This is a genomic window from Pararhizobium sp. DWP1-1-3 (assembly GCF_049896125.1).
Lineage (GTDB): Bacteria > Pseudomonadota > Alphaproteobacteria > Rhizobiales > Rhizobiaceae > Pararhizobium.
On the sequence record NZ_JAFCTR010000001.1, the window covers coordinates 505773 to 727986 of the forward strand.

The window sequence follows — 222214 nt, forward strand, 5'->3', positions numbered from 1 at the left end:
TCTTCAGCGCCCGGTTTTCTCATGCCGGCATTTCGTTCGGGTTAACTCGTGCCATACGGGGAGGGCGGCATGACCGAACCTACCGAGATGATTGACTGGCTCGATCGCCGTATCGCCAGCGCAAACCTATGGCTTGAAGACCATGGCAGGGAGGCAAAGAAGCCTCGCCCTGAAAATGAGATCGCCATCAAGGAATATGACGTCGCTCGGTTTGAGGAAATCCGTGCGGCCTACGTGAAGGCGCTTGAGCGCAGATCGGCGGCGGCATGACATCTGTTAAATTCTATGTCGGGCTTCACCAGCCAGCCGATGCTCAGCACTTCGACCTGGCGTGCATTAGTATCAAGCGTCTGTGGCGTCGAAAGAAGCCGGTCGCCTGCGGGGACGTGTTGGTTGATAGCGGTGCCTTCACCGAATTGCTTTTGTACGGCTGCTATCGACATGGCGTCGAGGAATATGCTGCCGAACTTCATAGGCTGCACACGACGGGCGTCGTCAACATCGCAGCGGCAGTAGCGCAAGACTACATGTGCGAGCCCTTTATTCTAGCAAAAACCGGGCTGACGATCGAAGATCACCAGAGGCTGACGATCGAACGCTATGACGCCTTGGTGACAGAGCTTGAACGTCTCTTCGATGGTCCGATCCCCTTTCACGTGATGCCGGTCCTGCAAGGTTTTGCGCCTCAAGACTACGTCAACCACGTCCGCATGTACGGCGACCGGCTCAAGCTAGGAATGTGGGTTGGTGTCGGGTCCGTCTGCAAACGCCAAGGCGATCCGCGGTCGATCATGGCTGTCCTGCAGGCTATTGCCGGGGAGCGGCCTGACCTTTTGCTCCACGGGTTCGGAGTAAAGAAAACCGCCCTGCTTCATCCCGGCGTTCGCGAACTACTGGCGACGGCCGACAGTATGGCTTGGAGCTTTGCAGCTCGGAAGCAAGGTAGGGACGCCAACGACTGGCACGAGGCTAGGAACTTCGCCGAAGTCGTTAACGCCGCCGCAAATCAGAATTTTCAGCCTTGGCAGATGGAGATGTTCGCGTGACCAGAACATGTAGTGCATCCGTACCAACCTTCGTCAGCCACAGCGTGCCGCTTCCGCAATGCTGCCCGGTTTCAGGCAACCCGTTGCAAGGATCGAAGTTGACAGTTTGCTACATGCCGGACGCGATTGTCTTCCCCGTCGAGGACTTGGCGGCATACGTCGCCGAATATGTCGGCGGTCGAGGCGAAATCCGCGGCATGGAAGAGATGGTCCAAGAGCTAGCGACCCGCGTTCGAGATGTGGTCGGACAACCCGTTCGTGCCTTTGCCGATCTTATTATTCAGCCACCCTTCGGCGGTGATCAGCAGACAATGCGCGTTTCCGCGAGGAGCGCGGCATGAGCAAGGCAGCATCTGCACGCGGTTTATTCCGTGCCACCGGCAAGAAGTCGAAACCGGTTGCCGTCCGTGACCTCTATGGCGAAATCGTCAAGGTCGATGCTCTTGAGCGCGAACCAAACGAATTTTACCCGACGCCCGTCGATCCTATCCGTTCGATTATCCATGCCGAGCTTGAGGCGCTGCGCGGGTTCCCGGCCATTTGGGGGCCTGCCTGCGGCACTGGCGTCATCGGTCAAGAGTTGCGCGCTCACGGACTGCAGACGTTCAACAGCGACCTGATAGATCGTGGCTGCGGGGCAGAAATCCGTGACTTCTACGATTTCAGCGAAGCGCCGGCGCCTGCCATTCTTGAAAATCCTCCTTTTGCCGAATGCGGATGGGGAAACGGTAAGGCGCGACGCTGGCTCTACCACGCCCTCGACACCCTTCAGGTCGAATACATGGGCTTGCTCATGAACTGGGGGTTCCCCGGCGCCGGTGGCCTTGGACCATTCTGGGCAAAGCATCCACCTGCTCGCGTCTATCTGATGCGGTGGAAGATCGATTTCACCGGGCAGGGCGCTCCGCCGATGCTCAACGGCTGGTTCATCTGGGACAAGACCCACGTCGGCGAAACGGTTCTCCGCATGCTGGACCGGGCCGACGCGCGCCAAGGCGAAATGTTTGGGAGCGCGGCATGAATGTGCATCATCTCACCCGCGAGGAAGGCCGCCAGCTCCTCTCCAAGAAGAAGAAGCCCGCCAACAAGTACAACGCCAAGCGCGTTCGGCTCGACGGCATCTGCTTCGATAGCAAGGCGGAGGCGAACTACTATGCCGCCCTGAAGCTTCGCGAGCGGGCAGGCGAGGTCACCGACATCGAACTGCAGCGCTGGTACGATCTGATGGTCAACGGCGTGCTGGTTGCCCGGTACCGGGCTGATTTCGTATTCTTTGACCGAAACTGCTGCGCTCGGCGCATCGTCGACACCAAAGGCGTCGTCACGCGCGATTTCCGCATGAAGCAGAAGCTCATGAAGGCCTGCCACGGGCTGGAAATCGAGGTGGTGAAATGAGCAACCGCGCTTGGATGCCGCTCCACATCGCTGACTATCTCGCTGATACCGGACACCTGACCGCGACCGAACACGGCGCCTACATGCTCCTGATCATGCACTATTGGCAGAACGGGCACCTGCCGGCGAACGAGAAGCTGATAGCCCGCGTGGCCCGAATGACCGCTGACCAGTGGGAGGAGAGCCGAGACGTGATCGCCATGCTGTTCGGCCCGGGCTGGACGCATAAGCGCATCGATGCCGAGCTTTCGAAGGCCGACGACATAATCGAGAAGCGTCGTGCGGCTGCCGAAGCGCGATATGGCAAAGGAAAACCGACTGCGGATGCAAGTGCAGTGCAAGTGGATAGCATATGCACTGATACGGGCGTGCCACCGACAACCGACAACCTTTCTTCACTTCGTTCAGAATCTGAAAAAAAGCGCGAGCGCGAATTCGATGATTGGTTTTCATCGTGGCCATCGCAGGCCTCCGATGACGTGGACGCCTCGAAAGCGGAAAGCCGCAAGCTCTCGGATGATGATTGGTCGAGCGCCGTCAAGCTGACAGCTCCCTACCTGGCTTTGGCTAAGGGCGGCGGCCGTACCATGGTCGTTTCCTCCGAGAAATACCTCAAGAAACGCCTTTGGGAGCGTGTCGGGAAGTCGAAGCCCCCGCCAACAGCTGTCGTTACGGCCATTTCCGGCGCCAATTATGGAAACCCGGAAGTCTACAAGCCACCTCCGCCCGAGACGCCAGAGCAGAAGCGCAAACGAACGGAAATGGCCGCACAGCTTAAAAACCTTGCTCAATCGATGAGGGCTTAGAGATGAACATCCGAAACAGTGAGCTGCATCGGCAAAGCGTTGAAGCACAGGCGGTGAGAGCGCGCCTCATGGATCCTGCCGCGTGGGTGAAGCAGGCCGACGTCGAGCGCCTTCGCGTTGCCCTCCAAGCCGAGACCGAACGAGCACAAATGGCGCTGGCAGAAACCGGGGTCCTGAAAGCGCGCGTGATGCGCCAAGGCTATCAGGTATCGAAACTCGAGCTGGACCTCGCCGATCGCGATGCTCGCATATTGGCCCAGGCCGATCGGATATGCCTGCTTGAAAACGTAGGCATGACCGGGCGGCAAGACAAAAAGCCAGTGGCCGAAATCATTGCCGAGGTGCTGGCAGATTTCCCCGATGTGACCTGGCAGGAGATAAGCGGTATCCGCCGCGCTCGCCGGCTCATCGTTCCCCGGCAGAAGTGCATGTTCGAGGTTTCCCGCCAGCGGCCGGACCTGTCATTCCCAGCCATTGGCCGAATATTCGGTGGCCGGGACCACACCACCATAATGCATGCGGTTCGGAAGCTGAAATCTCAGGAAGGCGGAGAACTATGAGGATTTCGATTCTTGCAATCTGGCTCCTGCCAGCGTTCTGCGAGGACATCACAAACGCGGTCACATCGGGGCCGTGGCTGACGGATGCGGGCCGCACCATCATCTGGGCGGTCGTCTATTTTTCAATTCTGGGCGCTTGGTTGTGGGCGGTGGCCCACTTCGTTTCGGACGAGGCATCGAAAGCCAAGGCAGCAACGCTTCAAGGCAGCATTTTCGCAACGTTGGAAGGCAAAGAATATCTCATGGTGCCAGCAGACCTTGAGCAGCAAGCAGAGCTTCGTAGGGAGAACAGACGGTCAAAGCAAATAACCCGAATGCTTCACACAGTGGAATAATCGAGCAGCGGCGGCGGCTCAAACATACAGCGAGGAAAGACCATGGCGACCAGCAAGCACGAAGATTGGAAGGCGATGTCCTGGTATGCGGTGCAGACCGTGCCGGGGGCGCAGAAGCCGCGCCGGGAATACGTCGTCGAGCGGACGGGCCGGGACGGCGAGAAGCCACGAGGCAAGGGCTATCGCATCGTTCCGAATCTGAACCACGAGGTATCTGCCATCGAGAAGGCGCTCACGGATAACGGCTTCCAGTGCTACATGCCGGCAGAAAAGCGGTTGGTCCGCGACAGGAAGCACACAGACCTTTGGAAGGTCCGCCGCTTCGCGCTTATGGTCGGGTATGTCTTCGTACGCGAACCCCACAACTGGGATCTGCTCAAGGCGACCTATGGGGTGGCGGGTATCGTCAAGGATCAGAACGGACGGCCCATGGCGATCGACATCGTCGACGTGATGAAGATTAGATCCGCTGAGGCCGATTCTGAAGTAGAGTTCGATCGTCGGTCCCGCTTGGCCCGCCAGGTGTTGCGCAAGTCCGCGAAGACCGATCCCCGCCTTCAGATGCTCATCAAGAAGTTCGATATTGCCGGAACGATCTCTGTTCCACTGGATATAGCGACTATTGCGGCGTAAACCGCTTGATGTTTACGGTATGTTCGGCTAAATTCGCGCCATTGATTTGGCGCGGCTGGGATACGTCCCGGCGCCACCACGCGGGAAATCTGCATCCCGCACCCAATGGAAAAATGCATCCAAAATTCAGTTAAGCCGGGGTGGAGCAGTTCGGTAGCTCGTCAGGCTCATAACCTGAAGGCCGCAGGTTCAAATCCTGCCCCCGCAACCAGAGTGCAGCCATAGAGACGCGGGCGGATAGAAGCCCTCTGTTGGCTGGTCCGATGGCAATGATCACCGGATGAATTGCAGATCGGGCGACGGCTCGGTAGCCTGAAATCGGTCCTCGTAAACTCTTGGGTCGGCAGTAGGGCACATCAATCAGGAAGGCGGACAGTTGTTGCCTGAGAAGGCCGGGGGATGCCCAGCCGTTCTTTCCTGCCCATAAGCTTTCATTACGTTCCATTAGCCCCGTTGCCTTCACTGGTGGCGGGGTACCTCATTCTTGCGGCCGGGTCTGGCTTCACCATCCGCCAAGACGCGCAAGGTCTCGTGGCTCGCGAGCGATAAAGGAACGAGCAAGCGCATGCCGGGCGTGCTTCCGCTGGGAAGCGATACGGGCGCCAACGGGTTTCGTGGCCTTCTCGTTGGTGGCACCCTTGGAAGAGGGCACCATGGCGGTAGGGTTCCGCCCTGTCTTGAGCGAGACGGTAAACCGCTCACCTCAACCCAAAAAGGAGAAGACGCCATGAGCGTACGAGCAAAGTTCCGCTGCACCACCATTGCCCATGCTTTCACGAACAATCCCGAATACTCGGCGGCGACCATCACCCTCGTTCCCGTCTGGGAGCAGGAAGGCGTGAACCGCAAATGGTCGAAGGCCACCCCGAGCGGCGAATTGAAGATGATGATCACAAACCCCGAAGCCGTTGAGCAATTTGATCTCGGCAAAGAATACTTCGTCGATCTCACCCCGGCCGATTGACATGCGACCAATGCCGCCAGAAAGCCTGTTCGGCATTGACGAGTTCAAGGCCTTCGTGCCCGCACCTGACGTTGCCTCATGGGTAGAGGCGACATTCTTCGACCCGTCGTCGCCTGTCGCCAATCCAGAGCATGAACATCTGGCCAACGCCCACATCGGTTACCTCTGGACCATGGTTGTGAACAACCGCAAGGGCAAGCGGGTGATAGGCCAGTGTGAGACCGGATCACCGCAGGGCGCGATGGGCAAGTGGTCTCGCGCCCGGGCAGAGCAACAAGTCGTCGAGTGGTTCGGATCCGTCCCGGACTTCATCATCACGCTTGATGCCGAATACTGCCGGACGGCCAGTGATGTGGCCTTCGCCGCCTTGGTTGAACACGAGCTTATGCACTGCGGCCAGGAGCGCGACGAATTCGGTACGCCGAAGTTCAGCAAGTCCACCGGGCTGCCGGTCTACACGATCAGGGGGCATGACTTCGAGGGCTTCATAGGCATTGCCGTCCGCTACGGCGCTGTCGAGGCTGGGGTCAAAGAACTGTTCGAAGCCTTAAGCAAGAAGCCGCTGTTCAGCGCCGAAGATGTTTCCGGCGCCTGCGGTACCTGCCAAGCAAGGAAAGCCGCATGATCGAAGAGTGGAAAGATATCCCCGGCTGGCCGGACTATGCAGTCAGTAACTTTGGTCAGGTCATGCGCATCGCCAAGCCGAAGCGCGGGCGCGGCCGTGTTGGCGCCATCCTGAAGGCAAGAATACCAGGCGGTGGTTCATATCCAGCCGTCAATCTTTCCGAAGCGGGACTGTCGACCCAGTGGTATGTTCATCGGTTGGTTGCGCACGTGTTTCTAGGGCCATGCCCAGAGGGCGAAGAGGTCAACCACATCGACGGTAACAAACTCAACCCCAGGCTCGACAATCTGGAATATCTGACCCGCAGCGATAATCTGCTGCATGCCTTCGAGAATGGGCTGAAAACCAATCGTGGGCAGAACAACCCGCGCTCTGTTCTGTCGGAACACGATGTCCTCACCATCATGGCGGAATACACGGGCGCTTACGGCCAATGCGCTTCATTCGCCCGACGCTATAAAGTGAGCCACGCCGCCGTTCAGGACGTCATCCATGGGCGCAATTGGTCTCACCTTCGTGCAGCCTGAAACTTGATGGTGTCTTGATAGATCGATGGCTAGAGCAAAACTCACCCGTGAGCAGCAAACCTATGTGGTTCAAGCGCTCGCCTGCTTTGATACGCCGTCGGTCGTGGCCGCTTCCCTCAAAAAGGATTACGGCATCATCTTCACGCCGCAGGCCATCGAAGCCTACGATCCAAACAAGAAGGCAGGCAAAGGCCTGGCCGAACGATGGAAGGCTCTCTTTGCCGAGACACGCAAGACCTTCCTCGAGGATACGGCATCCATCGCTATCAGCCATCGGGCCGTTCGTCTCCGCGCATTGCAGCGCATGGCAGACAAGGCGGAGAACAGCGGCAACATGGTTCTCGCCTCGTCGCTTCTTAAGCAGGCTGCAGAGGAAGTAGGCGGCAGCTACACGAACCGCCGCGAACTGACAGGGAAGGACGGAAAGGACTTGCCGGTACCAGTGTCGCCGGTGACGATCTTCCAGTTGCCCGATAATGGCAGGAGCTGAGAAGGGCGCGGCAGCCCAGACAATCATCCGGCCGCAACCGGGCCCACAGATGGCCTTTCTGGCGTCTGCAGCCGATATCGCGATCTATGGTGGTTCGGCCGGCGGCGGGAAGACATGGGCGCTGCTCATGGAACCGCTGCGCCATGTGGCCAATCCGCAGTTCGGCGCCGTGTTCTTCCGGCGCTCGACGGTGCAGGTCCGAAACGAGGGCGGTCTATGGGATGAGAGCGAGAAGCTCTATCCCGCCATAGGGGCAGCTCCGAAAGAGCATGTGCTGCAATGGAACTTCCCGTCCGGCTCGTCGGTCTCGTTTGCTCACCTGGAGCATGACAAGACCGTCCTGAACTGGCAGGGCTCGCAGATACCGCTGATTTGCTTCGACGAGCTGACGCACTTCAGCGCAAAGCAGTTCTGGTACATGGTTTCGCGTAACCGCTCGATGAGCGGCGTAAAGCCTTACATCAGGGCGACGTGCAATCCGGATGCCGATAGCTGGGTCGCCGAGTTCATTGCCTGGTGGATCGATCAGGACACGGGCCTACCGATCCCGTCGCGTGCTGGCGTCCTTCGGTGGTTCGTCCGAATCGGCGATGCCATCATCTGGGGCAGCAGCCCCGAGGAGTTGGAACACTACACCGCACCGAACGAGGACGGCATAGACGCGCCGATCCCGCCGAAGTCGGTAACATTCATTCCGGCCAAACTCAGCGACAACCGCGCGCTGATGGCGGCCGATCCAAGCTATCTCGCCAGCCTCATGGCTTTGCCTACGGTTGAGCGGGAACGCTTGCTAGGCGGTAACTGGAAGATCCGGCCCGCCGCTGGCCTGCTGTTCCAGCGTGGATGGTGCCGTGTCGTCGATGCAGTGCCCGCCGGTGTCCGGTGGATGCGGGGATGGGACTTGGCCTCGACGCCGAAGATCGAAGGTAACGATCCGGACGCCACGGCAGGCACGAAGATCGGCAAATTGCCCGACGGCAGCTATATAGTCGGTCACCACGTGACGGACTTCCTGTCACCTTCCGGCGTCGAGCGCCTTATCAAGAACACGGCCGACGCCGACGGGATCGAAACGCAGATATCGCTGCCGCAGGATCCGGGGCAGGCGGGCAAGTCGCAAGTCACCAATCTGACGAAGATGCTCGCAGGCTTCAATGTCCGGGCGACGCCGGAATCAGGCGACAAGATTACTCGGTTCAGCCCGTTCTCTGCTCAAGCGGAAGCGGGCAACGTCATTATCCTGCGGGCGCCATGGAACAACGCCTGGTTCGCCGCTCTCGAAGGCTTTCCAGAAGCCAAGCATGACGACGACGCCGACAGCACGAGCCGAGCATTCAACGCGCTGTTGAACGCCAGCACTTTCACACTTTCGAACATCTGAGGGTTTCCATGGGCAATGCGACGATAGGGCTGAACGACAGCCTGACCAGTCTCGTTTCCCGTATGGGGACCGAACGCGACAAGGCGTCGACAGTCTTCTACACCAACCCGACGATGACCGACGAGCAGGCGCTTGCCGCCTATCGGGGTTCGTGGCTCCCACGCAAGATCGTTGATATCCCAGCGCTGGACAGCTGCCGAAAGTGGCGCGACTGGCAGGCGAAGAACGATCAGATCGAATTGATCGAGGCCGAAGAGAACCGGCTTAACGTCAAGGGCAAGATCCTCGAAGCGCTGACAAAGGCTCGACTGTTCGGTGGCGCTGCTATCTTCATCGGTACCGGCGATGCAAACCCGGAACTGCCGATCGATCCGGAGCGTCTTGGCAAGACAGGCCTGAAATATCTGACGGTACTCTCCCGGCGCGATATGACCGCTGGCCCGATCGAGCAGGACGTCACCAGCGAGTATCACGGCAAGCCCTCATATTACGAGGTGACCGGCTCAAGCAGCATGCAGATGGTGCGCATTCATCCGTCGCGCTTGGTAATCTTCATCGGCGCAAGGCAGCCGGATAGCTTGATGACGGCCGGGCTGATGGAGGGTTGGGGCGATAGCATCCTGACCGCCACGCTCGATGCCATCAAGAATGCCGACAGCACCGCGGGCAACATCGCTTCACTGGTGTTCGAAGCAAAGATCGACATCATCCGCATCCCAGACTTCATGGCATCGCTGAACAACGAGGTCTATCGCTCGAAAATCATTGAGCGGTACACCCTTGCGAATATGTCCAAGGGCATCAACGGAACACTGCTCCTCGACAAGGAAGAGGAATACGAGACCAAGACCGCATCGCTTGCGGGCCTGACCGATATCCTTATGGCGTTCATGCAGATCGTCTCAGGTGCTGCCGATATCCCGGTCACGCGCCTCCTGGGCCAGTCACCGGCTGGCATGAACGCCACCGGCACGGCCGACATGAAGAACTACCACGACCGCATCCAGTCCATCCAGCAGCTCGAAATGACGCCTGCGATGCACAAGATGGATGAATGCCTGATCCGCTCGGCTCTTGGCTCACGTCCGGCAGAAATCCATTATGCCTGGGCGCCGCTCGAGCAGATGAGCGAGAAGGAACGGGCCGACATCTTCAAGCTCACCGCCGACGCTGCCCGCCAACTTGTCGGATCGGGAACGGGGCAGGAAATCATTGCTCGCGATGCCGTGTCTCGCGCTCTGGTCAATCGTCTGGTCGAGGATGGCGTCTTGCCCGGTCTTGAAGACGCAGTCGATGAATTCGGCGAGATCGGCGAGCAAGAGCCCTCGGAAGAGGAGATTGCAGCCTCGGCCGCCGCAGCACAGAAGCCAGCGCCCAACAACGTGACCCGGATGCAGGCGGCAGCGAACGACGCAGCGCCTCGGCCGCTCTATGTGCGCCGGGATGTGCTGAACGCCACAGAGATTGTCAAATGGGCGAAAGAGCAGGGGTTCACCGATATCGTGCCTGACCTGCACGTCACCATCACCTACAGCCGCGATCCGGTTGACTGGATGGAGATGGGCGACAACTGGTCGGACAACGGCAAGGGCGGCTTGACCATTCCCGCCGGCGGTCCGCGCATGATGGATGCCTTCGGGAACGATGGCGAGGCCAAGGTGCTTCTGTTCGCCTCCAGCACGCTGTCGTGGCGCCATGAGGACATGAAGCGCAACGGTGCGTCTTCGGACCATGCCGAGTATCAGCCGCACATCACCATCAGCTATGCGGCCGGTGGGCCTGATCTGGCCAAGGTTGAGCCGTTCCGCGGCAAGATCGAGCTGGGCCCGGAAATATTCGAAGAGCTGCGCGAGGATTGACCGCCATGAATTTCACGGACGCTGTAACCGTCGCGGGGACGCGCCGGACCGCCGACGGCTACCTGATTGCGGAAGCCAAGGCGGTTCGCACGGGCATCCAGCTCTATCTGGGCGACGAAGTCGGTAAGCCTGACCTCCGCACGGTTCGCGTCTACCGACCCGCCGAAGAAGTCTTTTCCGACAAGAGCTTGCAGTCGTTCACTCATGCACCGGTTACGGTCAATCACCCGGACGAGGCGGTCAATGCCGGCAACTGGAAGGACCTAGCCGTCGGCGAGGTCAGCACCGCCGCCAAGAAAGACGGCGACTGGGTTTGGCTGCCGCTGATCCTCAAGGACAAGGACGCCATCGCGTCAGTGGAGAGCGGCAAGCGCGAGCTGTCGGCTGGCTACGAATGCCAGCTCGTATGGGGCGACGGCGTGACGCCTGAAGGCGAGGCTTACGACGCCAAGCAGACCAACATCAAGATCAACCATCTCGCCATCGTCGATCGAGCGCGGGCCGGTTCTCAAGCTCGCATCGGTGACGGTGCGGGAAACTGGGGTGTTTCCCCTGTCACCAGTGATCAGAAACCGAAGGAAAAGATCATGACCCTGAAGACGGTTACCGTCGATGGCATCCCGGTTGAAGTAACCGACCAGGGTGCGATCGTCATCACCACGCTGCAGACCCGGCTTGCCGATGCTGTCGCAAAGATCACCGCCACCGAAACGGCACACCAGACGGTGATTGCCGCCAAGGATGCCGACCTAGCCAAGAAGGACGCCGAAATCGACGCCCTGAAGGGCAAGGTTCTGTCCGACGCCGACCTCGACAAGAAGGTGCAGGCTCGCGCCGACCTGATCGCGGTTGCCAAGACCATCGCCAAGGACGTCAAGACCGAAGGCCTTACGGACGCCGGCATTCGCAAGGCTGTCGTCGTTGCCAAGATCGGTGATGCCGCCGTGGCCGGCAAGGCAGACGCCTATATCGACGCTCGCTTTGACATCCTCGTGGATGAAGCAGCCAAGGGCGCAGCCGATCCGTTCGCCGCTATCGTCAAGGAGGGCATCAAGCCGACCAATGACGCCAGCACATCTGACGCCGCACACAAGGCCATGACCGATCACATGACGTCGGCCTGGCAGACGAAGGGAGTCGCATAATGCCCGCTGTTCAGACCACTTACGCCGCCACTCACGCCCGCTGGGTTGAGGGCATGGTTCTCAACATGGAGCCAAATGTCATCGTCACGCGCGTTGCGGAAGACGTTGAGGGCATTGGCTTCGGCAAAGTCGCTGTGCAGGGCACGGCTGACAACCAGGTCGTGGACTCCGAAGCCACGGTCAAGTTCTGCGGCATCGCCGTGCTCGATACGACCCGTCCGACCGGCAAGTATGAGCAGTACGACAATGTGGCCGTCATGAAGAAGGGTGTCATCGTCGTCACCGCTTCGGTCGCGGTCGCTGTCGGCGATCCCGTCTACTATGTGCCGGCCACGGGCGTTCTGACGAACGTCTCGACCAGCAACACCCTCATCGCGGGCGCTCAGTGGGATACCAGCACCGCTGGTGCTGCCCTCGCTGCGCTGCGCCTCGGCTAACAGGAGCGACCTCTATGAACATGATTGTAAACGACGCTCAGCAGGTCGCGATGAGCTTTCTCATCCGTCAGGCCTCGCTGATCGAGCCCACGGTCTACGCGATCCGGTATCAGGACATCCAGTATGCCCAGCTGATCCCGGTCGACACTTCGGCGCCGGAATGGATTCAGTCCGTCACCTACTTCTCCATGGATGCCGTCGGCCAGGCACAGTGGTTCAACGGCAATGCCCAGGACGTCCCGAAGGTCGAACTGACCCGCGAGAAGTTCGAAACCACGGTCAGCATGGCCGCGCTCGGCTATGGGTACAATCTCGAGGAACTGGGCACCGCTCAGCTGCTCGGCATGAACCTGTCGTCCGACAAGGCATCGTCCGCCCGCCGCATCGCTGAAGAGAAGATCGACAGCGTTGCATTCGTCGGTGACGCCGCGAAGGGCTATTCGGGCCTTGTCAACGCATCCACCCCGACCGCGACGACCGCGCCGGCCGATGGCACTGGCTCCGCCACGACCTTCGCCAGCAAAACCCCGGATCAGATCCTTCGCGACATCAACGGTCAGCTCACCGGCATCTTCACCGGCACGCTCGGTGCGGAAATCGCGGATACGCTGCTCCTGCCGTACACCGTGCTGCTGGACCTTTCCACGCGCCGTATCGATGCTGTCAACCAGACGACCATTCTCGAATGGATCGAACGGAACAACATCTATACCCGCACGACCGGTCAGGCTCTGACCATCCGCGGTGTGTTCGGCTTCCTGGATACGGCCGGTTCCGGCAGCACCAAGCGCATGGTGGCCTACCGCCGTTCACCGGAGGTGCTGAAGATGCACATCCCCATGCCGTTCAAGTTCCTTCCGGCATGGCAGACCGGCCCGATCCGCTTCGACGTCCCCGGCATCTTCCGCGTTGGCGGTGTCGATATCCGCCGTCCGAAGTCGGTTCGCTACCTGGATGGGGTGTAAGCCATGAAGATCACCAACACCCAGAAGGGGCCGCGCGGCATCAACACCGTCAGCGGCCCGGTTCTCATCGACCCGAAGCAAACAGTCGAGGCCAAGGTCTTCTCTCGCGAGAAAGATCATGTGGAGGCTTCCGGTTGGTTTGAGATCGATGGCGACTATGAAACGGACCCGGAAACCAGCACTGCACCCGCTCAGGTCACAGTGACCAGTTCGGAAGGCAAGGATGGTGTCTACATCCCGGCGTCCGAGTTCAACGCCATGCGCGAAAGCTTCGAAACGCTCACGAAACAGCTTGCTGAACGTGACGACGAGATCGCGAAGCTGAAGGCTGACAAGGGCCCCTCGGAACGCGACGAACTCAAGAAGCAGGCGGATGAGCTGCAGCTTGAGTATCCCGGCAACATCTCGAACGCCAAGCTCAAAGAACTGATCGACGCCAAGCTGGCCTCTTGATCAACCGGCCCGGCGGGCAACTGCCGGGCTCGCCACCTCATCGGAGAATGACATGGCTGGATATGGCGACAATGCAGGCTTTACCGCCTATGCCGAGGCTGCCGGCTATGTCATTCCCGATGGCACCGAAGAGACCGCCATCACGGCGGCTCGACAACGCGGCTCTCTGGTGATCGATCGGTATGAGCGGTTCTTCTCGGGCACGCGCACCGGCGGCTATCAGCAGGAGCGGGCATGGGGCAGGACTGGGGCATCCACCTATTATGGCGAGGCGATCCCGACCGGTGAAATACCCGTCGCCATCGTCAACGCCTCCTATGAGGCCGCATTACTCGAATTGACCAATCCCGGCAGCCTGTCGCCGGTGGTCACCGGATCCTCGGCAGTCAAGCGCGAGAAGATCGGACAGCTTGAGGTCGAGTATGCGGCCTCGTCGTCCACCTCGATCGCCGATCTCGTTGCCATGGCAACGCCTGTCGTCACCACCATCGAGGGGCTGCTCTGGCCGTTCCTCATCCCGATCCTGCCAGCGATCCTTTGTGTCTGATGGCCAACCCGCTCTATGCCCGCATGCAGGCCACCGCAGCGCGCCTCATCAAATCCTATGGCCAAGCTGGCACCGCGACGCGCATTGCCCCACCAGACCCGGTGAACGGCGGCGATCCGGTGGGAACCGCGTATCCGGCCACACTTGTGCCGATGAGCTACGCACAGAAATATATCGACGGCACCAACATCACGACTGCCGATCGGGAAGTTTACATCTCGTCCGTTGGGCTCGCGATCGAGCCGGGACCAGGCGACATCGTCACCGCTGGCGGCAAGACTTTCAACATAATCGCGGCTGATCCGAACAACTATGATGGCATCACGAATGTGGTGTTCATCGTTCAAGGGAGAATTGCACCATGAAAGTCCGGTTCCTCAAGGAATACACGAAATACGCCGTGGGCGATTCCGACGATTTCCCGACTGTCGAAGGCGGCGCGCTTGTCGCTCTCGGCTTGGCTGTCGTGGTCAAGGAAGAAGCCCCGGCGCCGAAGAAGGGCGATAAGGCCGCCGCTGCTGAATAATGGCCACGCTTCGCCAGCAGCTTAACGAGCTGATCGATAAGCTCTCCCCAAACATGGAGAAAGCCTTCCTCGAAGCCATCGCCGATATCAAATCGGAGATTGTGCTGAAAGAGGTAGTGGAGCGTCTGGAGCGCCGAGATATCGCAGGGGCCATCGAAGCCCTACACATCGACCCCGCCGCCTTCAGGCCGCTGTCTGAGGCGATCCGGCAGGCTTTCAATTCCGGGGGTGTTCTGACCACCGGCCGCATGCCGCGCCTGACCGATCCAATGGGCGGCCGTGTCGTGTTCCGCTGGGATGCGTCCAACCAGGCAGCCGAAACCATCATTCGCACCATGTCGTCGACGATGGTCACGAATGTGATGGAAGGCACGGTCGAGGCAGTTCGCGAAACAATCGTCTCCGGCTATTCGCAGGGGCAGGGGCCGAACACCATCGCGCTCGACCTCGTCGGTCGGAAGTCGGCGATCACCGGCAAGCGCGAAGGCGGCGTCATCGGTCTCAACGGTCCGCAGGCGGAGTTGATCGAACGGACGCGCATCAATCTGCTCTCCGGTGACCCGGCGCTGATGCGGAAGTATCTGGGCCTCAAGACCCGCGACAAGCGGCTTGACGGTGCTGTTAGGCGCGCAATCACCGCTGGCAAGCCGCTGGACAAGGCCACGCTCGACAAGGTGCTGATGCGCCTGCGGGACCGGAACCTGAAGCTCCGGGGCGAGATGATCGCTCGTACAGAAACCGTGTCATCGGTCATGTCGGCAAAGCATGAAGCCTTTTTGCAGGCGCTGGCCAAATCGAACCGAGATGCATCGCTGGTGACACGGAAGTGGCGCAGCGCAGGCGACCGCCGGGTGAGGCACACGCACGTGATCCTGAACGGGCAAGAGGTTCGCGGCATGGATTTGGCTTTCCAGTCGTCATCCGGAGCGATGCTCCGATACCCGGGGGATACCACCCTTGGGGCTGGCCCGGGCGAGATCATCGCCTGCCGGTGTGACGTGGAGTACAATTTTGACTTCGCCGAAGCTTTCGCACGCTCGCGGGGACGCTGATGTCCTTCGCTGCTCAAGTCTCGGAATGGTGCCAGCAGGTCGAGGGAGCGGCGGAAGCCGTATTCCAGACTGCAGCCCAGGCTGTTGCCAACGAGGTTCGTGAGCCGCTGGCGTCAGGCGGCCGGATGCCGATTGATACCGGTAACCTGCGCCGATCGCTGATGGCTTCGACGTCTGCCATGCCGACGGTCAAGCCCGATCAGGAGACATTCTCCGATAGTGGGTTGGAACTGGTGATAGCCGGCGCCGAACTTGGATCGACGGTTTACCTCGGATTTCAGGCTGCCTATGCGGCTCGCATGAACTTCGGCTTTGTCGGCGAGGACAGTCTGGGCCGGGTCTATAACCAGACGGGATATGGCTTCGTTGATGCGGTGGCGCAACGCTGGCCGCAGATCGTTGCGGCGGCTGATGTCACGGTTCGCGGTCGCTACGGAGACTGAGCGGGTCTGACCCCTCGGACATGATCAACAGGGCCTTCTGCAGAATATCCAGATCACGAAGAGCGGCGCCGAGCACTTGGCGGCCGTTCTCGGTGCGCACCACCTTGCCGCTCAAGAGCAGCACGGCTTCGTGCAGGAGGTCATGAACCTCAATGTCGGACAGCGGTCTATCGGCCATGGAGAACACGAATAGCGATGGCCGACACGATTGAAAAGACCATATTTCAGGCCCTCATGCTTCGGATGCAGGCTTTGCCGCTTCCGGTGGGCATGACGCTGGCTTCGAATGTCGCCCTGCCGGGTGTCGCCTTTGCCCCGTCGACCACGACGAAATTCATCAGTTTCGAGATCCATTTCAACCGCCCGATCGAGACGGACCTCTCCCTTGAGATGGACCCGATCAGGCAGGGCTTCATCCGCGGCAATGTCATGTGGCCGAAATCATTCGCCCAGGTCGATGCCGTCGATCTCGCCGGAAACATCCGCTCGCACTTCAAGCGAGGCACCAAGCTCTATCAGAACGGCGTGCAGGTCCGGTTCGATGAAGACCCGGAAGTCGGCGTCCTGATGATCGGCACCACCCACCTTACGGTTCCCGTGACGGCCTTCTGGCGGTCATTCCCGCAAGCTCCGGCCTGATTGGCCTGCCTCAAGCGCCTTCGGCAAGCGCAATCAGACCCACCTGAAAGGAAGTCCCATGCCTCAGCTCTATCCTGTGGCCGGTGCCAAAATCTATATCGGCCCCGCCATCAATGTCGTCCCGGATGATGCCGATATCGATGCCACCGACTTTGCCGCGATCTCCTTCACCGAGGTCAAGGGTTGGCAGACAATGGGCGCCATCGGCGATGCTGCCGCGCTCATCACCGAATCCGTCATCTCGTCCGGCCGTGACCTGAAGGCGAAGGGCACGCGCAACGCGGGCTCGATGCAGAACAACTTCATCATCCTGCCGACCGATACCGGCCAGATCGCGCTTATCGCTGCAGAAGCAACGGATTATAACTATCCGTTCAAGCTTGCCTTCGATGACGCACCTCCCGGCACTTCGGCAACCGTCACCATGACCATCGCCGCTCCTGGTGTCATCAGCTGGGCTGGCCACACGCTGGTCAACGGCAACAAGGTGAAGTTCACCACCACCGGTGCGCTACCGGGTGGCCTGACTGCCGGCACTGAATACTATGTCGTAGCCGCCGCATCTGGCACGTTCAGCGTTGCGGCCACACTCGGCGGCTCGGCAATCACCACCACCGGCACACAGTCCGGAGTGCATACGGCGGTATCGGTTCCGACCGGCACCACGAAGTTCTTCTACGGGATCGTCATGACCGCGCAGGAGAACGGCGGCGGCGCCAACACGGCACGTCTGCTTTCCGGCAACATCGAAATCAACAGCCCGGTCATCACCGTGGCCCCGACAGGTGCATAATGGTCGATAAGAAAACGGAACATGACTTCATTGACCTGTCGTTTCTGGATGAAAACCTGAAGCTTCAGGAAGAAGGGATCGAGGTGGAAATCCTCGGCCCCACCAACAAGCCGACCGGACTGGTGATCTCGATCTTCGGCCCGGACAGCACGCGCGCGCAAGAGGCCAGTAAGGCCCTATCTGCTGAAATCGAGCAGGAGGCGGCGAAGGAAGGCAACATCGATCTCGATACGCCTGAGGCTCGTCGTCGTCGTCAGATTTCGTATCTGGCGAAGATCACCAAGGGCTGGAACAAGCCGATCGGTGCGGAACGCCTCGAGTACTCGGAAACCAATGCCCGCACGCTCTACACCAAATATCCGATCATTGAGGATCAGGTGAAGTTCAAGGCCGACCGTCGCGGGTCTTTTACCAAAAGCTGATCCTCAAACTGCAGAGATGCATGAGGGATCAGCATCAAGGCAAGAAGCCCCGCATTCCAATTGCGGGGCAGCATGTCTGGCACTGGTTCAAGAAAATGGACGTGACCAGAGAGGGCACCGGCTATGGAATTAATCCTCTCCAGCCGACCCAGATTGAAGCGTGGACGCGCCAGCGCGGTATTAAGCTCACGCCCTGGCAGTTAGACGCAATCGAAGCCTTGGACGTTCTGAGGCTTCAACTGTTCTTCGAGAAATCATCCGGCGACAAAGACACCGAAGTGGTCATCTCTGATCGGCCGCTCAGCCCCGCGCTGTTTGACGCGATCTTCCCCAAGTAAGGACATTGCCAGTGACCGTTGCCCAACTCGGATTTGCCATTGATTCCAGCGATGCCGCTGGCGCTGCGGCTGATCTCGACAAGCTTACCTCGTCGGCGGCAAAGGCCGAACAGGCGGCAGGCAAGACTGGGGCCGCTGGCACGCGCATGTCGCGTGCCTTCGCGGACGTTAGCCCGTCGCTGGATAAGATCGTCGCTTCTCTCGGGCGGTTGGAAACGACTACGCTTTCAATCGATAAGCGGCTTGAGGCGATGTCGCGCTCGGCAGGTAAGGCGACGGCTGCGAACAAGAACCTTGACGCCTCAGTGGTCGAGACATCTGCCGCCTACAAGCAGCTTGAGGCGTCTTTGAGCGCCGTTCAGGCCGCACAGCGAAAAGGCGACATCAGCCTTCAGCAGTCGGTTGCTATGATCGACAAGCAGCGCCAGGCCATCGCCAAGCTGAACGCCGAACTGAAGCTGTTGCACAATAATCCGGGCAATAATCCTGGGAATACGCCGGGTGGTGGCAATCGCCCTCCGGGCCAGCGTCCACCGCCGGCGAATAACAACGACGGCGGACGTAGGCAAAACCTCGGCTATCAGGCCTTCGATATCGGGCAGGGGCTGACCTCGGGCATGCCGCTTGGCATGATTGCTGCTCAGCAGTTGCCGCAGGTCGCGCAGCTATACGCTGGTCAGGGCGGGGTTAAGAGCTTCCTCGGCGATGTCGCATCCCTCGCAACCGGAGCCGTCTCGGCTGTCGGCGCTCTGCCGCTGGCGATCGGCGCTGTAGGCGCTGCTGCGCTTATCTATGACAAGACCGTCGCCTCGTCGGCCGTCAAGGCAGAGAAAGCCCTTAAGCGGCACGAAGAATCCCTTGAGCGTATCAAGGGGCTATTCGACGGTGCTGCCACGGCATCCGAGCAGTATGGCCGCCGGGTTCAAGGCTCGATCGATTTCAGCGCGCGTTCGGATCAACGCGGGCTGGAAGAGGCGCTTGCCGCTCAGACTGTATCAGCAGGCAAGCAGTTGCAGAATGCCGCTCCTCGAAGCTCTGGCGCGGCGCTGACCAATCTCTACGGCCCGTACCTTGATACCGTCCAGCATTTCATCGCACAGGCGCAGGAGGGCAAAGGGGACGTTAAGGCGTTCAATGATGAAGTTCTGCGCATCGCCAACGAAAACCCGGCAGACGTGAAACTGCAGAAGATCGCTCAGAAGCTGGTCGACACGACGAAAGCAGCCTTGGATACCGCTCAGGCCATCAAGGACCTGAACGACGAGGTGGCCCGCACCACCATGCTGACAGCTCGCACCGATGCGGCTTCGGCGGCTGCCAAATATCAGGCCGGCAACGTCGAGAGCCTGTTCTACATGCGCAAGCAGCAGGGCGCTGCTCTGTCCGGCATTGGTGCCCGCAGTCCGGCGCACATCGCAGCGGCTGCCCGTGCACGCGCCGAAGCAGAGCCCGTCAACGGCAACGAGAGCCCAGAGGTTCGACAGTATCGGATTGAAGCCACCGCGGCTCTTGCCCTGGCTGAAGCTGAACAGCAGGTATCCGACGCCAAGCGCGACCGGGCAATGAACCTTGAGAAGACGGTCAAGGATCAGCAGATTGAAATTGACCTGATCGGCAAGACCGGCGGCGCAGCGGTAGCGCTTCGGAAGGAATACGAACTGACGTCCCAGCTTCGGTTGGATGCAGCCCGACAGGGCCTTGAGGTCGATCAGAAAGAGCTGGACCTGATCAGGCAGCGTTCCGAAGAACTCGGCAAGCTGACTGACCAGTACAATCAGTCCCGGTTCAACTTCGATATCAACCAGCAGAACCGTGATTTCAATTTCACGAGCGATGACCGCGAAGTCGCTGGCAAGCTTAGGAGCTATGGCCTTCCTGAGGATATGAAGGGCGCTAATGCCGGGATGCTTCGGGATCAGATCGAACGGGAAAAGAACCGTGCGATGATCGGCGGCTTCTTCACCGACTTCCGAGACAGCCTCGTAGAAAATGGCGGCGACATGGGCAAAGCCCTCGGGGATGCCATCAAGAACGCTCTCCTAAACGCCATGACGCGGGCTACCGATCAGATTATCGAGAAACTTGCGACCAGCCTCACCAATGCTCTGTTTGGCGGCGGCCCAGCCACCCAGAGCGCCGCGGCAACAGGCGGCGGCTTTCTCGGTTCGGCGTTTGGTGCCGCCAACGACAATAAGGGCTTTGCCGCCCCGGTTGGCGCTGTCACCCGAATGGCTTTGCCCCCCGTCGGCGCCACCAAGACTGGTATCCCTCTCTCCCAGATCACCGCTGCCGGTGGCCTGACGGCAAAGGTGAGCGCCGACTATGCGCCTCGCTTCCAAGGTCTACTGAACGACCTCGAAAAGGCCGGCTACCCCGTCAAGAGCCTTGGTGAGGGCGGCTACAGCTATCGCAAGGTGGCCGGCAGCAATAATCTGTCGAAGCACTCCTTTGGCGAAGCACTAGACATCAACCCGCGCCAGAACCCTTGGAGCAACAATTTCCAGACTGACATGCCTGCGAACGTCAACGATCTTGCCAAGAAGAATGGCCTGACCTGGGGCGGGACATGGAACAAGCCGGACACGATGCACTTCCAAGTCGATAAGACCGCGAACATGGCATCCGAAGCGCTGGACAAGCTGGCAGGCAATGCAGGCGCAGCCACCGAAGGCCTTGGCCAACTCGGCGGCGGTCTCAGCAAGATCGGTGAAAGCCTGTCCACCAGCTTTTTTCCGGCCGCACCTGCGGCAGGTGGTGGGGGTGGCGGCATCGGCAGTTGGTTTTCATCGCTGTTCGGCGGTGGCGGCTTGAGCGCTGCGACGATCGCCAAATACACGCCTCTCACCGGTCTATTCGCCAACGGCACGGATTATGCGCCGGGCGGCATGGCGATGGTGGGTGAGCGCGGGCCAGAACTGGTCAACCTGCCGCAGGGCTCCGGCGTCATGTCCAACCATAAGCTCATGTCTGCACTGGCCGCCAATAACAATGGCGGGCAGGGCGGTGGCGTCCAGGGTATCCGGGTTTTCTTCGACAATAACGGAAACCTTGACGCCAAGCTTGAAAGCGTCTCTCGCAAGAACGCTCGGCAGGCCAGCGGGCAGGCTATCGGCCAATACAGCAAGCAACAGACACGCGGTGGCTTCGGCGACACGCAATCCGTCTATGCATCAGACAAGGGGTAACCGATGGCAGGCTATACAGGGCAGCCGACGGTTCCCATTCAGTACCTTCGCCCGACCCGTGCCAGCTTTGATGTGGTCGGATCGGCGATGGATGGCGGCCGGAACGGTCTAGGGCAATCGATCTCGATCGAGATGAGCGGCGGCGGGCTTGTCACTGCCACTTATGAGCGCTGCGTTCTGCAGGGCGACGACATGGAGCGGCACGAGGTCATTAACTGGCTTGGTGCGCGGGGGAACGGGTCTTTCCGGTTCTTCAACGTGCCGATCATCAATGATGGCATCGGGCCGTTTCCTGTCATCAACGGCAAGCGCCGGCCGATCATCGGAGGCATTCCGCATTCCGACGGTGCTCTCTTCTCCGACACGTCCGGATATTCCCAGGCGTCCGTCTACGGCGAGATCACCGAAGTTGTTCACTCCGGCATCATCAAGATGCGGGCTTTCGGTCTGGCGCGGCCTCTGCGCTGGTCGGACTGGTTTTCGATCTATCACCCGACCAAAGGCTGGCGCGCATATCGGTACTGGGATGTCATCGATAAGACGGATGAGGAAAACCCGATCTATACGCTGGCGATGGCTCCACCTCTTCGCGAAGCCGTCACCGTCGGCACTCGGGTCGAGTTGGCCCGGCCGATGTGCGTCATGAAGTTCCCGGCCGGGTTTACGCTGCCTTGGGACTATGAGGCTTGGTATCAGTCACGTCCGTCGCTGCAATTCGTTGAGGCATTCTGATGGGATACTTTCCGGATGCCGTCATTGAGGAGATGCGGGGCAGCCATCTGCTCGGCATTTTTCTGCATGTCGCAACCGACCCGCCGCTGCACGTTTGGTTCGGCACTGAAGACGTTATCGCCGGTATCGACAGCATCGATGCGGTTGGAACAGCCTATCTCGGTGGCGGCGAACTTATCGGAATCCCGACGCTCGAGGTGCTGGTCAACGGCGCCGCTGATCGCATCGAATTCACGCTTTCCGGCCTTGAGCCTGGCACGGGTGCAAAGCTTGTCGACACCATTCCGCCGGTGCGTGGCGCCGATGTTTTCATGGGCTTGACCACGCTCGATCGGTACTACCAGCCGATGTCAGCGATTATCCCCGTCTGGAATGGGACAGCGGCCTATGTCGGGGAATCCAGCCCGCCAGTCATGGGGATGGAAAGCCCGAGCCTGACACTCTCGCTGGCAGTGGTGACCGGCGAAACAGCCCGTTCCCGGCCTTCACGGTCAATCTGGTCGCCGACGCATCAAAAGGCGATTTCGCCTACCGACAAATTCTGTGACGAGACGGCTCGCCTTGCTCGCGGCGTCGATCCCACCTGGACCCTCGGGTATTAACCATGAACCTTCAAGAATATCTTCTCCTCCCTCGCGGGTGGGCCTGGGGCGGCGTGGGCGGCGACGACTGCACCACGTTCTGTGCCAGTTGGGTCTTTGAGGCCACCGGCAAGGATGTTTCGGCAGGGATTCGCGGCAGCTATGACACGGCAGAAGCGGCAAACGCCATCGTAAAGGCTGCGGGCGGTATCGAAGCGTTCGTTGCGGCTCGGCTTGCCCCGATGGGCTTCAAGCGTGTCCAGCAGCCGCTGGAAGGCGATATCGGCATTGTCGAGGGCCTGACCGGCTTCGACCTCGACGGCGCAAAGATCAAGAGCATCCCGGCGATCTGCTTTGGCCCCTGCGCCGGCGGATTGCTTTGGGCGGTCATGTCCGCGCGCGGTCCACAGGTGAAGAAGCTCAATCATTCAATGGCTTGGCGCATCGCATGAGCCTGAAAACGCACTACGAGAACACCTCATCCGAAGAGCTGCAGTACCGGCTCAACCTGATGAATTGGGTTGAAAACACAACGACGCATTACAGCCAGGTGCTGTTCGATCCGATCCTAACGCCGATCTTCACCACGATCTTTGGCGCGGCCACGATCGGCGCCACCGGTATCACTGTCGCATCGGTCGCTACGGCCATCGCTACAACTGCGATCACGATCGGCCTGCAGTTCCTGCTGGCTCCCAAGCCGCCGACGCCAGAAGCCGCTCGCGTGCCATTGAAGCAGGCCATCCCGTATCGAATATGGGGAGTAGGTCGCACACGCCTTGCCGGCGCTTTGATGCTGTGGGAATCCAAAGGTCCGGTTCTCTTTGCTGTGCAGGCTGTCGCAGGCCACCGGATCAAGAGCTTCAACCGCTACTGGCTGCATGACGACGAAGTGACGCTAAGCGGTGGCGGGGTCGCATATTCACCCACCGGTCGCTATGGCGGCAATGTCACCATCCATTCAAGGATTGGGCTTCCTACCGAGACTGCGTATTCAGACATCGTTGCGCTATTCGCTGGCGATCCTGATCCGATATGGACCAGCAACCATCGAGGCGACGGGCAGGCTTCGCTTGCAATGTTGGCTTCGGCTGACCGGCAGAAGGATCAAAACTGGAAATTTCCTTATGGTGTCCCTTCGCTGTCGGCCGAAGCCGACTTGGCACTTTGCTGGGACTTTCGCGACCCCGCACAGGATCCAGAGAACCCGGCCACATGGCAATGGACACGGAACTGCGCCGTTATCCTTTGCTGGCACCTATGCTTCAACGAGTTCGGCTTCGGGCTCGACTATCGAAAAGCGATCCTGCCAGTCATCGATATGTGGGGAGAAGAGGCTGATGTTTGCGATGAGGCCGTTCCGCTCGCAGGTGGCGGCACTGAGCCGCGCTATCAGTGCAACGGCAGCGACACCACAGAGAATGGCCCAAAGAGCGCGCTGAACGCCATGCTGGCCGCCTGTGACGGTCATCTCGTCGCGCGCGGCGATGGCGCCCGTATCCTGACGGTGGGGAAGTTCCGCGAAAGCCGGTGCGTCACACTCTCGGATGCCGACATCATCGGCCACAACATTCAGTACGGCGTATATCCGCAGGACGAAATCAACCGGATCGTTCCAAAATTTACCTATCCCGAAACCGGCTACACGACTTGCGACACCGACTATTTCGAGGATGTGCCGGCGCAGCTGACGGCCGGGCGTGTTCTTGCTCAGGACGGTGTTTATCAGTGGGTTCACCGCTGGCGACAGGCCAGACGCCTCGCTCTTCGCGACTGGCGCCGCATTCAGGAAAAGGTGAAGGGATCGATCGACGTCCGGCTGTCTGGCATCAATGCAGTCTATGCGCGTTGGGTCCGGCTCGCCACACCGGTTCGGATGCCGCGTCTGGACGGCAAGATCATCGAGAACCGGAAATCCACACTCGCCCTCACCAATGGCGGGTTCAACATGGAGATCATGCAGCACCCGGACAATATCGATGCGTGGGTTCCTGCCACGGACGAGGGCACGCAGCCTCCGGTACCCACCCCGCCGGGTTCGTATAGCATTCCAACCCCGATCATCAATCTCGTCCAAGCCAAGCCGAATGGAGCGTCCGTCTATATTCGAGTGGTTCTCGTTGATCCAGCGACGGCAAGCCTGACGCCTGTCATCAGGTATCGCTTGGCAGACAATGGTTCAGGATCACCGGGGGCGTGGGTAGAGCAAACCTTTCCCAACGCCGCAGTCGGTGTCCCTGTGCCCGGGTTCATCGATCTCAACACCAACATTGTCCCGAGCGATAAACTGCTGGATGTTCAGGCTTATTACCTGTCGTCCGGCGGAACGCCATCATTGTTCTCGGTAACCGCGAACATCATTTCGACAGCCGATCCTAATGCTCCTGGCGTTGCGACCGGGGTCTCTGCCACCGGCGGCGTTGGTCAGGCCACGTTCAACTGGACGTCTCCAAACAGCCCCAACTATGTCGGCTCCAATCTCTACTGGAATACGACGAACACGATCACAGGTGCCACTCAGGTTTCGCCACCCGAATACGGCGCTCCAAGCACCGCCGACAGTCGCGTGGTGACAGGCATATCTGCTGGAACGAGGTACGGGTTCGTCCGTCCATTCAATAGCTCTGGGGTCATGGCAGCCGCCGTAAGCACCGGGGCCTTCACTGTAACGTAGTCGAACCGAACTATCGAAAACTTGAAACTGTTGCACTCTGGCTGATCGCCGGAGCGCTTTCTATGGAGTTCCCATGCCACAGCTCGCAGCGACCCTTTGGGCAGACGGCCCGGCTTCGGCGCCATATGAACCGTTTAAGCCAGATATCCGCGACTGGGGCACCTGGATTGAAGGGATCATTGCCGCCTTTCTCGGAAACGGAGGGCTTATCTATACCTCGCGCGCGCTCCTTTATGCGGATCTGGCGCATCCGGCTAATAGTTCGGCGTGGGTCTACGGTGACGCAACGATTGCCTTCAATGGCGTCTATAAAAAGATTGGGGGATCTGGGACGGGCTCATGGTCGCGTGTCGCGGACCTGCCGTATTCGTTCATCATCGCCAATGATGCGGGCGCTGGCACTCCAAACGCGATTCAAGCAACGACATCAATCCCAGTTTCACCCTCCGCTCTGATTTGGATGAACATAGCAGATACGAACACCGCTTCGCCTGTCACGGTTCAGTTCAACGGAGGCGCGGTCTACACGGTCAAGACAAACAGTGGAAATGATCCCACCTCAGCCGGCGGTCTTGTCGCCGGTACGATCGTTCTCGGCATCGTGTCCGGATCCACATTTCGTCTCGTCAGCGACCAGGCGAGCGCGGCATTGCTTGCTCAGATCGAGGCGGTCGTTGCCGGTATCGAGGTCGGTGCGTTCGCCACCGCGCTTCAAGGTGCGAAGGCTGACAGCGCTGTGCAACCCGGCATTCCCCTTGTCGCCGCATTAGAAGCTGCCATCGCAGCCAATCAAATCCCCACAACATTTCCCGCCACGGCCGGAAAGCTCTGGATTAACGGCGGCGTCGTCTCCGTTAGCTAATAGGAAAAATCATGAAAACTTATCGTCAAATCTGCAGCGCTCTTGCTGCGGGGCTCTTAGCTATCTCTGCAGCTCTGGTCTCATCAAGTTTTGTGAAGGCGCAAAGCCTGCCCAATCCGACGTTCGGCGGCGCGACGGTCCAAAAACCAACGTCTCCAACCGTGACGCTCAACTCCTCCACCGCAGGAACCGGCATCAACAGCGTGCTGGGCCAGAACCTGGGTTCCACGCAATGGCGGCTCGGCCTGGGCGGCAGTAGCGGCTTCTTCCAGGTTGAGCGCTATCTCGGCGGCGTCGCTGTCGATAACCCGTTCGTCATCAATAATACGACGGGCCAGATCACAATGACGGGGTTTGATGCCAGAGTTTTGGACACTGGCCGCGTCTCGCAAAATGACAATGCTCCCGCTTTGACTATCGAAAGCACAGAAGGTGTGGGCTATCCAAGCTACGTCACCAATTACGGACTAGTCGTCAATCGCCACCAAACATCGACGGGGAAGGGTGACCGCATCGGTGGGGGATTTTACCAGATTTGTGATGCTACCCTTACAGGGAAGTCATGTGTCGGAACCGCCTCTGTTTCCGTGGCTGGCGGGTCCGGGGTCGGCGGGTACACTGGTGGCAATGGAGTATCAAAAGTTCCTCCTGGCCTGACCGGGCCCGCTTATGCCGCAGTCGGTTTCGAAGCGAACACCCAAACGCACAGCCCTGTTGGCATCAGGAACGGCCTCCGCATTGCAGACGAAGCCATGGTCAATGCACCTGTGACTAAGGGCAGCGTCGAAGACGCGGCAATTGCTATCGTGACAAGCGACCACTTCAGTGTCGGCGGCCTCGGTTACAAGGTCGGCATTCAATTCGGGGAAAATCCTCAGGGCTACCCACAAAACTGGCCCATCCTAGCTAACGGGACTTTGCTGCAAGCAGACAATCCGAACGTGAAGCTTGACTATGGCTTCGACCTCAAAGGGTCCGCTCAAGGCTTTAATAACGCGGCGATTGCCCTGCCGATTAACGCGCCCAACAACAACCTGAGTTGGGGCAACAACAAGCAGGGCGGCAATATATCCAGCACGGCCACCGCAAGTGGTCCCCAGCAGACCTTTACAAATAACGGAGTCTTTTTCGTGAACGGCGTGGGTAGTCTTACGCTGGGGCTGTGGAACGATGGTAAGCTCCAAGCGCCGCTTCAGACCCCTGCTTCATCCGCGGCCGCCTGCACTGCTGGTCAGTTCATGAACGATGCCAATTACCACTATGTTTGTGTTGCGACGAATACGTGGAAACGAGCCGCGCTAACCGCGTTCTAAGATGCAAATCCGCTGGTTGGGGATTGGGCGCGGCATCAGCCTGGTGTACGACATAGCATAGCGCAGGTTGTAGTGGGGCAATAGCATGAGAGTGTTGATGGTGGGTGGGTCTAACTCCATCACTAAAGATCGCTATATTTTGCATTTTGCTAATAAGCTTACGGAAGAATACGGAGAGGTCGAGATCCTAAATTGCTCGGTCGGCGCGACAACATCCATAACGTCTCTTGCTCTTGTGGACTTGGTAACTGTGCGCCCGGATCTGATCGTGTTCGAGTTCTCACTTAACGACTCTGGGCATCTTAACCATCGCCCAAACGCCTACGAAAAAAAGTGGCAGATGATGGAGATGGTCTTTGATTTCATGGGCCGTAAGTTCGTTGGCGTCCCTGTGTTGCCGTTAATACTTGCGTCTAGCGACTTCTTCGATATGCGTGTTCCAAACAGCGTATATGACGCAGAGAGGGACTTTTATCGGTTTCATGGCATGATCTGCCATGACATGCGGTTTGAGTTGTTCGAAATGTTCCGTGGCTCATTGCCGGAGTTCATTTATTCGGACAAGGCGCACTTCCATCGTGGGTTCGCTAGTTCGCTCATTGGCCGAACCCTCGCGCAGGCGGCCCAACGGGTCTTATCAAGCCAAAAAAAAACTAATGTTTATAGTTGCTATGCCAACCGCACGACTCGATTAACGCACGCTCACGAGATAGCGGTGAGGAATGAGATTTCCGTCGGGCGTGTCGCCAATAGGCATCTACAACTAGACACGGTCGAGGTGCGCAGCCGTTCAAGTATAATCATTGACGCGCCGGCATGGCCGGTCTGCCTTTACATTGCTTCCGACGGGAACCATGGCAATCTCTCACTCGATGTGGATGGGCTAAGGCTGGATGTCGCCACAATCCATCAGGACTGCCAGGAAGGCAGGTTTGTCTTCACATCCATTCCACTTCTTCTCAACGAACGGTTCATGGCGCTCCGCCGTGACGGCCCACTGCAGATGAAACTCTCGATGCAGGACGGCGGCGACGCTTGGGCGTTTGACTGTATGGAGAAAGGGCCGGACACCGGAGGGGCTCGGCGCGTCCAACTCGCCGCGATTGCGACTCTAGAAACTTCGAGTTACTTGCCGCTATGACGTAAGGCTGGGCTTGTGGATCACTGCCGCCCGCTATACGCATTCCGGTCACAGCGAGGGGCTTTTGGAGCGGGAATGACTTTTACGGCGCATAACGTCCTGCTGAACGACGGTTCAAGAACCATTCCTGAAAAGGCGGGGCTTCTGGAGGACACGCCAATGTTTCAAGGTGTAATCCGCACGATGCGAAACACCTTCGGACATAATCTCACGGGTTTGAGCATTGCGGATCTCGGATGCTTAGAAGGCGGATATACCGCCGGGTTCGCTCGGCGCGGCATGATCGCTAAAGGGATAGAGGTTCGGCAGTCGAATATCGACAACTGCGAAACTGTCCGACAGGGACTTGGTCTCCAAAATCTATCATTCTCGAAAGACGATGTTCAGAACCTGGAAAAATACGGAGCGTTTGATGTTATCTTCTGCTCCGGGCTCCTATATCACTTAGACAGGCCGAAGGCTTTTATCGAAATAATGGCGCGTTGCGCAACTAAAATGCTGATCCTTCATACCCACCACGCCACTCATGAACGCGGCATACGGGATGGTCTGTCAGATGTTGAGACGCATGAGGGCATGCTCGGCCGTTGGTTCGTCGAGCACGATGAAAGTGAAGATGACGGCCGCGAGCAGCATAAATGGGCTTCGTGGCAAAATCATCGGTCTTTCTGGCCCATGAAGGGCGGGTTGATAGATCTCGTCAGAGCTAACGGTTTTCCGCTCGTTTATGAACAATTGGACTGGCGCCCCGAGAGTTTCGAGCATCTCTTGGCAGAGAACGGGGCGTATCGTATCGATCAGCGATTGATGATCGTCGGCGTCAGGATCTAGCCCCGCTCCAATGGAATAACTGCACCCGAACATCCCTACCCCTGGTCTTGTGTTGCGGGTCCAGGACAATCACTCTCGGCGCAGGGCTTATGTTCTAAAGGAACCGGGTTATTCGACGTGGAACCCGTTTTGCTAACCCCCGAACATAATGTGTGTAATCATCGTTTTCGAAATGGATACCATGCGAGATAAGGTATTGATCGATAGAATCTAATTCGCCTTTCATACGGGAAACGATCTTATCGTCACCTTCACGAACTTCTCGGTCCGTCTTCATGAGTGCAGAGATCTGGGCGGCTTGTATGCGAATTCCCACAAATTTCTCGATGATCCGTGGGGGTGACAATGAAATGAGATCAATTCCCTCGAGTGACTTCGTGCAAACTTCAACAGCGGCAGAGGCTTGTTCCATGTGTTGAGCATCTCTTTTTTGTTCAAAACCCCACTTGGTTGCCCTGTAAGTAAAAAACGCTACGTTCCGAGCAGAAACCAAATTTTCGAGGTCTCTGCGGCGCTTCTGCAAAGCGAGATGGAATGTAGAGAAATAGATCGCAGTGATAGCGGCGAGTGCTTGGAGCATCGCCCAAAGTCCCTCTGTGCCGGTCAATAACTTCACGCTTTTTCCTCCATCCGCAATCTTATGCCAACCTAACTCAAGCTAGTTAGCCATTCTCTAATGGCACCTGAAAACAGAGGTGGTGGCGAAATCACCTTTTCTTCGCGGAGTGATCAGCCAGTGGGCATGCCTTGGCCTGTTCATTAGACGCGCTTGTGCTCTGAAACTTCATTCCCACGTCATTAAAGGACAACACCATGAAATCGATCGCTGACATTCAGCGGCGCTTGCTTGCGCTTGGCTATTCGGTCGGGAAATCCGACGTGGATGGTATCATGGGGCCATCTACGGAGAGGGCCCTAATCGCCTTTAAGGTCAAGAACGGTCTACAGGCGCGGCCGTTTGTCGGCCCCATCACGCTGGAAAAACTGTTTGGGCACCAGGTCGCCGGCCAAAAGCCGCTTGGCACTGGCGAAGCGCGATGGTTGACTTTCGCTCGAAGATACTCTGGCCTTCGGGAGATCAAGGGCAAGAACCACGCTCCGGAAATTCTGGAAATGTGGAAGACGCTCGGTCTGCTGTTCAAGGATGATGAAACGCCTTGGTGCGCGGGCTTTGTCGGGTTTGTGCTGGAAAGCTCGGGCATCGCCTCGACGCGCTCCGGAATGGCTCGCTCCTACGAGAAGTGGGGCGTGAATCTCGCCAAAGCCGCCGTGGGCTGCGTGGTCACCTTCAAGCGCACCGGGGGAGGCCACGTCGGCTTCGTCGTTGGACGCGATGCAAAGGGCAACCTGATGGTGCTGGGGGGCAACCAAGCAGACGCCGTTAACATCAAGCCTTTCGCCGTCTCCCGCGCCACCGGCTACTGGTGGCCGAAAGGCGAACCCTTGCCAGAGGGTGCAATCCCAACCGTCCGGAGCGACGGCAAACTTTCCACCAACGAAGCCTAAACCTCACCCAACATCGAAGGAACCACCATGAAGTCCCTGCTCATTATGGCAGCGGCATGCCTTGCGCTGTCCGCTTGCACCACCACGTCAATTGATACCGCGATCCAGACAAACCTGCCGAAGGCTTGTCAGATTGTCGAGACAGCGCACGTCGCGTTCTCGGCGGTCGCCGCTACTGGGCAAGTCAAAGCCCGCACGGTCGCCAAGGTCGAAGCTGCGTACGGCGGCGTCACCATCATCTGCACAAACCCTGCCGGCGTCACAGCCGCCGATGCGCTGATCCGTGTCGTCTCGGCTTCTGTCGTCATTTCAACCGCGCTGAAGGAAGCCCGCGCCGCCGAATAAACTTCTATCGTCTAAAGGATATGACCATGAATATTACAAACTATATTCCGACAATCGTCAGATACGTCATCGTCTCCCTGATGGCGGCCATGTTCACACACGGTTGGCTGTCACCCGAACACAATGCCATCCTGGGCGAGAACCTCGACATCATTGTTTCGGCCATCGTTGGACTGCTTACAGTGCTCTATGCGTTGATCAAGCGACCATCGGCCAAAGCCATGGAGGCGGCAAAGGAAATCGATGCGCAGATCCCCGCAAAGGATGCGGTCGTCATCAGGACGCCCGGCAGTGCGCCTGACATCATCATTGCCGCACCGGGGGAGAAGTAATGACGGCCGAAAGCTACGCGGGTCCAGGTATCTGGATCCGCATACAGCATCGGTTCGGACCGCGCATGACGGAATGGATATGGGCCACCATCATGACTGCTTGGGGCGCCTCACTGCTATTGCCAGACCCAGTGTTTGATCAACCGTCGTTCGCGTTCTTCCGCGCTCTTTTCGATGAGGACACCTTCGGGTGGCTGATGGTCTGCGTCGGTCTGCTGAGACTGGTCGGGTTGGTCGTGAACGGAGCCCGAAAGAACGTCACCCCTTGGATCAGGGTGTTTTCAGCATGCATCGGCTTTATGGTCTTCGGTGGCATCAATTATTGCTTTGCCTACTCCGGCGTCATCAGCACTTGGATCGCGATCTATCCCATGCTCGCGATTGTCGAGCTTCTCAATGCTTACCGTGCTGCGCATGACGCCGGAGAGAATTATGCAGTTTCAGGACATCAGTGATCTGCCGCCACTTGCCATCATCGCTTTCGGAATAAGCCTCGGCATCCTCTACTTCGTCACCAAGGGCGGGTTCTCCAGCGGACAGCGAGCAACACCGTCCGGAGACGCATCGACTGCCCAGGTCGCGGCGGTGATTGTAGATCCCACCGCGCTCAAGCTCGCCACCGCTGCTATCGAAGCGCAGACCTTCGAGATGACCAACGGCCGGAAGTCTCTCGAAAGGGCGGCTGAATCCCTCTGCCGGTCCCTTGAGCGCCTTTGCGAAGAGGTTGATGATCTGAAGAAAGAGCTAATAAGGCGCGGCCGGTGATAGAGCGCCTCAGTCGATGACCGTGGTGTCGCCATCAACCTTCGTCCAGGTAAGTGACCATTTGTCCATGCTGCCCTCGTTATGGGTGTAGGTGCCATGGTCGTGAACCTCAGCGTCAATCGTAATAAATTCCGGAGGAGCAACACCGGGCAGGTCGAGAACGCGCAGATAGTCGCGCAGCTCGTCCAAGTCACTGACCTTTTTGATATCCTGTCGGCCGGGCTTCGATATGGTCCACGCGTAAAAGGTCATTCTTCTTCCGCGCCCCCGCGTCCGTGAGTGAAGGCGCGCCCTTCATTGGTCTCTTTCGGATCACCCTCGTTAGGATGTGGATGGTCTGCGTACAAGATCCGCAGATTTTTCAAGACCTCTTCCATTGCACTGATCGTTTCCATGGTGCCCCAGCCGTTGGTCGTTGCTCGATCAATTATGTTCTGAAGAGATCCATCAACCTCTTCCTGACAGAGTAGATGACGATCCTCGTGGGATACCGGAAGCTTCGGCGTGTTGATCATCGTGGTTCCTCCATTTTGCAGGGAACCCTAATTGCGCTCAATTGTTCCTTTAGCTGACGATCACGTAACTCTGTAAACGTCAGCCGCGTCGGCGCTGTCCCGCAGGCCTTTGAATGAGGTGTGCCGTAGCTTCCCATCGTTCGTCCAGGCGCGAAACTCGATTTCGGCGACCAGTTCCGGTCGTGCATAGACGAGGCTTTTCCCTTTAATGACGACGGGCGGCTTTCCGATCTGCATCTGATCGAGCTGCTTTCTGAGATCGCGGGCAACGCTGTCTTTGAACCCGGTCCCGACAGAACCAACGTACACCAGACCGTCACCCTTGCGGGCAGCAAGCAAGAGGCTGGCAATCGCGCCTGGCATCGTGGTGGAAGGCTCATAGCCCACCACGACAAAGCTCTCACTTTGTACGCACTTGATCTTTAGCCAGTCGCCGGTCCGGCCGGATCTATACGGGCGATGGCGGTGCTTCGCGATGATCCCCTCAAGGCCGTGCTCGCAAGCGCTCTGCAGCAGTACCGCGCCGTCAGCCTCAATCTCTTCCGAAAGCCGGATTGGACCGTCGCTGTCGGTCATTATGCTCTCAAGCAGCATTCGGCGCTCTGACTGGTCCATGCGGGTGATATCGTGGCCGTCGAGGTAGAGAAGGTCGAAAGCATAGAAGATTGCCGCATTGGCATTTCTCTTGCCACCCCGGCCGCCAAGAGCGTTTTGCAGCGCGCCAAAATCTGACCGGCCCTGGTCGTCGAGAACGACCGCTTCCCCGTCCAGTATCATGCTAGCCGCGCCGAGATTTCGGGCGGCCTCCTCGATGCCTGTAAACCGCGTCGTCCAGTCGTGGCCACCTCTGGTCAGAATGCGGATATTCGTCGGCTCCACATGGACGGCAAGTCGGTACCCATCCCATTTGATTTCGAATGCCCAGTCGTCGCCCTTGGGCGGCTTGGACGCCAGAAGCGCTAAGCAGGGTTCAATTCGATCTGGTATAGGGTCGAAGGGGAGGCGAGGCTGATTAGGGTCACGCGGCGCCGGCGCGCGACTTTTCAGCGGCTGGTCGGGTTCGGTCCGAAGACCGATGGACTTTGGAGGACGTTTTGCCATCCGGATATTGCGCCACAAGAATATTAAAAAGTCTTGCGGAATAGCGCCGGTAGCAGCGAATCAATTTTGGCTTTTATTATTTGTCCAGAGTCATTTGAACGAATCCACTACATTCGCGTTTGAGGAGTCTGCTTACACCAATCCAGGATTTGGAGGGGACGCCATGAACGCTAAACTTCATATCGACGGATCATTCCAAGCGATGCGACAAGCACTCGACGAGGCCAACAGTGCTTTTGAGAGTGGTGGGGCGGATACCCACCGGGACGCGATGCAGCGGCTCGGGCGCGTGGTGATGAATTCGATAGCAGAGATCATTGAAACCGACGGTGGAACGGATGGCTACCTTTATGATGCGGAGGGCATCGCTCAGGATATCGAGTCCTGTTACCACAAGCTTGTTCAGGAGGAGGAAGCGGCGGAGCCAAACTTCAATCCTCGCCAGTCGAGCCACGGAACCATAAATTACCGTCAACAGGGGGTTGGTCGATGATCACAGGCACGGACTTACTGCAGATTTCACTCGCCCGAGTTAACATGGATCGGACCGATCTGGAGGCGGCCGGCGTAATCGAACGAGGCGAGGCGGGTGACAGGGCTTGGTCGAAATTCGGGCGCGACATGGACACCTTCATATTGAAGCTTCCAGAGTGGCGACGTGCAGCGCTCGCCGAGGCGATTCTAGAACGATCGAACCGCCAACAAGGCTCGTCACATTAATTCAGCCGCACCAGTCGTCCTTCCCAATAGTCGGCCGCTAGGTGCTCAATACAGCGCCATTCGGTTTCGCCCCGGCTACGCTCTTTCCCGAACGAGCCCCAGCGCTTGCAGCCCTCATGGCCGCACCAGTGCTCGAAATGCACCGGCGAATTCGGGTGAACCATAATGTCGTCAGTCATGACTGTCTGCCTTCAGGACGCTACTGCGCGGCTCCATCACCCGCAGGCACCTTTCCCAGTATTCCTCGACCATCTGCGTTGCAAGCCGGGCCGTGGCACTGTAGCCGGCGTTGGGCGTCGGAGGGCTTCCCTTGTGGGTTTTAGGATATGATCCAGCCCAGTACCATTTGCCTTTTGTTGGCCCATGCATCTCTTTCCTGATGCGGCCGATGTATGCCGTCCCATCCATCCCGGTCCAGTCGGTTTCGCTGGGCGGGTCGTTCTTGTCGAGCTGCGTGCGGTACCATTGGTATTTGGGCTGGTAGTCGGTCATGGCTTAGATTACCATGATTCCGGGCCGAAAATCGGTTGCCAATTCACTATTTGTTCACGGGTGTTTTGTGGCCGATTTCGACCTTGCTTGGAAACCGGTTTCCCGGTAAATAACGCCCCACAGAGAAAATCGGTTACTCTTAATCAGCGGGTCGTAGGTTCGAACCCTACATCACCCACCATTCTCTCTTTTTAAGTCATGGCGTTGATTTGATTTGCCTTCGGGCAGGTCGGTTTTCGCTGTTGGCAAATTCTCCTCTCTGTATATTTAAATCCTGAGCGAAAATTTCACCTTTTCCGCGTTGCGGCTTGCTGTTCCGGTCGAAGCGATTAAAAGGGGCGGCATTGATCATGAGTGACTTCTGTTCGCGCGAAGATTGCGCCCATTTGATATGTGGCCAGCGACTTCGCGGTGACTGCCGACAAGGATCCAAAGCATGCGCGATCTTATCGCCCGTTTCTTTTCCTATTACCGGCCGCACCGGCGTCTCTTCATTCTGGACTTTTCCTGCGCTGTGACGTCCGGGCTGCTGGAACTGGGTTTCCCCATCGCCGTCAAGCTGTTCATCGATGTGCTGTTGCCGACAGGGCAGTGGGGCTATGTCGCGGCGGCTTCTGCAGGTCTGATGGTGATCTATCTTGTCAATGGCGGGTTGATGGCTATCGTCACCTATTGGGGCCATATGCTCGGGATCAACATCGAGACCGAGATGCGGCGCAAGGCCTTCGATCACCTGCAGAAATTGTCTTTCGGCTATTTCGACAACCAGAAGACCGGCCATCTCGTCGCCCGCTTGACCAAGGACCTGGAGGAGATCGGCGAGGTTGCCCATCACGGCCCGGAAGACGTGTTTATTGCCATCATGACGCTGATCGGCGCCTTCCTGTTAATGTTCTCGGTAAATCCGAAACTGGCGATGATCACTGCACTGGTGCTGCCGCTGACGGCTTGGCTGACCACCCGCTACGGCGGCCGGATGACCCGCAACTGGCAGGCGCTCTACAATCGTGTCGGTGATTTCAACGCCCGCATCGAGGAAAATGTCGGCGGCATCCGCGTCGTGCAGGCGTTCGCCAACGAGGATCACGAACGCGGATTGTTCGAGAAGGACAACCAGCGCTATCGCAAGACCAAGCTCGATGCCTACCGGATATTGGCCGTATCGACGACGCTGAGCTATCTCTCCATGCGTCTCGTCCAGATGGTCGTGCTGGTCGCCGGCAGCTATTTCGTGTTGAGCGGCGAGCTGACGGCCGGCGGGTTCGTCGGGTTCCTGCTTCTGGTCGGCGTGTTCTTCCGCCCGGTCGACAAGATCAATTCGGTCATCGAGACCTATCCCAAGGGCATTGCCGGTTTTCGCCGCTATATCGATTTTCTCGATACGCGCCCTGATATCGCCGATAGACCGGATGCCCGCGATGTGTCCGGGCTGAAGGGCAATATCCGCTATAACAAGGCTTCGTTCGGCTATCGGGAATCGAAGGCGATCGTCAAGGATTTGAGCATCGATATCCGCGCTGGCGAGACGGTGGCTTTCGTTGGCCCTTCAGGTGCCGGAAAGACGACGATCTGTGCTCTCTTGCCGCGCTTCTACGAGGTAACCGGCGGCTCCATCACCATCGACGATATCGACATCCGCGACATGAGCCTGCGGTCGCTGCGCAATCATATCGGCATCGTTAGCCAGGATGTCTTCCTGTTTGCCGGCTCCTTACGCGAAAATATCGCTTATGGACGGCTTGATGCCAGCGAGGCGGATATTGTCGAGGCAGCCCGCAAGGCGCGGCTTGAAAACGTCATCGCCGACCTGCCGCAGGGGCTCGACACGGTCGTGGGCGAGCGCGGAGTCAAACTGTCGGGCGGACAGAAGCAGCGCTTGGCGATTGCCCGGATTTTTCTGAAGAACCCGCCGATCCTGATCCTCGATGAAGCGACATCGGCGCTCGACACCGAAACCGAACGCGCCATCCAGCAATCCCTTTCGGAATTGTCGAAGGGACGAACGACACTGGTCATCGCCCATCGGCTGGCGACGATCACCCAGGCCGACCGCATTCTCGTCGTAAACGAGGGCGCGATTGTCGAGGATGGCAGTCATGCTGAACTTTTGGGCAAGAACGGTCTCTACAGCCGCCTCAGTCAGTTGCAGTCCGGGTAAGCCAGGCTGGCAAAGGAACCTTGGCGACGGTCGGGCGTTTTGTCTCCACTGTTCAAAAAGGAGAACGACATGCAGTGGATTTCAAAGCCTTTGCTCGCGGGTGCGATGCTTCTGACGGGAGCCGGCTTTGCGTCCGCCGGCATGATGGCAACGACTGCAACTGATCTGACGGTTTATTCCGGACCGAGTGCGGACTATCCGTCCGTCGGTATTGCCACGCGTGGCAGCGCTGCGGCGCTTGATGGCTGCCTTGAAGGCGAAAGCTGGTGCCGGATCGACGTCAACGGTCTGCGTGGCTGGGTGTACGCGAAGGAATTGACGGTCGATTACGATGGCGCGCCGGTCATCATTCAGGACCGCCGCGCTGATCTCGGGGTTCCGGTGGTCACCTACGAAAAGACCGTGGTCGTCGACGGTCCTTCATCGCCGGCACCCGGTGATGAACTGGTTGGCACCGTTGATAGCAGCGGCGCAATCATCCCGCCGCCGGAAGTGCGCACCTATATCGATGGCGCTCCGATGGATGCCGTCACCTATGATGGCGAAGTGGTCGTTGGAGCGACGCTGCCCGGTGACATGGTGATTACCCAGGTGCCGAATTACCAGTACAGCTACGTGCGCATCAATCACCGGCCGATGCTGGTCGATCCGCAAAGCCGCCGTATTGTCTATGTGTATGAGTAAGCTGAATGAAAATCGGGCCGCAGAAAATGCGGCCCGTCCTGGTATTGTTCCGAGCTGGGGCTGCCGATGACCTCCCGTACACTTTTGCTCGGCGTCATCGCACTTATCGTCGGTTCGATCCTGAGCATCCTCGCCGTCCAACATTTTGCGCCGGACGAAAGCTCCAATAGCTTGGTGCCACCAGACCCGCTGGTGGTCACACCGGAAAATGCAGCCGAGGAAACCAAATAGCAGCCGGCCTGGTTAGCCGCTCCATCTCCCATTATGCGCCGATTGCGAAATCCTGCCTCAGAGCTGTCTCACATGCTTTCGTCAAAGCGGCAGGGTCGCGTACTCCGCCTTGGTACAGCCGAACAATAGCGGCGGCGCAGATTTGCATATCTGCGTCCGAGCCGGTCGTCTGATGTGCCTTGCAAAACTGATCGAAAACCTGACGCAAGATGTCGATATCTTCGCTGCACAGGGCGTCGGCGTGCGGATTGAAATATGCCATTGTTGTTCCTCCTTTTGAGGATGGACGTTGTGTCCTGAGCCGCCGTCGATGGAAGAGCGGCCGTTATGGCTGCAGTTTAGCGCGATTTGAATGCAGCGCTATTCACTAAGACATGTGCTGCGATGCCACGAAAAGTTTTTGTCAGGCAACCTTTTGCGTGTTCAGGCCTTTTCCTCAAAACAGGGAAAGTTTTGTCATGGCTGCGTTCTATTTCAAAGTAATCGACAATGACGGCACAATTCCGGCCGATGATCCATTTGATTTCCCGGATCTGATTGCCGCCATCCGCCAGGCAAAGATCGTGCTGGCCGAAATGGCGCTCGACGGGTTGCCGGAGGATCCGGTCAAAGCTTTGGAAATCGAGGTGCAGAACGCAGATCACAGGCCTGTCGTCAGAATGAAACTGGAGTTGCAGATCCACTGGTCTACCGCGTAGCAATGCCGGTCGTTGCTGCTTCAATGGTCTGAACGGCTTTCAGTATCGCTGGAACAACCAACCGGGCGCCCGTATCGGACGGGTGATCGTCATCGAAGTAAAACACCTTGTCAGCGCTCAGACTGTTGATGCAGCGACCCTTTACGAAGCTGTTGCAGAAGTAATCAGCCGGCCGGACACGGAAAAGGTTGGGATGAGAGAGGGCATCGAAGGCTGCGATCACCGCGCCGTTTCGCTGCCGATACCGCGCGTAGCTGGTGCTGAGTTCCAAGTTCCGGATACCCGCCATCGCCGTTTTTGCTACGATGTCCGGAACGTTCCATCCGGCCTCGGGGATCGGATAGACCAGCACGACGCTGTGGCCGGAATCGAGATAGGCCCGGATATCTTCCACATATTGCGTCAGCACTCGTGCCTTGCGCGCCGGATCATCCTGTTTGGCGTGCTCGTCAAGGCGGTCCAGCAGATCGGCATAGGTCGGCTGCAGCGGTTCGATACCACCCTCGCCATTGTCAAACGGCGTGCCGTCGACATAGAGGCTCCAGCGGCTCGCCATGATGATGGTCTGCATGCCGCTCGTGCGGATGTAATTCTCGATGCCGGTAAAAAACGGGTTGCAGCGCAGCTTGTATTTCGGGTTGGACACATAGAATCCGGAAAAGCCGACACAGGCCGAGTGCGCCATCACATAGAGATCGACATTGGCTGCATCGAAGCTGCGGAGCGCCTCCCCACCAAGGGCTCCGGCGTGCGAATCGCCGATTAGGATGGTCTTGCTGCTGGCCGAATGTTTCGTCAGGCATTCCCGGACAGGATGGGGCAGGGAGGTTTCGCCCTTGTCGAACAGGCAGGTATCCATGACGGGATCGTGATGCTGCTGTTCGGCAAGAGCGGTCAATGCAGTCTGCGGCAAGCGGAACTGCAGGCCGTTGCTTGATGTGCCATAAAACCCGATGCCGATGAAAAGTAATGCCGTTATGCCACCGGCACTAAGAATGCGGGCGGGCGTCGGTAGCAGCCGCGCCGAGCCTGTCGTGCGGAACGGCGTCTCGATGAACCGCCAGGACAGATAGGCAAGGCCGACGGAGGTAAGCGCCAGGATGCTCATCAACACCAGCGACGGTTCCGTGATGCTGCGGATGCGGGCGAAGGCAAAGACCGGCTGGTGCCAGAGATAAAGGCTGTAGCTGATCAATCCGATACCGACCATCGGACGCGTCGAAAGCAGCCGGGCAGTGACAGTGCCTTGTGACCCGAAGAGGATGATCAGCACGGCGCCCAGAACAGGAACGAGTGCATAGAGTGAGGGGAAGGGCGTCGTCTGATCGTAGTCGAAAATCGAAAAGACGATGATGCCCAGTCCGGCAAGCGACAGGATGTTGCTTTTATAGTGTTTACCGCCGGTTAGCAGGAAAGCGCAGAGCGAGCCCGCCAGCAGTTCCCAGGCGCGGGTGTTCGGCAGGTAGAAATTGGCGGTCTCGAAATTGATCGAGCCGTATTGGGCAAGCAGCAGGCTGGCGAGCGCCACGGCGGATATGGCGGCGATCAGCGCCCGCCGCCCAAACCGCCAGATCAGCATGACGAAAAGCGGAAACAGCATGTAATACTGTTCTTCGACGGCAAGGCTCCAGGTGTGCAGCAGCGGCTGTTCTTCCGATGCGGCTGCGAAATAACCGCCGCTCTCATGCCAGAAGAGGAAGTTGGAGCCGAACAGGCAGACGGCGATAATGCTGCGGGCGAAACTTGCCATCTGCGCCGGCAGCATCCAGGCCCAGGCAAACGGCAGGCAGCACGCCAGCACGAAAAACAGCACGGGCAGAATGCGGCGGGCCCGGCGTTCGTAGAATTTAAGCAGCGAGAAATGGCCCTTTTCGCGTTCCGCGATGATAATCGAGGTGATCAGATATCCGCTGATGACGAAGAAGATATCGACGCCGACGAAGCCGCCGCCGAACTGCTGGAACCCGGCGTGAAACAGCACCACAGGTATAACGGCGACGGATCGGAGGCCGTCGATTTCACGTCGATAGTTCATGGCTGGCCCCGGCGAGATCCCAATCCTGGATGGCTCGGCAGGATGCGACGGCTTGCTGGCACGGATCAAGTCTGTCCTGTGGAAAAGAGTGGAAAACCAAGACCATATGTTGGCGAGCAGACGTTTTGACACGGCAATCCGGCTTCTGCAGAAGCTGCATCCTGCGCTGGCCTTGGAAGGGGCCTGCGCAGGATGGCATGAGGACTGTCGCGCGGATTTCGTTGCTAATCCCGAAACAGCTTCCAGCGGGTCGGACGGAAGGAGATGCGGGAGCGGTCGGAGGTGATTTTTTCCGGCGGCAGTTCGATCTCGACCTTATTATTGGCGGCACCGATATCGAGTTCGACATGGCGCGTTCCGGCAACGCGGCGCGTCACCGTGACGAGGCCGGTAATGCAGCCGTCGCTGCTGTCGAGCAGTTCGATATCGTGCGGGCGGAAATAGAGCTGGCCGGGGCCATCGGCTTCGCCCTGCGCGCTGACGCCGATCGACCGGTCCTTGATCCAGAGCTGGCCGTTTTCGACCCGCACAGGCAGGATGTTGGACTGGCCGATGAAGCCGAAGACGAAGGGGGAGTTCGGCGTGTCGTAGATTTCGTCGGGCGTGCCGATCTGCTCGATCTTGCCCTTGCTCATGACGACGACCCGGTCGGCGAGTTCCAGCGCTTCATCCTGATCGTGCGTAACGAAAACCGTCGTGTGGCCGGTGCGATCGTGGATCTCGCGCAGCCAGCGGCGCAGTTCCTTACGCACCTGCGCGTCGAGTGCGCCGAACGGCTCGTCGAGGAGAAGGACATTGGGTTCCACCGCCATTGCGCGGGCCAGCGCCACGCGCTGGCGCTGGCCGCCGGAGAGCTGCGCCGGGTAGCGTTTTTCAAGTCCGCTCAGCTGAACGAGGTCGAGCAGCTCGAGCGCGCGCTTGCGGATGTCGGCCTTGGAGGGCCGGCGGCCGGCCGGCCGGATCGTCAGGCCGAAGGAGACGTTGTCAAGCACCGTCATGTGTCGGAACAGGGCGTAATGCTGGAACACAAAACCGATGTTGCGCTGCTGCACGGTTTTGCGCGAGGCATCCTCGTTGCCGAAATAGACAGTACCGTCGGTCGGGCTTTCAAGGCCTGCGATCAGCCGCAGCAACGTCGTTTTGCCGGAGCCGGAAGGGCCGAGCAGGGCGATCAGTTCGCCGGAGCGGATATCGAGCGAGACGTCGTTCAGCGCCGGAAAGCGGCCGAATTCCTTGCGTATGTTTTGAACGCGAACTTCCATGGAAACTATGACCTTTCAGTGCCGGCGGCTGGCGGCGATCTGTTCGCTGTACTTCATTTCAAGCAGCGACTTCAGAACGAGGGTGACGAGAGCCAGCAGGGCGAGAAGCGTTGCGACGGCAAAGGCGGCAACGAAATTATATTCATTGTAGAGAATTTCCACCTGCAGCGGCATGGTGTTGGTCAGTCCACGGATATGTCCGGAAACGACGGAGACTGCGCCGAATTCACCCATGGCACGGGCGTTGCAGAGCAGGACACCATAGAGCAGGCCCCATTTGATGTTGGGCAGCGTGACATACCAGAATGTCTGCCAGCCGCTTGCCCCGAGTGACAGGGCGGCTTCTTCATCGCTGGTTCCCTGTTCCTGCATCAGCGGGATTAGTTCGCGGGCAACGAAGGGGAAGGTGACAAACACTGTTGCCAGCACGATGCCGGGAACCGCAAACAGGATCTGGATGCCGTGGTGCTGCAGCCAGGGCCCAAGCAGGCTGTGCGAGCCGAACAAAAGCACGAAGACCAAGCCGGAAATGACTGGAGAAACCGAAAAGGGCAGGTCGATCAAGGTGGTCAGAAACGCCTTGCCCTTGAATTCGAATTTGGCGATCGCCCATGCGGCGGCAATGCCGAACACCAGATTGAGCGGCACGGCGATCACGGCGACCAGCAGCGTCAACTTGATCGCGGCAAAGGTTTCCGGATCCGCCAGTACGGTCAGGAATTCGCCGGGGCCATTGCGCATCGCCTCGGTGAACACGGCTGCGAGCGGCAGAACGAGGAACAGTGCCACGAAACAGAGCGCTGTGCCGATCAGTCCGTAGCGCGCATACCGGCTTTCGGAGGTGGCGACCCGGACCAGTTCCGTGTTGCCGGTACCGGTTGTTGTGGTCTCATGCGCCATAGCCGTATCTCCTCCTGCTCCAGGCCTGGATCATATTGATGATCAACAGCATGGCAAACGAGATGATCAGCATGACGGCGGCGATGGCGGTTGCGGCCGGATAGTTGAATTCCTCCAGGCGGATGACGATCAAAAGAGGGGCGATTTCCGAGATATAGGGAAGGTTGCCGGCGATGAAGATTACCGATCCGTATTCGCCAACACCGCGGGCAAATGCCAGCGCAAACCCGGTCAGCACCGCAGGCGCAAGCCCCGGCAGAAGCACGCGTCTGATGGTCTGGAAGCGATTGGCACCCAACGTGGCGGCTGCTTCCTCAACCTCCTTGTCGATTTCCTCCATGATCGGCTGCACGGTTCTGACGACGAAGGGCAGGCCGACGAAGACCAGTGCAAAGACGATGCCGATCGGCGTGAAGGCGATCTTGATGCCGAGCGGCGCCAGAAGGCTGCCGATCCAGCCATTCGGCGCATAAAGCGTCGTCAGCGCGATACCGGCAACGGCGGTCGGAAGCGCGAAGGGCAGGTCGACCATGGCGTCGATGATGCGCTTGCCCGGAAACCGGTAGCGCACCAGCACCCAGGCAAGGATGACGCCGAAGACGACATTGATCAGGGCCGCGACGAAGGCGGTGCCGAAACTGATGCGCAAGGCGTTGATTGTGCGCTGGTCCGTGGCGAGCGCCCAGAACGTGCTCCAGCCCAATGCGCTCGAGCGCCAGGCAAGGCCGGAGAGAGGGATGAGAATGATGAGTATGAGCCATGACAAAGTAACGCCGAGCGCCAACCCGAAACCCGGAATGACGCTCGGCTGTCTGAATTGCCACAGCGAAGCTGTGCGTGCGGTCATATAGTCTTATTGCCCCGGCTTGTAGATCTGGTCAAACAGTCCACCGTCCCCAAAATATTTTGGCTGAGCTTCCTTCCATCCGCCGAATTCGTCAATAGTGACGAGCTTCACATCGGCAAATCGCTTGATATCATTCGGATCGGCGACTTCAGGCTTGAAAGGCCGATAATAGTGTTTGGCGGCGATCTTCTGGCCGACATCCGAGTAGAGGTACTGCAGATAGGCCTCCGCCACCTTGCGTGTGCCCTTGGCATCGACATTGCCATCGACCAGCGCCACCGGCGGTTCCGCCTTGATCGAAATCGTCGGGGTGATGATGTCGAATTTGTCGGGGCCGAGTTCTTCCAGTGACAGATAGGCCTCGTTTTCCCAGGCGATCAGGACGTCGCCGAGACCGCGCTGCACGAATGTGGTGGTGGCGCCGCGTGCGCCGGTGTCCAGTACCGGAACATGCTTGAAGAGGTCAGTGACATATTCCTGGGCCTTGGTGTCGTCTCCGCCATTGGCTGCGCGTGCCCACGCCCAAGCGGCCAGGAAGTTCCAGCGGGCGCCGCCCGAGGTTTTCGGGTTCGGCGTGATCACCTGGATATCGTCCTTGACCAGATCACCCCAGTCCTTGATGCCCTTCGGGTTGCCTTTACGGACGAGGAATACGATCGTCGAGGTGTACGGAGCGCTGTTGTTTTCGAACTTCGTCTTCCAGTCTGCCGGAATCTTGCCGGTTTCCTTGACGATCGCGTCGATATCGGCTTCCAGCGCCAGCGTCACGACGTCTGCTTCCAACCCGTCGATGACCGAGCGTGCCTGCTTGCCGGACCCGCCATGTGACGTCTGGATGGTCACGGTCTCGCCCGTATCCGTCTTCCACTTTTCAGCGAAGGCCGCGTTGAAATCCTTGTAGAGTTCGCGCGTCGGATCGTAGGAGACATTGAGGATCGTCGTATCGGCGAAAGCAACGCCGAGCCCGCCGATCTGGATGCTGGAGGCGAGAAGCGCCACCGTAAAGAATTTCGTGAGTCGTTTCGCTCGCATGTCTACCTCCGTTGTTAGCAGCCATACTCTATTCATTAAGTGGAATTTTATAACGCAGAACTTTCCCTTTGCGCGTGCAGCCGGAGAAAGTCCTGCTCTTTGCACAGCGCAATATCGAAATCATTTGCTTCAGAGCGGCCACTGCGATCCGTTCTCAGGAATAAGTTACCACGCCGGGACCGACTGCGGAACGTCAATCGTAAGGGAAGCCGATAAAGCCCCGACGGCGCGCAACCAGCTTGAGTGACCGGTCCGGCATGACCACATAGGTCTCTTCGATCCGCTCGCCGTAAGGGCCGTAGAAATTGTTATGAAGGGTGCTTCCGACCGGCGCTTTCCTGAGTTTGGTGCGCGGCTGGCCGCCATAGGTTATGCTGCCGGGAATAGGCTCGGGCCCGCGATAGGATCCACCATAGGACTGCGTTTCGACGCAGGACGTTAGAAACAGGGCGGCAAGGGCCGCAACGATCATTTTTTTCATTGTCGAACTCCCAACCGGGGACCTCCTGATCCCTTCCATCTGTGACATAACGCTTCTGCGATGATTTTCCAGCGCGTTGGAACAAGCCGCTTCTTTTGCCACTGACAAGATCGGAACCTGATTGCGCGTGTGGTCCTGGATGCCGTAAATGCCAGCGAATCGGCAAGGGCGGGCAGTGAGGTTTCACGGCGCACACATCACAGCAAATGCGCGCGAAAATGTTATCCGCCGTGGTAAGGCCGAAATTGCGTGTGAAACAGGCCGCCGGCAAAAGAGGCCGGGCGATAATGCCGCGCCGCGAAGGTGCGAGGCTGAAGAGGAAAGAGACATGGCGGACACCGTCGGTTTAAGTACACCGGAAGATGTTTTGTCGTTCTGGTTCGGCGAGTTGCAGCCGCAGGATTGGTTCAAGCCGCATCCGGAACTCGACAGCCAGTGCGAGCAACGTTTCCGATTGGCACATTTGGAATTGGCGCGGGCCGTGCCGCCGGAATGGCGTGCCACACCGATGGCCCGGCTCGCCACCATCGTGCTGCTCGACCAGATGCCGCGCAACATGTATCGCGGTACGCCGCTGGCCTTTGCGACCGACGGTCTGGCCCTGCGGGAGGCGGCTCTTGCACTTGAGGCGGGTGCGGATAGCGGCCTTTCCGTTGATCAGCGTGTCTTCCTTTACCTGCCGTTCGAACATTCTGAAAATCTTGTCGACCAGACGCGATCGGTGGCGCTTTTCACGGATCTGGGCGATGCGAACTATCTGGATTACGCCATCCGGCACCGCGAGGTTATCCGGCAGTTTGGCCGCTTCCCGCATCGCAATTCAATTTTAGCACGGGTCTGCACCCCGGCGGAGGTCACGTTTCTCTCCCAGCCAGGTTCAAGATTTTGACCCGTCCGGGCTCCAACGGATGACCGGAGACCGCAAATCCGATTTTGCATCCGGCTGCTGCCCGGCCTATTGAAAGCCAAACTGTCCGCGCTGCGCCTCGATTCTGTTCCAGCTGCGCTCTGCCGGAAAAGGGATATGTGATTGTCGATGATATCGAAACTGTTTGCCGCCTTTCTGTGTTTGTGGATGTTTGCCGCATCGGCGGCCGTCATGGCGCAGGAGCCGGCTGTCCAGGCCACGCCGCAGCAGCCGGTTGCCGCAGCGGCGAGCCCGCAGGCTCAGGCCGCCGAGCAGCTGGACGTGGCTCGCAAGAACCTTGCAAGACTGACTGATCAGACGAAAAATGCCGCAGATGACGATAGCCGTCTGGCGGAACTGAAGGTCGAGGTTGATGCGGCGACGAAGCAGATCATTTCGATATCGGTCGCCACCCGGCCCCGCCTGGACGAAATCAAGGCGCGTCTTGCCGAGCTTGGCGACCCGCCAGCGGAAGGTGCGCCGCCGGAGACGGATGTCGTCTCACAGGAGCGCAAGCGCCTTCTTGCCGAAAGGGGCGAGATCAACGCGCTGACGGGAACGGCGGAAGACCTGTCGATCCAGACAACCAAGCTGTCGAACGGCATCACCGCCACGCGGCGCGCGCTGTTCAGCAACACGCTTCTCAAACACACCGACATCAATGGTTCGATGGTGATGGATGCGATGGCCTCGCTGACGCTGGAACGGCAGGCCTTTACCCGCACCGTTGGCAGCTGGCTGACATTTGCGTGGAATTTCAAGCGCTTGCAGCTGCTGACAGCGCTGTTTCTGTCCTTATGCGCAGCCCTGGTCCTATTGTTGGGCACCCGAAAACTGTTTTTTCCGTTGATCCATCGCGAACCGCTGAGCGAAGAACCGGGCTATATCACCCGCCTGTCGGTGGCGTTCTGGTCGACAATGATTCCGACAGCGGCAATGGCGGTCTTCGCGGCCACAAGCTATTTCTTTCTTCAGGCTTTCAAGGTTTTACGGCCCGATATTGCGCCGATCATCTCGGCCACGCTGGCAATCTGCGTCGCACTGCTGTTTGTATCAACCTTGTCGAATGCCGTTCTCGCGCCGAAGCAAAGTATCTGGCGGCTGGTGCGTGTTTCCGATCGCGGTGCGCGCCGCCTGGCACTGTCGATCTTTGCCATGGCCGCCATCAACGGTCTCGACTATCTCGCCGGCACGATCAGCGAGGTCATGGGCTCGCCGGTGGTCCTGACGGTTGTCAAAAGCCTGATTGCCACCATCATCACCGGCATCATCCTGATGGCGATGTCCCTGATCAAACCGATCGTCCCGGCCGGAGAGACATTGCAGGGTCAGGGCAAGCCCTGGCCCCGCGCCGTTTTTCTGCTATTCGTTTTCACCGGCATATTGCTGATCATTGCCGCGCTGGCGGGCTATGTCGGCCTTGCCCGGTTCATCGCCACCCAAATCGTCATGACCGGTGCCATTCTGGTGACGATGTATATCGGTGTTTTGACCGGCAAGGCCGTTGCCAAGCAGAACGCGCTCGCCGACACGGTGGTCGGCCGCTACCTCGAAAAGCGGTTCGGACTGGAGCAAGTTGCGCTGGACCAGACAGGATTGGCAGCAGGCCTCGGCATCTACGTGCTGGTGGTCCTGTTCTTCATACCGCTGATCCTGCTGCAGTGGGGTTTCCAGATCGCCGATATCGAGGCGTGGGCCTACCGTATTTTCACCGATATCAACATTGGCAGCATCAAGATCTCGATCGTCGGCATCCTGGCCGGGATATTGCTGTTTGCCGGCGGCTATGTGGTCACCCGCTGGTTCCAGCGCTGGCTCGACGGCAATGTCATGGCCCGCAGCCGAGTCGATACGGGCGTGCGAAACTCCGTCAAGACCGGCATCGGCTATCTCGGCATCGGTCTTGCCGGGCTCATCGGCATTTCGGCGGCAGGCTTTGATCTGTCGAACCTTGCACTTGTCGCCGGTGCCCTGTCTCTCGGCGTCGGTTTCGGCCTGCAGAACATCGTTTCCAATTTCGTCTCCGGCCTCATCCTTCTCGTCGAGCGGCCGTTCAAGGTCGGAGACTGGGTGGTGACCGGCACGACGGAAGGTTTCGTCAAGCGCATCTCCGTCAGGGCAACCGAGATCGAGACATTCCAGCGGCAGACGATCATGGTGCCGAATTCACTGTTCATCAACGCGTCCGTCGGCAACTGGACCCACAAGAACAAGCTCGGCCGTTCGGATATTCCCGTGACCGTCAGCTATGACAGTGCACCAAGGCAGGTGATGGAAACGCTGTTGCAAATAGCAGCTATCCATCCGCTGGTGCTAAAAAATCCGGAACCACAGGCTGTCTTCACCGCCTTCGGCGATGCGACCATGACCTTCGAACTGCGGGTCTATCTGGCCGATATCGTCAATGGCAACGGCGTGCGCAACGATCTCCGGCTGGCGATCTACGAACGCTTCAAGGACGAAGGTCTCGGGGCACCCTTTCCGAAGGAGGAATTGGAGCCGGAGACGTTGCCGCCGGGTCCGGAAGCCGATGCCGTGGCTTTGGGGGCCGAGGCTGCCGGGCCGGCTACGGTGACGACGCCGGTGCCTGAAGCTTTCAAGCGCAGCGGAACGCAACGTCGCCCCCGGCGGGTCACCGTCGATGGAGTGGGCGACAGGGACTGAAGCCTGGTGGTCTATAAAGAAGAGCATAGGCCGCCCGGGCCGCCCGGGCCAGCCGTCGCCGTGAGCTTGGTTTTGGCATTTGGAGCGACCTTCGGGGGCCGGTGTCTCCAATTTGCGCGCAAGACGCGTCTGGTCGTGCAGCATGATGATTATGTCGTAGACAGGCTCTAGTCTCGGTTCCGCAAACTTTAAAATCCGGTTTCAATATTCAATCAGGGTCGCACGCAATGGCAGAGTTTCCGCAAAAGGCGAAGGTCGTTATCATCGGGCTGGGGGGCATCGTCGGCGCGTCGATCGCCCATCACCTGATCGAGCGGGGCTGGGACGATATCGTCGGCATCGACAAGTCGGGCATTCCGACCGACATCGGTTCGACGGCGCATGCTTCGGACTTCTGCTACACGACCAGCCACGACTATCTCTCGGTCTGGACCACCCAGTACTCGATCGATTTCTACGAGAAGATGGGTCACTACGCCCGCATCGGCGGCCTCGAAGTGGCCCGAACCGGCGACGACACCTGGATGGAAGAGATCAAACGCAAGCTTTCTTCCGCCAAAGCGTTCGGCACCCGCGCGCATTACGTCTCGCCGGCTGAAATCAAGCAAATGTTTCCGCTGATCGAGGAAGATCAGGTGATGGGCGGCCTGTTCGATCCAGACGCCGGCCTCGTCGTTCCGCGCTCGCAGACCGTTGCCGGCAAGCTGGTCGATGCAGCGGAAAAATCAGGCAAGCTGCAGGTCTACGGCAACACGCCGGCGAAATCGCTGATCGTCGAGGGTGGCCGCATCACGGGCGTCGTCACCCATCGCGGCACGATCATGGCCGACCATGTCATCGTCTGCGCCGGCATCTGGGGCCGCCTGATTGCCGAAATGGTCGGCGAGGACCTGCCGGTCATGCCGGTCGATCACCCGCTGACGTTCTTCGGTCCGTACAACGAGTTCGAAGGCACCGGCAAGGAGATCGGCTTCCCGCTTCTGCGCGACCAGGGCAACTCCGCCTATATGCGCGACACCGGCGACCCGAAGACCACCGAGGGCGGCCAGATCGAGTGGGGTTATTACGAGACCACCAATCCGCGCCTCTGCCACCCGCGCGACATTCTGGAAAAGCACGAGGCGCGCCTGTCGCCGTCACAGCGCGATCTCGACATGGAGCAGATCCTCGAGCCGCTCGAGCGCGCCATGGAGCTGACGCCGATCCTCGGCGAACTCGGCTATAATGAAAGCCACTCCTTCAACGGCCTGCTGCAAGTCTCCGCCGGCGGCGGCGCGTCCTGCGGCGAGAGCCAGAAGGTGCGGGGCCTCTGGTACTGCGTTGCCATCTGGGTCAAGGACGGTCCAGGTTACGGCAAGCTGATTGCCGACTGGATGACTGATGGGCGCACCGAGATCGACCACAACTCGATCGATTACGCGCGCTTCTATCCGCATCAGTTGGAGGAAAAATTCATCGAGGGCCGCACCTACGAGGCCGCGCAAAAAATCTACTTCCCCGCCGTGCACAACCGCGAGCCCTATGCCTCCGGCCGCAACATCAAGCGCTCACCTTTCTATGATCGTGAGAAGGAACTCGGCGGCTACTTCATGGAACTCGGCGGCTGGGAGCGTGCGCACGGTTATGCCGCCAATGAGCACCTGTTGGAAAAGTATGGCGATAAGGTTCCCGTGCGCGAGAACGAGTGGGACAACCGCCATTTCTGGCGCGTCTCCAATGCCGAACATCTGGCGATGACCGACGATTGCGGCATCGTCAACCTCTCGCACTTTCACATGGTCGATATCGAAGGCCCGGATCACGTCGAACTGCTTGAATGGCTGTGTGCGGCCAAGATCGGCGGCGACGGCAATATCGGCAAGGGCATCTATACCCACTTCCTGGATGACGAGGGCATGGTGCGCGCCGACTTTACCGTCATCCGCATGGCAGACCGCTGCCGTCTGATCAACGGCGCCGATGCCGGCCCGCGCGACTTTCACTATATGCGCCGCGTTGCGCAAGACCGTGGCCTCGACGTCACCATCACCGATGTGACCGAAAAATTCATCACCATCGGTATCTGGGGGCCGAATGCCCGCGATACGCTGAAGAAGGTCGTTGCCGATCCGTCGGGCCTTAATGCGGAAAACTTCGCCTTCGCCGCGATCAAGCAGATCGAGATCGGGGGCAAGCCCGTTACCGCCTTCCGCATCTCCTATGTTGGCGAGCAGGGCTGGGAACTGCATATGAAATACGAGGACGGCCTGGCTGTCTGGGATGCGCTGAGGGCGACCGGCGTCATGGCCTTCGGCGTCGAGACCTATGCGAATTCGCGCCGCATGGAAAAGAGCCTGCGTCTGCAGAACGCCGACCTTCTCACTCAGTACAACCTTATCGAAGCTGACCTTGCGCGACCAAAGGTCAAGGACGCCGACTTCCGCGGCAAGGAAAAACATCTGGAGTACAAGGCGCGTGCGCATCAGCCCGCCATGCTCTGCACGCTTGTGATGACTGAAAACACCGACAAGACCGGGGTGAAGCGCTACCCGCTCGGCAACCTGCCGGTCATGGACCCGGAAACCGGCGAGGTGCTGATCGACGAGCTCGGCCGCCGGTCCTACACGACCTCGATCGCCTTTGGCCCGACCGTCGGCAAGAACATCGCGCTTGCCTATCTACCGCACGCCTATTGCCAGGTGGGCCGCAAGCTGAACATCGAGTACTTTGCCGAGACCTATCCGGTCGAGGTGGTCGGGATCGGCTACAAGCCGCTCTACGACCCGGAAAACCTGAAGCCGAAAAGCTGACCTTTATCCAACAATCTGCAAACAATCCCGGCGCATCCGCTTACCCGAGCGGATGCGCTTTTTTTCATATCGCTGGCCCGAACGCGTTCATCGCGAACTGGCACTGCATCCCTTTGTCCAGTTGAAGGATGAATGCCGCCTATTCAGCCTATTCAGCCTCTATTCAGCCGCCCCGCATTATTTATCATGCAATTTCACTTGTGTGCGTTAGTCTGATGCGGGGTGAAAGGCGTCCTGTCTTTTTCGGGTTCATCACCCGGAGCAGCTGGAGGCTCAAAAAGGGGCGGCGCTTCGCGCTGATTGGCAATGAAAACATTCGTAAGTGCATGTGTTCTGACTGTCATGATGACCCTTCCGGCATGGGCCGCGACGGTGACCAACAAGGATGCCGATGCTGCGGTGCTTGTCGTCGTCGAGGGCGAGAGCCGCATGGAAGTCGCCATCAGTGCAGGCGGCACGGAATCGATCTGCCCGAGCGGCTGTTTCATCACCACGCCGAGCGGTGACCGCATCGGCCTGCAGGGCGATGAAACCATCGAGATCGTCAACGGCTCTGCCGTCGTCAAGTAAGGCCGTTCCTGGCCGGCATCGACGGTCAGGGCGCCTATTTTTCTTCGTCGAGGCGGGCTTTCGCCCGTCCCGCTTCCGCCAAAATGCGACCTGCTATTTCAGCAGGCAATTAACGACTGCGAAAACCTTTCTGCGTAGCTTGGCCCCGGGGACAATCTTTTCAGGTAGGCAATCAATGTCATTTTTTGGCGTGTCCGGAATGTACTATTCCGGTGAATCCTTGCAGCAGCACCGCATCGTGCTGGCCGAGGATTCCAATCTTTTCTCCGCCATGGTCTCCAAGAGACTGAAGGAACTTTTCGATATCGATGTGATCGTCTGCCGCGATTATGACGACTTGCAGTTTTCGGTCGAGAATGCTTCCTTCCCGGCGACGCTCGCCATTTCCAATATCAACCTGCCGGGTGCCGAAAACGGCGAAGCCTTGTCCTATCTGATCGACATGAGCGTGCCGACGATCGTCTTTACCGGCACCTTCCAGGAAAGCACCCGCGAGACCATCCTTGCCAAGGACATTGTCGATTACGTCATCAAGGACAGTGTTTTCGCCGTCGATATGCTGGCGGAATCCGTCTGCCGTTTCCTGACCAATCACCAGCACCATGTGTTGATCGTCGATGACAGTCCGACGGCGCGCGCGCTTTTGACGACGCAGCTGAAGCGCTATAATTTCCGCACGAGCTCGGCTGAAAGCGGCGCTGCTGCGCTTGAATTGTTGAAGAAGCATCCGGATATCGGCCTGGTGATCACCGATTACAACATGCCCGATATCGATGGTTTCGAGCTGACCCGTCGTATCCGCGGCGCCTATGGCCCGCATCAGCTGCGTATCATCGGCGTGTCGTCTTCCGCAAACCGGCTTCTGTCGGCGCGATTCCTGAAGGCTGGCGGCAACGATTTCATGTTGCGCCCCTTCGTCAATGAAGAGTTTTACTGCCGGGTGAACCAGAACCTCGATACGCTGACGAAAATCCAGACTTTGGGTGCAAAGATTGCAAAGAAAGCCTGAACAGACCATCCCATTGCTAAATTAGAATTTTCGGTCGCCGGAAATGTGACATTTTTGTGTTTCCGGCAGCAAAATCTACTCATTCGACCTGATGATTTAACCAAATCGCAAGCGCATGCCAGTTGAATGCAGCGGAGGGACGAGAGGCCTTGCTCTGCTTTAAAGGGCGACTATCCGCATAACGATAATTTATGAGAGCCAGCGTTGGTAACAGGAACGCCTGCGGCTCACTATGGGATTGATGGGACGTGAGCTTTCGCAAGGCGCCGGCGCGGGGAAACCATATCCAGAAACATTCGGGTAAACGAATGCTTCTGGTCGAGGATTCCCGTATGTTTGCTACGGTTCTCAAGCATGGCTTGGAGACTGCGCACGGCGTCGAGGTTACCCATTGCGGCTCCCTTGAAGCGTTGCGCCAGGCGGTGGAAACCGCCGACTGTGACTATTCCGTCGCCGTTCTCGATCTCAATCTGCCGGACGCGCCGAACTGCGAAGCGCTTGAATATGTGATTTCCCAGAACATCGCGGCGATCGTCTTCACGGGGTCGTTCAACAGCAGCACCCGCGAAGACATTCTCTGCCGCAAGGTGGTCGATTGCGTCATCAAGAGCCAGCCGGATTCGATCGGTCATGTAATTTCGGTCGTCGATCGGGCACTGACCAATGTCAAGACGAACGTGCTGCTGGTGGATTCCAATGCGGTATCGCGGGCAGAACTTTTGAGCCAGTTGCGGCAACAGCAGTTTTCCGTGACGCCGGCGAGCGGCGGTATCGAAGCATTGCATCTGCTTGATACCAACGATTGTTTCGATCTCGTCGTCACCGATTTCGTGCTTTCCGATATGTCCGCCTACGCGCTTCTTGGTGAACTGCGCCAGCGATATGGCGAGGATACGCTAAGCATCATCGCCCTTGCTGCCGCCGACGATCGCCAGCATGCTGCGCGTTTCCTTCAGCGCGGCGGTACCGAATTCATCCAGAAGCCGTTTATGGTGGACGAGTTTAACAGCCGGGTGTTTCAGGTGGCCAGCATCCAGAAGCGCATTGAGGCTTTGCATGGCATCGCCGCGCGTGACTATCTCACCGATATCTATAACAGGCGCTATTTTTTCCAGCACGGGCCGCGGCTTGTCGAGCAGTGCTTGCGCCGGGGCGAGACGACATCGATTGCCATTCTTGACATCGATCATTTCAAGCGCCTGAACGATACCTACGGCCACGAGGTTGGCGACCTGGTGCTGAAAGCCGTTGCCAAGAGACTGCGCTGGCTCGTGGGAGACGAACATCTGCTTGCCCGGCTCGGCGGTGAAGAGTTCGGGGTGCTTTTCAACGGGCTGGATGTCGCGACCGCCAGTGATTTCTGCGAGATGGTACGGCTTGATCTGGCCCAGGCAAAGGTGATTGCCGACGATGAGGAATTGTCGGTTACCGTCTCGATCGGCCTTGCCACGATCGAAGGGCTCGAAACCTTCGAAAACTACCTGAATGCCGCCGACCAGTTTCTCTACATGGCGAAATATGATGGGCGGAACCGCATCGTCTCGGAATTGACGCTGCTCAAATCCATGGCGTCATAAGGGCGGCGCCAGCCTCTTGCCGCCGCGCCGCCATCGTTTCGAGATGCGCTGTCTAGCGCGCTGCCTGCAGCGTCAGCTTGCGCTCGGCGCGCTCCTGCTGGGGCGAACGATTGTAGAGTTCGCGATAACACTTGGAAAAGTGCGACGCCGAGACAAAACCACAGGCGACCGCCACTTCAACCACCGGCATGGCCGACTGCACCAAAAGGTGCCGGGCGCGGTCCAGCCGGATCTCAAGATAGTAGCGGGCAGGGGAACGGCCCATTTCCTGGCGGAACAGGCGCTCGATCTGGCGGCGCGACAGGCCGGCACCATCGGCGATTTCCAAAAGCGACAGCGGTTCGGACAGATTGCCTTCCATCAGCTCGATGATCGACAGAACTTTGGCATTCTGCACGCCGAGGCGAGCGCGAAGCGGCAGGCGCTGGCGGTCATGCGGCCCGCGTACCCGATCCGTCAGCGCCTGTTCGCAAACGCGATTGACGAGATTTTCGCCAAAGTCCTGATCGATCAGGTTCAGCATCATGTCCAGCGATGCGGTACCGCCCGCACAGGTGTAAATGTTGCTGTCGATCTCATAAAGGTCGGCATAGACATCGACCTGCGGGAAGGTTTCGGCAAAGCCCGGCAGGTTTTCCCAATGGATAGCGCAGCGCTTCCCCGTCAAAAGGCCGGCGGAAGCCAGCACGTGTGCGCCCGTACAGAGGCTCCCGACCGAGACGCCGCGATTGTAGAGTTCGCGCAGCCAGGCATTGACGGACTTGTTGTTGAAGTCCTCGACATAGATGCCGGAACAGACCAGCACCATCGACGGGCGGTTTTCTCCGCCGAGGAATTTCCGTTCGTCGGCAAGCGAGGTGTTGACCTCCAGGCCGATGCCGCTGGATGAGAGCACCTGGGTGCCATCCGTCGAGGAAAGCCGCCACGTATAGGCCTCGTAGCCCAGCATACGGTTGGCGATGCGCAGCGTTTCGATCGCCGCAGAAAACGGCAGCATCGAGAAGTTGGGCACGAGGAAGAAGACGAGAGATCGCTTTTTGGTCAGTGGCTTGTTCATCGAAGGTCCCATGCGCCGCAGATGTCGCATTTGTCACGTGGAAAAGCGTCATCGAGCTTTCCTGAATGCGACATTGACATGGACGCCAGCGACCGGAAAGAAATAAATACCTCTCCTGCGGACTGACGTGCCGCGGAAAGCGCCATAATGGTCAGAAAACGGCCAAAATCTTCGTTATCGAAGCCATAAATGTCGCATTCACGTCTTGCGTCTGCGAGTTGCAGCCGGCTGTTACGACCCGTTTCCGGACGTGTTGCCCACAGTTTGCGACCTGTAGCCGGCGGATCGAACGGTGTCGGAAATAGGCCATAGGAATCGTGAAGCTCCAAACAAGAAAAAAGGGCATCCCGCCATCATGGCCGAAATGCCCTTTGTCAAAACACGACTGACGGTTTTCGACACGCCTGACCGTCACAGGCCGTCTCTGCCTGCATCATCGTGTTGATTTGGCGTTGGTCCTGTCGGCGGATGGGAAGCCGATATCCTTCAAAGTATCGTAGGAGAGGCCTTCCATGGCTCGCTCGGCACGACGACGCTTCCACGAGGCGACAGCACGCGCGCGCAGGCCGAAAAGGGTCGAAGCAAAGGATGAATGCCTTGGCCTGGAGCTGTGTTCTAAACTGAAGAATGCCATTGTTCTGGTTCCTTTTGAGTGGGAGGTATCAAAAGGTCGCGACCATGAGAGAGTAATGCCGGATGACCATTCATCATTCAAGCGAATATAATTGATCTCTTGCATCAATAATCATGATGTATCTTGGGTGCGGAATGCCTTTGCGATAAGGCTGCGGACCTGAGCAAATGTGACTGCTGCCGGAGGTTTTTCTAGGATGTTTTCGCCGCTTTTGGCGGAACATCCACCACCGGCAAAAGTTGAATTTTCCCGGCCGTTTGTGCGGTCATGGCTGCCTTGACCAAATCGAGAGCTGCTTCCGGCGGTGTTCCCTTGGACATTTCGGTCTGAACCCGCCGCAGCCAGAGTTTGAGCTGCGCATCGCTAAAATTTGGGCCGGATGTCATGTAGGCGGTTCTCTGCATCGAATAGAGGACAAGTATGCTCATGATTTCCTTACTGTCAAATCATGCGCTTTTACCCTTAAATTCTAGGGGTTTTCTACCGTTCCACTGGCAACTTTCATTGATGATTATCCGCAGTTGAAAATAAGAGCTAAAATAGACAACGATAAAGCGTCAATCGTGACGAGGCTGGAGTAACCGATGAAACCGCAATCTCATATCGTCGATCTTCTCAGTGCCGCAAAACTCCTGGCCGACAACCAGTGTAATGTCCTGTTGAGCTACATTATCAACATGGCAATGATAGAGGCCTCGACAGGGGCTGGCATTAGAAGAAACGAAGACGGCAAAAGCAGCGCCGACGCCGCATAAGCATGGATACCGCGAACGAGAAGGTGGCCTTTAAACACCAATAGCCGGTGCCTTACTTCACCGGGACTTTTTGAAGGGCTGGTCGTGAGACCGGCCTTTGTTCATTTGTGCGTAGTCTTTGGCCGGGCGATCGCCAGCAGATACTGCCTGCCGGCGATCGTTGAAGACGTCAATGTGAGTGCCGAACGGTTGGAACTCAATCCTCTTCCTGGAACACCGCTTCGCGCTTTGCCTTGACCGCAGGCAGGAAGACGACGACCAGAACGGCAAGGGCGATCAGCAGCAGGATGGCGCTGATCGGCCGGGTGATAAAGGTGGTGGCATCGCCGCGCGACAGGATCATCGCCCGCCGCAGGTTTTCCTCCAGCAGTGGACCCAGCACGAAACCGAGCAGCAGAGGCGCCGGTTCGCAGCGCAGCTTGACCAGCGCATATCCCGCCAGGCCGAAGAAGGCGACGGCGTAGAGGTCGTAGACGTTGGAGTTGACGCTGTAGACCCCGATCGAACAGAAAGCCATGATGATCGGGAAAAGCACGTAGTAGGGTATTGTCAGCAGCTTTACCCAGAGGCCGATCAGCGGCAGGTTGAGGATGACCAGCATCAGGTTGCCGATCCACATCGAGGCGATGATACCCCAGAACAGGGCCGGTTGCTCGACTGCGACGTTCGGGCCTGGAACGATGCCCTGGATGATCATCGCGCCCACCATCAGCGCCATCACCGGATTGGCGGGAATGCCGAGCGTCAGCAGCGGAATGAACGAGGTCTGCGCCCCGGCATTGTTGGCCGATTCGGGGCCGGCAACACCGGCAATCGCGCCATGGCCGAATTCCTCCGGATGTTTGGACATGCGCTTCTCGACGGTATAGGAGGCAAAGGCCGCAAGAATGGCGCCGCCTCCGGGCAGAATGCCGAGCGCAGAGCCGATTGCGGTGCCGCGCAGCACAGGTGCAACCATCTGCTTGAAATCGTCGCGCGTCGGCAGCAGACCGCTAACCTTGGCCATCAGGAGGGTGCGGGTCTTTTCGCCCTCGAGATTGCGCAGGATCTCAGCGACGCCGAAGACGCCGACGGCGACAGCGACGAAGTTCAGGCCATCGGCATATTCGCGGATACCGAGGGTAAAGCGCGGCGTGCCGGTGTAGATATCGGTGCCGACGAGACCCAGCAGGAGACCGAGCGCCACCATGGCCAGTGCCTTGACGATCGAACCATGGGCAAGCGCAATCGACGAGACGAGGCCGACGATCATCAGCGAGAAATATTCCGCCGCGCCGAACTTCAGGGCAATGGCCGTCAGGGGCAGGGCGAAGATTGCCACCAGGAAGGTCGAGACGGTCCCGGCGAAGAACGATCCGAGCGCTGCGATCGATAGAGCGGCACCGGCCCGGCCTTTGCGCGCCATCTGGTAGCCGTCGATGGCGGTAACGGCAGACGAGGATTCGCCGGGCATGTTGATCAGGATGGCGGTGGTCGATCCGCCGTATTGCGCGCCGTAATAGATGCCGGCGAGCATGATCAGCGAGGAGACGGGTTCGAGCTGGAAGGTGATCGGCAAAAGCATGGCGATGGTCGCCGTGGCGCCGATGCCCGGCAGCACGCCGATCAATGTGCCGAGCAGCACGCCGATCAGGCAGAAGAGGAGGTTTTCGGGCGAGCCGGCCGTGGAGAAGCCGAGTGCGAGATTGCTGAAAAGATCCATCGTGATGTCCTACAATCTGACCCAGGGGCCGAAGCGCTGGAAGGGCAGGCCGAGCGCGTAGCTGAACACGGCGACCGAAAAGATCGTCAGCGCGACCGAGAGCGTAAGTGCGGTCAGCGGTTTCATGCGCTGGGACGCGAAGCAGGCGATCAGGGCGGTGAAGAACAGCGATGGAACGAAGCCGAGGCCACGCACGGTCAGCCCGAAAAAGATCGGCGCCGGTAGAATGAACAGCATGCCGCGCCAGGCGACAGGTCCAAGCGGTTCGCCTTCGACACGAGTCGATTGAACAATGATGATGACGCCGAGAAGCGTCAGGATGGCAGCCAGGAACAGCGGAAAGTAGCCCGGTCCCATCTTGAACGCCGTGCCCAGTTCAAGGCCGAGACTCTGATAGATGAAAAAGCCGCCCAGTCCGATGAAGAGCGCGCCGCAGAGCGCATTGGTGGTGTCGAAGGATAAGGATTTCATGATGCCTCCTTTGTTTCCGCCCCGTTCCTGTGCCCGCCAATCTCGTTGCATAGCTGTCGAAATGTTCTTGGGCAGACGCCTTCCTCTTTTGCGAAAGAGGAAGGCGGAAGGGCATATGACCTATCGTGGGCGTGATCAGTCGGCGTACTGGCCGGCGGATTCGATCACCGGCTTCCAGCGCGCGATTTCGCTTTCAAGCTTTGCCTTGAGCGCGGCAGGCGTCGCTTCGGATTCAGCGGACGGAACCGTGCCGAGTTCGGCGAAGCGTGCAACGACGTTCGGGTCCTTCAGCGCGACCTGCAGCGCCTTCGACAGGCGTTCGGTGGCTTCTGCAGGTGTACCCTTGGGCGCGTAGACACCATGCCAGATGCCGACCTGGAAGTCAGCCAAACCGCCTTCGACGGCTGTCGGGACGTCCGGCAGGACCGGAAGGCGTGCAGCCGAAGTGACGGCATAGGCCTTGATCGTGCCGCCGAGGATCTGCTTGGTGGTATTGGTGGTCTGGTCGCACATGATATCGACCTGGCCGCCGAGCAGATCGGTCATCGCCGGGCCGGTTCCCTTGTAGGGAACGGTGACGAGCGGCGTTTCGATGGCGCTCATGAACATCATGCCGCAGAGATGCGAGGCGGCGCCGATGCCGGCATTGGCAACGGTGACCGTGTCCTTGTTGGCCTTGACGTAGTCGATCAGGCCCTGGAGGTCCTTCGGCTCGAAATCCTTGCGGGCGACGATCGTCATCGGCACGTCGGTGACGAGACCGACATATTCGAAGGCGTTCAGCGTGTCATAGGCAAGCTTGCGGTAAAGCGTGGCGCTGGTTGCCATGCCGATGTGGTGGAGCAGGACCGTATAACCATCCGGATCGGCCTGGGCCACGCGGCCGGCACCGAGCGAACCGCCGGCGCCGCCGACGTTCTCGACGACGATCTGCTGGCCAAGGTCCTTCGACATGGATTCGGCAACGAGACGGGCAACCGTATCTGTCGGTCCACCGGCCGAGAACGGAACGACCATGGTGATCGTGCGGTCCGGGTAGGTCTGGGCACTGGCGGAAACGGAAATAAGGGAAACGGCAGCAAGGGCCGTCATGCCAAAAATGGCTGTCAGGGTTTTCATCGAAGTCCTCCCGGATGAAATATGTTGCCAGCCGGCGCAGCTCCTCCCGCGCCGATTCTGGATGTTTGAGTTTTGGAGCAGGACGGCGAAGCGGCAACCATTCAGCGAGCACATTCGCAGAATTTCGTAAGGAGTGCGGCGCAGCATGGGTGAGATTGGGAACATCTGTCACAAATTCCGGGTGGATTTCCACCCATCCGGGGATCATGCAGCGTAGTCGTCATCCCCGACGGATAATTTTTTATCGAGCCCGTATTTCTGCATTTTCTCGTAAAGCGTCTTTCGAGAAATGCCGAGGAGCTCGTAGACGGGGCGCAGCGCACCGCCGTGGGCGGCTAGGGCGCTGGCGATGATCCCGCGTTCAAAGTCGGCGACCTTGTCCGCCAGCCGCTGTTTTTCCGGCCGCGTTTGCGCCTCGTCTGAATTCAGGTCGAGTCCAAGGACCAGCCGGTCGGCAGCGTTGCGCAACTCGCGGACATTGCCAGGCCAGGTGCGTTCGGCAATCCCGGTGATCAGGCTCGGCGGCACATCGATATCGTTGCGCATGTAACGGGCGGCGGCCTCCCGGACCAATTGCAGGAACAGAAGCGGGATATCGGCCTTTCGCTGCGCCAGCGATGGCACATGCAGCGTTGCGACATTGAGGCGGTAAAGAAGATCGGCGCGGAAACGCCCCGCAGCGACTTCCGCTTCGAGGTTGACCTTGCTGGTGGCAATAAACCGCACGTCGAGCGGCACGATCTCATTCGAGCCAAGGCGGGTGATCACCCGCTCCTGCAGCACCCGGAGGAATTTGGCCTGCAGGTCGAAGGGCAGGGAGCCGATTTCGTCAAGCAGGATGGTGCCGCCACGGGCATGTTCGAATTTCCCGTAGCGCGGCCGCAGCGCCCCCGGAAAGGCGCCGGCCTCATGGCCGAACAGCTCGCTCTCGATCAGGTTTTCCGGCAAGGCGGCGCAGTTGATGGCAACGAGGGGCCGGTCGGCGCGGGCGCTGATATCGTGCAGCGCCCGGGCAACGACTTCCTTGCCGACGCCGGTTTGGCCGATGATCAGCGTGTCGGCATCCGTGGCGCCGATGGCGCGTAGCCGGTAGCGCAGATCGACCATTGCCTGTGTCCGGCCGGGCAGCCTTGCCTCGATATCGTCGCGCTTGCCGGCAACGGCTCTCAGCCTCCGGTTTTCCAGCACAAGGCTGCGCCGGTCGAGCGCGCGGCGGGCGATCGCTGCGAGATGCTGGGCGGTAAACGGCTTTTCGAGGAAGTCGTAGACACCTTCGCGCATCGCCTTGACAGCCAGCTGCACATCACCATGACCGGTGACAAGGATGACCGGGATTTCAGCATCGACCTCGCGGATGCGCTGCAGAAGCGTCATGCCGTCCATGCCGGGCATGCGGATATCGCTGATCACGACGCCGGAAAAGCTGTAGCCGATCAGTTCAAGCACATCCTCGGCGCTGGAGAACGTATCGACGTCCAATCCGAACAGGCCAAGCGCCTGCGCGGTGGAGCGGCGCATGTCCTCTTCGTCGTCGACCAGCAGCACGCGTGCATCGCTCACTCGGCGGCCTCCTGCGCTGCCGTGGCTGCTTCCAGTTCGATGCGAAACACGGCGCCCCCCTCGGGGTGATCCGAGACGGAGAGACTGCCGCCGAAATCCTTGACGATATTGTAGGAGATCGAGAGGCCGAGACCCAGCCCCTTGCCGACGCCCTTTGTGGTATAGAACGGATCGAAGATTCGCTCGGTGATTGCAGCTGGCACGCCCGGTCCATGATCCCTGATTATCAAGATAATCTTCTCCTTTTGACGTTCCGTCACGACATGGATGCGCCGGTCGGCAAGACCTTCGATCGCATCCGCCGCATTGGTGATGATGTTGACAAGCACCTGCTGGAGCCGCACCGACCCAGCATTGACTATCCCGGCATCGCCGGCGAGTTCGATCTGTAGGTCTGCATCGGCGGTCTTCAGGCGGGCGGAGACGATCTCCAGCGTATCGGCGATGACGGCATCGAGCGCCACGGGGCCAAGCTTCTCGTTCGGCTTGCGGGCGAAATTACGCAGGTGGCGGCTGATCGAGGCCATGCGGTCGATCAGCCCGGAAATACGCCGGACATTGTCACGGGCCTCGGGCACACGATCCAGATCGATCAGCATCGCGGCGCTGTCGGCATAGGTCTTGGCGGCGGCCAGCGGTTGGTTGAGTTCGTGGGAGAGGGCGGCGGACATCTGGCCGAGACCTGCGAGCTTGCCCGCCTGGATCAGATCGGCCTGGGTCTTGCGCAGTTCCTTTTCGGTCAACCGCCGCTCGGCAATCTCTTTCTCGATGCGCTCGTTGACCAGCGCCAGGTCTGCCGTGCGCTCCTCGACCCGGTGTTCCAGCTCATTGCGCGCCTCGGCCTGCATCCGCATGCGCTCAGCAAGGCGGGCGCGGCGCTGCAGGACGATGGCGAGCGCAAGGCCGGCGAGGCAGAGGAAAAGCACGATGGCGATGATGGTGGTGCGCGCCTGGGCGCGGATGGAGGCCGTATCCATCAGCACATTCACCGTCCAGTCGGCCTCGGGCATATATTGTGACAGCACCAGATATTCCCGGCGGTCCGCGGTGGTCGTGGTCATCAGCTGGTGATCATCAAGCATGCTGCTGGTGATCGGCAATGGCTTGAGTTCCGCCTCTGCGTAGCGCCGCGAGGCCTGCGTCCTTTGCAGGCGGGCACTGTTGAGCGGCAGGATGCCGGAATAAAGCCATTCCGGGCTGCCGGTCATGAAGACGATGCCTTCCGGGTCGGAGACGAAGATCTTGTATTCACCGCCGCGCCAGGACGTTTCGATCGAATCGATATCGACCTTGAAGACGATGACCCCGCTGATCCGGCCATCGATGCGGATCGGCGAGGCGAAATAGTAGCCGCGTTTCAGCGATGTCGTGCCGAGCGCATAGAACCGCGACTGCCTGCCCATGGCAGCGTCCTGGAAATAGGGGCGGTAGCTGAAATTCTGGCCGACGAAGCTGGCCGGCTGATCGTAATTGCTGGCGGCAATTGTGTTGCCGTCGAGGGTCATAACGTAGATATCGGAGGATTCCAGCAGCCTGTTGATATCCTTCAGATAGACATCCGCCGTATCACGCAGGGCCTTGTCACCGGGGTGGGCGATCAGTTCCTTGATGTCATCATGATCGGCAATCAGCGCCGGCAAGGGCTCATAGCGGCTGAGATGTCCACTCAATGCGGATACCGCCAGCCGCAACGCCGAGCTTGCCTGCAGAGACGCCTCGTCCATATAGCTGCGCGTCGCCAATGCTCCACCCTGGAAAACCACGGCAAACAGCAGAAGCGGCGCAAGACAGAGGGCGGCAAGCAGGCGATATTTCACGGATTAAAGGCTCCTCCCTCGTTCCGGCCAGTGGCCATGCGCCACCGGCTACGAGTTTAGAGGCCTGCGCGGGAGTTTCCAAGGGCTGTTATCTGGCTGCCCGCGCTTAACGCTGCTCGAGCGCTATGACCGTGCCATCGGAAAAAGCCAGATCCTGTTGTAGACTGGCTGGCAGATGGGCGATTTCGCGCCGGGTTGCCTTGCGCGTTTCCGCGATCTTGCGGGCGTGGTGACCGCCGGTCAGTTGCAGGACGAGCGGTGCAAGCATTTGGCGCATCGTGAATGTGAAGCCGCCGGCTTGCAGCCGGATGGAGGTTTTTTCAACCGGTGCCGTGTCGTGGTGCAGGGACATGGGAAGCTCCTTTCGTCACGTCTTCGATGTTTGCAACTTGACTATCGGCCTCCGTTGAGGTTCAATCAAACGAAATGAAGTGATGTTCTTATTCAGAAAATCTGATCCGTGAGGCTCCCATGAATATGATGATGCGGCATGTCCTTCCGCTCCTTGAACTGGACATCCTGAAAACATTCGTCGCCATCGCCGAGACCGGAAATTTCACCACGGCGGCCGAGACTGTCTACCGGACGCCGTCGGCGGTCTCGATGCAGATCAAGAAACTCGAGGAAATGCTCGGCTGCGTTCTGTTCCTGCGGGACGCGCGTTCGGTATCGCTGACGCCGAAGGGCGAGGTGCTGCTCGGGTTCGCGCGGCGCATGCTGGCACTCAACAATGAGGCCGTGTCGCGTTTCCTCTTGCCGGACATGAATGGTGTCGTCCGTGTCGGCGCACCCGAGGATATCGGCGAGCGAATCCTGCCGGAAGTGCTGAAACGCTTCTCCGAATCCTATCCGAATGTCACGGTCGATGTGACCATCGGCAACAGCAGCGTCATGCGCAAGCGTGTGGAAGAACATCGGATGGACATCGCCATCTTCAACAGCCTGGCCGGTGAAAACACCGGCGGCGGCGAAATCCTGGTCTCCGAGAAACTCGTCTGGGCTGGCATCAAATGCGGAACGGCGCATACGCGCGAGCCTCTGCCGATCTCGATGTGGGAGGATGGCTGCGTCTGGCGCGCCGATGCTGTCGAGCAGCTGACACAATCCGGCCGCAAGTTCCGTGTGGCGTTTCTAAGTGCCCATACGACGGGACAGCGCGCCGCCATCCAGGCGGATCTGGCGATCGCGCCACTGCCACGCTATCTCGTGCAGGGCGAGCTTGTGGCGCTCGGCGAGGCGGAAGGCCTGCCGGAACTCGGCCATTACAATATCGGCCTGCAGGTGGTCGATAACGCGTCGCCGCCGGTTCTGGCCGTGGCCGAACATGTCCGCACCGCGTTCGTCGGTTTGTGATCATTTTTTGGGAAGGGCGGCGTCAGGTGCCGCCTTTCTTCAGCCAGCGCTGCACCCTGATTTCATCATCATCCATCCAGCGCGTCAGCGCTTCGCTGCGGCTCGGCCGCATTTTCATCAGGCCTGCGAGCACACCACTCTCAAAATCCTCAAGAACTTTCGGATGAATATAGGATGAGCGGCAGACTGCGCGGGTGTTGACCAGCCGCGCCGCAACGCTGTCCACCACATCATTGATTTGCCGCTTCAGTTGCCGCTGGCTCTGACCCGGCTCGATTGCCGCCAAAGCCTTTGCCGCCATCCGGGTGGCGCCCCATGTTCGGAACTGCCGTGACGAGAAATCGGCACCGGAGGCCTCGCGGATATAGGCATTCACATCCTGCGAGCGGATCGCATGGCGCCGGCCATCCTCGTCGAGATATTGAAACAGCTGCTGGCCGGGCAACTCCTGCAACATTCGGATTGCCTTGGTGATGCGCGGGTCGCGGTGAGTGAGACGCCACTCCTTGCCGGATTTACCTTTGAAGTTGAAGTGGACGCTGGAGCCTTCGATCTTTGCATGACGATTGCGCAGCGTCGTCAGCCCATAGGAGCCGTTCTCCTCGGCATAGGTTGCATTGCCGACTCGGATGTAGAGATTGTCGAGCAGCCAGACGATCGTCGCGAGCGCCTTGCCCATGCCGGGCTTTCGCAAGCGCAGGTCGGCGTCGACCTTTTCGCGGATTTTCGGCAGCCGCGCGGCGAATTCCGGGAGTTGCGCAAATTTGCTTTTACCGCGTTCGGCCGACCATTCGGGATGATAGCGATATTGCTTGCGCCCGCGCGCATCCCGGCCTGTTGCCTGCAGATGCGAGTTGGGATTGGGCGAGATCAGCACATCGGTATAGGCGGGCGGGATGGCGAGCGTTGCAATCCGGTCTAGCTCGGTCCGATCGGTGACGCGCTTGCCATCGGCATCATAATAATGGAAGCCGCGCTTGCCCGGCTTGCGGCTGATGCCGCTTTCCAGATTGGACAGATAGACGAGTTCTGCTGCCGCCTTCTGCATGGCGCTGTGCGAGGAGTTTTTGGGCGTTTGAGTGAGCATCTGATCCACAGTGACGCAAAAACGCCGCCGCGGTCATTTGGTTCCCGCGCGTTGAAGCAATCGCGGCAGCAATTTCAAGCCGCTATTCTCGGCTGCGCCGCCTGCGCCTGCCGCCGCCTTCGCCACCATCGTCGGTCAGCACCTTGCGCTCCGGCAGCGTAACCGCTGCAGACAGCTTCGGGAAGGTATCGACCTTGTTGGGAAGCGCCATCGCATAGACGAAATGCTCCTGAAATTTTGATTCAAGTGCCGTCTCTATCTTCTCGATTTTGCTGACGGTTTGCTCGATCTCGCGGCGGTGGCCGCGGTTGAGCAGCGCCATCAGCGCGCCGGTTCCCGCCGCATTGCCGACGGCCTTGACCTCGGAGAGATCGCAGTCCGGAATGAGGCCCAGCACCATGGCGTATTTCGGATCGATGAAGGAGCCAAACGCACCGGCAAAGCGGATCGTATCGACATGCTCTATCTCAAGCTTTTCCATCAAAAGCTTGATACCGGCATAGAGGGCCGCCTTGGCCAGCTGAATGGCACGCACGTCGTTCTGCGTCACGGTGATGCGCTGGTCGCCATCGTGCAGCAGATAGGAAAAGGTACGGCCGTTCTGCAGGATGCGCGGACTTTTAGCCGCCATCCCGCCATCGACGACGCCGTCTTCGGAAATGATGCCGCAGAGATACATCTCGGCGACGACCTCGATGATCGCCGAGCCGCAGATGCCGGTGATGCCGACGGCTGTGGCTTCCTCGGCAAAACCCTCTTCATCAGACCATTTGTCGACGCCAATGATGCGGAATTTAGGCTCCAGTGTTTCCGGGTCGATGCGGACGCGCTCGATGGCGCCGGGGGCCGCCCTTTGACCGGATGAAATTTCCGCACCTTCGAAGGCCGGGCCGGTCGGCGAGGAGGCTGCGACGACGCGGTCCTTGTTGCCGAGCACGATTTCGGCATTGGTGCCGACATCGACCAGAAGCATCATCCTGTCCTGGCGATAGGGCCCTTCGGCCAATGTTGCGCCTGCAGCATCGGCGCCGACATGACCGGCAATGCAGGGCAGCATGTAGAGACGGGCGCCGCGATTGACGTCGATGTCGATCTCATGCGCCCAGTATTGCAGCGCGCCCGAGACGGCGAGCGCGAACGGCGCCTGGCCAAGTTCGGTCGGGTCGATGCCGAGAAACAGGTGGTGCATGATCGGATTGCCGACAAACACCATGTCGAGAATATCGTGGCGATCGACCTCGCCCTCGGCGCAGACCTTGCCGATCAGGACATTGATGGCTTCACGAACAGCCTTGGTCATGGCTTCCCGGCCATCCGGGTTCATCATCACGTAGGAGACGCGGCTCATCAGGTCTTCGCCGAATCGGATCTGCGGGTTGGAGGTTCCGGTAGATCCAACGATGCGGCCGGAGAGCAGCGAAACCAGATGCATGGCGATGGTCGTCGAGCCGATGTCGCAGGCGATACCATAGGCTTCGTTCTTCAGGCCCGGCCAGAGGCCGACGATGAACGGGCGTGAGCTGTCCATGTCGCGATGGATGGCGGCGGTGACGCCCCAGTTACCCTTGCGCAGGATACCCTGAATCTGCGGGATCAGGTGCGGCGCGATCAGCAGATCCTTCCAGCCCCAGTCCTTTTCCAGCATGACCTTCAGCCGGTCGAGATCGCCGAGCGGCTTGTGCATGTCGGGCTCATCAACCTCGACATAGCAGAGTTGCACGGCGGCATTGCGCTCGATCACCCGGTCGGTCGCCGCCTTGCGCACCACCTGCGCATTGATGACCGTATCCTGCGGCACGTCGATGACGAGGTCGCCGAGGATCTGCGACGAGCAGGACAGGCGGCGGCCGTCCGGCAGGCCGCGAATGCTCTCGTAGCGCTCTTCCTTCGGCCCCTTGCCGGAGATGTGGTCGAGCGAGGAGACGATCTTGTGCTTGGCGAAATTGCCTTCCTGAACGGAGACCTGGCAGCGGCCACAGGTCGCCCGGCCGCCGCAGACGCTTTCGACATAGACGCCAAGCGAGCGCGCCGCATCCAGCACCGGCGTGCCGACGGGGAAACGGCCGCGTTTGCCGGATGGCATGAACAGGACGAGGGGATCGCTTTTGTTTTCCTGGGCGGACACGGTCAGTTCATTCCTATGTAATTTGGCCTACGTAGTTTGGCCTATTCGCTGAGCCGCCGCGCATTGGCGCGGACACGGCTGCCATATGGTTTCAGCGCTGCGACGGCAACCCGGTCGGATGCGCCGGTAAGGCCAGCGCACGTGCCGGTGATGAGCGCGGTGGCGGCGATCATGCCTTCGTTCACCATCGCCGCATTCACGGCCATGACGCTTTCGGTGGCAGCCGAGAGCTTTTCGGTGATCATGCGGCTGACTTCGGCAGCGCCGCCAGCCGATCCGCCGGAGAGGGCAAAATCCTGCAGGCGCGTGGATATGACCATCGGCGCCTGGAACCACAGGCTGGCGAATTCGTCGAGAAGATCGGCACTGAAAAACATCATGTCTCTTTTCTGGCGGTTATTCCGCCTTTGCGTCGGCCGGTTCTTCCGCCCGGGGTCCGGCGCGTCCAGCACGGCCGCCACGGCGGCCACTGGAGGCGCCGGGAGCTGCTGCGGCCGGGGCCGCATGGCCACCTGCCGGATTGTGATCGCGATAGGTCATGATCCAGGAACCGCAATTCTGGTCGGTCCCGTTCAAGACGTTGGCCGCGCGAACGGCTTCCATTTCCTGCGGACGGCAGGGGTTCATGATCGCCGACGTCATGCCCGCACCGATAACCATGGGGATGAAGCCGGCATTGATGCCGTGGCGATGCGGCAGGCCGAACGAGATGTTCGACAGGCCGCAGGTGGTGTTGACCTTGAGTTCGTTGCGCAGACGGTAGAGCAGCGCAAAGACCTGGCGGCCCGCATCGCCGAGAGCACCGATCGGCATGACCAGCGGATCGACCACGATGTCGTGCGGCTTGATACCATAATCCATGGCGCGTTCGACAATTTTCTTCGCAACTGCGAAACGAACGTCCGGATCCATCGAAATGCCGGTCTCGTCGTTGGAGATGGCAACAACCGGGACGTCGTATTTCTTGCAGAGCGGCAGGATGGCTTCGAGCTTTTCTTCCTCGCCTGTGACCGAGTTGATCAGCGGCCGGCCCTTGGCAACTTTCAGCGCAGCTTCGATGGCGGCGGTGACCGAACTGTCGATCGACAGCGGCACATCGACCAGGCCCTGGACGATTTCGAGCGTACGCACCAGCAGGCCCGGCTCGGTTTCGTTCGGGTTGACGGAGGTGACGCCGGCATTGACGTCGAGCATGGTGGCGCCCGCTGCCACCTGCTCCAGCGCGTCCTTGATCACCGTGTCGAAATTGCCGACGATCATCTCGGCGGCCAGCTTCTTGCGGCCGGTCGGGTTGATGCGTTCACCGATGACGCAGAAGGGCTGGTCGAAGCCGATAATGATTTCGCGGGTGGCGGAAGCAACGATGGTGCGGGTCATGTCTGATCCTTCGGGTCGGGGAGCGCTGCTTGATCGGCGCCGGGATGGTTTGTCAAAGGCATGGCCTGACGGCCGGCCACAGGTGTCTGGTGTTCAATGCTGGCGGTGCGCCGCGACGTCGGCCATTTCCTCTTGGTTTTCCTGCTTGCCGTCGCGGATCGCATCGAGCCGTTCGGCAACGCGGCCATCGCCGGGATTGGCTTCGCGGGTCCACGGCGTGCGTCCCTTGAGGACGCCGGATTCATGGACGATCTCGGCAACAAATTCTTCCTGCCGGTAGGCCATGACATGCACGCCGGAAACGCCCTTGATCTCCTTCACCTCGTCGATGATGTCGATGCAGAGCTGCTTGCCTTCCTTCTTCTGATCCTGCGCGCCTTCCAGCCGCTTGATGATCGCGTCCGGGATATGGATGCCGGGCACATTGTTGCGGATCCAGTTGGCGGTCTTTGCCGAAGCGAGCGGCCCGACGCCGACGAGGATGAAGCATTTTTCATCGAAGCCGAGATCGCGCACCTTGTTCATGTAGTCGCGGAACATCGGCACGTCGAAACAGTACTGGCTCTGGACGAACTGGGCGCCTGCCTCGATCTTCTTGCCGAGCCGGTGGGGCCGGAAATCATAGGGTGGTGCGAACGGGTTGATCGCCGCGCCGAGAAAGACCTGCGGCGGCGTCGTCAGCTTGCGGCCGGACAGAAACTTCGAATTGTCGCGCATGACGCGCACCGTTTCCAGCAGCGACATGCAGTCGAGGTCGAAGACCGGCTTGGCGCCGGGCTGGTCGCCGGCCTGGACGCCGTCGCCGGTGAGGCACATGATATTGGCTACGCCCATGGCGGCGGCACCCAGAACGTCGCCCTGGATGGCGATGCGGTTCTTGTCGCGGCAGGCGATCTGCATGATCGGCGCATAGCCCATGCGTGTCAGAAGCGCGCAGATGCCGACCGACGACATATGGCAGTTGGCGCCGGACGCATCGACGGCATTGATGCCATCGACCCAGCCTTCAAAGATCGCGGCGCGCTCATAGACGTCTTCCGGATTGGCGCTGTCGGGCGGATTGAGTTCCGCAGTAACAGCAAATTCGCCGCGGCGCAAAACGCGCTCCAGGCGGCCGCGTGAGGAATGGCCGGGCAGGGGATCGAGCGGAAGATGGCGGCCCAGCGGGTTTTCGTCGATATGGGCCATGGCTCAGGCGTCCTTTGCAGCGGCAGCGGCTTCGCGGGCTTCGGCGGCCTGTGCGGTGACACGCAGCCAGGATGAGGTTTCGCGCAGCGACTGGTTGACGGGTTTCTGCACGTTCAGGATCGCATCCCCCCTCACCATGTTGCGCGAGCCTTCCCAGGCCTTGACCCAGACGCAGGGCATATCCGGTTCGACTTCGCAATTGCCGTTGGCACGCACGCCGCCGCAGGGGCCGTTGCGCAACTGCTTGGGGCAATTCATCGGGCAGGACATGCCGGTCGATGACAGAGCGCACTGGCCGCACATGCGACAGTCGAACAGAAGGCCTTTGACATTGCGTTCGATGAAGGTGACCGGCGCTTCAACGCGGCTGTAGCCGATCGCCTTCCACAGCGGATGAAGCAGCAGGAAGACGTCGGCGAAACGGTGGTAGAACCATTCGAGGAACCGCGAGTGGCGCACGGCCCAGAGACGAATCGTGTAGCTGCGGCGCGAACGGCGGTTGGGCGAAACACTGGCCGGCGTATAGGCGCCGGTGGCGGCCTTCTTGGCGGGCGCGGCATTGCCGGGTTTTGCGTCAGCCATTGTCTTTGCCGCCGGATTTGACCAGGGCAACCAGCCGCTCCTTGTCGTAGGCTGCTTCCAGTTCGGCGGCGGCCTTGTCAGCCTCGATCTCGAGATCGTCGGAGACCGGGGTCGGGTCGGCCTTGCGCCATTCGGCCAGATAGTCGCCGCTGTCGGCAGCGCCCGTGCGCATGGCGCACATGTCGATCGCTTCGGTAAAGCGCAGGGTCAGCTCGCGCTTGGCGGTCTTGCGGCCCTGCTTGATGATGACTTGCGCCGGAATATCGCGCCAGTAAACGATAATGCGATCTGCCATATGCCCGAATTCTCCTCTTGCCCGACAATGCGCATCTTGCCACGTCATGGCTCACCTTGGCACGACGCGCGTCATGCTCAAAAGCGACTTGTCCTCAATGTTGATGATATAACTACCAGATGCCGCGCGTCACGCCATTCCAGAGCCATGTCCAGATCGGCGGATGGTACCATTGACGCGAATTGCCTTTTGCCGGCAGGGGCTTGAGATTGCCAGACAGCGCATCCTCGACGGTACGGATGGCAATGTCCGTGGACGCTGCGGTCTGCAGCAGCGGATAAGTGTGCATCGTGTCGCTTTTCGACGGCGTCATGCGGGACTGATACAGTATGTCGCCGGTATCGACGCCTGTATCGACCAGGTGCACCGTGGCGCCGAAATTGGCTTCGTCGTTTTCCACGCGCGCCCAGTATCCGCCCATCAGGCCGCGATACTGCGGATTGATGCCGGCATGGAAGTTGATGACCGGGCAGGGCATGGCTGACAGCGTCGATGCGGACAGCATGCGGCAGCTGACAAGGAACACGACCGCCGGATTTTTGGCGCGGATCTGCTCGATTGCTTCAGGCGTGTTGACGGAGCCGACTGCGATCACAGGAATGGCCGGATTTTCGCGGTCATCGACGTCGTATTGGCGCAGAATGTCTGCCGTGCGCTTCTTGGTAAAGCGCTTGCCGAATTTCGAGGCCACCATCGTGGCGAACTGGCCGGCAGCCGTGATAAGCCCGAGTTTGCGTATACGGCGCTTGAGAAAGAGTTTCTTCGATTCCGGCTGTTCCAGCAAAACCGTGACACTGCCAAAGCGGCTAGCCAAGGCATTGATCAGGATCTGCGGATTGCGCCCGCCGGCAGTGACGATGACGATCTGTGGGTTGGCTGCGGAAGTCATGCCGGCGATTACCGTCCGTCTTAAATGATGAAGGCCAGGACTGCGCCGGCGGCAAGGATGACGGTGGCTGCGACGGCCAGCGAAACGATGCCGATCAGGGCGCCTGCAACCAGACCAAGGCCGTCCCGCTCCGTATGGGCAAAGCCGATGACGGCAAGCGCAAAGGCGGGCAGCCAGTTGCCGAAGGGAATGGGCAGGAAGATCACCACGGCCAGAATGAGCGCCAGCAGGCCGATCAACCGTTCGGCAAACCGGCTGCCGAGAAACCAGCCGCGCGGCTTGATCAGGGTTTCGGCGCGCTGCAGCCAGGGCGAGATACGGTTGACGAAAACGAAGAATGTCGTGTTGTCGAAGGCATAGTCGCCCATGCGCTTCGGCAGCCAGATGCCGGTGCGGCGCGAGGCAAACATCTGCCAGGCGATAAAAATCAACGGCAGGCCGAGGATGAAGGTGGCGCCCGGTGGCAGCGGGATGAGGTTGGGAAGGGCAAACACGACGAGGAAGGCGCCGAAGGAGCGGTCTTCCATGGCAACGGCGAGATCGCGCAGGGTGATTTTCGGTCCGGCATTGAGCGAGAGATTGCGCAGGAGCTGGGACAGCTGCTGCGGGTGATGGCTGTGTGCCGCAGTCCTTGCCGATAGGTCCGTTGCGAAAATGTCCGTCATCCCCGTCACCTTTTATTGTGTTTGTTCGGGCGAGTTTGGCGGCAGGCAGTTACGATGCACTTAAATCAAATGCGGTGCTTGGTGCAAAATTGAGAGCAAGGCTAACAGATGGTTTCCGGGGCAATCAGGCGTGCAGAAGTGCTGGCGTCAGGTCGCCGTAACCGGTGAAACGGTATTCGTAGGTCAGCCCCAACGTGGCTGCGGCTTTGCGGGCTTTTTCCTGCAGTTTTTCGTCTTCGACCTGCGAGAGGTAGATGAGTTTCTTGTAGTGGCCGAAATACATGTCGCGCAGCTCCGGGTGGCGGTCGAGACCGAGCGGTTCGACGACGAAGGCCTCGAATTGGCGGGCAAGAAAATCCGTCAGGAAGAACGACGTGAAATCCTCGTCCCATCCGGCCTCGAAAGCGGCATTGCCGGCGAAGAAGGAAAAACAGTGCGGACCGGCAATGCGCTCGACCTTTTCCTCCTCGCAGAGCCTGTCAAGCAGGCCGCCGGTGCCGCAATCGGCATAGGCAACGAAGATGCGGCCAAAGCCTTTGGCGCGGGCCTTGTCGATGGCATTCTTTATGCCGGGCGTGATCTTGTCGGGGGTGTTGTGCCAGATGGCGGGAAGACAGCTGAGGTCGATATGATCGAGCTTGTTGGCCTCGCAGACGGCGAGAATTTCGCGGGCAATGGCGCCGCAAGCGATGACGTGAACTTTTTCCGCTTTCGTGCGTTGCATAGCTGAAGATCTTTCTTCCACGCCAACGTTATCTGTCACAATAAGGAACCCGACCCATGACAGCAAAGACAATCGCCACGATCGGTCTCGTACTCTTTTCCGTCACCACGCTTGCTTCGTGCGGCAATACCATTCGCGGCATGGGCGCTGATGCCGCCAACACCGTGGATGCGACCCAGGATGCCGGCCGCAAGGTTGATCGCGCTGCCAACTAAAGGCTGGACAAGATATAAGAAAACCGGCCGCGCTTTTCATTAGCTCGGCCGGTTTTTGCATGCTCAAATGCGCTTGATCAGGCGCCGGCCATCTGGTTGTGCTTGCGCTTCATGAATTCCTTTGCCGTTTCCACGGCCACTGCCGCGTCGCGGCAATAGGCATCGGCACCGACAGCCCTGCCGAATTCCTCGTTCAGCGGCGCCCCGCCGACCAGGACGACATAATCGTCACGCATGCCCTTTTCCTTCATCGTATCGATCACCACCTTCATGTAAGGCATGGTCGTGGTCAAAAGGGCTGACATGCCGAGGATATCGGGCTTTTCGCGCTCGATGGCGTCGAGATAGTTCTCGACCGGGTTGTTGATCCCCAGATCGATGACGTCGAAGCCGGCACCTTCCATCATCATGCCGACAAGGTTCTTGCCGATGTCATGGATATCGCCTTTGACGGTACCGATGACCACCTTGCCCTGCTTCGGTGCGCCGGTGGCGGCGAGCAGTGGACGCAGGATGAACATGCCGGCCTTCATGGCGTTGGCCGATAGAAGAACTTCAGGAACAAACAGAATGCCATCGCGGAAATCGACGCCGACGATCCGCATGCCTTCGACCAGCGCCTGGGTGAGAACATCATAGGGCGCCCAGCCGCGCTTCAGCAGGATTTGGGTCGCATCCTCAATCTCTTCCTTCATGCCGTCGTAGAGATCGTCATGCATCTGCTGCACGAGCTCGTCGTCGGAAAGATCCTCGAGAATGATTTCGTCGTCTGCCATGTGGGTTTCCTCGGTTCCTGGCGCTGTCAGGCTCAAACCTCGCCGACGCAGCTACTATACTTAGCTTTGTTGGTTCCAAAAGCTCTTTTCGAAAGCGACGTCGCATGCGATGAAAAACGACGGCGCTTCGATCGCTGGCAGACCGCATGTGGCCACATCCGATAAAAACCGTGTATCGCCGGATTTGACCGATGAAAAATGTGATATCGGCAATTCAAACAGTCCTGGTCAGAGACGTGCCGAGCAGGTCTTGCCGCTATCGTGTTCGAGTTGCGCCACCCGTTGGCGCATTGAGAACCGTTCGGATTCTGGGGCTTGGTAGCATAGGCCCGACATGTGCGCAGACAAGGCGCGGGAGAGGATAACAAAATGGTAGATGTGACCGAGCAAACGGAAGAAACCGGCGGACGCCGCTCGCGCGGCGAGGGCCGGGGTGCCGCAGCCCGTCGTGCTTCGCGTACCGGTGGTGGCGCTCCGCCGTCGCTTCCCTATATCACCCGCAAGATCCGCGAATACGAGGTGCTCGACGAGGAAGGCCTGGCACTGATCGAAGCCAATGCCGATCTCATTCTCGAGGAAATCGGCATCGAGTTCCGCGACGACGAAGAGGCGCTGGCGCTTTGGAAGCAAGCCGGAGCCGACGTTCGCGGACAGCGGGTACATTTTCCCAAAGGTCTGTGCCGGGAACTCTTGAAGACGGCGCCGTCCACCTTCACCTGGCATGCGCGCAATCCTGAGCGCAACGTCCAGATCGGCGGCAAGGCCACGGTGTTTGCACCGGTTTATGGACCTCCCTTCGTTCGCGACCTCGAAGGCCAGCGCCGCTACGCGACGATCGAGGATTTTCGCAATTTCGTAAAACTCGCCTATATGGCGCCGTCGATGCATTCGTCGGGCGGTACCGTCTGCGAGCCGGTCGATGTTCCGGTCAACAAGCGCCATCTCGACATGGTCTACAGCCATATCAAATATTCCGACAAGCCGTTCATGGGCTCGGTGACGGCACCGGAACGCGCCGAAGACACGATCGCCATGGCCAAGCTGGTGTTTGGCGATGACTTCGTCGAAAACAATTGCGTCACCCTCAACCTGATCAACGCCAACTCGCCGATGGTTTTCGACGAGACCATGGTCGGTGCCCTGAAGGTCTATGCCCGCCACAACCAGGCCTGCGTCGTTTCACCGTTCATCCTCTCCGGCGCCATGAGCCCGGTGACGGTCGCGGGTACGCTGACGCAGATTCTGGCCGAAGTGCTGGCCGGTGCCGCCTTCACCCAGCTGATCAGGCCGGGCGCACCGGTGCTGTTCGGCACGTTCGCGGCATCGATCTCGATGCAGTCGGGCGCGCCGACCTTCGGCACGCCAGAGCCGTCGCTGGTGTCTTATGGTGCGGCCCAGCTCGCCCGCCGTCTCGGCCTGCCGTTCCGCACCGGTGGCTCGCTTTGTGGATCGAAGGTTCCCGATGCGCAGGCCGCCCACGAATCGGCCAACACGTTGAACATGACACTGCTTGCGGGTACGAACTTCGTGCTGCACGCCGCCGGATGGCTTGAGGGTGGACTGGTCTCGTCCTATGAAAAGTTCATGATCGATCAGGACCAGCTCGGCATGATGCAGAAGATGGCTGAAGGCATCGATCTCTCCGAAAATGCGCAGGCACTCGATGCTATCCGCGAAGTTGGACCGGGCAGCCATTATCTCGGCTGCGCCCATACCCAGGCCAATTTCCAGACGGCATTCTACCGTTCGGCGCTGGCCGATAACAATTCCTTCGAACAGTGGGAAATCGAGGGCGAGAAGCGCGTTGAGCAGCGCGCCAATGCGCTGGCCCGCAGCTGGCTGGAACATTACGAACGGCCGCCGCTGGATGCCGCGATCGATGAAGCGCTGCTCGATTTCATCGCCAAGAAGAAGAATTCGATGCCCGACGCCTTCACTTGAAGAGAGCCCGAACAAGCCAGGGAGCAAGGCGGAGCGGCGCAAGTAGCAGATTTCATCCAGAAGGAAGTCTGGCGCCCACATTACGACAGGCAGGGGCCGAAACCGAAATGACCGGTCCCGTGACATCCAACGATGTTTTGAACGAACTCCGTGCAGCGCTTGCGCCGCACGGAGTTTTTTTACGCGGTGTCGTCAGCTTGCCGATGGCGAAACGGCGCCTGTCTTGAACGACGGGCAGGCGGCCCGCAGTGTCGTGCTGCTGGGAAATGCCGGCGGCTCGATCTGGACGGCGTTCGAGCGCTGGCGCAATTCCTTGCCCGACCGCGGTGGCGAACATCCGCTCGATGCCTGGTCTAAAGCCGTGATCCAACCGGTCGCGGGCGCTTTTGGCGCCACCGCCTATTTCCCCTCGGATCCGCCCTGGCAGCCGTTCCAGCAATGGGCGATGCGGGCGGAGGGCTTGAAAGCGTCACCGCTCGGCATTCTCATTCATCCGCAGTATGGTCTTTGGCACGGATATCGCGGCGCGCTGGGTTTCGCGCAGGCTTTTCCACCGGCGGCGAGCCCCAATCATCTACATCCCTGCGATCACTGTCCCAGCAAGCCCTGTCTTACCAGCTGTCCGGCGCAGGCTGTTTTGCCTTCCGGATTTCAAATCACTCCGTGCCGGGCCTATCTCAAGACAGCGGAGGGGCAGGGCGGCTGCATGGCTGGGGGATGTATCGCCCGCAATGTCTGCCCTGCCGGGGCCGGGTATCGGTACCCGATGGAGCAGCTGCATTTCCATATGGCTTCCCTGGGTTTATAGAACTCCTGCCTCCATTTTGCTGTTGTCGCGCGACAGGGTCGGACGCGTGTGAAATGAGGTGGATATGTTTCGTTCTTTAAGCATCGGGTTGGCCATGACCGCATCGTTTCTGTCCGCAGAGGAATCAGAGGCTGCCTGCCGTGAGGTGACGCATCTGACGCAACGCTATGCGGTCTGCAGTTTCGATCCTGCCGCCAGTGATATCGGCATTTTTCATCGTGGCCGCGATGGGCAACCGTATGGCGGCTTTGAACCTCTCCTGCGGGATTTGCGGCAGGAGGGCGAATATCTGGAATTCGCCATGAACGGCGGCATGTACGAGCGCGATCTGACCTCGGTCGGCCTGCTGGTCACCGATGGCGTCGAGCGCAAGACCCTCGACCGCGGCCACAGCTGGGGTAATTTCTACCTGAAGCCCAATGGTGTCTTCTTTCTGCAGGGCGGCCGCGCCGGTGTCCTTGAGACCGAAGCCTATGTCGATGCAGCGATCAAGCCGGATTTCGCCACGCAATCCGGGCCGATGCTGGTGATCGACGGTGCTGTGCATCCGGCCTTCCTCCCGAAAAGCGATAGCCTACAGATTCGCAATGGTGTCGGCGTCGATCGGCAGGGCATGGCGGTTTTTGCCGTCGCGCTGGAGCCGGTGCGCTTCCACGATTTTGCGACCCTGTTTCGCGACCGGCTGGGTTGCACCAACGCGCTCTTTCTCGATGGATCGATCTCCAGCCTGTTTGCTCCGGCTTTGGCGCGTTATGACAATACGCATCCGATGGGGCCGATCATTGCGGTGACACGGAAAATTCCAGGATCGTCAAAATAATTTCGATCCCGACCCAAGGATCGGCCAGGACCGAACGTCTCAGTACCAGTTGCATCAAATCCGGGCGGGTGATTTGGACGAGGATCTTATCGAACGGGCACAGAAGGGCGATCGAGACGCCTTCGGCCTGCTCGTCGAAAAGCATTATGATTTCGTCCATGCCGTTGCCTGGCGCTGGTCCGGCAATGTGGGCGATGCCGAGGATATCGCCCAGACGGTATGCCTGAAGCTGGGGCTGGCGATCCGGGCGTTTCGCGGTGCCAGCCGTTTTCGCACCTGGCTCTACACGCTGACCTTGAATGCCGCGCGCGATCATCAGCGCAGTCAATCACGGGAAAGACGCAACGCCGCAAACTTTCTGGCCGACCCGACCAGCGCAGCGGCAAACGACAATCACGCTCAGGCCGAGGCTTTATGGGAGGCCGTGCGGCGATTGCCCGATAAACAGAGCGATGCCGTCCTGCTGGTTTACGGGGAAGGCCTGTCCCATGCCGCCGCCGCCGATGTGATGGGATGTTCGGAGGCAACGGTGTCCTGGCATGTACATGAAGCCCGCAAACGGTTGAAAATCCTGCTCGGCAGGGAGACGATGTGATGAACGACGATCTGAAAAATCTTGGTCAGATGACCCCGCCGGCGCCTTCACCGGCTGCGCGCGCACGCGCCCTGTCGCTGGCAATGCAGGCTTTCGATGCATCTGAAAATAATTCCGACGCCACCCAAGGAACCGCCGGTGACCGGCGTCAAAGCTCCATATTCAACAGGCTATGGAGCCCCTTCATGAACAGAAAATTTCTCGCAGGTTCGGCACTCGCCACGCTTTTGGTGGTGCCCGCCGCCGCCTTTCTCACGCTGGAGCTGACGCGGCAGGGCTTGCCGGTGGATACGGTTAAGTCGACGGGTATAGTGACTGATAACAAGGTGGCGAAAACGGAACAGGCCGATGCGCCTGCAAGTTTGGACAGTGAAGCGCAAAAACCTCATGCGGAAATGGCTTTGCAGGACCGTCAGCTGGTGCGCCCAGAGCCGCAGCAGAAAAAACAGCCAGGCGGCTATTCTGCCGACGAAACCGCGGCGCTTTTGAACGGCCAGGATACGCAGGGGGGAAGCGCAAAAAGGGTTGCCTCTGGAACTGCTGCCGCTTCATCAGCTGAACAGGCAGATGCCGTCGCCCAACCGGAAATGGCACCGCAAGTTCAAGGAGCCATGGCGGCGGCACCTGCTATTGAGCAAGGGATGATCAGCGAACGCCTCGCCATGCCATCTCCGTCCCCCGCCCCTGTCGATACCCTTGCGCAACCGGAAGAAAACCGCGACCGTTTTAGCTCGGCCGATACCAATCCGGTCAAGTCCGTCGCCACCGATCCTGTCTCTACATTTTCGGCGGATGTCGATACGGCATCCTATTCCTTCGTGCGTAAATCGCTGATGGCGGGGGAAATGCCGGATCCCGACAGCGTCCGGGTCGAGGAGATGATCAACTATTTCCCGTATGACTGGCCGGGTCCGGACGGCAAGGACACGCCGTTCAAGGCGACGGTTACCGTGCTGCCGACGCCGTGGAATGCCAACACGCGGCTGATGCATGTCGGGATCAGGGGATATGATGTTGCCCCGGCGGTGGCACCGCGCGCCAACCTGGTGTTCCTGATTGACGTGTCCGGTTCCATGGACGAGCCGGACAAGCTGCCGCTTCTGAAAAGTGCCTTCCGGCTTCTGGTCGAGAAGCTGAAGCCTGAAGATAGCGTCTCCATCGTCACCTATGCCGGCAATGCCGGTACGGTGCTGGAACCGACAGCCATCAAGGACAAGGCGAAAATCCTGAACGCGATCGATACGCTGCAGCCGGGCGGCTCGACAGCGGGGGTGCAGGGGCTGGAGGCCGCTTACAATCTGGCGCAGCAGGCTTTCGTCAAAGGCGGCGTCAACCGGATCATGCTGGCCACCGACGGCGATTTCAATGTCGGCCCGTCCAGTGATGACGAATTGAAGGCAACGATCGAGGCCGAGCGCAAAAGCGGCATTTTCCTGTCGGTGCTCGGCTTTGGCCGTGGCAATTACAACGATGCGCTGATGCAGACGCTGGCGCAGAACGGCAATGGCACCGCTGCCTATATCGACACACTGGCCGAAGCGCAGAAAACGCTGGTCGAGGAGGCAGGATCGTCGCTCTTTCCGATTGCCAAGGACGTGAAATTTCAGGTGGAATTCAATCCGCAGCAAATCGCCGAGTATCGCTTGATCGGTTACGAAACCCGTGCGTTGAACCGCGAGGATTTCAACAATGACAAGGTCGATGCCGGCGATATCGGCTCCGGCCACCGGGTCACCGCGATCTATGAGATCACGCCGAAGGGAAGCCCGGCGGTTCTCAATGACGATCTGCGCTATGGTGCCGCTGCCCCGGCAGAGGAGGTCGATGTCAAGTCATCCCCGGAGCTGGCGTTTCTGAAGATCCGCTATAAAAAGCCGGATAGCGATACGAGCCAGTTGATCACCACCCCAGTGACGCAAGCCAATGCCGTGACCTCACTTGAACAGGCCGGACAGGATATCCGGTTCTCCGTCGCCGTTGCGGCTTTTGGCCAGAAGTTGCGGGGAACGGATGCCGTGTCCGCCTATTCCTATGGCTCAATCCTTGACCTTGCGTCTGGCGCAAAGGGCGAGGATGGCTATGGCTACCGGGCAGAGTTCCTCAATCTGGTACGGCTCGCCAAAAGCCTTAGCGGAGAATGATGCACTTGTTCTGACGTGTAACCAGACGCTCTCCGGTGCAACGGAGGGCGTTTGCCCATCTGCCCACGGCCGCAGGCACGCCGGTTGCGCATTCAAGCCTTCGGATAAGCCTTTTCCAGGCCGCCCGAACGAACGAGCCCGACGCGAAATGCCTGATAGGCGGCATGCTGGCTGGATTTGGCCGCTTCCATCAGACGTATTTGTAGCCGGGCAGGGGCATTTGCGCCCAGCCACGCTCCGAGCTTTTCAAGCTTGAGGGAATTCAACAGTTTTGCTGCAGAGGCAAGGTCGAGCTGGCGATACAGGCCTTCGATCAGATTCTCGTCCTGCGCGGCATTTTGAATCGTCAGCAACAGGTAGGCTTGTTCGCTTTCGCCAAGCGCCGTCAGCTTTTCGGCAACGGAATCACGGGCGGAAAACGGGGTGGGTGTACAGTTCATCTCTAGGCTTTCTTTGTGTCACGACGGATCATTCGAACGGAGGATTATCGGCCGAGGCTGGGGCAAAACTGGATTCGGCCCGCAAGGCTGGCGCAGCCTTGGCGGTGGTAATGGAGAATATTCGAATGTCATGGTCGGCGATGGCGCAGATTGGATGTTCAGACATTTTTCGAATGGTACCCAGTATGGCCCAGCTTTCGATCTGCATGCCCAGCAACCGGCCGTTGACGCAGTCGCTTAGTGCGATCGAGAGTGCGCTTGTCTATGCCGAGAAAACCGGCGCGCGGCTGATCGTGTCCGACAATTCCCGCGATTCGGAAAAGCGCGCGTTTCTTCAAAACCGTTCGCCCAATCTGCTCTATCATTCTTCGCCGAGCGAGGATGCGTCCGGCAATTGGCTGGAAGCCATGTCACTCGCTGACACGCCGTTCCTGCTGCCGATGGGCGATGACGATCAGATCCATTTCAACGCGGGCGAAACGCCGGTCGATCTTTCCTCGCTGCCAGGTGACGTTATTGGTGTTCGTCCGCACACGCAGATCTGGACGGCGGAGACTGGGGTTTGCCAGACGGAGTGTTTTGCGATCGATGCGTTGTCACCGGCCGAGCGTTTGCAGGAATTTTCCCGCAAGGTGATGGGCAATAACAGCATTTTCTACAGCATTTACCGGACCAGCGCTTTCGTGCCGTTGCTGCGGTTCTTCACGCAGGCTCACCCGACCAAGGGCGGCTATTGCGACTGGAGCCTGACCTTTGCATTGATCACCGCCGGCAGAATTCTCCATGATCCGTCGCTGATCTACCGGTACGATCTCGGCATCTGGGCGACGGGAAAAGGGATTGCGGACGCCTCCAGCAATCTTTACGTGAAAGCAGGCCTTCCTGCGGACAGCGAAAAATATGCTGCCCTTTTGCGGTTTTTGGACGTGCACGTTTTCACGCTTCGTCCCTCGCTACGACTGGCGCCAGTTGAACGCGGCGATGTGCTGCTGATGAACGGCCGGCTCGCCATGGCGGAATTTCTGCAGAGTGTGCGGACCAAGGCTGCAGAGTATGATGAGGTGGTGGTTTATCTGGCCGAAATGATCGAGCAGGAGCGGGAGATCGAAACGATCTTCCATCTGGCGTTGTTGATGACGGATTGCATTCAGCCGGGCTTGAAGGACGGCTACATCCGTTTCTTCCAGGCGGCTGCCGCAGCCTGAAATAAGAAGGGCGTGAAAGCCATTTGATTTTCAGGCCCTTCGATTTTGACAGAAGATGTTCCGCTCAGCCGCGGCGGCGGTTGCCGCGTTCACGCGCCGGGGCGGATGGGCCTTCATTGGCGGTCTTGTTGCGCATCGGGCCGATACGCTCGACGATGGCTTCGACGGTCGGCCGTTCACCCGGTACATAGGTGTCGAGCGCTACGCGCATCGCGGCCAGATGCTCGCAGGATGTGCCGCAGCAGCCGCCGATGATCTTGGCGCCGGCGTCTCGGGCAAGACGGGCATAGTCGGCCATCAACGGCGGTGTGCCGGAATAGTAGATTTCCGAACCACGGAATTCCGGAATGCCGCAATTGCCCTTGATGATGATGTTTGCCTCTGGATTGGCGTCCGTCATGTCGAGCAGTGATGACAGGATGTCAGAAGCACCGACGCCGCAATTGGCCCCGGTTGCGACCGGGCCGCTGCCGATGTCCTGGGCGACGGCAAACATATCTTTCGGATGCAGGCCCATCATCGTCTTGCCGGCCGTGTCGAACGAGCCGGTATAGACATAGGGCAGCCCGACCTTGACGGCTGCTTCCGCTGCAGCGCGGATTTCGTCCGTTGCGGACATCGTCTCGATCCAGGCGACTTCGGCGCCGCCGGCCTTCAGGCCCTCGATCTGCTCGACAAATGCCTCGACCGCATCCTCATAGCTCATGGCGCCCAGCGGGATCAGCAATTCGCCGGTCGGACCGACGGAGCCTGCCGTGATCACCTTGCGGGGAGCCTTGTCGGCAACGGCACGGGCGATTTCGGCGGCGCGCTTGTTGAGATCGTAAACGCGATCCTGCGCCTGATGCAGTTTCAGGCGATGACGTGTGCCGCCGAACGAATTGGTCAGGATGATGTCGGCGCCTGCATCGACGAAATCCTGATGCAGCTTGGTGATGTTTTCAGGCTTGGCTTCGTTCCAGAGCTCCGGCGCTTCGCCCGCTTCCAGTCCCATTGCAAACAACGAGGTGCCTGTCGCACCATCTGCGAGCAGTACGCCCTTTTCGGCGAGCAGGTCGGAAAGTGGATTGGCGTGCACGGTCATGGGGAATCCTGATCTCATCGGGTTTTCCAATCATATAAAGATATCCTTATATGATTGCAAGTGCGCTGTACCTGATGTTCTCAGTCCGCATTGCGCCGCAAGTTGCAGTGTGCCGCCATGTTCAGTCCGAAAACCGCCAGTGCCAGAAGCATCCACTGCGGATCGGCTCGGTTGAGGATGAAGGACTCCATCATGCCGTTATAGGTCATGAAGATGATGACCATCATGCAGAACTCGGAGAAATTCCGCCTGCCGCTGCGCCGGGCGGCGCGGATATAGTCGATGAGCGGTTTGACGAAGAGAAGCAGGATGATCACCATGCCGCCCGGAATCCCGAACGTCAGCAGCGCGTCGAGAAAGGTGTTGTGGGCCGATACGATACCGCGCACGTCCCAATCTGCTTCGAAATTGGCCTCCATGCCGCGAATGACCGGCGATTGCCAAAAGCTGGCATAGCCATGTCCAAACCAGGGATGCGCGGCGATGCTGTCTGATGCAAATTGCCAGATCGCATCGCGGCCGGTGAAGGTCGGATCATCCAGCACGGCTGCGGTCATCGCAAGCAGGCTGGGGGAATAGATCGTGCCGACGGTGAGGCAGGTGACGAGCACCGCGAAACACAGGTGCACGATGACGATGGCGCCGGAACTGCGGATGGCGCTGCCGCACAGCACGATGCCGATCGCCAGCGGCAGGAAGCCGATGGTCGTCTTCGAGCCGGTATGAAGAACGAAGATGACGGCAAGCAGCGTGATGGCCCATCCGCGCATGCGCGCGCCGGAGCGAATACAGTAGATGCCGAACATGGCGAGCACCGAAAAAACCGGGGCCGACACATTCTTGTGCGAGAGATGGCCGCGCCAGTAGCCGGCGTGCCATGACTCCAGGGCAGAGGCCTGATGGATCGCCCTTTCGGGCAACAGCACGAGGGCAGCATAATTGATGATGAGCAGCAGCAGCACGGCATTGGCACAGGCCTCGACAAAGTCCTTCTCGCTGCGCGGCAACACCAGAACGCCAGCGACCATGAGCATGGCGACAAGGCTAAGCGTCAAGCCGCGTGCCGACGCCGTCGGATCGTAGGACTGCAGACAGGAGAAATAGGCGATGGCAAAAATGATCAGCCAGCTGGGTGAGACCAGCTTTATCAATGTGCGGGGAGCAACGGAGGCCAGCATGGCGAAGATGAACAGCGCGCCCAGCCCGAGATAGCCGATCTGGTTGACCACATTCGCCGTCGTTCCAACGTCGCCCTCGGACACCACATCTCCCATGAAGGGATTGAGGGTGAAGATCATGACGAACAGGCCGAACGCCGACAGCAATGTCGTTGCGGCGCGCCTCATCGTCGCAACCCCTTCGGGCGCCGGCCGCGATATGAACATTCTGGTGTCTACGTTTCGCAAGGCGGTGTCCGTAACTGGCGGCGAAGACGTTGGCGGTCATTGCCGTCCATCCCATTCCGGAGCGACCCGTTCTTGTGGCGCGACGCGCGTGGGACAGCGGTTTGGGTGCCTTTTTGCACAGTGCCTCGACAGGGTTAAATCGTGGTAAAGATCGGTTCTTTGGCAGGCGGGTGTTGAGCTGGCGGCGGTCCCGTCTGCCGAATTCATTTACCTATCTGCCGGATTTTTGCCTGTTCAGCGGTCCGGTTAACGCAAAATTTCGGGAGCGTCGCATAACGCTTTTTCCATCGGCATGCGCGTTAGGCGTGCATGTTTTGCGCCGTGGGTGGAGCCAGCAGGATCATGACCAGTTCCGAAATCCGCAACTATGCTGTCTCCGATCCCACCGGCACCGGAAGCCCGGCCAGGGTTCGCTTCGCGGTGCTGGATTCCTGGCGGGGGATTTGCGCGCTGCTCGTCGCAATGATGCACTTTCCTGCGTCCGGGCCGCTGTCGGAAAGCCTTGTGATCCGCAACGCCTATCTGTTCGTCGATTACTTTTTCGTTCTGTCCGGTTTCGTCATCGCCCACCGTTACCGCTCCAGTATTTCCAACCGTACCGCCTATCTCCGGTTCGCGATCGTGCGCATTGGCCGCATTTATCCGCTGCACCTGGCGGTGCTTGCGGTTTTCGTCGCGTTCGAACTGCTCAGGCTGACGGTACCGGCACTGCGAGGCGACGGCGCCCCGCCTTTTTCGGATGGCAACAGCATCGGCGAGCTGATCAACAGCCTGCTGCTTCTGAACGGGATTGGGATGGACGTGCGCCTGACCTGGAACAGTCCCAGCTGGAGCATTTCGGCGGAGGTCTGGACCTATCTTCTGTTCGGTCTCGCCGTCCTGTCGCTCGGCCGCCGCCACTGGATTGTCTTCATTCCGGTGATCGCAGCCGGGATGGCGGCAATCTATGCCTGGTCGCCGGACCACATAGACACGACATGGCATCTTGGCCTTGTCCGTTGCCTCTACGGTTTTTCGCTCGGTGCGCTGCTCTATCACGTCCTCGGGCCGTGGCTGGTCGCTCGCCACCTTGGCGCGGCCACGCCGCGCGGCACCTCCGTTGCTGCCACATGCGTCGAATTTCTCGCGCTGGGTGCCATTCTTGGGTTCGTCGCGCTTGCCGGCAAGGGACCGCTGAACATTTTTGCGCCCTTTGTGTTTGCGCTGGCCATCTGCGTGTTTAGCTACGAAGGCGGTGCGCTCAGCCGCATTCTCAACCACCGGATTTTCCTGTGGCTGGGGACGTTGTCCTACGGAATCTACATGGTGCACATTTTCGTCCAGGCCCGCATGATCAATGCCGCCAGCGTCATCGAAAAACTGACGGGCCAAGCTTTTGTCGGCCCGTTCTCGATCGCACAGGAGGAGTTCTTCGGGTTCGGCGTGCGCGGGGCGGCTTTCGGCGTGATCATGACCCTTGTGATGGTCACACTCGTTGTCGTGACCGCACTTGTGGCTCATTTTGCGATCGAAAAGCCCGGCATCCGGCTGTCGAAAACAATTGCCGATAGATTGGGAGGCGAGCCTCGCAAGACGGGGGCGGGACAGGCCGGGTTGTCCGCCCTGTCCTCCTGAGAAAGGCAGTTATCAGGCTGCCTGCAGTTCATGGCCGATCGGCGTCACCATGGCGGAAATGATCGTGCGAAGGTCGAGCGAGCCGACCGGCCGGCCATTGGCATCGACGACATGGGCAATATTCTGATTGGCCATCGTCATCAGCCGGGCAGCGCTTTCGAGCACGGTTCCGATCGTGACCGGCACGCCTTCGGGGTTGCCGGATAGCGGTTTCATGATCGTTTCGACATTGATGACGCGACCGCGGTTCACTTCCTTGACAAAGGCGGTGATGTATTCGTCAGCCGGTTTGAGCACGATATCCTGGCCGGTACCCTGCTGGATCACCTTGCCGTCGCGCAGGATGGCGATTTTGTCGCCGAGCCGAAGGGCTTCGTCGAGATCGTGGGTGATGAACACCACGGTCTTCTTTAGCTCCTTCTGCAGGTCGAGTAGCACCGTCTGCATATCGACGCGGATCAACGGATCAAGCGCCGAATAGGCCTCGTCCATCAACAGGATATCGGCATCGTTGGTCAGCGCCCGGGCAAGCCCGACACGCTGCTGCATACCGCCCGAGAGCTGGTTGGGGTAGTGGTTTTCAAACCCCTTGAGGCCGACGCGTTCGATCCAGCCCTGCGCCCGCTTTCGGCTCTCCTCCATCGGCACGCCCTGGATTTCCAGGCCGTAGACGGTGTTTTCGATGATCGTCCGGTGCGGCAGAAGCGCAAACTTCTGAAAGACCATCGCCGTCTTGTGGCGCCGGAATTCGCGCAGGTCGTTTTCGTTCATCTTGCAGACATCGACGCCATCGTAGAGCACTTCGCCGGCCGTCGGGTCGATCAGACGGTTGATGTGGCGGATCAGCGTCGATTTGCCGGAGCCGGACAGGCCCATGACCACCATGACGCCGCCGGCCGGCATGGAGATGTTGATGTCCTGCAGGCCGAGCACATGGCCGTGCTTTTCATTGAGTTCGGTCTTGCCGAGCCCGGTTTTGACCTGATCGACGAAGTCGCGGCCGCGTGGTCCGAAGATCTTGTAGAGGTTCTTGACCTCGATTGCGTGACTAGCCATGGATCACCTCCGAGTGCTTTTGCAGCCGCTTGCCATAGGCCTGGCTGGTGCGGTCAAAAATGATGGCGATCGCAACAAGCGCGAAACCATTGAAGAAGCCGACGGTGAAGAACTGATTGTTGATCGCCTGCAGCACGTTGCGGCCAAGACCGCCGACGCCGACCATCGATGCGACGACGACCATGGCGAGAGACATCATGATGGTCTGGTTGATGCCGGCCATGATGGTCGGCAGCGCCAGCGGCATCTGGACATTTTTCAGCCGTTGCCAGGACGAAGAACCGAAGGCGTCGGCTGCTTCCAGCACTTCCTTGTCCACCAGCCGTATCCCCAAATTGGTCAGGCGGATCATCGGCGGGACGGCATAGATGACGACGGCGATCAGGCCCGGAACCTTGCCGATACCGAAGATCATCACCACAGGGATCAGATAGACGAAACTCGGCATCGTCTGCATGACGTCGAGTATCGGATTGATGATCGACTGGGCGCGCTCGGAGCGGGCCATCAGGATACCGATAGGCAGCCCGACGATGATGGCGATGAACGTGCAGACCGTGACCATGGCCAGGGTCACCATCGTGTCGTTCCACAGGCCGACAAGGCCGATCAACACCATTGAGAGGATCGTGCCGATGGTGATGCGCATGTCGCGGCTGCCATAGTAGACGATGGCAACCATCACGGCCAGGATAACGATCCAAGGCGAGCTCACGAACAGTTTTTCAAGAAAATTCAGAAACACCTGAAGCGGCTGGACCAGAGCATCGATGATATTGACATATTCGCGGACGAGGGCCTTGAAGCCATCATCAACGCTTTTGCGAGCCATTCGTATCGTCGTATCGTCGATTGCCGGAAATTTACAAAGCAGATCTGGCAAGTAACTGCATATTGCCATGTCGTTCCCCTTTAAACCGGAAGTTTTATAGTGCCGGCCGCGTCATCAGGACCTTGTTAAGGGCTACGCGCAGACTTGGGTGGTTTCTTCCGAACCCCGGCATGTCGAAAATGTGACAGCTTTTCGTCACAAGCGACTATGCCGTTTGCGACGATTTTCGTTTTCATATTGGTATTTGATGGAAATACCGGCGGCATTTCGTGTCGCCGGTATCGGGTTCACCTGTCTTCCGGCGCTGTGGCAACGTGCCGTGTGATTGACCGAAAGCCGGCAGCGACGTCAGCGCCGCTGCCGCAGGACAATCCCTTAGAGGGCTGCTTTGACCTTTTCGGCCACGTCCGGTGCCACCCACTTGGTCCACATGTCGGGATAGGTTTCCAGGAAGTACTTGGCAGCGTCTTCGTTGGTGCCCTGGTTGTCGGTCATCCAGGCGAGTACCTTGTTGACGGTGCCATTGTCCCACTTGCGGACCTTGACATAGTCCATGGCGACGCCGGCCTTCTCGGAAAAGGCCTTGGTCACGACCGTGTAGACGTCCGACGTCGGATAGGAGTTGACCTTCGGATCGGCGCAGTCAGGAACCGCCGTGCAGGCGTCCCAGTCGGCCTTGCTATGTTCGACGCCGAAGCTTAGCCGCGTCATCTGGTACTTGCCGAGGATAGCCGTGGGCGCCCAGTAGTAGCCGAGCCAGCCCGACTTCTTTTCAAAGGCGTTGGAGATCGAGCCGTCGAGGCCCGCTGCCGACCCGGTATCGACCAGTTCGAAGCCTTCTTTTTCGGCATTCAGGGCCTTGTAGAGGTTTGCAGTCGAGACCTGGCAGTTCCAGCCCGACGGACAATTGAAGATGGCGGCCTTCGAAGCGTCTTCCGGCGCCGGGAACAGTTCCGGATGTTTCAGTGCGTCCTGAACGGTCTTGATGTCAGGATGAGCGTCAGCCAGGAATTTCGGAATCCACCAGCCTTCGACGCCGCCTTCGCTGAGCAGCGGCGCGGCTTCGATCAAGCGGCCTTCCTTGATGGCGGCATCAAGCGGGGTGCGCACGGCATTGACCCACAATTCGGGCGCCATGTCCGGCTGGGCTTTTTCATTCATGGAAGTGAAGGTCGGCATGGTGTCGCCGGTCACAAGCGTCACCGTGCAACCATAGCCGTTTTCAAGAATATATTTGTCGACATGCGCGGCGACGCCGGCCGATGCCCAGTTCATTTCTGCAATGCTGACTTCGCCGCATTCGGCGGCTTGAGCGGAGCCGGCAAGCGCATAGAGGCCGGCGGCGAGAATTGTGGAAGCGAGGAGCTTCTTCATGTTTAAGACCTCCCAGTCTTATGCAGCCAAAATCGTGGGGTCCATCGGGATACTGCATCTCCCGGAAACCCGATCGTTCAGGTTGAAGCAGGCCGGGGGGCTCTTGTGGCAAGGCCAATCTTTCATCCCCGCTGCGACGGCGTTGGAGTTTTATTGTCTGGCCGCGGAACTCTGCCGCCAGCCATCTCTCCTTTTACCGTTAGGATCAGCGTAAGTATTCCACAGGAGAAATCAACCTCCGGAATCGCTTTAAGCCACGCAGGCAGCATTTTCGCGCCCTTGAAAGGTCCGTGCAAGCTGTTGAATTTTAATGAGCCGGGCAAGATTTTTGTGCAAATGCGCCCCTCTTTGGCGCAAAATTAGCACTGCTTCACACAAGAGTTGCAGAGCGTGTTTTATCGCAGACAAATTGTGTTCCGTATGCGCCTTCACATTGATTTTCATCCGGCACGAAAAAAAGTGAAAAAAACACGCAATTCATCTTTGGTTAATCTCTCACTAACCATCCGGTAACACTGTCAGGCTAATTGTTTTCCTGCGGCGGGGGATACTTGGCCGCCCGGCTGGATCAGGTTTTGCGTCCCGGCCGGAGCGATCTCCGGGTGTATGCCGGAGCGGCCATGTGTAGCTTTGGCAGACCGCACGGTTCCGCAAGGAACGGGTGCGGTTTTCGCGTTTCTGAGATATCGTTATCCGTGGCCAGGCACAAAAAAAACCGCGCCATTCAAACAAGGGCGCGGTTCGAAGTGTCAGTCTGGGAGAGGGGTTTCAGCCGACGCTGCGTGTGCGGATGAAGCCAAGCGGACCGAAAGGCGCGGACATGACCGTGTTGCGCACACGCGACTGGCTGTCGGGAACCTTCGAGTTCCAGGCGATCTGAACGAAATTTGGCTTGCTGAAGATGAACAACATCGGGGTTTGACCTTGGGTGTGGAGCGTCTTTCGCTCCGTGCTTTGATGGTGCTGATATAAGCCCGTTTTCGCCGAATACAACGAGTATTTTTGCCACGCGATGTCGCTTTTTGGACAGTTCGACATCCGTGCCGCACAAGCCTCGCAGCAGCTTGAAATATCGCGTGAAAAACCGGCATCAAACACGGCGGAAATGCGGCGGAATATGGCTTTTCTTGCGGTGGATGCAATGCTAGATCAGGCGCCATGACAAAGACGATCATGCTTCAGGGAACCGGCTCCGATGTCGGAAAAACGGTACTCGTGGCGGGGCTCTGCCGCATCGCTGCCAATCGCGGCCTGAAGGTCGCTCCGTTCAAGCCGCAGAACATGTCCAACAACGCGGCAGTCTCCGACGATGGCGGCGAGATCGGCCGGGCTCAATGGCTGCAATCGATGGCGGCACGCATCCCATCATCGGTGCATATGAACCCAGTTCTGCTGAAGCCACAGTCCGAGACCGGCAGCCAGATCATCGTCCAGGGCAAGGTGGCGGGGCAGGCGAGAGGGCGCGATTATCAGGCCTTGAAGCCGAAGCTGATGGGCGCCGTCATGGACAGTTTCGAGATCGTCCGGTCCGGCGTCGATCTGGTCGTCGTCGAAGGGGCGGGGTCACCGGCCGAAATCAACCTGCGTGCCGGCGATATCGCCAATATGGGCTTTGCCACGCGCGCCAATGTGCCCGTGGTCCTGATCGGTGACATCGATCGCGGCGGCGTTATCGCGTCGCTAGTTGGCACTCACACCATTTTGTCCGGCGAAGACCGCGCGATGATCAGCGGCTACATCATCAACAAGTTCCGTGGTGACGTGTCGCTGTTTGACGATGGGATCGCAGCGGTGAACGGCTTTACCGGCTGGCCTTGTCTCGGCGTCGTGCCCTGGCTGAAAAGTGCTGCCCGTCTGCCGGCCGAAGATTCCGTGGTTCTGGAAAAGCTGGCGCGAGGCACGGGCAGGGCGCTCAAGGTCGCCGTGCCGGTTCTGTCGCGCATCGCCAATTTCGACGATCTTGATCCTCTGGCTGCCGAACCCGAGGTCGATCTCGTTTTTGTTCGGGCCGGCGAGCGCATTCCCGCTGACGCCGGTCTGGTGGTGATCCCGGGATCGAAGGCGACGATCGCCGATCTCGCCGATTTTCGCGCGCAAGGATGGGACCATGATCTGCAGGCACATGTGCGGCGCGGCGGCCGTGTCATCGGTATCTGCGGCGGCTTTCAGATGCTCGGAGCGCGCGTCACCGATCCGCACGGCATCGAGGGCAATATCAGTGAGATCGAGGGACTTGGCTTGCTCGCAGTCGAAACGGAGATGGCGGCGGAAAAGACGGTGCGTAACAGCAGCGCCCGCTCGGCGATCTACGATGTTGCGCTGGAGGGTTACGAAATCCACCTCGGCCGTACAACGGGTCCCGATTGCGCCCGCCCGGCGGTGATTATCGACGGCCGGGCAGACGGGGCGGTGTCGGCCAACGGCATGGTCAGCGGTACCTATCTGCACGGCCTGTTTGCCAGCGACGCCTATCGTTCGGCACTGCTCAAAAGTTTCGGCATCGAAGGCGGCGGCGAAAACTACCGCATCTCGGTTGACCGTGCGCTCGACGATGTCGCAGCCGAGCTGGAAGCGGTGCTTGAGCCGCGATGGCTCGACAGCCTGATGTCCTGAGCGGGGCGAACCCTTCAGATTTCTCCGGATGCCTCGCGGCGTCTGCGGTCAAGCTCTTCGCTGTAACGGCGCAGCGTATGGCTTTCCGTCAACAGGCCGACGACGCGCCGTTCGATGAGATTGTTGACCACGGCCAGCCCATCGCTCTCCGTGGTGTCGAACAAGGCGGCTGCCTGCTTGGCGTTCATGTTCGGCTGCAGGAAATCGTTGGGAAGGCGGATGAAGCCGGAAAGGTCTTGCTTTTCCTCGCTGGCCTCGATGGGGCTGGCATAGACTTCCGGCACCTGGATGATGCCGGCATATTTTGCGCCATCGACGACGACGACCCGTTGTGTCGATCCAAGCGGAAAATCTCTCCGGAAATCCTCCAGCGTTGCCTGCGCATCGATCGTACGAACGTCGGTACGCATCAGGCGGCCGACGGTGAGGTTCCGGATCCAGCCAACATCATGAGCACTGCGGATGCTCTCACCGCGCAGGTGAAAGCGCCAGGTGGCGAACGAGTAGCCGAAGGTGGTGCGCACAACGAGCGAGGAGGTGATCACGGCTGCCAGAACAAGGACGGTGATGGGGAAGTCGCCGGTGATTTCCAGCGCCAGGAACGTCATCGTCAACGGTCCGCCGATGATGGCAACCGCAAGCGAACTCATGCCGACGACCGCATAGATGACCGGCGTCAGCGTTGCCTGGGCAAAGACGTAGGGCGCGGAAAAGGCAAACAGCTTGCCGAGCAGCGCGCCCATGAACAGCGACGCAAAGAACAGGCCGCCGCGAAAGCCGGAACCGATGGAGACCGCCGAGGCGAGGGATTTCATCAGGAACAGGCCGATCAGCATCGGGATTGCCGGCGAACTGGCGAGATTGAGATGCAGGGCACCGTGACCGGCCGAGAGCACCTGGGGCGACACCAGTGCCAAAAGGCCGACGACGATGCCGCCGAGCGCCGGGCGCGCGGGAGCGGGGATAAAACTGCGTCGGGCAAGCCCCTCGATGAGCGAGACGCCCTTCATCAAGAGGATGCCCATGGCAGCGCAGAAGCAGCCGAGCAGCAATGCCGGCAGATAGTCGGCCGGAACGACGGCGCCGAACTGGCCGACATCGATGGTGAAATCGCCCGCATACAGCCATCGGGCCACGAGATTGGCGATCAGGGCGGAAACGACCACCGGCGTCAGCGACACGATCGTATAGGTGCCGATGATCAGCTCGAAGGCATAGAAGGCACCGGTCAGCGGCGCATTGAACGCGGCGGCAATGGCGCCGGCAGCGCCGCAACCGACCAGGGTGCGCAGATCCGAGCGGCGAAGCTGCAGCGAGATGCCGAGCTTGGAGGCGATGCCGGACGCCAGCTGCGTGTAACCGGCCTCAAGCCCGACGGAGGCACCAAAGCCGTTGGAGATCAGGTTCTGTATCGCGACGACGATGCTGTCGGTGAGCGAGAGACGGCCGCCATGCAGGGCGTTGGCCTCGATCGGATCGACCATCGGCTTCTTGCGCCAGGATGCCAGAAGCATCATCACCAGGCCGAGAATGATCCCACCGGCCACCGGCGCGATCAATACGGAAATTTCGCCCTGCAGATTGCTGGAACTCAGCCTTTCGTCATCGGCAATGCCGAAGATCAGGCTGTGCAGGCGGCTCGATATGATGCTCATCGCGGTGACGGCAAGACCCGACGTTACACCGACGATCATGCCCGCGACGACCAGGCCGAGTTCGCTCCGCCGCGCAAAGGCCCGCATCCGCCCGAGATCGAAAAGCAGCGAGAGATAGCCGAGCCGCCGCAGGTTAAGTTTCGGAATCATCTTCAGCTTCATTGCCTGGCCATCCTGTCTCTGCGCCGTCGTGGGCATTTCCGCTTTTCTTCGAATTGCGAAAACCGCCTGTCTTTTTTTCTACGCAATTTCGGACGCAAAACCGCTGCGCACTTCCGCTGGAATTGCTCTAGAAGGCATGGTCTGGGAGATCAAGCTTAGTCTTGCCGAGGCCGCGCCAAACCATGGCGGCGAGAGAGTGCCGCAATTGACTTGATCCAGGCGAGCGCCTAATCATCGGTCATTGGATGGTTCCCGATATGCCGTTGCATGTTGGGAGTAAATGGGAATGCGACGGGCCGGACCCAGACCGGGCGTCCTTATCGCAGCCGACCCCGCGACTGTAGAACGGTCAGGGTTCGCCATCCGGGAAAGCCGATGTTTCCGGACTGTCCGCATTCGCGGCAGCGGTAAGGATCGGCCCAACCGGAAAAGCCACTGGAGTAGCATCACGATCTGCCGGGGCCGGACGCCTCTAAATCTACGAATCGTCCGCCTCTTCGTGATATCAGTCGATTGCGGTGACGCAATCTGGCGCAAAAACTCCGGGAAGGCGAGGCGGGCCCGTTCGTCCCTTTTGGGGCGTGGCGCCGTGAGCCAGGAGACCTGCCATCCTCAAGGGCCCCGTCTTCGATAGGGCTCGCCCAATCCAGGGAGAGATACTCCCGATGCCAGCACGGAGGTTGTCATGGCTTTATTATCCCGTTCCCGGAACGGCCTGTTTCGCGTTGCCGCGAATGCCGCTTTGCGTGACCCAAGGGTTCCTGTCCTTTCCGGCGCGCGCTGAGGCCAGGATCTTTTCATGACATCGATACTGTCAGGCAGCGTGCTGGTTCTGGGCGGCGCCCGTTCCGGCAAATCCGCTTTCGCCGAAAAACTCGTGACGGCGTCGGGTCTGCGCATCCATTACGTCGCGACCGGAAGGGCCTGGGACGGCGATATGCAGGCAAGAATTAGTGAGCATCGCGATCGCCGCGGCGCCGATTGGCAGACCCATGAGGAACCACTCGACCTTGCCGGCTGCCTGAAGGCGATCGATGCGCCTGATCGCATCGTTCTAATCGATTGCCTGACGCTCTGGGTCACCAATCTGATGATGGAACATCGGGATATCGCGGCGGAATTTGAACGGCTTGCGGCCTATGTGCCGCAGGCCAAGGCCAAGCTGGTCTTCGTTTCGAACGAAGTCGGGCTGGGCATCGTGCCGGAGAACCGGATGGCGCGCGATTTTCGCGACCATGCCGGCCGGCTGCACCAGATCATTGCGGAGATATCCGCAGACGTCTATTTTATCGCGGCTGGATTGCCGCTGAAAATGAAGGGTTGATCCATGACTATTGAAAAGGCCGCCCACGGCAAGATCCCGGCGACCGTCATCACCGGCTTTCTCGGTGCCGGCAAGACGACGATGATCCGTAACATCCTGCAAAATGCCGGCGGCCGGCGCATCGCGCTGATCATCAACGAATTCGGCGATCTCGGCGTCGATGGCGACGTCTTGAAGGGCTGCGGCGCCGAAGCCTGCAGCGAGGACGATATCATCGAGCTGACCAATGGCTGCATCTGCTGCACCGTCGCCGACGATTTCATCCCGACGATGACGAAGCTGCTCGAGCGCGAAAACCGCCCCGACCATATCATCATCGAAACGTCCGGTCTGGCGCTGCCACAGCCGCTGATCGCCGCCTTCAACTGGCCGGATATCCGCACGCAGGTGACCGTCGATGGCGTCATCACCGTCGTAGACAGTGCCGCCGTCGCTGCCGGACGCTTTGCCGACGATCATGACAAGGTCGATGCGCTGCGCGTCAACGACGACAATCTCGATCACGAAAGCCCGATCGAGGAACTGTTCGAAGACCAGCTGACCGCTGCCGACCTGATCATTCTCAACAAAACCGACCTGCTCGATTCGACCGGCCTTGCCTTTGTCCGCAACGAGGTCTCTTCGCGCACCAGCCGCAAGCCGACGATGATCGAGGCGAAGAACGGCGAGGTTTCCGCCGCCGTCCTGCTCGGCCTCGGCGTCGGCACCGAAAGCGACATCGCCAACCGCAGGTCCCATCACGAGATGGAGCACGAGGCCGGTGAAGAGCACAGCCATGACGAATTCGACAGCTTCGTCGTCGAACTGGGTTCGATTGCGGATCCGGCCGCTTTCATCGAAAAGCTGAAGCCGATCATTGCCGAGCATGACGTGCTGCGCCTGAAGGGGTTTGCGGACATTCCCGGCAAGCCGATGCGTCTGCTGATCCAGGGCGTCGGCGCCCGCATCGACCAGTATTTCGACCGCCCCTGGGCTGCCGGCGAAGTGCGCCGCACGCGCCTGGTCGTCATCGGCCTGCACGACATGGATGAAGCCGCCGTGCGTGCCGCGATCGCTGCGGCGGTTTGAGGGCGCTTTGACCGGGCGAGACCATAACCCCTCCCCAACCCCTCCCCACAAGGGGGAGGGGCTTGGACTGCGTTTGCCGCGCCTTTCGTGGCTGTTTGAGCCGTTCGGAGTACGCTTCTTGGATGAGGTTACCGGGTTTGGCATAAGGGTTCGGCAGATAAGCCCCGCCCCCTTGTGGGGAGGGGTTGGGGAGGGGACTTTGCCCAGTCTCAAGGAGGTAACATGCATCTCCTCCTAGCCCAGAAAGGCACGATTACCGACGGCGAGGAGGCGATCGATCTCGGCCAGTCGCCGGCCGATATCCTGTTCCTGTCGGCAGCCGATACCGAGCTTTCGTCGATTGCTGGCGCGCATCGCACGCGTGGAGGAAAGTCGAGCCTGCGGGTGGCAAGCCTTCTGACGCTCAAGCACCCGATGTCGGTCGATACCTATGTCGACCGCACCGCCCGGCATGCCAGGCTGATCATCGTTCGCCCGCTCGGCGGCGCCAGCTATTTCCACTATGTGCTGGAGGCGCTGCATGCAGCCGCCGTCACCCATAAATTCCAGATTGCCGTGCTGCCGGGCTGCGACAAGCCCGATCCGGGGCTGGAGCCTTTTTCGACCGTTTCCGCTGAAGACCGCAACCGCATGTGGGCCTATTTCACCGAAGGCGGCGCCGACAATATGGCGCGGCTGCTGCGCTATGCCGAGGCGCTGATCGACGGCGCGGAAAAACCGGAATCGGCAGCACCGCTGATGAAGGCGGGGATCTGGTGGCCGGGGCAGGGTGTGATCGGGGTCGAGGCTTGGAAAAAGGCTGTTGGGTTTAGTGCTTTCGGCGAGATACCCCCCTCTGTCAGCTCTGCTGACATCTCCCCCTCAAGGGGGGAGATCAACGCGCGGCTTACACGCCAATCCCAAGCGGAATTTGAGATTGCGGAACCTGATGTGGGAATGCGGGAGCGTGCTCCAGCGATCTCCCCCCTTGAGGGGGAGATGCCCGACAGGGCAGAGGGGGGTATGCCTCCGAGAAACAAGAGCATCCCATCCCATTCGACGGTGGTAGCGGGAGAGGGGCTCGAACCCCCGACCGTTGCCCTCTGCTTCTACCGGGCGTTGGTCCAAAGCGGCGAAACAAAACCTGTCGAAGCCTTGATCGAGGCGCTGACCGCCGAAGGGTTGACGGTGCTGCCGGTGTTCGTGTCCAGCCTCAAGGATGCCGTGTCGATCGGTACGCTCCAGGCGATCTTCGGCGAGGTGCCGCCTACCGTGGTGATGAATGCGACGGGGTTTGCTGTTTCCGCTCCCGGCGCCGACCGCAAGCCGACCGTGCTTGAATTTTCCGATGCGCCGGTCCTTCAGGTGATTTTTTCCGGCTCGTCACGATCAGCATGGGAAGCCTCGCCGCAGGGCCTGATGGCGCGCGACCTGGCGATGAACGTGGCGCTGCCTGAGGTCGATGGCCGTATCCTGTCGCGGGCCGTCTCGTTCAAGGCGGCGGCAGTCTATGACACCGATGTCGAGGCCAATATTGTCGGCCATGAACCGCTGGCCGACCGGGTCGCCTTTGCCGCCAAGCTGGCAGCCAACTGGGCGAGGTTGCGTCAGGCCGCGCCGGCTGAGCGCCGTGTGGCGATCATCATGGCGAACTATCCCAACCGCGACGGGCGGCTCGGCAATGGCGTCGGCCTCGATACGCCGGCCGGTACGATCGAAGTGATGAAGGCGATGGCGGCCGCCGGCTACGGCATCGATTCCATCCCCGCCGATGGCGATGCGCTGATCCGGCATCTGATGGACGGTCCGACCAATTCGGCGCGGGCGGATTGCGAGATTCGCGAAACGCTTTCACTGAATCAATACGACGCTTTCTTTGCATCTCTTCCTGTTCAGATTCAGGCTGAGGTGACCGGCCGATGGGGCGAACCGCAGAACGATCCATTCTTCCGGGACAGCTGCTTCGCCCTGCCGCTGACGCGCTTTGGAAAAACGCTGGTCGGCATCCAGCCGGCACGTGGCTATAATATCGATCCGAAGGAAACCTACCATTCGCCGGACCTCGTGCCGCCGCATGGTTATCTGGCCTTCTACGCGTATCTCCGCCGTGAATACGGTGCCCATGCCATTGTCCATATGGGCAAACACGGCAATCTCGAATGGCTGCCGGGCAAGTCGCTGGCGCTGTCGGAAACCTGTTATCCGGAAGCGGTGTTCGGCCCGATGCCGCATCTCTATCCGTTCATCGTCAATGACCCGGGCGAAGGCACACAGGCCAAGCGCCGCACCAGCGCCGTCATCATCGATCATCTGACGCCGCCGCTGACGCGGGCCGAATCCTATGGTCCGCTGAAAGACCTGGAAGCGCTGGTCGACGAATATTATGACGCGGCAGGCGGCGATCCGCGGCGTCTCAGGCTGCTCAGCAAGCAGATCCTCGAACTGGTGCGCGATATCGGCCTCGATCATGATGCCGGCATTGCCGGTACGGACGGCGAGGACAAGGCGCTTGAAAAGCTCGATGCCTATCTCTGCGACCTCAAGGAACTGCAGATCCGCGATGGCCTGCATGTCTTTGGCGTGGCACCGGAAGGCCGCTTGCTGACGGATCTGACGGTTGCCCTGGCCCGCGTGCCACGCGGGCAGAGCGAGGGCGGGGACCAGAGCCTGCAGCGGGCGATCGCGGCGGATGCTTTTCGGGGAACCCCCTCCCCAACCCCTCCCCACAAGGGGGAGGGGCTTAACCCAGCGCGCGTTTCCGACCCCCATAGACCCACTGTTCAAGACATTGGGGTTGCTACGGCTGCAAAGGTTGGAGATGGGCAGACGGGCGAGCCGCAGATTAGTCCCTCCCCCTTGTGGGGAGGGGTTGGGGAGGGGTTCTTTTCTTTTGACCCGCTCGACTGCGTCCTCTCAGATGGTTGGCTTGGCCCCAAGCCGGCCATCCTTGCCGAAGTCTCGGACGCCCCATGGCGCACCGCCGGAGACACCGTCGAGCGCATCGAACTGCTGGCCGCTAGGTTCGTCTCGGGCGAATTGCAGTGCCCTGACGGCTGGGCTGCCACTCTCGCCGTTCTGCACGAGATCGAAGCCCGCCTCAAACCCTCGATCACCCAATCCGGCCCCGCCGAAATCGCCGCCTTGATGACCGGTCTCGACGGCCGTTTCGTTGCGCCTGGCCCTTCCGGTGCTCCGACGCGCGGGCGGCCGGATGTGTTGCCGACGGGGCGCAATTTCTATTCGGTCGACAGCCGCGCCGTTCCGACGGCGGCGGCGTTCGAGCTCGGCAAGAAATCGGCGGAGTTGTTGATCCGCCGCTATCTGCAGGATCATGGCGACTGGCCGACATCCTTCGGGCTCACCGCCTGGGGCACGTCGAACATGCGCACGGGCGGCGACGATATCGCCCAGGCGATGGCCCTGATCGGCACCAAGCCGGTCTGGGATATGATGTCGCGGCGCGTTACCGGCTACGAGATCGTGCCGCTGGCCATGCTTGGCCGTCCGCGCGTCGATGTCACCTTGCGGATTTCCGGGTTTTTCCGCGACGCCTTTCCCGAGCAGATCGCCCTGTTCGATACGGCGATCCGCGCGGTTGGCGGGCTCGAAGAGGATGACGCCGACAACATGATTGCCGCCCGCATGCGCGCGGAAACCAAGCGGCTGGAGGCTGCCGGCGTTCCCTCAAAGGACGCGTCACGGCGGGCGTCCTACCGTGTCTTTGGGGCCAAGCCCGGCGCCTATGGGGCCGGGTTGCAGGCGCTGATGGAAGAGGGCGGCTGGGATAATCGCGCCGATCTTGCCGATGCCTATCTCACCTGGGGAAGCTACGCCTATGGCGCCGGCGAGGACGGCAAGGCGGAGCGCGGACTTCTGGAAGCGCAGTTGAAGACCGTCGAAGCCGTCGTCCAGAACCAGGACAACCGCGAGCACGACCTGCTCGACAGCGACGACTATTACCAGTTCGAAGGCGGCATGAGCCTGGCCGTCGAGCAGATGGCCGGCACGCGGCCGGTGATCTATCACAACGACCATTCGCGCCCGGAGAAGCCGGTGATCCGCTCGCTGGAAGAAGAGATCGGCCGGGTGGTGCGCGGCCGCGTCGTCAATCCGAAATGGATCGAGGGCGTCATGCGCCACGGCTACAAGGGCGCCTTCGAGATCGCCGCCACGGTCGATTACATGTTTGCCTTCGCGGCAACCACCGGCGCCGTGCGCAGCCACCATTTTGAGGCCGTTTACCAGGCCTATGTGATGGATGAGCGCGTCCGCCGGTTCATGGAAGACAAGAACCCGGACGCTCTGCGCGAAATGACCGACAAGCTGATGGAGGCGATCGACCGCGGCCTCTGGTCGCCGCGCTCCAACTCCGCCCGGTTCGAGTTGCAGGGGCTTTCGACGGCGGCCGAATAGCGGCGCTTCGCCAATGACAAAAACAAACGAATTCGGAGAGGACACACCATGAGTGAAGACGACGTACAGGCAACCGAGACCGGCCCCATCCACGATGAGGCGCGCCATGCCATGAAGATGGCGAAGAAGAAGACAGCCCGCGAAAAGATCATGGCGACGAAGACGGACCAGAAGGGTCTCATCATCGTCAACACAGGCAAGGGCAAGGGCAAGTCGACGGCCGGTTTCGGGATGATCTTCCGCCACATCGCCCATGGCATGCCATCGGCCGTCGTGCAGTTCATCAAGGGCGCCTGGGAAACCGGCGAGCGCGACCTGATCGAGAAGCATTTTGGCGATGTCTGCCAGTTCTACACGCTGGGCGAAGGTTTTACCTGGGAAACGCAGGACCGTTCGCGCGATATCGCAATGGCGCAAAAAGCCTGGGAGAAGGCCAAGGAACTGATCCGCGACGAACGCAATTCCATGGTTCTACTCGACGAGATCAATATCGCGCTGCGCTATGACTATATCGATGTTGCCGAAGTGGTGCGGTTCCTGAAGGAAGAAAAGCCGCACATGACCCACGTCGTGCTGACCGGCCGCAACGCCAAGGAAGAATTGATCGAGGCTGCCGACCTCGTCACCGAAATGGAGCTGATCAAGCATCCCTTCCGCTCCGGCATCAAGGCGCAGGTCGGCGTCGAATTCTAGGGGGCGCTGCTGTTACCAGCCAAGCCAGATCCGGACCGGGTGGCCCGGATCTGCCAGGAGCTTGATCGCCAGCGCGATGCAGGTGACGACCAGAAGCGGCTTGATGATCTTGGCGCCGTTCTTCATCGCAAAGCGTGAGCCGACCTGCGCGCCGGCAAATTGGCCGACGCCCATCACAAGGCCGACCTTCCAAAGGATCACGCCGTACAGCCCGAACACGATGAAGCCGCCGACATTCGAGCCGAAATTCAGGAATTTCGTGTGCGCCGTCGCCTTCAAGACGCCGAAACCGGCCAGTGTCACAAAACCCAGCATGAAGAAAGAACCCGTGCCCGGGCCGAAGACGCCATCGTAAAAGCCGATCAGCGGAACGAAGATCAAGCCAAAGAGAAATGGTGTCATCCGGCGCGTCTGATCGGTGTCGCTGATGTTCGGCTTGAGGCCGAAATAGAGCGCGATGGCGATCAGGAAGAACGGCAGCACCGTCTTGAGAACGTCGCCGGGAACGATCGTCGCCAGCGCTGCGCCCAGCCCACCGCCAATCACGGCAAGCGCCGCCATCGGCAATTGATCGACAAGGTTGACATGGCCACGTCGCGCATAGGCGATGCTGGCGGAGCCCGATCCGAACAGCGACTGCAGCTTGTTGGTGCCGAGCGTTTCGAGCGGCGGGATGCCAGCGATCAGCATCGCCGGTATGGTGATCATGCCGCCGCCACCGGCGATGGAATCGATGAAACCGGCGAGAAATGCGGCGATAAACAGGAAGGCGAGGAGATGGGGAGCAAGATCGTGCACGGGGAGACTCGGACAGTCGGAGCGGATGGAATTCAGCCACTGTGTGTCAGAGCTTTGCCGGAAATGCAAAGGCCGCAGAAAGGACCACGCTGGCCCTTCCTGAAAATCATGACGGGTTCGTGCCTATTTGAAATGTGCCTCGGTCAGCACGTAGCTGTCGCGACGGTCGCGCCCATAGGCCTTGCGGGCAATATCGTGCACCGCGTTGCGTGCCGCATCGAAGGCGGCAAGGCAATCGGCTTCGCTCGGCGCGCGCGAGACGATCTTCGGAAGGGCGCCGATTTCGACGAAGAATTTGACCTCGAACATGCCGTCATGGCCGAGAAAGCGGACGCGTCTGGCAGTTTCGTCGTAACTGCGGCTGGTGTTCGGAAACGTCAATGCCATGTAGGAATATGCCTTGGATAATTGAAATACGTCATATTGACTGCCGGCGCCGTTAGATCACAGAAGGCGGTTGTCTTCGACGGTGCGCAGCATGCGGCGGTGTTGACCGTCGCTATCTGGTTTCCTCGTCGCCTTGATCTTGATCTCGGCCGTATTGCGCACCGGCTTGGGCGCGGTTGCCGAGAGAACCTTGATCAGCGGCTTTTGCTTGAAAAACATCATGCGCAGTCCTCCTGCATCGGACCGGCGGCAGGCCGCGAACGATCGATGGTGTTGTGTCAAATGCCGCCACGCCGAACGCACATGTCCCGTGGTTCGTGCAATCACTCAATTTCATCGGTATCGCGGTGAGGAGAGCAGATGGAGCTCATCACCTTCAGAAAATTCCAAAGCGGAATGGGGTGCCGCAGGCGTGTGCGTATTTTATGTGCACCTGTTTTCAGCCGTATGGGGCAAATGAGGTTTAAGTGAGTTGATGTTGCGGATCGGCCCAATTGACCTCCAAAGTCGCGGATAATCGTCTGTATGACGCGGCCTGCTCTGCGAATGGCGCAATCCGGTTTGACCCGGCAGGTGGCCTCAGGTAAACAGGAGGAACGTGCGACGGTGCCCATCACGGTGGGCTGAAAGAGCGTCCGGTGCGGCTGACCCAGTCAGGGGGCTTCATCCGGTGCTGTCCAGACCGCTTCGAAGCCTCTGGCTGTCGAGGACCCCGGCGCATTGTGATCATGCGGCTTGGGAGGCCCGTGTCTTTGATGGATATGGATATCGGCGATAAGGCTGGCCGCAGGCCGCTCGTTCTCGGCCTTGGCTGCGAGCGCGGTACACCTTCCGGCGAGGTGATATTGCTGGCCGAGAAAGCATTGGCAACGGCTGGCCTCGATCGCCTCATGCTCACTGGCATCGCTTCGCTGGATATCCGTGAGGCGGAACCGGCGATGATTGAGGCTGCGGCGCATTTTTCAGTTCCCTTCGTGGTCTTTGATGCCGGAACGCTGGAGGCGCAGTCTTCGCGGCTGCAAAATCCGTCTGACATCGTCTTTTCTTTGACCGGCTGCCACGGCGTGGCGGAAGCGGCAGCCCTTGCCGCAACAGGAACATCTGGCGTTCTAATCGTTCCGAAGATCAAGTCGGCCCATGCGACAGCAGCCATTGCTCGTGGAGAATTTGCCGAATCAAGTCAGCAGGTTGCCGTCGGGCGTTGGCAAAGTGATTCCGCGTCCTCACATCTGGAATCAGCGCTGGAAATGTCAACAGTATCGGGACCAGCGCCATGACCGACGCTGTGTTTTCAGGCCTGCCCGAGCTGGCGCCAGGCTCGGTCTGGCTGGTCGGCGCGGGTCCGGGCGACCCCGGCCTGTTGACCCTGCATGCCGCCAATGCGCTGCGCCAGGCCGATATCATCGTCCATGATGCGCTGGTGAACGCCGATTGCCTCAGCCTGGCCAAGCCGGGCGCCATACTGGAATTTGCTGGAAAACGCGGCGGCAAACCATCGCCGAAACAACGCGATATTTCGCTGCGGCTGGTCGAACTGGCACGGCAGGGCAAGCGCGTATTGCGGCTAAAGGGCGGCGATCCCTTCGTCTTCGGCCGTGGCGGCGAGGAGGCGCTCATGCTGGTCGAGCATGGCATTCCGTTTAGGATCGTGCCGGGCATTACCGCAGGTATCGGCGGGCTGGCCTATGCCGGCATTCCGGTCACGCACCGGGAGGTCAATCACGCGGTGACGTTTCTGACCGGCCATGATTCCTCGGGTTTGGTTCCCGACCGGATCCACTGGGAAGGCATCGCCAAAGGCTCGCCGGTGATCGTCATGTATATGGCGATGAAACATATCGGCCAGATTGCTTCCAATCTCATTTCTGCCGGCCGCTCACCGGACGAACCCGTCGCCTTCGTTTGCAATGCCGCGACGCCGCAACAGACGGTTTTGGAAACGACGCTGTCGCGCGCCGAAGCCGATGTCATCGCATCTGGGCTTGAACCACCGGCCATCGTCGTCGTCGGCGAGGTGGTGCGCCTGCGGGCGTCGCTCGACTGGCTGGGCGCTCTCGACGGCCGCGTTCTGACGGCCGATCCGCTGTCGAGCCGGACTTACAAGGACCCGGCATGAGCGGTTTGTTGATCGCGGCGCCTTCGTCCGGTTCCGGCAAGACGACGGTGACGCTCGGAGTGATGCGAGCCTTGCGCAACCGTGGAATTCCGCTGGCACCGGGCAAGGCTGGCCCGGACTATATCGACCCGGCTTTCCATACAGCCGCGAGCGGCAAGATCTGCCTGAACTATGACCCGTGGGCGATGCGTCCGGAGCTGCTTCGCGCCAATGCAGTCCTATCGACTGCGGGCCGCGAGGCGCTGATCATCGAGGCGATGATGGGGCTCTATGACGGTGCGATCGACGGCACAGGCTCGCCCGCAGATCTCGCCGCGATGCTGGGTCTTTCCGTCATACTGGTGGTCGATTGCGGCCGTATGGCGCAATCGGTTGGCGCGCTGGTGCGCGGCTATGCCATGCACCGCGACGATGTGCATGTGTCCGGCGTCATTCTCAACAAGGTCGGTAGCGTCCGCCATGAAACGATGCTGCGCGGTGCGCTGCATGCGATCGGCATGCCGGTGCTGGGCGTCTTGCGGCAGGATGCTGCAATGAAGCTGCCGGAACGCCATCTCGGCCTTGTGCAGGCCGGGGAGCACGGTGCGCTGGATGCTTTCATCGAGCACGCAGCAATGCAGGTCGAAAAGGGTTGTGATCTGGACGCAATCCTGTCCCTTGCCCGGTTGAGCCCGTTCCCGTGTTCGCAAGGCGATGTCCCGCCCTTGAAACCGCTCGGCCAGAAAATCGCCATCGCCCGCGATGTCGCCTTTGCCTTTTGTTACGAGCATCTGCTGTCTGGCTGGCGGCGCGCCGGTGCCGAGCTGACATTCTTTTCGCCCCTCACCGACGAGGCGCCTGCTGCCGATGCCGATGCCGTCTATCTACCGGGTGGCTATCCCGAGCTTCACGCCGGGCTTCTGGCCGATGCCGGGCGGTTCAAATCCGGCATGGCAACGGTGCGGGATCGTGGTGCGCGGATTTTCGGCGAATGCGGGGGGTACATGGTGCTGGGTGAGGGGCTTGTCGCCGCCGATGGCAAGCGCTACGGAATGCTCGGTTTCCTGCCGCTCGCCACCAGTTTTGCCGAGCGCAAGCGGCATCTGGGCTATAGAAGGGTCACTCCGCTCGATGCCGTTTTTTTTGATGGTCCGATGATGGCGCATGAGTTTCACTATGCCACGATCCTGTCGGAGGGCGCTGCCGACCGGCTGTTCGATACGGCCGATGCCGCAGGCACACTGCTCGGGCCTGCCGGGTTGCGGCGCGGACAGGTGGCCGGTTCCTTCATGCATCTCATCGACACGGTTCGCTCCGCATGACTGCGCCGATCGTGCACGGTGGTGGAGTGACCGAGGCTGCGGCGGTGTTCGGCGGCAGACCCGAGGACTGGCTGGACCTCTCGACCGGCATCAATCCCAATCCTGTCGCGTTGCCGGATGTTCCGACCCAGGCATGGCACCGCCTGCCGGATCGTCATTTGGTGGACAGTGCGCGAAATGCGGCTGCACGCTACTATCGCAGCGATGACAGTCTGCCGCTTCCAGTTCCCGGCACTCAATCGGTCATCCAGCTCTTGCCGCGTCTTGTCGCGCCGGGCACGCGCATCGCCATTTTCGGACCGACTTACGGCGAATATGCGCGAGCCTTTACCGGTTCCGGTTTTGCAATCGACGAAATCTCGGCGACCGATCAACTGACGCCGGATCATGGTCTGGCCGTTCTGGTCAATCCCAACAATCCGACCGGACGGACCTTCTCGCCAACGGATATCCTCGATATGGCGCGGCGTATGAAGGCCAATGGCGGCCTTCTGCTTGTCGATGAAGCGTTTGGCGATACCGAGCCGCAGCTCAGTGTGGCAGCCCAGGCCGCCGGTCACGACACTCTCATCGTCTTCCGCTCCTTTGGCAAATTTTTCGGTCTGGCCGGGCTCCGGCTCGGTTTTGTCATCGCAGCAGAACCGGTTCTTTCGGCCTTCCAGGAATGGCTCGGCCCCTGGGCGGTGTCGGGACCGGCCCTGGTGATGGCGACAGAACTGATGCGCGGCGACACCCAGGCGGTTCGGTCGCTGATTCTGGCGCGCAAGCAAGGTCTTGAAGCGGTCTTGCGGCAGGCCGGGCTGAAGATCACCGGTGGCACGCCGCTTTTCACCCTGATCGAGCACAAACGGGCATCCGATCTGCACGAGCATCTCTGCCGAGGGTGGATTTTGACGCGGAAATTCGCCTATGCGCCGTCCTGGCTGAGGATTGGGCTTGCACCCGATGCGGCAGGCGATACACGTTTGGCGGATGCCTTGCGCAGCGCGCACCTCGCCTGAACGGACCCTTCTATGTCGACCGGAATTCTGCTTGTCCTGATCGCTGCCCTTCTGCTCGACCGGATCGTCGGCGATCCCGATCGGCTGTGGCGCCGGCTGCCGCATCCGGTGGTGCTGTTCGGTGCGATGATCGGCTGGTGCGACCGGACGTTCAACCGCAAGCGCCTGGGGGAAGAGGCCTTGCGGATCAGCGGTGTTCTGGTCATTTCCGGATTGCTGCTGTGGAGCCTGTTTTGCGGCTGGTTGCTGCACAAGGTGTTCATGCACATCGGCATTTTCGGCTGGTTGCTTGAAACGATCGTCGTTGCGGTATTCCTGGCCCAGAAAAGCCTCGCCGATCATGTGACGCGGGTGGCCAACGGTCTTCGCACCGGCGGGCTGGAAGGTGGCCGCAGGGCGGTGTCGATGATCGTCGGACGCGATCCGGAAACCCTGGACGAGCCGGCGGTTTGCCGGGCGGCGATCGAAAGCCTGGCGGAGAATTTTTCCGACGGTGTCGTCGCTCCGGCCTTCTGGTATGCGCTGCTCGGCCTGCCGGGCCTGATTGCCTACAAGATGCTCAACACCGCCGATTCGATGATCGGCCACAAGACCCCGAAATACCTCCATTTCGGCTGGGCTTCTGCCCGCCTCGACGATGCCGCCAATGTTCCGGCTGCGCGGCTGTCGATCCTGCTGATTGCTGCCGGTGCCACCCTGACCACCGGGCGGCGCGCGGCCGGCAATGCGCTTGGTGTCGCATTGCGCGACCATGGACTGCACCGCTCGCCTAATTCCGGCTGGCCGGAGGCTGCGATGGCCGGCGCCCTTGATGTACAACTGGCAGGCCCCAGAATCTATGCGGGCGCACTGGTCAATGAACCTATGATCAATGGAGCGGGCAGGGCAGTGGCAACGGTCGCAGATGTGGAGACGGGCGTCTCCATATTTTACGGCGCTTGCGGATCACTGGTAGTCTTGGTGGCCATCGTGGCGGTTCTCTTCAGTATAGTTTAAAGTTTTTACTCGGTTCGAAAAAATTGAACGCGTTCGCGTTAACGCAGAATTTTCCAATTGTCTTAAACGTCTATCATTTCAAAGACTGTAAAGTCTGTGTCGTGTCGGGACATCAGTAAAAATCTGCGTATTTTTCGGAGAGAGTTTTCATGCGTAAATTCTTCGTTGCCTCTTTGGCCGTCTTATTGGTGCAATTTCAGTCGCCGTCGGTCTTTGCCGCCAATCTTGTTGCAAGGGTCAGTCTTTCTTCTCAAACCATGACTGTGTCGCAGAATGGTTTCGTGCGGTATCGCTGGAAGGTTTCCACCGCGCGCAAGGGCTATGTGACGCCGCAGGGAAGCTGGAAGGCCAAATGGCTGTCGAGAGATCATCGCTCGCGCAAATATGACAATGCACCAATGCCTTATGCGGTATTCTTCAACGGTGGCTATGCTGTTCACGCAACGTTTGACCTCAAGCGCCTCGGCCGTCCGGCTTCGCATGGCTGCATCCGCCTGCATCCGGAAAACGCCGCCGAGTTTTTCGCGCTAGCCAGTGAGTATGGTCTGAAGAACACCAAGATCGTCATCAGCCGCTAAGGCGATGCGATCATCTACTCGGAGCTGGCCATGACGCCAGCTCCGAAGCCGTTTCGTGCGATCAGTTGAGATCGATGACGATCTTGCCGAATGCACCGCGATCGAGATGGTCGAGCGCCTGGTGAAGGTCTTCCAGCCGATAGCGGCCATCGATGACCGGTTTGATCCCGGTCGAATCGATGGCGCGAACGAAATCCTCCAGCGATCGCCTGTGGCCGACGCTGATCCCCTGAATGACCGGCGATTTCAACAGCAGTGGCCCTGCAGGTCCGGCGACCTCGAAACCTTCGAAAACACCGATGACCGAAATCCGTCCATGCACCGCCACGGCGCGGATGGACTGCCCAAGATTGGCGCCGCCGGCGATTTCCAGAATGTGATGGGCGCCTTCGTCGCCGGTGATCTTGTAGACTGCCTCGACCCAGTCCTCCTTGCTGCTGTTGATGCCATGATCGGCGCCGAGCGCCTTGGCCCGTTCAAGCTTGCTGTCGCTACGGGAGGTGACGATGACATTTGCGCCATGCGCTTTGGCGATCTGAACCCCGAACAGCGCGACGCCGCCGGTGCCCTGGACGAGTACGGTCGATCCGGCCCTCAGCTTGCCGAGTTCGATCAGCGCAAACCAGGCGGTCAATCCAGCAACGGGCAGGGTGCTTGCCTCGGCATCGTCAAGGCTGTGCGGCGACGCGGCAAACCAGCCTTCCGGAAACACGACATAGTCGGCCAGAACGCCCTGATAGGCGCCGCCAAGGGTCTTGTAGGCCGGCGTGCGGGCAGTGCCATTGTCGCGACCGTCGATCCAGTCCGGCTTGAAGGTGGACATCACCCGGTCGCCGGGCTTGAAGCGGGTCACACCAGGTCCGATGGCATCGACAACGCCGGCCATGTCGGAAGCCGGGACTAACGGTGTTGGCAGAGGCAGACCCATGCCCGTTTCGATGACCAGCTTGTCGCGATAGTTGAGCGAGACGGCCAAAGCCTTTACGCGGATTTCGCCTGATCCCGGCTCGGGGATTGCCACCGTCTCAAGTTTCAGATTGTCGCGGCCGACGGCCGCCATCGACCAGCGCCTCATTGTTTCCGTCATGTTTGTCTCCTGGCTCTTGGCTCGATTCAAGCGATGAGGCAAAGCTAGCATTGCGTTTCAGTCGCCAGTGGCGATATGATTTCCAATCATTGTTTCCTTCAGAGCTACAAAGCAGATGAACGATCGTTTGAATGGTGTATCGGTCTTCGTCGAGGCCGTGGAAGCCGACAGTTTTTCTGCGGCCGCAGAGCGGCTCAATCTGTCCCGCTCTGCGGTCGGCAAGACTATTGCCAGGCTGGAAGACCGGTTGGGGGCCCGGCTGTTTCACCGCACCACCCGCAGCCAGACCCTGACGGAGGATGGCCAGGCTTTCTATGAACGCTGCCTTCGGGCGCTCGAAGAGCTGAGAGCCGGCGAAGCCATGCTCGAATCAGGCCGCAAGGAGGTTGCGGGCCGGTTGCGGGTTTCAATGCCCGTCCTGTTTGGCCGCCGCTGTGTTGCTCCGATTCTCTTGAAACTGGCCGGCGAATATCCGAAGTTGGAGCTCGACCTGAATTTTACCGATAGCCGGATCGATATCGTCGAAGACGGGTTCGATCTCGCCATACGGAGTGGTCCACTCGGTGAGTGGCCGGGACTGATGACACGCCGGCTGGCGCATCAGCGTATGACGGTCTGCGCCTCTCCGGACTATTTGCGCATCCATGGCACGCCAAAAACACGGCATGAGTTGGGGGATCACCATGGCATCCTTTATGCCCGCTCCGGACGGGTCCGCTCATGGCTTTTCCCCGTGGATGGGGGGCCAGACGCCGAAATCCTGCCGCGGTCGCGCATGCGTTTCGATGATTTGGAGATGATCGCCGACGCGGCCGTCGCGGGGCTCGGCCTTGTCTGGCTGCCCTGCTGGCTCGTTCAGGACAAGGTGCGCGACGGCCGCCTTGTCCGGTTGTTTACGGGCGAACGCCGCCTGTCTTTCGATTGCCACGCCGTCTGGCCGCAGACACCGCATCTGCCGCTGCGTGTCAGGCTCGCGATTGATGCTTTAGCTGCTGATCTGCCGGCCACCACGGACCCTTGAGAGGCTTTATTGCAAGGCTTGGCTTGCTGTTTGGGCAACACCACGGGCATAAATGCAACTCTTGCGCCCAAGGCCATTGGCTTTTCAGCCGCATTTACCTATAGGTTCGCCAAAACATGTATTCTAACGAGGTATGCGCGTGACAGCTACATTCGACAAGGTTGCCGACATCATTGCGGAAACGAGCGAAATCGACCGCGAGACGATTACGCCGGAAAGCCACACTATCGACGATCTCGGCATCGACAGCCTGGACTTCCTCGACATCGTCTTTGCGATCGACAAGGAATTCGGCATCAAGATCCCGCTCGAGCAGTGGACGCAGGAAGTCAACGAAGGCAAGGTTTCGACGGAAGAATATTTCGTTCTGAAGAATCTCTGCGCCAAGATCGACGAGCTGAAGGCCGCCAAGGGCTGATGACGATATCGCGCGTTTGATGCGCGCGAACACGTGCATGAAAGATATCAATGCCGCCTGTCGCGTGGACCGCGCTTGACAGGCGGCATTTGCGTTTTTACTTGACGTCGCATGATCGCGACACCGGATCTGTTTCGGGCGGGGTCATGCGCGGATTTGAAATCCGGAGTGTTCAAGCGCTGCCTCCAAGGCGCCACGCTCCGGGCCAAGCTGGATTTGCTCCTGATGCTCCTTGAATATTTTCAGATGATCGATCGGGTTGAAACGGTCGATCTCAACGCCAGGACGCTGACGGCGCGTTCTGTGGTTCCGGCCAAAAGCCCCGTCTTTGAAGGCCATTTTCCCGGCTATCCGCTGGTGCCTGGTGTTCTCTTGATCGAGACGATGGCGCAGGCCTGCGGTTTCCTTGTTCTGGCCGCCACCGATTTCGCCGCCATGCCGTTCCTGATGTCAGTCGACAGCGCCAAGATGCGCAGTTTTGTCGAGCCGGAAGCCGTGCTGGACATCGAGGCCTTTCTTGAACATGACGGTTCCGGCTTTGCCGTCGTCAAGGCGAAGATCACCTCGCAGGGCAAGAAGGTCTGCGACGCACAGTTGAAACTGCGCACCATGCCGTTCGATCAGGTGCCGCTCGGCCCGATCGTCCGGACACGTGCCGAAGAAGTAGGGCTGATGGCTGCAATCGCTGCCTCGGCAGCGACGGGGGAATGACGATGAGCAAATCCGCCAATGATGTCGTGATCACCGGTGTCGGCATCGTCACCAGCCAGGGTGTCGGTACCGAGGTGCACACGGCTCTCCTGACTGCCGGAGAGCCGCCGGTGGTTCGTGTCGATACCGAGCGCTTTGCGCCCTATCCGATCCATCCGCTGCCGGAGATCGACTGGTCGCAGCAGATTGCCAAGCGTGGTGACCAGCGGCAGATGGAAAACTGGCAGCGTCTCGGCGTCTTCAGCGCCGGCCTGGCGCTCGACGATGCCGGTTTCAAGGACGATCTGGAAGCCTGCGGCAGCATGGACATGATCGTGGCCGCCGGTGGCGGCGAGCGCGACATCAATGTCGATTCGCTGATTGTCGACGAAGCGCTGAAGCGCAACGACCGCGAACAATTGCTCAACGAAAAGCTGACGACGGAACTGCGCCCCACTTTGTTCCTGGCCCAGCTTTCAAACCTGATGGCCGGCAACATCTCCATCGTCCACAAGATCACCGGCTCGTCGCGCACCTTCATGGGGGAGGAAGGGGCCGGCATCTCGGCGATCGAGACCGCCTTTGCCCGCATCAAGGCCGGGCAATCGACCCATACGCTGGTCGGCGGCGCGTTTGCGGCCGAGCGTCAGGACATGATCCTGCTGATCGAGGCTGTTCAGGGCCATGCGCTCGGCGAACACCACCCGATCTGGTCGCGCAAGCCTGAAAATGGCGGCGGCATGATCACCGGTTCCGTCGGCGCGTTCCTCATGCTGGAATCCCGCGAACATGCCGAGGCTCGTGGCGCCCGCATCTATGCAACGATCGATGCCGTCGGCGGAGATCGCGGCAGCCGCGAAGGGGACCGCTTCGAGCAGCGTCTGCAATATCTCTCCCAGCCTGCCGCCGGCACTGATCCGTCCACGACAGTGGTCTTTTCCGGCACCACCGGTTTTCATGCACTTGCGGCGCGCGAGAAAGCGTTTCTCGACGCACAATTTCCCAAGGCTGCCGTGCGGGCCTATGGCGGTCTTGTCGGTCACACGCTGGAGGCCCAGTTTCCGCTGGGATTGGCTTTCGCGGCCCTGTCGCTCGGCGCGGGCGCCAAGGTGCCGCCATTCGATCCGGTGGGTGAGGCCCTCATGGAAAAGCCTGTAAAAACGGCCATCGTCACGACGATCGGTCATGCGCGCGGCGAAGGCATCGCCGTGCTTTCGGCAGAACAATAAGGAGCGTCAGATATGACCAGCGCTTACAAGGATCATCTCGGCCGCCCGCTGATCGCCGTCACCGGCATGGGCGTCATTACTTCGCTCGGCCAGGGCGTCGAGGACAACTGGAAGGCGCTGACATCGGGCGTCTCCGGCATCCACAAGATTACCCGGTTCCCGACCGAAGGCCTGTCGACCAGAATCAGCGGAACCGTCGATTTCATTGATATTCCAGCGGAAAACTCCGTCGAGCGGTCCTACGCTTTTGCGCGTGAAACGACGGCGGAAGCTCTGGCACAAGCCGGCCTGTCCGGCGATTTCAACGGTCCGCTGTTTCTCGCGGCGCCGCCGATCGAGCCGGAATGGGGCGCCCGCTTCGAGCTTGCCGACCGTTCGCCGCCGTCGCAGAAACCGGGCGACGCCTATGACCGTTTTCTGGCCGCCATGCGCGATCGTGCCGATCCCGCGTTCCATGAGGCGGCGTTGTTCGGTGCCATCTCCGAGCGGCTGTCCGACCGGTTTGGGACGCGCGGCCTGCCTGTGACCCTATCGACGGCTTGCGCTTCGGGTGCAACCGCGATCCAGCTTGGTGTCGAAGCGATCCGCCAAGGACGCACCGACCGGGCACTGACGGTTGCCACGGACGGTTCGGTCAGTGCCGAAGCTCTGATCCGGTTCGCGCTTCTGTCTGCTCTTTCGACCCAAAACGATCCAGCCGAGCGAGCCTCGAAGCCTTTCTCCAAGGATCGCGACGGTTTCGTCATTGCCGAAGGGGCTGCAACGCTGGTGCTGGAATCGCTGGAAGCTGCGGTTTCGCGTGGTGCAAAAATCTACGGCATCCTGAAAGGCTGCGGCGAAAAGGCCGACTCGTTCCACCGCACGCGCTCGTCGCCGGATGGCGGCCCGGCGATCGCGACGATCCGCGCAGCGCTTGCCGATGCCGGCCTGAGCGAAGGCGATATCGGCTACATCAACGCCCATGGCACATCGACGCCAGAGAACGACAAGATGGAATACGGCGCGATGCTTTCCGTGTTCGGCGAAGCACTGCCGTCCATTCCGGTGTCGTCGAACAAGTCGATGATTGGTCACACATTGACGGCCGCCGGCGCCGTCGAGGCGGTGTTCTCGTTGCAGACGATCCTGACCGGCACCCTGCCGCCGACAATCAACTACCAGAACCCCGATCCATCTATCGTTCTCGACGTCGTGCCGAATGTGAAGCGGGATGCGCGGGTTAATGCGGTCCTGTCGAACTCCTTCGGCTTCGGCGGCCAGAACGCCAGCCTTGTCATGGCTGCCGAACCGGCCTAATCGGACATCATATTTTTTCGAGGCAATACGCCCCGGGCTTAAGGACTTATCTCATGCGCGCTTTGCAACTGGTCGATGACCGCAAGCTGGAAATCACCGACCTTCCCGAGCCGGAAGCCCCAGGTCCCGGTGAAGTCACCCTTCGTGTGAAGGCCGTCGCGCTCAATCATATCGACGTCTGGGGCTGGCGCGGCATGGCCTTTGCCAAGCGCAAGATGCCGCTGGTGATCGGCGCTGAAGCATCCGGCGTGGTCGATCAGATCGGCCCTGGCGTTTCCAATGTTTTGCCGGGACAGTTGGTTTCGATCTATGGTGCGCGCACCTGCGGCCTCTGCCGTCCGTGCCGCGAAGGCCGCGACAATCTGTGCGAACATGTCGGCGGCGTGCACGGCTTCCATCTCGATGGCTTTGCCCAGGAGAAGGTCAATCTGCCGGCGCGCCTGCTCGTTCCGGCACCTCCGGGCGTCGATGCGGTGGCTGCGGCCGTGGCGCCGGTCACCTTCGGTACCGTCGAGCACATGCTGTTCGACAATGCCAAGCTTGAACCCGGCGAAACGATCCTCATTCACGCCGGCGGTTCCGGCATCGGCTCGGCGGCTATCCAGCTCGCCAAGAAGATCGGCTGCACGGTCATTACCACCGTCGGTTCCGACGACAAGATCGAGAGGGCCAAGGCGCTCGGCGCCGATCACGTCATCAACTACCGCAAGGACCGTTTTGAGGGCGTGACGCGCAAGCTGACCAAGAAGAAGGGCGTCGATGTCGTCTTCGAACATGTCGGCAAGGATACTTTTGCAGCGTCCATGTTCGTTCTGAAGCGCGGCGGGCGCCTGGTGACCTGCGGCTCGACCTCGGGCGTTTCGACGGAAATGAACCTGATGATGCTGTTCCAGCAGCAGCTGAAGCTGTTCGGCTCCTTCGGTTGCCGCATGGAGAACATGGCCAACGCCATGCAGAAGATGGCGCGCGGGCTCGTTCATCCCGTCATCGATACCGAAGTGGGATTCTCGGAAATCGACAAGGCGCTGGAGCGCATGGAAACCCGCCAGGTCTTCGGCAAAATCATCCTGCGGATGGACTGAACGCCGTGCGCATGCTGATCACACGGCTGGTTCTGTCGGCGGAGCGTTTTCGCCAATGGTCGATCGCCCAGTTCGTCTTTCTGCTGCTGGGCACACTCAAGCTGTTCCCGGCCAGAGGGGCCATCGAATTCTCCGCCCGCTTCACCCGCTGGCTCGGGCCGAAGCTGAAGCATCGTCATCGATTGACGATGACCAATCTTCGCAACGCGTTTCCGGAAAAGAGCGAGGCGGAGATCGAAGCCATTGCCCTGGAAAGCTGGGGCAGTATCGGCCGGCTCGCGGCTGAATATGTATTCCTAGACGAACTGTTTGATTTCGATCCGGAGAACCCGAAACCCGGCCGTATCGAGGTTACCGGTACGCCGATTTTCCTCGAACTGCGCGACAACCCGCGCCCTTTCATCGTTTTTACCGCCCACACCGGCAATTTCGAGCTGCTGCCGGTCGCAAGTGCCGCGTTCGGGCTGGATGTGACGGTGCTTTTCCGGCCGCCGAACAATCCCTATGTTGCTGAAAAGGTTTTTGATTTCCGCAAGCAGCGGATGGGCAATTTGGTTCCCTCGCATGCCGGTTCTTCATTCACGCTGGCGCGCAAGCTGGAGGCCGGAGGTGCTGTTGGGGTTCTGGTTGACCAAAAGTTTCGCAAAGGGCTGACGACGACGTTTTTCGGCCGTGATGTGAAGACCAATCCGCTACTGGCGAAGCTGGTGCGGCAGTTTAATTGCGAAGTCTACCCGGCTCGCTCCATCCGGCTGCCGGATGGGCGCTTTCGCCTTGAACTGGAGCCGGCGATTGAAATTCCGCGCAAGCCGGACGGCGGTGTCGATGTCAACGCCACGGCGCAGTTGCTGAACGACAAGGTCGAGAGCTGGGTACGTGAATATCCGGGCCAATGGCTGTGGTACCATGATCGCTGGCACATCAAAAAACATTTGAAAGATTGAGTATATTCTTGGCCCTCCTGATATCTGGGGCGATCAATCCATCTGGGCGACACCCGGGTTGGACGTCAATCTTTGCTTTTAGGCATGCTGCAGTTGATTTGCCGGTGTACTACGTGCCTGCGCGGCAGATGCAGGCCCGGTTGCAGAAAACGGCGGAGCATTGCGGCGCATTTCATATGGGTTGCCTAAAATAAGTTCACCGGAAACGTTTCAGGTAATTTTTCAGGTGTTGAACCCCACCGTTTTGGGTGTAAACTTCAAATATTACTAAGGAGATTGCAAGCGCTTCGGGTCCGTGAAAATAGCGCCTTCAATCGATTTATTTTTTTGATTGCGTTCAATTGTCCAAGCTTTTCAGGCTGAAATGGAAAATTGAATGGGAGTGGGGTGGAAATTGAAGGCACTGATCGAGCTCTTCTGGTTCAAATATTCTCAGCTGCAATATGCGGTCAAATCCGGTGATGATTTGCTGATCAGCATTCTTGATCGCGAGATCGATCCGGTTCTCACCACAATCTATGAGGAGAAGGCCGAGAACGTCGCCGACGCGCGCCTGCAGTTCCAGTTCGTTCTCGATCTTCTGCGCAAGGAAGCCGACGATGTATCGAGCGTGATGCGCCAGCGCGATGTGCTGCAGATGCTGGCCGATCGGTATTTTGCCGGTAACACCCATGATGTGGCTGGAAAACCGTGGATGTCGCCGCCTCCCGCTGTCGCAGCACTCAAGGGCCGGGCCGACGAAGGGTTTCTCAACGAAGCAATCCTCGACTGTTTGCCGGACCGGGTCGCCGTGATCACGCCGGACTACCGCTACCTCTACACCAACCCGGTCAACGCGGCCCGGCTGGAAGAGCGCCCGATGGATCTGGTCGGCCGCCATATTGTCGAGTTCGTCGGCATTCAGCGCTTCGAGCAGCGGGTCAAACCCAATCTCGACAAGTGTTTTTCCGGTGAACTGGTCGACTACACCTTCGCCAAGGATGTCGGCAACCGCACTGTCGTGGTCCGCTGCCGGATGACACCCTGCATGTCGGGTACGGGCAAGATCATCGGCGCCATTTTGGTGCTGCAGGAAATCGCCGACCGCCGCCGCTCGATCGCCGCCTGAGTGCGGGAGGCGAGGGCGGTTGTCCTCGCTGGCGGCTCGCTGGCGGCTATTTGTCCGACCAAACGGCCAGTTCGTACCCATCCGGATCCTGGAAGTGGAAGCGTCTTCCTCCTGGGAAGGAGAAGGTTTCGACGATGATGCGGGCGCCTTGCGCTTCGAGCCGCGCCTGAGTTTCCGCAAGATCGTCGGCATAGAGGATGATCAGCGGACCACCAGGCCTTGGTATTCCCGTGGTCAGGCCGCCGGTCAGCCGGCCATCGGTGAATTCGCAATAGTCCGGACCGTAATCCGTGAACTTCCATCCGAATGCCGTGCCGTAGAAACCCTTTGAGCGCTCAATATCGGTCACCGCAAATTCGATATTGTCGATCTGGCGGTCGGTGCCCTTCTGTCCCATGACAGTCATTCCTTATGTTTCCAGCCGCGCTTTCAATGCGATGAGATCCTTCTTAACCCAATCGGCATCGCTGTCGAACTGTTCGTTGCTCATGCCGAGCTGTCTGAGCAGCGTGAACATCACTTCCGCTGCGCTGCCGTTGGGTACGACACGCAGAGCGTTGTGCACCGCAAGTCCCGTTTCCAGTGTGACGCGGTGGTCGAGTACGCCAAAATCATTCAGAGGGGTGAAGCGGATGCGGGCATTGCCGAGCGCGCCGTGTGCCGCCCATTCTTCGCCGTCCGGCTCCAACCCTTCGGCAAGGCCGGACGCCCAAAGTGGCATATTGTCCGGCTTGGCCGCAAACGCATAGACGTCGCGCCAATTTCTCTCGATCGTGATATGGACGATTTTTGCTTCCATCGCAGCCACGCTGTTTCCTCCGTTCAAACCATTGCCGAATATGCCGCCGTCATGGAGCAGAAGATGGAGCAAATGGCGATCCTCCCGCAGTCTGCAGCCTGAAGTTCAAGGGAGGCAAATGCTTTATTCTACCGCTATCCGCGTGGTTTTCCCAGTGTGACACTCACGGCTTCAAAGCCTAGCTCATGACACCGGAAAACTATCACTTTTGACAACAATCACTTGTCGTTAATCGATTTGAATGCCAAAACTCCCTCAGCATCCGCAGAGCGTGTTCAGGCATCCCGCAGCCGAACAAAATCACCCTGCAAGTTCAATCTGGTGGAGCCGTGCGCACGCCCAGCCGGGCCTTGGCACCTTCACTGTCCAACGGAGGCACATACGTGGCACAGGCAGAAATCGGCCTTATCGGTCTTGGCGTTATGGGATCGAATCTGGCGCTCAACATTGCCGAAAAGGGCAACAAGATCGCAGTCTTCAACCGCACCGTCGAGGCGACGCGGAAATTCTATGCCGAAGCAGGCAGCCTGCAGAGCCAGATTGTGCCTTGCGAGACCATTGAGGAATTCGTCGCGGCGATTCGCCCGCCGCGGCCGATCATCATCATGATCAAGGCCGGCGAGCCGGTCGATCAGCAGATGGAATTGCTCAAGCCCCATCTTCAGAATAACGACATCATGATCGATGCCGGAAACGCCAATTTCCGCGATACGATGCGCCGCTTCGACAACCTCAAGGATAGCGGCCTGACCTTTATCGGCATGGGCGTCTCGGGTGGCGAAGAGGGCGCGCGCCACGGCCCGTCCATCATGGTCGGCGGCAAGGAAGAGTCCTGGAAGCGCGTCGAAAAGGTGCTGACCTCGATAGCTGCCAAATACAACGACGATCCGTGCGTTGCCTGGCTGGGCGAGAACGGCGCCGGTCATTTCGTCAAGACCATCCATAACGGCATTGAATATGCCGACATGCAGATGATCGCGGAAATCTACGGCATCCTGCGCGATGGCCTGAAGATGAGCGCCACCGAAATCGGCGAAGTCTTCGGCGAGTGGAACAAGGGCCGCCTCAATTCCTACCTGATCGAAATCACCGAGACGGTTCTCAAGGCCGCCGACCCGATCACCGGCAAACCGATCGTCGATCTCATCCTCGACAAGGCTGGCCAGAAGGGCACCGGCAAATGGTCGGTGATCGAGGCGCAGAACATGGGTATCCCGGCAACTGCCATCGAAGCCGCCGTTGCTGCCCGCAGCATCTCGTCGGTCAAGGGCGAGCGCGAAGCGGCTGAAAAGGTGCTTGGCCTGCCGAACACCGGCGAGTTCAAGGTTGCCGACAAGGCTGCCTTCCTGAAGGATCTGGAAAGCGCGCTTCTGGCTGCCAAGATCGGTGCCTATGCGCAAGGCTTTGCGGTGATGGCGGAAGCTTCGCGCGAGTTCAAATGGAACCTGCCGATGCCGACGATCGCCAGAATCTGGCGCGCCGGCTGCATTATTCGTTCGGCCTTCCTCGACGAAATCACCACGGCCTTCACCAAGGATCCGAACGTTGCCAACCTGATCGTCACGCCGGCCTTCTCCGGCATGGTGAAGGAAACCGATGGTGCGCTTCGCCGGGTCGTTTCCGCAGCCGTCCTTGGCGGCCTGCCGGTTCCGGCCCTTGCCTCGGCACTCGGGTATTTCGACAGCTATCGCCGTGGCCGTGGCACGGCAAACGTCATCCAGGCGCAGCGCGATTTCTTTGGCGCACACGGGTTTGACCGCATCGATGGGGCCGATGCGCATCACGGTCCGTGGGGCAGTGGTCTGAACGCCTGATCATTTTCTGATCAGATAGATGAAATCGGGAACGGCCGCTGATCGACAGCGGCCGTTCTGCTTTCGAGGTCATGTTGCGAAGCGGATCAGTCCTGAAGAACTGGAAAACTTAAGGTCTGCAGCTCGGATGCCGGCCGGCCTTCGATGCGGGCGATCACTGCTTTTGCCAGGTCGCGCCCGGCCAGCCTGAAGTCCTCCCTGAGTGTCATAACTTCAGGACGAAGCCATTGCAGGAAGTCGTTCGACTGTTTCGAAACCATGTCGACATCGCGCGCCAGCTTCAGTCCGGCGTCCTCGATGCCGGCAACCAGCGCGACGGCACCGCCGCCGCTGCCGGAGATCACGCCATCGGGAGCACCCGGAGCGCGCATCGCCGCCTCGCAGGCAGCCCGGATATCCACCAGGGTGTTGTCGAGATCGACCGTGTTGAACGGAACCGATATCGCCCCGAAGTCGCGTAAACCCCGTTCGAAGCCGGTGCGCATGTGCATGTGATAGGTCAGCGACGGCGGCGGATGCAGCAGCATGATCCGGCGCCGGCCGCGCTCCACCAGCATGCGAACGGCATCATAGGCGAAACGCTCATTGTCGAAGTCGTGGTAGGGATGGACGAGGCCCATTTCCGTGCGGCCGTGTGTTCCGAAGGGAAAATTACGCTCCATCATCAGGGCGACGCGGGGATCCTTCGGCTCGGTTCGCGAGATAATGACACCGTCGGCCGCGCCAGTTTCAAGCACGTAACGTACTGGATCGAGCGGATCGCTGCGAGCGCTGTAGGGGGTGATGACGAGATGATACTGAGTGGCAGCCAGAATCTCCGAGATGCCGACGACCATGGGGCTTGTCAGGCCGATGAATTCTTCTTCCAGGCTGAGGATCAAGCTGATGACGTTGGTCTTGCCGGTGCGCAGGCGCACGCCGGCACGGTTGGGGTGATACCCGACCTGGGCTGCGACCAGCCGAACGCGCTCCTTCGTTTCGGCACCGATATCGGGGGCATCCTTCAAAGCCCGCGACACCGTGGTGATACCGAGCCCGGTCATGAAGGCAATGGTCTTCAAGGTCGGACGTTCATTTAGCGAGGGCGGCGCGATTGCTGCCCGGCTCTTGTGTTTCTCGTCCATTCCCCGCCCATCGCCTTCCCATTTTCAGGCCACAACGTCGCCGGGGCGGTGTTTGCCTGTATCCGCCCCAGGGAGCTCGCCAGCCTTATATATGATTCATGACGTCGGGGCACCCACTGCCCGTTCTGGCTTTGAACTCAAAATCTGTAACGATACAGTAGGCTTGTCGAGCTGTTTTTTCGGTTTCCCTAACGTGGTTCTCTGTAAAGTTGCATCATGCACTGCGTCATGAACTCTGTGCATCCGCGAGAAGTCGGTCTAGGCCAGTCGGTTGAAATTTCAAGAAAAATAAAGAAAAATCCGTGGTTTATGGCGATTTTAACCGAAAATGCGCCGCAACAATCCGTCGATCTCCGTATGAGCTCGACTAGCAATGCACCGCTTCAGGTTGTTTCAAGATTTTTATAAGGAATTATACGTTGTTGCGGTTGCGTCCGCTAATCGATTGAACTAAGTTTTTACGGTAACGTTACAGTGAGGGAGGAAAACTCATGAAACTGCGTTTGTTGGCTGCTGCATTGGCGGCGACTGTAGTGCTTCCATTGGGCATCGCTAACGCTGCCGATCTGGAAGTGACACATTGGTGGACGTCCGGTGGCGAAGCTGCGGCCGTCGCGGAACTCGCCAAGGCATTTGATGCCACCGGCAACAAGTGGATCGATGGCGCGATCGCCGGTTCCGGCGGCACGGCGCGGCCGATCATGGTCAGCCGCATCACCGGCGGCGATCCTATGGGCGCCACCCAGTTCAATCATGGCCGTCAGGCCGAAGAGCTGGTGCAAGCCGGCCTGATGCGCGATCTGACCGATGTTGCGACGAAAGAACACTGGAAGGACATCATCAAGCCTTCGAGCCTGCTCGACAGCTGCACGATCGACGGCAAAATCTATTGCGCCCCGGTCAATATCCATTCCTGGCAGTGGCTATGGCTTTCCAATGCCGCCTTCAAGACGGCCGGCGTCGAAGTGCCGAAGAACTGGGACGAGTTCGTCGCGTCCGCACCGGCGCTGGAAAAGGCCGGTATCGTTCCGCTTGCCGTTGGTGGCCAGCCCTGGCAGTCCGCCGGCGCGTTTGACGTGCTGATGGTGGCCATCGCCGGTAAGGACACCTTCAACAAGGTGTTCGGCGACAAGGACGAGGAAGTCGCCGCAGGTCCTGAAATCGCCAAGGTGTTCAAGGCTGCCGACGACGCCCGTAAAATGTCTAAGGGCAGCAATGTCCAGGATTGGAACCAGGCCACCAATATGGTCATCACCGGCAAGGCCGGCGGCCAGATCATGGGCGACTGGGCCCAGGGCGAGTTTCAGCTTGCGGGCCAGAAGGCCGGTACCGACTATACCTGCCTGCCGGGTCTCGGCGTCAATGAAATCATCTCGACCGGTGGGGACGCTTTCTACTTCCCGCTGCTGAAGGATGAAGAAAAGTCCAAGGCTCAGGAAGTGCTCGCTTCGACGCTCATCAATCCTAAGACACAGGTCGCCTTCAATTTGAAGAAGGGCTCGCTGCCGGTGCGTGGCGACGTCGATCTGGCTGCCGCCAACGATTGCATGAAGAAGGGTCTCGAAATCCTTGCCAAGGGCAATGTGATCCAGGGCACCGACCAGCTTCTGTCTGCCGACAGCCAAAAGCAGAAGGAAGACCTGTTCTCCGAGTTCTTCGCCTCCTCGATGACGCCGGAAGATGCGCAGAAGCGTTTCGCCGAAATCATCGCCGCCGCCGATTAACGGGGCAGTTTCTGTGGAAGACCGGCCCCGCTCGCGGGCCGGTCTGAAGCCCTTGGTGATTTCATGCCGGGCTTCGTCACGTCCTCATCAGAAAAACGCGATCCAGGGGAGGGTTGACCTATGACGGGCCAAGCAAACGCCGGCCGGCCAAACCAGTTGCTGCGCAATCTGCATTCGAAGATTGCCTCAATTCCAATGATACTCACCGCCGTCGTCATCTTTCTCGGCGGTACACTCTGGACGGTGTTTTATTCCTTCACCAATTCCAAGCTTCTTCCGCGCCTGACATTTGTCGGACTGGATCAGTACGAGCGTCTGTGGGCTGCACCCCGCTGGCTGATATCCATTCAGAATCTGGCCATCTACGGTATTTTTTCGCTGATTTTCAGCCTCGTCATCGGCTTCCTGCTGGCGGCGCTGATGGATCAGAAGATCCGCTTCGAAAATACCTTTCGCACGATCTTTCTCTACCCGTTCGCGCTCTCCTTCATCGTCACCGGCCTTGTCTGGCAGTGGATACTCAATCCGGAGTTCGGTATTCAGTCTGTTGTCCGCTCGCTTGGCTGGAGCACGTTTGCATTCGACCCGCTCTACAATCCCAGCATCGTCATCTACGGCATCCTGATCGCGGCACTCTGGCAGGGGACGGGACTTGTCATGTGCCTGATGCTGGCCGGTCTGCGCGGTATTGACGAGGATATTTGGAAGGCCTCGCGTGTCGATGGCATCCCGATGTGGAAGACCTATCTTTTCATCATCATTCCGATGATGCGCGCCGTGTTCATCACCACGCTGGTGATCATCGCCAGCGGCATCGTCCGGGTCTACGATCTCGTCGTCGCTCAGACCAGCGGCGGCCCCGGTATCGCTTCGGAGGTCCCAGCAAAATATGTCTACGACTACATGTTCCAGGCGCAGAATCTCGGGCAGGGCTTTGCCGCCTCTACCATGATGCTGCTCACCGTCGCCATCATCGTCGTCCCCTGGGCCTATCTCGAATTTGGAGGACGCAAGCGTGGCTGAGGTCTTAACTCTCGACAATCCGTCTGCCAAAACTGGCACTGCAACCAAGCTTGCCGCAGGGCCACAAGGCAAGAAGCCGCGGCCGATGCTGTCGCCGCGAAACATCATGATCTACGGCGCTTTGATCTTTGCCGCCGCCTACTATCTGCTGCCGCTCTACGTGATGGTCGTCACCTCGCTGAAGGGCATGCCGGAAGTCCGGCTTGGCAACATTTTCTCGCCACCGCTGGAGATTACCTTCGAGCCCTGGGTCAAGGCTTGGTCCAGCGCCTGCACGGGTCTTAATTGCGATGGCCTGTCGCGCGGGTTCTGGAATTCGGTGCGCATCACCATCCCCTCGACGCTCGTCTCCATCGCGATCGCTTCGATCAATGGCTATGCGCTGGCCAACTGGCGCTTCAAGGGTGCTGACCTGTTCTTCACCATCCTGATCGTCGGTGCCTTCATCCCCTATCAGGTGATGATCTATCCGATCGTCATCGTGCTGCGGGAAATGGGGCTTTACGGCTCGCTGACCGGCCTGATCATCGTGCATTCGATTTTCGGCATGCCGATCCTGACACTGTTGTTCCGCAACTATTTCTCCTCGCTGCCGGAGGAATTGTTCAAGGCGGCGCGTGTCGATGGTGCCGGTTTCTGGACGATCTATTTCAAGATCATGCTGCCGATGTCGCTGCCGATCTTCGTCGTTGCTATGATCCTGCAGATCACCGGCATCTGGAACGACTTCCTGCTAGGCGTCGTGTTCACCCGGCCGGAATATTATCCGATGACCGTCCAGCTCAACAATATCGTCAATTCGGTCCAGGGCGTGAAGGAATACAACGTCAACATGGCGGCAACCATCCTGACCGGTGCCGTGCCGTTGATCGTCTACTTCGTCTCCGGACGGCTTTTCGTCCGTGGCATCGCCGCCGGCGCAGTGAAAGGGTAATTGCATGAACACCAACAGCGTATCGGTCAGGGATCTGTCGTTGAGTTTCGGTGCCGTCACCGTGCTTCAAACTCTCAATCTCGACGTCAAGGACGGCGAATTCCTGGTGCTTCTCGGCTCGTCCGGTTGCGGGAAATCGACGCTTCTCAATTGCATCGCCGGTCTTCTCGATGTGTCCGAAGGTCAGATCTTCATCAAGGACAAGAACGTCACCTGGGAAGAGCCCAAGGATCGCGGTATCGGCATGGTATTCCAGTCCTATGCGCTCTATCCGCAGATGACGGTGGAGGGCAATCTGTCCTTCGGCCTGAAGGTCGCCAAGCTGCCACAGGCGGAAATCGACAAGCGCGTGGCGCGTGCGTCCGAAATCCTGCAGATCCAGCCGTTGTTGAAGCGCAAACCATCCGAGCTTTCGGGCGGGCAGCGCCAGCGCGTGGCGATCGGCAGGGCGCTGGTGCGGGATGTCGACGTCTTCCTGTTCGACGAACCCTTGTCCAATCTCGACGCCAAGCTCCGCTCCGAACTGCGTGTCGAAATCAAGCGGCTGCACCAGTCGTTGAAGAACACGATGATCTACGTCACCCATGACCAGATCGAGGCGCTGACGCTGGCCGACCGGATCGCCGTGATGAAGAGCGGCGTCATCCAGCAGCTGGCCGATCCGATGACGATCTACAACATCCCGGAAAACCTGTTCGTTGCCGGCTTCATCGGTTCGCCGTCGATGAATTTCTTCCGGGGTGAGATCAAGGACAGAGGTGGCCGCAAGGTCATCGAGATCAACGGTGTCGATTTCGCCATGGATGCCTATCCGGCCCGCGGCCCGCTGGAGGCCGGCCGCAAGGTCGTTCTCGGGGTCCGCCCCGAACACGTCAAGGTCGACGAGCCCGGCGCGGAAATCCATGACGCGGTTGTCGATATCGAGGAGCCCATGGGTGCAGACAATCTGTTGTGGCTGAAACTGGCAGGGCAGACCATATCGGTGCGCATTGCCGGCGCCCGGCGCTATGCGCCCGGAACGGCGCTCAAGCTTAGCTTCGACATGTCGTTGGCATCTGTGTTCGATGCTGTGACGGAGAACAGGATTTAGCGTATTTGGGAGAGGCTTACCCCCTTTGTCCCTCTGGAACATCTCCCCTCAAGGGGGAGATCAGCCGAGAGTTTGTGCCACACTCACGATTGAGGCACTGATGGTTGCGGTCATCTGCTCCTGAGGGGGAGATGACACGACGTGACAGAGGGGGGTAACCCCCTACACGAAAATATATTGGATAGTTTCGCATGACCACATTCATCCAGAACACCGCCATCGACCTTTCCGGCGATTGGCAGCTTGCTTCGTCCGACAACAGCCACGCGCTGACGATCGCCATTCCCGGTGACGTCCACAGCGCGTTGCGAGCGGCAGGCATGATCGCCGACCCCTATGCCGGCCGCAACGAGGATGATGTGCAATGGGTGGCGCACAAGGACTGGGTACTGGAGCGGACGTTCGATATTGACGCGTCAGAGCTTTTGGGCAGCTGGTATCTCGACATCGAGAGCCTCGACACGGTAGCCGAGGTTTATCTCAACGATGAAGCCGTGCTCCATGCTGAGAATGCCTTCCGCCGGTATCGGCCCGATGTCGGCTCCGTGCTGAAGGCTGGGCAGAACCGTTTGCGGATCGTCATCCGCTCTTCGATCGCCGCCGGCGAAAAAGCGCAGGCAGCTCAGCCGTTCTACATTCCCTATTCGACCGGCAATTCGCCGATCGCCAACGGCAACATGCTGCGCAAGCCGCAATGCCATTTCGGCTGGGACTGGAACATCGCGATCGCGCCGCTCGGCATCTACGGAACGATCGCGCTGAAAAAGCTCTCAGCCGCCCGCATCGAGCATGTGACAACGCGGCAGGTGCATCAGGTGGGCGGTGCCATCGATCTTCAGGTCACGGTGACGCTGTTTGCCCAGGAGCCCGGCGTCGTCGGAATCGATTTTGAACTTGATGGGCAGCACGAGCATCTGGATTGCGGCGTCAACGCCGGCGAAACCCGGGTCAGCCATGTCTTTAGCGTAGACAATCCGCAACTCTGGTGGCCGGCAGGCAGTGGCGAGCAGGCATTGTCGCAGCTGACTGTCGGGGTGCCGGGCGAAACCGTCACCCGCCAGATCGGTTTTCGTACGGTCGAACTGCTGACCGACAAGGATGCGGCCGGCAGCCGTTTCGCATTCCGTGTCAATGGCCGTGAAATCTTCTGCAGGGGTGCCAACTGGATCCCTGCCGATGCGCTGGTTTCGCGCGTCACGCCCGAGGGTGTCGAGGACCTGTTGCAGTCGGCCGTCGATGCCAACATGAACATGATCCGCATTTGGGGCGGCGGCTTTTACGAACCCGACTGGTTCTACGATATTTGCGACCGGCTCGGCATCATGGTCTGGCAGGATTTCATGTTCGCCTGCAATCTCTATCCCTCGACGCCGGAATTCCTTGAAAACGTCGCAGCCGAGGTCGACTATCAGGTCAAGCGGCTGTCCTCGCATCCCTCGATCGTTCTCTGGTGCGGCGACAACGAACTGGTCGGTGCGTTGACATGGTTCGAGGAAAGCCGGAAGGACAGGGATCGTTATCTCGTTTCCTACGACCGTCTGAACCGTATCATTGAGACCGGCATCAAGGCGGCCGCACCCGAGGCGATCTGGTGGCCGTCGAGCCCGTCGGTCGGCCCGCTTAATTTCGGCGATGCGTGGCATGCGGACGGTTCGGGCGACATGCACTACTGGTCCGTCTGGCACGAGAACAAGTCGTTCGACAATTACCGTACCGTGCGGCCGCGCTTCTGCTCGGAATTCGGTTTCCAGTCCTATACCTCGATGCCAATCGTTCGGCAGTTTGCAGAGCAGAAGGACCTGAACGTTGCGTCTCCGGTGATGGAAGCGCATCAGAAGAATGCCGGTGGCAACGAGCGCATCGCCGCCACGATGTTCCGCTATTTCCGCTTCCCGAAGGATTTTTCCAATTTCGTCTATCTCAGCCAGATCCAGCAGGGACTGGCGATCCGCACCGCCGTCGATTTCTGGCGGTCGCTGAAACCGCATTGCATGGGCACGCTCTACTGGCAGCTGAACGACACCTGGCCGGTCGCGTCCTGGGCCAGCCTCGACTACGGCGGCAACTGGAAGGCGATGCACTACATGACCCGGCGGTTCTTCCAGCCGGTCGCCGTCGCTGCCATCCCGTCCGATGATGGCAAGACCATCAGCTTTTCGATGGTCAACGACACGGCAGCGCCGGTCACGGTCGAATTGCAGACTTTTGCCGTTTCGCTGTCGGGTGAAAAACAGCCCTTGATGGCCGCTGCCGGCAGCTGCAGCCCGGATCGGGCCGATACGCTGATGACCATTGCCGCTTCCGAGATTCCCAAGGATGCGGTGCTGTTCTGGTCCTTTGAGGCCTCGAACGGCATGCGCGGCGAGGGACATCATGTTCAAGGCACCTACAAGGCGTTTGACCTTGAGCCTTCGGGGCTGTCCATTTCAGCGACACCCGTTGGTGACGGTTCCTATGGTGTCACGGTCTCCGCGACCGGTCTCGCCTTGCATGTGATGATCGAAGCCGATGTCGAAGGCCGCTATTCCGACAATGCCTTCGACCTGACGGCTGGTGAAAGCCGGGTCATTCGCTTTACGCCCCGGCAACCGCTCGCAGCTGGCGTTGCACCAGTCTTCACCGGCTACGACCTGCAGTCCTGTCAGGGCAATGGATAGGAGACCCTCATGCTGCGAAGCGAAGTCAACGCTATTATCGAGCGAAGCGATGCCTTCATGCGGCAGCATGGCTTCGTTCTGCCGCCGTTTGCCTACTGGTCGCCAGAGGAGCTGAAGACGCGGGTGGCGTCAGATACGCCATCGATTCGCGACACCCGTCTCGGCTGGGACATCACCGATTACGGCAAGGGCCGCTTCAGCGAGTTCGGCCTTGTGCTCTTCACCCTGCGCAACGGTTCGGCCGCAGCGCTCGCCCATGGCCGTGGCATGCTCTATGCCGAAAAGCTGATGATTACGGCCAAGGACCAGGTCAATCCACTGCATCGGCATGCGGTGAAAACCGAGGACATCATCAACCGCGGCGGCGGCACGCTGGTGCTGCAGATGTTCAATTCTTCAGCCGACGGCGATGTCGATGAGGCAACCGATGTGGTGGTTGCCACAGACGCCCGCCTGCGGACGTTGAAGGCCGGCGCCTTTCTGCGCCTGTCGCCCGGTGAAAGCGTCACGCTTCTGCCCGGCAACTGGCACGCCTTCTGGGCAGAAGGTGCTGATGTGCTGATGGGCGAGGTTTCCACCGTCAACGACGATCTCACCGACAATTATTTCCGCGAGCCCGTCGGCCGCTTTTCCACCATCCAAGAAGACACCAAGCCGAGCCATCTCTTGGTGTCGGACTACGACACCTGGCTCTCATAATCGATCCCAAGGAGGAATTCCCATGCAGACCGTCAGCTTCCAGCTTTACAGCGCCCGCAATTTCCCGCCGCTTGCCGATGTCCTGAAGACTGTCGGTGCCGCCGGCTACAAACAGGTCGAGGGATATGGCGCGCTCTATGCCGCACTCGACGATGCAGCTCTTGCCGCGCTGAAAGCCGACATGGACAACAGCGGTGTCACCATGCCGTCCGCCCATTTCAGCCTCGACCTCCTCGAATCCGATCCGGAACGCGCCCTGCACATCGCCAAGACGCTCGGTATCCAATCGATCTATTGCCCTTATCTTGCTGTCGAGAACCGTCCGACGGATGCGAGCGGCTGGAAAGCCTTTGGCGAGCGTCTGGAAAAGGCCGGCAAGCCCTTCCGCGATGCCGGTCTTGATTTCGGCTGGCATAACCATGATTTCGAATTCGTGGCGCTGCCCGACGGATCGATCCCGCAGGACCATATCTTTGCTGGCGGACCAAACCTGTCCTGGGAAGCCGATATCGCTTGGGTTATCCGCGGCGGTGCCGATCCCTTTGCCTATATCGAGAAATACGGCCAGCGCATCACAGCCGCGCACGTCAAGGACATCGCCCCGGCGGGCGAAAATGCGGATCAGGACGGCTGGGCCGATGTCGGCCATGGCACCGTCGAATGGGCCAGACTGTTCAAGGCGCTGTCGGCGACACCTGCCAAATATTACATCGTCGAGCACGACAATCCCAAGGACTACAAAGTGACGGCCGAGCGCTCGATCGCTTCGATCAAGACCTACTGAGAGAAAGACAGACCATGACACAGGAACACGTGACAGGGGACCTTGGCGTCGGCATCATCGGATGCGGCAACATCTCCACCACCTATTTCACGCTCTCGCCGCTCTTCAAGGGCATCAAGGTTATCGCCTGCGCCGATATCAATCCGGCCGCCGCTGAAGCGCGCGCGTCCGAATTTGGCGTCAAGGCACAGACCATCGCGGAACTGCTGGCCAATCCGGAGATCGACATTGTCGTCAATCTGACGATCCCGGACGCGCATTTTCCAGTCTCTAAGATGATCCTCGAAGCCGGCAAACACGTCTATTCGGAGAAGCCGCTGGTGCTGTCGCTGGAGCAGGGCGAGCAGCTGCGCGGGATCGCCACTGCCAACAATCTCAAGGTCGGCTGCGCTCCCGACACGTTCCTCGGCGGTGCCCACCAGCTGGCGCGCGACTATATCGACCAGGGCAAGATCGGCCGTGTCACCTCCGGCACCTGCCACGTGCTCAGCCCCGGCATGGAGATGTGGCATCCGAACCCGGATTTCTTCTTCCTGCCCGGCGGCGGCCCGATCCTCGATCTCGGCCCCTATTACATCGCCAACCTCATCAACCTGATCGGCCCGGTCAAACGCGTCGCGGCACTGACCTCGATGGCCAGTCCAAACCGCACCATCACCAGCGAGCCGCGCAAGGGCGAGGTTATTCCGGTGGAGACGCCGACGAATATCCACGCGCTGCTCGAATTCCAGAACGGTGCGACGATCACCTTGTCGGCAAGCTGGGATGTGTGGGCGCACAACCACGCCAACATGGAACTTTATGGAACGGAGGGCTCGCTGTTCGTACCGGATCCGAACTTCTTCGGCGGCACGGTCTCGGCCAGCGGCCGCGACAAGGACATCCAGCCGCTGGAGACCTGGGATCACCCATTCTCCGTTCCCAACCAGGAACACAAGCAGGGCATGATGGCCAATTACCGCACCGCCGGGCTTGCCGACATGGCGCTCGCCATCCTGGACGGGCGCGACGCGCGTTGCTCGCTGGAACGGGCTTTGCACGGCGTCGATGTCATGGTGTCGATCCTGAAATCAGGCGAAGAGGGCCGCTTCATCGAACTGACGACGACCTGCACCCAGCCGGCAGCCCTCGGCATCGAGGAAGCCAGGGCGCTGTTGCGTTAAAGCAATTCCAGCAAAAGTGCGCATCGGTTTTGCGTCCGGAATTGCAAAAACAAAGCCAAATCTGCGGGTAACCGGCAGTATCGCTTTGCACCGTCATCGCAATAAAATATACCGGATCTATCCCAATCCTTCCCGGAGCATCGCTGCTCCGGGAATTCCATTTTCAAAAACAGGGCAGGATAAAACGATGAGCTGGCAACCGGCTGATAATCGCTATGAGACGATGAAGTACAATCGCTGCGGCAAGACCGGGCTGAAGCTGCCGGCGATCTCGCTCGGCCTCTGGCATAATTTCGGCCATCAGACGCCGCATGAGCGCAAGCTCGACATGTGCCGCACGGCGTTTGATCTCGGCATCACTCATTTCGACCTCGCCAACAATTACGGCCCGCCTCCAGGCGCTGCCGAAACCGCATTCGGCGAAATCCTGCGCACCGATTTTGTCGGTCTGCGCGACGAGTTGATCATCTCGTCCAAGGCTGGCTACGACATGTGGCCGGGTCCTTATGGCGAATGGGGCAGCCGCAAATACATGATCGCCTCCTGCGACCAGAGCCTTGCCCGCATGGGTCTCGATTACGTCGATATCTTCTATTCGCACCGCTTCGATCCCGAAACGCCGCTGGAAGAAACCTGCGGCGCGCTCGACCATATCGTCCGCTCGGGCCGGGCGCTGTATGTCGGCATTTCCTCCTACAATTCGCAGCGCACCCGCGAAGCCGCCGCGATCCTGAAGGATCTCGGTACGCCGCTGATCATCCATCAGCCAAGCTATTCGATGCTCAACCGTTGGGTCGAGGATGACGGCCTGGTCGATACGCTGGAAGACCTCGGCATCGGTTCGATCGTGTTTTCGCCTTTGGCGCAGGGCATGCTGACGACCAAATATCTCGGCGGTATCCCAACCGACAGCCGCGCGGCGCAGAACCACTTCCTCAAGAAGGATTTCATTCGCCCGTCGATCATCGACAACATCAAGAAACTCAACGAGATCGCCGAAAAGCGCGGCCAGACGCTGGCGCAGATGGCGATCGCCTGGGTCCTGCGCGGCGGCCGCATCACCTCAGCCCTGATCGGCGCCAGCCGTTCCTCGCAGATCGTCGATTGCGTGGCAGCGCTGAAGAACGACACGTTCACGGCGGAAGAACTGGCCGAGATCGACGCCTACGCCAAGGAAGCCGACATCAACCTGTGGGCCTCCTCGGCCGAGCGCGACTAAGCATCGGCTTACCTCCTCACGCAATAGAAAAAGGCACCGGGTCGCAAGATCCGGTTCCTTTCGCATTCATGGAGCCTATTCAAGCCGGATAGACGCGCGGGCGGCGGATATCGACGAAGCCGCGCGCATCGGTGCGGAATGGGAACTCCGGGGCGGCGTCGAACTCGATGGACTGACCATCGACCGTCAGGGCAAGCACACGTTTGGAATCGGGCCGGTCGATAACGCGGGCGATGGTTGCCTGAATGCCGTGGCCGTCTTCGCGCCATGTCACGTCGGCCGGCCGGAAGAAGAGCTCGGCCGGGCCGTTGGCGATATCGGGCGCATCGAAGGCGACGTTCTGGATTTCGGCCTTTTCGTTTGAAACCGTTACCTTCAAGCGGTTGGCGTCGCCAAGAAAATTCATCACGAAGGCGCTGGCCGGGGCGCGGCAGACTTCTTCCGGCGTTCCGGTCTGGACGATCCTGCCCTTGTCGAGAATGACGACGCGGTCGGCGAGGTCGAGCGCTTCGGCCTGGTCGTGGGTGACGAACAGGGTGGTGATGCCGAGTTCATCGTGGATCTTGCGCAGCCAGCGGCGCAGGTCGCGCCGCACATTGGCATCGAGCGCCCCGAACGGTTCGTCGAGCAAAAGCACCTTCGGATCGACGGCGAGCGCCCGGGCAAGCGCCACGCGCTGCCGTTGGCCGCCGGAAATCTGGGCCGGGAAACGGTCTTCAAGGCCTTCAAGCTGCACGAGACGCAGCAGATGCGCGACCCGGCTGGCAATCTCTGCAGACGAACGTTTGGTCTTCGACACCTTCATGCCGAAGGCGATGTTTTCGCCGACGGTCATATGCGGGAACAGCGCGTAGTGCTGGAACACGAAACCGACGCCGCGATGGCGCACTTCGATATCGGTGGCATTCTCGTCGCCGAAATAGATGGCGCCGCCATCGGGAAATTCGAGGCCCGCCACCATACGCAGGATCGTCGTCTTGCCGGAACCGGAGGGCCCAAGCAGCGCCACCAGTTCGCCGCTTTCGATGTCGAGCGAGACGCCATGCACGGCGCGAAACGTGTCGAATGTCTTGACGACGGTGTCGAGGCGGATTTTCACGGTGTGGTCTCCGAAATGTTTGGCGCTGTACCGGCAAGCGATGGGCGGCGGACGCGGCCGGCCCCCCGGCGCTCCAGCGCCACCTTGGCAATCAGGGTAACGACGGCAAGTGCTGCAAGGATCGATGCGGCGGCAAAGGCGCCGACAGCATTATAGTCGTGATAGAGCAGTTCGATATGCAGCGGCAGCGTGTTGGTCTGGCCGCGAATATTACCGGACACCACCGAGACGGCGCCGAACTCGCCCATCACCCGCGAATTGCAGAGAATGACGCCGTAGAGCAGCGCCCATTTGATGTTGGGCAGCGTCACGAAGAAAAATGTCTGCCAGCCGCTGGCGCCGAGCGAGGTGGCCGCTTCTTCCAGATCGCGGCCCTGCGCCTGCATCAGTGGAATGAGTTCACGGGCAACGAAGGGGGCGGTCACAAACATGCTAGCAAGCACGATGCCGGGCAGGGCGAAGAGGATTTTGACGTCGGCCGATTGCAGCGTCTCGCCGAACAGACCCTGCAGGCCATAGACGAACAGATAGGCGACGCCGGCAACGATCGGCGACACCGAGAAGGGGATCTCGATGACGATCAACAGCAGGCGACGCCCCGGGAAGTCGAACTTGGTGATGGCCCAGGCCGCTGCCACGCAGAATGCGGTGTTGATGGGAACGGCGATCAGTGCCGTCATTGCCGTCATCAGGATGGCATGACGGGTGTCGGAATTAGTGATGGTCTTGCCGAAATAGGCAATGCCCTTGGAGAAGGCTTCGAAGCCGATGACGGCGAGCGGTGCGATGATCACCAGGGCCACCAGCGTCAGCACGATGGCGATCATCGTGTTGCGAAACAGTGGCACTTCGCCGATCCGCGGCGGGCGCCTGGTCTTGGTTCTGGCTTGGGCTTTGGCCATGATCAACCCTTTACCGTGTAACGCAGGGCGCGGGTCTGCAGGAGGTTGGTGACGGCCAGCATCGTGAAGGCGGCAATCAGCATCACCGAGGCAATAGCCGCCGATGCGGGATAGTCGTATTCTTCCAGCCGGATGAAGGCGAGGAGGGCGGTGATTTCCGTGTCGAACGGCTGGTTCCCTGCGATGAAGATGATGGCGCCGAACTCGCCGAGGCTGCGGGCGAACGAGAGCGACAATCCGGCCAGCAGCGCCGGCGCCAATTGCGGCAGGATCACCCGCAAAAAGATTTCCAGGTCGCTGGCGCCGAGTGTCTGGCCCGCTTCCTCCAGCGCCGGATCAAGCTCTTCCAGCACCGGCTGCACCGTGCGCACAATGAAGGGCAGGCTTGTAAAGGCCATGGCGATGATGATGCCGAGCGGCGTGTAGGCAACCTTGATGCCGATAGCGGCAAGCGGCGCGCCGAACCAGCCATTCGAGGCAAACAGCGTCGTCAGCGCAATGCCGGCAACGGCGGTCGGCAAGGCGAAGGGCAGGTCCACCAGGGCATCGATGAAGCGCCGGCCGGGAAAGCGGTAGCGGACGATGACCCAGGCCAGGGCCATGCCGAACACCAGGTTGAACAGCGTTGCAGCGAGAGCGCAGAGAATGGTGACGCGATAACTGGCGATGGCGCGCTCGGATGACACGATCCGCCAATAGTCTTCCGGACCAAGGCTCGCAGCCTTGAAAATCAGTGCGCCGAGCGGCAGCACGACAATGATTGCGACATACACGAGTGTAATGCCGAGCGTCAGGGGCAAGCCTGGAAGAATGCGCCGTGCCAAAAACATGCCCTTTGAAAATCGAGTTTAAAAATAACGGGGAGGCCGCAGCGGAATGGGTTTCCGCTGCGGCCTCCGTTTTTCACATTCTGCGTGTGGGATCAACGATTTCCGTAGATTTTATCCAGGGCAGCGCCTTCAGCGAAATGCTCTTCCTTGATCTTGCCCCAGCCGCCGAAGACATCTTCGACCTTGAGCAGGCGGACCTCGGGGAACTGATCCTTGAACTCGGCAGCGACCGACGCGTCGTTGACCCGATTGCCGTTCGCGGCCAGAATCTTCTGGCCTTCCGGCGTGTAGAGGAAATCGAGATAGGATTTGGCCAGATCGCGGGTGCCGTTCTTGTCGACCACCTTGTCGACGATCGCCACCGGGAACTCGGCGAGAAGGCTGACCGACGGCGTGACGATGTCGAACTTGTCTTCGCCGAATTCCTTGGCAATGCCCTTGGTTTCGGCTTCAAAGGTGATCAGCACATCGCCGGTTTCGCGCTCGACGAAGGTGGTTGTGGCCGCACGTCCGCCGGTATCGAATACCGGAACGTTGTCAAAGATCTTCTTGACGAATTCTTCGACCTTGGCCGGATCGTTGGCAAATTTTTCTTTCGCATAGGCTGTGGCCGCCAGATAAGTGTACCGGGCGTTGCCCGATGTCTTCGGGTTCGGGAAAATCACCTTGACGTCATCGCGCGCCAGATCGTTCCAGTCCTTGATGCCCTTCGGATTTCCCTCGCGGACCAGGAAGGACGGGAAGGAGTAGAATGGCGACGCGTTGTTGGCGAAGTCGCTCTTCCAGTCTTCCGAAACGAAGCCACCCTTCACCAGAGCATCGACGTCGGTCACCTGGTTGAAGGTCACAACGTCGGCCTCAAGACCTTCGAGGATGGCGCGGGCCTGCTTGGACGAGCCGCCATGCGATTGGTCGATGGTAACGCCGGGATGGGCAGCGATGAAGGCTTCGTTGACCTGTTCGAACAATTCACGGGAAATGTCGTAGGATGCATTGAGCAGCTTGTCTGCAGCGGCGGCCGGAGCGGTCAAGGCCGCAAGCGCGACACCGATGAGCAGTAGACGTTTCATGAAGAACTCCCCGAGATTTGATTTCGGCTGGAGCATAGGGCGGGTGCGTGCGCGTGCCGAGGAACCCTTCTGTGAATGTTTCCATCACATTGGAAAAATATTGCCGGAAAGTCTGCAATCGCGAAACGGTGGCCTTTAACGGGTAAAAATCGGCCTGGACTTCCGAATCCGGTATATTAGCTGTTTCAATAGTTTGCCGATTTCTCTTCACAGATTTCGTTGTAGCGGGACTGCTCTGATCAACTTTGCGTAAGCCGCTGCAAACATTGACGGTTGCTTTAGACAAAAGTCGAAGATCGTCATTTTCCCGCACGGCTGGACATGAGGGGGTGAGCGTGTAATCTGCCGGATGGAGGCACGCGGATTCCGTGGAAATCGTGTGTCCGGATAAAATGGATTGAGATTGCGCATATCCGTTTTTGACCGGCCGATATCGGCCGGTGCGGTTTGTGCCCGCGGGGAGGAGCAGGTCCGGCTTTGCCGGCTGTCCGCGACAACAGAGGAGAGAACATGGATCGCCGTCTATTCATCAAGCGCGCGGCTCTCGGTGGCGTCGGCGCCGCTGCTGCCACGACGCTCGCAGCGCCTGCCATTGCCCAGAGCAATCCGAAGATCAACTGGCGCCTGGCATCGTCGTTCCCGAAGTCGCTCGACACGATCTATGGCGGTGCTGAAGTGCTGTCGAAATATCTGTCCGACGCCACGGACGGCAACTTCAAGATTCAGGTCTTCGCCGCCGGTGAACTCGTTCCGGGGCTGCAGGCTGCCGATGCCGCCGCTGCCGGCACGGTCGAAGCCTGCCACACGGTCTCTTACTACTACTGGGGCAAGGACCCGGTCTGGGCGCTGGGTGCCGCCGTTCCGTTCGCGCTCAATGCGCGCGGCATGAACGCTTGGCATTACCATGGCGGCGGCATTGAGATGTTCAACGAATTCCTGGCAACGCAGGGGCTCGTCGGTTATCCGGGCGGCAATACCGGGGTGCAGATGGGCGGCTGGTTCCGCAAGGAAATCAAGACTGTTGCCGATATGCAGGGCCTGAAGATGCGCATCGGCGGCTTTGCCGGCAAGGTCGTCGAAAAGCTCGGCGTCGTGCCGCAGCAGATCGCCGGCGGCGACATCTATCCGTCGCTGGAAAAGGGTACGATCGACGCGGCCGAATGGGTCGGCCCCTATGACGACGAGAAGCTCGGCTTCTACAAGGTGGCGCCGTATTACTACTATCCCGGCTGGTGGGAAGGTGGACCGACGGTCCATGCGATGTTCAACAAGGCAGCTTTCGATGGCCTGCCGAAGAACTATCAGTCGCTGCTGCGCACCGCCTGCCAGGCGACCGACGCCAACATGCTGCAGAAATACGACTATCTGAACCCGGCCGCGATCAAGCGTCTGGTTGCAGCCGGCGCCAAGCTCAGCCCGTTCAGCCCGGAAATCCTGGCAGCCTGCTTCGACAAGGCCAATGAGGTCTATGCCGAGATGGAAGCGACGAACCCGACCTTCAAGAAGATCTGGGACTCGATCAAGGCCTTCCGTGGCGAGTATTACCTCAATGCGCAGATCGCCGAATACAACTACGACACGTTCATGATGATCCAGCAGCGCGGCGGCAAACTGTAAGCGCTGCTCGGATACCGTCACGGAAACGAAAAACCCCGAAGCTGAGAGGCTTCGGGGTTTTTCATTGTCTGCTTTTGGAGGAAGGGGCCGGTTCGAGAACCGGCCCCTTGGGCTGTCAATTGAAAGAGGGCGGAGCGCTCAGATCGTTGGCGGGTTTCTGATCCGCCGGCTTCTGGTTGCTGCCGTCGAGCGGATTGCCGCCCGGCAACTGCAGGCCACCCGGCAGACCGAGGCCGCCGTCATTGTCGGGCAGGGCCAGCCCACCACCACCCGTTCCAAAGCCCGGCACGACGATGTTGATCGTGGCCGGATCCACCACTGCGGCATCGCCCTTGTAGTGCATGACCATCTGCGGGAACATGATGGTGAGGGCCACCATGATGATCTGGATGCCGACGAAAGGCACGGCACCCCAATAGATCTGCCCGGTTGTCACCGGTTGCGTCACCTTGCCCGTCACCTTGTCGAGGTAAGGCACCTTGGCCGCGACCGACCGCAGGTAGAACAGCGCGAAGCCGAAGGGTGGGTGCATGAAGCTTGTCTGCATGTTGATGCCGAGAAGCACCCCGAACCAGATGAGGTCGATCCCGAGGGCATTGGCTGCCGGAACGAGCAGCGGCACGATGATGAAGGCGAGTTCGAAGAAATCCAGGAAGAATGCCAGGAAGAAGACGAGCAGGTTGACCGTGATCAGGAAGCCCGTTTCGCCGCCGGGCATGGCGACCAGCAGATGCTCGACCCAGATATGGCCGTTGACGCCGTAGAAGGTCAAAGAGAATACCCGCGCACCGATCAGGATGAACAGCACGAAGGCCGAGAGCCGTGTCGTGGCGGCCAGTGCCGAGCGGATCACATCCATACTCAGCCGCCCCTTGATCGCCGCCATCACCAGCGCGCCGACCGCACCCATGGCGCCGCCTTCCGTCGGCGTGGCGATGCCGAGAAAGATCGTGCCGAGCACCAGAAAGATCAGTGCCAGCGGCGGGATCAGGACGATGATGACCTGCTGGGCAAGCCTGGACATGGCGTTGACCTTCAGGCCCTTGTCGAGAAGAGCGACGACGTAGATGAAGCCGATGCCGACGGTCGCGCCGAGAATGTCGGCGTTTTCGCCATGCGTCGGATAAAGGTAGACATGGGCGGCATAGGCAAAGCCGGCCGCGACGACGAGTGCGATCAGCAATGATGTCACGCCGGAGCCCAGCGTGCGGGCTTCAAGCGGCAGGGCCGGCATGGAATCGCGCCGGACGAAGGTCATGATCAGGATGTAGAGCATGTAGAGCCCGGTCAGAATCAGGCCGGGGATCAGGGCGCCTGCATACATGTCGCCGACGGAACGGCCGAGCTGGTCGGCAAGAACGATCAGCACCAGCGATGGCGGGATGATCTGCGCAAGCGTGCCGGACGCGGCAATGACGCCGGAGGCGACGCGCCGGTCATACCCGTAGCGCAGCATGATCGGCAGCGAGATCAGGCCCATGGCGATGACCGAGGCGGCAACGACGCCCGTTGTCGCCGCAAGCAGCGCACCGACGAAAATCACGGCATAGGCGAGGCCGCCGCGGATCGGGCCGAACAACTGGCCGATCGTATCGAGCAGGTCTTCGGCCATGCCTGACCGTTCCAGCACGATCCCCATGAAGGTAAAGAAGGGAATGGCGAGCAAAGTGTCGTTCGACATCACCCCCCAGAAGCGATCGGGCAGGGCGTTCAGCAACGGCCAGGACAGGTTGATCGAGCCGCCGGACAAGGGCGCGAGTTCGACGCCGACGATGAAGAACAGCAGGCCATTGGCGGCGAGCGAGAAGGCGACGGGATAGCCCAGCAAAAGAAAGATGATCAAGGATACGAACATGATCGGCGCGAGATTGACGGCGATGAACTCCATCATGGGCGTGCCTCCGGAACGGTGACATCGTCAAGCGGCGCGTGGGTCGGCACATAGGGCGTCGGATCGTCCATATTGCCGGTCATGATCGCCACCTTCTTGATGATTTCGGAGACACCCTGAAGCGCAAGCAGCACGAAGCCGAACAGCAGGATGGCCTTGGCCGGCCAAACGATCAGGCCGCCGGCGCTGGAGGATCCTTCCTGCGAGCGAACCGACATCAGCACGTAGGGAATAAGATAATAGGTCATCAGCAGTACGAACGGCATCAGGAAGAAGACGTGACCAAACAGGTCGATCCAGTGTTGCGTCCGGCGCGAAAACTTGCCGTAGACGACGTCGATGCGTATGTGCTCGTTCTGGCTGAGCGTATAGGCCGCCGCCAGCATGAAGGCGGCGCCGAACAGGTACCATTGCGCCTCTAACCACGCATTCGACGACATGTTGAAGATTTTTCGGATGATGGCATTGCCGGCGCTGACCAGTACGGCCACCAGGATCAGCCATGAGACTGATTTGCCGATGATCTCCGTGACACGGTCGATGAGCCTGCTGATACCGAGCAGTGCGGCCATAGACGTTTCCTCCCCCGCTAAGCTGATTGTCGATGTTTTTTTGCCAAGCACAGCCACAGTGCCGATTTCAAGCCCCGATTCAAGTCCGCGCCCGGATTTTCCGGCATAGTCCGGCAACGTCATACCAAAGTCGCATCCAGACGGTTCCGTCTTTGCCTAAAGCTTGAGCAGGAGCTGTGGGAAACCGCGTCCGGGCCTCACAACTTGTATATGAGATGCTGCGTGCTCAGGCGAAACGCCGAGTCGGTGAGACTGTGAAGAATGTTCTCACAGGGTAAGACGGGGGCTTGAAACTGCGCCGAGTTTAAGGCGGTATGGCATTCCGAAAATCCATGAGGTACGTTCGTCATGACCACGGTGATCCGCAATCCCATTCTGCCGGGCTTCAACCCGGATCCATCGATCTGCCGCGTCGGCGACGATTACTATATCGCCACCTCCACCTTCGAATGGTATCCGGGGGTGCAGATCCATCATTCGCGCGATCTGGTGAACTGGACATTGGTGCGCCGGCCATTGGAGCGGGCGAGCCAGCTCGACATGCGCGGCAATCCCGACAGCTGCGGCGTCTGGGCACCGTGCCTGTCCTATGCGGATGGCCAGTTCTTTCTGGTCTATACCGACGTCAAGCGCTTCGATGGCAATTTCAAGGACGCCCATAATTACATCGTCACCTCGCCGACTGTCGAAGGGGAATGGTCTGAGCCGAGCTATGTCAATTCGTCGGGCTTCGATCCTTCGCTGTTCCATGACGATGACGGCCGCAAATGGTTTCTCAACATGCAATGGAACCACCGCACCGAGAGTTTTGGCGGCGCGCCGAAATCCCCGGCCTTCGACGGCATCCTGCTGCAGGAATGGGATCCGGCCACGAAACAGCTCACCGGCCCGATTCGCAACATCTTTGCAGGCAGCGCGCAGGGGCTGGTGGAAGGGCCGCATCTGTTCAAGCGCGACGGCTGGTACTATCTGACCACCGCCGAGGGCGGCACCGGTTACGATCATGTGGTCACCATGGCGCGTTCCCGGACGATCGAAGGCCCCTATCAGATGCATCCGCAGACGCACCTGATTACATCGAAGGATCATCCGGATGCCTTGCTGCAAAGGGCAGGGCATGGACAATATGTCGAGACGCCGGACGGCCAGGCCTACCATACCCATCTGACCGGCCGTCCTTTGGCACCACAGCGGCGTTGCACGCTCGGACGCGAGACAGCGTTGCAGAAATGCGTCTGGGGCGAGGACGGCTGGCTCTATCTCGCACAGGGCGGCGTCGTTCCCGCTGTCGACGTTCCGGCGCCGGGCGAGGCTGCCGTCATCGAGAAACCGGCACGCATTGAAAGCGAATTCGACGGTCCAAATCTGCCTATGGATTTCCAGTGGCTGCGGACGCCGGTGCCGGAGCGGATTTTCTCGCTGACGGAAAGGCCGGGACATCTGCGGCTGTTCGGCCGGGAAAGTATCGGTAGCTGGTTCGAGCAGGCGCTGGTGGCGCGGCGCCAGGAGCATCATTCGTTCAGGGCCGAAACAGTCGTCGAATTCGAGCCGGACACCTATCAGCAGGCGGCCGGATTGACCCATTATTACAATCGTCACAAATTTCATGCGGTCGCGGTAACGCTGCATGAACAACTCGGCCGCGTAGTGACCATCTTTTCCTGCAATGGCGATTTTCCGCATAGCCGCATGACTTTTCCGGCCGGAAGCGGCGTTGCCGTCCCGTTTGGCCGGGTACACCTGGCCATGGAAATTCGCGATAACGATCTGCAGTTCTTCTGGCATCCGGACGGCTATCGCACATGGCGCAAACTCGGGCCTTTGCTGGATGCCGGGGTCGTTTCCGACGAGGGGGGACGCGGCGAGCACGGGTCCTTCACCGGGGCGTTTGCCGGGGTCTTTGCCTTCGATACCTCCGGCCGGGCGCAGGCCGCAGATTTCGACCGGTTTGCCTACGAGGCGCTGTAATCACCGGTTGCAACTTTGTGCATTGTATCAGTTAATTCTTATAATTAACTGATATCATTACAATTTTGTAATTTACGGTTTCAGTTTCCGTTCATCTTTATGGTCGTAGTTTCGGGGTGTCAAAAACGAAAGGACACCCCGATGAAACGTCTGCTGATTGCGCTGGTCGCAAGCTCCTTCCTCACGGCGCCGATGGCCTTCGCGCAGCCGGCCAAGCCCTTCGAAGTCGCCCAGGTGAAAGAACGCCATGTCGAGAAACGTGTCTATCGGCAGGGCAACACCAAAGTTGTCGAAAAGCGTGTCATCGAGAAAAAGCGCTGGGCACGCGGCCACCGCCTGTCGCCTTCGGAGCGCCGCCGTATCGCTGCGGTCAACGACTACCGACGCTACAAGCTTCGCGCGCCGCCGCGTGGCCAGCAGTGGGTTCGGGCCGGTAACGACTTTCTGCTGATCAGCGTCGCCACCGGCGTCATCGTCAATCTGACGACTCGCTGATCAGGTCGAACACGGCAAAGGGCGGCATTGAGCCGCCCTTTCTACACGGATCGCTGTCCAGCAGCCTAGCTAGCTCTTGCGGACCACTCCGTGAACGGATCCGCCAAGGCCCGCCAGCGGTCTGGTGTGAATGCGGTGGCATCGATCAGACAATCGTCGAGCTCCGCCTCCAAGGTTGCCTGGTCCATCGGGTCGGCGCCGATGAAGACGATTTCCTGGCGCCGGTCGCCCCAGACAGGATCGAGATAAGGCTTCATCATCGCAAGGAAGCCCGGGTCGTCCGGCCATTGGGTTTTCGGAACCGCCGACCACCACAATCCCATTTTCGAGGTCCGCACCATCGGTCCGGCCTGGCTGAGTTCGCCGGCGTGATGCGGCCGTGTCGCCAGCCAGAAGAAGCCCTTTGCCCGCACCACACCCGGCCATGGGCGGTGGACGAAATCGTGAAACCGTGCCGGATCGAAGGGTTTCCTAGCCCGGTAGACGAAGGAGCGGATGCCGTATTCTTCGGTTTCGGGGATGTGATCCTTGAAGCCGTGCAGTTCCTTGTACCAGAGCGGATGCTGCTCGGCCTTCTGCATGTCGAACAGGCCGGTGCCGAGAACGTCGCGCAAGGCCACTTTGCCAAAATCCGTCTCGATCAGCCGCGCATCGGCATTCAGCCCGACGATGATTTTTCGTGCGGCATCGCGCTGCTCAGGCGTCGCACTGCCCGTCTTGTTGAGGATGACGACATCGACAAACTCGATCTGTTCGACCAGCAGATCGACGAGCGTGCGGTCGTCGTTGTCTCCGGCAGTATCGCCACGGTCGGCCAGGAAGTCGGCGGAGGAATAATCGCCCAGCAGGCTGACCGCATCGACCACCGTCACCATGGTGTCGAGCCGTGCGACATCCGCGAGGCTGTTGTTGGCCTCGTCGCGGAATTCGAACGTGGTGGCTACGGGCAGGGGCTCGGCGATCCCGGTCGATTCGATCAGAAGGTAGTCGAACCGGTCCTGCTCGGCGAGCTTGCGCACCTCGTTAAGCAGATCGTCGCGCAGGGTGCAACAGATGCAGCCATTGGTCATCTCGACCAGTTGTTCCTCGGTCCGCGACAGGTTGGCGCCGCCCTCGCGCACCAGTGCCGCGTCGATATTCACCTCGCTCATATCGTTGACGATGACGGCAACCCGCAACCCGTCGCGATTATTGAGTATGTGATTGAGCAGCGTGGTCTTTCCGGCGCCAAGAAAGCCGGAGAGAACGGTGACCGGAAGTTTATCGGACATCGGTAAATCCTTTTAATGTTATACCATTACATTTGACGGCCTGAAAAAGGCGGACCTGTGCTGGTCCGCCTTTTCACGGTCTTGGGAGGACCTTTTTAGCTACCGTTGGAAAGGCAGGTTTTCAGCGATGTGCCGATGCTCTCCATCAATTGGAAATAGAGGTCGGGACCGGCCTCAAGCGTTGCCGCTTCCGGATCCAGCGTGCCGGACTTTGCCGACGTGCCTTCAAGCACGACGTTGACGAGTTTGGGTTCGAACTGCGGTTCGGCAAAAACGCAAGTGGCGCCGAGTTCGACGATCTTTTCATGGATCTGTTTCAGACGGGCGGCACCGGGCAGGGTCTCGGGGCTGACGGTGATCGATCCTGCCACCTTCACGTCGTAACGATGCTCGAAATACTGGTAAGCATCGTGAAAGACGATGAACGGCTTGTCCTTGATTGGCGCGACGGTCTCGACAAGCGACTTGTCGAGGGCTTCGAGCCGGATGTTCAGGGCATCGAGATTGGTCTTGTAGGTTGCGGCGTTGGCGGGATCAGCATCGGCCAGCGTCTTTTCGATCTCTGCTGCCATTGCCTTGGCATTGGCGGGATCGAGCCAGAGATGCAGGTCGAACTCGCTTTCGTGGTGGTGATGGCCGGCCTCATGGGCATGGCCCTCCGCACCTTCGGCGCCCGCTTCGTGCCCGTCGCCGTGATCATGGGCTTCAAAGGCGCCGCCTTCGCGGAATTTCAGTTTTTCAAGACCGGGCGCATCTTCCAACTCAACGATCTTGGCATGGGTGCCAAGCGATTCCAGCGGCTTTTCGAGAAAGGCTTCCAGTCCATGCCCCACCCAAAAGACCACATTGGCCTTTTCCAGCGCCGAAGCGTTCGAGGGTTTCATGCTGTAGGTGTGGGGGGAGGCGGCGCCTTCGACAATCAGCTTAGGTTCGCCGACGCCCTGCATGATAGAGGCGACTAGGGAGTGAATCGGCTTGATCGAGACGACGACATTGGGAACTTCGGCATGGGCGGTGCCGGCTGCCAGAAGCATGGAGGGGGCGAAAATCAGCGCCGATGTCAAAAGGAGGGAATTTTTCAGGCTCATGCGGGTACTCCTGTCTTGTAAATCAATGTAATGTTATTACATCAATTGCGTTATGCTATAACGTGTGGCATAGCGGCTGGCAACACCCCATCCGGATTTTTTTGATGCTGAATTTCCATAAGTCCGATCAGTCACCGCTCGTCTCGCTCAACAATGCCGGCATTCGGCGCAATGGCCGTTGGCTGGTGCGCGGCGTCGAGTTCTCGATCAGCCGTGGCGAGATCGTCACGTTGATCGGTCCCAACGGCTCCGGCAAGTCGACGACGGCCAAGGCCGCGATCGGCGTGCTGAAGCCGGACGAAGGCTGGGTCGAGAAGCTGCCGGGTCTGAAGGTCGGTTATGTGCCGCAGAAGCTTTCGATCGATTGGACGCTTCCACTGACCGTCGAGCGGCTGATGACGCTGACCGGACCGCTGAAGGGACGTGAAGTCGAGGAAGCGCTGCATTCGACCGGTATCGCCCATCTCGCCCGCGCCGAGGTGCAGCATCTGTCCGGCGGCGAGTTCCAGCGCGCCCTGCTTGCCCGCGCCATTGCCCGCAAGCCGGATCTGCTGGTGCTCGACGAGCCGGTGCAGGGCGTCGATTTTTCCGGCGAGATCGCGCTTTACGACCTGATCAAGTCCATCCGCAACAAAACCGGCTGCGGCATCCTGCTGATCTCCCACGATTTGCACGTGGTGATGGCCGAGACCGATACGGTGATCTGCCTCAACGGCCATGTCTGCTGCCGCGGCACACCGCAGATGGTCAGCCAGAGCCCGGAATATCTAAAACTGTTCGGCAGCCGCGCCGCCAAATCGCTCGCCGTCTACAGCCACGACCACGACCATACCCATCTGCCGGATGGCCGCGTATTGCATACCGATGGCAGCATTACCGAGCATTGCCACCCCGATGACGGCCATCATCATGGCGACCATTCGCATGACGATCACGCCACACGTGATCATGTGCATGGGCCGGATTGCGGCTGTGGTTACAAGAGCCGCCTGCAGGGCTACGATACCAAGGAGAGCGGCCGTGTTTGATGATTTCTTCACCCGCGCTCTCATCGCCGGCATCGGGCTAGCCATCACCGTTGGTCCGCTCGGCTGTTTCGTCATCTGGCGGCGCATGGCCTATTTCGGCGATACGATGGCCCATTCCGCTTTGCTCGGTGTAGCGCTGTCGCTGCTGCTTGATCTCAATCTGATGCTCAGCGTCTTCATCGTCGCGGCTGCCGTGTCGCTGCTCCTCTTGCTGCTGCAGAAGCGCGGTGCGCTTTCCACCGACGCTTTGCTTGGTATTCTCTCGCATTCGTCATTGTCGATCGGCCTCGTCATCGTCGCCTTCATGACCTGGGTGCGGATCGATCTGGTCGGCTTCCTGTTCGGCGATATTCTTGCGGTCTCCGAGGCGGATATCGATCTGGTCTGGGGGGGCGGCATTCTCGTACTCGCCGCGATCGTCTATCTCTGGCGGCCGTTGCTTGCCTCCACCGTCAACCCCGAACTGGCCGAGGCCGAGGGCCTGCAGCCTGAGCGGGCGCGGCTCTATTTCATGCTGCTGATGGCACTGGTGATTGCCATCGCCATGAAGATCGTCGGCATCCTGCTGATCACCTCGCTGCTGATCATTCCCGCAGCGACTGCCCGCCGCTTTGCCACATCGCCCGAGATCATGGCGGTGCTCGCATCGGTCATCGGCGCGCTGGCGGTCACCGGTGGGCTTTTCGGCTCTCTGCATTTCGATACACCGTCCGGCCCGTCGATCGTGGTTGCGGCGATGGGGCTTTTCGTGCTCAGTCTGCTGCCGTTCGGCCGCAACAAACAGGCGGAGACGGCGATACACTCGACGCATGGAGGACATCACTGATGGCGGCACAACAACTCACCAAGAACCAGTCGCTGGTCCTCGACACGCTCAATCATGCCGATGGCCCACTCAGCGCCTACACCATCCTCGACAAGCTGCGTGATCACGGGTTTCGCGCGCCGCTGCAGGTCTACCGGGCGCTCGACAAGCTGTTGGAATTCGGCTTGATCCACAGGCTCGAAAGCATGAATTCCTTCGTCGCCTGTGCCCATCCTGATCATCACCATCACCATGATCATGGTGTGACGGCCTTCGCCATCTGCGAGGACTGCGGCCAGGTGACCGAGATGCATGACGAGGCAATGGAGGCGCGTCTGTCGGTGCTGGCCGGCAATCAGCATTTCAAGACCGAAAAGACCACGATCGAGATTCGTGGCCACTGCCAGAACTGCACGGCTGAATAGACGGGCGAGCGCCTGATCCAGCTTCACTTCTCGCCCGCCAACATATGGCGAGGATGCCCGGTGCCAGATGCGTCAGCTCCGGCGTCGCCTACCCGAGAACGGTAAGGCTGGTTGCAAACAGCCGCCATTTGCTGACGTAGCTGTCTGCCGATTTTCTCAATCCGGCGACAGCCGCCTCATCCAGCAATCGGATGGCTTTTGCCGGCGCCCCGACGATCAGCGAGTTGTCCGGAAAGGCTTTGCCCTCGGTCACCAGTGCATTGGCGCCCACCAGGCAATTGTTGCCAATGACCGCACCATTCAATACCGTTGCCCCCATGCCGATAAGCGAATTGTCACCGATGGTGCAGCCGTGCACGATGGCGCGATGGCCGATGGTGCAGCCTTGCCCGATGGTGACGGGCAGGCCGGGATCGACATGAACGACCACGCCCTCCTGGATATTGGTGCGGGCGCCGATCCGGATCGGCTCGTTGTCGCCGCGCAGCACTGCACCGAACCAGATGCCGACATCGTCGCCCAGTTCGACCTCACCGATGACATGGGCGTCCGGAGCGATCCAATAGCGGCCGAACGGCGGCACGGTGGGCCGGGTGGAGCCAAGAGCATAGAGCGGCATGGGTGTCTCCCTCAAACGACCGTGACGGTCATCGTCGCGATACCATCGATACCGCACGATACTGCGTCGCCGCGGGCTACCGGCCCAACGCCCGACGGCGTGCCGGTCATGATGATGTCGCCGGCGGCAAGCGTAAACAGTTTCGACAGTTCGGCGATGATTTCCGGGGTTTTCCAGATCATCTGGTTGAGGTCGCCCTGCTGCTTGATCTTGCCGTTGATCTTCAGCCAGATGTTGCCGTCTGTGGGATGTCCGATAACCTCTGCCGGCACGATTTGCGACAGCGGCGCCGAATGTTCGAAGGCTTTTGCCGCCGCCCAGGGTTTGCCCGCAGCCTTCGCCTCTGCCTGCAGGTCGCGGCGGGTGAAGTCGATGCCGACGGCATAACCATAAACGCAATCGAGCGCATCGCCGGCGTCAATGGCATCGCCACCGTGTTTCAATGCGATCACCAGCTCAACCTCGTGATGCACATCGCTCGACAGCGGCGGATAGGGGAATTCAGCTGCCTGGACAAGATTGTCCGGATTTTTTTGGAAGAAGAAGGGCGGTTCGCGATCGGGATCATGGCCCATCTCGATGGCGTGGGCGGCGTAGTTGCGCCCAACGCAATAGACCCGGCGGACGGGAAAACTCTGCTGGGAATTCAGCACCGGCAAAAGCACCGGGGCGGGAAGGGGGATTACAGTTGTCATCGACGTCCAGCCATTCGATTGCGAATGCTGGACGATAGCACCCATTTCAAGGGTGGGGAAAGCGGCTTCAGCTGCAGACGTAGGCCTGAAGCTGGTCGCGTGTCAGAAACTCGCTGTCCGCCCGGGAATTGTATTCCGGATGAGTATATTCCAGGCTCGGGACATCTGGAAGCTCCAGCGCCTGACGGACGGTCATAATGCCGACGTCGCGGCGGTCGCTGCCGTGCTTCAAGCTGACTTCGACGATCCGATACAGATTTTCCTCTACCATTGTGTTCTCTCCCGTCTCTTATTTTTTGATTCTGGGTTGTAGTAGCCACTCCGAAATTGGTTTTTATGAGGCACCTCCTCTATTAGCATGCCACACATGAAGAAATCACAACAGTGATTTTTTAGCAGGTGCTTAGATTTGTGCCGGAATGAAACGCGTTACCATGCGGCACTTTCCATCCGTATTTGCCGACGTCCTGAGCAACTCGGAACAATCCTGCGGCTCGGGTGTTTTCCGACGAACAGCAAAGGAGCGCGAGATGGCGAATATCAAGAATTTGCGGACCGGCTTTACCGGCGAACTCGATGAAACCAGCGGTGTAGCGGCCAAAGCGAAACAGGCGGCCAGCTATGTCCGCGACGAGGCCACTGCCGTGGCGCAAAATGCTCAGGATCATCCCTCCGCCACCAGCACCGCCTTGCTGGTCTTCGGTGGAGCCGCTTTCGTTGCGGGCTATCTGATCGGCAGCGCATCCAGTGGCCAGGAGACACGAAGACGTTACTGGTAACGGTTGCGTTGCATCAAATTTTATTTGATTTTTGTGCGACGCAACATTATAGTCATATTTATCGCAGCGATTCACCTCCTCCCGAAAAGCTGCGACCGATCAGCGGTCACCTCCTCCCGACCGTGGGTCATTTTCAGAAGCCTGCCGCACCTCCTCCCGCGGCAGGCTTTTTTCGTTTTGTGCTCTGCCCAACGGGAACCAAATCGGTTATGTTACCGTTATGGTCTGGCAAGACATTCGGAGGAGACGCTCATGCCAAATACCAAATGGTCCAACCCCGTCGAAGTCGGATTTGCGCACAAGGGGTCCCAAGTCGTTTTGGGGCCGTTCGACGCACTGATCTGCCTGATGGACACTTGGCCCGATCTTCGCGGTCCCCGTTACGTTGCAGCCCGTAGCTTCTGCCGCGCCGCCATTGACGGCCGCAAATCGCCTGAAGAGGCCCGCGCGGTGTTCATTGCTGCCGCCGAGGAGGCCAAGCTGCAAGCGCACTGACGCGTTTTGCAGTGATGAACTGACCTCAACCGCGCGTCCGGCGCGGTAATCTGCCGCTTTCTCATTTTCTCTCAAATCCATCTGCTGACCTCAACCACGACCGTGCGGGATGCCTCAAGATTCGCATCCGGTTTGGCTCGCGATATGCTTTTGCGCTTTTGCCCTCGGCCGCCAGTCATCAAACCTTTCAAAGTCCCATCTCGCTTTCAAAACCTCGCCGCTGTATAAGGCGGCGATTGGTTGGGCCGCTTCGAGCTGCGGGATGTCCATCTCCAGTTGCGCGCCTGTTTCTCCACTACAGTATACCGCCTGCAATGCATGCGGGGATGAAGGTATTTTTTTGATGGGCACTGCAGCGATTTCGGCATCGATCGGCACCGCTTCGGCATATTTCGGAGCGCCGGTCTTTGCCGTAGCCCCGATGATCGACTGGACCGACAGGCATTATCGGTTTCTGGCCCGGCAGCTTTCCAAACACGCCTTGCTCTATACCGAGATGATTGTCTCCGAGGCGATCCTGCGGGGTGACCGTCAGAGGTTGCTGGGGTTCGATGCGGTCGAGCAGCCGGTGGCGCTGCAACTGGGCGGCAATGATCCGCGCAAGATGGCGGAGGCCGCGCGGATCGGCCAAGCGTTCGGTTATGCCGAGATCAACATCAATGTCGGCTGTCCTTCGGACCGCGTACAATCCGGCACCTTTGGCGCCTGCCTGATGCGTGAGCCTTGGGTCGTGGCGGAATGCGTGGCGGCGATGAAAGCGGCGGTGTCCATTCCCGTGACGGTCAAGTGCCGGATCGGCGTCGATGACCAGGACCCGGAGATCGCGTTGCGCGATCTGGTATTGCGGGTGGCAGAGGCCGGAACCGATGCCGTCTGGGTTCATGCGCGAAAAGCCTGGCTGCAGGGGCTGTCGCCGAAGGAGAACCGCGATATCCCGCCGCTGGATTATCCGCTGGTTCACCGGCTCAAGGCGGAACATCCCGGTCTTTTCATTGGTATCAATGGCGGTCTTGGCAGTTTGAGTGAGGCTGTTGACGAACTGAATCACGAAACGGTGCTGGATGGGGTCATGCTCGGGCGGGCGCCTTATCATGATAGCGCCATGCTGACCGGCGTGGACGGATATTTTCCGCATCCGCTGACGGGGGCGGCTGCCGTCGATTTCTCCGGCGAAGCCTTTACCGCCAATGGCCACCGCCAGTCTGCGGAGTTCTGGGCCGGGGTGCGCGATGCGATGATGGGCTATGCGGCCGGGCATATCGCTGCCGGCGGACGGCTGATCCATGTCACTCGCCATATGGTCGGGCTGTTCCAGAGCTGGCCGGGCGCACGGCGGTTCCGGCAGATCCTGTCGGCCGATGCGACGCGGGCAGGGGCCGGGCCGGAGGTGATCGCGGCGGCATTCGAGGCGATCTTTCTGGCTGCCGAGGCAAAGCAGGCGGCGGAGTAGGAGTTAGACTGGCGAATAGTGAGTAGTGAGTAGTGAGTAGTGAATAGTCAGTAGTGCAGGCTTCGCTATTCTATTCTATTCTATTCTATTCTATTCTATTCTATTCTACTCACTACTCACTACTCACTACTCACTACTCACTACTCACTACTCACTACTCACTACTCACTACCACCCCGGCACAAAAAAAACGGCGCCCGGGGGACGCCGTTCAATCAGTTGTCGCAAGCAGTCGGATCGAGGCTTAGTCAGCCTGGATGTTGACGGCCTTCGGGCCCTTGCCCATGCGATCCGGCTCGGTGTCGAAGGTGACCTGCTGGCCGTCCTTCAGGGTCTGGAGACCAGCGGCCTGCAGCGCGGAGATGTGTACGAACACGTCCTTGGCGCCGCCTTCCGGCGTGATGAAACCAAAACCCTTGTCCTGGTTGAAGAATTTTACGGTGCCCTTGGTGGCCATGGGAGAAGTCCTTTTTTCCCTTAATGATATGTCCTCACCCCTGCCAGGGTGGAGACGTTTTTCTTTCCGGTTTTGTCTTTATTCCGGAAAGCCAGTCGGAGAAGTCGATAACGGGGAAAGAACGTCTACAGTGCCTTTCGGCACGCCCGGATTTTTCCGGGACCATACAGCCAGTCCAGTCTCCGGGATGCTAACGCCCGAACGCGGAAATATTTGCAGCAAAAAAAGAAAATAGCAAGCGTTTAATCCTTTGCACTCAACCGCCTGTCGGTACCGGCCGGACGCTGCACCAAGACGCAACCGGATCGGCTTTCCGGCGCCGCTGCGGCCGCGGCCGGGGAAAACCGCGCGCCGTCCCGATCTCGCCCCAATTTGGTCCCGGCGATGTCGGATCAAGGGCCGGGCGCGCCGCATCGCTTTTGGGTTGATGCCGGCCGGGCGAAGGGTTAGGTCAGGGACGGACTGGACGAATGCAGGGACTGAAGAGGTGGCGTTGTGATCGACCCCTATGAAACGCTGGGACTGGACCGCGGCGCCGACGAACCGGCGATCAAGGCGGCCTATCGCCGCCAGGTGAAGGCCGTCCATCCCGATAGCGGCGGCGATACCGAGGCGTTCGGCCGGCTGCAGGCCTGCTACGACCTGTTGAAGGACCCGGTGCGCCGCAAGGTCTACGACAATACCGGCTACGACCCGCAGCTGGCAGACCCGCGCGACCTGCAGGGCATTTTGAAGCTGGAAACGCTGGTCAACGATTTCATCCTCGACGAGCGCGAGCCCGGCAGTTTCGACCCGGTCGCCGCCATGCGCCGCAAACTGTCCGACGATATCGTCAAGAGCCGCTTCCATATTCTCGAGCTGGAGCGCCACCGCGCCCGGGTGCGCCAGCATCTCGACCGCCTCGGCCGCCGCCCCGCCGCCGATATTCTCGGCTCGATGCTGCGCACCCGCTCGCAATCGATCGCCGAGGCCATCCGCAGCGCCGAAGCGCAGATCGAGGCGACCGAACAGGCCTATACGATCCTGGAGGACTATTCGTACGAGCTGGAAATACTCGACGCGGTGAAGGCGGCGGAGTAGGGCGGCAGACATCAGTAGCACCGGGCGGGGAAGGCGGCGGCGGCTTGCAGCGAGACCGGGCGACGGCCGGACTTGCGCGACAGCCTGTACCACCACGGCAGGGACGCATGCAGCCAATGGCCGCGCGGCTGGGCGCGGCGGACGATCTCGCCGACCAGCGCCAGATAGGGATCGTCGATTGCGCCGATATAATGGGAGAGGAAATGCAGCGGGGCGTCGTCAGCCCATTGGCAGGTCCGCAGCACGCGCCTGTAGAATGTCTGGCCGGCCGCATCGAGAAGGCGCAGGCAATCCGGGGCCTGCGGCGCGGCGCTGAGGCAGCGCCCACGCCGCCGGCAGGCGGGATCGGTGCAGAGATCACCCGGCAGGCCGAACATCTCGATGGTGCGCTGCCGCAGGGCTGTCTGGCGCTGCTCGGTGTAGGACGATATCATGGTTTCTCCTGATGGTGAGCCAATGGCTGGGGGGCGGGAAGCGGGCACGCCGCCGCCTTCGCGCGGCCGGACGGCCCGCGGTTTGCCTGCATTCCGTTTTCGCCTGCGCGCTCTTCGCGCAGGAGTTCGGTCGGGGCGCTCGCAAGAGCCTCGTTTTGTAATGGGAAAGTGGCTCTCGCCAGCGCCCCGTTCGGCGGTTTTTGCCCGCAAACTTGTTCCGCTACGGCCTTTCGGCCCTCAGTGCATCGCACGCCCGCAGCAGCTTCAGCCTGCGGAGGGGAACTGTCTCGCGAACCCCGGATGGGAGGACTTCCGTCTTTTCCTCAAACCCGGCACCGGCCCCGCCTCGCTGCCACGGCTGGCAGTGTATCCGTGGCGGAACGGAAGAAGTATGGCACGGGTTTTGGGGGCGGGGATTTTGGAGGGGTAGTGGGGAGGCAGTCATTAACAGAGTTAAACACCGAGTTTTCGACTAAATCTTTGATTTTTTGTCGCCTTATTCGGGAGTATAAGTGGAGATACAGTGATTTGGTAAGCAGATGTCGTCCCCGTGAGTTATCGAAAGATACTGTCCTCTCCCTGTATCTTTGTCGATCTTGAACTAAGATTCAGTCGCCGCGCGTTTACGGCTGTGACTGATATTGGTATTAAAGCTTTTTTGAATGTAAGGCATCCTAATGTACGGAATTAGGATGATAAACCAGTTGCAATTTTCTTGAGGATATTGATTTGATTTTAATGGGTTCCATTGAGTTGTTTCCACTAAAGATGTTACAACGTTAATTGCGAGGGTTTCTTTTCGTAACCGGGCCACAAATTGGCGTCGGTACTGCGGTGAGGGACACAGCTGCGATAGGGTGCAAACCCGATTCCGGCTGGTGGGGTGCTAAGGATTGCGATGAAATATTCGCAGGAGTTGGTCCCGACGAGCACCAGACGAAGCCCGCCTCCGGATCGACTGTGATCCTTGAATTGTCATTTAAATTCAAGCGTTGGACAGTCAGTGAGACTTATTTTCGGCTTCGCCTGGATCGGACACGCCAAGGGCTTGACTTCCGCTCCAAAAAGGTAAGCTACCGTTGGAGGATGGAGAATGACCAAACGTCGGCGTAAAGACCGCGAGCGGGGAATCCGCGCGCACAAACTGCCTAGCCGATTCGGTATGGCGGCGGTAATTGGGTTTCTTTCCGTAACCGGGCCACAAATTGGCGTCGGTACTGCGGTGAGGGACACAGCTGCGATAGGGTGCAAACCCGATTCCGGCTGGTGGGGTGCTAAGGATTGCGATGAAATATTCGCAGGAGTTGGTCCCGACGAGCACCGGTAGCTTCCAGAGGTAGGGCGAGACAACCAACGTCGTCCACCAAGAGAGAAACGTGGGGCAATATTTTCAATTGGCGACCACAAGGCCCGCGCTCCGCGAAGCGTGGGTGCGGATTCGCGCAAATGGCGTTCATTTTGACGCGGCGGAAACCAGAGACGCAATCGCTATGTTTCAGCATGACGCTGAGCGGAACATAATCAAACTTCAAAAACGGCTCCGCAGTAAAGAGTTTCGTTTCGATCCGCAGAAGGGCGTTTTAAAAAAGAAGGCTAGCGGCGGAACACGCGGCTTGGTTATGGCTTCTGTTCAGAACCGAATTGTGGAGCGCGCTTGGCTGGATTGCTTGCAAGACAGAAGTAAATTTATCCAGGAAGTTATAGGCCAGCATACCAGTGTTGGCGGTGTTCCTGACCGAAGCGTCCCGCACGGTCTGAAAATAATCTCAGATGCTTTCTCATCCGGTAGGACATATTTTGTTCGCTCGGATATTTCGGGTTTTTTTAACGACATACCCCGTGATGTAGTTTTATCTGAAATTGAAAAAGATATTAAAGACCAGGAATTCATTGATATTTTACGTGACGCGACAACGGTTACGCTGTCCAACGAAGCTTCTTTAGGAGAGGACCGCAAGGCATTTCCTATGGATTTTCACGGTGTCGCCCAAGGGTCGCCACTGTCTCCACTTTTTGGAAATGTTCTTCTTCTGCCGTTCGATAAAAGATTCAATGATCGGGGTATTACTTGTGTTCGGTTCATAGATGATTTTGTGATACTTGGAGAAAACTCTGCGAGTGTCAGAAAAGCTTTTAACAATGCTCGTCATATGCTTCTGGAATTCGGCCTCACTTGCCATGATCCCTATGATAAGTCTGTAAGCCGTGAGAAAGCTGCATTTGGAAATGCAGCAGCAGGTTTCGTTTTTCTTGGATACGATATCCAGCCTGGGCTCCTTCAGCCCTCACGAAAAGCTCGCCAAAGCCTTTTAAGTAAAATCGATTTACATATCCGCAACGGCAAGTGGGCCATCAATAAAGTGCTTGACGCAAAAAATGGTTTTGAAGAGCGCCAACGGTACGCGCAAACTCAAGACCTTGTTGACAAAGTTGTTAGAGGGTGGGGCGAGGCTTTTGCCTATGGTAATGCGCGTCAAACGCTGGATGATTTGGACAATTTGATCAGTGATCGTTTGGAGCAATTTAGGGAGTGGTATAGCCGGAAGATTAGATTGTTGGATCGAATGCAGCGCCGACGCGCAGCCGGAGTAGGATTACTATCGGACATAACCCCACGATCGCTCGACGATTTGCCTTTCCGACTGGGTACTAAGACGAAACGTAAGGTGGGAAAGGCCTATCGGGAAATATCGACGGATGGTTCGGTTTTCTCCCCTCCCGGGAAAGCAAATTTGGCAAAAGGTTTGGGTGCCTGGGGATTTATCGTTCATGACACTGGCGAAGAGGTGAGTGGGACTGAGCAAAATACAACTAATAACCGCATGGAACTTCTTGCAGTTATTGAAGCGCTCAAATATTGCGGTACCGATAACCCCATTAGAGTTCGCACAGATAGCCAATATGTGTCTAATATCGCGAATAAAGGCGACGTTGTCCGAACCAACAAAGACCTTTGGGAAATTTTCCGGAATTTGGTAAATGGGTTTGACGTAAGAATAATCTGGGTCAAGGGCCACAACGGCGATAAATTCAATGAGAAGGCAGATTTTCTGGTAAATCGCCTTGCTCATGAGGCGTATAGAATCGGAAATCATTAGTTATTAAACTATTAATTTCGTGCGCTTCTTTTTGGTAAGGTTTTATTGTTGCTGTTGTGCTTCCATCTTGTAACTATTTCCCTTTTTCGGTTTCTCGCGCCCAATTTTGTCTCTGGGTGAGCGTCAGAGTTTTTTGTAAAGTTCAGTTCTCACCGCGCCCCATCAAACAACGCACTCAGGCTCCACGGGTACTCGCCCTGCTGGTTGGCGATGTCGTCGACTTTCCAGCCGCCGTGTTCCTTGACCAGGGTGTAGTAGAGCGTCACCGGCTCGGAATTCTGAAAGGTGACTTCGACCTCGGCGGTATCGTCGAGGACGATCGGCTGGCCGACTTCGACATCGGTGGCTTGTCCGTCCTGGCCTGATATCACCGGGTCGAAATCGATGGTGCCGCTGTCGCCGGGTTCGGTTGTGTCGGCATCGTCCTGGAAGCGGGCGTTCAGCTGGTCGGAGAAGAACGGCGAATAGAGCGAGGGGGCGCTTTCGGCGGTTTTTGACGTGTCATAGCTGTAGAGCGCCTTGAGCAGCGCTTCCGGAGTCTTGTAGGTCTGGGCGGCGGCGGGCAGGGCTAAGAGCGCCGACAGGGCGCAGAAGGCGGACAGGAAGAGGGCGGGCAGGCGCATGGCGGGTCCTTTGGCGGCGGGTGTTGGTTGAGCAGTAGCCGATGGGGAATGGTCTGGCCATGCAGCATTTTTGGGGAGGTGGGTGGGGTGTCCTCTTCTCCCCGCTGGGGAGAAGAGGTAGCGGGTGGAGTTTGAGGATGGCATCCCCCTCTGCCGGCAAAGCCGGCATCTCCCCCACAAGGGGGGAGATTGGGGCCGGGGGTGTGGTTGTCTGGCCATGCAGCATTTTTGGGCGAGTGGGTGGGGAGGCTGCCGTTTATGCGGGAGCGGGCAACGATCTCCCTCTTCTCCCCAACGGGGAGAAGTGCCGAGCACAGCGAGGCGATGAGGGGGCGGCGCCGGCGGGAAGCCAGACCATAGGTGCCTTCGGCCCCGCTCATCCGGCCCTTCGGGCCACCTTCTCCCCGCTGGGGAGAAGAGGGAGCGGGCGGAGTTTGAGGATGGCCCCCCCTCTGCCGGCAGAGCCGTCATCTCCCCCACAAGGGGGAGATTAGGGTCCGTGGTCTGGGTTGTCACCCCACCCCGGCGCTTTGCGCCGACCCTCCCCCTCAAGGGGAGGGTGTTTGGGGGGGGAGGGTGTTACTGGCCGGGGCGGCCGGTTTTGCCCTTGGTTTTCTTCTGGCGCTTGAGGTCGCCGGCGTCCTCGTAGGAGCCGGCGCCGGATTTGGCGCGGATGAACGGTTTTGGGTCGCCGGCCCCCCTCACCAAGTTCGCCGAACCAATCGGCTTTGCCTCTTGGGGCGAACTATCCTCTCCCCGCTGGGGCGAGGAAGGACTCTGCTTTTCCGGCTGGCCTTCGAGCAGCGGCGAGACGCGTTTTGCGGGCTCGGTCTTTGGCTTTTCCGGCAGCTTGCCCGTGGTGTTGAGCGGCTTTTCGGTGCGGCCGACGGTCATTTCGTCGAGGCTGTTCTTGCGGAACAGGCTGGTTTCCGGGCGGGCGGGCACGGCGATGTTGTGGCCGATGTCTTCGAGGGTGGGTTTGCGGAAGCCGGATTTCTCCTCGGTTGCCGCAGGGGAGACGGATTTGTCCGGCGATGCCGCCGGTTTGCGGGCCGGGCGGGTCATGTCTGTGCCTGGGCCCATGTCGTCGAGGGTTGGTTTGGCGAAGAGGCTTTTTCCCTCCCCCTTGTGGGGAGGGTGGCCCGAAGGGCCGGGAGGGGTGTTTGCGGCAGATTCAGATGATGGGGTTTGCCCCTCCCCAACCCTCCCCACAAGGGGGAGGGAGTCGAGTGAGGATGCCGGGCCCTTCTTTTTCGAGCCGGTGGGCTTGCCGCCACCTTCCATCGCCCGCGCCTCCTGCCTTGCCATCGGGTCGTCCATGACGGCGAGTTCGGCGGCTTTGAGGCGTTTGATTTCGTCGCGCAGGCGGGCGGCGGTCTCGAAGTCGAGGTCGGCGGCGGCGTTGCGCATCTGTTTTTCCAGCGCTTCGAGATGGGCGGCGAGATTGTTGCCGACCATGTCGGTAATGCCGCCCTTGACGCCCCTGATGCCGATATCGGCGCGGACATGGTCCTTTTCGTAGACCGAATCGAGAATGTCGGAAATGCGGGCTTTCACCGATTCCGGGGTGATGCCGTGGGCCTCGTTATAGGCCACCTGCTTTTCGCGGCGGCGCGAGGTTTCCTCCATGGCGCGCTTCATCGAGCCGGTGATCTGATCGGCATAGAGGATGACCTTGCCGTCGACATTTCTGGCGGCGCGGCCGATGGTCTGAACGAGGGACGTTTCCGAGCGTAGAAAACCTTCCTTGTCGGCATCGAGAATGGCGACGAAGCCGCATTCGGGAATGTCGAGGCCTTCGCGCAACAGGTTGATGCCGACGAGCACGTCGAAGGCGCCGAGGCGCAGATCGCGGATGATCTCGATGCGCTCCAGCGTGTCGATGTCCGAGTGCATGTAGCGGACGCGAATCCCCTGTTCGTGCAGATATTCGGTGAGGTCCTCGGCCATGCGCTTGGTCAGCACGGTGACCAGCGTGCGGTAGCCGGCCTGGGCGGTTTCGCGGATTTCGCCGAGCACGTCGTCGACCTGGGATTTGGCCGGACGGACTTCGACCGGAGGATCGATCAGCCCCGTCGGGCGAATGACCTGTTCGGCAAAGACGCCGCCGGCCTGTTCCATCTCCCATGCCGCAGGCGTCGCCGACACGGCGATCGTGTCCGGGCGCATGGCGTCCCATTCCTCGAAGCGCAGGGGCCGGTTGTCCATGCAGGACGGCAGGCGGAAACCGTACTCGGCCAAGGTTGCCTTGCGCCGAAAGTCGCCCCGGTACATGCCGCCGATCTGGCTGACCGAGACGTGGCTTTCGTCGATGAACAACAGGGCGTTGTCGGGGATATATTCGAACAGGGTCGGCGGCGGCTCGCCGGGGCTGCGGCCGGTGAGGTAGCGCGAATAGTTCTCGATGCCGGCGCAGGAGCCGGTGGCTTCGAGCATCTCGATATCGTAGCGGGTCCGCTGCTCCAGCCGCTGGGCTTCGAGCAGACGGCCGCCCTTTTCCAGCTCGGCAAGCCGCAGCTTCAGCTCCTCCTTGATCGACTTGATCGCCTGGTTGAGCGTCGGGCGCGGCGTCACGTAGTGGGAGTTGGCGTAGATTTTCACCGACTTCAGGTCGTCGGTCTTCTGGCCTGTCAAGGGATCGAACTCGGTGATGCCGTCGATCTCGTCGCCGAACATCGAGATACGCCAGGCTGCGTCTTCCAGGTGGGCCGGGAAGATTTCAATCGTGTCGCCACGGACCCGGAAACTACCGCGCTGAAAATCCATGTCGCGGCGCTTGTATTGCTGGGCGACGAGATCGGCGAGCAATTGCCGCTGGTCGAGCCGGTCGCCGACCGTCATCTGGAAGGTCATGGCGGTATAGGTCTCGACCGAGCCGATACCGTAGATGCAGGAGACCGAGGCGACGATGATGACGTCGTCGCGCTCGATCAGCGAGCGGGTGGCGGAGTGGCGCATGCGGTCGATCTGCTCGTTGATCGAACTCTCCTTCTCGATGAAGGTATCGGAGCGTGGCACATAGGCTTCCGGCTGGTAATAATCGTAGTAGGAGACGAAATATTCGACCGCGTTGTCGGGGAAGAAGTTCTTGAATTCGGAATAGAGCTGCGCGGCCAGCGTCTTGTTCGGCGCCAGGATGACGGCGGGGCGCTGGGTGGCCTCGATCACCTTGGCCATGGTGAACGTTTTTCCCGAGCCGGTGACGCCGAGCAGCACCTGGGAACGATCGCCGTTCGACAGGCCCTCGACGAGGTCCTTGATGGCGGTCGGCTGGTCGCCGGCGGGCTCGAAATCGGATTGCATACGGATGGCGATGCCACCTTCGGACTTTTCCGGGCGGGCCGGCCGGTGCGGCGTCCACAGCTTGCCGTCCTTGAACAAAGGATTGCCACTCTCGATCAGGGCGGAAAGGGCCTCGACGGTGGCGGTGACGGCGCCGCTGGCCAGGCCCTCGGCGTCCTCCAACGATGTGTCCATGCCTGAAACCGGGTTCAACCCGGCGGCGGCGCGGGCCTTGGGGTCCGACGTGCCGCCCATCGAGGTGCCGCGGGCCGACCGGCTGGCGCCGACCGCATCCTTTGCGCTCACGCTGCCGGCGCTTTGCGCCTTCGCTCCGCGAGGGCCTCGCACGGGCTCGGACGCCCGTTCGGGCTTGCGGCCTGCGGCCGATTGCGCGGCGGCCTCGTTTTTCGCCTTCTGGGCGGCGATCTCGACCTTCTTGCGGTGTTTTCCGGCCTTGGAGGCGACGTCGTGGCGGGTCTCGATGGTTTCGGCCTCGGCCATGCGCTGCAGCTCGTTGGCCCAATCGGCGACATTCGACGACAGGGAGCCGGACGACAGGGAGCCGGACGACAGGGGCGCGCCTTCGAACGGGGCCTGGGGAGCTTCCTCGAAGCCGCCAAGGTCGGGATGGGGGGATTTTTTCGGTGCTTTCGACATGGGGGGAATATGGAGAGAGTCCGGTGAAATGTGAAGGGGGCGATGAGTACAAAAAGGCAACGGGATGGTGGGCTACTGCCAGTTTCTGACATGGGTGGTGATCGCCCTGATCAGGCGGATCGGCCCTTGGCAGAGTGCGGCGCGACGCTGTTGCGCCAGACGAGAAACGGCACGAGCGCCAGAACGGCAATGCCGCCATGCACCCAGTAGGCAAGCGCAAAGCCATGGTTCTGCACCAGCCAGCCGGCCACGACATTGCTGGTCGAGGCGCCGATGCCCTGGACGGTCATGACGGCGGCAAGGCCGACATTGAAGCGGCCGGAGCCGGACAGGATGCGCTCGGCGGCGATCGGCGTGGCGATGCCGATCAGCCCGGCACCCAGCCCGTCGAGGATCTGCACCGGATAGATCATCCAGAAATCACCGATGCTGCCGGCGATCGCGCCCCGAATGGGCAGGGCGCAGAGCGCAACGATGAAGACGGCGGCCAGGCCGAAACGGCGGATCAGGAAGGGGGCGGCGACTGCCGCGCCGATCATCGTCAGCTGCGCGACGCCGGTGATCAGCGCCGTGGTGCGGAACGGCGTGCCGAGTTCGACGGAGAATTGCTGGGCGACCAGCCGGCTGATCGGCGCGTTGCCGAAGTGAAAGACCAGCATGACCACGGCGAGGACGACGAGGCCGGGCGTGCCGATCAGCACCGAATAGCCGGAGGGACCGGGCGCGCCGTCATCATGGCCGAGACCGCGGGCCACCTTGTGATCGATCTTGGCCGGGTCGATCATCAGTGCGGCGGCGATCGCACCGATGGCGGTGATGATCATCAGCGCGATGATCCCGCTCATGCCAAAGAACACGGTGGCGGCATAAACGCCGGCCAGCGACACGACATTGCCGGCATGGTTCCAGAATTCATTGCGCGAAACCTGTCCGGGAAATGCGGCCTCGCCGACAATGCCCAGCGTCAGCCCCATCAGCGCCGGGCCGATGACGGCGCCGACGATGGCCGTCACGGTCTGGCCACCGACCACCACGGCGACGTCCGGTACTGCCAGCGTCAGCAACGCTGCCGCCGTCACCAGGATGACGGGCACGATGACCAACATGCGCTTGTAAGGCGTACCATCGACCAATGCGCCGAACAGGGGCGTGGCGACCATGCCGAGAATACCGCCGAAGGTGGCGATCATGCCGAGCGAAAACGGCGACCAGCCATTGGTGGCCAGATAGGCGTCGAGGAAGGGCCCCAACCCGTCGCGGGCATCAGCCAGGAAAAAATTCAGTGCCGCGAGGGCAACCAGAGGCGCACCCGCCGTGACCGAAATGGATGATGGCTGCAAGCGGGGCTCCATGAATTGCTTGCCGGCTTCGCCTGGTGCGTGATCGGCGAGTGCGCCGTACTCAGGGCAAGCATGAAAGACAGATCGACTGCGGGGTGCCGCCAAAAACGCCCTGTACGTTAAAAAGTTCCGCCTGGATCGCGAGGCTGAAGACACGGTGAAGGGATCGGCGCTTGCAGCAAATTCCCGTCTTGAACTTGATGAAAAGGGCGGTACATGCTGCGCACCGTTTCCACAACGTTCCCCAAGGATTCGAACATGCCCTTTTCGCTGAATACGGCTGCCGTGCTGCCGATCGTTTTGCTCGTGCTGTCGAACGTCTTCATGACCTTCGCATGGTACGGCCATCTGAAATATACCTCGTCGCCGCTCTACATGGCGATCATCGTCAGCTGGGGCATTGCGTTCTTCGAATATTGCCTGGCGGTTCCGGCCAACCGGATCGGCCATGAAGTCTATTCGGCGGCGCAGCTGAAAACGATGCAGGAAGTGATCACGCTGGTGGTGTTTGCCGGTTTCTCGGTGTTTTGGTTGAAGGAATCGCTGACCTGGAACCACGCCATCGGCTTTTGCATGATTGCCGGCGGTGCGGCGTTCGTGTTCAAGGGTTAGGTGCTCCTGCTCCTAATGCTGGGAAGGTGTGGACTGATCTTCGATGGCGTCCGACCGCAGCACGATGCAGCCGGCGAGGCGGTCGTAAATCGTCTGGCCCTGCCAGAGGATGAACGGGCCGAACCACCAGAGGGCGCCGAGCAGCCAGGCGGCCACGCCAACGGCGAACAGTGTGCCGAAGTCTGGCGTCTGCATGTCGCGGGCGGCGCGGATGACGTCGGAGAATTCGCCCGAGGCCAGTGTCGATAGTCCCGGCAGGTTTTGGGCGGCGTGGATGGTGACGGCGATGCCGAGAAGGCAGGATGGCAGGAACTTCCAGATTTCTCTGGTCAGGCATTGTCTGAATGACGGCACGGTGCGCGCAACATTCAAGATGCGCAGGAACATCAGGGCCTTGCCGGGCGTACGCCGGCCGGTTGCGGTTATTCTGGCAGCTGCCAGAACGAACAGTGCCAGGAAGAAGAGTTGAAGCAGGATGTTCGTCGCCGTGCTGGTGCCGGAAATATCCAGCGGGATGGCATTGCCGTCCGGATCGATGCCGATCGACACGAAGCGGCTGGCGCCGTTTGCGTCTGCGGTTTTCGTCACCGTTGAAATGAAGAAGCGCTGCCGCATGCCGATGCTGGAATTGAGGCAGATCTGGTTTGTCCGGGTTTCGCCATCGGCCAGCGGCCATCCGGTTTCGACCTCGCGGATCAGCGGACTGTTCCCCATGACCTCGCATGTTGTCGATTGTCCGAGGTAAAAGCCGAGGTTCCAGCCGGTGACGGCCTGGAGCGGCAGAGCCAGTACCATCAGGATGCTGTAGAACACCGCAATATCGACAATGAACGCGACGGCACGCCGCCAAAACAGGCGCGGCGGGCGTGTTGTGGGCATGAAAATACCAGCGGTCATCGAATCTTCTTTCAGCGAGCCCCATGATCTGGGTTCATAGGGTGTCATGCCTGGCATCGGCAATGGGCCGCGCAGGCTTTTCGAAGTGCGGTTTTTCGCGGATTGACATTTTCCGGCCATGGCGGCATCGGCTTTTACGCCGATTGCCCATCTCACCGGCGGAGCGGCAAGCAAGGGTTTGTGCCCGGGCGTTGAGCCACCGGCCATTTGCAGACAGGAATGAACGGGACTGGCATGCTTCTCTTGAAACTGACTTTGGTTCCCTTCTTCCTGTTTGCCGTTTCGATGGCGGCCGTGCGCTGGGGACCGGGCGTGGCAGGCTGGCTTGCCGGATTGCCGATCGTGGCGGGGCCGATCCTCTATCTGCTGGTGCTGGAACAGGGGCCGGTGTTTGGCGTTGGTGCCGCTGCCGCCGCCCTGTCGGCCATCTTCGCATCCGAAGCCTTCAATCTGGCCTATGCCTGGACATGCCGCCGGTATCCCTATGGCATCGCGGCGCTGATGGGGCTTGCGGCGTGGTTTGTCGCGGCCATCGGCCTGACGAGCCTGCCGGGAACGGCTGCCGTTGCGCTCGGTGCGGCGCTGCTGGGCGTTGTCGCGGCACAGATGTTTCTGCCGCGAACGAATGCGGCCAGCAAGGTGATATCGATCACCCGGACAGACCTGATGATGCGCATGGTGGCCGGTGCGGTTCTGACGCTGGCCGTGACGATGCTGTCGGCTTCGCTTGGCGCACAATGGAGCGGGGTGCTGACGGTTTTCCCCCTGCTGGGGTTGATCCTGTCGGTGTCCTCGCAGCGCGCCTATGGGCCGGACTTCGTTGTCCGGCTGCTGCGCGGCATGGTGCTGGGGCGCTTTTCGTTTGCAGCCTTCTGCCTCTGCCTGATCTGGCTGCTGCCCAGGCAGAATGCCGAGATCGCATTTCTGCTCTCCTCCGTCGTCTCCGTCACCGTTCAATGGGCGAGCCGGCAAGTGGTTGCCATGGCGCGGTGAGGTCTGCCGCCGCAAGCCGCTCCGACGTCCAGCCGCTCTAACGTGCCGGGGCGGGCGGGGGCGTCGAGGGTGATGCGCTGGGCCGCCGGCGGTCAGGCCGCCCGCAGCCAGACGCCGTGGACCCAGCCGGAGAAATCCGGATCGCCGTTGTCGTTGAGCACCGAGACGTAGCGCCAGCTGCCTTCCTGCTCGTGGACGAGCACCGGCGTGCCGTCCGACAGAGCGTCCGGCCGCACTTTAGGGTGTTCTGCCCCCGGTCCGGAGCGGATGTTGAGGCCGGTGGGCGAGCGTACCCGCCAGATCGCACTATCCTCGACGGCATCGCCGATGACCCGGGTTTCGAAATCCGCCATGCTCCAGGCGGGGCCTGGATCGGATTTGCGGCCGGGGGAGATATCGTCGTGGCCAAGGATCTCATCAATTCCATAGGCGGAGCAGATAGCCTTGGACGCAGCCACGCAGGCGTCGATCTGCGCCTGTGTGAACGTTTCCCATCCGATGACGGGGCCGCCGAACTTGTGACGGGCCTGAACCACGAAACCTGGATCGACCGGAATGCCCGTCCAGGACAGCCAGCCCTTTCCTGTCCGGTTCAGCGGTCCCCAGTTTTCCAGCTCGATGCCGATCGAGGTGCCGTTCAGGGCCGTGTGTTTTTTTCCCGCCTTGTCCGTCCACATGCTTTTGCCGGCATGCCAGGCCTTGACGTTGAGGGGCACGCATTGGGTAATACGGCCGGCGCGGTCGATCACCAGATGGGCCGAGACCTCCGCGCTGGGCTTGGCGAAATAACGGGCCATGTCGTTGCCGAGGCCCGATGCAGTAAAATGAATGATCAGAAACTGCGGCTCAATCTCTCCGCCGATATTGGGAGAGCGGATGAACTCGACATTGCTGCCACCCGACGAAAGCTTATGATTCTTGACGGTGTAATTCATGGATTTCACCCCCTGCGGCGCAATATCCGCGCGGCATGAGAGTAACAAAAAACATGGTTAATGCAACTTAATATTGTAAATTTTGTTTAATAAATTTCAGGTTGTGGGTGGTTGCGAAGGCATTGCGGTGCATTGCGGTGCATTGCGGCAACCCCATCCGGCAGCCTTCGGCGCCGTGAAAACGATGTGACGGATTGATTTTCTGGGGCCGTTCGATCAGGTCGGACGGTCTGGCGCACGGATGCGCGGCAAAACGCTACTTGTTTTCGCCGAACAGCGTGTCGAGGATACGGCCTTCCAGGCGGGCCAGTTCCGGCGAGCCGTGGCGGCGGGGGCGTTCCAGCGGGATATCGAGATCAAGCGCGATCCTGCCATGATCGATGACGATGACGCGGTCGGCCAGCGCCACGGCTTCGGCGACATCGTGGGTGACCAGGACGGCCGTGAATGTCTGCTGTTGCCAGATGCTTTCGAGCAGATGCTGCATTTCGATGCGGGTCAGCGCATCGAGCGCGCCGAGCGGCTCGTCGAGCGCCAGAATATAGGGGTGGGCGACGAGCGCGCGGGCAAGGGCGACGCGCTGGCGCTGGCCGCCGGAGAGGACGGACGGCCATTCTTCGGCCCGGTCGGCAAGGCCGACTTCGTTGAGGATGGCGAGCGACTTTTCGCGGGCTTCTACGCCCTTGGCGATGCCGGTCAGGCCGACCTCGACATTCTTGGCGATCCTGGCCCAGGGCAGAAGACGCGGCTCCTGAAACATGATGCGGGTACGGTTTTCACCTTGCGCGCCCTTGTTGACCGTCAGCGTGCCGGATGTCGGCTTGTCGAGACCGGTCAGGAGCCGCAGCAGCGTGCTCTTGCCGCAGCCGCTCTTGCCGATGACGGCGATGAACTGGCCGGCGGGCACATCCAGATCGATATTGTCGAGCACGGTCTTGTCGCCGAACTTGCGGCTGATGCCCCGGAAGGAAAAGGCGATGTCGCGGTTTTCCCGCTCGCGCGGCTGGGGGGCGGCGTAGGGAAACCATTGGCCCGGGGCGGTTTCGCGCAAAGCCCGCGCCTCCGCCGTTTCCTTGGCCGGATAAGCTGGCTTGATTTTTTGATCGAGGGCGATGACGGACATTTTTGGTACTCCGTATTTCGTTTCGCGAGAAATTAGGCGGTCTGGAAGGCGGGATGCCATTGCAGCGTCAGCCGTTCCAGCAACCGGGCAAAACTGTCGGCGAGCTTGCCGAGCAGGGCGTAGATCAGGATCGACAGCACGACGACGTCGATCAACAGGAACTCGCGGGCCTGCATGGCCATGTAGCCGAGGCCGGAGGAGGCGGCGATGGTTTCGGCGACGATCAAAGTCAGCCACATGATCCCCAGCGCATAGCGCAGGCCGACGAAGATGGCGGGCAGGGCGCCGGGCAGGATGACCCGGAAGAACAGCGTGGTGCGCGACATGCCGTAGACCCGGCCCATCTCGACCAGCTGCGGATCGACGCTCTGGATGCCGAGCAGGGTGTTGACATAGATCGGGAAGAACACGCCGAGCGCCACCAGGAAGAGTTTTGCCTCCTCATCAATGCCGAACCAGAGGATGACCAGCGGGATCAGCGCCAGATGCGGGATGTTGCGGACCATCTGCAGCGTCGTATCGGTCAGATTGCGCGACAGGCCCGAAAGTCCGTTGGCAAGGCCGAAGATCAGGCCGATCGAGCCGCCGATGACGAAGCCGGACAAAGCGCGGGCGGTGCTGACGCCGATATTGCGGACGAGTTCGCCCGACAGCAGCAGGCGCCAGAAGGCCTCGGCGACGGCGGACGGAGCTGCCATGACATTCGGCGAGATCAGCCCGGTGCGGGCGGCGATTTCCCAGGCGAGAACGATCAGGGCCGGCAAAAGCCAGCCCGTGCCGTTGCGCAGGATCGATTGACCGGTGGATTTCATCATCTGCCCTTGCTTCGATTGTTTCCGGCTTCGATTGCTTCCGCTGTCCTGGAAACGCGAAAACACTCTGTCTCTTTGTTTTTACCAAGACCGCTGCGCACCCATGCTGGAACTGCTGCCTCGTGTGCCGGCCCGGATCGACCGGCACACCGCATTTCCTGGGAGGAAATCAGTTCGTCGGTGCCGTCCAGACGGCATCCGATATGGTGATCTGCTTGGGGATCAGGCCCAGCTTGAAGAACCGGTCGGCGGTCTGCTGCTGGCTGGCGATGATCTCCGGGGTGATCGGCTCGATGCCGAACTTGCTGCGGTTGGCGGCGATCGTCTGGGCTTCCAGCGGCACGCCGGTGACCTCATGCAGCGCTTCCGCCACCTTGTCGCGGTTGGCATCGGCCCAGGTGGCGGCTTCCTTCAAGGCGGCGATCGTGGTGGTGACCGTTTCCGGGTGTTCCCTGGCAAAATCGCGATTGGTGAGGAAGTAGGTCTTGACCTTCAGGGTCTCGGCCGAGGTGGTCAAAATGCGCGGCTTGTAGCGGGTTTCGGCGATGGCGAAGAAGGGATCCCAGACGGCCCAGGCGTCGATCTTGTCGCTGGCAAAGGCGGCGGCCGCATCGGCGGGGCTCAGATAGACCGGGGTGATGTCCTTGAAATCGATGCCGGCCTTTTCCAGCGCCGCGACGACGAGATTATGGGCGCTGGTGCCCTTGCCGACGCCGATCGTCTTGCCCTTCAGGTCGGCCAGCGAATGGATCGGCGAGTCCGGCTTGACAAAGATGGCCTCGCCGGCGCCGTTGGAGGGAAGAGCGGCGACATAGGTGATGGCCGAGCCTGCCGCCTGGCCGAAGATCGGCGGCGCATCGCCAGTCCAGCCGACATTGATCGAGCCGACATTCAGCGCTTCGACCAAAGGCGGGCCGGCGGTGAATTCGACCCAGGAGACGGTGATGCCCTTCGGCTCGAGCGCCTTTTCGATGATCTTCTGCTGGCGGGCGATCACCGGCAGGCCGGTCTTCTGATAGCCGATCTTGAACTCGGTCAGTTCGGCGGCGGCCACTCCGGCGGCGGAAAGGCCGGTAGCGGCGAACAGGCTGGCGGCGATGAGGCCGGCGCCGAACAGGCGTCTTGTCAGTGTGTACATCGATCCCTCTTATGGTTGGCGGACGCTGTTTCCGCTGGACGTGGGATCATGCTAGTTAAATCTATTGGGATTATAGAGTTTATTTATTTTGTAGATCGCGTGCGCAGGGAAACGCTTTTCCGTGACGGCAGGGCAATCGGCGGGATTTTTCCGTTGCTTTTGTCACCGGCATAAGCCGGGCGATGCGGTGGCGGCTGTGGATGCGGCAGGGTAATGCCGCGTTCGGCGCTGGACCTCGCAATTTGCAACATGTTCCTGCCCGGCCGAATCTGCCATATCAGCTCCCGGTTTGCCGATCTGTCCGGGAGTTTCATTGCACGTGATCGACGAAGGTTTCTTCTATCCCCGCACACCTGTTGCGATCGTTGCCCTTGGTGATTCCGGCGAGGCGCTGCTGATCCGCGCCATCCTGGAAAATCTTGGGGCGGCGGTGGTTCTGCATCTGCCCGGCACGCCCGGCGATGCCATCAAGTGCCTGCAGCGGCAGGAGAACGATCCCGAATACATCATCCTTTCCGGCCACGGCGACGAGAACGGCTTCGTGCTCGGCGAGTTTATCAGCGATATAGACACCGGGATGCTCGTTGACGGCAGCCTACCCGCCGGTGCTCTGGCGGGCGCCATCAGGCTGCCGGCCAAGACGGTGATCAGCACCGCCTGCGTCACCGGAACGGATGCTTTCGGCGAGGCCTTTCTCGCCGCCGGCGCGCGCGCCTATGTTGCGCCCGCGGACTTTCCGGACGGAGCCGCTGTTCCGCTGTTCCTGCACGGTCTGTTCTATGAACTGTTGCACCGGGGGAAGACACTGGAAGAGGCGATCGAAACAGCGCAATCCTTCGACCGGGACGATGAACTGTCCTTCGTCCTGTTCAAGGCGAAAGCCGGCTAAGCCCCGCGTTTCGCCTGGTCGTCGGGCTCTCGCCGCTCAATCCAGCAGATCGAACGCCCGAAAGATCCAGACGAGCTGGTAGGTCAGGCCGGCGATCAGGAAGGTCGCGTGGAAACGGCGATTGGCGGTGAACGCGGCGATGATGCAAAGCACAATGTAGGTCGCGTTTCTGAGCGGATATTCCAGGCCGTAGGAGAGGAAATAGGCCTTGCCCTTGACGGCGGTGTCGACGAGATCGACGGCATAGGCGAGCGCCAGGAAGCCGAAGAACCAGGCGCGGCGCGACATGAAATAATGCTCGTAGCCGCTGTAATCCTCCATCGAAGTGGGAAACAGCAGCACGCAGAGGAAGAAGAAGATGCAGCAATAGGAGATGACGAAGAGGTAGACGCTGAAATCGATCACCGGCACGGAATGCAGCCGGTATTCCCACCACCAGAAATAGATCAGGAACAGGAACATGAACAGCACCCAGCCGAGGTGCAGCCAGTAGATCCTGGTCTTGCCGGGATGCTGGACGAACAGCGCCAGGCCGGTCAGCAGGCGGGCCATCGAGAGACTGATGACCATGCCCATGACGACGCGGATATGGGAGAAAAGCTGCGGATCGATGGGCTGGTCCATGGTGCGGCCTTTATGAGCGTCAGGCTTGCCGTTATCAGCGGCGGGCTTGCCGTTATCAGCGGCGGGCTTGCCTTTATCAGTGGCGGGCTTGAAAGTGTCAGGCTTCCGGGGGCACCGGCTTTGGGTGGCCGTTCTCGTCCAGCGCCACCATGACGAACAGCGCATCGGTGACCTTGTCCATCCGGTCGGAAAGATAGCGCTGCGCCCAGGCTTCGACCTTCAGCGTCATCGACGTGCGGCCGACCTTGACGACATCGGTATAGATGCAGAGCGTATCGCCGATCTTGACCGGCATTTCGAAGGCCATTTCCTTGACGGCGGCGGTGACGACGCGGCCGCGGGCGCGCTCGGCGGCGCGGATGCCGCAGGACAGGTCCATCTGCGCCATGACCCAGCCGCCAAAGATATCGCCCGCCGCATTGGCGTCGGCCGGCATGGCCAGCGTGCGCAGGGTGAGGTCGCCGTTCGGTTTGGCCATAGTCATCGCTCTCCGTTTTTTCCGATGTAACCCGAGGAGGTGCGGTCGGAAAAGACCTTCTGCGGAAATTTGCCGAACGATTGTGCCTCAGCGTGCCTTCTGTGAACAAAGCGTAAATGCCAGATTATCAATTTTAGCGGCATCCTGTTAGGAAGTTCGAAAATTCCATTCGGTATCGTGCGGTCATAAAAATCTGAGGGGATTTGGCCGTATGAAACATTTCCGTATTTCCGTGCGCCTGTATGCGCTGGTGGGGCTGGCGCTTCTGACCATGGCCGCCGTCATGATGCTCGGTCTGTTCCAGGAACAGGACAAGCTGGTGGCGCAGCGAAAGGCCATGCTGGAGGCGATGAACGAGAACGCGGTTGCCGTGTTCGATGCCTATTACAAGCAGGAGCAAGCCGGCACGCTTAGCCAGAGGGATGCCCAGGCGCGCGCCATCGAGGCGATCCAGGCGATGCGCTATCAGGGCAATGGCTACTTCTTCATCACCGACGTGAAGAGCACGATGATCATGCATCCGATCAAGCCGGCGCTGAATGGCACCGACCAGACGGAGAACAAGGACCCGACCGGAAAGCACATCTTCGTCGAGTTTGCCAAGACGGTTGCAGCCCAAGGCAAGGGTTTCGTCGATTACTATTGGCCGAAACCCGGTGCCGAAGAGCCGGTGCTGAAATATTCGCATGTCGCCGGTTTTGCGCCCTGGGGCTGGATCGTCGGCACCGGCGTCTATGCCGACGATCTTGCCGCCATGTTCACCGAAGGCCTGATCCAGGTTGCAGTGATCTGCGGTCTTGCCGCACTGGTCATTCTACTGGCCGCCTTCTCGATCGTTCGCAGCGTCGTCGCCCCGATCGAGCGGCTGAAGATGTCGATGCGGGCGATTGCCGACGAGGATGTCTCGTCTGCCATTCCGGAAACCGACCGCAAGGACGAGATCGGCCAGATGGCCGGCGTGCTGGCGGAACTGCGTGATTCCGTCAAGGAACGCATCGGCCTGCGGCAGCGCGAAGCCGAACAGCAGAGCCAGCTTGATGACGAGCGGCGCAGCAACGAACATCGCGCCCAGTCCGACGCGCAGACCCAGGCCGAGGCCATGGGGGCAATCGGCAGCGCCCTGGAGAAACTGGCAGGAGGCGACCTGACCGCGGAAATCGTCCGGATCGCTCCGGAATATTCCAAGCTGCGCGATGATTTCAACACGGCCGTCACGGCACTGCGCGGCGTTATCCAGTCGATCGCCCATTCGACGGAAGTGGTCTACGGCAGCGCCGGCGATATTTCGGAGGCCGCCAACAATCTGTCGCGGCGCACCGAACAGCAGGCCGCCGCCCTTGAAGAGACGGCTGCAGCGCTGGACGAGATCACCTCGACGGTCAAAAGCTCATCCGACCGCGCCGCTGAAGCCCGCGAAATGGTCAACGAAACGAAGGGCAGTGCGGCGAAATCCGGCGATATCGTCCGCAACGCCATTGCCGCGATGACCCGGATCGAAGGGTCTTCGACCAAGATCAGCCAGATCATCGGCGTCATCGACGAAATCGCCTTCCAGACCAATCTTCTGGCGCTGAATGCCGGCGTCGAGGCAGCAAGGGCAGGCGAGGCCGGCCGCGGCTTTGCCGTGGTCGCCCAGGAAGTGCGCGAACTGGCACAGCGCTCGGCCGGTGCTGCCAAGGAAATCAAGGAGCTGATCCGCAACTCCGCCACCGAAGTCGAGACCGGCGTGACGCTGGTGCGCTCGACCGGCGAGGCGCTGACCGAAATCGAAAGCCTGGTCAACCGGGTCAACGAACATGTGGCCTCGATCGCTACAGCGGCCCGCGAGCAGGCAACCGGGCTTGCCGAGGTCAACACCGCCGTCAACAGCATGGACCAGATGACCCAGCAGAATGCCGCCATGGTCGAGGAGACGACGGCGGCCAGCCAGACGCTGGCGCAGGAGAGCCGCGAGCTGAAGAGCCTGCTGCAGACGTTTCGCCTTTCACCCGACAACCGACAGGGCAGCTACAGCCGCGCTGCCTGACCCAATTCAAAAAGACGGAAATGCCGATTGCCCGCGTTCGAAAGGACGCGGGCTTTTTCTTGTGTCTTGAATGGTTGTTATGCGGAGCCCGGCACCATCACCGGTTTTGGGTGCTTGTTTGACCGATGCGCTTGACCCGCGCGGATTTCCCGTGAGAATGAGGCCGTGATTCAAGGGGTTACAGTATCCTGTCGTATCGGCCGGGACATGTAACCCTCCAAGGGGGGACTGGAAATGACGCTGTTTCAACGGGTTGTGATCCGTATTGCCGCGCTGCTGGCGCTTGGGGTGCTCTCCGCCTGCACCGTTGTGGTCGATGAGCCCGGCGGGCGGCCGTATCCCCGGCCGGAACCGTCGAACCCGCAAATGTGCACGATGCAATACGACCCGGTTTGCGGCGAGCGCGGCAACAACCGCCGGACCTTCGGCAATGCGTGCCAGGCACGGGCAGAAGGATACCGGATCTCCGGCCGGGGCGAATGCCGCCCGCAAAGGCCGGATTTCGGCGACGACCGGCCACAGGTCTGCACTCGCGAATATGCACCGGTCTGCGCCCGTCAGGGGCGCCGCGAACAGACGTTTTCGAATGGCTGCATGGCCGAGGCGGAAGGGTTTCGCGTGATTGGCCGCGGCGAATGCGAGCGCGGAAACGACCGGCCCGGCGATGGCTCGGGCCCGCCGCGCGAGCCGCAGATGTGCACGAACGAATATGCGCCGGTTTGTGCCCGTCAGGGCGGGCGGGAACAGACATTCCCGAATGGCTGCACGGCGCAGGCCCAGGGGTTCCGCGTCATCGGTGACGGTGAGTGCCGCTGAACTGAGCGCAACAGGCAAGCAAACTGTTCCGGCTGGGACAGTTTGCTTGCGTCCATGACTGTGGAGTGAGTGGATCGTGCTGCGGATCGTTTCCTTGAACGCCTGGGGCGGAAGCCTGCATGCACCACTGATGGACTATCTCGCCGATGTGGATGCCGATGTGATCTGCCTGCAGGAGGTGGCGCGAACGCCTTCGTCCGCGCAGGATTGGTTGACCTATCGCGACCACGACGTCGCGTTGCAGCAGCGCGCCAACCTGTTCGATGAAATCCGTGCAGCTCTGCCGGGGCACGATGGTTTTTTCGCGCCGACGGCGCGGGGGGATTTGTTCGATGGCGACAGGGCTATTCCATCTGAATTCGGGCTGGCGACCTTCGCGCGCACGTCGCTGACGGTGATCGCCCAGGCGCAGGATTTTGTCCATGGTGCGTTTTCGCCGGATGGATGGGGGCCGCATCCGCGCGCCCGCAACGCCCATTGCCTGCGCCTTTTCAACCACGAGGACGGATTTTCGATCACTATCGCGCAGATGCATGGCCTGCGGGATGTTGCAGGCAAGGGCGATACGCCGGCGCGCGATACGCAGACGCAGGCGCTGGTCGAACTGATCGGGCGGATATGGCACGGCGACGAGCGGCTGGTGGTCTGCGGTGATTTCAACGTTCTGCCGGACAGCCGGATGTTTGGGGCTTTGGGGGAACTTGGCCTGACGGACCTGATCACGTCGCGCGGGCATACCGATACACGCACCTCCTACTATCAAAAGCCCGGGCGTTTTGCCGATTACATGCTGGTGACGCCGGATGTCGAAGTGATCCGCTTCGATGCTGTCGCCGAACCGGAGGTTTCCGACCATCGCGCCTTGCTTTTGGAGATGCGCTAGGGCCAGGAGCAGGGCTGAATTGGGAAACGCAAAAGCGGGATCGCTGGAGATGCAAATCGATGTCACCACGATCGGGTTCACCCAAAGCACTGCGGCAGATTTCTTCGGCCGGGTCCGGCAGGCCGGCGTCAAGCGGGTCGTCGACATCCGGCTGCACAACAGCTCGCAGCTTGCCGGTTTCGCCAAGGCCGCCGACCTGCCGTATTTCCTGAAAGAGCTTTGCGGCGCGGATTATGTGCATCAGCCTCTGCTGGCGCCGACGGAGGAGATCCTGACGTCTTTCAAGAAGGAAAAAGGCGACTGGAATACGCTGCGCCACCGGTTCATGAACCTGATGGAAGAGCGGCAGATCGAGGCGCGGCTCGAACCTTTAGCGTTTGAAGGTAGCTGCCTGCTCTGTTCCGAGGCGAAGCCGCATCAGTGCCACCGCCAGCTCGTCTGCGAGTATCTTGATGGGAAATGGGGCGGCAAGCTCAGCGTCCGGCATCTCTGAACAGCCGCTTCCCGCGCGGGGGGCCGCAATGCCCAGAACCGGTGAAGCGTTCGAAAGCCTTCGTTTACCCTGTTTGCATAAAATCCGCTTCAGTTCCGGTCTTTCCCGTCCCGCGCCTGCCTTTCGACACAGGTGGCCCGCAGGTTTTCAAGCGGGACCGGGCGGGTGGAGATGGTGCGTTTCGAGGCATCGTCACGGTAGAGGCGGCAAGAGTATGGCGTATGTTTCCCTTTTCCGGCGGCCGGTGGCAGTTTTCGTGCTGTCGTTGTCGCTTACCGCCTGCTCGACGGACGATCTTACTCCGCCGGGCCGGATCGATCAGTCCGCACGGGTGAGTGCCATAGAACCGGTGAACCGCCATGCGCGCGGTTCGCGGGAAAACCCCTATCCTGCAGCCAATACGCCGGTCAGTACCTTCTCTGAAAATTCGGACGATGCCGTCCCTGCCGATCCGCGCCTGCAGGCGTCCGGCCGTCGGCTGCCGATGATCGACAGCGAGCCGGCGCAGCAGCAGCCGCTTGCCGTTGCCGGTGCGCAGTCGATGACCGTGCCGGCCGAAGGCGTCAACATGGATGCGATGATGGGCGTCGAAACCGGCTCGACGCCGGTTGTCGGCCTGGCTGAGGAACAGAACCGCGATTACGGCCGGGGCAATCAGATCGCCAAAGGCAATGAGATCGCCGAAGGCAATGAGATCGCCGAGGGCAATGCCAGCCAGCCGGTGGTGGGTGGTATAGGAGGTGACAGCGTCCAGCAGTTGGGCGGGCCACAGGCCATGCAGGTGGCATCAGCCGATCCGGGCTACGATCCGGACCTGCCGCCGCTCAATGCGGAAAAGCAGGCGGCCGAGGTGGCACGCAAGGCGCAGTTCCTTGACCAGCAGCAGCGCGTGATGCTGCGCAACAGCCAGGCCGGGCAGGAGCAGCAGGTGGCGTTCCTGCCGCGTGCCGGAAATCCGCTGTCTGAAACCGAGGCTGATTTCACCGGGCAGATGCCGGCCTCCGAAGTCGCCTGCCGCCAGCGGCTGAGGAAAATGCGGGTGGAATTCACCGATATTCCGCGCATTTCCAACGGCAAGGCCTGCGGCATCGACTATCCGATCCAGCTCACCGGTCTTTCCGGCGGTATCGATATCAAGCCTGCCGTCAAGCTCAACTGCGAGGTGACGGAAGCCTTTGCCAAATGGGTGAAGAACGAACTCGCACCGTCGGCCCGCTACCGCTATCTTTCCGGTATCAAGACGATCAAGCCGCTCGGCGGCTATTCCTGCCGAACGATGAATTCCAAGCGCGGCAATCCAATGTCGGAGCATGCCCACGGCAACGCCATCGATGTCGGCAAGTTCGTGCTGAAGTCCGGCAAGGAGATCGACGTGCGCAAGCCTGGCTTCTTCGCCTTCCGCGAAAAGGGCCTGCTGAAGGCGGTGCGCAGCGACAGCTGCAAATATTTCAACACCGTGCTTGGTCCCGGCAGCGATCCGCAGCACAAGGATCATTTCCATTTCGACCTGAGGGAACGCAAGTCGGGCTACAGGCATTGCGATTGATCGGAGGGTGGCACTCGCACGTACATCCGGTTTACGATAATCGTCTTGCTATGCGGGTTTGAAGGCGATTATTGCGGCTTGGCGTGGACGAAAACAGGATTCGCAATGGAAACCAGGACATATCTCGGCGGATGCCTGTGCGGAAACATCCGTTTCCGGGCAACGGGCATGCCCGGCAACCCGCACACCTGCTCCTGCGAAGACTGCCAAAGGCATTCCGGCGCACAGACGCTCTGCTGGGTGGAGTTTTCACGCGACGCCGTCGAATGGACCGGCGAGGGCGGAAGGCCGGCGGTCTATCGTTCGTCCGATTATTCCAGCCGTTCCTTCTGCCCTAAATGCGGCAGTACCCTGGGCGCCATCGACGATGAACCGGTCATTGCGCTGGTCACCGGCAGTTTCGATGTGCAGGACGTTGAGGAATTGCGCCCGATCTCGCATTCGTTTGAGGATGACTGCCCGAGCTGGTGGAAAATCCCGGCAGCGGGGTAACCGGGCCGCGCCATTTCGATAAGCAGCGCGCAAAAAAAATGGCCGGTGAGAACCGGCCTAAAACGAACCTTGCCGGAGAGGGGACTGCCGGCGGGTTCTTGCAAATCACGTGCGTCTGTGTCCCACGGCGCGAAAATGGCCGAACACCATCACCGTTTGATGACAGCAGCCTTTGAAAGGCGCTGATCGTGGCGGTCATTCCAGCGGAATGACTGGGGTGGAAGCCCTGGCCGGGGCGGCTGCAGCCTCTTTCGCTGATTTGTTTTCGTCTGCTTGCGATTTGCAGCTGAAATTTTCGAATGAACACCCCATATAGAGCATCTCCTTCCGCCTCACATTCCCCGGAACATATTTCATGGCGCCCATCGTTTCCGTTTCCAATCTGGTGAAAACCTATGCGTCCGGCTTTGAGGCGCTGAAAGATGTCAGTCTCGATATAGAAGAAGGCGAAATCCTCGCCCTTCTGGGGCCGAACGGCGCCGGCAAGACGACGCTGATCTCGATCATCTGCGGCATCGTCAATCCATCGGGCGGCACGGTGCTGGTCGGCGGCCATGACGTCGTCAAGGATTTTCGCGCCACCCGGGCGATGATCGGGCTGGTGCCGCAGGAGCTGACCACCGACCAGTTCGAGACGGTATGGAACACCGTGTCGTTTTCGCGCGGGCTGCACGGCAAGAAGCCGAACCCTGCGCATATCGAGAAGGTTTTGAAAGACCTGTCGCTCTTCGACAAGAAGGACAACATGCTGCGCGAGCTGTCCGGCGGCATGAAGCGGCGGGTGCTGATCGCCAAGGCGCTTAGCCACGAGCCGCGCGTGCTGTTCCTCGACGAGCCGACCGCTGGCGTCGACGTCAACCTGCGCAAGGACATGTGGCAAGTGGTCGAGAAACTGCGCGAGACCGGCGTGACGATCATCCTGACCACGCACTATATCGAAGAGGCGGAAGAGATCGCCGATCGGGTCGGCGTCATCAATGGCGGCAAGATCCTGTTGATCGAGGACAAGAAAGACCTGATGAAGAAGCTCGGCCGCAAGGAATTGCGCGTCGATCTTCAGGATCCCATTTCGAGCCTGCCCGAGGCACTTTCCTCTTACGATCTGACGATCGAGGACGGCGGGCATTCGCTGATCTACGACTACAATACGGCCGGCGAACGCACGGGCATCACCACGCTGCTGACGGCGCTGGCCGAGGCCGGGATCAGGCTCAAGGACATCTCGACGCGGCAAAGCTCGCTCGAGGACATTTTCGTCGAACTGGTGGGAGCAAAGGCATGAACCTCGAAGCGGTCAAGTCGATCTATTTCTTCGAGATGGCGCGCACGCGCCGCACGCTTTTGCAGAGCGTCGTCTCGCCGGTGATCTCCACCTCGCTCTATTTCATCGTCTTCGGCGCCGCTGTCGGCTCGCGCATCCAGGAGATCGACGGGGTGTCCTATGGCGCCTTCATCACGCCCGGGCTGATCATGCTGACATTGCTGACGCAGTGCATCGGCAACGGCTCCTTCGGCATCTATTTCCCGAAATTCACCGGTACGATCTACGAACTTCTGTCCTCGCCGGTATCGATGACCGAGATCGTGCTCGGCTATGTCGGGGCGGCGGCGACCAAGGGCATGATGATCGGCATCATCATCTTGGGGACGGCCTCGCTGTTCGTCGATCTGTCGATCGCCCACCCCTTCGTGATGCTGCTGTTCTTCGTGCTGACGGCCATCACCTTCAGCCTGTTCGGTTTCATCATCGGCATCTGGGCCAAGGACTTCGAGCAGCTGAACCTGATCCCGATGCTGGTCATTCCGCCGCTGGTGTTTCTCGGCGGCAGCTTCTACTCGGTCAACATGCTGCCGCCCTTCTGGCAGGCGGTCAGCCATTTCAACCCGGTGCTCTACCTGATCAGCGGCTTTCGCTGGAGCTTCTTCGAGATCGCCGATGTCAATCCGGTGGTCAGCTTCGCGATCATCATCGTGTTTCTGGCGGTGCTGATGGGGTTGCTGACGTGGATCTTTAAGACGGGGTACCGGTTGCGGAACTGAGTAGGGAATAGGGAATAGGGAATAGGGAATAGGGAATAGAACTACTCGCTACTCGCTACTCGCTTTTCCCTATTCGCTCACTGCACCACTTCTTCCAAATCGCAGCCCTTGGTGTCGATCGTCATGGCGTTGCCGCGCCAGACGAAGGCGCCGCTGCCCCAGCTTCGTATCCAGACCAGCGGCAGCATGATGTCGCGCACCAGGATGGCCGGCAGAGAGAGAAGAGAGACGCGCCAGCCCTTGGCAAGGCCAAGTGCCAGTTCCGGGAGGTAGATTGCGGCGACGACGGCGGCGCCGGTCGCAGGGGCATTGACGTCTGCGAGAATAGCGGCGGCAAGCGCGAAAAGGAGCGGCGGCAGGGCGCCCAGCAGAACTTCCGGCGCGAAGAACAGCGGAAAGGTGACGCGGCGCAGGCGTGCCCATCGTGTCTGGCGCGACCACACGTCATGGCGGGTACGGCGGCCGAGCGGCTGGTCGAAGGGGGATGAGACAAGATGGACCTTGTATCCCAGACGATTGACCAGCTTGGTTGCTGCGGCATCCTCGGCGATCTCGGCGGCGAGTGCTTCAATGCCGCCATTGCCGTCAAGCAGGGGCTTGAACCACAGCATGCTCTTTCCCTGCGCGAACCCGAAACCGATCGCTTCGCCGGCATATTGCCAGCGGGCCTGCTGCGTGTTCAGAAACATGCATTCGACCTCGGCCCAGAAACCTTCCGGCCGCGCGCCGATCGGCGTCGAACACACCAGACCGGTGTTCTTGTGCCGGCCCGCCATAAGGTGGGCCACGTAGTCCTTCGGCATCAGCACGTTGGAATCAGCGAGGATCACCCAGTCGTGCCGGGCGGCCTTCCAGCCCTTGACACAGTTGTTGAGCTTCGGATTGGCGCTGATCCGGTCGTCGCCGGTCAGGATGCGTGCCTGAACGTGGGGATTTGCAGCCATCGCCCTGCGCATCTCGGCAATTGCGGGATCCCTGGGATTGGCGACGCAGAAGATCAGTTCGTAGTCCGGCCAGTCAAGCGCGAAGGCGCGCGCGAGTGTCTCGACGGCGAACGGTTCGATGCTGCGGGCGGGCACGACGATCGAGACCGGTGGCCGTTCCTTGACCAACGGGGCCGGTGTGCCGCTTCGCGCCATTCGCCAGCCGGCGATGACGATGCTGAGAAGATTGACGAGGACGAGGATTGCGGCCGCAGCGGTAAACGCGATGATCATGCACTGTCCCTTGCTCGCACAGCCGCTTCATGACGAATCTGCGACTGCTGCTTTGCGACCAGCAACACCATTGTCACATGACATGCGGATGACAGGCAGCTTGTCTATCCGGGTGCGCCGGGGTGAGCGAGGCTTGAAAAGCTGGTCCTCGACACCGGCGGAAAGCGTCCTCGCTCTTCGCTGCTCGGCGTTGGCCGGCTGAAAACGCCCTTGATCGTGCTGGTCGTCCCATCATTCGATTGACCACCATCAGCATGTGGAGCCGTTCGTCCCTACGGACAAACCCGAGCTCGAAAGGGGCGTTGCGATAGACGGCGGATGTCACGTTCCGCCATTGGCCGGCACCTGCGGCAAGCAGTGCCTTTCCCCGGCGGGTCGGCCTGGATGACGGCCGACCAGCCGTTGTTGGCCGTTACCGTCAGAATATCGCCGTGCCTGACTATGGCGATGAGGCAGGCGTTGCATCCGCCCGCATTCGAACCCAGCTGCTGCCATCGCCCGTGGAAAACGGGATCGCCGGCATACGCGGCGACAGCGGATAATGTCGCAGCAGCAACGATCAGTAGCGATTGCAACAGCCGGTTCATGCATGGCCTCACGCCGGTTTCATTAGTCCCTCAGGCGAAGTTCGTCCGTCTGCATCTGCAGGAAATCCAGTGTCGACAGAAAGCTCATGCCGAGCAGGCTCTGGTCGAGCTTGCCTTCCTCCGTGACCATGGCCTTGATATTCTGGCGGACGATCGGGCCGATCGAGACTTCGGCGAGCGTTACCGATGCTGCCCGGGCCTCGCCATTGGCGGTCGAGACCGTCTGGGTGAAGGCGAGGCCGGTGGGATTGAGACCGAGGAGTTCGGCATCCTCAAAGGAGAGCGCGACCCGGCTTGCACCGGTATCGACCAGCATCTGGACGGTGGCGCCATTGACCGTGACCGGGGTTTCGAAATGGCCGTTCAGCACCTTGTGCAGCACGACTTCCTGAATGCCCTCATTGTCGGTGAAGACAGCCGCGCGGCCGGGAACGAGGCCGGCGACCAGACGGTTGCCGAACGATTGCAGGTCATTGCGGTAGAGATAGCCCGAGACGAGAACGAGGATGATCAGCACCCAGATGCCGAACTGGCGCAGGCTTTGGCCGATATGGCTGCGGCTTTGGACGATGCCGGTTGCAAACATCGCAGCGATGGCGCCAAGCGTGACCAGGCGGCCGAAGTCGTCGTTCATGATGCCGAAAGTGCGGCCGCTGTCATGGTTGAGGATCAGAAACACCAGGCCGACGGCCAGGATGCCCAGAAGGATGGTCAGCCTGGTCATTCGCCGTTTACCCGTTCGCGGGCCATGCGTGTGCGGCGGGTCTCGCGGCGCGGCTTGCGTTCCAGCGTTTCCAACCGGGCCGGCAGGCTATCCATGATGTCGCGGCGTTCCTGCGCCGTATAGAGCGTCCAGGCGCCGATCTCGTCGCGCGTGCGGCCGCAACCGAAGCAGTATCCGGTTTTCATGTCGATCGAACAGACGAGAATACAGGGTGTTTCCATAGATGCGTAGCAATCCGGACAAGCGGTGGGTCAAACTTATATCGTCGTTTCAAATGGCCAGCGCAAGGGCGGCGAAAACAGCGATTTCGGTCAATTGTTGTGTGGCACCGATCGTGTCCCCGGTATGTCCGCCGATCTTGCCGTTGACGATTTCGCTGAAGGCAGGAACCGTGGCGGCAAAGGCGGCGATTGCGAGGACCGCTGCCAGCAGCGAGGCGCCCGACAAAAGCAGCAAAAGCGCTGCCGACACGACGCCGAAGATCAACGCGAAAGTGACGGCAGAGGCCTGCGGTTCACCGGCAGATGCGGCAACGCCATCCTGGCGGGCAGGGTGCAGTTTCGACCAGTGCCAGACCATCGCCGTGCGGCTGAGCGCTGCTGCTGCAAGGACGAGAAGCCCGCTGCCGCTTGCCGAAACGAGCGGAATGACTGCGGCAAGCGCCGAAACCCTCAGCCCGAACGACAAAATGAGGGCAATGGCGCCGTAAGAGCCGATGCGGCTGTCCTTCATGATGATCAGCGCCTTTTCCTTGGTCTTGCCGCCGCCCAGACCGTCTGCCGTATCGCTGAGACCGTCCTCATGCAGGGCACCGGTGATCAGCGCCTGGATCGTCACCGCGACGAAGGCGGTGAACAGCGGCGAGACCTGGAGGGCGCCGAAGACCGAAACGGCGGCGGCGGCGGGCAGCACGATCAGCAGTCCGGCCAGCGGAAAGGCCCGCACGGCGCGGCTGAGGCGGCCGTCGAAGTTGACGAAATGGCGTTGCGGCATGTGGACGCGGCTGAGGAACGCCACCGAGCGTGCCGTGTCGTCGATGAAATCGCGGATATCGAACATGACAGAATTCCCCCAAGCCGATCCGCCCCCGCGAATCGGTGTTTTCCTGCTGATCATGCGACGGCGACACGAACCGGCGCAAATGCCGTTGCCGGATTTGTCGCAGCACTTTATGAGGGAGCACCTTTGCGGAGCCATGCTTCGCCGACGACGAGACGATACAAGGATTTGCTTCATGAGTGCCAGCGGCCTGCCGTTCGACGATTTCCGTGAATTGCTGCGTAACCTGCCAGGGCCCGACAGTGCGGCACTGGTGGCGGCGCGCGAACGCGATGCGCAACTGACCAAGCCGCCGGGCGCGCTTGGCCGCCTCGAAGAGATCGCTTTCTGGCTTGCCGCCTGGACGGGCAGGGCGCCGGCCGTCAACCGACCGTTGGTGGCGATCTTTGCCGGCAACCATGGCGTGACGAAACAGGGCGTCACGCCGTTTCCGCCATCGGTGACGGCGCAGATGGTCGAGAATTTTGCAGCCGGCGGCGCTGCCATCAACCAGATCTGCGTCAGCCATGATCTTGGGCTGAAAGTGTTCGATCTGGCGCTGGAATATCCGACCGGCGACATTACCGAGGAAGCGGCCCTGTCCGAGCGTGATTGTGCCGCCACCATGGCCTTCGGCATGGAAGCCGTTGCCGGCGGCACCGATCTGCTGTGCATCGGCGAGATGGGGATCGGCAACACGACGATCGCGGCGGCGATCAATCTGGCGCTCTATGGCGGCACTGCTGAAGAATGGGTAGGCCCCGGCACGGGAGCGCAGGGCGAGGTTCTGGCGCGCAAGATCGCTGCGGTCGAAAGAGCTGTGACGCTGCATCACGATCATCTTTCCGACCCGTTCGAAGTGCTGCGCCGCCTTGGCGGCCGCGAGATCGCCGCGATGGCCGGTGCGATCCTTGCCGCGCGCATGCAGAAGATTCCCGTGATCATCGACGGCTATGTCGCCACATCGGCAGCGGCCATCCTGAAGGCCGCCAATCCGGCGGCGCTCGATCACTGCCTGATCGGCCATGTCTCGGCAGAGCCAGGCCATATGAAGGCGATCGAGATGCTCGGCAAGACGCCGCTTCTGGCACTCGGCATGCGGCTCGGCGAAGGCACGGGGGCAGCCCTTGCTGCCGGGATCGTCAAGGCCGCGGCTGCCTGCCATTCCGGCATGGCGACGTTTGCGCAGGCCGGTGTCAGCAACAAGAGCTGACGGCGGTTTCCATGCTGCGATCCGCAGGCCGCTTTCGGCCGTCCTATCGCCGGGCCAAGGCTGATCTGCGGCGGATACTGTAAATTGTGGGGCCTGCCAGGCTCCGACGCCATGCCGGGGGCTTGATAGCCTCCGGCTTCTCACCTATTCGGGAGCGGCGATCCTTCCGATCGTCTCAGCCCGTATCGCCCGTATTCACGGCGCATTCAGGCTGATGTCAGTATCGCGTGTTCCTTGCGGCATTTTGCAGAGCGCGGAGCGAACATGTATCTGAACGAGGACTATCGTCGAATGGCCAGCGAGAAGCCGGTAAAAAAGCTGACGGGTATCCGGCATTTCTTTGCGGCCGCGACCTATTCCTTCGGCGGCGCCAAGCGCTTGCTCGGCGAGGCGGCCTTCCGCCATGAGCTGGGCGCCTTCGCCGTGGCGATGATCGCGTTCGCCATTACCGGGGCCACCTTCTTCCAATATGTTGCGGCCTTCGTTTTGTTTCTGCTGATGATCGCGTTCGAGGCGCTGAACACGGCGATCGAAGAAATCGTCGATCGCGTTTCGCCGGAAATTTCCGATATGGGCAAGAATGCCAAGGATCTGGGCTCGCTGGCCTGCCTGTGCATCATCCTCGCCAATGGCGGTTATGTCGCCTATGTCGTGGTTTTCCGGCATTTTATCGGCGTTTGATAACTAAATCGCCGCGTCGCGATTTTATTCCGTCTTCAGCAGTCAAATTTAATTGAGCGGTTTCTTTCTGTCCTGGTGCTCATCAAAGTTGACGCGAAACATCAGGATTATATACCGGGGCCGCCGGACAAGATGGTCCGCAGAAAACTCGGAGAGGTTTCCATGACAATTTCCTTCTCAGGTTCAGCAGGTGCTTTGGCGCTCGCGGCCCTTTTCGCCAGCACGGGCGCGACCGTTGCCCTGGCCCAGGAAGATATCGGCATCGTCGTCTATAATGCCCAGCACGAAAGCCTCGGCGTTGCCTGGGCCGAAGCCTTTACCAAGGAAACCGGCATCAAGGTGACGCTGCGCAAGGGCAGCGACATGGAATTCGCCAACCAGATCGTCCAGGAAGGGGCAGCATCCCCCGCCGACGTGTTCCTGACGGAAAATTCGCCGGCCATGTCGCTGGTCGATGGTGCCGGGCTGTTCGAGCCGGTCGCTAGCGAGACGCTGGCGCAGGTGCCGGAAAACTTTCGCCCGTCGAACGGCCACTGGATCGGCGTTGCCGCGCGCTCGACCGTGTTTGCCTATGACAAGACCAAGCTGACCGAAGACAAGCTGCCGAAGTCGATGCTGGATCTGGCCGATCCGAGCTGGAAGGGCCGTTGGGCAGCATCGCCGTCGGGCGCCGATTTTCAGGCGATCGTCAGCGCGCTCTTGTCGCTGAAGGGCGAAGAGGCGACTGCGTCCTGGCTGAAGGCGATGAAGGAAAACTTTACCGCCTACAAGGGCAATTCGACCGCGATGAAGGCCGTCAATGCCGGTGAGGTCGAGGGTGCGGTGATCTATCACTACTATTATTTCGGCGATCAGGCGAAGACCGGCGAAAACGGCAAGAACGTCGCGCTGCACTTCTTCAAGAACCAGGATCCGGGCGCCTTCGTCAGCATTTCCGGCGGCGGCGTGCTCGCCTCCAGCCAGCACAAGGAGAATGCCCAGAAGTTCCTCGCCTGGATTACCGGCAAGGGCGGGCAGGGCATCCTGCGTGACGGCACTTCGTTCGAATATGCCGTCGGCAATGGCGAAGCCTCGAACACGGCGCTGCCGGCCCTTGCCGATCTGCAATACCCGAAGGTCGATCCGGCCACACTCAACAGCGCAAAAGTCACAGACCTGATGACGGACGCCGGTCTGCTGTGATAGGCAGAGCCTAAACCTGATCGGATCGCTCCGGTTAGGTATCGTCATTCCGGACTACCGGTGACCTTCGCAGCCGCTCGATCAGGGCGGCTGCGAACGTCGTTTTGGTTTGAAAGCAGAGACTTTGAGCGCCACCGCGTTTCCTGCCGAGCCCGCCTCCGCCTTGCGCCGGCTGATCATCGCCGCCAAGGGGCGATCCAGGGTTGCCTATCTCTGGGTCACCATCGTTGCGGCTTTCGTGTCGCTTGTCAGCCTGATGCCGCTCGGCTTCATCGCCTGGGTCACCGTCCAAACCGGATGGGAGACCGCATCAAGGCTGATTTTTCGCGGCCGTGTCGGCGAACTGCTGATCAACACGGCGCTGCTTGAACTCTGCACCCTGCCGCTGACCATTGGCCTATCCGTCGCACTTGCCTGGCTGACCGAGCGCACCGATCTGCCCGGCGCGCGGCTGTGGTCGCTGCTGGCCGTGGCGCCGCTTGCCGTTCCGGCCTTCGTGCACAGCTACGCGTGGATCAGCCTGGTTCCGGGGCTGCACGGCCTGACCGGTGGCGTGCTGGTCTCGGTGCTGGCCTATTTCCCGTTTCTCTATCTGCCAATTGCAGCGCAGTTGCGCCGCCTCGATCCGGCCATCGAGGATGCGGCGGCCTCGCTCGGCCTCAACCCGTGGCAGGTGTTTTTTCGCGCCGTCCTGCCGCAGTTGCGGCTGGCGATCTGCGGCGGTTCGCTTTTGGTCGGCCTGCATCTGCTTGCCGAATACGGGCTCTATGTGATGATCCGGTTCGACACGTTTTCCACCGCGATCGTCGATCAGTTCCAGTCGGCCTTCAACGGTCCGGCGGCGAACATGCTGGCCGGTGTGCTGGTGTCGTGCTGCCTGCTGCTGCTGGTCATCGAGGCGGTGTTGCGCGGCGGCGAGCGCTATGCACGGGTCGGCTCCGGGGCCGCCCGGCCTGCTGACCGGCGCAGGCTTGGCCGGATGGTGATTCCCGCATTGGCGCTCAATGTTTTCACAGCGGCGCTGGCCATCGGCGTGCCGTTCGTCACCCTGACGCGCTGGCTCTATATCGGCGGAGCCGAAATCTGGCGGATCGATCTTGTCGGCGGTGCGTTCGCTCAAACCGTGGTTCTGGCCATTGCCGGCGGCATTCTGGCGACGATTGCGGCGGCGCCGATGGCCTGGCTGTCGGTGCGTGCGCCCGGGCGGCTGCAGCGGGTGCTCGAAGCCTGCCATTATTATGTCGGCTCGTTGCCCGGCGTCGTGGTGGCGCTGGCGCTGGTGACCATCACGGTTCGTCTGGTGCTGCCGCTCTACCAGACATTTGCCACCCTGTTCCTCGCCTATATCATGCTGTTTCTGCCGCGGGCCATGGTCGGGCTGCGCACAAGTATCGCGCAGGCCCCGGTCGAGCTCGAGCGGGCCGCCATGGCGCTTGGCCGCACGCCGTTTCAGGCGGTGCGCCAGACGACGATGCGGCTGGCCGCGCCCGGCATCGCCGCCAGCACGGCCTTGGTGGCGCTCGGCATTACCAATGAGCTGACGGCGACCCTGATGCTGTCGCCGACCGGCGTCGAGACGCTGGCGACGAAATTCTGGTCGCTGACCAGCGAGATCGACTATGTCGCGGCGGCGCCCTATGCGGTGATGATGGTGCTGTTGTCGCTGCCGCTGACCTTCCTTCTTTACGTTCAATCCAGACGGGCAACCGGACAATGACGTTTCTGACACTCGATGCCATCAGCAAATCCTACGGTCCGACGGTGGCGCTCGACGCCATCGGCATGAGCATCGCGGCGGGCGGGCGCACGGCGATCGTCGGCCCGTCCGGATCCGGCAAGACGACGCTGCTGCGCATCATCGCCGGTTTCGAGACGCCCGACAGAGGTTCGCTGGTGCTGGATGGAAAGACGCTTGCCGGTTCCGGCATGCTTGTCCCCGCGCACCGGCGCGGCATCGGCATCGTTTCGCAGGATGGCGCGCTGTTTCCGCATCTGACCGTCGCCGACAATATCGGTTTTGGATTGGCCAAGAATGCCCCCGGCCGCAGCCAGCGGATCGCCGAGTTGATGGAGATGGTCGAACTTGACGAGGTCATGGCGACCCGGCGCCCGCACCAGCTTTCCGGCGGCCAGCAGCAGCGCGTGGCGCTGGCACGCGCTCTGGCGCTGAAACCCCGGCTGATGCTGCTGGATGAACCATTTTCAGCGCTGGATACGGGATTGCGCGACACGCTGCGGCGGGCGGTGGCGCGCGTGCTGCGCGCGGCCGGAACGACGGCGATCCTGGTGACGCACGATCAGGCCGAAGCCTTGTCCTTTGCCGATCAGGTGGCCGTGCTGCGGCAGGGGCGGCTTGTCCAGTTCGGTTCGCCGCGCGCGCTCTACGGAAAACCCAGGGATCGCGAGACCGCGACCTTCCTCGGCGAAGCCATACTGCTCGACGCCAGCATCGCATCCGGCCGGGCGCAGTGCGCCTTGGGGTCTCTGGTCGTCGAAGCGGGGCTCAAGGCAGGCAAGGCGACCGTGATGTTGCGCCCCGAGCAGATCCGGCTGAAGACTGCTGCTGCCGGAACAAAGATCAAGGGACCATTCGGGCGCGTCGATGATGTCGAGTTCGGCGGCGGCAACTGCATGGTGCTGGTGCGGATCGATCGCAGCGACCGGGCGATGCCGGATTTCCTGTCGATCAAATGCGCCGGCGCCGATATTCCAGAGCCCGGAGACCTGGTCGGCATCAGCGTCCACGGCACGGCGCATGTTCTGCCCGAGTGATCGCAGTTAGGCAAAGCTCTTCCTCCGGCGCTCTACCGCCGGGGCATCTTCGATCGCCGGAATGCTCTGGAGCACGCGTTTCGACGGCAGGATGGCGATGGCTTCGGTGCCCTCGCGCAGTTTCGAGCGCAGGATGAAGTCGCCATTGTGCTTGGCCAGGATCGCCTGAACGATCGGCAGCCCGAGCCCGGTTCCCTGTTCGGCACTCTTGATGGCGATCGAGCCCTGACCGAACGCCGACAGCACGACCGGAATTTCGTCTTCCGGAATGCCCGGGCCGTTGTCCTTGATGGAGAGATACTGGCCGCCGCCGGCCGTCCAGCCAACCTTCACCGAAATCTCGCCGCCGGACGGGGTGAATTTCACCGCGTTCGACAACAGGTTGAGGATCACCTGCCGCATCGCCTTTTCATCGACCCATACCGAAGGCATGCCGTATTCGAACTGTTCGGTGATGCTGATATTCTTGGTGCGGGCGCGCAGCTGCACCATGCCGATGCAATCCTCGGTGATCTCGACCAGGTGGATGGCTTCCTCATTCAGGTCGTATTTACCGGCCTCGATGCGCGAGAGATCGAGGATTTCGTTGATCAGATCGAGCAGGTGCTGTCCGGAACGATGGATGTCGCCGGTATATTCCTTGTAGATCGGATTGTTGAGCGGCCCGAGAACCTCCGTCGACATGACTTCGGAGAAGCCAAGGATGGCGTTGAGCGGCGTGCGCAATTCGTGCGACATGGAGGCGAGGAAGCGGGATTTTGCCATATTGGCTTCCTCGGCACGGCGGCGTGCTTCGTCCGACATCGATTTGGCCACTTCGAGTTCGGCGATCAGATCGTCCTTCTCCGCTTGGACCGAGAGGATGTGCACGTTGCCGCGGTGCATGCGATTGGTCATGAAGACGAGGAAAATGAGCAAAGTCGCGACAATGATGGTCAGTGCCAGATAGCCGGGATTTCCGGTTTTGATCGTTAGGGCACCAAGTGCCACAACCACCGGGACGAAGGTGAAGAGCAGTGCATTGCGCAGCAGGAACGTGCTCATCGCGGTGGCGGCAAGCGCAATCAGCAGCACGGCGGCCTTGTAGAAGCCGAAATCGGATTCGCCGCAGGTGTCGCAATCCTGGAGGATGAACGCTGCCCAGCAAAAACCCAGGACGATTTGAACGAACAAAAAGCGCCGCCGCCAATAGTTCACCTTGTCCGCCGGGATATCCGTGGCCTTTGCCCGGCGGGCCAGCAGAACACCGATGGCATTGACGCAGAGTGCCGTGACGCCCCAGGCGACGAGATCGAGCTTTTGCGACAGGTATACGCCGACAGCGGTGACCAGAATGATGAACAGGGGCATGGCGATGGCGCCCTGCAGCATCGTATCGACGTGAAGGCCGAGCAGCTCCTTGTCGAAGCCGGACGCGTTCGAGGGGCCTGCCTGCAGGCGTTCGCGGGTCGTGCGCACGGCTTTCGACACAGCCGTGTTGCGATGGCTGCGCGACTTATCGACGATATTCTTGTCGGCCGATGTGCTGACGCCCTTGCTCATGATCTCATACGCGTTAACGGAATCCGTTGAACTTTAAGGGAGAATCCTTAAGAAGTTGCTGCGATTTGCTGTTTTTTCGCTCAAGTTGGCGGCGGTAACCGGCCGGCAGATGGCCACCAGGGACATTCATGAGACGCGTGCTCCAGATCATTCGCGACCTGCTGTTGACGGCCCTGATCCTATTGTTTCTGGGGCTGGTGGTGGTGCGCCTCGAGGGGCCGCAGGAGACGATGTCGGGTTCGGCGCGGATTGTCGATGGCGATACGCTGGTGCTGGACGGCAAGCGCATTCGTCTCGCCGGCATCGATGCGCCGGAGCTGCGGCAGGTCTGCCAGCGCGAACAGCGGGATTGGCTATGCGGGGCAACGGCAAGGGACTATCTGGCAGCCATGATCGGCGATGCAAAAACCGCGTGCGAGGCGAATGGAAGCGATCAATATGGGCGGCATCTCGCCGTCTGCAGGGTGGCAAATCGTGACCTGAACGCGGCTATGGTCGATGGCGGCTATGCCATCGCATTCGGCGATTACACGGCCGAGGAGGCCGCTGCCCGGCAAAAGCGGCTGGGCCTTTGGGCCGGCACATTCGACGCGCCGCGCACCTGGCGCCAGACTCATGGCGGAATGGACGAGATGCCACACGGACCGCAGGGCTGGCTGGATACGGCGATTTCACGGGCCGGCCAGCGGATCGAGGCTGCAATGTCAAAGGTATGGAATGACTGACGGGCAGGCGGATGGACTGGAAGACTTGCGCGCGGCGGTCGCAGCCTGCCGGATCTGCCGGGATGCGCCGGCACGCGGTCCAGGCGACCAGCTGCCGCACGAACCACGCCCGGTCGCGGTGATTTCGTCCGGCGCACGGATATTGATCGCAGGCCAGGCGCCGGGACTTCGCGTCCATGAAAGCGGTCTGCCGTTCAACGACGCGTCCGGCGATCGTCTGCGGCAGTGGCTCGGGGTGACCCGCGAACAGTTCTACGATCCAAATCTGTTTGCCATCGTGCCGATGGGGTTCTGTTTTCCGGGTTATGACGCCCATGGCAGCGACCTGCCGCCGCGCCGGGAATGCGCACCGCGATGGCGGCAAGAGGTAATCGATGCGATGCCGCAGATCGAACTTGTGCTGGCCATCGGTCAATATGCCCAATCCTGGCATCTGGGCGACCGCCGGGCTCAGACAATGACCGAGACTGTGCGCAACTGGCGCGCGTATCTGGGTTCGAATATCGGAGCGCCGGTGCTCGCGCTACCGCATCCGAGCTGGCGCAATACCGGCTGGCTGAAGAAAAACCCATGGTTTTCGGCCGACGTCCTGCCTGTCCTGCAGGACCGTGTGTCAAATTTGCTTTCCTGAAACAATTTTCTTCCATTTGGCGAATTTGGCGCTATAGAGAGAATAATATTCGAAGGAGGCTGTTCATGGATCGTCTTGACCGCAAAATCCTGCGCCTGTTGCAGGAAGATTCCACACTCGCCGTTGCTGATCTGGCTAAAAAGGTCGGGCTTTCCACGACGCCTTGCTGGCGCCGCATCCAGAAGATGGAAGAGGACGGCGTGATCCGTGGACGCGTAGCGCTGCTTGATCCGGTCAAGGTCAATACCAAGGTGACGGTGTTCGTGTCGATCCGCACCAACACCCATTCGATCGAATGGCTGAAGCGGTTTTCCGAGGTGGTCGGCGAGTTTCCGGAAGTGGTCGAATTTTACCGCATGAGCGGCGATGTCGATTATCTGCTGCGCGTCGTCGTCCCCGATATCGCCGCCTACGACGCCTTCTACAAGCGGCTGATCACCAAGATCGAAATCCGCGACGTGTCGTCGGTCTTTGCGATGGAGCAGATCAAATACACGACGCAATTGCCGCTCGACTACATGGTGATCGACCAGGCGAAGTCCAGCGAGGACTGAGTTATTCGCTCAGCGGCTGCGGGCCCAGCCGCTTCAAAACGGCGCTGCCCGTGAGTTCACGGACGGCGTCCTTGCCGATCCATCGGGCGGTAGGATCCTGCCGTGCGGCCAGGGCTTGCGCCATCGACAGCGCAGGGCCATGACAGCAGGCGCTGCGCTTGCCCGTCTGGCGCAAGGCCCAGTTCACAGCCTTTTTCACGAAATTGCGGCCATCGCCTGCATGCGCCTCGACCAGAGGCAACCAGGCGATGACGGTCTCGTCCGGCTCCTTTTTCAGGTGAACGGCGCTGACGGCGATCATGCTGAAAGCGGTTCGCCGGACGAATTCGCGGTCGTCGGCGGCGAATTCCGGGATCAGGACGGCCTCGAGCCGGGCAGCGACAAACAGGTCGGCAAGGCTGTCGACGATTTCCCAGGAATTGAACCCAGCTGTCCATTGCCGGGCCATATCGAGCGTCAGCTTTTGCGGTTCCGCAGTCAGGGCTGCGAGCAGCCGGGCTTCGCGGATATTGCTGTCCCACAGTGTGAGAGCGCGGCCGTGATCGCGCTTGATCAGCCGGGCAATGTGGTTGAGCGCCGGGTTTTTTATCCCGAGCGCCTGGTCCGTTTCGATGCCGAACCGTGTCATGCCGGCAAGGTTGCTTTCCGCCGCCAGCGTTTTCAGATGTGCGATGACGGCATCTGCGGGCGAGGAGGGCACCAGCATTATTTTTCGAGCCGCGCCAGAAGCGACGAGGTGTCCCAGCGGTTGCCACCCATCTCCTGCACATCGGCATAGAACTGGTCGACAAGCGCCGTCACCGGCAACTTGGCGCCGTTGCTGCGGGCTTCGGTGAGCACGATGCCGAGATCCTTGCGCATCCAGTCGACCGCGAATCCGAAATCGTATTTTGCGGCATTCATGGTCTTGTGGCGGTTTTCCATCTGCCAGGAACCGGCGGCGCCCTTGGAGATCACCTCGATGACCTTTTCGATGTCGAGACCGGCCTTTTTGCCAAAGTGAATACCTTCGGCAAGCCCCTGCACCAGACCGGCGATGCAGATCTGGTTGATCATCTTGGTCAACTGGCCGGACCCGGCCGGACCCATCAGCCCAACCATGCGGGCATAGGCGTCGATGACCGGTTTCGCGCGCTCGAATACCTCGGCATCGCCGCCGCACATCACCGTCAGCACACCGTTTTCAGCACCGGCCTGGCCGCCGGAGACCGGCGCGTCGATGAAGTGGGCACCGCGCGCTGTGGCGGCCGCATCGAGTTCGCGGGCGACTTCGGCCGAGGCGGTGGTGTTGTCGATGAAGACGGCGCCGGCTTTCAGCGTTTGAAAGGCGCCGTCCTTGCCTGTCGTCACCGAGCGCAGGTCATCATCATTGCCGACGCAGCAGAAGATGAAGTCGGCGCCATCTGCCGCCTCCGCCGGCGTTGCTGCCGCGCGTCCGCCAAACTCGGCGGCCCATTTTTCGGCTTTCGCGGCGGTGCGGTTATAGACGGTCAGGTCGTGGCCACCCTTGACCTTGAGGTGACCGGCCATCGGATATCCCATGACGCCAAGACCAATGAACGCGACTTTAGCCATTCGAAAACTCCTGAAATTCCCTTTCGTCGAGACTTAGCCGATGCGGATGGGGCGGGGAAGACCCGTGATGATCGCATCCTGCCAAAACCGGCTTCGAAACCGTTTTGCTGCCAAGCTAACGTTCACGCGGCAAATTTTGCCGTAATCTCTTCATTTTAGATAATTATAATGTCGATAGAATTTGTAGATTTATTCATCCTTGTTTGCGGAGGCCCTGCTGGACAGCCGGGCAGGCACAATCGGAGAGGTGAAGTCCATGTTGACCCGCAGACAGACATTGTCGCTTTTGGGCGCGGCCGCAGCGGTTGCGATCCTGCCCACGACGCGCAGCGCTTCGGCATCCGAACCGCTGAAGGAATTGCGCCTCGGCTGGCAGAAGAATGGCGTCCTGGCGCTTGCCAAGGGAACGGGCGCGCTGGAAAAGCGCTTTGCCGATCGCGGCATAGCGATCACCTGGGCGGAATTCTCATCCGGCCCGCCGCTGCTCGAGGCGCTCGGCGCCGGTGCCATCGATTTCGGCCCGACCGGCGACGTGCCGCCGCTGTTTGCCCAGGCCGCAGGCGGCAACCTGCTCTATGCCGGTACCTACAAGGGGTCCTCGGCAGGCTCGGCTATCCTGGTGCACAAGGATTCGCCGTTTCAGACGGTCGCCGACCTGAAGGGCAAGCGCGTTGCCTTCAAGCGCGGATCGAGCGCTCATAATTTTACTGTCAAGGCGCTGCGCAAGGCGGGTCTCGGCATCACCGACATCGAGGCTGCCGACCTGTCGCCGTCGGATGCGGCGGCGGCTTTTGCCAGCAACCAGATCGACGCCTGGTCGATCTGGGATCCGTATTTCGCCGTTGCAGAAAAGGATGCGGGCACGCGGGTTCTGACCACCGCCGAAGGGATCGTCGAGTCCTGGAGCTACTTCCTCAGCAATGGCGATTTTACCGCAGCGCATGGCGACGTGCTGGGCGAAATCCTTGACGAGCTGGCAAAGGTCGGGGCCGCAGCGCAAGACGATCTCGACGGCACGGTAGCGGCGCTGTCGAAAATCACCGGTGTGCCGGCAGACATCCAGCGGGTTGCGCTGACGCGCAAGGATTTCAGTCTAGCGGATGTTTCGACGCTCGGGCCGGACGCCGTCGCCTACCAGCAGGCGCTGGCCGACGAGTTCTTCCAGCTGCAGATCATTCCCAAACAATTGACGGTCAGCGACATCGTCTGGAAAGGCCGGGCGAGCTGAGCGCGTAAGCCGCAACGGAAACGGCGCTTCAGGGCGCCGTTTTCCACTTTGCGTCTTACGGAACCGGAACCGGTATCACCCGCGGTGGGATGATGTCGTCCGGATTGACGCCATCCGGCAGAGCCTCTGCCTGCAAGCCGAGGCTTTCTGAAATATCGAGCCAGAGGCGCCGCAGGCGGCGCACATGCAGATCGTCGGCGATCCACCTGAGCACGTGTTCGGTCGATTTGGAATCGTCGTCACGCTGCATTCTCTTGCGGGCCCAGATGCAATAGGCATCGGCATCGACGGCCTCCGTCCTGTCGGTATCCGAGGTGATCGGCTTGGTGGCGCTGATCCGCACCGTATCGCGCAGGCTGCTGGTCGAGGCCAAAAGGACGCCGGCGCAAATCTCGTCGAAGGCCTTGACCGAATATTTGCTGCTGATCGCCCGTTCGAGGTCGAAAATGGTGCGAATATTCAGTTCGCGAAAAATGAGGAATTTTTCCGGGCCGAGAATGTGGCAGAGCTGCGCCTGGGCAACCCAGTCGATGACCTGATAGATGCCATAGGGCGATTCGATATGCAGCATGATCGGATTGTAGGTGGCGAGATTCTGAACATCGTATATGCCGCATTCCTCCAGGCGGAACCGCGTCTCGTAGTCGATGCCGTCGATAATATCGGGCGAGACGATTTTTGTGACGTTGATGAACCGGTCGTCCGTGGTCTTGATCCAGCTGATCAGGTTCTGAAATTTCATCAGCAGGAATTTCGTCGCACTTTGCGGCAAGAGCCCGAGAAGCGGCGCAAGGCCGAACCAGATGGGCTGGATGTGATCACCGGTTACTGTGGCAACTGGTGCCGGTACTGATGCAGCAGGCTGTGGGGCGGCGGGCAGGATCTCGGCAACCAGCCCGGTGATCCCGCTTATGGGGTCGCGAAAAACGGCGAACAGGACGATGGTGAAGATCACCGAGGCGACGATCTCGGCGGTATGGCGCAGGAACGTGTAGGGCGACAGGTCGAAGACGGCGACCGCGCGGACGAAGCTTCGGATTGCTGCGATAAAGGCGCCGGCAAAGGCCAGTGAGCCGATCACGGTCAGTTGCTGCCAATTGCCATAGCCGCTGGCTGGTTCGGCACAGGCCACCCCATCCGACGCACAGCATGTGGTTGCGCCCAGACCGCACGAGAGCGTGCTGAACAGAGCGGAAAAGCCGAAATAGCTTAACAGGACGAAGCCGATGGAGGACAGAAAAATCCGCCAGTCGCTGCGCGAGCCGAAATTGCCGATGCTTTTGATGATCCAGTCGATCTGGTCGATGTCATTCATCTGGTTGAATGGCTTGCCCTGCGGCGGATCCTCGACCTGCAGGTCCGAAACATATTTGGATTTCACGAATTCGAAGGAGGGATTGTTGGTCAGCCGGACATCCGCATCGGGTTTGGCAGCGTCGGCCGGAAGATCATGGGCGTCGTCGGCGCCGTGGCTTCTTTCCTTGTCCGTGCCGAACGAGATCAGAAAATCCTTGATCGAGCGCAGGCGGCGAAGCCTGACTTCGTGGCGCCCATAAAGCAGCAGGCTCGGGGTCAGGAGCGCAAACAGCAGAGCGAGCGGGTCGAGCCCGAGACCATTTTTTATCGCGGTGATCAGAAGGCCGAAAAGGCCGCCCGCGCTGGTGAGCCAGGTTACAAAAATCTCCATCAATATTCCCCCTTAAGTTGTGTCGATAACGTAAGGCCGGACATTGGCTAGCGTCCATAAATCACCTGCACCAAAAGATTGCATAATCAATTTATGATTGTATTTTCTCGGAATAAATTAGCCCGCGCTGTTTCTCATGGGGCAGCTCACGCCGCGCAACGCTTGAAGCCGGGGCTTTGCGCCGTATGTCTCCATACGAAGACCGCGTTGCGGCTTCCGTACCTGTTTACCTTCGGAAGGAAATATCCATGGCCGATCGACTGAACGCTTCGTGCCGCTGCGGCGGCGTCAAATTTTCAATCCCGGTGGAATCCGCCGGTGTATTCTGCTGCCATTGCGGCGATTGCCGCAAGGCGCATGGCAATTACATGGCGGTGATCGGCGCGCCGCGCGACGACGTGCGGTTCGAGGCGGATAGCACTTTGCAATGGTATGGCTATTCCGACAAGGCCCGGCGCGGGTTCTGTTCGACCTGCGGCAGCCGTCTGTTGAAGGACAATATCGGCACCGACCTGCTGATGGTCTCGGCCGGCGTGATCGACGGCGATACCGGCAAGCGGATCGTCAAGAATATCCTGACGGAATTCAAGGGCGACTGGTACGATCTGCCGGACGTTCACGGCGCCTGAGCGCCGTCATCAGCGCAGTTTTGCGATCACCAGATGGCCGGCGATCGGCTGGCCTTCTTCCTTGCGCACCGTGATGCCGGTGAACTCGACGACATCGAAGCCGATGGCGTCGAGCCGCTCGCGGACGTAGGTTTCGGCGTGGGCGAAGCGCTGGTTCGGGCCGACCATGAAGGACCGGCCGGCAAAGGTGTCCGCAGGCAGGGTTTCGCTGGAGAAGATGAACAGGCCGCCGGCGTTGATGTTTTCGGCAACGCCGAAAAACAGGGCTTCGAGCGCACCGAGATAGGGCAGAACGTCGGTGGCGGTGATGAGGTCGAACGGCTCGTCGTCATTGTCCTCGAGGAAGTCGACGACTTCGGCGACATAGAGCGTTTCGTAGAGGTCTTTTTCGTGGGCGATCTCGACCATGTTTTCCGACAGGTCGATGCCGGTGATGTCGTCGGCCATGTCGCGCAGGGCGCCACCGGTCAGGCCCGTGCCGCAGCCGAGATCGAGGACGCGGGCAAACGGGCCGAGGTTGAGCGCCTGCAGCCGCTGACGCACCAGCATCGGTACGTGATAATCAAGCTGCTCGACAAGCACATCTTCAAAGACATCGGCGTGCTGATCGAACAGGGTGGTGACATAGGCGTCCGGCGCCTTGTCGGGCGTCTCGCCATGCCCCATCGAGGCGATGCGGACGGCAGCACCGCCGTGATCGTCGGGATCGATCGCCAGAACTTCCAGATAGGCTTTGACAGCCGCCTCGACATCGCCGGATTTTTCCAGGGCGAGCGCGCGGTTATAGGCTTCGGCGAGGGCTTCTTCATCGATCTTCTGCATGGCGGCGTCTTTACGGCGCGGGCCGACGTTTGGCAATGCAAAACCTGCGAAAGCGGGTGTTTGAGGCCTTAAATCCTCCGTCGCTGCCGGAATTGAGCGCATGTCAATACCGGAAACACAGGCCGACCTCGCGTATCGGGTGGCCGGTTTGGCGGAGGAAAGGCCAAGGCTGTCCTCTGACAGAGCTCAATCTGGTTGATTATCCACATTGCCGGGGAGCTGCGCAGCCAAGCGCGGCCTGAGAGGCAGCTGCTAGTCGAGGTCGGCGTCCTCTTTCAAAAGCCGCTGGATCAGCCGCTCCATGGACTGTGCGACCATCAGGCATTCCTCGATCGGTTCGCTTTCCAGCGACTTGTCGATCAGAGCCGTCTGGATTTCCATCGCCTGCTCGCTCAGCAGGCGGCCGCTTGCCGTCAGCGATAGCCGTAGCACGCGTTTGTCCTTTTCATCGCTGCGGCGCTCGATCAGGCCGCGCTTTTCGAGCTGCGGCAGCAGCATGCTCATGTTGGAGCGGCCGACCAGCAGTTTTCGCGCCAGCTCCTGCTGCGAGATGCCGTCGAAACGGTAGAGGTTGATCAGGATATCCAGATGCGGCGGCTTGATGTCGAGCTCGGTGAGCCTGCGCGTCAGCGTCTGCTGCATCAGCTGGCAGGCGCGGGCGACGGCGATCCAGCTGCGGAACCGCGGATGATCCCAGGGAAAATGATGGTGTTCGATGGTCTCTTGCTTTTTGTTCATCGTTGTACAATAATGTTCATCATTGAACATTCAAAGGGAATCCCACTATGGCATCGTTTGCGATCAAGGTCACCCGCCTTGCGCTCAAAACCGTTGCGGCGTTCTCACCCGAGGCGGCGGGGCGGCTGGCGTTTCGCCTGTTCAGCGTCACGCCCTCGCGGACACCAAGGAGCGGCAAGGAAAAGGCAGCGCTGACGGCGGCAGAGCCCGTCATGGCCAGAGCGCGGCTTGTGACGCTGTCGTTTGCCGGCGGCTGGGTCACTGCAAAGCATTTCCAGTCACAGTCCGCAGGGACCGCGACCCGGCGCATCCTGCTGGTGCATGGATGGGGATCGCGCAGCGACTATCTGGCACCCATGATCGATGGACTGACGGCCGGCGGCGCCGAGGTGGTCGCCCTGGACTGGCCGGGACATGGCGCTTCGCCGGGACGGACATTGACCATGCCGGCTGCAGTGCGCGCCATTGACGCGGCATGGCGGCAGTTCGGTGGCTTCGACGTTGCCGTCGGCCATTCGTTCGGTGGAGCCAGCCTGGCCTGCGCTGCGGGTGGCCTGGTGGACGACGTGCCGTCTCATGTTGCCCGGAAAATGGTGCTGATCGGTGCGCCCAGCGAGATGACCGGGCTTTTCAAAGGGTTCGGACGATATCTTCAATTGTCTGCGAAGTCCCAGGCGGCGCTGGAAGACATGGTGGTCCGGCTTTCCGGCCGCAGGCTGGAGGAGTTCGATGCAGCCCGCATTCTCGGCATGCTGACGACGCCGGTACTGGTTGTTCATGCCGAGGATGACAAGGAAGTTTCCGCCGATCATGCGCGCCGTTATGCGGCGGCAGGCGACAATATCGAACTCGATTGGGCAAACGGCCTCGGCCACCGGCGGATCGTCTCCGCCGCTCCGGTGGTCGCGCGGATCAATGCCTTCATTCGTGCGGGAGCGGCGGACCGGCGCGAGGCTGCCTAAGCGAATTTCGCAAGTGCTGTCATAAAGGCGTCATGCTACCGGTCGAAAGGATTGCCACGGCTCGGGGAAAGGGCCTGGTGAAGACGGGTCCGATGGAGAACGGCATGACGATCATTCGCACAGTGGAAGAGCTGACGGCGCTTTACGGCAGTACAAGCGAGGCATCACTGGTCAAGGTGACCAGCCGGCTGACGCCTGATTACGCCAGCATGATCGAGGCGGCACCGTTTGCAGCACTTGCCACGGTCGGACCGGAGGGGCTCGACTGTTCGCCGCGCGGCGACGATACCTGCGTCGTCCGTATCGCCGACGACAAGACCGTGCTGATGCCGGACTGGCGCGGCAATAACCGGGTCGATTCGCTGGCCAATATCGTCCGCGATCCGCGCGTGGCCCTGATGTTTCTCATCCCCGGCTCCAACACGACGATGCGGATCAACGGCACGGCCGTGGTCAGCGTCGATCCCGATCTGACCGGATCGTTCGAGGTCGACGGCAAGCATCCGCGCAGCGTCATCGTCGTCACCATCGGCGAAGTCTATTTCCAGTGCGCCCGGGCGCTGATCCGATCGCAGATCTGGAATCCCGAGCGCTTCGTCGATCCGCAGTCCCTGCCGACGCCGGGGACGCTGCTCAAAGCTGCCAAAGCGGATTTCGACAAGGAGACCTATGACCGCGAATGGCCGGAGCGCGCCGCAAAAACTATGTGGTAGCTGGGCAAGGCTGGTCGAATAAAACACCGCGGCGAAACGTTTTTCCTGCAACGGGCATCCTGTTTCGTTAAATGGATGCGGAGCACAGTTACCGTCTGTTGGGGGACACACATGACATACAGGGCCATTTTTCTGACAACCGTGATGGCGTTTGGCCTTTCGGCAGGCATTGCCCGCGCCGACCGGCTGGTCGAGGAGTACGATGCCTATATCGGCGAGGAAGACCTCTATAATTCCAATGGCGAGGCACTGACCGAGCCATGGCAGGTCATCCGGCAGGACCGGGCGAATTATCATCGCTACGGCGTCAGCCAGCCCGGCGATGAGGGCGACAGTTTCTTTGCCTCGGCCAAGAACCGGGAAAAGGCCGAGCGCATGCTCGAATACGGCACGATCGAGAGCCGCGCTGCCCGGGCGCTGCTGCGCGGCGGTTCCGTCATCAACGTGCAGATTTTCCGGGGTGCCGACGGCGACTATATCAATGTCACGGTCGATTGACCGGGCACTCGCCGGCCTGACATTTGCAGCCATGCTGGCTTCAGCCTTTCCATTGGCGGCTGCCGATCCGACGCTTGCTCGGAAACTGGATTTGCTGGTTTCGGCCTATCCCGGCTCGCTTGCAAAGCATGAAGACGGAGCGATCCGTTTTCACGACGGTGGCTCGCTGCCGGTCGATGACGGCAAGGCCAAGGACCATGCGGAAAAACTGGCGGCGGGCGATATCGAGGACAGCCTGTCCCAGATCTATCCGGCTGGACCGTGCGAGACCAAGCCGGATGGCAACTTCGATCCAGGCCGCATTCGCAGCGATGCGCTGATGATGCGGCTTTACGGCAAATCGGCAGCCGAGGTGGAGGCATCGCTGGTGCCGGTCAACTGGTTCGGCAAAACACTGCGGGTCACCAGGCGGCAGGGTGCTGCCGCGGCGCTTGAAAAAGTGCGGGATGAGTTGAAGGCCATGCCGGAAATGAAGGTGTTTCTGGCGCCTTCGGCCGGGACCTTCAACTGGCGCAGGGTTTCCGGCGCATCGAACATGTCGGTCCACAGTTTTGGCGCGGCGATCGATATCAACACCAAATATGCGGATTACTGGGTCTGGTCCGGCGGCAAGCCGGGCAGGGTGGCGCAGTACCGGAACAAATATCCGATGGACATCGTCGATGCCTTCGAGCGCCACGGTTTTATCTGGGGCGGGCGCTGGTATCACTACGACACCATGCATTTCGAATACCGCCCCGAGCTGATCGCCATCGGCAAGGCGGCCGGTGTGTCGGCCTGCCGGTAGTTGGCTGTTTCATGGGGGCAGGAATAACAAAGGGCGCCACTGGGCGCCCCGGTCCAACAATGGCATTGCCGTCTATTTGCGGTAGATCAGCCAGTTCTTGCCGGTATCCTTCTTCATGCCCTCTTCAAACAGGATCGTTCTGTTTCGGCCGGCATTCTTGGCGCAATAGAGCGCGATGTCGGCCTTGTTGTAGAGGTCGGTCGGGTCGTCGGCATGCGATGCCTGGCAGACACCGACCGACAGCGTGATCGGGCCGTAATTGACGCCGGTCTTGGAATTCTTGAAGGGCGTGGTTGAAAGGGCGGTGCGGATGCGCTCGGCCACCTGCAGGCTTTCTTCAAGGCTGCTGTCTCCCAGAATGATGGCGAACTCCTCACCACCGGTGCGCGCCACAAAGGCGTCGCGGCCCAGGTTGGCGCGAATGACCGTGCCGACGGTGGCAAGGATCTTGTCGCCGACCGGGTGACCGTAGCTGTCATTGACCTTCTTGAAATGATCGATGTCGGCGATCAAAAGCCCGGTAAAGCTGCGCTGCTGTTCGGAATTGTAGATCGCAGCCAGTTTTTCGTCAAACGCCCGCCGGTTGGCAAGGCGGGTCAGCGAATCCGTATTGGCGATGCGTTTATATTCGTCCAGTTCCTGGCGGATGACCTCCATCTCGAAGGATTTCAGCGACACGTTTTCAGCCCGCTCCTTGCCCTGGTTCATCGTGTCTGCGGTCGCCTCGGTCAAGAGGCTGACGCATTGGCGCAGGATCTCGGCGCTGGAACTGCTTTTACCGGTGATGTTCTGGTAGGTCTCGTCAAGCAGCTTGTTGTAGTTTTCGAGCGCGAACTGTTCGTCTCTGAGCAGCTTGAGAAGATCGCCGAGTTCGCTGGCCAGGTGATTGTGGGCCCGGTCGATGCCGGCGGCGTGGTGAAAATGTGCGAAGTAGCGGGCGCCGATCTCGTCCAGTTCTTCCTGGGTTGCACGGCTGCCGAGCGCTGCCAGTTCCTTGGTCAATTTGGGGTTGGAGCCGATATAGGCTTCGTAATAAAGCTCATAGTTGCGCGGTAGCGGCGAGATACCCATGATGCGCATCGCATAGGTTACCTGCGCTGCGATATCGGGTATTTGAGCCTTGTTCGAAGCCGCTTGCATGGCAAGCTCCTGTTTTGTTGTCTCCAGCCGCTAGTTTTAGGGATTAAAGATTTTGGAAGGCTTAACGTTTGACGAAGTTGGTCAATTAGATTGCACGTAGATGCAGCCTGCGGCCTCGACAAAAGAAAACGGGCAGCCCCGAATGGCTGCCCGCATGATCTACCGCAGATTGCGCCGATGACGGATCAGGAAGGGCTGATCATCGTTTCGGGGCGAACCGCCGCGTCGAATTCGGCATCGGTGACATAACCGCCGCCGACGGCTTCTTCGCGCAGGGTCGTGCCGTTCTTGTGGGCGGTCTTGGCGATCTTGGCGGCGTTGTCATAGCCGATCTTGGGGGCCAGTGCCGTGACCAGCATCAGCGAGCGGTCGAGTGCCGCCTTGATATTGTCTTCGCGGGCTTCGATGCCGACGACGCAATTGTCGGTGAAGGAGACGACGGCGTCGGACAGGAGCTGTACCGACTGCAGGAAATTGTAGGCCATCAGCGGATTGTAGACGTTGAGTTCGAAATGGCCCTGGCTGCCGGCAAAGGTCAGCGCGGCATTGTTGCCGAAGACCTGGACGCAGACCTGCGTCAGGGCTTCGCACTGGGTCGGGTTGACCTTGCCCGGCATGATCGACGAGCCCGGCTCGTTTTCCGGCAGCGACAGTTCGCCGAGGCCCGAACGCGGACCGGAGCCGAGGAAGCGGATGTCGTTGGCGATCTTGAACAGGGCAGCGGCTGCCGAGTTGATGGCGCCGTGGCTGAACACCATCGAATCGTGGGCGGCCAGCGCCTCGAACTTGTTGGGTGCTGTGACGAAGGCGATGCCGGTAATTTTGGCGATTTCTTCGGCAACCTTTTCGGCAAAGCCGATCGGGGCGTTGAGGCCGGTTCCGACGGCCGTGCCGCCCTGCGCGAGTTCGCAAAGGCCGGGCAGGGTCATTTCGATGCGCTTGATCGAGGAAGCGACCTGGGCTGCGTAACCGGAGAATTCCTGGCCGAGCGTCAGCGGCGTGGCGTCCTGCGTATGGGTACGGCCGATCTTGATGATGTGGTCGAAGGCCTTCACCTTGGCGACGAGTTCTGCATGCAAGTGCTTCAGGGCGGGCAGGAGGTCATGGACGACGCGCTCGGCGCAGGCGATGTGCATGGCCGTCGGATAAGTGTCGTTCGACGACTGGCTCATGTTGACATGGTCGTTCGGGTGCACGGGCTTTTTCGAGCCCATGACGCCGCCGAGCATTTCGATCGCCCGGTTGGAGATGACTTCGTTGGCGTTCATGTTCGACTGCGTGCCGGAGCCTGTCTGCCAGACGACCAGCGGAAAGTGATCGTTGAGCTTGCCGTCGATGACTTCCTGGGCGGCGGCAATGATCGCGTTGCCGACGGTCGGGTCGAGCCCCTGCAGTTCCATGTTGGCGCGGGCGGCCGCCTGCTTGACGATGCCCAGCGCACGGACGATCGACAATGGCTGCTTTTCCCAGCCGATCTTGAAATTGCCGAGCGATCGCTGTGCCTGTGCGCCCCAATAGCGGTCGCTGGCGACGTCGATCGGGCCGAACGTATCTGTTTCCGTGCGCGTTGATGTCATCGTAATCCCTGCTTTCGTCATTCGATATCGAGACCGGGCGGCGTCGATACCGGAAGGTGGATGAGGCCGCCGCATCGCGACGGTCTGAAGCTGTGATGCGGTTCTCTCTGGCCCAGTTGATCGGTGCTTGTAAAGAGGTTGCAGGGGCGGTCGGCATGCTACAATCGTTTGAAATAGTATCTCTGCGGAGTTTGCGCAGATCATTCGGAACGCAGGCCATCCAAACCGGCGCACGGCCAAGACGCTGTGCCTTTTCAGACACAAGCGGACGGATAGTTTCTAGCGTTCCTGCCGCAATATTCGCAAAAAATTCCGGTTTTTTCGCACGTGAAGAAATAATCCAAGGAATTCAAATTTTTGGGCACCGTCATCCGTCTTCATGAGGCTGGGCTCTCACACATTCGTGACGGCTGGCAGGGGCCTTTGAGGCTGGGCGTTTCCTTTTCATTCACCATCCTTTCTTATAAGTACGAAAGCCTGGTGACATGACGGAGCATCAGGCGCGAACCGCTGACGGCGGCAATGCGACACGGGGACGAGTGAACCTATGAAGTTGATGAAGACTGCTGCGATCGTGACACTGATGACCGGGTGCGCGTTCGCCTCTCTCGGCGTCCAGCGCGCAGAAGCGCTGAACCTCTTGGATCTTTTTCGCAAGAAGAAGCCGGTGGTCGAGGAATTCCAGCCGCTGCCGGGTGTCGAACAGATGCAGCCCGTGCAGAGGCAGGCCGCCCGGCCGCTGCCGAAGGTGACCTCGCCGCAATATTATACCTACAAAGCCGAGCCGCTGCGCCGGATCGCCACCGCAAAGCTCGTCGACCCGGTGGTGACCGGCTCGGTCAGCGCAGACGTCCTGCCTCCGGCGCCACCTGCAGTTCTCGCCGATGCCCGCCAGTTTCTTCCCGAGGTCACCGCTTACGCTCCGGCCGATGTCGCCAAGGCAATCGAGACTTTTTATGCCGGCCGCGATGGGTTCGTCTGGATTGACGGCGATGCGCCGAATTCTGCTGCCAAGGCTGCACTGACGGTCTTGGGGCAGGCGGCCAGCGTCGGGCTTGACCCGCAAGACTATGCCGTCACTGTGCCGTCCGACACGTTCGACCGCAACGATATGGCTGTGCGCGAAAAATCGCTGGTCGAGTTTGAAATCCAGCTGTCCGCCGCAACGCTGACCTATATCGCCGACACGGTACGTGGGCGCATCGATCCGAACAAGATTTCCGGCTATCACGATTTCAAGCGCAAGGCCGTCAACCTGACCGGCAAGCTGGAAAATATCGCCAGAAGCCATGACGTCGCCGCCTATCTGAATTCCCAGTCGCCCTCCGGCGTCGAATTCCTGGCGCTGAAGCGGGAACTGGCGGCGCTGCAGGCGCAGACCAGCGACGCCCCGCAGATCACGATTGCGCCGGGCACGCTTTTGAAGCCGGGTATCAGCAATCCGGAATTGGCCAACGTGGTCGCCGCCATCCGCGTCAAGGGTTCGGATGCGCTGAAGGTCGAACATTCGCTGACACTGACGGCCTACCAGGGCACGCCTGACTATACGCCGGAACTGGTGGCGCTGGTCGAGGGCTTCCAGAAGGAACACGGCCTGACGCCGGACGGCGTCGTCGGCAAGGCGTCGATCCGCATCCTGACGGGCGGCGACACCAGCGAAAGCAAGGCCGCAAAAGTGCGGATCGCCATGGAGCAGGCGCGCTGGCTGCCTGCCGATCTCGGCAGCCGCTACGTCTTCATCAATCAGCCGGCCTACATGGTCTACTATCACGACCAGGGCGCCGAACAGTTCTCCATGCGGGTGGTCGTCGGTTCAAAGGCGCACCAGACGTTCTTCTTCGAAGACGAGATCCAGACGGTCGAGTTCAACCCGTATTGGGGTGTACCGCAGTCGATCATCATCAACGAAATGCTGCCCAAGCTGCGCAACGATCCGGGCTATCTCGACCGCCTTGGCTATCAGGTGGAACTCAAGGGACGGCCGGTGTCGTCCTACGATGTCAACTGGAACGGTTCGACGGCCGGTGTCGCCGTGCGCCAGCCGCCAAGCAGCGACAATGCGCTGGGCGAGCTGAAGATCCTATTCCCGAACGCGCATGCGATCTACATGCACGACACGCCGTCGAAGAGCTTCTTCAAGAAGGACGACCGGGCGCTCAGCCACGGTTGCGTGCGTCTGGCCGATCCGCGCCGGATGGCTGCTGCCGTGCTCGGGACGTCTGTCGAGGATATCGGCAAGCAGATCGCCGGCGGCCGCAACAAGGGCGTGTCCGTACCGGAGAGGATTCCGGTCTATATCGCCTATTTCACGGCTTGGCCGAACAAGGACGGAGCGGTCGAATATTTCCACGATGTCTACGATCGCGACATGTACATGGAACGCGCCCTCGAAGCCACCCGTCAGGCACGCCGCGCCGAAGGCTGACAACGGTCCATCGGATCAGTCCATCAAAAAGGCGGCTTCGAGCCGCCTTTTTTGTGTCCCGGCGATCATTACGCCCGCGCGATCAGGCGCCCGATCAGGTCGGGGGTCAGTTCATCGAAATGCCGGACGATGATGTCCGGCTGCAGGCTTTCGATCGGAACGTCGGAATAGCCGAAGGGAACGCCGATCGAGCGAACGGATGCGTTTTTCGCCACTAAAATGTCGTTGAGGCTGTCGCCGACCATCACCGATTTCTCAGGTGAACCGCCGGCAAGACGGATGGTCGACAGCAGGTGTTCGGGATCGGGCTTGCGCACCGGAAAGGTGTCGCCGCCGGTAATGGCGGCGAAGCGGGATGTCAGGCCAAGTCCCTCCAGCAGGCTTCTGGCCAGCATTTCGAGCTTGTTGGTGCAGACGGCAAGGGTGTAGCCGGCGGCAGACAGGCGGTCCATGGCGGTGACGACGCCGGGATAGGGGAAAGAATCGCCCGGCATCGAGCCATGATAGAAGTCGATGAATTCCTTCATCTGCCAGTCGAGGTCTTGGCTGGAAAGCGTCTGGCCGCGCAGCGTGAAGGTGCGCTCGATCATCGCCCTGGCGCCGTGGCCGACGAGATGCGTCAGGTCGTCATAGGTCACCGGCGCAAGGCCGGCCTGCGTCACCGCATGGTTGAGGCTGGCGACCAGATCGGGCGCAGTATCGACGAGGGTTCCATCAAGATCAAACACGACAACGGATACGGACACTGGAACCTCTTGAAACTTGGGGGAAATGTTGCCATCCGGGTAGGGGAAGCGGGGGAGAAAAGCAATCGCAACTTTACGTCACAGCGCCAGGTTTGCTTTTGCATTCTGGCTGCTATTGGGGCTTTTGTTTGCCGTTGGAGCCGTGTAAACGTCTCAGCGGAATGATCGGCACCGCGTTTTTCGGTGGCCTATCGGTGCGTTTTGAGGAGATTGTGGCGCATGGACGCCCGTCAAATGAAGATCAAGGCTGCAGCGGCAGCACTCGACTATGTCGAAGACGGCATGAGGCTTGGTATTGGAACCGGCTCGACGGCGGAGGAATTCGTCCGGCTGCTGGCCGAAAAAGTAGCTGGTGGTTTTCGGGTCGAGGGAGTGCCGACATCGGAGCGCACGGCGCGGCTTTGCCTTGAACTCGGCGTGCCGCTGAAGTCGCTCGAGGACCTTCCCGAGCTCGACCTGACCATTGACGGCGCGGACGAGGTGGATCCGATGCTGCGGCTGATCAAGGGCGGCGGCGGCGCACTTCTGCGCGAAAAGATCGTTGCCTGCGCATCCGCACGGATGATCGTGATCGCCGACGAAACCAAGGTCGTCGATACGCTCGGTGCTTTCAAGCTGCCGATCGAAGTCAATGCCTTCGGGCTGGGCGCCACGCGTATCGCCGTTGAAAAACTTGCCGCACGGATCGGACTTTCCGGCGAAATCGATGTCCGCGCTTCCGGCGATGGGCCGTTCATGACCGACGGTGGACATCTGATACTGGACGCATCTTTTGGCCGCATTCCTGATGCAGATGCGCTTGCACGCGAACTGAACGCCATTCCCGGCGTGGTCGAACATGGGCTTTTCATCGGCATCGCCTCTCTTGCCATCATCGCCGGTCCGGCGGGGGCGAGGGTGATGACGGCTTGACCGGTTGCGGCCGACTTGGCCGCGCAGGATTGTTATCAGCGTCGCCGCCGATCGGGAGTGCCCGTTATTGTGGCGACAGCTTTAAAATTGGATTATGCAGGGGTTCGCGGATGCAAGGCGCGCGCGCAACCCGGCATCAACTGACAGGAGCGTTACAGACATGATCAATTTCGCAGGTCTCGGCCGTACAATGGCTGCAACGGCCATCATCCTTTCCTCCGTCATGGTTCCGACCCTGCGGGCGCAGGATGTAACGGACGAGCAGATCAAGGCCGCACGGGCCGCAATCGCTGCCATCAATGCCACCAACGGTTTTGACAACATCCTGCCGAACCTGGCTGAACGCCTGAAGACGACGCTCATCCAGTCCTCGCCGAACTACGAAGACCTGATTTCCAAGACGGTCGACGCCAAGGCGCTTGAGCTGGCTGCCCGCCGCGCCGATCTGGAGCGTGAAGCGGCAACGATCTATGCCAAGACCTTTACCGTCGAGCAGCTGAACGCGATCGCGACATTCTACACGTCCGATGCCGGCAAGAAGCTTTTGAACGACGGCCCGATCGCTTCGCGCGAAATGGTCAAGGCTGCCGACATCTGGGCTGCCGGCATTTCCCGCGATCTGAACGCGGCTGCAACCAAGGATCTCAGCGCCACCCTGACCGCCGGTCAGCAGCCGATCGATGGCACGGCTCCGGTGACGCCTGCGCAATAAGGAACGGCTGCCGGTTTACCGGTCGCGTGCCTCACGTCGAATTGCTTAAGCCCGGGTCATTCCGGGCTTTTCATTTTGTATCCTGCCACCCTATATCACCATCACACGGCGGAATCGCCGGTGAGGCGCCGTATCCGTCCTTCGCGACCGCCGCCTTACCCCTGCCCGCCTTCCTTCGCATATGACCCTGCCGGGAGTATTTCATCATGGCTTCTTTCGATTATGACCTCTTCGTTATTGGCGGCGGTTCCGGCGGCGTGCGCAGCGGCAGGCTTGCCGCAGCGATGGGCAAGAAGGTGGCGATCGCCGAGGAATTCCGTTATGGCGGCACCTGCGTCATCCGTGGCTGCGTTCCAAAGAAGCTCTATGTCTATGCCTCGCAGTTTGCCGAGCATTTCGAGGATGCCGAAGGGTTTGGCTGGATCGTCGGCGAAAGCACGTTCGACTGGAAAAAGCTGGTTGCCGCCAAGGACAAGGAAATCACTCGGCTGGAGGGGCTCTACCAGAAGGGGCTGGCCAATGCCGGAGCCGAAATCCTGCACACCAGGGCGGAGCTGACCGGACCGAACACGATCAAGCTGCTGGACAGCGGCAGAACGGTCACGGCCGAGCGGATCGTCATCGCCGTCGGCGGTCATCCGACGCCGCACGATGCGCTGCCGGGCAACGAACTCTGCATCAGTTCGAACGAAGCCTTCGATCTGCCGGAGCTGCCGAAATCGATCGTCATCGCCGGCGGCGGCTACATCGCTGTCGAATTCGCCAATATCTTCCATGGTCTCGGTGTCGAGACGACGCTGATCTATCGCGGCAAGGAAATCCTGTCGCGCTTCGACCAGGACATGCGGCGTGGCCTGCATGCGGCGATGGAGCAGAAGGGTATCCGTATCCTTTGCGAGGACCTGATCCAGTCCGTCACCAAAAATGCCGAGGGCAAGCTGGTTGCGGAAACAATGAAGAACGGCGCCCTGATCGCCGACCAGGTGATGCTGGCGCTCGGACGCGTGCCGAACACCAAGGGGCTTGGCCTCGAGGCGGCAGGCGTTACCGTCAACGAGCGCGGCGCGATCGTCATCGACGCGTTTTCGCGCACCAGTGCGCCCGGCATCTATGCGCTGGGTGATGTGACCGATCGCGTCCAGCTGACGCCTGTGGCCATCCATGAGGCAATGTGCTTCATCGAAACGGAATACAAGGGCAACCCGACATCCCCGGATCATGATCTGATTGCCACTGCGGTGTTCTCGCAGCCGGAGATCGGTACGGTCGGGCTGTCGGAAGACGAGGCCGGAAAGAAATTCGAGGATCTTGAAATCTACCGCGCCGAGTTCCGGCCGATGAAGGCGACGCTTTCGGGGCGAAGCGAAAAGACGATCATGAAGCTTATCGTCAATGCAACTGACCGCAAGGTTCTCGGCGCTCACATTCTCGGCCACGAGGCTGGAGAGATGGCGCAATTGCTTGGAATCACGCTGAAAGCCGGATGCACCAAGGACGATTTCGACCGCACGATGGCCGTCCACCCGACGGCGTCGGAAGAACTGGTGACGATGTACAATCCGAGCTACCGGATCAAGAACGGCGAGCGCATCGGATGAGCCGGTAGGCCGTTGCACCAAATGCATGGCGACACGGGGTAGGGCGGGCCGGGGCGGCGCGCACTTTGCTGGCACAATGGCTTTGCAATCCCCATGTTAACGTTTATAAGCCCGCATCCGCAAAATCGCCGTTTTCCCGAGAAGGAAAGCTGCGGTTCAGGAAATATACCGTTGATACGCGGTTCAAAACCGGCTTCAGGCGGCATTGCCCGGACGCGATCCGGCAATGCGACTGCTGCTGCGGCGGACCTTGCGCAAGAGAACAGGTGATCGACATGGTACAGAATTGGACCCCGAACAGCTGGCGGCAGAAGCCCATCCAGCAGGTGCCGGACTTTCCGGATATGGCAGTGCTGGCCGCCGCCGAAGCGCAGCTCGCGACCTATCCGCCGCTGGTTTTTGCCGGTGAGGCGCGCCGTCTGAAGAGCCAGCTTGCCAATGTTTCGGAAGGCAAGGGTTTCCTGCTGCAGGGCGGCGATTGCGCCGAAAGCTTTGCCGAACATGGCGCGGACACCATCCGCGACTTCTTCCGCGCATTCCTGCAGATGGCCGTCGTGCTGACGTTCGGTGCCCAGCAGCCTGTAGTCAAGGTCGGCCGCATTGCCGGCCAGTTCGCCAAGCCGCGCTCCTCCAATATCGAGAAGCAGGGCGATATCGAGCTGCCGAGCTATCGCGGCGACATCATCAACGGTATCGAATTTAACGAGAAGGCCCGTATCCCGGACCCTGAGCGCCAGATCATGGCTTACCGCCAGTCGGCTGCGACGCTCAACCTTTTGCGCGCCTTCGCGATGGGGGGCTATGCCAATCTCGACAACGTGCACCAGTGGATGCTCGGTTTCGTCAAGGAAAGCCCGCAGGCCGAGCGCTACCGCAAGCTCGCCGACCGGATATCCGAAACGATGGATTTCATGAAGGCGATCGGCATCACGCCGGAAACCAATCCGAACCTGCGCGAAACCGATTTCTTCACCAGCCACGAGGCGCTGCTGCTTGGCTACGAGCAGGCGCTGACCCGCGTCGATTCGACCTCGGGCGACTGGTACGCAACGTCCGGCCACATGATCTGGATCGGCGACCGCACGCGCCAGGCCGATCACGCGCATATCGAATATTGCCGCGGCATCAAGAACCCGCTGGGCCTGAAGTGCGGCCCGTCGCTGACGGCGGATGGGCTGATTGAGCTGATCGACCTGCTCAACCCGCAGAACGAAGCCGGCCGCCTGACGCTGATCTGCCGCTTCGGTCACGACAAGGTTGCCGAAAACCTGCCGCGCCTGATCCGTGCCGTCGAAAAGGAAGGCCGCAAGGTCGTCTGGTCCTGCGATCCGATGCACGGCAACACGATCACGCTCAACAACTACAAGACCCGTCCTTTCGAGCGGATTCTGTCGGAAGTCGAAAGCTTCTTCCAGATCCACCGCGCCGAGGGTACGCATCCGGGCGGCATCCATATCGAGATGACCGGCAATGACGTGACGGAATGTACCGGCGGTGCTCGTGCACTCTCCGGTGCTGATCTTGCCGATCGTTACCACACCCATTGCGACCCGCGCCTCAACGCCGACCAGGCGCTCGAACTGGCCTTCCTGCTTGCCGAGCGCATGAAGGGCGGCCGCGACGAAAAGCGGATGGTCGTCAACGGCTGATCAGCAACGCTGATTGCTGCTTGAGCGAATTGAAATTGACAGAACCGGGTTGGCTGACGAAGCTGGCCCGGTTTTTTCATGGCCGCAAGGCGAGGCGGATTTCAGTTCGGGGGATGAGCATGACAAACGAAAACACCGGGTCTTGCAATTGCGGCGCCGTCCGCTTTCGCACGCATGGTGAACTGCGCGAAGTGATCGCCTGCCATTGTTCCCAATGCCGCAAGCAGACCGGGCTCTACTATGCGGCGACCAATGTTGCAGACAGCAAACTGGATCTTGAAGGTGGCGAAAACATCACCTGGTATCGTTCAAGCCCGCAGGCGCGCCGGGGCTTTTGCAGGACCTGCGGTTCGGCGCTGTTCTGGAAGATGGATAGTCTCGATTATACATCGATCATGGCCGGAGCGTTCGACACTCCGACAGGGCTGGCATTCGGCGTCCATATCTTCTGCGCCGACAAGGGCGATTTCTACGAGATCAATGATGCTCTGCCACAATTTGCGCAGTCAAGCGCCTGACGGCCTTGGAAGGGACCGGTTTTCGCTCAAAAGGCACCCTGGGCGATCGATCGGACGGCCTCGTTATAGGCCCATTCGAGTGCACAGAACTTGACGGATTGCCAGCGCTTGTAGTCCTCGACGAAGGAAGCCGTTGCCCAGATCCGGTTGCGGTTGCCGTTGCGGTCCTGCCAGCCCAGCGAACCCTGTGCTTCGGCACGCGCGAACAGGCGGCGCACATGGGTGCGCGAGAGGGAGTAGTGGCTGGAGAGCTCGGAAAAGCGCAGGTCGTCGACCCAGTAGCAGCCATCCTCCGGTTCGATATTGGCGATCCGCGAGATGAAATCGTCCAGGATCAACCCGCCATATTCGGTCCAGACGAAGCAGGAGATGCTGACGGGCGGTTCGCGCCATGCCTTGTCGGCGATCAACCGTTTGGCCGCGAGCGGCTGGGCGAAGCGGAATATGTCCGGATTTGACTCCAGCCGCGCCACCCTGTCACCCTGGTCGATGAGATCGAGACTGCGCAATTGACCGCGAAACCACAAAGTCATCGCCTCGTGGCTGGTTTCGGTGGGCTCCAGCGGGCGGCTGCGTTTGCTCGGAGACCCCGTCACGTCGCGGATCAGCTTGTAGGCCCGCAGCTCTGCCAGAAATGCGGTTGCCGTGTTGCGGCTTGCAAGATTTGTCGCTGCGATGACGTCGAGAAGTCTCGCCGCCGTTATGCCGGAGAGCGGATCGGCCGGGTCGCGCTGCAGGTGCAGGGCGTAGGCGGCTTGGGTGAGCAGCCATTTCTGTTGAGCGGCGACCAGGCGGGCAATCCGCGGAAAATGGTCGTAAAGCTCGATCATATGCCGCGCACCCTGCTGCAGAACTGGGAACAGCGCAGGATTGGCCGCAAACAGATCGACCTCGGAGGAGACGCTGACTTTGGTTGTGTCTATCGCTGATGACTGTGTGCCGATCATGTTTTTGGCGAGAGTCCATACGGGTGCGGTATCGAGCCGGGAATCGGCTGAAAGTCTATTGTTAAGGCATGTCTGTTGCAAAACAGTATAAGTCCATCAATTGTTTCACCAAAGGGTGCAAATATCAGGACGGTTCTTGCCGGTGATCTATTCGAAAAAAAAGACCGGATGGCAAGATTGCCGTCCGGCCTGAGGAGAAGAACGCAGATTTCAACGTTTATTGAACAAGCACCGGCTGCAGACAGTTGACGCCGGTGACGCGAACATCGGCTTCACCGACCCGGACACCCACCGCCAGAAGCAGATTGTAGATCAAAGTGTCGATTGCCGGTGTAACGGCTCCTAAAGTCTGCGCGAGTGCCGCCTGAACGAGCTTGGGACTGCCGAGCGTCAGGAACAGCACCTGGATATCGACATCCAGGTTGTTCAGCAGCGTTTGCGTCGCCGAGGTCAGGATGTCCTTGGTCGAAACGCTCTTGACGGCGTTGGCTGCGACCTCCGACGGGCTGAACGTCAGTCTTTGCGGCTGCAGGTTCTTCGCTTCGACATGGGCGATACCGTCGATCCTGACCAGAAGCGAGTCGAGGATACGGGCTTTTTCAACTCTTGCCTCGTCGCTGAAGTTTGACAGGACGGTAGGGTTGACCGTGCCGATCGCAATCTCCGCGACGCCCGGAAAAGCATCGATCGAGACGCTGGCATTGGTATTTGAACCACCATAGCAGCGAATGTCGGCGAGCTTGGCTTCGGCGTAGGCAACTTCGACATAGATCGGCAGCTTGATCCGCAAACCGGCAAGCAGCGCCAATCCATCAATATTGACCTCTATGGCCAGCCGCGTTTGCGCCGTGCGCACGGCCGAACCTGGCGCGCCCAGCCTGTGGGCTGGTGTGGTGACAGGGGGTTCACCGATGGCGAGCGTCACGCTGGCCGAGGCAATACCAGGCAGGCCGGCCACGGCCGCGATCGATATCTGGTTGGTACCATTGGCAAGGGCTGCGGCCGTCGAGACGATATCGAGCGCGCTGATCTTCATTGCCCAGTTCGACCCTGCATCGACTTTCAATCCCTTTTTCGGATCGATATTGAGTATCCGCGACAAGGTGAAGGTCTTCTTGTTGAGCTTGGTGGCCGTTTCCAGCGCCTTGAGGGCGGAAGTCGCAGTGGCGGAGATCCCTTGGACGGCCTGCATGGACGCCAGCAGTTGCGGCATGGTGAGATTGGCCTTCAGCACATCCTCATAGCTCGCGGCCGTCAGGTTCAGGCGCGTCGAAACGCTCTTGAGAAAAGGCTGGACGTTGATATCCGCGTCGACAAGCGCCTGGTAATCCATCACCTTCAACGAAATCGTCGTACCGAGCATCTGGCCAAGCAGTTGATTGAGGATACCGCCATTGAGGCTTGCGAGCCGGGAGCCGACGGAGAAGGATGCGAGTTTCGTGCTGGCTGCAGTGCCGACCGCGCTCATCGTCGGTGGCGCGCTGAACATCGCGGCGAGGTGAAGCGCGCCTTCCTTCTCGATCGACACCTGGGCCGCATCCGCCGGCGTGGCATAACGCTGACCGGTGGCGAGCGCCGGGTCGGGGACATAGCGTCCCTTGACGATCGTGACGATGCCGTTCTTGATCGCGACGACATCTTTCGGGATGACCTTTCCGTCAGGGTTGATCAAGCCATCCTTGGTCGCGATCGCCAGAGAAAGGCCGTTGGTCTTGAAGTGATTGCGCGCTGCACTCTCCACATTGGTCAGATCGGAGGCTGCGACGATGGCGGTCAGGTCGGCGACGCCCTGCAACTCCTGCTTCTGCAGGGTAAGATAGCCGAAATCGATTCCGAGCCCGAGCGACATGACGACGAGCGGCAGAACAAGGGCTGCGGAGATACCGATATTGCCCGAGGTGTCGGTCAAGATAGTGCGGCGTTTCAGGGCTTCGCGGACCATGTTAAATACCTCCCAGCCTGATGGTTGCGTAACGTTTGATTTCTTCATCGGGCAGCGCGAAGGAAAACAGCTTCCAGATCGGCAACTCGCTCGAATCGTAGACGATGGTGACGGTGAATTGGTTGAGGTTCTTGACGTCGTCCGCGACATTGACGGTGAGCTTGGCCCTGTTGATGAAGGCGTAGTTCAGCGTCGACGTCTGGATGAACGACTGCGCAAGACTTTTTCTTTCCGTCTCGGACAGCCCGGCCACGGCGGTTCGCGCGGCATCGGCGGCGATCTGCTGTATCGCGTGGGTGGCGCTCAGATAGATGCCGTAGCCGATCATGGTGAAGATCGTCAGGAAGAAGAGGGGGGCGATAATCGCAAATTCCAATGCCGCCGCACCGTCAGTGTCGCCGCGCATCCGCGATATGAGAGACATCTAACACACTCCCAGGTTTGTATCCGGTCGACATATCGATCCCGTTACACCTATATCGTGTGCTTGATTTCTTAATTTTTCTCTACGCTAATAAATCGTCTTTTAAATTTCCGATCTAAAATACTGTATTTCGCGCATTTTAAGTTGTGTCATTTCCATTCGGTTGTGTTTTATCGGCATGCGTCGAACCGGAATGATACAGGCAAATTCAAGTCGGCGAATTCCCTCCATCCTTGTAGAGCGCGAGTTGTGCGTGCAACCGGCCGACATCGGCGCGAAGTTCGGCGATTTCGCGCAGCAGCACCGTGTCGATCTTGTTGTGCAGCGAGATCAGTTCCACTTCAGACTTCAGGTTGACCTCGTAGTCTTTCGAGGCGTCGAAGCGGTCCTTCGTCGCCTGCCGGTTCTGCGACATCATGATGATCGGCGCCTGGATCGCGGCGATCATCGACAGAAGAAGGTTGAGGAAGATGAAGGGGTAGGGGTCAAACGCATCGCGCGTCAACAGCACGGTGTTGGCAATTGCCCAGACGACAAGGAAGATCAGGAAAGCGATGATGAAACCCCAGGAGCCGCCGATCCGGGCAATGCTGTCGGCCATCCTGTCGCCGAATCCCTGTCCGGCTACAAAGGCGGCGTTGGTATCCTGAGAAACAATCTTGCGCTCTTTGGCGCGATGAAGAACATGGCGCTCGACGGCGCCAAGTTCGCTGCTCGGTTTGCCGAAAAGGATGTGGGAGATTTCGTCCAGGTGCGACATGGGTTGGCTCCGTCAGAAAACGTTGCCCTGTTCTAGCCCATGCCGGTGATTTGCGGAAACGCCGAAGATTCGGCATCCCCGCTTCTTTTTACATTGCGTTCGCAAACAGATCGGCATGTGACTGGAAGAACCGGTCGGTGCCATAGCGCTGGCCAAACATCATGTCGTGCTGCAGGAAACGGTAGTCGCGGATGAGGGGCGGGATGGTCTTCTGGCGCGCCCAGGAAGCTGTTTCCTTGCCCGCCTTATCGACGAGCATGTAACGGTCGATAACGCGGTACTTGTCGAAGATATTGCCGAGAAACTCGGTGTAATAGGGATGCTCGAAACCACCCTGCTTGAGGATCTGGTAGGACAGGAAAGCCGGGCTGATCGTGCCGATATCCTTGACCGGACCGGTCTTGTTCGACCAGACCACCAGCGGGGTTTCGTGCTGTGCCTTCATCTGCTCGAGCGAGCCTTTGCGCGAGGCGGTGACGTCGTTCATGAAACCGGTGTTTGGATAGACCGTGTTGAGCGGCGGCAAGTGATCGCCGAACAGCACGATGATGGTTTCGCGATCGCGCTCCTTGGCCCAATCCATCAGCATTTTCAGGCTGTCGTCGGCTTCCTTGATACCCTGAGCATAGGTTTCCAGAACCTGCTTGTCGGCGGCGGGAAGATTGCCTTCGACCTTGATGGTGTTCTTGGCATAGCGGTTGGCCTCATAGGGGCCATGCCCTTGCAAGGTGACCGTGAAGAAGAAGAACGGGTCGCGCAGCTGGTCGGCCTGGCGGATGATTTCCTTGGTCAGCGATTCGTCCGAGGCGAAGATGCCTCGCTTCTCCATCACCGGCAGGTTCTCCTCCGACCTGAACTGCTCGAAGCCGAAGGCCTTGTAGACCGCGCTGCGGTTCCAGAACCATTTCTGGAACGGGTGCACGGCGCGCGACACATAGCCCTCGCCACGGAAAAAGGTGGCGAGCGACGGGATCGGGTTGCGGATATACTGCTGATACGGAATGCTGCCATAGGGCAGGAAGGCATTCGAGAAACCGGTGAGCGCCTCGAATTCGACATTGGCGGTCATGCCGCCGAATTCCGGCGAGAAGACGTTGCCGGACTGCATCGCGCGGATCGTCGGCATCGGATCGGGCGACAGCTTGACGTTGGGCAGGCGGGTCGGATCCCAGAAGGATTCGCTCATCAGCACGATAACGTCCGGCTTGCCGCGATGGGACGTGCCGGCCGGCACTGGCTGGGTCGCAATCTTGTCGATCGCATCTGACATGTAGCCCGCCGGCGCCGTGACGTTCGCCATCGGCAGATTGAGCGCAAACGCCATGGTGAAGCCGTTGTGACGGTAGTTCTCGGTCTGGTCCCACATGATCGGGATGACCTGCAGGCGGTCGCGCACCCAGGAGAAATTGTTGTAGTCCATCATGTGGTAGAAAGCGCCGAGCAAGGGCAGGGCGACAGCAAACCGTGCAAGACGCTGGCGGCGGGTAAGCGCGGGAAACCGGCGCCAGGCGACACGGACCAGCCAGATCAGCGCGGCCACGGCCAGGACGATGCCGACGACGATGCCGACGGCCGTCCACGGCCGGTCCCGGACCAGCACCGGCATCAGCTCCATGATCTGGCGGCCGAACAGGAAATCCGTCGGGTAAAGCGGGTCGGACAGGAAAATCTGCTTCTGCCGGCTGACGAGTGCCGGGATGAGCGCCAGCGGCGCGAGCAGGATGACGCCGAAATTTTCGCGCGCAAACGCGGCATCAAGCGCCAGAAACATCAGGAAGAATACGCCGGTCGTGGTCCAGGCGGGACGGGCCGGGTCGAGGAAGAACAACGCCGCCTCCGTTGCGGAGTTGCGGGCAATCCATTCGACGCAAAAAATGAGGACGATCGATAGAAGCAGCGAGAGAGAAATCCGTCCTGCAAGCGAAAGTGCCTTGGCATGGCGAGCGCCGAAACCGATTTGCGGGCCATAGACCCTAGAAGCGGTGGCAGCGATTGCTGCCGATTCAAAAATGGCCAAGGCCGTCTCCGATTTTCATAGAACTGTCGTGTAAATGTCATACAGACGTCATCTTGAACGGAGGATGAATAATTCAAGGGGAGTTCTCCACTGACTTTTTCGGCAGCTGTTGCCGATCCGACATGGCTTGAACGGCGGGGTTGCGAGCCGTAGGAAAAACGCCATCTCTCGGGTGAAACGGATTTTTTTCTGACTTGGTCGCAAGCACGGGGTATTTTGGTGCGGAATGCGATAAACAGCTCCTCGGATGTCCCGGCATCCGCGATAGCAAGATCAAGCACAGGCCTGTTCATGACCGCGCAAAAGACCATTTCCACGACGTTTCGCATCGCTGTTGCCCAGCTCAATCCGACGGTCGGCGACATCGCCGGCAATCTCGCCAAGGCGCGCGAAGCCCGCGCCGATGCCGCACGCAGCGGCGCCGATCTGCTTCTCCTGACTGAATTGTTCATTTCCGGCTATCCGCCGGAGGACCTGGTCCTGAAGCCGGCATTTCTCAAAGCCTGCCAGAAGGCTGTCGATGCGCTTGCCGCCGATACCGCCGACGGTGGTCCGGGTGTCGTGGTCGGCTACCCGCGGCAGGGCGAAGCAGGACGCCATAATTCCGTTGCCGTTCTGGATGGCGGCCAGATTCTGGTCGTTCGCGACAAGGTCGATCTGCCGAATTACGGTGAGTTCGACGAGAAACGTGTGTTTACCGAAGGCGCGATGCCGGGTCCGGTCAATTTCCGCGGGGTTCGGCTCGGCATCCCGATCTGCGAGGAAATCTGGAACGACCTTGGCGTTTGCGAGACGCTGGCCGAAAGTGGCGCCGAGATCCTGCTCGTGCCCAACGGTTCCCCCTATTATCGCGGCAAGATCGATGTGCGCCACCAGGTGGTGCTTCGCCAGGTGATCGAGACCGGCCTGCCGATGGTGTTTGCCAATCAGCTCGGCGGCCAGGACGAACTGGTTTTTGACGGCGCAAGCTTCGCCTTCAATGCCGACAAACAGCTCGCCTTCCAGATGAGCCAGTTCGAAGAGAGCATTTCCGTCTCCGAATGGCGCAAGAACGGCGAAGGCTGGGTTTGTCAGCCGGGGATGATGTCGCGCCTGCCACAGCAGGAGGAGGCCGACTACCGGGCCTGCATGCTGGGCTTCCGCGACTACGTCAACAAGAACGGCTTCAAGAATGTCGTGCTTGGCCTGTCCGGCGGTATCGATTCGGCGATCTGTGCGGCGCTTGCCGTCGACGCGCTGGGCGAAGAACGCGTCCGTACGGTGATGCTGCCCTATCGCTACACGTCGTCGGACTCGTTAAAGGATGCCGAGGATTGCGCCAAGGCGCTCGGCTGCCGCTACGATATCGTGCCGATCGAGGAGCCGGTACAAGGCTTTTTGGGCGCGCTGTCCGAGATGTTCGAGGGAACCGAATCGGGCATCACCGAGGAAAATCTGCAGAGCCGCACGCGCGGCACCA

The 222214-nt window shown here is 60.0% G+C and carries 225 protein-coding genes, 2 tRNA genes, 3 pseudogenes and 1 riboswitch (1 of these 231 running past the window's edge); of the genes and pseudogenes, 138 read left to right on the forward strand and 92 right to left on the reverse strand.

All coding sequences use genetic code 11. The annotated features are described in order from the left end of the window. Positions 1 to 69: 69 nt before the first annotated feature. The 25 genes from ACP7BS_RS02440 to ACP7BS_RS02560 all read left to right on the forward strand — a co-directional run bounded on the left by ACP7BS_RS02440 (position 70) and on the right by ACP7BS_RS02560 (position 16189). A complete protein-coding gene (locus ACP7BS_RS02440; protein ID WP_426235822.1) occupies positions 70 to 270 on the forward strand; it encodes a hypothetical protein in 201 nt (66 codons plus the stop codon). Further along, entirely contained in the window at positions 267 to 1046 is a 780-nt protein-coding gene (locus ACP7BS_RS02445; RefSeq protein WP_426235823.1) for a DUF7221 family queuine tRNA-ribosyltransferase-like protein, read from the forward strand. Before ACP7BS_RS02440 ends, ACP7BS_RS02445 begins: the two co-directional genes overlap by 4 nt. Further along, the gene (locus ACP7BS_RS02450; protein ID WP_426235825.1) at positions 1043 to 1387 is read left to right on the forward strand and encodes a hypothetical protein; all 345 of its coding nucleotides are present in this window, start codon (positions 1043 to 1045) and stop codon (positions 1385 to 1387) included. Before ACP7BS_RS02445 ends, ACP7BS_RS02450 begins: the two co-directional genes overlap by 4 nt. Next, positions 1384 to 2067 carry a hypothetical protein gene (locus tag ACP7BS_RS02455; RefSeq protein ID WP_426235827.1) on the forward strand — a complete coding sequence of 228 codons (684 nt, stop codon included), beginning with the start codon at positions 1384 to 1386 and terminating at the stop codon, positions 2065 to 2067. The genes ACP7BS_RS02450 and ACP7BS_RS02455 overlap by 4 nt, the downstream gene beginning before the upstream one ends. Then, positions 2064 to 2441, forward strand: a complete 378-nt coding sequence (locus ACP7BS_RS02460) for a DUF1064 domain-containing protein (RefSeq protein WP_426235829.1) — start codon at positions 2064 to 2066, stop codon at positions 2439 to 2441. Before ACP7BS_RS02455 ends, ACP7BS_RS02460 begins: the two co-directional genes overlap by 4 nt. Next, positions 2438 to 3247 carry a YdaU family protein gene (locus ACP7BS_RS02465; protein WP_426235831.1) on the forward strand — a complete coding sequence of 270 codons (810 nt, stop codon included), beginning with the start codon at positions 2438 to 2440 and terminating at the stop codon, positions 3245 to 3247. Before ACP7BS_RS02460 ends, ACP7BS_RS02465 begins: the two co-directional genes overlap by 4 nt. Positions 3248 to 3249: 2 nt before the next feature. Next, a complete protein-coding gene (locus ACP7BS_RS02470; RefSeq protein ID WP_426235832.1) occupies positions 3250 to 3807 on the forward strand; it encodes a helix-turn-helix domain-containing protein in 558 nt (185 codons plus the stop codon). Next, entirely contained in the window at positions 3804 to 4142 is a 339-nt protein-coding gene (locus tag ACP7BS_RS02475) for a hypothetical protein (protein WP_426235834.1), read from the forward strand. The genes ACP7BS_RS02470 and ACP7BS_RS02475 overlap by 4 nt, the downstream gene beginning before the upstream one ends. Positions 4143 to 4184: 42 nt before the next feature. Further along, positions 4185 to 4775 carry a transcription termination/antitermination protein NusG gene (gene nusG / locus ACP7BS_RS02480; RefSeq protein ID WP_426235836.1) on the forward strand — a complete coding sequence of 197 codons (591 nt, stop codon included), beginning with the start codon at positions 4185 to 4187 and terminating at the stop codon, positions 4773 to 4775. A 133-nt stretch (positions 4776 to 4908) separates the two neighbouring features. After that, positions 4909 to 4986: transfer RNA gene (locus ACP7BS_RS02485), tRNA-Met, on the forward strand. 516 nt (positions 4987 to 5502) lie between these two features. Then, complete coding sequence (locus tag ACP7BS_RS02490) at positions 5503 to 5739, forward strand: hypothetical protein (protein WP_426235837.1); 237 nt, start codon at positions 5503 to 5505, stop codon at positions 5737 to 5739. A gap of 10 nt (positions 5740 to 5749) precedes the next feature. Next, the gene (locus tag ACP7BS_RS02495) at positions 5750 to 6364 is read left to right on the forward strand and encodes a putative metallopeptidase (protein ID WP_426235839.1); all 615 of its coding nucleotides are present in this window, start codon (positions 5750 to 5752) and stop codon (positions 6362 to 6364) included. Further along, a complete protein-coding gene (locus tag ACP7BS_RS02500; RefSeq protein ID WP_426235841.1) occupies positions 6361 to 6891 on the forward strand; it encodes an NUMOD4 motif-containing HNH endonuclease in 531 nt (176 codons plus the stop codon). Before ACP7BS_RS02495 ends, ACP7BS_RS02500 begins: the two co-directional genes overlap by 4 nt. A 25-nt stretch (positions 6892 to 6916) precedes the next feature. Next, the gene (locus tag ACP7BS_RS02505; protein WP_426235843.1) at positions 6917 to 7381 is read left to right on the forward strand and encodes a DUF2280 domain-containing protein; all 465 of its coding nucleotides are present in this window, start codon (positions 6917 to 6919) and stop codon (positions 7379 to 7381) included. Next, on the forward strand, positions 7368 to 8762 hold the full coding sequence (gene terL, locus ACP7BS_RS02510) for a phage terminase large subunit (protein ID WP_426235845.1): 1395 nt from the start codon (positions 7368 to 7370) through the stop codon (positions 8760 to 8762). Before ACP7BS_RS02505 ends, terL begins: the two co-directional genes overlap by 14 nt. Positions 8763 to 8770: 8 nt before the next feature. Next, positions 8771 to 10621, forward strand: coding sequence for an anti-CBASS protein Acb1 family protein (locus ACP7BS_RS02515; protein ID WP_426235847.1), 1851 nt, complete (start codon positions 8771 to 8773; stop codon positions 10619 to 10621). 5 nt (positions 10622 to 10626) lie between these two features. Next, positions 10627 to 11766, forward strand: a complete 1140-nt coding sequence (locus ACP7BS_RS02520) for a DUF2213 domain-containing protein (RefSeq protein WP_426235849.1) — start codon at positions 10627 to 10629, stop codon at positions 11764 to 11766. Beyond that, positions 11766 to 12203: a structural cement protein Gp24 gene (locus ACP7BS_RS02525; protein WP_426235851.1), complete on the forward strand. Its 438-nt coding sequence runs from the start codon at positions 11766 to 11768 to the stop codon at positions 12201 to 12203. Before ACP7BS_RS02520 ends, ACP7BS_RS02525 begins: the two co-directional genes overlap by 1 nt. 14 nt (positions 12204 to 12217) lie before the next feature. Beyond that, on the forward strand, positions 12218 to 13168 hold the full coding sequence (locus ACP7BS_RS02530; RefSeq protein ID WP_426235853.1) for a DUF2184 domain-containing protein: 951 nt from the start codon (positions 12218 to 12220) through the stop codon (positions 13166 to 13168). A 3-nt stretch (positions 13169 to 13171) separates the two neighbouring features. After that, positions 13172 to 13621 (forward strand): hypothetical protein, encoded by a 450-nt coding sequence (locus ACP7BS_RS02535; RefSeq protein WP_426235855.1) that lies wholly within the window; start codon positions 13172 to 13174, stop codon positions 13619 to 13621. A 52-nt stretch (positions 13622 to 13673) separates the two neighbouring features. Continuing rightward, a complete protein-coding gene (locus ACP7BS_RS02540; protein WP_426235856.1) occupies positions 13674 to 14168 on the forward strand; it encodes a DnaT-like ssDNA-binding protein in 495 nt (164 codons plus the stop codon). Further along, complete coding sequence (locus ACP7BS_RS02545) at positions 14168 to 14533, forward strand: hypothetical protein (protein WP_426235857.1); 366 nt, start codon at positions 14168 to 14170, stop codon at positions 14531 to 14533. Before ACP7BS_RS02540 ends, ACP7BS_RS02545 begins: the two co-directional genes overlap by 1 nt. Continuing rightward, positions 14530 to 14694: a hypothetical protein gene (locus ACP7BS_RS02550; protein ID WP_426235859.1), complete on the forward strand. Its 165-nt coding sequence runs from the start codon at positions 14530 to 14532 to the stop codon at positions 14692 to 14694. Before ACP7BS_RS02545 ends, ACP7BS_RS02550 begins: the two co-directional genes overlap by 4 nt. Beyond that, positions 14694 to 15746, forward strand: a complete 1053-nt coding sequence (locus tag ACP7BS_RS02555) for a phage minor head protein (RefSeq protein WP_426235861.1) — start codon at positions 14694 to 14696, stop codon at positions 15744 to 15746. The genes ACP7BS_RS02550 and ACP7BS_RS02555 overlap by 1 nt, the downstream gene beginning before the upstream one ends. After that, positions 15746 to 16189: a hypothetical protein gene (locus tag ACP7BS_RS02560; protein WP_426235863.1), complete on the forward strand. Its 444-nt coding sequence runs from the start codon at positions 15746 to 15748 to the stop codon at positions 16187 to 16189. Before ACP7BS_RS02555 ends, ACP7BS_RS02560 begins: the two co-directional genes overlap by 1 nt. Here the strand turns inward: ACP7BS_RS02560 and ACP7BS_RS02565 are convergent. Further along, the gene (locus tag ACP7BS_RS02565) at positions 16161 to 16367 is read right to left on the reverse strand and encodes a hypothetical protein (protein ID WP_426235865.1); all 207 of its coding nucleotides are present in this window, start codon (positions 16365 to 16367) and stop codon (positions 16161 to 16163) included. The two genes, ACP7BS_RS02560 and ACP7BS_RS02565, sit on opposite strands and share 29 nt — an antisense overlap. Positions 16368 to 16384: 17 nt before the next feature. Here ACP7BS_RS02565 and ACP7BS_RS02570 point away from each other — a divergent pair, with 17 nt between their 5' ends. The 13 genes from ACP7BS_RS02570 to ACP7BS_RS02630 all read left to right on the forward strand — a co-directional run bounded on the left by ACP7BS_RS02570 (position 16385) and on the right by ACP7BS_RS02630 (position 29700). After that, positions 16385 to 16828, forward strand: a complete 444-nt coding sequence (locus ACP7BS_RS02570) for a phage tail terminator-like protein (protein ID WP_426235867.1) — start codon at positions 16385 to 16387, stop codon at positions 16826 to 16828. Positions 16829 to 16886: 58 nt separating this feature from the next. Further along, positions 16887 to 17621, forward strand: coding sequence for a hypothetical protein (locus ACP7BS_RS02575; protein WP_426235869.1), 735 nt, complete (start codon positions 16887 to 16889; stop codon positions 17619 to 17621). Further along, on the forward strand, positions 17621 to 18043 hold the full coding sequence (locus ACP7BS_RS02580) for a hypothetical protein (RefSeq protein WP_426235871.1): 423 nt from the start codon (positions 17621 to 17623) through the stop codon (positions 18041 to 18043). The genes ACP7BS_RS02575 and ACP7BS_RS02580 overlap by 1 nt, the downstream gene beginning before the upstream one ends. Positions 18044 to 18063: 20 nt before the next feature. Then, the gene (locus ACP7BS_RS02585; protein ID WP_426235873.1) at positions 18064 to 18381 is read left to right on the forward strand and encodes a phage tail assembly chaperone; all 318 of its coding nucleotides are present in this window, start codon (positions 18064 to 18066) and stop codon (positions 18379 to 18381) included. An 11-nt stretch (positions 18382 to 18392) separates the two neighbouring features. Then, positions 18393 to 21566 (forward strand): M15 family metallopeptidase, encoded by a 3174-nt coding sequence (locus ACP7BS_RS02590; protein ID WP_426235875.1) that lies wholly within the window; start codon positions 18393 to 18395, stop codon positions 21564 to 21566. Between the two features lie 3 nt (positions 21567 to 21569). Next, complete coding sequence (locus ACP7BS_RS02595) at positions 21570 to 22298, forward strand: hypothetical protein (RefSeq protein ID WP_426235877.1); 729 nt, start codon at positions 21570 to 21572, stop codon at positions 22296 to 22298. After that, the gene (locus tag ACP7BS_RS02600; RefSeq protein ID WP_426235879.1) at positions 22298 to 22900 is read left to right on the forward strand and encodes a hypothetical protein; all 603 of its coding nucleotides are present in this window, start codon (positions 22298 to 22300) and stop codon (positions 22898 to 22900) included. Before ACP7BS_RS02595 ends, ACP7BS_RS02600 begins: the two co-directional genes overlap by 1 nt. A 2-nt stretch (positions 22901 to 22902) precedes the next feature. Next, positions 22903 to 23331, forward strand: coding sequence for a DUF6950 family protein (locus ACP7BS_RS02605; protein WP_426235881.1), 429 nt, complete (start codon positions 22903 to 22905; stop codon positions 23329 to 23331). Beyond that, positions 23328 to 25553 carry a hypothetical protein gene (locus ACP7BS_RS02610; RefSeq protein ID WP_426235883.1) on the forward strand — a complete coding sequence of 742 codons (2226 nt, stop codon included), beginning with the start codon at positions 23328 to 23330 and terminating at the stop codon, positions 25551 to 25553. The genes ACP7BS_RS02605 and ACP7BS_RS02610 overlap by 4 nt, the downstream gene beginning before the upstream one ends. Positions 25554 to 25626: 73 nt before the next feature. Then, entirely contained in the window at positions 25627 to 26415 is a 789-nt protein-coding gene (locus ACP7BS_RS02615; protein ID WP_426235884.1) for a hypothetical protein, read from the forward strand. A gap of 11 nt (positions 26416 to 26426) precedes the next feature. After that, positions 26427 to 27728: a hypothetical protein gene (locus ACP7BS_RS02620; protein ID WP_426235886.1), complete on the forward strand. Its 1302-nt coding sequence runs from the start codon at positions 26427 to 26429 to the stop codon at positions 27726 to 27728. A gap of 85 nt (positions 27729 to 27813) precedes the next feature. Beyond that, positions 27814 to 28869, forward strand: a complete 1056-nt coding sequence (locus tag ACP7BS_RS02625; protein WP_426235888.1) for an SGNH/GDSL hydrolase family protein — start codon at positions 27814 to 27816, stop codon at positions 28867 to 28869. A gap of 75 nt (positions 28870 to 28944) precedes the next feature. Continuing rightward, positions 28945 to 29700 carry a class I SAM-dependent methyltransferase gene (locus tag ACP7BS_RS02630; protein WP_426235890.1) on the forward strand — a complete coding sequence of 252 codons (756 nt, stop codon included), beginning with the start codon at positions 28945 to 28947 and terminating at the stop codon, positions 29698 to 29700. 94 nt (positions 29701 to 29794) lie between these two features. Here ACP7BS_RS02630 and ACP7BS_RS02635 read toward each other — a convergent pair whose 3' ends face one another. Then, the gene (locus ACP7BS_RS02635) at positions 29795 to 30316 is read right to left on the reverse strand and encodes a hypothetical protein (RefSeq protein WP_426235892.1); all 522 of its coding nucleotides are present in this window, start codon (positions 30314 to 30316) and stop codon (positions 29795 to 29797) included. A gap of 197 nt (positions 30317 to 30513) precedes the next feature. Between ACP7BS_RS02635 and ACP7BS_RS02640 the strand changes: the two genes are divergently transcribed. The 5 genes from ACP7BS_RS02640 to ACP7BS_RS02660 are packed head-to-tail and all read left to right on the forward strand — an operon-like array spanning position 30514 to position 32648. Then, positions 30514 to 31206, forward strand: coding sequence for a TIGR02594 family protein (locus ACP7BS_RS02640; RefSeq protein ID WP_426235894.1), 693 nt, complete (start codon positions 30514 to 30516; stop codon positions 31204 to 31206). A gap of 27 nt (positions 31207 to 31233) precedes the next feature. Beyond that, positions 31234 to 31551 (forward strand): cell wall anchor protein, encoded by a 318-nt coding sequence (locus ACP7BS_RS02645; protein ID WP_426235896.1) that lies wholly within the window; start codon positions 31234 to 31236, stop codon positions 31549 to 31551. A 26-nt stretch (positions 31552 to 31577) separates the two neighbouring features. Beyond that, positions 31578 to 31883: a hypothetical protein gene (locus tag ACP7BS_RS02650; protein ID WP_426235898.1), complete on the forward strand. Its 306-nt coding sequence runs from the start codon at positions 31578 to 31580 to the stop codon at positions 31881 to 31883. Beyond that, positions 31883 to 32338, forward strand: a complete 456-nt coding sequence (locus ACP7BS_RS02655) for a hypothetical protein (RefSeq protein ID WP_426235900.1) — start codon at positions 31883 to 31885, stop codon at positions 32336 to 32338. Before ACP7BS_RS02650 ends, ACP7BS_RS02655 begins: the two co-directional genes overlap by 1 nt. Continuing rightward, positions 32316 to 32648, forward strand: coding sequence for a hypothetical protein (locus ACP7BS_RS02660; RefSeq protein ID WP_426235902.1), 333 nt, complete (start codon positions 32316 to 32318; stop codon positions 32646 to 32648). The genes ACP7BS_RS02655 and ACP7BS_RS02660 overlap by 23 nt, the downstream gene beginning before the upstream one ends. A 9-nt stretch (positions 32649 to 32657) precedes the next feature. On the opposite strand, the gene ACP7BS_RS02665 is transcribed toward ACP7BS_RS02660, so the two are convergent. Genes ACP7BS_RS02665 through ligD form a run of 3 tightly spaced genes read right to left on the reverse strand, consistent with a single transcriptional unit; the run spans position 32658 to position 34264 of the window. Next, positions 32658 to 32900: a hypothetical protein gene (locus ACP7BS_RS02665; RefSeq protein WP_426235904.1), complete on the reverse strand. Its 243-nt coding sequence runs from the start codon at positions 32898 to 32900 to the stop codon at positions 32658 to 32660. After that, positions 32897 to 33163 (reverse strand): hypothetical protein, encoded by a 267-nt coding sequence (locus ACP7BS_RS02670; protein WP_426235905.1) that lies wholly within the window; start codon positions 33161 to 33163, stop codon positions 32897 to 32899. The genes ACP7BS_RS02665 and ACP7BS_RS02670 overlap by 4 nt, the downstream gene beginning before the upstream one ends. Positions 33164 to 33223: 60 nt before the next feature. Continuing rightward, the gene (ligD, locus tag ACP7BS_RS02675) at positions 33224 to 34264 is read right to left on the reverse strand and encodes a non-homologous end-joining DNA ligase (RefSeq protein ID WP_426235907.1); all 1041 of its coding nucleotides are present in this window, start codon (positions 34262 to 34264) and stop codon (positions 33224 to 33226) included. A gap of 163 nt (positions 34265 to 34427) precedes the next feature. Here ligD and ACP7BS_RS02680 point away from each other — a divergent pair, with 163 nt between their 5' ends. Continuing rightward, positions 34428 to 34757 (forward strand): hypothetical protein, encoded by a 330-nt coding sequence (locus tag ACP7BS_RS02680; RefSeq protein WP_426235909.1) that lies wholly within the window; start codon positions 34428 to 34430, stop codon positions 34755 to 34757. Next, on the forward strand, positions 34754 to 34984 hold the full coding sequence (locus ACP7BS_RS02685; RefSeq protein WP_426235911.1) for a hypothetical protein: 231 nt from the start codon (positions 34754 to 34756) through the stop codon (positions 34982 to 34984). The genes ACP7BS_RS02680 and ACP7BS_RS02685 overlap by 4 nt, the downstream gene beginning before the upstream one ends. On the opposite strand, the gene ACP7BS_RS02690 is transcribed toward ACP7BS_RS02685, so the two are convergent. After that, the gene (locus ACP7BS_RS02690) at positions 34981 to 35163 is read right to left on the reverse strand and encodes a hypothetical protein (RefSeq protein WP_426235913.1); all 183 of its coding nucleotides are present in this window, start codon (positions 35161 to 35163) and stop codon (positions 34981 to 34983) included. The two genes, ACP7BS_RS02685 and ACP7BS_RS02690, sit on opposite strands and share 4 nt — an antisense overlap. Beyond that, complete coding sequence (locus tag ACP7BS_RS02695; RefSeq protein ID WP_426235915.1) at positions 35156 to 35476, reverse strand: hypothetical protein; 321 nt, start codon at positions 35474 to 35476, stop codon at positions 35156 to 35158. The genes ACP7BS_RS02690 and ACP7BS_RS02695 overlap by 8 nt, the downstream gene beginning before the upstream one ends. A gap of 58 nt (positions 35477 to 35534) precedes the next feature. Here ACP7BS_RS02695 and ACP7BS_RS02700 point away from each other — a divergent pair. Beyond that, positions 35535 to 35657: transfer RNA gene (locus tag ACP7BS_RS02700), tRNA-OTHER, on the forward strand. Positions 35658 to 35672: 15 nt separating this feature from the next. Here the strand turns inward: ACP7BS_RS02700 and ACP7BS_RS02705 are convergent. After that, a complete protein-coding gene (locus ACP7BS_RS02705; protein ID WP_426235917.1) occupies positions 35673 to 35828 on the reverse strand; it encodes a hypothetical protein in 156 nt (51 codons plus the stop codon). Between the two features lie 84 nt (positions 35829 to 35912). Here ACP7BS_RS02705 and ACP7BS_RS02710 point away from each other — a divergent pair, with 84 nt between their 5' ends. The 3 genes from ACP7BS_RS02710 to ACP7BS_RS02720 all read left to right on the forward strand — a co-directional run bounded on the left by ACP7BS_RS02710 (position 35913) and on the right by ACP7BS_RS02720 (position 38549). Next, the gene (locus ACP7BS_RS02710; RefSeq protein WP_426235919.1) at positions 35913 to 37634 is read left to right on the forward strand and encodes an ABC transporter ATP-binding protein; all 1722 of its coding nucleotides are present in this window, start codon (positions 35913 to 35915) and stop codon (positions 37632 to 37634) included. Between the two features lie 69 nt (positions 37635 to 37703). Next, entirely contained in the window at positions 37704 to 38318 is a 615-nt protein-coding gene (locus tag ACP7BS_RS02715; RefSeq protein WP_426235921.1) for a DUF1236 domain-containing protein, read from the forward strand. A gap of 66 nt (positions 38319 to 38384) precedes the next feature. Continuing rightward, on the forward strand, positions 38385 to 38549 hold the full coding sequence (locus tag ACP7BS_RS02720) for a hypothetical protein (RefSeq protein WP_426227855.1): 165 nt from the start codon (positions 38385 to 38387) through the stop codon (positions 38547 to 38549). A 31-nt stretch (positions 38550 to 38580) separates the two neighbouring features. On the opposite strand, the gene ACP7BS_RS02725 is transcribed toward ACP7BS_RS02720, so the two are convergent. Further along, a complete protein-coding gene (locus ACP7BS_RS02725) occupies positions 38581 to 38811 on the reverse strand; it encodes a hypothetical protein (RefSeq protein ID WP_426227857.1) in 231 nt (76 codons plus the stop codon). A 196-nt stretch (positions 38812 to 39007) separates the two neighbouring features. Between ACP7BS_RS02725 and ACP7BS_RS02730 the strand changes: the two genes are divergently transcribed. Continuing rightward, positions 39008 to 39247: a DUF6894 family protein gene (locus ACP7BS_RS02730; protein ID WP_426235923.1), complete on the forward strand. Its 240-nt coding sequence runs from the start codon at positions 39008 to 39010 to the stop codon at positions 39245 to 39247. Here ACP7BS_RS02730 and ACP7BS_RS02735 read toward each other — a convergent pair. From ACP7BS_RS02735 to ACP7BS_RS02760, 6 genes are all read right to left on the reverse strand, one after another. Then, positions 39237 to 41282, reverse strand: a complete 2046-nt coding sequence (locus ACP7BS_RS02735) for an acyltransferase family protein (RefSeq protein WP_426235925.1) — start codon at positions 41280 to 41282, stop codon at positions 39237 to 39239. The two genes, ACP7BS_RS02730 and ACP7BS_RS02735, sit on opposite strands and share 11 nt — an antisense overlap. Before the next feature lie 224 nt (positions 41283 to 41506). Continuing rightward, complete coding sequence (locus ACP7BS_RS02740) at positions 41507 to 42544, reverse strand: sulfate/molybdate ABC transporter ATP-binding protein (protein ID WP_426235927.1); 1038 nt, start codon at positions 42542 to 42544, stop codon at positions 41507 to 41509. A 15-nt stretch (positions 42545 to 42559) separates the two neighbouring features. Next, on the reverse strand, positions 42560 to 43444 hold the full coding sequence (gene cysW, locus ACP7BS_RS02745) for a sulfate ABC transporter permease subunit CysW (protein ID WP_426235929.1): 885 nt from the start codon (positions 43442 to 43444) through the stop codon (positions 42560 to 42562). After that, positions 43434 to 44291 carry a sulfate ABC transporter permease subunit CysT gene (gene cysT, locus ACP7BS_RS02750; protein WP_426235931.1) on the reverse strand — a complete coding sequence of 286 codons (858 nt, stop codon included), beginning with the start codon at positions 44289 to 44291 and terminating at the stop codon, positions 43434 to 43436. Before cysT (ACP7BS_RS02750) ends, cysW (ACP7BS_RS02745) begins: the two co-directional genes overlap by 11 nt. Before the next feature lie 6 nt (positions 44292 to 44297). Next, positions 44298 to 45323 carry a sulfate ABC transporter substrate-binding protein gene (locus ACP7BS_RS02755; protein WP_426235933.1) on the reverse strand — a complete coding sequence of 342 codons (1026 nt, stop codon included), beginning with the start codon at positions 45321 to 45323 and terminating at the stop codon, positions 44298 to 44300. A gap of 193 nt (positions 45324 to 45516) precedes the next feature. After that, entirely contained in the window at positions 45517 to 45804 is a 288-nt protein-coding gene (locus ACP7BS_RS02760) for a membrane lipoprotein lipid attachment site-containing protein (RefSeq protein ID WP_426227870.1), read from the reverse strand. 328 nt (positions 45805 to 46132) lie between these two features. On the opposite strand from ACP7BS_RS02760, the gene ACP7BS_RS02765 reads away from it, so the two are divergent. From ACP7BS_RS02765 to ACP7BS_RS02790, 6 genes are all read left to right on the forward strand, one after another. Beyond that, complete coding sequence (locus ACP7BS_RS02765; RefSeq protein ID WP_426235935.1) at positions 46133 to 46693, forward strand: DUF924 family protein; 561 nt, start codon at positions 46133 to 46135, stop codon at positions 46691 to 46693. 186 nt (positions 46694 to 46879) lie between these two features. Beyond that, a complete protein-coding gene (locus ACP7BS_RS02770; RefSeq protein WP_426236463.1) occupies positions 46880 to 49375 on the forward strand; it encodes a mechanosensitive ion channel family protein in 2496 nt (831 codons plus the stop codon). Between the two features lie 227 nt (positions 49376 to 49602). Beyond that, positions 49603 to 52164 carry a GcvT family protein gene (locus ACP7BS_RS02775; RefSeq protein WP_426235937.1) on the forward strand — a complete coding sequence of 854 codons (2562 nt, stop codon included), beginning with the start codon at positions 49603 to 49605 and terminating at the stop codon, positions 52162 to 52164. Between the two features lie 306 nt (positions 52165 to 52470). Then, entirely contained in the window at positions 52471 to 52734 is a 264-nt protein-coding gene (locus ACP7BS_RS02780) for a hypothetical protein (protein ID WP_426227876.1), read from the forward strand. Between the two features lie 175 nt (positions 52735 to 52909). Further along, on the forward strand, positions 52910 to 53743 hold the full coding sequence (locus ACP7BS_RS02785; protein WP_426227878.1) for a response regulator: 834 nt from the start codon (positions 52910 to 52912) through the stop codon (positions 53741 to 53743). A gap of 332 nt (positions 53744 to 54075) precedes the next feature. Then, a complete protein-coding gene (locus ACP7BS_RS02790) occupies positions 54076 to 55320 on the forward strand; it encodes a diguanylate cyclase (RefSeq protein ID WP_426235939.1) in 1245 nt (414 codons plus the stop codon). A gap of 52 nt (positions 55321 to 55372) precedes the next feature. Here the strand turns inward: ACP7BS_RS02790 and ACP7BS_RS02795 are convergent, their stop codons facing one another. The 3 genes from ACP7BS_RS02795 to ACP7BS_RS02805 all read right to left on the reverse strand — a co-directional run bounded on the left by ACP7BS_RS02795 (position 55373) and on the right by ACP7BS_RS02805 (position 57397). After that, positions 55373 to 56377 carry a GlxA family transcriptional regulator gene (locus ACP7BS_RS02795; RefSeq protein ID WP_426227881.1) on the reverse strand — a complete coding sequence of 335 codons (1005 nt, stop codon included), beginning with the start codon at positions 56375 to 56377 and terminating at the stop codon, positions 55373 to 55375. A 433-nt stretch (positions 56378 to 56810) separates the two neighbouring features. After that, positions 56811 to 57011 (reverse strand): hypothetical protein, encoded by a 201-nt coding sequence (locus tag ACP7BS_RS02800; protein WP_426236465.1) that lies wholly within the window; start codon positions 57009 to 57011, stop codon positions 56811 to 56813. 191 nt (positions 57012 to 57202) lie between these two features. Continuing rightward, positions 57203 to 57397, reverse strand: coding sequence for a hypothetical protein (locus ACP7BS_RS02805; protein ID WP_426235941.1), 195 nt, complete (start codon positions 57395 to 57397; stop codon positions 57203 to 57205). A gap of 198 nt (positions 57398 to 57595) precedes the next feature. Here ACP7BS_RS02805 and ACP7BS_RS02810 point away from each other — a divergent pair, with 198 nt between their 5' ends. Beyond that, on the forward strand, positions 57596 to 57766 hold the full coding sequence (locus tag ACP7BS_RS02810) for a hypothetical protein (RefSeq protein WP_426227887.1): 171 nt from the start codon (positions 57596 to 57598) through the stop codon (positions 57764 to 57766). 196 nt (positions 57767 to 57962) lie between these two features. Here the strand turns inward: ACP7BS_RS02810 and ACP7BS_RS02815 are convergent, their stop codons facing one another. The 6 genes from ACP7BS_RS02815 to ACP7BS_RS02840 form a co-directional block, all read right to left on the reverse strand. Beyond that, a complete protein-coding gene (locus tag ACP7BS_RS02815) occupies positions 57963 to 59468 on the reverse strand; it encodes a tripartite tricarboxylate transporter permease (RefSeq protein ID WP_426235943.1) in 1506 nt (501 codons plus the stop codon). A 9-nt stretch (positions 59469 to 59477) separates the two neighbouring features. After that, the gene (locus ACP7BS_RS02820) at positions 59478 to 59939 is read right to left on the reverse strand and encodes a tripartite tricarboxylate transporter TctB family protein (protein ID WP_426235945.1); all 462 of its coding nucleotides are present in this window, start codon (positions 59937 to 59939) and stop codon (positions 59478 to 59480) included. Between the two features lie 135 nt (positions 59940 to 60074). Then, positions 60075 to 61058 carry a tripartite tricarboxylate transporter substrate-binding protein gene (locus tag ACP7BS_RS02825; protein WP_426235947.1) on the reverse strand — a complete coding sequence of 328 codons (984 nt, stop codon included), beginning with the start codon at positions 61056 to 61058 and terminating at the stop codon, positions 60075 to 60077. 204 nt (positions 61059 to 61262) lie between these two features. Next, a complete protein-coding gene (locus ACP7BS_RS02830; RefSeq protein ID WP_426235949.1) occupies positions 61263 to 62618 on the reverse strand; it encodes a sigma-54-dependent transcriptional regulator in 1356 nt (451 codons plus the stop codon). After that, positions 62615 to 64435 carry a sensor histidine kinase gene (locus tag ACP7BS_RS02835; protein ID WP_426235951.1) on the reverse strand — a complete coding sequence of 607 codons (1821 nt, stop codon included), beginning with the start codon at positions 64433 to 64435 and terminating at the stop codon, positions 62615 to 62617. Before ACP7BS_RS02835 ends, ACP7BS_RS02830 begins: the two co-directional genes overlap by 4 nt. Positions 64436 to 64541: 106 nt before the next feature. Next, entirely contained in the window at positions 64542 to 64787 is a 246-nt protein-coding gene (locus tag ACP7BS_RS02840; RefSeq protein WP_426235953.1) for a hypothetical protein, read from the reverse strand. Positions 64788 to 64906: 119 nt separating this feature from the next. On the opposite strand from ACP7BS_RS02840, the gene ACP7BS_RS02845 reads away from it, so the two are divergent. Beyond that, positions 64907 to 65788 carry a LysR substrate-binding domain-containing protein gene (locus ACP7BS_RS02845; RefSeq protein ID WP_426235955.1) on the forward strand — a complete coding sequence of 294 codons (882 nt, stop codon included), beginning with the start codon at positions 64907 to 64909 and terminating at the stop codon, positions 65786 to 65788. A gap of 22 nt (positions 65789 to 65810) precedes the next feature. Here ACP7BS_RS02845 and ACP7BS_RS02850 read toward each other — a convergent pair whose 3' ends face one another. The 10 genes from ACP7BS_RS02850 to ACP7BS_RS02895 form a co-directional block, all read right to left on the reverse strand. After that, a complete protein-coding gene (locus ACP7BS_RS02850; protein WP_426235957.1) occupies positions 65811 to 66836 on the reverse strand; it encodes a DNA topoisomerase IB in 1026 nt (341 codons plus the stop codon). A 121-nt stretch (positions 66837 to 66957) separates the two neighbouring features. After that, positions 66958 to 68958 carry an ASKHA domain-containing protein gene (locus tag ACP7BS_RS02855; protein ID WP_426236467.1) on the reverse strand — a complete coding sequence of 667 codons (2001 nt, stop codon included), beginning with the start codon at positions 68956 to 68958 and terminating at the stop codon, positions 66958 to 66960. Between the two features lie 83 nt (positions 68959 to 69041). Further along, positions 69042 to 69380 (reverse strand): hypothetical protein, encoded by a 339-nt coding sequence (locus ACP7BS_RS02860; protein WP_426235959.1) that lies wholly within the window; start codon positions 69378 to 69380, stop codon positions 69042 to 69044. Between the two features lie 16 nt (positions 69381 to 69396). Beyond that, positions 69397 to 70377: a methyltetrahydrofolate cobalamin methyltransferase gene (locus ACP7BS_RS02865; RefSeq protein WP_426235961.1), complete on the reverse strand. Its 981-nt coding sequence runs from the start codon at positions 70375 to 70377 to the stop codon at positions 69397 to 69399. A gap of 93 nt (positions 70378 to 70470) precedes the next feature. After that, positions 70471 to 71565 (reverse strand): methylenetetrahydrofolate reductase, encoded by a 1095-nt coding sequence (locus ACP7BS_RS02870; protein WP_426235963.1) that lies wholly within the window; start codon positions 71563 to 71565, stop codon positions 70471 to 70473. A gap of 3 nt (positions 71566 to 71568) precedes the next feature. Next, entirely contained in the window at positions 71569 to 72147 is a 579-nt protein-coding gene (locus ACP7BS_RS02875; protein ID WP_426235965.1) for a methylenetetrahydrofolate reductase C-terminal domain-containing protein, read from the reverse strand. After that, positions 72140 to 72442, reverse strand: coding sequence for a virulence factor (locus ACP7BS_RS02880; protein WP_426227912.1), 303 nt, complete (start codon positions 72440 to 72442; stop codon positions 72140 to 72142). Before ACP7BS_RS02880 ends, ACP7BS_RS02875 begins: the two co-directional genes overlap by 8 nt. Positions 72443 to 72554: 112 nt before the next feature. Further along, positions 72555 to 73331 carry a formyl transferase gene (locus ACP7BS_RS02885; protein ID WP_426235967.1) on the reverse strand — a complete coding sequence of 259 codons (777 nt, stop codon included), beginning with the start codon at positions 73329 to 73331 and terminating at the stop codon, positions 72555 to 72557. A 20-nt stretch (positions 73332 to 73351) separates the two neighbouring features. Then, on the reverse strand, positions 73352 to 73996 hold the full coding sequence (locus ACP7BS_RS02890; protein WP_426235969.1) for an exopolysaccharide biosynthesis protein: 645 nt from the start codon (positions 73994 to 73996) through the stop codon (positions 73352 to 73354). Positions 73997 to 74120: 124 nt separating this feature from the next. Continuing rightward, a complete protein-coding gene (locus tag ACP7BS_RS02895; RefSeq protein WP_426235971.1) occupies positions 74121 to 74720 on the reverse strand; it encodes a DUF1638 domain-containing protein in 600 nt (199 codons plus the stop codon). Positions 74721 to 74776: 56 nt separating this feature from the next. Here ACP7BS_RS02895 and ACP7BS_RS02900 point away from each other — a divergent pair, with 56 nt between their 5' ends. Continuing rightward, positions 74777 to 74935 (forward strand): hypothetical protein, encoded by a 159-nt coding sequence (locus ACP7BS_RS02900; RefSeq protein WP_060640439.1) that lies wholly within the window; start codon positions 74777 to 74779, stop codon positions 74933 to 74935. A 77-nt stretch (positions 74936 to 75012) separates the two neighbouring features. Here the strand turns inward: ACP7BS_RS02900 and ACP7BS_RS02905 are convergent, their stop codons facing one another. Beyond that, positions 75013 to 75711 carry a corrinoid protein gene (locus tag ACP7BS_RS02905; RefSeq protein WP_426235973.1) on the reverse strand — a complete coding sequence of 233 codons (699 nt, stop codon included), beginning with the start codon at positions 75709 to 75711 and terminating at the stop codon, positions 75013 to 75015. Between the two features lie 369 nt (positions 75712 to 76080). Between ACP7BS_RS02905 and ACP7BS_RS02910 the strand changes: the two genes are divergently transcribed. From ACP7BS_RS02910 to ACP7BS_RS02930, 5 genes and pseudogenes are all read left to right on the forward strand, one after another. Then, positions 76081 to 77652 carry a trimethylamine methyltransferase family protein gene (locus ACP7BS_RS02910; RefSeq protein ID WP_426235975.1) on the forward strand — a complete coding sequence of 524 codons (1572 nt, stop codon included), beginning with the start codon at positions 76081 to 76083 and terminating at the stop codon, positions 77650 to 77652. 107 nt (positions 77653 to 77759) lie between these two features. Then, a pseudogene (locus tag ACP7BS_RS02915) lies at positions 77760 to 78460 on the forward strand (ferredoxin). A gap of 64 nt (positions 78461 to 78524) precedes the next feature. Next, on the forward strand, positions 78525 to 79280 hold the full coding sequence (locus ACP7BS_RS02920; protein ID WP_426235977.1) for a phosphodiester glycosidase family protein: 756 nt from the start codon (positions 78525 to 78527) through the stop codon (positions 79278 to 79280). Positions 79281 to 79353: 73 nt separating this feature from the next. Further along, on the forward strand, positions 79354 to 79875 hold the full coding sequence (locus ACP7BS_RS02925; RefSeq protein ID WP_426235978.1) for an RNA polymerase sigma factor: 522 nt from the start codon (positions 79354 to 79356) through the stop codon (positions 79873 to 79875). Next, on the forward strand, positions 79875 to 82016 hold the full coding sequence (locus ACP7BS_RS02930) for a vWA domain-containing protein (RefSeq protein ID WP_426235980.1): 2142 nt from the start codon (positions 79875 to 79877) through the stop codon (positions 82014 to 82016). The genes ACP7BS_RS02925 and ACP7BS_RS02930 overlap by 1 nt, the downstream gene beginning before the upstream one ends. A gap of 92 nt (positions 82017 to 82108) precedes the next feature. On the opposite strand, the gene ACP7BS_RS02935 is transcribed toward ACP7BS_RS02930, so the two are convergent. Together ACP7BS_RS02935 and ACP7BS_RS02940 are read right to left on the reverse strand one after the other, a co-directional pair. Further along, a complete protein-coding gene (locus ACP7BS_RS02935; protein WP_426235982.1) occupies positions 82109 to 82456 on the reverse strand; it encodes a hypothetical protein in 348 nt (115 codons plus the stop codon). A 28-nt stretch (positions 82457 to 82484) separates the two neighbouring features. Continuing rightward, positions 82485 to 82664, reverse strand: coding sequence for a hypothetical protein (locus tag ACP7BS_RS02940; protein ID WP_426235983.1), 180 nt, complete (start codon positions 82662 to 82664; stop codon positions 82485 to 82487). Positions 82665 to 82680: 16 nt separating this feature from the next. Between ACP7BS_RS02940 and ACP7BS_RS02945 the strand changes: the two genes are divergently transcribed. Then, the gene (locus ACP7BS_RS02945; protein WP_426235985.1) at positions 82681 to 83661 is read left to right on the forward strand and encodes a hypothetical protein; all 981 of its coding nucleotides are present in this window, start codon (positions 82681 to 82683) and stop codon (positions 83659 to 83661) included. Between the two features lie 64 nt (positions 83662 to 83725). Here ACP7BS_RS02945 and bmt read toward each other — a convergent pair whose 3' ends face one another. After that, positions 83726 to 84745, reverse strand: coding sequence for a betaine--homocysteine S-methyltransferase (gene bmt, locus ACP7BS_RS02950; protein ID WP_426228534.1), 1020 nt, complete (start codon positions 84743 to 84745; stop codon positions 83726 to 83728). Between the two features lie 80 nt (positions 84746 to 84825). Beyond that, on the reverse strand, positions 84826 to 86091 hold the full coding sequence (locus ACP7BS_RS02955) for an O-antigen ligase family protein (protein ID WP_426235987.1): 1266 nt from the start codon (positions 86089 to 86091) through the stop codon (positions 84826 to 84828). A 402-nt stretch (positions 86092 to 86493) separates the two neighbouring features. Between ACP7BS_RS02955 and ACP7BS_RS02960 the strand changes: the two genes are divergently transcribed. Further along, positions 86494 to 87765 carry an acyltransferase family protein gene (locus tag ACP7BS_RS02960; protein WP_426235989.1) on the forward strand — a complete coding sequence of 424 codons (1272 nt, stop codon included), beginning with the start codon at positions 86494 to 86496 and terminating at the stop codon, positions 87763 to 87765. A 12-nt stretch (positions 87766 to 87777) separates the two neighbouring features. On the opposite strand, the gene ACP7BS_RS02965 is transcribed toward ACP7BS_RS02960, so the two are convergent. The 4 genes from ACP7BS_RS02965 to ACP7BS_RS02980 all read right to left on the reverse strand — a co-directional run bounded on the left by ACP7BS_RS02965 (position 87778) and on the right by ACP7BS_RS02980 (position 92125). After that, positions 87778 to 88821, reverse strand: a complete 1044-nt coding sequence (locus ACP7BS_RS02965) for a quaternary amine ABC transporter ATP-binding protein (protein ID WP_426227938.1) — start codon at positions 88819 to 88821, stop codon at positions 87778 to 87780. After that, positions 88814 to 89722, reverse strand: a complete 909-nt coding sequence (locus tag ACP7BS_RS02970; protein ID WP_426235991.1) for an ABC transporter permease — start codon at positions 89720 to 89722, stop codon at positions 88814 to 88816. The genes ACP7BS_RS02965 and ACP7BS_RS02970 overlap by 8 nt, the downstream gene beginning before the upstream one ends. A gap of 306 nt (positions 89723 to 90028) precedes the next feature. Continuing rightward, a complete protein-coding gene (locus ACP7BS_RS02975) occupies positions 90029 to 91027 on the reverse strand; it encodes an ABC transporter substrate-binding protein (RefSeq protein WP_426227942.1) in 999 nt (332 codons plus the stop codon). A 768-nt stretch (positions 91028 to 91795) separates the two neighbouring features. Beyond that, positions 91796 to 92125: a hypothetical protein gene (locus ACP7BS_RS02980; protein WP_426236492.1), complete on the reverse strand. Its 330-nt coding sequence runs from the start codon at positions 92123 to 92125 to the stop codon at positions 91796 to 91798. A 60-nt stretch (positions 92126 to 92185) separates the two neighbouring features. Here ACP7BS_RS02980 and ACP7BS_RS02985 point away from each other — a divergent pair, with 60 nt between their 5' ends. Next, the gene (locus ACP7BS_RS02985) at positions 92186 to 93640 is read left to right on the forward strand and encodes a cobyric acid synthase (RefSeq protein ID WP_426235993.1); all 1455 of its coding nucleotides are present in this window, start codon (positions 92186 to 92188) and stop codon (positions 93638 to 93640) included. A gap of 14 nt (positions 93641 to 93654) precedes the next feature. On the opposite strand, the gene ACP7BS_RS02990 is transcribed toward ACP7BS_RS02985, so the two are convergent. After that, positions 93655 to 95445 (reverse strand): chloride channel protein, encoded by a 1791-nt coding sequence (locus ACP7BS_RS02990; RefSeq protein WP_426236469.1) that lies wholly within the window; start codon positions 95443 to 95445, stop codon positions 93655 to 93657. A gap of 241 nt (positions 95446 to 95686) precedes the next feature. After that, positions 95687 to 96082, forward strand: a riboswitch (cobalamin riboswitch). Positions 96083 to 96256: 174 nt separating this feature from the next. Here ACP7BS_RS02990 and cobU point away from each other — a divergent pair. The 4 genes from cobU to cobO all read left to right on the forward strand — a co-directional run bounded on the left by cobU (position 96257) and on the right by cobO (position 102934). Continuing rightward, positions 96257 to 96781: a bifunctional adenosylcobinamide kinase/adenosylcobinamide-phosphate guanylyltransferase gene (gene cobU, locus ACP7BS_RS02995; protein ID WP_426235995.1), complete on the forward strand. Its 525-nt coding sequence runs from the start codon at positions 96257 to 96259 to the stop codon at positions 96779 to 96781. A 3-nt stretch (positions 96782 to 96784) separates the two neighbouring features. After that, positions 96785 to 97849, forward strand: a complete 1065-nt coding sequence (cobW, locus tag ACP7BS_RS03000; protein ID WP_426235997.1) for a cobalamin biosynthesis protein CobW — start codon at positions 96785 to 96787, stop codon at positions 97847 to 97849. Positions 97850 to 98071: 222 nt separating this feature from the next. Continuing rightward, positions 98072 to 102241 carry a cobaltochelatase subunit CobN gene (gene cobN / locus ACP7BS_RS03005; RefSeq protein WP_426235999.1) on the forward strand — a complete coding sequence of 1390 codons (4170 nt, stop codon included), beginning with the start codon at positions 98072 to 98074 and terminating at the stop codon, positions 102239 to 102241. Between the two features lie 48 nt (positions 102242 to 102289). Then, the gene (gene cobO / locus ACP7BS_RS03010) at positions 102290 to 102934 is read left to right on the forward strand and encodes a cob(I)yrinic acid a,c-diamide adenosyltransferase (protein WP_426236001.1); all 645 of its coding nucleotides are present in this window, start codon (positions 102290 to 102292) and stop codon (positions 102932 to 102934) included. Between the two features lie 12 nt (positions 102935 to 102946). On the opposite strand, the gene ACP7BS_RS03015 is transcribed toward cobO, so the two are convergent. From ACP7BS_RS03015 to ACP7BS_RS03025, 3 genes are all read right to left on the reverse strand, one after another. Next, complete coding sequence (locus ACP7BS_RS03015; protein WP_426236003.1) at positions 102947 to 103732, reverse strand: TSUP family transporter; 786 nt, start codon at positions 103730 to 103732, stop codon at positions 102947 to 102949. A 123-nt stretch (positions 103733 to 103855) separates the two neighbouring features. After that, positions 103856 to 104119, reverse strand: coding sequence for a DUF1488 domain-containing protein (locus ACP7BS_RS03020; protein ID WP_113247803.1), 264 nt, complete (start codon positions 104117 to 104119; stop codon positions 103856 to 103858). A 57-nt stretch (positions 104120 to 104176) separates the two neighbouring features. Continuing rightward, the gene (locus tag ACP7BS_RS03025) at positions 104177 to 104341 is read right to left on the reverse strand and encodes a hypothetical protein (RefSeq protein ID WP_426227954.1); all 165 of its coding nucleotides are present in this window, start codon (positions 104339 to 104341) and stop codon (positions 104177 to 104179) included. Between the two features lie 539 nt (positions 104342 to 104880). Between ACP7BS_RS03025 and ACP7BS_RS03030 the strand changes: the two are divergent. The 6 genes and pseudogenes from ACP7BS_RS03030 to ACP7BS_RS03055 form a co-directional block, all read left to right on the forward strand. After that, positions 104881 to 105276: pseudogene (locus ACP7BS_RS03030) on the forward strand (cobalamin biosynthesis protein); the annotation flags it as partial. Between the two features lie 116 nt (positions 105277 to 105392). Continuing rightward, the gene (gene cobA, locus ACP7BS_RS03035) at positions 105393 to 106235 is read left to right on the forward strand and encodes a uroporphyrinogen-III C-methyltransferase (RefSeq protein WP_426227955.1); all 843 of its coding nucleotides are present in this window, start codon (positions 105393 to 105395) and stop codon (positions 106233 to 106235) included. Then, positions 106232 to 107536, forward strand: coding sequence for a cobyrinate a,c-diamide synthase (locus ACP7BS_RS03040; protein WP_426236005.1), 1305 nt, complete (start codon positions 106232 to 106234; stop codon positions 107534 to 107536). The genes cobA and ACP7BS_RS03040 overlap by 4 nt, the downstream gene beginning before the upstream one ends. Further along, positions 107533 to 108537: a threonine-phosphate decarboxylase CobD gene (gene cobD / locus ACP7BS_RS03045; RefSeq protein WP_426236007.1), complete on the forward strand. Its 1005-nt coding sequence runs from the start codon at positions 107533 to 107535 to the stop codon at positions 108535 to 108537. The genes ACP7BS_RS03040 and cobD overlap by 4 nt, the downstream gene beginning before the upstream one ends. A gap of 12 nt (positions 108538 to 108549) precedes the next feature. Continuing rightward, positions 108550 to 109533 (forward strand): adenosylcobinamide-phosphate synthase CbiB, encoded by a 984-nt coding sequence (cbiB, locus tag ACP7BS_RS03050; protein ID WP_426236009.1) that lies wholly within the window; start codon positions 108550 to 108552, stop codon positions 109531 to 109533. 149 nt (positions 109534 to 109682) lie between these two features. Beyond that, positions 109683 to 110111, forward strand: a complete 429-nt coding sequence (locus tag ACP7BS_RS03055; protein WP_426236011.1) for a L,D-transpeptidase — start codon at positions 109683 to 109685, stop codon at positions 110109 to 110111. A gap of 61 nt (positions 110112 to 110172) precedes the next feature. Here the strand turns inward: ACP7BS_RS03055 and ACP7BS_RS03060 are convergent, their stop codons facing one another. Next, entirely contained in the window at positions 110173 to 111198 is a 1026-nt protein-coding gene (locus ACP7BS_RS03060; protein WP_426236013.1) for a zinc-dependent alcohol dehydrogenase family protein, read from the reverse strand. Between the two features lie 115 nt (positions 111199 to 111313). Here ACP7BS_RS03060 and ACP7BS_RS03065 point away from each other — a divergent pair, with 115 nt between their 5' ends. The 8 genes from ACP7BS_RS03065 to ACP7BS_RS03100 all read left to right on the forward strand — a co-directional run bounded on the left by ACP7BS_RS03065 (position 111314) and on the right by ACP7BS_RS03100 (position 118986). Then, positions 111314 to 112219 (forward strand): LysR substrate-binding domain-containing protein, encoded by a 906-nt coding sequence (locus ACP7BS_RS03065; RefSeq protein ID WP_426236016.1) that lies wholly within the window; start codon positions 111314 to 111316, stop codon positions 112217 to 112219. 133 nt (positions 112220 to 112352) lie between these two features. Continuing rightward, the gene (locus ACP7BS_RS03070; RefSeq protein WP_112834592.1) at positions 112353 to 112637 is read left to right on the forward strand and encodes an acyl carrier protein; all 285 of its coding nucleotides are present in this window, start codon (positions 112353 to 112355) and stop codon (positions 112635 to 112637) included. A 225-nt stretch (positions 112638 to 112862) separates the two neighbouring features. Then, positions 112863 to 113348 (forward strand): 3-hydroxyacyl-ACP dehydratase FabZ family protein, encoded by a 486-nt coding sequence (locus tag ACP7BS_RS03075; RefSeq protein WP_426236017.1) that lies wholly within the window; start codon positions 112863 to 112865, stop codon positions 113346 to 113348. Between the two features lie 2 nt (positions 113349 to 113350). After that, the gene (locus tag ACP7BS_RS03080; RefSeq protein WP_426236019.1) at positions 113351 to 114556 is read left to right on the forward strand and encodes a beta-ketoacyl-ACP synthase; all 1206 of its coding nucleotides are present in this window, start codon (positions 113351 to 113353) and stop codon (positions 114554 to 114556) included. Between the two features lie 12 nt (positions 114557 to 114568). Then, positions 114569 to 115852: a beta-ketoacyl-ACP synthase gene (locus tag ACP7BS_RS03085; RefSeq protein WP_426236021.1), complete on the forward strand. Its 1284-nt coding sequence runs from the start codon at positions 114569 to 114571 to the stop codon at positions 115850 to 115852. Between the two features lie 53 nt (positions 115853 to 115905). Next, on the forward strand, positions 115906 to 116934 hold the full coding sequence (locus ACP7BS_RS03090; protein WP_426236023.1) for a zinc-binding dehydrogenase: 1029 nt from the start codon (positions 115906 to 115908) through the stop codon (positions 116932 to 116934). An 11-nt stretch (positions 116935 to 116945) separates the two neighbouring features. Beyond that, complete coding sequence (locus ACP7BS_RS03095; RefSeq protein ID WP_426236471.1) at positions 116946 to 117878, forward strand: lipid A biosynthesis lauroyl acyltransferase; 933 nt, start codon at positions 116946 to 116948, stop codon at positions 117876 to 117878. Positions 117879 to 118254: 376 nt separating this feature from the next. Then, positions 118255 to 118986, forward strand: a complete 732-nt coding sequence (locus ACP7BS_RS03100; RefSeq protein ID WP_426236025.1) for a PAS domain-containing protein — start codon at positions 118255 to 118257, stop codon at positions 118984 to 118986. Positions 118987 to 119032: 46 nt separating this feature from the next. Here ACP7BS_RS03100 and ACP7BS_RS03105 read toward each other — a convergent pair whose 3' ends face one another. Continuing rightward, the gene (locus ACP7BS_RS03105) at positions 119033 to 119383 is read right to left on the reverse strand and encodes a VOC family protein (RefSeq protein WP_426236027.1); all 351 of its coding nucleotides are present in this window, start codon (positions 119381 to 119383) and stop codon (positions 119033 to 119035) included. A gap of 12 nt (positions 119384 to 119395) precedes the next feature. After that, positions 119396 to 119794: an SRPBCC family protein gene (locus ACP7BS_RS03110; RefSeq protein WP_426236029.1), complete on the reverse strand. Its 399-nt coding sequence runs from the start codon at positions 119792 to 119794 to the stop codon at positions 119396 to 119398. A 374-nt stretch (positions 119795 to 120168) separates the two neighbouring features. Between ACP7BS_RS03110 and gndA the strand changes: the two genes are divergently transcribed. Then, on the forward strand, positions 120169 to 121599 hold the full coding sequence (gene gndA / locus ACP7BS_RS03115) for an NADP-dependent phosphogluconate dehydrogenase (protein ID WP_426236031.1): 1431 nt from the start codon (positions 120169 to 120171) through the stop codon (positions 121597 to 121599). A gap of 86 nt (positions 121600 to 121685) precedes the next feature. On the opposite strand, the gene ACP7BS_RS03120 is transcribed toward gndA, so the two are convergent. Then, positions 121686 to 122723, reverse strand: a complete 1038-nt coding sequence (locus tag ACP7BS_RS03120; protein ID WP_426227981.1) for a LacI family transcriptional regulator — start codon at positions 122721 to 122723, stop codon at positions 121686 to 121688. A 491-nt stretch (positions 122724 to 123214) separates the two neighbouring features. Here ACP7BS_RS03120 and ACP7BS_RS03125 point away from each other — a divergent pair, with 491 nt between their 5' ends. The 9 genes from ACP7BS_RS03125 (at position 123215) to mgrA (ending at position 134016) form a co-directional block, all read left to right on the forward strand. After that, the gene (locus ACP7BS_RS03125; protein ID WP_426236033.1) at positions 123215 to 124447 is read left to right on the forward strand and encodes an ABC transporter substrate-binding protein; all 1233 of its coding nucleotides are present in this window, start codon (positions 123215 to 123217) and stop codon (positions 124445 to 124447) included. 120 nt (positions 124448 to 124567) lie between these two features. Further along, entirely contained in the window at positions 124568 to 125470 is a 903-nt protein-coding gene (locus tag ACP7BS_RS03130; RefSeq protein WP_426227985.1) for a carbohydrate ABC transporter permease, read from the forward strand. 85 nt (positions 125471 to 125555) lie between these two features. Next, entirely contained in the window at positions 125556 to 126404 is an 849-nt protein-coding gene (locus ACP7BS_RS03135; protein WP_426228540.1) for a carbohydrate ABC transporter permease, read from the forward strand. Between the two features lie 4 nt (positions 126405 to 126408). Beyond that, positions 126409 to 127494, forward strand: a complete 1086-nt coding sequence (locus ACP7BS_RS03140) for an ABC transporter ATP-binding protein (protein WP_426227987.1) — start codon at positions 126409 to 126411, stop codon at positions 127492 to 127494. Between the two features lie 191 nt (positions 127495 to 127685). After that, positions 127686 to 130151 (forward strand): beta-mannosidase, encoded by a 2466-nt coding sequence (locus ACP7BS_RS03145; RefSeq protein ID WP_426236035.1) that lies wholly within the window; start codon positions 127686 to 127688, stop codon positions 130149 to 130151. A 9-nt stretch (positions 130152 to 130160) separates the two neighbouring features. Next, positions 130161 to 130850: a D-lyxose/D-mannose family sugar isomerase gene (locus tag ACP7BS_RS03150; protein ID WP_426227991.1), complete on the forward strand. Its 690-nt coding sequence runs from the start codon at positions 130161 to 130163 to the stop codon at positions 130848 to 130850. Between the two features lie 22 nt (positions 130851 to 130872). Further along, a complete protein-coding gene (locus ACP7BS_RS03155; protein ID WP_426236037.1) occupies positions 130873 to 131634 on the forward strand; it encodes a sugar phosphate isomerase/epimerase family protein in 762 nt (253 codons plus the stop codon). Between the two features lie 29 nt (positions 131635 to 131663). Beyond that, entirely contained in the window at positions 131664 to 132797 is a 1134-nt protein-coding gene (locus ACP7BS_RS03160) for a Gfo/Idh/MocA family protein (protein WP_426228542.1), read from the forward strand. A gap of 187 nt (positions 132798 to 132984) precedes the next feature. Then, the gene (gene mgrA, locus ACP7BS_RS03165) at positions 132985 to 134016 is read left to right on the forward strand and encodes an L-glyceraldehyde 3-phosphate reductase (RefSeq protein WP_426236038.1); all 1032 of its coding nucleotides are present in this window, start codon (positions 132985 to 132987) and stop codon (positions 134014 to 134016) included. A 79-nt stretch (positions 134017 to 134095) separates the two neighbouring features. Here the strand turns inward: mgrA and ACP7BS_RS03170 are convergent, their stop codons facing one another. The 4 genes from ACP7BS_RS03170 to ACP7BS_RS03185 all read right to left on the reverse strand — a co-directional run bounded on the left by ACP7BS_RS03170 (position 134096) and on the right by ACP7BS_RS03185 (position 137917). Continuing rightward, on the reverse strand, positions 134096 to 135115 hold the full coding sequence (locus ACP7BS_RS03170) for a sulfate/molybdate ABC transporter ATP-binding protein (RefSeq protein ID WP_426236040.1): 1020 nt from the start codon (positions 135113 to 135115) through the stop codon (positions 134096 to 134098). Then, complete coding sequence (gene cysW, locus ACP7BS_RS03175) at positions 135112 to 136017, reverse strand: sulfate ABC transporter permease subunit CysW (protein ID WP_426236042.1); 906 nt, start codon at positions 136015 to 136017, stop codon at positions 135112 to 135114. The genes ACP7BS_RS03170 and cysW (ACP7BS_RS03175) overlap by 4 nt, the downstream gene beginning before the upstream one ends. A 2-nt stretch (positions 136018 to 136019) precedes the next feature. Then, the gene (gene cysT / locus ACP7BS_RS03180) at positions 136020 to 136841 is read right to left on the reverse strand and encodes a sulfate ABC transporter permease subunit CysT (protein ID WP_426236044.1); all 822 of its coding nucleotides are present in this window, start codon (positions 136839 to 136841) and stop codon (positions 136020 to 136022) included. Positions 136842 to 136939: 98 nt separating this feature from the next. Continuing rightward, positions 136940 to 137917, reverse strand: coding sequence for a sulfate ABC transporter substrate-binding protein (locus tag ACP7BS_RS03185; protein WP_426236046.1), 978 nt, complete (start codon positions 137915 to 137917; stop codon positions 136940 to 136942). A gap of 510 nt (positions 137918 to 138427) precedes the next feature. Here ACP7BS_RS03185 and ACP7BS_RS03190 point away from each other — a divergent pair. Then, complete coding sequence (locus ACP7BS_RS03190) at positions 138428 to 139534, forward strand: TRAP transporter substrate-binding protein (protein WP_426228005.1); 1107 nt, start codon at positions 138428 to 138430, stop codon at positions 139532 to 139534. A gap of 115 nt (positions 139535 to 139649) precedes the next feature. Here the strand turns inward: ACP7BS_RS03190 and ACP7BS_RS03195 are convergent, their stop codons facing one another. Together ACP7BS_RS03195 and ACP7BS_RS03200 are read right to left on the reverse strand one after the other, a co-directional pair. Next, positions 139650 to 141425 (reverse strand): TRAP transporter large permease, encoded by a 1776-nt coding sequence (locus ACP7BS_RS03195; RefSeq protein WP_426236048.1) that lies wholly within the window; start codon positions 141423 to 141425, stop codon positions 139650 to 139652. After that, positions 141422 to 141997 carry a TRAP transporter small permease subunit gene (locus ACP7BS_RS03200; RefSeq protein ID WP_426228009.1) on the reverse strand — a complete coding sequence of 192 codons (576 nt, stop codon included), beginning with the start codon at positions 141995 to 141997 and terminating at the stop codon, positions 141422 to 141424. The genes ACP7BS_RS03195 and ACP7BS_RS03200 overlap by 4 nt, the downstream gene beginning before the upstream one ends. A gap of 357 nt (positions 141998 to 142354) precedes the next feature. On the opposite strand from ACP7BS_RS03200, the gene ACP7BS_RS03205 reads away from it, so the two are divergent. After that, positions 142355 to 143965 (forward strand): glycoside hydrolase family 43 protein, encoded by a 1611-nt coding sequence (locus ACP7BS_RS03205; RefSeq protein ID WP_426236473.1) that lies wholly within the window; start codon positions 142355 to 142357, stop codon positions 143963 to 143965. Between the two features lie 141 nt (positions 143966 to 144106). Then, positions 144107 to 144460, forward strand: coding sequence for an RcnB family protein (locus tag ACP7BS_RS03210; RefSeq protein WP_426228011.1), 354 nt, complete (start codon positions 144107 to 144109; stop codon positions 144458 to 144460). Positions 144461 to 144525: 65 nt separating this feature from the next. Here the strand turns inward: ACP7BS_RS03210 and ACP7BS_RS03215 are convergent, their stop codons facing one another. Together ACP7BS_RS03215 and znuA are read right to left on the reverse strand one after the other, a co-directional pair. Further along, on the reverse strand, positions 144526 to 145731 hold the full coding sequence (locus tag ACP7BS_RS03215) for a GTP-binding protein (RefSeq protein ID WP_426236050.1): 1206 nt from the start codon (positions 145729 to 145731) through the stop codon (positions 144526 to 144528). A gap of 95 nt (positions 145732 to 145826) precedes the next feature. After that, complete coding sequence (gene znuA / locus ACP7BS_RS03220) at positions 145827 to 146819, reverse strand: zinc ABC transporter substrate-binding protein ZnuA (protein WP_426236052.1); 993 nt, start codon at positions 146817 to 146819, stop codon at positions 145827 to 145829. A gap of 104 nt (positions 146820 to 146923) precedes the next feature. On the opposite strand from znuA, the gene ACP7BS_RS03225 reads away from it, so the two are divergent. Genes ACP7BS_RS03225 through ACP7BS_RS03235 form a run of 3 tightly spaced genes read left to right on the forward strand, consistent with a single transcriptional unit; the run spans position 146924 to position 149077 of the window. Next, a complete protein-coding gene (locus ACP7BS_RS03225) occupies positions 146924 to 147847 on the forward strand; it encodes an ATP-binding cassette domain-containing protein (protein WP_426236054.1) in 924 nt (307 codons plus the stop codon). Continuing rightward, positions 147840 to 148673, forward strand: a complete 834-nt coding sequence (gene znuB / locus ACP7BS_RS03230; protein ID WP_426236056.1) for a zinc ABC transporter permease subunit ZnuB — start codon at positions 147840 to 147842, stop codon at positions 148671 to 148673. The genes ACP7BS_RS03225 and znuB overlap by 8 nt, the downstream gene beginning before the upstream one ends. After that, the gene (locus tag ACP7BS_RS03235; RefSeq protein WP_426228020.1) at positions 148673 to 149077 is read left to right on the forward strand and encodes a Fur family transcriptional regulator; all 405 of its coding nucleotides are present in this window, start codon (positions 148673 to 148675) and stop codon (positions 149075 to 149077) included. The genes znuB and ACP7BS_RS03235 overlap by 1 nt, the downstream gene beginning before the upstream one ends. Before the next feature lie 88 nt (positions 149078 to 149165). Here the strand turns inward: ACP7BS_RS03235 and ACP7BS_RS03240 are convergent, their stop codons facing one another. The 3 genes from ACP7BS_RS03240 to ACP7BS_RS03250 all read right to left on the reverse strand — a co-directional run bounded on the left by ACP7BS_RS03240 (position 149166) and on the right by ACP7BS_RS03250 (position 150662). After that, positions 149166 to 149696 carry a gamma carbonic anhydrase family protein gene (locus ACP7BS_RS03240; protein WP_426236058.1) on the reverse strand — a complete coding sequence of 177 codons (531 nt, stop codon included), beginning with the start codon at positions 149694 to 149696 and terminating at the stop codon, positions 149166 to 149168. 11 nt (positions 149697 to 149707) lie between these two features. Continuing rightward, on the reverse strand, positions 149708 to 150391 hold the full coding sequence (locus tag ACP7BS_RS03245; RefSeq protein ID WP_426236060.1) for a fumarylacetoacetate hydrolase family protein: 684 nt from the start codon (positions 150389 to 150391) through the stop codon (positions 149708 to 149710). Between the two features lie 67 nt (positions 150392 to 150458). Further along, positions 150459 to 150662, reverse strand: a complete 204-nt coding sequence (locus tag ACP7BS_RS03250) for a hypothetical protein (protein WP_426228026.1) — start codon at positions 150660 to 150662, stop codon at positions 150459 to 150461. Between the two features lie 259 nt (positions 150663 to 150921). Between ACP7BS_RS03250 and ACP7BS_RS03255 the strand changes: the two genes are divergently transcribed. The 3 genes from ACP7BS_RS03255 to dusA all read left to right on the forward strand — a co-directional run bounded on the left by ACP7BS_RS03255 (position 150922) and on the right by dusA (position 153115). Further along, positions 150922 to 151170, forward strand: a complete 249-nt coding sequence (locus ACP7BS_RS03255; protein ID WP_426236062.1) for a hypothetical protein — start codon at positions 150922 to 150924, stop codon at positions 151168 to 151170. 252 nt (positions 151171 to 151422) lie between these two features. Next, complete coding sequence (locus tag ACP7BS_RS03260) at positions 151423 to 151665, forward strand: DUF982 domain-containing protein (RefSeq protein WP_426131813.1); 243 nt, start codon at positions 151423 to 151425, stop codon at positions 151663 to 151665. Between the two features lie 343 nt (positions 151666 to 152008). After that, the gene (gene dusA, locus ACP7BS_RS03265) at positions 152009 to 153115 is read left to right on the forward strand and encodes a tRNA dihydrouridine(20/20a) synthase DusA (RefSeq protein WP_426236064.1); all 1107 of its coding nucleotides are present in this window, start codon (positions 152009 to 152011) and stop codon (positions 153113 to 153115) included. A 244-nt stretch (positions 153116 to 153359) separates the two neighbouring features. Here dusA and ACP7BS_RS03270 read toward each other — a convergent pair whose 3' ends face one another. Then, a complete protein-coding gene (locus ACP7BS_RS03270; RefSeq protein ID WP_037095903.1) occupies positions 153360 to 153572 on the reverse strand; it encodes a cold-shock protein in 213 nt (70 codons plus the stop codon). A 495-nt stretch (positions 153573 to 154067) separates the two neighbouring features. Here ACP7BS_RS03270 and ACP7BS_RS03275 point away from each other — a divergent pair, with 495 nt between their 5' ends. Beyond that, complete coding sequence (locus ACP7BS_RS03275; protein ID WP_426228032.1) at positions 154068 to 154652, forward strand: J domain-containing protein; 585 nt, start codon at positions 154068 to 154070, stop codon at positions 154650 to 154652. A gap of 11 nt (positions 154653 to 154663) precedes the next feature. Here the strand turns inward: ACP7BS_RS03275 and ACP7BS_RS03280 are convergent, their stop codons facing one another. Continuing rightward, entirely contained in the window at positions 154664 to 155086 is a 423-nt protein-coding gene (locus tag ACP7BS_RS03280; RefSeq protein WP_426236066.1) for a hypothetical protein, read from the reverse strand. 1376 nt (positions 155087 to 156462) lie between these two features. Here ACP7BS_RS03280 and ACP7BS_RS03285 point away from each other — a divergent pair. Then, positions 156463 to 158184, forward strand: coding sequence for an RNase H family protein (locus ACP7BS_RS03285; RefSeq protein WP_426236068.1), 1722 nt, complete (start codon positions 156463 to 156465; stop codon positions 158182 to 158184). 149 nt (positions 158185 to 158333) lie between these two features. Here the strand turns inward: ACP7BS_RS03285 and ACP7BS_RS03290 are convergent, their stop codons facing one another. From ACP7BS_RS03290 to ACP7BS_RS03300, 3 genes are all read right to left on the reverse strand, one after another. Further along, positions 158334 to 158807 carry a DUF3828 domain-containing protein gene (locus ACP7BS_RS03290; RefSeq protein ID WP_426236069.1) on the reverse strand — a complete coding sequence of 158 codons (474 nt, stop codon included), beginning with the start codon at positions 158805 to 158807 and terminating at the stop codon, positions 158334 to 158336. 579 nt (positions 158808 to 159386) lie between these two features. Then, positions 159387 to 162746: an excinuclease ABC subunit UvrB gene (uvrB, locus tag ACP7BS_RS03295; RefSeq protein WP_426236071.1), complete on the reverse strand. Its 3360-nt coding sequence runs from the start codon at positions 162744 to 162746 to the stop codon at positions 159387 to 159389. A gap of 110 nt (positions 162747 to 162856) precedes the next feature. After that, positions 162857 to 164098: an MFS transporter gene (locus ACP7BS_RS03300; RefSeq protein ID WP_426236073.1), complete on the reverse strand. Its 1242-nt coding sequence runs from the start codon at positions 164096 to 164098 to the stop codon at positions 162857 to 162859. Between the two features lie 246 nt (positions 164099 to 164344). On the opposite strand from ACP7BS_RS03300, the gene ACP7BS_RS03305 reads away from it, so the two are divergent. Continuing rightward, positions 164345 to 164698 (forward strand): DMT family protein, encoded by a 354-nt coding sequence (locus tag ACP7BS_RS03305; protein WP_426228042.1) that lies wholly within the window; start codon positions 164345 to 164347, stop codon positions 164696 to 164698. A 12-nt stretch (positions 164699 to 164710) separates the two neighbouring features. Here ACP7BS_RS03305 and ACP7BS_RS03310 read toward each other — a convergent pair whose 3' ends face one another. Further along, complete coding sequence (locus tag ACP7BS_RS03310; protein ID WP_426236075.1) at positions 164711 to 165595, reverse strand: RDD family protein; 885 nt, start codon at positions 165593 to 165595, stop codon at positions 164711 to 164713. A gap of 219 nt (positions 165596 to 165814) precedes the next feature. On the opposite strand from ACP7BS_RS03310, the gene ACP7BS_RS03315 reads away from it, so the two are divergent. After that, positions 165815 to 166588 (forward strand): hypothetical protein, encoded by a 774-nt coding sequence (locus ACP7BS_RS03315; RefSeq protein ID WP_426236077.1) that lies wholly within the window; start codon positions 165815 to 165817, stop codon positions 166586 to 166588. A 92-nt stretch (positions 166589 to 166680) separates the two neighbouring features. Here ACP7BS_RS03315 and ACP7BS_RS03320 read toward each other — a convergent pair whose 3' ends face one another. The 4 genes from ACP7BS_RS03320 to ACP7BS_RS03335 form a co-directional block, all read right to left on the reverse strand. Next, on the reverse strand, positions 166681 to 167523 hold the full coding sequence (locus tag ACP7BS_RS03320) for an N-acetylmuramoyl-L-alanine amidase (protein WP_426236079.1): 843 nt from the start codon (positions 167521 to 167523) through the stop codon (positions 166681 to 166683). Positions 167524 to 167779: 256 nt separating this feature from the next. Continuing rightward, a complete protein-coding gene (locus ACP7BS_RS03325) occupies positions 167780 to 168646 on the reverse strand; it encodes an ATP-binding cassette domain-containing protein (RefSeq protein WP_426236081.1) in 867 nt (288 codons plus the stop codon). Between the two features lie 32 nt (positions 168647 to 168678). After that, the gene (locus ACP7BS_RS03330; protein ID WP_426125644.1) at positions 168679 to 169458 is read right to left on the reverse strand and encodes an ABC transporter permease subunit; all 780 of its coding nucleotides are present in this window, start codon (positions 169456 to 169458) and stop codon (positions 168679 to 168681) included. Between the two features lie 169 nt (positions 169459 to 169627). Next, on the reverse strand, positions 169628 to 170596 hold the full coding sequence (locus tag ACP7BS_RS03335; protein WP_426236083.1) for a sulfonate ABC transporter substrate-binding protein: 969 nt from the start codon (positions 170594 to 170596) through the stop codon (positions 169628 to 169630). 319 nt (positions 170597 to 170915) lie between these two features. Here ACP7BS_RS03335 and ACP7BS_RS03340 point away from each other — a divergent pair, with 319 nt between their 5' ends. Next, complete coding sequence (locus ACP7BS_RS03340) at positions 170916 to 171485, forward strand: hypothetical protein (protein ID WP_426228055.1); 570 nt, start codon at positions 170916 to 170918, stop codon at positions 171483 to 171485. 36 nt (positions 171486 to 171521) lie between these two features. Here ACP7BS_RS03340 and ACP7BS_RS03345 read toward each other — a convergent pair whose 3' ends face one another. Together ACP7BS_RS03345 and ACP7BS_RS03350 are read right to left on the reverse strand one after the other, a co-directional pair. Further along, entirely contained in the window at positions 171522 to 172109 is a 588-nt protein-coding gene (locus ACP7BS_RS03345) for a hypothetical protein (RefSeq protein ID WP_426228057.1), read from the reverse strand. A 97-nt stretch (positions 172110 to 172206) separates the two neighbouring features. After that, complete coding sequence (locus ACP7BS_RS03350) at positions 172207 to 172593, reverse strand: acyl-CoA thioesterase (RefSeq protein ID WP_113549946.1); 387 nt, start codon at positions 172591 to 172593, stop codon at positions 172207 to 172209. A 205-nt stretch (positions 172594 to 172798) separates the two neighbouring features. Between ACP7BS_RS03350 and ACP7BS_RS03355 the strand changes: the two genes are divergently transcribed. The 8 genes from ACP7BS_RS03355 to ACP7BS_RS03390 all read left to right on the forward strand — a co-directional run bounded on the left by ACP7BS_RS03355 (position 172799) and on the right by ACP7BS_RS03390 (position 180883). Continuing rightward, a complete protein-coding gene (locus ACP7BS_RS03355; protein ID WP_426236085.1) occupies positions 172799 to 174613 on the forward strand; it encodes a methyl-accepting chemotaxis protein in 1815 nt (604 codons plus the stop codon). Positions 174614 to 174847: 234 nt separating this feature from the next. After that, the gene (locus tag ACP7BS_RS03360) at positions 174848 to 175429 is read left to right on the forward strand and encodes a Kazal-type serine protease inhibitor domain-containing protein (protein WP_426236087.1); all 582 of its coding nucleotides are present in this window, start codon (positions 174848 to 174850) and stop codon (positions 175427 to 175429) included. A gap of 73 nt (positions 175430 to 175502) precedes the next feature. Then, a complete protein-coding gene (locus ACP7BS_RS03365; protein ID WP_426236475.1) occupies positions 175503 to 176312 on the forward strand; it encodes an endonuclease/exonuclease/phosphatase family protein in 810 nt (269 codons plus the stop codon). 19 nt (positions 176313 to 176331) lie between these two features. Further along, positions 176332 to 176805 (forward strand): DUF488 family protein, encoded by a 474-nt coding sequence (locus tag ACP7BS_RS03370; RefSeq protein WP_426236089.1) that lies wholly within the window; start codon positions 176332 to 176334, stop codon positions 176803 to 176805. Positions 176806 to 177019: 214 nt separating this feature from the next. After that, entirely contained in the window at positions 177020 to 178351 is a 1332-nt protein-coding gene (locus tag ACP7BS_RS03375; protein WP_426236091.1) for an extensin family protein, read from the forward strand. Between the two features lie 105 nt (positions 178352 to 178456). Next, positions 178457 to 178843, forward strand: a complete 387-nt coding sequence (locus ACP7BS_RS03380; protein ID WP_426236093.1) for a GFA family protein — start codon at positions 178457 to 178459, stop codon at positions 178841 to 178843. A gap of 355 nt (positions 178844 to 179198) precedes the next feature. After that, positions 179199 to 180125 (forward strand): ATP-binding cassette domain-containing protein, encoded by a 927-nt coding sequence (locus tag ACP7BS_RS03385; RefSeq protein WP_426125604.1) that lies wholly within the window; start codon positions 179199 to 179201, stop codon positions 180123 to 180125. After that, positions 180122 to 180883 carry an ABC transporter permease gene (locus ACP7BS_RS03390; RefSeq protein ID WP_426228071.1) on the forward strand — a complete coding sequence of 254 codons (762 nt, stop codon included), beginning with the start codon at positions 180122 to 180124 and terminating at the stop codon, positions 180881 to 180883. Before ACP7BS_RS03385 ends, ACP7BS_RS03390 begins: the two co-directional genes overlap by 4 nt. Positions 180884 to 180960: 77 nt before the next feature. Here ACP7BS_RS03390 and ACP7BS_RS03395 read toward each other — a convergent pair whose 3' ends face one another. The 4 genes from ACP7BS_RS03395 to ACP7BS_RS03410 all read right to left on the reverse strand — a co-directional run bounded on the left by ACP7BS_RS03395 (position 180961) and on the right by ACP7BS_RS03410 (position 184470). Further along, a complete protein-coding gene (locus ACP7BS_RS03395; protein WP_426236095.1) occupies positions 180961 to 182100 on the reverse strand; it encodes a glycosyltransferase in 1140 nt (379 codons plus the stop codon). Positions 182101 to 182709: 609 nt separating this feature from the next. Next, positions 182710 to 183411 (reverse strand): TIGR02281 family clan AA aspartic protease, encoded by a 702-nt coding sequence (locus ACP7BS_RS03400; protein ID WP_426236097.1) that lies wholly within the window; start codon positions 183409 to 183411, stop codon positions 182710 to 182712. Further along, positions 183408 to 183632, reverse strand: a complete 225-nt coding sequence (locus ACP7BS_RS03405) for a DUF1289 domain-containing protein (protein WP_426228079.1) — start codon at positions 183630 to 183632, stop codon at positions 183408 to 183410. The genes ACP7BS_RS03400 and ACP7BS_RS03405 overlap by 4 nt, the downstream gene beginning before the upstream one ends. 49 nt (positions 183633 to 183681) lie before the next feature. Continuing rightward, the gene (locus tag ACP7BS_RS03410) at positions 183682 to 184470 is read right to left on the reverse strand and encodes an adenosylcobinamide-GDP ribazoletransferase (protein WP_426236099.1); all 789 of its coding nucleotides are present in this window, start codon (positions 184468 to 184470) and stop codon (positions 183682 to 183684) included. 175 nt (positions 184471 to 184645) lie between these two features. Between ACP7BS_RS03410 and cobT the strand changes: the two genes are divergently transcribed. The 5 genes from cobT (at position 184646) to ACP7BS_RS03435 (ending at position 190297) form a co-directional block, all read left to right on the forward strand. Continuing rightward, complete coding sequence (gene cobT / locus ACP7BS_RS03415) at positions 184646 to 185662, forward strand: nicotinate-nucleotide--dimethylbenzimidazole phosphoribosyltransferase (protein ID WP_426125598.1); 1017 nt, start codon at positions 184646 to 184648, stop codon at positions 185660 to 185662. A 264-nt stretch (positions 185663 to 185926) separates the two neighbouring features. Beyond that, a complete protein-coding gene (locus ACP7BS_RS03420) occupies positions 185927 to 186343 on the forward strand; it encodes a diacylglycerol kinase (RefSeq protein WP_426228085.1) in 417 nt (138 codons plus the stop codon). Positions 186344 to 186505: 162 nt separating this feature from the next. Next, complete coding sequence (locus tag ACP7BS_RS03425) at positions 186506 to 187525, forward strand: iron ABC transporter substrate-binding protein (RefSeq protein WP_426236101.1); 1020 nt, start codon at positions 186506 to 186508, stop codon at positions 187523 to 187525. Between the two features lie 175 nt (positions 187526 to 187700). Continuing rightward, positions 187701 to 189242 carry an ABC transporter permease gene (locus ACP7BS_RS03430; protein ID WP_426236477.1) on the forward strand — a complete coding sequence of 514 codons (1542 nt, stop codon included), beginning with the start codon at positions 187701 to 187703 and terminating at the stop codon, positions 189240 to 189242. Then, entirely contained in the window at positions 189239 to 190297 is a 1059-nt protein-coding gene (locus tag ACP7BS_RS03435) for an ABC transporter ATP-binding protein (RefSeq protein ID WP_426236103.1), read from the forward strand. The genes ACP7BS_RS03430 and ACP7BS_RS03435 overlap by 4 nt, the downstream gene beginning before the upstream one ends. 6 nt (positions 190298 to 190303) lie before the next feature. Here the strand turns inward: ACP7BS_RS03435 and ACP7BS_RS03440 are convergent, their stop codons facing one another. After that, a complete protein-coding gene (locus ACP7BS_RS03440) occupies positions 190304 to 191839 on the reverse strand; it encodes a sensor histidine kinase (RefSeq protein WP_426236105.1) in 1536 nt (511 codons plus the stop codon). 128 nt (positions 191840 to 191967) lie between these two features. On the opposite strand from ACP7BS_RS03440, the gene ACP7BS_RS03445 reads away from it, so the two are divergent. The 3 genes from ACP7BS_RS03445 (at position 191968) to ACP7BS_RS03455 (ending at position 193749) form a co-directional block, all read left to right on the forward strand. Next, entirely contained in the window at positions 191968 to 192564 is a 597-nt protein-coding gene (locus tag ACP7BS_RS03445; protein WP_426236107.1) for a thermonuclease family protein, read from the forward strand. Then, the gene (locus ACP7BS_RS03450; protein ID WP_426236109.1) at positions 192557 to 193195 is read left to right on the forward strand and encodes a uracil-DNA glycosylase family protein; all 639 of its coding nucleotides are present in this window, start codon (positions 192557 to 192559) and stop codon (positions 193193 to 193195) included. Before ACP7BS_RS03445 ends, ACP7BS_RS03450 begins: the two co-directional genes overlap by 8 nt. A gap of 65 nt (positions 193196 to 193260) precedes the next feature. Further along, positions 193261 to 193749, forward strand: coding sequence for an Lrp/AsnC family transcriptional regulator (locus ACP7BS_RS03455; RefSeq protein WP_113313440.1), 489 nt, complete (start codon positions 193261 to 193263; stop codon positions 193747 to 193749). Position 193750: 1 nt separating this feature from the next. Here ACP7BS_RS03455 and ACP7BS_RS03460 read toward each other — a convergent pair whose 3' ends face one another. Continuing rightward, a complete protein-coding gene (locus tag ACP7BS_RS03460) occupies positions 193751 to 194455 on the reverse strand; it encodes a DNA alkylation repair protein (RefSeq protein WP_426236111.1) in 705 nt (234 codons plus the stop codon). Further along, a pseudogene (locus ACP7BS_RS03465) lies at positions 194455 to 195333 on the reverse strand (NAD(P)-dependent oxidoreductase); the annotation flags it as partial. The pseudogene ACP7BS_RS03465 and the gene ACP7BS_RS03460, both read right to left, overlap by 1 nt. A gap of 247 nt (positions 195334 to 195580) precedes the next feature. Here ACP7BS_RS03465 and ACP7BS_RS03470 point away from each other — a divergent pair. Next, a complete protein-coding gene (locus ACP7BS_RS03470) occupies positions 195581 to 196552 on the forward strand; it encodes an aliphatic sulfonate ABC transporter substrate-binding protein (RefSeq protein ID WP_426236112.1) in 972 nt (323 codons plus the stop codon). 55 nt (positions 196553 to 196607) lie between these two features. Here the strand turns inward: ACP7BS_RS03470 and ACP7BS_RS03475 are convergent, their stop codons facing one another. Next, the gene (locus ACP7BS_RS03475) at positions 196608 to 198239 is read right to left on the reverse strand and encodes a hypothetical protein (RefSeq protein ID WP_426236114.1); all 1632 of its coding nucleotides are present in this window, start codon (positions 198237 to 198239) and stop codon (positions 196608 to 196610) included. 248 nt (positions 198240 to 198487) lie between these two features. On the opposite strand from ACP7BS_RS03475, the gene ACP7BS_RS03480 reads away from it, so the two are divergent. Further along, the gene (locus tag ACP7BS_RS03480) at positions 198488 to 198868 is read left to right on the forward strand and encodes a GFA family protein (RefSeq protein WP_426236116.1); all 381 of its coding nucleotides are present in this window, start codon (positions 198488 to 198490) and stop codon (positions 198866 to 198868) included. Positions 198869 to 198877: 9 nt separating this feature from the next. Here the strand turns inward: ACP7BS_RS03480 and ACP7BS_RS03485 are convergent, their stop codons facing one another. Together ACP7BS_RS03485 and ACP7BS_RS03490 are read right to left on the reverse strand one after the other, a co-directional pair. Further along, a complete protein-coding gene (locus ACP7BS_RS03485; protein ID WP_426236118.1) occupies positions 198878 to 199690 on the reverse strand; it encodes a methyltransferase in 813 nt (270 codons plus the stop codon). A gap of 252 nt (positions 199691 to 199942) precedes the next feature. Beyond that, entirely contained in the window at positions 199943 to 200428 is a 486-nt protein-coding gene (locus tag ACP7BS_RS03490; RefSeq protein ID WP_426236120.1) for a MarR family winged helix-turn-helix transcriptional regulator, read from the reverse strand. Between the two features lie 47 nt (positions 200429 to 200475). Here ACP7BS_RS03490 and ACP7BS_RS03495 point away from each other — a divergent pair, with 47 nt between their 5' ends. The 4 genes from ACP7BS_RS03495 (at position 200476) to ACP7BS_RS03510 (ending at position 203388) form a co-directional block, all read left to right on the forward strand. Then, positions 200476 to 201390, forward strand: a complete 915-nt coding sequence (locus ACP7BS_RS03495; RefSeq protein WP_426236121.1) for an alpha/beta fold hydrolase — start codon at positions 200476 to 200478, stop codon at positions 201388 to 201390. Between the two features lie 104 nt (positions 201391 to 201494). Then, positions 201495 to 202103 (forward strand): pyridoxamine 5'-phosphate oxidase family protein, encoded by a 609-nt coding sequence (locus ACP7BS_RS03500; RefSeq protein ID WP_426236123.1) that lies wholly within the window; start codon positions 201495 to 201497, stop codon positions 202101 to 202103. Positions 202104 to 202214: 111 nt separating this feature from the next. Continuing rightward, entirely contained in the window at positions 202215 to 202601 is a 387-nt protein-coding gene (locus tag ACP7BS_RS03505; protein WP_426236125.1) for a hypothetical protein, read from the forward strand. Further along, positions 202585 to 203388: a M15 family metallopeptidase gene (locus ACP7BS_RS03510; RefSeq protein ID WP_426236127.1), complete on the forward strand. Its 804-nt coding sequence runs from the start codon at positions 202585 to 202587 to the stop codon at positions 203386 to 203388. The genes ACP7BS_RS03505 and ACP7BS_RS03510 overlap by 17 nt, the downstream gene beginning before the upstream one ends. A 72-nt stretch (positions 203389 to 203460) precedes the next feature. Here ACP7BS_RS03510 and ACP7BS_RS03515 read toward each other — a convergent pair whose 3' ends face one another. After that, positions 203461 to 204528 carry a GGDEF domain-containing protein gene (locus ACP7BS_RS03515; RefSeq protein ID WP_426236129.1) on the reverse strand — a complete coding sequence of 356 codons (1068 nt, stop codon included), beginning with the start codon at positions 204526 to 204528 and terminating at the stop codon, positions 203461 to 203463. Positions 204529 to 204713: 185 nt separating this feature from the next. Beyond that, positions 204714 to 206180, reverse strand: coding sequence for a class II fumarate hydratase (fumC, locus tag ACP7BS_RS03520; protein WP_426236130.1), 1467 nt, complete (start codon positions 206178 to 206180; stop codon positions 204714 to 204716). 472 nt (positions 206181 to 206652) lie between these two features. Between fumC and ACP7BS_RS03525 the strand changes: the two genes are divergently transcribed. Continuing rightward, complete coding sequence (locus ACP7BS_RS03525; protein ID WP_426236132.1) at positions 206653 to 208530, forward strand: L,D-transpeptidase family protein; 1878 nt, start codon at positions 206653 to 206655, stop codon at positions 208528 to 208530. Positions 208531 to 208598: 68 nt separating this feature from the next. Here the strand turns inward: ACP7BS_RS03525 and gph are convergent, their stop codons facing one another. After that, on the reverse strand, positions 208599 to 209276 hold the full coding sequence (gene gph, locus ACP7BS_RS03530; protein ID WP_426228124.1) for a phosphoglycolate phosphatase: 678 nt from the start codon (positions 209274 to 209276) through the stop codon (positions 208599 to 208601). 219 nt (positions 209277 to 209495) lie between these two features. On the opposite strand from gph, the gene rpiA reads away from it, so the two are divergent. From rpiA to ACP7BS_RS03555, 5 genes are all read left to right on the forward strand, one after another. Continuing rightward, positions 209496 to 210188, forward strand: coding sequence for a ribose-5-phosphate isomerase RpiA (rpiA, locus tag ACP7BS_RS03535; protein ID WP_426236134.1), 693 nt, complete (start codon positions 209496 to 209498; stop codon positions 210186 to 210188). Between the two features lie 160 nt (positions 210189 to 210348). Further along, positions 210349 to 210900 (forward strand): DUF2059 domain-containing protein, encoded by a 552-nt coding sequence (locus tag ACP7BS_RS03540; protein ID WP_426236136.1) that lies wholly within the window; start codon positions 210349 to 210351, stop codon positions 210898 to 210900. A gap of 206 nt (positions 210901 to 211106) precedes the next feature. After that, positions 211107 to 212498 carry a glutathione-disulfide reductase gene (gene gor, locus ACP7BS_RS03545; RefSeq protein ID WP_426236137.1) on the forward strand — a complete coding sequence of 464 codons (1392 nt, stop codon included), beginning with the start codon at positions 211107 to 211109 and terminating at the stop codon, positions 212496 to 212498. Positions 212499 to 212773: 275 nt separating this feature from the next. Further along, a complete protein-coding gene (locus ACP7BS_RS03550; protein WP_426236139.1) occupies positions 212774 to 214147 on the forward strand; it encodes a class II 3-deoxy-7-phosphoheptulonate synthase in 1374 nt (457 codons plus the stop codon). 119 nt (positions 214148 to 214266) lie between these two features. Further along, positions 214267 to 214665, forward strand: coding sequence for a GFA family protein (locus ACP7BS_RS03555; protein WP_426228132.1), 399 nt, complete (start codon positions 214267 to 214269; stop codon positions 214663 to 214665). A gap of 26 nt (positions 214666 to 214691) precedes the next feature. Here ACP7BS_RS03555 and ACP7BS_RS03560 read toward each other — a convergent pair whose 3' ends face one another. The 5 genes from ACP7BS_RS03560 to ACP7BS_RS03580 all read right to left on the reverse strand — a co-directional run bounded on the left by ACP7BS_RS03560 (position 214692) and on the right by ACP7BS_RS03580 (position 220695). After that, the gene (locus ACP7BS_RS03560; RefSeq protein ID WP_426236141.1) at positions 214692 to 215612 is read right to left on the reverse strand and encodes a hypothetical protein; all 921 of its coding nucleotides are present in this window, start codon (positions 215610 to 215612) and stop codon (positions 214692 to 214694) included. 217 nt (positions 215613 to 215829) lie between these two features. Beyond that, positions 215830 to 217554, reverse strand: coding sequence for a pilus assembly protein TadG-related protein (locus tag ACP7BS_RS03565; protein ID WP_426236143.1), 1725 nt, complete (start codon positions 217552 to 217554; stop codon positions 215830 to 215832). Position 217555: 1 nt separating this feature from the next. Then, on the reverse strand, positions 217556 to 217978 hold the full coding sequence (locus ACP7BS_RS03570) for a TadE/TadG family type IV pilus assembly protein (RefSeq protein WP_426236145.1): 423 nt from the start codon (positions 217976 to 217978) through the stop codon (positions 217556 to 217558). 208 nt (positions 217979 to 218186) lie between these two features. Then, on the reverse strand, positions 218187 to 218738 hold the full coding sequence (locus ACP7BS_RS03575; RefSeq protein ID WP_426228140.1) for a DUF1003 domain-containing protein: 552 nt from the start codon (positions 218736 to 218738) through the stop codon (positions 218187 to 218189). An 88-nt stretch (positions 218739 to 218826) separates the two neighbouring features. Then, the gene (locus tag ACP7BS_RS03580) at positions 218827 to 220695 is read right to left on the reverse strand and encodes an LTA synthase family protein (protein ID WP_426236479.1); all 1869 of its coding nucleotides are present in this window, start codon (positions 220693 to 220695) and stop codon (positions 218827 to 218829) included. Between the two features lie 351 nt (positions 220696 to 221046). Between ACP7BS_RS03580 and ACP7BS_RS03585 the strand changes: the two genes are divergently transcribed. Then, positions 221047 to 222214, forward strand: partial view of an NAD+ synthase gene (locus ACP7BS_RS03585; RefSeq protein WP_426228144.1) — the 5' portion only. The gene runs 512 nt beyond the window's last position; only the first 1168 of its 1680 coding nucleotides appear in the window; it begins with the start codon at positions 221047 to 221049; the stop codon falls past the right edge of the window.

Excerpts from the sequence above, each read along its gene's own strand:
- ACP7BS_RS03065 (WP_426236016.1), top strand. The coding sequence starts at position 111,314 with ATGAACGATCGTTTGAATGGTGTATCGGTCTTCGTCGAGGCCGTGGAA.
- ACP7BS_RS03390 (WP_426228071.1), top strand. The coding sequence starts at position 180,122 with ATGAACCTCGAAGCGGTCAAGTCGATCTATTTCTTCGAGATGGCGCGC.
- ACP7BS_RS02990 (WP_426236469.1), bottom strand. The coding sequence starts at position 95,445 with ATGATTCCGAAACTTAACCTGCGGCGGCTCGGCTATCTCTCGCTGCTT.
- ACP7BS_RS03255 (WP_426236062.1), top strand. The coding sequence starts at position 150,922 with ATGGCGAATATCAAGAATTTGCGGACCGGCTTTACCGGCGAACTCGAT.
- ACP7BS_RS03020 (WP_113247803.1), bottom strand. The coding sequence starts at position 104,119 with ATGGCATTGACGTTTCCGAACACCAGCCGCAGTTACGACGAAACTGCC.
- ACP7BS_RS03095 (WP_426236471.1), top strand. The coding sequence starts at position 116,946 with ATGCTGATCACACGGCTGGTTCTGTCGGCGGAGCGTTTTCGCCAATGG.
- ACP7BS_RS03135 (WP_426228540.1), top strand. The coding sequence starts at position 125,556 with ATGCTGTCGCCGCGAAACATCATGATCTACGGCGCTTTGATCTTTGCC.
- ACP7BS_RS02930 (WP_426235980.1), top strand. The coding sequence starts at position 79,875 with ATGAACGACGATCTGAAAAATCTTGGTCAGATGACCCCGCCGGCGCCT.
- ACP7BS_RS02780 (WP_426227876.1), top strand. The coding sequence starts at position 52,471 with ATGAAAACATTCGTAAGTGCATGTGTTCTGACTGTCATGATGACCCTT.
- ACP7BS_RS03500 (WP_426236123.1), top strand. The coding sequence starts at position 201,495 with ATGACGATCATTCGCACAGTGGAAGAGCTGACGGCGCTTTACGGCAGT.
- znuA (WP_426236052.1), bottom strand. The coding sequence starts at position 146,819 with ATGAGCCTGAAAAATTCCCTCCTTTTGACATCGGCGCTGATTTTCGCC.
- ACP7BS_RS03470 (WP_426236112.1), top strand. The coding sequence starts at position 195,581 with ATGTTGACCCGCAGACAGACATTGTCGCTTTTGGGCGCGGCCGCAGCG.
- ACP7BS_RS02460 (WP_426235829.1), top strand. The coding sequence starts at position 2,064 with ATGAATGTGCATCATCTCACCCGCGAGGAAGGCCGCCAGCTCCTCTCC.
- ACP7BS_RS02935 (WP_426235982.1), bottom strand. The coding sequence starts at position 82,456 with ATGAACTGTACACCCACCCCGTTTTCCGCCCGTGATTCCGTTGCCGAA.
- ACP7BS_RS02810 (WP_426227887.1), top strand. The coding sequence starts at position 57,596 with ATGAAACCGCAATCTCATATCGTCGATCTTCTCAGTGCCGCAAAACTC.
- ACP7BS_RS02875 (WP_426235965.1), bottom strand. The coding sequence starts at position 72,147 with ATGGCTGACGCAAAACCCGGCAATGCCGCGCCCGCCAAGAAGGCCGCC.
- ACP7BS_RS02440 (WP_426235822.1), top strand. The coding sequence starts at position 70 with ATGACCGAACCTACCGAGATGATTGACTGGCTCGATCGCCGTATCGCC.
- ACP7BS_RS02620 (WP_426235886.1), top strand. The coding sequence starts at position 26,427 with ATGAAAACTTATCGTCAAATCTGCAGCGCTCTTGCTGCGGGGCTCTTA.
- ACP7BS_RS02540 (WP_426235856.1), top strand. The coding sequence starts at position 13,674 with ATGGCTGGATATGGCGACAATGCAGGCTTTACCGCCTATGCCGAGGCT.
- ACP7BS_RS02515 (WP_426235847.1), top strand. The coding sequence starts at position 8,771 with ATGGGCAATGCGACGATAGGGCTGAACGACAGCCTGACCAGTCTCGTT.
- ACP7BS_RS02895 (WP_426235971.1), bottom strand. The coding sequence starts at position 74,720 with ATGCAACGCACGAAAGCGGAAAAAGTTCACGTCATCGCTTGCGGCGCC.
- ACP7BS_RS02585 (WP_426235873.1), top strand. The coding sequence starts at position 18,064 with ATGAGGGATCAGCATCAAGGCAAGAAGCCCCGCATTCCAATTGCGGGG.
- ACP7BS_RS02525 (WP_426235851.1), top strand. The coding sequence starts at position 11,766 with ATGCCCGCTGTTCAGACCACTTACGCCGCCACTCACGCCCGCTGGGTT.
- ACP7BS_RS02840 (WP_426235953.1), bottom strand. The coding sequence starts at position 64,787 with ATGTCCCTGCACCACGACACGGCACCGGTTGAAAAAACCTCCATCCGG.
- ACP7BS_RS03200 (WP_426228009.1), bottom strand. The coding sequence starts at position 141,997 with ATGGCCGCACTGCTCGGTATCAGCAGGCTCATCGACCGTGTCACGGAG.
- ACP7BS_RS02695 (WP_426235915.1), bottom strand. The coding sequence starts at position 35,476 with ATGACCGACTACCAGCCCAAATACCAATGGTACCGCACGCAGCTCGAC.
- cobO (WP_426236001.1), top strand. The coding sequence starts at position 102,290 with ATGAGTGAAGACGACGTACAGGCAACCGAGACCGGCCCCATCCACGAT.
- ACP7BS_RS03380 (WP_426236093.1), top strand. The coding sequence starts at position 178,457 with ATGGAAACCAGGACATATCTCGGCGGATGCCTGTGCGGAAACATCCGT.
- ACP7BS_RS02790 (WP_426235939.1), top strand. The coding sequence starts at position 54,076 with ATGTTTGCTACGGTTCTCAAGCATGGCTTGGAGACTGCGCACGGCGTC.
- ACP7BS_RS02475 (WP_426235834.1), top strand. The coding sequence starts at position 3,804 with ATGAGGATTTCGATTCTTGCAATCTGGCTCCTGCCAGCGTTCTGCGAG.
- ACP7BS_RS02770 (WP_426236463.1), top strand. The coding sequence starts at position 46,880 with ATGTTTGCCGCATCGGCGGCCGTCATGGCGCAGGAGCCGGCTGTCCAG.
- ACP7BS_RS03060 (WP_426236013.1), bottom strand. The coding sequence starts at position 111,198 with ATGACGGAAACAATGAGGCGCTGGTCGATGGCGGCCGTCGGCCGCGAC.
- ACP7BS_RS02965 (WP_426227938.1), bottom strand. The coding sequence starts at position 88,821 with ATGGCTAGTCACGCAATCGAGGTCAAGAACCTCTACAAGATCTTCGGA.
- ACP7BS_RS02710 (WP_426235919.1), top strand. The coding sequence starts at position 35,913 with ATGCGCGATCTTATCGCCCGTTTCTTTTCCTATTACCGGCCGCACCGG.
- ACP7BS_RS02580 (WP_426235871.1), top strand. The coding sequence starts at position 17,621 with ATGGTCGATAAGAAAACGGAACATGACTTCATTGACCTGTCGTTTCTG.
- cobN (WP_426235999.1), top strand. The coding sequence starts at position 98,072 with ATGCATCTCCTCCTAGCCCAGAAAGGCACGATTACCGACGGCGAGGAG.
- ACP7BS_RS02885 (WP_426235967.1), bottom strand. The coding sequence starts at position 73,331 with ATGACTTCCGCAGCCAACCCACAGATCGTCATCGTCACTGCCGGCGGG.
- ligD (WP_426235907.1), bottom strand. The coding sequence starts at position 34,264 with ATGGCAAAACGTCCTCCAAAGTCCATCGGTCTTCGGACCGAACCCGAC.
- uvrB (WP_426236071.1), bottom strand. The coding sequence starts at position 162,746 with ATGTCGAAAGCACCGAAAAAATCCCCCCATCCCGACCTTGGCGGCTTC.
- ACP7BS_RS03375 (WP_426236091.1), top strand. The coding sequence starts at position 177,020 with ATGGCGTATGTTTCCCTTTTCCGGCGGCCGGTGGCAGTTTTCGTGCTG.
- ACP7BS_RS03495 (WP_426236121.1), top strand. The coding sequence starts at position 200,476 with ATGGCATCGTTTGCGATCAAGGTCACCCGCCTTGCGCTCAAAACCGTT.
- rpiA (WP_426236134.1), top strand. The coding sequence starts at position 209,496 with ATGGACGCCCGTCAAATGAAGATCAAGGCTGCAGCGGCAGCACTCGAC.
- ACP7BS_RS02560 (WP_426235863.1), top strand. The coding sequence starts at position 15,746 with ATGTCCTTCGCTGCTCAAGTCTCGGAATGGTGCCAGCAGGTCGAGGGA.
- cysW (WP_426235929.1), bottom strand. The coding sequence starts at position 43,444 with ATGGCGCATGAGACCACAACAACCGGTACCGGCAACACGGAACTGGTC.
- ACP7BS_RS03575 (WP_426228140.1), bottom strand. The coding sequence starts at position 218,738 with ATGTCGCACCTGGACGAAATCTCCCACATCCTTTTCGGCAAACCGAGC.
- ACP7BS_RS03100 (WP_426236025.1), top strand. The coding sequence starts at position 118,255 with ATGGGAGTGGGGTGGAAATTGAAGGCACTGATCGAGCTCTTCTGGTTC.
- ACP7BS_RS03570 (WP_426236145.1), bottom strand. The coding sequence starts at position 217,978 with ATGTCTCTCATATCGCGGATGCGCGGCGACACTGACGGTGCGGCGGCA.
- ACP7BS_RS02785 (WP_426227878.1), top strand. The coding sequence starts at position 52,910 with ATGTCATTTTTTGGCGTGTCCGGAATGTACTATTCCGGTGAATCCTTG.
- ACP7BS_RS03025 (WP_426227954.1), bottom strand. The coding sequence starts at position 104,341 with ATGATGTTTTTCAAGCAAAAGCCGCTGATCAAGGTTCTCTCGGCAACC.
- cbiB (WP_426236009.1), top strand. The coding sequence starts at position 108,550 with ATGTCGACCGGAATTCTGCTTGTCCTGATCGCTGCCCTTCTGCTCGAC.
- ACP7BS_RS02565 (WP_426235865.1), bottom strand. The coding sequence starts at position 16,367 with ATGGCCGATAGACCGCTGTCCGACATTGAGGTTCATGACCTCCTGCAC.
- ACP7BS_RS03540 (WP_426236136.1), top strand. The coding sequence starts at position 210,349 with ATGATCAATTTCGCAGGTCTCGGCCGTACAATGGCTGCAACGGCCATC.
- ACP7BS_RS02490 (WP_426235837.1), top strand. The coding sequence starts at position 5,503 with ATGAGCGTACGAGCAAAGTTCCGCTGCACCACCATTGCCCATGCTTTC.
- ACP7BS_RS03490 (WP_426236120.1), bottom strand. The coding sequence starts at position 200,428 with ATGAACAAAAAGCAAGAGACCATCGAACACCATCATTTTCCCTGGGAT.
- ACP7BS_RS02725 (WP_426227857.1), bottom strand. The coding sequence starts at position 38,811 with ATGGCATATTTCAATCCGCACGCCGACGCCCTGTGCAGCGAAGATATC.
- ACP7BS_RS02660 (WP_426235902.1), top strand. The coding sequence starts at position 32,316 with ATGCAGTTTCAGGACATCAGTGATCTGCCGCCACTTGCCATCATCGCT.
- ACP7BS_RS02715 (WP_426235921.1), top strand. The coding sequence starts at position 37,704 with ATGCAGTGGATTTCAAAGCCTTTGCTCGCGGGTGCGATGCTTCTGACG.
- ACP7BS_RS03260 (WP_426131813.1), top strand. The coding sequence starts at position 151,423 with ATGCCAAATACCAAATGGTCCAACCCCGTCGAAGTCGGATTTGCGCAC.
- dusA (WP_426236064.1), top strand. The coding sequence starts at position 152,009 with ATGGGCACTGCAGCGATTTCGGCATCGATCGGCACCGCTTCGGCATAT.
- ACP7BS_RS03080 (WP_426236019.1), top strand. The coding sequence starts at position 113,351 with ATGAGCAAATCCGCCAATGATGTCGTGATCACCGGTGTCGGCATCGTC.
- ACP7BS_RS02650 (WP_426235898.1), top strand. The coding sequence starts at position 31,578 with ATGAATATTACAAACTATATTCCGACAATCGTCAGATACGTCATCGTC.
- ACP7BS_RS03475 (WP_426236114.1), bottom strand. The coding sequence starts at position 198,239 with ATGGAGATTTTTGTAACCTGGCTCACCAGCGCGGGCGGCCTTTTCGGC.
- ACP7BS_RS03195 (WP_426236048.1), bottom strand. The coding sequence starts at position 141,425 with ATGATGGAGTTCATCGCCGTCAATCTCGCGCCGATCATGTTCGTATCC.
- mgrA (WP_426236038.1), top strand. The coding sequence starts at position 132,985 with ATGAGCTGGCAACCGGCTGATAATCGCTATGAGACGATGAAGTACAAT.
- ACP7BS_RS03550 (WP_426236139.1), top strand. The coding sequence starts at position 212,774 with ATGGTACAGAATTGGACCCCGAACAGCTGGCGGCAGAAGCCCATCCAG.
- ACP7BS_RS03455 (WP_113313440.1), top strand. The coding sequence starts at position 193,261 with ATGGATCGTCTTGACCGCAAAATCCTGCGCCTGTTGCAGGAAGATTCC.
- ACP7BS_RS03435 (WP_426236103.1), top strand. The coding sequence starts at position 189,239 with ATGACGTTTCTGACACTCGATGCCATCAGCAAATCCTACGGTCCGACG.
- ACP7BS_RS03150 (WP_426227991.1), top strand. The coding sequence starts at position 130,161 with ATGCTGCGAAGCGAAGTCAACGCTATTATCGAGCGAAGCGATGCCTTC.
- ACP7BS_RS03445 (WP_426236107.1), top strand. The coding sequence starts at position 191,968 with ATGAGACGCGTGCTCCAGATCATTCGCGACCTGCTGTTGACGGCCCTG.
- ACP7BS_RS02735 (WP_426235925.1), bottom strand. The coding sequence starts at position 41,282 with ATGAACTATCGACGTGAAATCGACGGCCTCCGATCCGTCGCCGTTATA.
- ACP7BS_RS02680 (WP_426235909.1), top strand. The coding sequence starts at position 34,428 with ATGAACGCTAAACTTCATATCGACGGATCATTCCAAGCGATGCGACAA.
- ACP7BS_RS02520 (WP_426235849.1), top strand. The coding sequence starts at position 10,627 with ATGAATTTCACGGACGCTGTAACCGTCGCGGGGACGCGCCGGACCGCC.
- ACP7BS_RS03355 (WP_426236085.1), top strand. The coding sequence starts at position 172,799 with ATGAAACATTTCCGTATTTCCGTGCGCCTGTATGCGCTGGTGGGGCTG.
- ACP7BS_RS02825 (WP_426235947.1), bottom strand. The coding sequence starts at position 61,058 with ATGAAAACCCTGACAGCCATTTTTGGCATGACGGCCCTTGCTGCCGTT.
- ACP7BS_RS03395 (WP_426236095.1), bottom strand. The coding sequence starts at position 182,100 with ATGATCATCGCGTTTACCGCTGCGGCCGCAATCCTCGTCCTCGTCAAT.
- ACP7BS_RS02545 (WP_426235857.1), top strand. The coding sequence starts at position 14,168 with ATGGCCAACCCGCTCTATGCCCGCATGCAGGCCACCGCAGCGCGCCTC.
- ACP7BS_RS02495 (WP_426235839.1), top strand. The coding sequence starts at position 5,750 with ATGCCGCCAGAAAGCCTGTTCGGCATTGACGAGTTCAAGGCCTTCGTG.
- ACP7BS_RS03405 (WP_426228079.1), bottom strand. The coding sequence starts at position 183,632 with ATGGAAACACCCTGTATTCTCGTCTGTTCGATCGACATGAAAACCGGA.
- nusG (WP_426235836.1), top strand. The coding sequence starts at position 4,185 with ATGGCGACCAGCAAGCACGAAGATTGGAAGGCGATGTCCTGGTATGCG.
- ACP7BS_RS03130 (WP_426227985.1), top strand. The coding sequence starts at position 124,568 with ATGACGGGCCAAGCAAACGCCGGCCGGCCAAACCAGTTGCTGCGCAAT.
- ACP7BS_RS02575 (WP_426235869.1), top strand. The coding sequence starts at position 16,887 with ATGCCTCAGCTCTATCCTGTGGCCGGTGCCAAAATCTATATCGGCCCC.
- ACP7BS_RS02755 (WP_426235933.1), bottom strand. The coding sequence starts at position 45,323 with ATGCGAGCGAAACGACTCACGAAATTCTTTACGGTGGCGCTTCTCGCC.
- ACP7BS_RS03075 (WP_426236017.1), top strand. The coding sequence starts at position 112,863 with ATGCTCCTTGAATATTTTCAGATGATCGATCGGGTTGAAACGGTCGAT.
- cysT (WP_426235931.1), bottom strand. The coding sequence starts at position 44,291 with ATGACCGCACGCACAGCTTCGCTGTGGCAATTCAGACAGCCGAGCGTC.
- ACP7BS_RS03040 (WP_426236005.1), top strand. The coding sequence starts at position 106,232 with ATGAGCGGTTTGTTGATCGCGGCGCCTTCGTCCGGTTCCGGCAAGACG.
- ACP7BS_RS03385 (WP_426125604.1), top strand. The coding sequence starts at position 179,199 with ATGGCGCCCATCGTTTCCGTTTCCAATCTGGTGAAAACCTATGCGTCC.
- ACP7BS_RS02600 (WP_426235879.1), top strand. The coding sequence starts at position 22,298 with ATGGGATACTTTCCGGATGCCGTCATTGAGGAGATGCGGGGCAGCCAT.
- fumC (WP_426236130.1), bottom strand. The coding sequence starts at position 206,180 with ATGCGGCGGCCTCATCCACCTTCCGGTATCGACGCCGCCCGGTCTCGA.
- ACP7BS_RS02505 (WP_426235843.1), top strand. The coding sequence starts at position 6,917 with ATGGCTAGAGCAAAACTCACCCGTGAGCAGCAAACCTATGTGGTTCAA.
- ACP7BS_RS02805 (WP_426235941.1), bottom strand. The coding sequence starts at position 57,397 with ATGACATCCGGCCCAAATTTTAGCGATGCGCAGCTCAAACTCTGGCTG.
- ACP7BS_RS02470 (WP_426235832.1), top strand. The coding sequence starts at position 3,250 with ATGAACATCCGAAACAGTGAGCTGCATCGGCAAAGCGTTGAAGCACAG.
- ACP7BS_RS02595 (WP_426235877.1), top strand. The coding sequence starts at position 21,570 with ATGGCAGGCTATACAGGGCAGCCGACGGTTCCCATTCAGTACCTTCGC.
- ACP7BS_RS03210 (WP_426228011.1), top strand. The coding sequence starts at position 144,107 with ATGAAACGTCTGCTGATTGCGCTGGTCGCAAGCTCCTTCCTCACGGCG.
- ACP7BS_RS02900 (WP_060640439.1), top strand. The coding sequence starts at position 74,777 with ATGACAGCAAAGACAATCGCCACGATCGGTCTCGTACTCTTTTCCGTC.
- ACP7BS_RS02880 (WP_426227912.1), bottom strand. The coding sequence starts at position 72,442 with ATGGCAGATCGCATTATCGTTTACTGGCGCGATATTCCGGCGCAAGTC.
- ACP7BS_RS03055 (WP_426236011.1), top strand. The coding sequence starts at position 109,683 with ATGCGTAAATTCTTCGTTGCCTCTTTGGCCGTCTTATTGGTGCAATTT.
- terL (WP_426235845.1), top strand. The coding sequence starts at position 7,368 with ATGGCAGGAGCTGAGAAGGGCGCGGCAGCCCAGACAATCATCCGGCCG.
- ACP7BS_RS03515 (WP_426236129.1), bottom strand. The coding sequence starts at position 204,528 with ATGCAAGCGGCTTCGAACAAGGCTCAAATACCCGATATCGCAGCGCAG.
- ACP7BS_RS03090 (WP_426236023.1), top strand. The coding sequence starts at position 115,906 with ATGCGCGCTTTGCAACTGGTCGATGACCGCAAGCTGGAAATCACCGAC.
- ACP7BS_RS03440 (WP_426236105.1), bottom strand. The coding sequence starts at position 191,839 with ATGAGCAAGGGCGTCAGCACATCGGCCGACAAGAATATCGTCGATAAG.
- ACP7BS_RS02860 (WP_426235959.1), bottom strand. The coding sequence starts at position 69,380 with ATGATGTTTTTCAGTGCCGATCTTCTCGACGAATTCGCCAGCCTGTGG.
- ACP7BS_RS02640 (WP_426235894.1), top strand. The coding sequence starts at position 30,514 with ATGAAATCGATCGCTGACATTCAGCGGCGCTTGCTTGCGCTTGGCTAT.
- ACP7BS_RS02605 (WP_426235881.1), top strand. The coding sequence starts at position 22,903 with ATGAACCTTCAAGAATATCTTCTCCTCCCTCGCGGGTGGGCCTGGGGC.
- ACP7BS_RS02705 (WP_426235917.1), bottom strand. The coding sequence starts at position 35,828 with ATGATCAATGCCGCCCCTTTTAATCGCTTCGACCGGAACAGCAAGCCG.
- ACP7BS_RS02530 (WP_426235853.1), top strand. The coding sequence starts at position 12,218 with ATGAACATGATTGTAAACGACGCTCAGCAGGTCGCGATGAGCTTTCTC.
- ACP7BS_RS02740 (WP_426235927.1), bottom strand. The coding sequence starts at position 42,544 with ATGGAAGTTCGCGTTCAAAACATACGCAAGGAATTCGGCCGCTTTCCG.
- ACP7BS_RS02970 (WP_426235991.1), bottom strand. The coding sequence starts at position 89,722 with ATGGCAATATGCAGTTACTTGCCAGATCTGCTTTGTAAATTTCCGGCA.
- ACP7BS_RS03485 (WP_426236118.1), bottom strand. The coding sequence starts at position 199,690 with ATGCAGAAGATCGATGAAGAAGCCCTCGCCGAAGCCTATAACCGCGCG.
- ACP7BS_RS02890 (WP_426235969.1), bottom strand. The coding sequence starts at position 73,996 with ATGACGGACATTTTCGCAACGGACCTATCGGCAAGGACTGCGGCACAC.
- ACP7BS_RS03565 (WP_426236143.1), bottom strand. The coding sequence starts at position 217,554 with ATGGTCCGCGAAGCCCTGAAACGCCGCACTATCTTGACCGACACCTCG.
- ACP7BS_RS02445 (WP_426235823.1), top strand. The coding sequence starts at position 267 with ATGACATCTGTTAAATTCTATGTCGGGCTTCACCAGCCAGCCGATGCT.
- ACP7BS_RS03425 (WP_426236101.1), top strand. The coding sequence starts at position 186,506 with ATGACAATTTCCTTCTCAGGTTCAGCAGGTGCTTTGGCGCTCGCGGCC.
- ACP7BS_RS03420 (WP_426228085.1), top strand. The coding sequence starts at position 185,927 with ATGTATCTGAACGAGGACTATCGTCGAATGGCCAGCGAGAAGCCGGTA.
- cysW (WP_426236042.1), bottom strand. The coding sequence starts at position 136,017 with ATGGCCAAAGCCCAAGCCAGAACCAAGACCAGGCGCCCGCCGCGGATC.
- ACP7BS_RS03360 (WP_426236087.1), top strand. The coding sequence starts at position 174,848 with ATGACGCTGTTTCAACGGGTTGTGATCCGTATTGCCGCGCTGCTGGCG.
- ACP7BS_RS03235 (WP_426228020.1), top strand. The coding sequence starts at position 148,673 with ATGGCGGCACAACAACTCACCAAGAACCAGTCGCTGGTCCTCGACACG.
- ACP7BS_RS02795 (WP_426227881.1), bottom strand. The coding sequence starts at position 56,377 with ATGAACAAGCCACTGACCAAAAAGCGATCTCTCGTCTTCTTCCTCGTG.
- ACP7BS_RS03280 (WP_426236066.1), bottom strand. The coding sequence starts at position 155,086 with ATGATATCGTCCTACACCGAGCAGCGCCAGACAGCCCTGCGGCAGCGC.
- ACP7BS_RS02645 (WP_426235896.1), top strand. The coding sequence starts at position 31,234 with ATGAAGTCCCTGCTCATTATGGCAGCGGCATGCCTTGCGCTGTCCGCT.
- ACP7BS_RS03325 (WP_426236081.1), bottom strand. The coding sequence starts at position 168,646 with ATGTCCGTCATCGCCCTCGATCAAAAAATCAAGCCAGCTTATCCGGCC.
- ACP7BS_RS03310 (WP_426236075.1), bottom strand. The coding sequence starts at position 165,595 with ATGACCGCTGGTATTTTCATGCCCACAACACGCCCGCCGCGCCTGTTT.
- ACP7BS_RS02960 (WP_426235989.1), top strand. The coding sequence starts at position 86,494 with ATGACCAGTTCCGAAATCCGCAACTATGCTGTCTCCGATCCCACCGGC.
- ACP7BS_RS02500 (WP_426235841.1), top strand. The coding sequence starts at position 6,361 with ATGATCGAAGAGTGGAAAGATATCCCCGGCTGGCCGGACTATGCAGTC.
- ACP7BS_RS03480 (WP_426236116.1), top strand. The coding sequence starts at position 198,488 with ATGGCCGATCGACTGAACGCTTCGTGCCGCTGCGGCGGCGTCAAATTT.
- ACP7BS_RS02655 (WP_426235900.1), top strand. The coding sequence starts at position 31,883 with ATGACGGCCGAAAGCTACGCGGGTCCAGGTATCTGGATCCGCATACAG.
- ACP7BS_RS02905 (WP_426235973.1), bottom strand. The coding sequence starts at position 75,711 with ATGGCAGACGACGAAATCATTCTCGAGGATCTTTCCGACGACGAGCTC.
- ACP7BS_RS03300 (WP_426236073.1), bottom strand. The coding sequence starts at position 164,098 with ATGGAGCCCCGCTTGCAGCCATCATCCATTTCGGTCACGGCGGGTGCG.
- ACP7BS_RS02465 (WP_426235831.1), top strand. The coding sequence starts at position 2,438 with ATGAGCAACCGCGCTTGGATGCCGCTCCACATCGCTGACTATCTCGCT.
- ACP7BS_RS03400 (WP_426236097.1), bottom strand. The coding sequence starts at position 183,411 with ATGACCAGGCTGACCATCCTTCTGGGCATCCTGGCCGTCGGCCTGGTG.
- ACP7BS_RS02765 (WP_426235935.1), top strand. The coding sequence starts at position 46,133 with ATGGCGGACACCGTCGGTTTAAGTACACCGGAAGATGTTTTGTCGTTC.
- ACP7BS_RS02855 (WP_426236467.1), bottom strand. The coding sequence starts at position 68,958 with ATGCCATCCGGCAAACGCGGCCGTTTCCCCGTCGGCACGCCGGTGCTG.
- ACP7BS_RS02820 (WP_426235945.1), bottom strand. The coding sequence starts at position 59,939 with ATGAAATCCTTATCCTTCGACACCACCAATGCGCTCTGCGGCGCGCTC.
- ACP7BS_RS02975 (WP_426227942.1), bottom strand. The coding sequence starts at position 91,027 with ATGAAGAAGCTCCTCGCTTCCACAATTCTCGCCGCCGGCCTCTATGCG.
- ACP7BS_RS03155 (WP_426236037.1), top strand. The coding sequence starts at position 130,873 with ATGCAGACCGTCAGCTTCCAGCTTTACAGCGCCCGCAATTTCCCGCCG.
- ACP7BS_RS02940 (WP_426235983.1), bottom strand. The coding sequence starts at position 82,664 with ATGCAGATCGAAAGCTGGGCCATACTGGGTACCATTCGAAAAATGTCT.
- ACP7BS_RS02955 (WP_426235987.1), bottom strand. The coding sequence starts at position 86,091 with ATGAGGCGCGCCGCAACGACATTGCTGTCGGCGTTCGGCCTGTTCGTC.
- ACP7BS_RS03240 (WP_426236058.1), bottom strand. The coding sequence starts at position 149,696 with ATGCCGCTCTATGCTCTTGGCTCCACCCGGCCCACCGTGCCGCCGTTC.
- ACP7BS_RS03350 (WP_113549946.1), bottom strand. The coding sequence starts at position 172,593 with ATGACTATGGCCAAACCGAACGGCGACCTCACCCTGCGCACGCTGGCC.
- ACP7BS_RS02625 (WP_426235888.1), top strand. The coding sequence starts at position 27,814 with ATGAGAGTGTTGATGGTGGGTGGGTCTAACTCCATCACTAAAGATCGC.
- ACP7BS_RS02550 (WP_426235859.1), top strand. The coding sequence starts at position 14,530 with ATGAAAGTCCGGTTCCTCAAGGAATACACGAAATACGCCGTGGGCGAT.
- ACP7BS_RS03140 (WP_426227987.1), top strand. The coding sequence starts at position 126,409 with ATGAACACCAACAGCGTATCGGTCAGGGATCTGTCGTTGAGTTTCGGT.
- ACP7BS_RS03105 (WP_426236027.1), bottom strand. The coding sequence starts at position 119,383 with ATGGGACAGAAGGGCACCGACCGCCAGATCGACAATATCGAATTTGCG.
- cobU (WP_426235995.1), top strand. The coding sequence starts at position 96,257 with ATGACATCGATACTGTCAGGCAGCGTGCTGGTTCTGGGCGGCGCCCGT.
- ACP7BS_RS02670 (WP_426235905.1), bottom strand. The coding sequence starts at position 33,163 with ATGATCAACACGCCGAAGCTTCCGGTATCCCACGAGGATCGTCATCTA.
- ACP7BS_RS03315 (WP_426236077.1), top strand. The coding sequence starts at position 165,815 with ATGAACGGGACTGGCATGCTTCTCTTGAAACTGACTTTGGTTCCCTTC.
- ACP7BS_RS02920 (WP_426235977.1), top strand. The coding sequence starts at position 78,525 with ATGTTTCGTTCTTTAAGCATCGGGTTGGCCATGACCGCATCGTTTCTG.
- ACP7BS_RS02865 (WP_426235961.1), bottom strand. The coding sequence starts at position 70,377 with ATGACCCGCACCATCGTTGCTTCCGCCACCCGCGAAATCATTATCGGC.
- ACP7BS_RS02690 (WP_426235913.1), bottom strand. The coding sequence starts at position 35,163 with ATGACTGACGACATTATGGTTCACCCGAATTCGCCGGTGCATTTCGAG.
- ACP7BS_RS02910 (WP_426235975.1), top strand. The coding sequence starts at position 76,081 with ATGGTAGATGTGACCGAGCAAACGGAAGAAACCGGCGGACGCCGCTCG.
- ACP7BS_RS02570 (WP_426235867.1), top strand. The coding sequence starts at position 16,385 with ATGGCCGACACGATTGAAAAGACCATATTTCAGGCCCTCATGCTTCGG.
- gor (WP_426236137.1), top strand. The coding sequence starts at position 211,107 with ATGGCTTCTTTCGATTATGACCTCTTCGTTATTGGCGGCGGTTCCGGC.
- ACP7BS_RS02760 (WP_426227870.1), bottom strand. The coding sequence starts at position 45,804 with ATGAAAAAAATGATCGTTGCGGCCCTTGCCGCCCTGTTTCTAACGTCC.
- ACP7BS_RS03560 (WP_426236141.1), bottom strand. The coding sequence starts at position 215,612 with ATGATCGGCACACAGTCATCAGCGATAGACACAACCAAAGTCAGCGTC.
- ACP7BS_RS02985 (WP_426235993.1), top strand. The coding sequence starts at position 92,186 with ATGACAAAGACGATCATGCTTCAGGGAACCGGCTCCGATGTCGGAAAA.
- ACP7BS_RS02775 (WP_426235937.1), top strand. The coding sequence starts at position 49,603 with ATGGCAGAGTTTCCGCAAAAGGCGAAGGTCGTTATCATCGGGCTGGGG.
- ACP7BS_RS03225 (WP_426236054.1), top strand. The coding sequence starts at position 146,924 with ATGCTGAATTTCCATAAGTCCGATCAGTCACCGCTCGTCTCGCTCAAC.
- ACP7BS_RS03460 (WP_426236111.1), bottom strand. The coding sequence starts at position 194,455 with ATGCTGGTGCCCTCCTCGCCCGCAGATGCCGTCATCGCACATCTGAAA.
- cobA (WP_426227955.1), top strand. The coding sequence starts at position 105,393 with ATGACCGACGCTGTGTTTTCAGGCCTGCCCGAGCTGGCGCCAGGCTCG.
- ACP7BS_RS02610 (WP_426235883.1), top strand. The coding sequence starts at position 23,328 with ATGAGCCTGAAAACGCACTACGAGAACACCTCATCCGAAGAGCTGCAG.
- ACP7BS_RS03335 (WP_426236083.1), bottom strand. The coding sequence starts at position 170,596 with ATGTACACACTGACAAGACGCCTGTTCGGCGCCGGCCTCATCGCCGCC.
- ACP7BS_RS03450 (WP_426236109.1), top strand. The coding sequence starts at position 192,557 with ATGACTGACGGGCAGGCGGATGGACTGGAAGACTTGCGCGCGGCGGTC.
- ACP7BS_RS03305 (WP_426228042.1), top strand. The coding sequence starts at position 164,345 with ATGCCCTTTTCGCTGAATACGGCTGCCGTGCTGCCGATCGTTTTGCTC.
- ACP7BS_RS03290 (WP_426236069.1), bottom strand. The coding sequence starts at position 158,807 with ATGCGCCTGCCCGCCCTCTTCCTGTCCGCCTTCTGCGCCCTGTCGGCG.
- ACP7BS_RS02815 (WP_426235943.1), bottom strand. The coding sequence starts at position 59,468 with ATGGATCTTTTCAGCAATCTCGCACTCGGCTTCTCCACGGCCGGCTCG.
- ACP7BS_RS03185 (WP_426236046.1), bottom strand. The coding sequence starts at position 137,917 with ATGAAACGTCTACTGCTCATCGGTGTCGCGCTTGCGGCCTTGACCGCT.
- ACP7BS_RS02685 (WP_426235911.1), top strand. The coding sequence starts at position 34,754 with ATGATCACAGGCACGGACTTACTGCAGATTTCACTCGCCCGAGTTAAC.
- ACP7BS_RS02665 (WP_426235904.1), bottom strand. The coding sequence starts at position 32,900 with ATGACCTTTTACGCGTGGACCATATCGAAGCCCGGCCGACAGGATATC.
- ACP7BS_RS03120 (WP_426227981.1), bottom strand. The coding sequence starts at position 122,723 with ATGGACGAGAAACACAAGAGCCGGGCAGCAATCGCGCCGCCCTCGCTA.
- ACP7BS_RS03145 (WP_426236035.1), top strand. The coding sequence starts at position 127,686 with ATGACCACATTCATCCAGAACACCGCCATCGACCTTTCCGGCGATTGG.
- cobW (WP_426235997.1), top strand. The coding sequence starts at position 96,785 with ATGACTATTGAAAAGGCCGCCCACGGCAAGATCCCGGCGACCGTCATC.
- ACP7BS_RS03085 (WP_426236021.1), top strand. The coding sequence starts at position 114,569 with ATGACCAGCGCTTACAAGGATCATCTCGGCCGCCCGCTGATCGCCGTC.
- ACP7BS_RS03125 (WP_426236033.1), top strand. The coding sequence starts at position 123,215 with ATGAAACTGCGTTTGTTGGCTGCTGCATTGGCGGCGACTGTAGTGCTT.
- ACP7BS_RS02845 (WP_426235955.1), top strand. The coding sequence starts at position 64,907 with ATGAATATGATGATGCGGCATGTCCTTCCGCTCCTTGAACTGGACATC.
- ACP7BS_RS02535 (WP_426235855.1), top strand. The coding sequence starts at position 13,172 with ATGAAGATCACCAACACCCAGAAGGGGCCGCGCGGCATCAACACCGTC.
- bmt (WP_426228534.1), bottom strand. The coding sequence starts at position 84,745 with ATGACCGTGCACGCCAATCCACTTTCCGACCTGCTCGCCGAAAAGGGC.
- ACP7BS_RS02555 (WP_426235861.1), top strand. The coding sequence starts at position 14,694 with ATGGCCACGCTTCGCCAGCAGCTTAACGAGCTGATCGATAAGCTCTCC.
- ACP7BS_RS03250 (WP_426228026.1), bottom strand. The coding sequence starts at position 150,662 with ATGGTAGAGGAAAATCTGTATCGGATCGTCGAAGTCAGCTTGAAGCAC.
- ACP7BS_RS02870 (WP_426235963.1), bottom strand. The coding sequence starts at position 71,565 with ATGGCCCATATCGACGAAAACCCGCTGGGCCGCCATCTTCCGCTCGAT.
- ACP7BS_RS02455 (WP_426235827.1), top strand. The coding sequence starts at position 1,384 with ATGAGCAAGGCAGCATCTGCACGCGGTTTATTCCGTGCCACCGGCAAG.
- ACP7BS_RS02630 (WP_426235890.1), top strand. The coding sequence starts at position 28,945 with ATGACTTTTACGGCGCATAACGTCCTGCTGAACGACGGTTCAAGAACC.
- ACP7BS_RS03510 (WP_426236127.1), top strand. The coding sequence starts at position 202,585 with ATGTCACGGTCGATTGACCGGGCACTCGCCGGCCTGACATTTGCAGCC.
- ACP7BS_RS03270 (WP_037095903.1), bottom strand. The coding sequence starts at position 153,572 with ATGGCCACCAAGGGCACCGTAAAATTCTTCAACCAGGACAAGGGTTTT.
- ACP7BS_RS03345 (WP_426228057.1), bottom strand. The coding sequence starts at position 172,109 with ATGGACCAGCCCATCGATCCGCAGCTTTTCTCCCATATCCGCGTCGTC.
- ACP7BS_RS03070 (WP_112834592.1), top strand. The coding sequence starts at position 112,353 with ATGCGCGTGACAGCTACATTCGACAAGGTTGCCGACATCATTGCGGAA.
- ACP7BS_RS02730 (WP_426235923.1), top strand. The coding sequence starts at position 39,008 with ATGGCTGCGTTCTATTTCAAAGTAATCGACAATGACGGCACAATTCCG.
- ACP7BS_RS03245 (WP_426236060.1), bottom strand. The coding sequence starts at position 150,391 with ATGACAACTGTAATCCCCCTTCCCGCCCCGGTGCTTTTGCCGGTGCTG.
- ACP7BS_RS03215 (WP_426236050.1), bottom strand. The coding sequence starts at position 145,731 with ATGTCCGATAAACTTCCGGTCACCGTTCTCTCCGGCTTTCTTGGCGCC.
- ACP7BS_RS03410 (WP_426236099.1), bottom strand. The coding sequence starts at position 184,470 with ATGTTCGATATCCGCGATTTCATCGACGACACGGCACGCTCGGTGGCG.
- cobD (WP_426236007.1), top strand. The coding sequence starts at position 107,533 with ATGACTGCGCCGATCGTGCACGGTGGTGGAGTGACCGAGGCTGCGGCG.
- ACP7BS_RS03190 (WP_426228005.1), top strand. The coding sequence starts at position 138,428 with ATGGATCGCCGTCTATTCATCAAGCGCGCGGCTCTCGGTGGCGTCGGC.
- ACP7BS_RS02800 (WP_426236465.1), bottom strand. The coding sequence starts at position 57,011 with ATGGCATTCTTCAGTTTAGAACACAGCTCCAGGCCAAGGCATTCATCC.
- ACP7BS_RS03555 (WP_426228132.1), top strand. The coding sequence starts at position 214,267 with ATGACAAACGAAAACACCGGGTCTTGCAATTGCGGCGCCGTCCGCTTT.
- ACP7BS_RS02615 (WP_426235884.1), top strand. The coding sequence starts at position 25,627 with ATGCCACAGCTCGCAGCGACCCTTTGGGCAGACGGCCCGGCTTCGGCG.
- ACP7BS_RS03320 (WP_426236079.1), bottom strand. The coding sequence starts at position 167,523 with ATGAATTACACCGTCAAGAATCATAAGCTTTCGTCGGGTGGCAGCAAT.
- cobT (WP_426125598.1), top strand. The coding sequence starts at position 184,646 with ATGAGTGCCAGCGGCCTGCCGTTCGACGATTTCCGTGAATTGCTGCGT.
- ACP7BS_RS02720 (WP_426227855.1), top strand. The coding sequence starts at position 38,385 with ATGACCTCCCGTACACTTTTGCTCGGCGTCATCGCACTTATCGTCGGT.
- ACP7BS_RS03330 (WP_426125644.1), bottom strand. The coding sequence starts at position 169,458 with ATGAAATCCACCGGTCAATCGATCCTGCGCAACGGCACGGGCTGGCTT.
- ACP7BS_RS03525 (WP_426236132.1), top strand. The coding sequence starts at position 206,653 with ATGAAGTTGATGAAGACTGCTGCGATCGTGACACTGATGACCGGGTGC.
- ACP7BS_RS03505 (WP_426236125.1), top strand. The coding sequence starts at position 202,215 with ATGACATACAGGGCCATTTTTCTGACAACCGTGATGGCGTTTGGCCTT.
- ACP7BS_RS02850 (WP_426235957.1), bottom strand. The coding sequence starts at position 66,836 with ATGCAGAAGGCGGCAGCAGAACTCGTCTATCTGTCCAATCTGGAAAGC.